This window comes from Sphingobium lactosutens (assembly GCF_013393185.1).
Classification (GTDB): Bacteria; Pseudomonadota; Alphaproteobacteria; order Sphingomonadales; family Sphingomonadaceae; genus Sphingobium; species Sphingobium lactosutens_A.
This window is the reverse complement of record NZ_QJQX01000054.1, coordinates 111935-337925: the sequence shown is the minus strand read 5'-3', so window position 1 is coordinate 337925 and position 225991 is coordinate 111935. Positions and strand designations below refer to the sequence as shown.

The following is a 225991-nucleotide window of genomic DNA, read 5'->3' as shown; positions in this document are numbered from 1 at the left end:
CGGCCCCTTCCTGTTTGCCGGCAGCCATCTGTCCCAATATTCTGGCCATTGGCAGGAAGGCGCGGTGCTTTCGGGCCGCCGCGCCGCCGACGCCCTCGTCCCGCCCGACGTCCATGTCTAAAGTTTATCCTGTTTACGTTGAATCAGGATAAACCCTACTTTCTTTTGTTTTCCGTGATTTAAGAGCCATGAAATGTTCCATTTCACTCGAAATCACTCTACCGCAACGGAGTTGTCCATGTCGCTGTCCATTTCTCATCCCCTCGCCGCGCTCGGCCTCCTGCTGGGCGGCGCCGGCATCGCCCAGGCCCAGCCGGCCATCGTCCGTCATGGCGCGGACGGCCCGTCCCCCATATTGACCGGCGTCACGGTCCCGGCGGGCCTGGAAACCCTGTATCTGAGCGGCCAGGTGCCTCCGGTCGCGGACAAGGCAGCCGATCCGGCGACCCCAGCCGCCTATGGCGACACCCGGGCGCAAAGCATCGCCATCTTCCGCAAGATCGAGGGGCTGCTCGCCGCGCAGGGCTATGGCCTGAAGGATGTGGTGAAGCTGACCGTCTTCCTGGTCGGCGATCCGAAGCTGGGCGGCAAGCAGGATTTCAAAGGCTTTTCCGAAGCCTATGCCCAATTTTTCGGCACAGCCGGGCAGCCCAACAAGGTGGCCCGGTCGACCGTGCAGGTCGCCGCCCTCGCCAATCCCGGCTTCCTGGTCGAAATCGAGGCCACCGCCGTAAAGGCGCGGTGAAGACGTCCGGGCGGCCGGCAGGGCGCAGGCCATTGCATTGCCGGCCGCCACGGCTCACCGCCATGAGGGGTAATTCTTCCGATAAGCTGGCGAGCGCGGGAAAGCCGACTATGGTCAATCGATGCAGGTTCCGCGCCCCCTAAAGCCGGGCTTCAGGCTCCCTTTATCGCGGCGCGGAACATCGTCTCGCTATTGGCGAGCCTTGCTCCAGAGCCTCGCTGGGGCCGTGCTGCTCGGCATATTCGTCAGCCAGCTCGACCTGTCCGAAATCGCCGCCCTCGCAAGGCGGGCGACGATGACGCCGCTGATCCTGGCCCTGTTCCTATATGGCCTCGATTTCTATCTGCGCGCCGTTCGGTTCTGGATGCTGCTGGAGGCGGTGTCCGGCCGCCCGGTGCCGCTGCGCGCGGTGCCCGGCCCCTTCATCGCCAGTTTCGGGATCAGCGACCTGCTGCCGCTGCGCGCCGGCGACATTTTCCGGCTCGCCTGGTTCCAGCGGTCCATGGGACTGCCGGCGAGCAGCGTTCTTGGCGCGATGCTGATCGAACGATTTTACGACCTGTCCGCCCTGCTGCTGCTGGGCGGCGTCCTGTTTGCCAGCCATCTCGGAACGGCGACCGGCCTGACCGCCGCCCTCGGACTGTTGCTGGGCTTCATGATCCTGGCCCGGCTGGCTGCGCTGATTGCGGGGCGAACGCCGACGCCGTCCGGCGCATCGGTCGCCCGCGGCTGGAAAGGCAGGATCGTCGACGGAGCCTGGGCCACCCTGCGCAGCTTTGCGATATTGCGGTCATCGCGCCGGCAGGGACTCTTCCTGCTTCTGTCGCTGACATGCTGGATATTGGAGGCGGGCCTGTTCCTGGGCGCCTGGATCAGCCTGGGCGGCGCGATCGGCCAATGGGCGCCCGCCATGGCCGCCTTTACGGCCAGCACCCTGGGAACGTTGGTGCCGGGACTGCCCGGACATTTCGGCACTTTCGAACTGTTCGGACTGGCGATGTTCCGCCTTGCCGGGGTGGATCGGAATTTCGGCGCGGCGGTGCTGATGCTGGCCCATCTGCTGCTTTGGGCGCCGACCGCCCTCTATGCGCTGGTCTGGCTGGCGACGGCGCGGCGCGGCAGGCATTCAGGACAGGCGGCGGATCAGCCCGATGGCACGTTGCGGTAAGCGCGAACGATGCGCCGACGCCATGGTTATCGCGTGGCGATGCGTCAGGAACCAGTCATAGCTTTCCGCCAGCATGGCGGCGTTGGAATAGCGCGCCTTCCATCCGATCGCCTTCAGCGGCGCCACGTCGAAATGGCAGTCGCGATGATAGGTCCGATATTGCCACGCCACCAGCGGCGACAGCCGCAAGGCCCGCAAGGTCGCCAGCGCCGCAATCGCCGGCCCGACGGGCAGGCCGACAATCCGCGACGCGCTGCCCGCATGGCGGATCAGCGTCTCCAGATCCTCCCGCAACGTTCCGAACCGGTCGGTGCCGACATTATAGGTGCCCGGCCGCTCCTGCGCGAGCGCCAGCATGTAGAAGTCGATCAGGTCATCGACATGGATGAACTGTTGCCGGTTTTTGCCGTCGCCGATGATGTAGAGGCGGCGGCCTTCGGCGATCCACTGGAACAATATCTGGTAGATGCCCAAACGGCCGCCGCCCAGCGTGACGCGCGGGCGGATGGTGATCAACGGCATGCGGGCCGCTTCGCAGATATCCGCGATGATGCCTTCGGCTTCCAGTTTCGATCGGCCATAGGCTTCGAAGGGATGCGGCACCGTTTGCGCGGTGATCGCACCCGGCGGCGGCATGCCGTAGATGGAGGTGCTGCTGAGATGGATCATTGCGCCGACGCCCGCGCGCACGGCTTCGAGCGCGACGGTGCGGCTTCCTTCGACATTGACCTCTCGATAGCGCCGGCCGGCGCCGGACTGCGCCACCAGCGCGGCGTGGTGATGGACGATGTCGACGCCGCGCATGGCGTCCGCGACCATGGCCCCGTCGCAGATGCTGCCCTGCCGGAAGTCGATCGCGGATGGCAGGCCCGGATCGCGGATCCTGTCGATCACCCGCACGCGATCGCCGCGCTCATGGAGGCGTCGGGCGACGCGCGCGCCGATAAAGCCCGATCCGCCGGTGACGAGGTGCAGGGTCATGCGAACCGCCTTTCCAGCGCATGCAGCGCGTTGCGATGGGCGATCGCCATGACGCTGCCCTGCGGGTTGGCGATGGTCGGGCCGCACATCAGCGATGCGTCGGCGATCCGCAGCCCGTCGCCGCCATGGACCCGTCCCCAGCTATCGGTCGCGCACAGCGACATGTCCTCGCCCATCGGGCAGGACGCAAAGACATGCACCGATGTCAGCAGGGCGGATCGCCACGGCTGCGCGGGCAGGGCGGCAATCTCGTCAACGGATCGCAGCAGCGGAAAGCCCCGGATGCAGGGCTGCACCGCTTCGGCCCCGGCAGCAAAGAGCGCCCGCATCAGATGCTTCAGCCCGTCATAAAGCTGGTCCAGTTCCTCTTCCTCATGCCGGATCGACACCAGCGGATCCTGCATCGCCGGCAGGTTGCGCACCCTGGCGTGGCCAGTGCCGTTCTGGACATAATAGAGACCCATCCTGGCCGCGTCGGAGCCGATCCGCGCGCGCATCTGCGGATTGCCCGCCAGCGCCAGCGCCAGCAGCGCGGGCGAACTGATGGAGCAGCCGATGCCGAAGCGCGGCTCGAACATCTTGATCTGGTGCACCGGGTCGGGATCGCCGGGGCGATTGACCGACGCGTCGAACAGGGCGACCGCCTTCATCATCGGGTGGAAACGCAGGCTGTTGCCGATATTGCGGCGAAAACCCGACCGGCGCAGCAAAGCCGGCGTCTGCACCGCGCCGCAGGCGACAAACAGGGCATCGGCCTCGATCGTCAGGTCGCCCCGCCCCTGCCGAGCCGTCACTTCCCATTTCCCGCCGAGACGCCGTATCCGCGTAGCGCGGCAATCCGCAATGAGCCGACCGCCGGCTTGCCGAAAGCGGGGGACGAACGTCTCGCTCATCGACTGTTTGCGGCCCGCGCCATAATCGTAGAGCCGCGGCGCGGCGATCGCGTCCCACCCCAGCCGCGCCGCGCCGTCGCCCAGCCTCTGCGACAGATCGGGCGCCGTTCCGGGCAGCCGCGATATCCGGGCGGTCTGCTCGCATGCGTCGAAATGCGGCGCCAGCGCCGCCTCCGTCAGATGATCGACGCGGTGGCTGCGGCTCCATTGTTCCAGCACATAGGCCGGCGTGCGGTGATAAAGGCCGCGATTGACTTCGCTTCCGCCCCCGACGCAGCGCCCCTCGACAAAGCTGACCGACGGTTTGCCGAACGCCATGGCGATGCCGGCATTGCGATATTTGCTCAATATCTCGTCGCCGGAAAAATGCGCGTTCGCCTCCAGCGGCAGGTCCGGCCCGTCCTCGATCAGCAAGGTGGCATAGCCGGCCTCCGCGCACAGGCTCGCCGTGACCGCACCGCCCGGTCCCGATCCGATCACCGCCACATCGGTCCGCAGCCGGTCAGCCATGCGCGCCGTCGTTCGACCACAGGCTAAACACTATCAGGCTGGCAAAGAAGGTCGTCAGCATGCGGGCCGGTCCGATCGGCGAGCGTTCCCAGGCATCGAATTGCCGCAACCGCAGGTCGACCGGCAGTCGGTGGAAAGGCCGTCCACGCCTGATCGCGGGCCATGCGTCGAAGAACAGGGTCGCTGCACGCAGCGGCGGACGCAAATAGGCGGGCATGCCCCGAAAGCTTGCCAGGACGAAGGCGGCGGCGGCTTCGGGCGAGCCTGCGGCGCCTGTCTCCCGATCGGCGATCGCTTCCGCCAGAGCGCGGACGGTTGCGGGGAAATCAGGCCACATGGCGAAAGATCGGCTCGTCGAAATGCCGGAAATCGCGTCCCCGGATGAGCGCACGCACCCCGGCCCGACGCGCGGCCTCGCCATCGCGGTCGTCGCGATCGCCGATCATCAGCGTGCGGGCAGGCGCCACATGCGCCCGCTCCATGAGCAGCAGCAGCCCCGACGGATCGGGCTTCAACCGTCCCACATCATTGGCGCCCACCGTCAGGGCCGCCGAAAGGCCAAGCGCGGCCAGCTTTTCGGAAGGCGGATAGTCGGAATAGATCGCCACCACATGGCGCCGGGCCAGCCGTTCGAACAATTGCCCGACCCCTGCGGCACGATACCGGCGCAACAGGGGAAGCGGGCGGCGCTCCATCCAGTCGGCGACCATCATGCGCACCTGTTCGGGCGCGCGGCCGGGCAAGCGATATTGCGCCGCGTCGAAATCCTCCACCGGCATGTCGGCCATGCTTTCGCGCTGCTTGCGGAAGGCGGACAGGGTGCGGATCGTGCACAGGCTTCGCCTGCGGAGCGCATCCCGCGCCAGCGCCGCCATCATGTGGCGCTGAAGGCGGGACTGGTCGTACAGCGTCCCATCCATGTCGAACACGACCAGGTCGAATTCGTCCCAGATGAGGCTGCGGGTCACGGCTGAACATGGACGTAGGAGGGCGCTGACAGATCGTTGAGGAACGGCATGTCGATGAAGGTCAGCACCGTCAGCGCCACCGCCACGCTCAAGGATGCCAGCATCAACCGCCGTGACCGGAACAGCCGCTCTGGCCGCGATGCGACCGATCCATGGAGCATGGCCAGCCAGAAATAGCTGGCGAACAGGATCGCGATGAATGGCAGCGCGAAAATATATTCCTGCCGGTATTTGATCAGGAAGACGGCCAGGAAGAAGGCTGACAGCATGGCGTAGAGCAGGCAGGACACCGCCAGATATTCGGCATTGTAGCGGCTGAAGGAACGGCGATAGCGGGGCAGCAGGTCGGCGCCGCCGTCGGCGGTGATGTCGCGATATTCGGCAAGCCGCTTGGCCGCCATCAGGAAGCCGCCCCCCATCCAGTAGGCGAACAGCAGGCTGCTGGGCGGCATGGTGGTCGGATCGACCATAGTCCAGCCCAGCATCAGCCGGATCGGGTTGTTGATGCTCTCGCTCAACACATCCAGATAGACCCGGTCCTTGGTCCGGATCGGCGCGACATTGTAGATCAGGCCCGACAGCACAAAGGCGGCAGCGGTGAAGGCGAACAGCGCGCCCAGCTGCATCGCCAGCCCCAGCCCCAGCACGACCAGTAGCATATATTCGGTATAGACGATCGCCGGCGACAGGTTGCGATGCACGGCGGTCCGTGACGATTTGAGCGGATGAAAGGCGTCGAATTCGCGATCCAGCCATTCGTTGATCACATAATTGGCCGATGCGATCGCGACCGCGCTCAACAGTCCGATCAGGATGGTGATCGGCACCGTCTGGACAGCCGGGTGCCGCAACACATGGGCCAGGAGGATGCCGGGCAGGATGAACACATGCTTGGTCATGTGATCGAGCCGGGCGATCGCGATATAGTCGCGCACCCTGCCGCGTGGATTGTGCGTCGCCGGGATGTCGGCCGTACCCTGGTGTCTCATGGCTCAATCTCCCCGACTTGCGCACTGCGTGCGGCATAGATGCTGCCGTCGGCCAGCTGCGCGACCCGAACCAGATCCAGTTTGCGGGCCAGTTCCTTTTCGGACCCCATGTAGAAGCGCCAGTCGACCCCGTTCAGGAACACGACATAGGCATTGCCCCGGGCCAGTGCCGCGCGCGCTGCGGCAAGCTGGGCGGCATAGGGGAAGGCGGGATCGTCATGCCCGGTGCGCAGCGCGAAAGGCTCCGGCAGCCCGCGCGACCGCCTGCGCAGATGATAGCCGATGATGTCGGCGCCGTTGCTGTAGAGGATCGCGTCCCTCGGCAGGCGGCCGACGGCAGCGATGGTGGGGGACGTGACCCACTGGCGCGAGGCATAGCCGACGCCATCCACATATGCCTCATGCGTGCGGTCGGCTGTCCGCAGGCCATGGCTGAGCAGCATCACCACGCCCAGGCCCGTCAGCGCATGACGCACCAGCCGGGTCGGCCCGGTCGCATCCCGGAACCAGGCAAGCGCGATCGTCACCGCCATGATGCTGGTGCCGTAGATCGGATAGGCGTAGCGGCCGTTGAGGTGCAGATTGGCCTCGATCGACGTCGCCAGCACCATGAAGGCGAGATAGGCGAAGAAGAAGAAGGTTAGCGGCACGGCGAGCAGGTCGGGAGTGCCCTGTCCGTCGATCCGCGCCCTGACCGCCTGCCAGCCATGCCGGGCGAGCAGCCAGAGGCTCGCCGCGAACACCGCGAGGAACAGCGTGCTGCGGATCGCGAAGGGCACGCCGTTGGGCAATATCCAGATCGTCAGCGCATTGAAGCTGGCCAGCCATTCGCTGCCTGCCATATTGCCGAACCATTCGAGCGGCCGCCCGGTGGAGCGACCGGTAATTTCCTCGCTGAGCAGCGCCCAGCCGAGGAAGATCGCGGCCGAAGGCAGGAGGATGCGGGCGATATTCGCCAGGCGGCGCGGCAGGCTGTGGCGGGGATCGATCAGCAGGAAGAGCGCGATGGCGGCGCCGAGCGGCGGCCCGGTGAAGCGCACTAGCGACGCCAGCCCGATCCATGTGCCCGCAACGATCAGCCAGCGCCCGTCATCGTCCCGCAGATAGCGCAGCAGCGCACCGAGCGTCGCGAGGATCATCGCCAGGAAGAGCGGCTCCGACATGGCAAGCGCATGGAGCGAGGCCGTCTGCGGCGAGAGGACGATCAGCGCGGTGCCAAAAGCGGCATAGGCGGGCTGGCCGCAGGCCCGGCGCAACAGATGCCAGCTGAGCCATGGGTTGAGCACGGCCAGGACGATGGCGATGAGCCATGCCCCCTGGACGATGTCGAGTCCGGTCATCGCCACCAGTTGCAGCAGCGCGGGATAGAGCGGCGCATCCCAGGCATTATGCGCCATGTTCATGTAGCGCGCGCTGTCCGGCCATATGCCGATGCCGTGATGGGTGGCCAGCAGGAACAGGATGAGCGCGATCAGCGGGAAGGCGATCGGGCAGATGCGGTCCAGCCAGCGGCCGATGTCGATCTGCGCGGTCGCCGATCCCGGTTTTGCGGCGGACAGGAGCATCAGTTCCTCCCCCGTGCGCTGGAAAACAGCCGCTTCACATTGCCGGCGACGAAACGCAGCGCGGAGTCGGCGATCCCTCTTGCGAAAATATCATCCAGCCCGTCCACCAGCTGATCGATTTCAGCCCGCGTGACCGTGAAAGGCGGCATGAAATGCAGGATGTCGCGCGCGCCCGGCTGGAAATGCACGAGAATATCGTGCCGCTCGAACAATTGGCGGGCGACGGCGCCGATCAGGACCGTCTGATAGGTCAGGAACAGCGGATTGCGCGACACATCGACCAGCCGCGCCGCCAGATCCTCCCGGAAATTCAGTCGGATCGCCCGGAACAGCCCCCGCCCCCGCACATCGACCAGCGTGCCGGGATATTTGATCCGCAACCCTTCCAGCCGCGCCTCCAGATAGTCGCCCATCTTCGCGGCATTGTCGATCAGCCCGTCCTCATAGAGGGCGTTGAGCGTCTCGATCGAGACCGCGCAGGTTTCGCCGATGCCGCTGAAGGTCGAGCTGTGCAGGTTGCAGTCGTTGCGGTTGCCATAGGCGCGTTCGAACAGCGCCTGGGACGTCACCATCGCACCGATCGCGCGCTTTCCCCCGCCCAGCGTCTTTGCCAGCGTGACCACGTCCGGGACGGTGTCTTCGTGCATGAAGGCGCAAAAGCGCCCGGTCCGCCCGCAGCCGACCTTCACCTCGTCGAAGATCGAAATGATGTCATTGTCGCGGCAAAGCCGCACGAACTGGCTCAGATATCCTGGCGGCGGCACTTCGCAGGCCGTGCCCCTGATCGGTTCCATGATGGCGGCGATGATGTCGTTGTGCCGGCCATCCTTGCTCGCATTCGCGATCGCCAGTTGCAGGGCGTCGATATCGCCATAGGGAATGTAGATGACATGCTCCCTGGGCACGCCCAGCAGAAAGCCCGTATGCACGTCCGTCGCCGTCGTCAGCGACAGCGCGCCATGGGTCTTGCCGTGGAAAGCCCCCTGCATGCAGAGGAATTTCCGCTTGCCCTTGGGGGTCTGGATGCGTTCGGCCAGCTTCATCGCGGCTTCATTCGCCTCCGCACCGGATGTCGCGAAGAAACTGGTGTCCAGCGGGTCGGGCAATATCTGCGACAGATTATAGGCGAGCGCGGCCTGCAGCTTGTGCGGCGACAGCTTGGTGATGTCGAGCATCCGCCGCTCGTGGCAGAGCCGCTCGGCCGCAAGGATGCGCGGATGGTTATGCCCCAGCCCGACCGCCCCCATGCCGGTCGAAAAGTCCAGCACCCGGCGCCCGTCCGCCAGATGGAGCGTCGTGCCTTCCGCCGATCGCACGTCCAGCATGTCCAGGCCCAGTATCGCGTATATCTGGAGCAGATGGCGGTTGAGGTGCCGCGCATAAAGCTGGTTCGCGCGCACCATGTCGAGTGCCATGGCTTCATCGAGCGTCAGAAGGTCAGGCCTGCCAGGACCAGCGGCCGGCTTAAAATCTTGTCGAATCTGCGTTGCCATGATGATCGCTGCTCCCCCGTCGGCGCCGATGCGATCAATATTATGGCAAGCTGCGTCGCCCCGGAATCCATGGAATTATATACGCCGTTAGGGAAAGGTCCCTAGCTCCTTTGCGCCATTTCCGCCTCAATTCCGATTGCTCCGGAATCGCTACTTCCCTTGTAGTAGATCGCCGCCAGGGCGGTGCGGTTCCGGATCTTCAGCTTCTGGAAGATATTGTGGAGATGAATCTTCACCGTCCCCTCGCTGGCCCCCAGTTCACTGGCGATCAGCCTGTTCGACAGGCCCCGGCATGCATGGCCGGCAATTTCCATCTCGCGCGGCGTCAGCGCATCCAGGCCGGGCTTGATGCCTTCATGCCAGGGCGGATTGGCCCGCGCCGCCAATTCATCGGGCAGCCATGGATATCCGGCCCCGACACGGCGCAGGCAATCGATCAGCGCGTCGGGCGCGGATTCCTTCAGCAACAGACCCCATATGCCGTTCGCCAGCGCTTCCGACAATTGGGCGTCGGTGATGACGGCCGTCAGGAATATCACCCGCACGGGAAGGTCGGCGTTGCGCATCCGGCGCAACAGCGCGAGCCCGCTGACATCCGGCATATTGATGTCGAGCACGGCGATATCGGGCTTCAGCCGGTCGATCATCGCAAAGGCGTTTTTCGGCTCGCTCGTGCTGCCGACGACCCTGAAGTCCTTTTCCAGATTGATCAGTTCGGCAAGGCCGCGAAGCACCACCGGATGATCATCGGCCAGGAAGACGCTATATGGCGTCATGGAACCGGCATTTCGATCGTCATGGCCAGGCCGGGCGCATGGCGGACGATGGCCAGGCTGCCGGCCAGATGTTCGACCCGGGACCGAAGGGATCTGGGCATCGAGACATGCCCTCCCTGCGGGCGCATGCCGCATCCATTGTCGGCAATATCCATGCGTATCTTGTCCGGCCCGGCGAACAGGTCGACATTGATGCGCGTGGCGCCGCCATGGCGCACGGCATTGGCCGTCGCCTCGCACAGCAATTGCGCCAGTTCCCGGTGAAGCGCTGCGCTCGCTTCCATGCCGGCCGGATCGACATTGAGCGCAATCTCACATCCCCACTGGTCGCGAAGCAGGTCGACGGTCTGCATCAGCGACGCCGAAAGCTGCATGGATACGGGGTCCGCCGGCCAATTATTCTCCAGGAAAATCCGGATGCGCCGTTGCTGTTCCGCCAGCATGCTGCTGACACCGCTCAAAGGCTCACGGGCCTTTGCGCTCAGACCCGCGCCGATGGCCTTCAACTGCAAAGAGGCGGCCGTCAGATCCTGCAGCACGCTGTCATGAAGGTCGCGCGCCAGACGGACCCGCTCCTGATCGCGGGCGCGATCTTCCATCGCCTTCATCAGGTCGAAACGTTCGATCTCATGCCCGATCCGCAGCGCGGTGATCCGCGCAAGCGCGGAAGTATCCTCATGCTGGAAGGGCGCGTCGAACATGAAGAGACGGCCAATATTGCGGGAACCTCCGAAAGGCGCGGAACGCAGCCGATGCGGATCAATGGTCAGTTGGCGCCAGCCCGTGGCCGTCGCTATGGCGCTGATTTCCGCGGCTTCGACCTTGGGGGACAGAAGCTGGGCCTTGAAGCTCGCCGTCCGGTCTTGCCAGAAGGCTGGCGCCAGATCATCGCGCGCCTGCAAACCGTCGGGGCCGAACATCACGATATGGCTGCTTTGCCGCTCCTGATCGCGCCAGACCAGAAGAAGGCGCTGCGCCCCGAGCAGCCTGGCGGCATGATCCAGCACATCCTGCAACCACATGCGCCGGTCCATATCGGCAGGCGCCGCCGACCATCCGGCAAGCTGCGCGAACCGATGGCTGCTACGGGCGCGGCAGGCGCCGAAATAGCCCAGCATGGCGGCCGCGATCAGAAAATAGGCCGACCGGATGATGAGGAGGTTAAGCTCCGACTCTCCATCGGTCAGATCCTGCCAGCCGACGGCGATCATCATGATTTCCATCGCCAATGCCCCCAGCACCGCGCCGCGCATGCCCCATCGCATGGTCGTCGCGAGCAGGATGAAGGGGACGAAAGGAAAGAAGGGGCTGGCCAGTTCGTCGGTGAGATAGACAAGGATCGCAAGGGCCAGCACGTCTATGCCATGGGCGACGAGGTGGGTCGGGTGCGTCAAGGGTCTGCGCAACAGCCCACATGCCATGCAGAGCGAAAAAAGCAGGTAGACGGCAAGGACGGCACGAACCTCGCTCAGCGACCGGGCCGGGCGCGTCGGATCGAGATAGATGGCCAGGGCCGCAAACAGGACCGCGATCAGCCGGCCCCATGAAATCAGCCATTCAGGATCGGCAGCGAGGTTGAACTTGCCGGCAAGACCGCGAAGCTGAAACATCTGGACCGTCCCGCGCCAATCGAAATCCGTGCACAGGGGAAATGCGCCCTGATTTCCGGCAGGCGCCCTTCCCCCGGAGATAATGACAAGATGCCGCGCATTGCGACAATTGCAATTAAGGATAGTCGCGGAAGACGACTGGCCCGGAGCGCTACAGGCAGGCGCGGAGCGTCAGGCCGATCGCCGTGCCGCCGATGGCGGCGCCTTGAATCCGGCCTGGATGGCGCAAGACGTCGCTCCCATCCTGTCCTATTCGGGGACAGGATATCCGCGGTCATGACGGAGGCGCGACGGCGCCCGGGCGGCGTCAATCCGCCGACGGCCCCTTTTCGACCATGTCCATGAAAGCGCGCGCGGCATCGCGGTCGGCCGGATCATCGAAGCTCATGTCGATATCGGGGGCCGCGTCGAGGAGAAAGAGGAAGGACCAGAGCGCGAAGCGTCGACCTTGGCTGGTTTCCAGGCCAAGGTCGACGCGCATCCGCTCGATGCCCGCAGCCATCGCCTCGGGCATCACCGCATCAAGGTCGGTGGTCCCGAAATAGCGATGCATCTGATCATCGAAATGCATGGGAAGCGACCGCCTCCCGGATCAGCCGTTCAGCCGGTCCTTGACCGCCTTGGCGGGGGTGAAGGTCAGCTTCTTCGAGGCGGCGATCTCGATCACGGCGCCGGTGGCGGGGTTGCGGCCCTGGCGCGCCGGGCTGTCCTTGACCTTGAACTTGCCAAAGCCGTTGAGCGACACTTCGTCACCCTTGGCCGCAGCATCGGCGATGGCGCCGATCACGCTGTCGACCAGCTTGCGGGCCTCGGCCTTGCTGATGTCGTGGGATGCGGCAACCGCTTCGGCGAGATCGGTGTTGTTCATGAGGATATAAGCTCCTGATTATGGAACGGCTGGAAATAGCGGCCTCTAGGCGGCTCGTCCACGGTCTAATGATATGGGGCTGTTCGATTGAAATCAGCCCGGTGCGGAACCGGTGGCCGGATTATAGCGTGGATTCGTCGGATCGAGCGGCGATGGCGACACTTCGGCAGGCGGAACGGCGCTTTCCCGCCAGGCCCGGTAGAGCATGTCGCGGAGCATAGTCGCGCCCGTGGCGGTCTGGGCATAGACGGTGTCACGCACGTCCGTGTCGCGCGGATCGCGGAAACCGGCCAGCTTTTCGAGGCTGTAGACTGTCTCCAGCCGTGCGGCGGCATCATCCAGAAAGGACAGGACCGCCTCGAACAGGTCGCCCTGTTGATGCCCGATCGCGCCGACCCGCGCCGCAATGTCGGCCGGCGTCAGCGCGATGAGGTCCACGAACTGGCTTTCGAACCGGCCATGGACGCTACGGTCGGTGGTAAACCCCTTGGGATTGTCGCCGCGCCAGCCGTCGCTGTGGACGGAATCATGCATCGGCTGCGCCCCGTCGCCGATATAATGGCCAAGTAGAGCCACCTGATAGGCGCAATTCCGTTCGGGCACGGATGTGTCGCCACTGGTCGCCTGAGCGGCGCGCACCTGCCGCATGCAGACGACGATCCGGCCATAGCTTTCCATTGCGGCATAGGGCAGCGTTCCGGTCCAGCGGACATTGGTGCGGCTGGCCCGTTGCGGATCGCTGTCCTTGATCCGCAGATATTCGTCATGCAGCGCCAGGATGAATTCGTAGCGCGACCGGGGAATGGGCTTCAGGAAAGCGAATTGCTCCCTGAACCAGCCATGATTGGGATCTTCCTCGATCTTCGAGAAAGGTTCCGACGCATTGCGCCAGCTGTCGGGCATGGTCGATGAGGCCGCGATATAGTCGGCATGTTTGCGCAGGAAGACCGGGCCGTCCGCCGGCAGGGCATCGAGCGCGGCGCGATCGATCACCCCATGGGCGCGCTCGCCCCAAGCCAGAGCGGGCGATGCCGCCAGCGCGCAGCCGAGCGCGGCGACGATGAGGATAATGTTACGCATGACTGCCTCCTGCACGTCAGGGATCGAGCGGGTCGAGCGGATCGACGCGCGCCGACACGGGGTCGGGACGGAAAAGCAGCTCGGTGGGCGACAGCCGCTGGCCGATCCGGCCCGGCTGATAGCCCAGTTCCTTGAGGTTGCGATCGGCGAAGAGCGGACTTTCGACATAGGCGCTCTGCGTCATGTTGCAGACGATCAGCGCCTCGCGATCCAGCGGCGCACCCAACGCCATCAGCCGGCGCGTGGCGTTGCGCAAATTGGTGGTCGTGTGCCGGGCATAGGGTTCGATGACGATCGCTTCGGGCGGCACGCCATAGCGGTCGATCAGCGCCCGGCGCATCTCGATGGCTTCGGCGAACATGGCGCCGCGCGGATGCGCGCGTCCGCCGCTGACGATGATGAAGGGCGCGTCCCCATCGGCAAAACGGTTCGCCGCAAGACGGACATGATATTTGCCGCCGGGGCTGAGCGGCATGTCCAGCACCTCGGGACCGATGCCGGTGAGGATGATCGCGCTGTAGCGATAGCGTTTCCAGTTGACGCGGCGCGCATGGGCCATGGGCGCGGCGTTAAGACCATCGTCGATCGGTTCGAAACCGATGGCGTCGGTGCGGTCGTTGACGTCGAGCAGCGCCAGCGCCAGTTCGACGCTGCGATCGAGCGTTTGCGCGCTGCCCTCGCGCGGCGTGCCGCTGAGCGCAACCGCCGCCTGCAAACGCACCTTCGCCTCCTGGCTGTCGACCGGGACCGACGGGCCGTCGATCGTGGGATAGCGGGAGGGTTCGCCGAGCGCGTAGGTGGCGATGATCGCGTTCAGTCCAGCGATTTCCCGTCGCAACTGGCCGGCAATGCCGTCATCGGCCAGGATGTTCGCCCGTTCCAGAGGCGCGCGCGCGCTGGTGGCGATCGCCGCATCGAGCGCGGTGCGTTCGGCGTCGCTCCACAGCAAGGCATGGGCGATGCAGGCGGCGGCGTCGGCACAGGCGGCCACGCGCGCCGCTCGGGCGGCCAGCGTCGCAGCCAGTGCAGGCTGCGCCCGCACCTGCTCAACCATCTGCGCCGACCGGCCGAGCGTGCCGAGCAGCGGGAAAAGCTGCTGCGACAGCGCCTCGGTCTGCGCATCACGCGCCACGCCCGCGCTGGCGGGTTGGCTTGCCGCCACGACCATCGTGGCGGCAAGCATCAGGGACCGGCCCAGCATTACCAGCTCTTGCTCAGCACCAGGCGGAAGTTCCGGCCGAAGATCGGACGGCCATAGATGGCGCTGGAACTGCCCTGCCCGCTCAGCGAGTCGGTCCGGGTATTACCTTCGGTCAGGCCATGGGCATTGGTCAGATTGTCGCCCAGCAGCTGCACCTGCCACGATCCATGGGTCGCGGTGACACCCGCACCAATCGTCGAATAGGCCGGCAGCGCGGTGTTGTTGTAAAGATCGACATAGCGCTTGCCCATATAATTGTAGCGGCCGTAGATCTGGAAATCCGTCTCACCCGCGCTGAAGCTGAAGCTCGGCCGGATATTGCCATAGACTTTGGGTTCGCGCACGATCTGCTTGCCTTCGGCCTGTTCCGGATCGGCGCCGGTGCTGCTCTGGAAATTCTTATATTTGGGATCGCTGATCGTCAGCGCGCCGTTGAGCGAGAACCAGGGCGTCACTTGCACCATGCCGTCAAACTCGACGCCCTTGACCTGCGCTTCGCCGATGAAGGGCACGGGCACGTCGTTGCGGCCGGTGGTCGGATCGAAGGCCAGGAAAGAGGCGTTGAGCGGGTCGAAATTGGTATAGAAGCCGGTGACATAGAGGTAAGAGCGACCGGCGGCGAACTTCAGGCCCGCTTCATATTGGTCGGCCTTGGTCGTGATGACGGTGGGGCTGACCGACGAGGCGACCTGCACCGATGGCGGCGTTTCGAGGTGCGAGGCACGGACATAGACGCCGAAATTGCGGCTGAAATCGTAATTGGCGCCCGCCGTCCAGTTGGTGATGTCCGGCTTATATTCGCGGTTGATGATCACCCCGGTGAAGCCGCGGGTCGTGTTGTCCGCCAGCGTGGTCGGATCGCCCAGGTCGATCTGCTCGGTCACGGCGGCCCAGCCCTTGTAGCTGTAGCGCTCATGGCGGATGCCCGCATCGATGCGCAGGCCCGGCACGACTTCCCAGGTGTCGTTGGCATAGAGGGCGAACATGGTCGCGTCGGCGTCGCCCTGATTGAGCGTACCGGTATAGTTGAGCACGCCATTGTCGGTGACGGTGCCCAGTGCCTGCCCGGTCGCCGAATAGGCGACAAGGTCGAGCGTGCGCGGCTTGCCGGCGACCTCGATCAGATAATTCTGATAGATCGACTTGCTGGTTTCGCCATAGGCGCTGGCATAGAGGCCAAGTTTCAGGTCATGCTTGCCAAGCCCCGTATCGAACGCCCGTGCGACGCTGAGGTCGCCCTGCGCCGAATAGAATTTGGAAGCGATGTCACGATACTGGCCCGACATGACCAGCCCCGATGCGGCGGCAGGGTCATAGACGGTGTTGGTGCCCGCCAGAACATAGCCCATCGATGCGACCCCGCTGCCGAAGACATTGCGCGCGGCGGTCAGATAGCTGTTGGCGAAGGTCGTGCCATCGGCCGGGTTGGTGGTCGAATAGAAAGCTGTGAAATTCAGCTTGCCCTGGGTGTAGCCGCCCTTGGCCGACACCAGCCAGCCGTCGAAATCGCCCTCATATTGCACGCCGACATTGAACATCCGCATGTGGCGGCCATCGGCCAGATCGCTGGTCTTGCTCTGGATGACGCCCGCACCGTCGCGATATTTGAGGTTGACGTTGCGGAAGGCCGGCGAATTCATCGTGCCTTCGAAATAATCGATATACTGGTTCAGCGACGTGGCGGGATCACGCGGGTCCGCCGTCGGGATCGGCAAGTAGAAGACATTGTGGTCGTTCACATAATTGGCGCTCAGCTTGATCGATCCATTGTCGAAATCATGCTTGATGTTGGCGCGGATCTGACCGCCCCTGTCGTTGGGAAAGCCATTGTCGCGATAGCCGTCATGCTGGCGGATGAAGCCGCCGATCGCATAATAGGTATCGTCGCTGATCGGTCCGGCCTGATAGGCGTCGAGACGATAGAGACCGGTGTCGCCCAGCGTCAGTTGGGCCTTGCCGCGCGGCGTGTCGCTGCCGGTGACGGTGATCTGGTTGACGATCGCGCCCGAATAGCTGGCATAGACCGGCGCCGGGCCGCCGCGCACGACTTCCAGCCGATCCATCATCAGATCGGGTTTGATGATCGCATCGCCGCGGAAGAAGACGCCGTCATTCTCATGAAACAGCGGCAATCCGTCCTGCTGGAAGCTGACGAAGCCGCCATCGCTGGGCAGCCCGCGAATGCGGTAGATATTCTGTACCTCGCCGCCGGTGATTTCGGTCTGGAAACCGGGCAGCGTGCCGATCAGGTCGGCCATGTTGACGGGGGCGATCTTCTGTATGTCCTCCTGCGACACCGAATTGATCGCATAGGAAACGTCGAAACGGCGCTGGGCGCGGGTCGAGCCGGTGACGATGATGTCGCTACCCGTCTGCTCGCCGACGGCCGCATCGGGCGTCGGCGCATCCTGCGCGAGGACCGGGGCAGCCAGAAGACAGGCAGCCGGAAGCGCTCCGTAAAGGAGTGTGTTCAGTTTCAGCATATGGACCCCAATCGCTTATGATAGCGCTGTCTTGGTGCGGCGCGGTGCGGTGGGCGCCCTAGGCGCGCGGGATGACAGTCCCATGACGGTGGGGCAAAGCCGGCCGATATTTGTATTGCGGGTGGAGGCTCCCTAAGAAGAGCCTCCACAGCAGGAATGATGACGGCGCATGGACGATCCACAGCTTGATTTTGGCGGAAGCGAACCGACCATCGCGGATGTCGCGAACGCGGCCGGCGTATCCATCCGCACCGTGTCCCGCGTCCTCAACAAAAGTCCCAAGGTCAACAAGGATACGCGCGAACGCATCCAGGCCGCGATCGACAAGCTGAATTTCAAGCCCAGCCTGCGTGCCCGCGCCCTCGCCATAGGCCGATCGCTGCTCATCGGCATGGTCCATCATGATCGCAACGCACTGGTGCTCGACACCGTCCAGCGCGGCGTCGGGCAGGAGGCAACGCGACGCGGCTATGAGGTGATTGGCCACGCCGTCCCGATGGCGGAAGAAGGCGGCATCGGCCATGTGCTGGATTTCGCGCGCCGGTCGCGTGTCGACGGTCTGGTCGTCCTGCCGCCGGTGTCCGGCATCGCCGGCCTGCCCGAAGCGCTGAAGGCGGAACGCATCCATGCCGTGGCGCTCTCTTCCGTGCCGATCGCGGGCTATGGCACGGTCCTTCTCTCGCCGGAGCGCGAGGCGGCGGGGGATGTCGCCCGCTATCTCCTGTCGCTTGGCCATCGCCGGATCGCGATGATCACCGGCCCGCAGGCGATGATGTCGGCGTGCGAACGCCGTCTTGGCTTCATCGCGGCGCTGGAGGAAACGGGGACGCCGTTGCTCGGCGAAACGGAAGGCGACTATAGCCTGAACGCGGGCATAGAGGGCGCCCGCACCCTGCTGTCCCTGCCGACGCGGCCGACCGCCATCTTCGCGGCCAACGACATCATGGCCGCCGGCGTGCTCAAGGTTGCGGCGGAACGCGGCATAGCCGTGCCCGCCGCGCTGACGGTCGTCGGCTTCGACGGCAGCCTGCTGGCCGAGATGCTGACCCCTGCGCTCACCACCGTCGTGCGTCCCTTCGGCGAGATGGCGCGGATCGCGACCCGCCATCTGATCGACCTGATCGAGGGCGAACAGCCGGTCGACCTGGATGTCCCGCCGCTCAGACTGCGGGAAGCGCAATCAAGCGCGCCGCCATCCCTATGATGCCGTACCACTGGACTCTGCGGCCATCCGCACTATATACCGCTCGGTATGGAAATGGCGACACATAGCGGGAGAGGCCGTCCGCGGGAGTTCGATCCCGAAGACGCTCTGGCGGCTGCCTTGGAAGTCTTCTGGCGCCGCGGCTATGAAGCTGCGTCGCTGGCCGAATTGACCGAAGCGATGGGCATCACCAAGCCCAGCCTCTACGCCTGCTTCGGCAACAAGGAATCGCTGTTCCGCAAGGCGCTCGATCTCTATGAGCGCGACAAGCTCTGCTATGTGAAGTCCGCGCTGGAAGCGCCCACGTCCAAGCTCGTGGCCGAACGGCTGCTGCGGGGATCGCTGGCGATCCAGACCAATAGCACCGATCCCAAGGGATGCCTTGGCGTCATCAGTTCGGTTGGCGGCACCGCCCATTCCGAATGTATTCGCGACGAAGTGATCGCCCGCCGCGCCTCTTCCGACCGTGCGCTGCTCGAACGGTTCGAACGCGCCCGCGACGAAGGCGACCTGCCCGATCATATCGAGCCGCAGGCGCTGGCCTGCTATCTGTCGACCGTCACCCAGGGCATGGCCGTGCAGGCAAGTGCGGGCGTTCCGGTCGAGCGACTGGAAACGCTGATCGAAACCACGCTTTCCATGTGGCCGGGGCGCTGAAACGGCCGTCCGCGCTCACGCAAGTCTGAAGCCGAAAATTATTTCGCCCTCATGGCGGCGAACCTCTTGAAAATGCTGCACTGCGAATAAAATACCTGCCGGTACAAAAAGAAGCTTGACCAGCAAGGTCACGTTAATGTATACCGATCAGTATAGAACTGGCTGGACGCTCGCTCCAGGGAGGTCATCATGCGGCACAATCTCAAATATCGGCGCTGTTGCTGACAGCGGCTTGAAGGACGGCTTCCCGGCAACGGGGCATCCTGATCCATAGCTTTCGATCTTCCCCCGACGCTCCTCAAGGCGCGCGCGGGCAGGATCATTCGCGCAAATTTCGGGCGCAAGACGCGGGACGCGGCGGCGCGTTTCCGGTCGTAGAGAGGCGCCCGCTTCACACAGGGAAAGGGAAAAGCCATGGCTTTCCTTGATTTCGCACAACCACTGGCCGGCCCGCAGATGGCGGTCGGCGTCAGCATCGCCCAGACCACCGTTCGCGCGGCGGAACCGACCGGATTTTCCACGGAGGAGTGGCAGATCGTATCGCTGGCCCGTACCGACGGGCTGCGCTCGCTGCGCGGGCCGGGCCGTTTCGCGCGCCTGCACCGCTGGATCTTCGGCGAGGAAACCAACCTGACCCTTGCCAGCGACCGGCTGGAAGCACTGCGTCGCGTGGCGGTCGAAGCCTGGCACAAGGGCTATGCCGTTTCGCTGTCGGGCCTCGCCGCTTTCCGCACGGCCGGCTTCTCCACCGCCCAATTGGAGCTTCTGCTCGCCACCATCAGCGCGGGCCGATCGGCTCGCGGACGCCGGAGTTTCGCATGAACCAGCATACCAAAATCACTGCCGACGCCGAATATTCGGACGCTGGCACACAACTCAAGCGCCGATGGTCCCGCCGTCATGGCGGGGTCGCGGCCATCGCCGCCATCGCCATAGTGGGCGGCGGCTGGAAGCTGCTCGACCAGCCACAGGCCCAGGCATCGGCCGCCCCGCTGGCGGCGGTCGGCGTGTCCGCGCCGCTCGCCCGCAGCGTGACGCAATGGGATGATTATGTCGGCCGCTTCGCCCCCAGCCAGACGGTGGAAATCCGCCCGCGCGTGTCGGGCGCCGTGACCGCCATCCATTTCCGCGATGGCGATTTCGTGGCGAAGGGGCAATTGCTCTTCACCATCGACCAGCGCCCCTTCCTCGCCGCTCTCGCCGAGGCGCGGGCGAGCAGCGCGTCGGCCCGCAGCGCGCTGCTGCTGGCGCAGAATGACTATGCCCGCGTCCAGCGCCTCAGCGGCGACGAAGCCGTGTCGGCCAGCGAAGTGGATGCACTGCGTTCGCGGCTTCAGGCGGCGCAGGCCGCCCTCGCCGGGGCGCAGGCGCGCGAGCGTAGCCGTGCGCTGGACGTCGAATTCACGCAGGTGCGCGCGCCCATTTCGGGCCGCGTCTCCGATCGCCGCGTCGATATCGGCAATCTGGTGGCCGGCGCGGAAGGCACGGGCGCGACCCTGCTCACCACGGTCAACAAGCTCGACCCCATCTATTTCAACTTCGACGCCTCCGAGGCGCTGTATCTGAAGTCACAGCGCGACAAGGACGCCGGCGGCGCGGTCGAGGTACGGTTGCAGGACGAAGCCGACTATAGCCACAAGGGCCGGCTCGACTTCACCGACAACGGCCTCGATCCGCGCTCGGGCACGATCCGCATCCGCGCCATATTCGACAATCCGGGCAATTTCCTGACCCCCGGCCTGTTCGGCAATATGCGCCTCGCCAATGGCGGCAAGGCCAATGCCCTGTTGGTCCCGGACGAGGCGATCCAGTCCGACCAGGCGCGCAAGACCGTGCTGGTCGTGGGCAAGGATGACAGCGTCACGGCCAAGCCTGTCGAGCTTGGTCCGATCGTCGACGGCCTGCGGATCATCCGCTCCGGCCTTGCGCCCAATGATCGGGTGATCGTGTCCAACATTCAGGCCGCGATGCCCGGCGCCAAGGTGGCGGTGAAACCCGCCGCGATCCGGCCGACCCCCGCCCCGGTCACGCCGGTCGACAGCATCGCCCCGGTGGCGGCGCAGGCGACCTTCGCCCGCTAAACCGCGCCCAGGCGCAAAAAACCGAACATGAAATGGCCCGTGATCCGGCCCCCGCCGGATCGCGCGGCATCCCTTTCGCTCGTTCGCAAAGGATGATCCGATGCGCTTCTCCCGTTTCTTTATCGACCGGCCGATCTTTGCCGCCGTGATCGCGGTGGTCATCACCGTGGTCGGCGCGCTCGCCTTTATCGGCCTGCCGGTATCCCAATATCCCGATATCGTGCCCCCCACGGTCACGGTGTCCGCCCAATATCCCGGCGCATCGGCGGAAACGGTCGCATCGACCGTCGCCGCACCGATCGAGCAGGAAATCAACGGCGTCGACGACATGCTCTACCAGAGCAGCCAATCGACCGGCGACGGCAAGGTCGTCATCACCGTCACCTTCAAGGTCGGCACCGACCTCGACGCCGCACAGGTGCTGGTGCAGAACCGCGTCGCCGTTGCAGTTCCGCGCCTGCCCGAGGAAGTGCAGCGCCTGGGCGTCGTGACGCGCAAGACCACGCCCGAATTCCTGATGGTCGTGAACCTGCAATCGCCCGACGGCACGTTCGACCGCAATTACCTGTCCAACTATGCGTTGACGCAGGTGCGCGACCGGCTCGCCCGTCTCGACGGCGTGGGCGACGTGCAGCTGTTCGGATCGCGCGACTATGCGATGCGCATTTGGATCGATCCCGACCGCGCCGCCGCGCTGGACCTGACCGCAGGCGAGATCGTCTCCGCGCTCCGCGCGCAGAATATCCAGGTGTCGGCCGGCTCGATCGGCCAGCCGCCCTATGACCGGGGCGAAGCCTTCCAGCTCGGCGTCGAGATGCAGGGCCGCCTGACCGAACCGCAGCAATTCTCCAACATCGTCATCCGCACCGACGCGGACGGCCACCAGGTCCGCGTGGCCGATGTCGCGCGCGTCGAACTGGGCGCGCAGGATTATGGCATCAATACCTATCTGTCGGGCAAGCCCACCGTCGTCATCGCGGTGATGCAGCGTCCTGGCTCCAACGCACTCGATGCGGCGGAGAAGGTGAAGGCGGAAATGGACCAGTTGTCCAAGCGCTTCCCCAAGGGCCTCGAATATAGCGTCATCTACAACCCGACCGAATTCATCAGCCAGTCGATCGACGCCGTCTATCACACGCTGATCGAAGCGGTCCTGCTGGTCGTGCTGGTCATTCTGGTCTTCCTCCAGAACTGGCGCGCGGCGATCATCCCGATCATCGCCATCCCCGTGTCGCTGATCGGCACGGCCGCGATCCTCGCGGGCCTTGGCTACAGCCTCAACAATCTGTCGCTCTTCGGCCTGGTGCTCGCCATCGGCATCGTCGTCGACGACGCCATCGTCGTGGTCGAGAATGTCGAGCGCAATATCGAGCATGGCATGTCACCGCTGGAGGCGGCCCGCACCTCCATGGACGAAGTGTCGACCGCGCTGGTCGCGATCGTACTGGTGCTCTGCGCGGTGTTCGTGCCAACGCTCTTCATCACCGGCATTTCCGGCGCCTTCTACCAGCAGTTCGCCGTCACCATCTCGACCGCGACGATCATCTCGCTGATCCTCTCGCTCACTTTGTCGCCCGCCGCCGCCGCTCTCCTGCTCAAGGAAAAGCACGGCCCGCGCGACCGCAGCGGCGATCCGGTCTGGCGGCAGAAGCTGGGCGTGGCCGTCGATGCGTTCAACCATGGCTTCGACCGGATGAGCACGGGCTATGGCCGCCTCACCCGCTTCCTCGTCGCTCGCCCGAAGAAGATGTTGCTGACTTATTCCGGCCTGATCGCCGCCACCATCGCTCTCTTCTGGGTGACGCCCGGCGGCTTCATCCCGGCGCAGGACCAGGGCTATTTCCTCGCCGTAGTACAGCTGCCCTCCGGCGCCTCGCTCGAACGCACCGACAAGGTGACGCGCGAGGTGGCGGAGAAGATCCTGCCGGTGAAGGGCCTGCGCGGCGCGGTGATGTTCGCCGGCTTCCACGGTCCGTCGCAGACGCAGGCGCCCAACAGCGCGGCAATCTACTTCCCCTTCAAGAGCTTTGCGGAGCGCAAGGCGGAAGGCGTCACCTATGCCGGCATCATGGAACAGGCGAACAAGGCCGTCGCCGGCTATGACAAGGCGCGCATCCTGCTCGTCCCCCCGCCGCTCATTCAGGGCATCGGTTCCGCCGGTGGCTATCGGATGATGCTGGAGGACCGCGAGGACCGCGGCTACGCCGAACTCAACAAAGTGGCGCAGGACATGATCGCCAAGGCGAACCAGTCCCCCAGCCTGTCGATGGTCTACACCCTGTTCGACGTCGGCACGCCCCGCGTTTACGCGGACGTTGATCGGCGCAAGGCGGACCTGCTGGGCGTCCCGCCCGAACGCATCTTCGAAGCGATGCAGGTCTATCTGGGGTCGGCGTTCGTCAACGACTTCAACCTGCTGGGCCGCACCTATCGCGTGACCGCGCAGGCCGATGCCGATCATCGCGGCACGGTGGCCGACATCGCCAATCTCAAGACCCGGTCGAACAGCGGCCAGATGGTGCCGATAGGCTCCGTCTCGACCTTCAAGGACAAGACCGGTCCCTATCGCGTGGTCCGCTACAACCTGCTGCCGGCGGTGGAGATCGACGGCGACACGGCGCCGGGCTATTCGTCGGGCCAGTCGCTGACCACCATGGAGAAGCTCGCAGCATCCGCACCTGCCGGTTATGGCAGCGAATGGACGGGCGTCGCCTATCAGCAGGTCATCGCGGGCAACACTGCTGGCCTCGTCTTCGGCATGGCGGTCTTCTTCGTCTTCCTGGTGCTGGCGGCGCAATATGAAAGCCTGACGCTGCCGCTGTCGATCATCCTGATCGTGCCGATGTGCCTGTTCGCGGCTATGCTGGGCGTGAACCTGCGCGGGATGGACAACAACATCCTCACGCAGATCGGCTTGGTCGTTCTGATCGCCCTTGCCGCGAAGAACGCCATTCTGGTGGTGGAATTCGCCAAGCAGGCGGAAGAGGAGCAGGGTCTCTCGCCGGTCGAAGCCGCCGTTCAGGCTGCCCAGACTCGCCTGCGCCCGATCCTGATGACCAGCTTCGCCTTCATCCTGGGTGCGGTGCCGCTGGTGATCGCGACCGGGGCTGGCGCGGAGCTGCGGCAGGCATTAGGTACGGCGGTCTTCTTCGGCATGACCGGCGTGACGGCGTTCGGCCTGCTCTTCACCCCCACCTTCTATGTCGTGTGCCGCGCGCTGGGCGATCGTTTCGCCCGCCGCCGACCGGGACAGGCTGAACCTGCCTTGCAGCCGGCCGAATAAGGACAAAAGCCATGACAAGGAACTTCATCGCCTTGCTGCTCGGCGCCAGCGCGCTCACGGCCTGCGCCGCCGGGCCGGACTATAAGGCGCCCGCCACCCCGGCCACCGCCGCCGCCCCCTTCATCGGGGCGGCGAACCCGGCGGTCGCGCAGGCCCCTGCCGACGATCATTGGTGGCGGCTCTATAACGACCCTCTGCTCGACGGGCTGGTCACGGATGCGCTGTCGGCCAATACCGACATCCGCGTCGCCGTCGCCCGGCTGGAGCGCGCCCGCGCCCAGTTGCGCGGCGCGCGCTCCGACCGGCTGCCCAGCACGGCGCTCAGCGGATCGCCCAGCTATGGCCGCGTCTCGCAGGCCCAGACCCTTCCCGGCATGAACAGGGAAAACTGGACCGTCGATATGGGACTGGACGTCGCTTATGAAGTCGACCTGTTCGGCCGGGTGAAGCGCAGCATAGAGGCGGCGCGCGGCGATGCCGGCGCGGCGCAGGCCGACGCCGATGCGGTCAAGGTCGCGGTGGTCGCCGATACGGTCCGCGCCTATGTCGACGCCACTGCATCGGCCCAGCGGATCGCGGTCGCGCAACAGACGGTCGACCTGCTCGACCAGTCGCTCCGCATTTCGCAGGCGCGCTTCGACGTCGGCCGCTCCGACCGGCTCGACGTGATCCGCATCACCTCGCTGCGCGACCAGCAGAAGGCGCTCATTCCCTCGCTGGTGGCGGATCGCAATGCGGCGCTGTTCCGCCTCGCGACGCTGACCGGCCGCACGCCGCAGGATTTGCCCGCGACCGTCCGCGATGCGAAAGTGACACCCGACCTGACCCAGCCCATCCCGGTGGGCGATGGGCAGGCGCTGCTCGCCCGTCGCCCCGACGTGCGCGCGGCAGAACAGCGGCTGGCGGGGGACACGGCACGGATCGGCGTGGCCACCGCCGCCCTCTATCCCCGCATCACGCTGGGCGGATCGATCGGCACCACGGCGATCGGCGGCGGCGACATCTTCGGCGGCGGCCCGCTCAACTGGCTGCTGGGACCGCTCATCAGCTGGGCCTTCCCCAATCAGGAGGCCAACCGCGCCCGCATCGCGGCGGCGCGGGCCGATGGCGACGCGGCGCTCGCGACGTTCGACGGCACGGTGCTGCGCGCGCTGGAGGAGACGGAAACCGCCCTCTCCACCTATGCCAACGCGCTGCAACGCCGCGCCGCGCTCCAGACCGCACGGGACGAAGCCGCTCGCGCCGCCCGCATCAGCACCGCCCGCCAGCGGGAGGGGCAGATCGACTTCCTGACCGTGCTCGACGCGCTGCGCACCCAGGCGGCGGCGGACGCCGACCTTGCCGCCGCCAACCGCGCGGTCGCCTTCGCGCAGGTCGATCTGTTCCGGGCGCTGGGTGGTGGCTGGACTGACGCCTGATGCCGGCCGGACGGTGCGGGGGCATCCGAAAACGCTCCCGCACCATTGGTCGGCCCAAATCAACTACCGATTCGGGATAGCTCCAAATTATCCGATCAAATCGTTGATTTAGTTCAATTTACCGTCTGGCAATCCCCCTTCCGCGCCGTTGACCAGACCCTGCCCCGCCTCCAGAAACTTGACGTCCGCTCATGGTGGCACGGGGGAACAGGCACGGTGGCGATCGGAACGTCATTTCTTGTAGATGCGGTCCATGCAGGGCGTGGCCGACAAGCCCATGCCATGGCGGGCGCGCATCACCCGCGCCGGCCGTCGGATGCGCTCTAGGCCATGATGACCGCCGCTTTCTGGCAGGGACGCAAGGTGTTCCTCACCGGCCATAGCGGCTTCAAGGGAAGCTGGCTCGCCATGTGGCTGGCGCAGATGGGCGCAGAGGTGACGGGCTTTTCCCTCCCCGCCGAAGCGGTCAGCCTGTTCCGCCAGGCCGGCGTGGAACATGGCCTCACCCATATCGAGGGCGACATCCGCGACAGGACCGCCATAGAAGCCGCAATCCTGCAAGCGCACCCCGAAATCCTGTTCCATCTCGCCGCACAGCCTCTGGTCCGCCTGTCCTACGACTGTCCACTCGAAACCTTCGCCACCAATGTGCAGGGGACCGCGCATGTCCTCGACGCCTGCCGCCGCGCCGCCGACCTGAAGGCGATCGTCTGCGTCACCAGCGACAAATGCTATGAAAATCGCGAATGGGTGTGGCCCTATCGCGAAGGCGACCCGATGGGCGGTCATGATCCCTACAGCGCCAGCAAGGGCGCGGCGGAGCTGGTGATCGCCTCCTACCGCCGCAGCTTCTTCGGAAAAGGTCCACTGCTCGCGTCGGTTCGGGCAGGCAATGTCATCGGCGGCGGCGACTGGGCCGCAGACCGCCTCATCCCCGACATCGTCCGCGCGCTGATCGCCGGCAAGCCGCCCTTCATCCGCTCGCCCGCTGCCATCCGCCCCTGGCAGCATGTGCTGGAGGCGCTGGGCGGCTATCTGATGATCGCGCAGCGCCTGTTCGAGGGCGACGCATCGGCCGCCACCGGCTGGAATTTCGGCCCGGCCGACGACGACACCCGGCCCGTGGGCTGGATCGCCGACCATATGTGCGCCGGCTGGGGCGGGCCGCACTGGTTCACCGAGCCACAGGACCAGCCGCATGAAGCGATGATCCTGAAACTCGACTGCTCCAAGGCGCGCACCGAACTGGGGTGGCGCCCTGCGCTGCGCTTGCGGGACGCGCTCGACACGATCGTCGCCTGGCACCGCTCCGTCGCCGATGGCGGCGATGCGGCGCAGATCTCGCTCGCACAACTGACCGCCTACCGCGCGATATTCGAGCGCACCCTATCCGGGAAGGAATGTTCATGACCGAACATCTGGCATCCATTTCAACGGCCCTGAAGGGCGACTGCGATGAAGCCCAGCTTCGCGCCCTGATCCTGGACCTCACCGGGGAATATGCGCGGCGCTTCCATGCTCCTGCCCCCTTCGTGCCGGGCGAAAGCGCCGTTCCCGTATCGGGGAAAGTCTATGACGAAAGCGACATGCGCAACCTTGTCGATTCCTCGCTCGATTTCTGGCTGACCACCGGCCGGTTCAACGACGCGTTCGAGGCGAAGCTGGCGCAGCGGCTGGGCGTCGCCCATGCGCTGACGACCAATTCGGGGTCGTCGGCCAACCTGCTCGCCCTTTCGACCCTGACTTCGCATTATTTCCGGGGCGAGGCGCTGAAACCGGGCGACGAAGTCATCACCGTCGCGACCGGCTTTCCCACGACGGTCAACCCGTCGTTGCAATATGGACTGGTGCCGGTCTTCGTCGACGTCGACATCCCGACCTATAATGTGAAGCCCGATATGATCGAGGCGGCGGTCAGCGACCGAACCCGCGCGATCATGATCGCCCATACGCTGGGCAATCCCTTCGACATTGCCGAGGTGATGCGCGTCGCCGAGAAACATGATCTCTGGGTGGTGGAGGATTGCTGCGACGCGCTGGGCGCCACCTATGCCGGTCGCAATGTCGGCACCTTCGGCCATATCGGCACATTGAGCTTCTACCCGGCGCATCATATCACCATGGGCGAAGGCGGCGCGGTGTTCACCGACAAGCCGCGCCTCAAGCGCGTGATCGAATCGATGCGCGACTGGGGCCGCGACTGCTGGTGCGCGCCAGGCAAGGACGACACCTGCGGCAAGCGTTTCGCGCGGCGGCTGGGCAATCTGCCTGAAGGCTATGACCATAAATATACCTATGGCCATGCCGGCTATAACCTCAAGATCACCGACATGCAGGCGGCCGTCGGCCTGTCGCAACTCGGCCATCTCGACGGCTTCATCGCCGCGCGCGCGCGCAACTTCGCAGGGCTTACCGAAAGGCTACGTCCATATGAGGATGTGCTGATCCTGCCGCAGGCGACCCCCAACAGCCAGCCCTCCTGGTTCGGCTTCCCGATCACCATCCGGCCGGAAAGCGGCATCAGCCGCGAGGCGCTGGTGCGCTATCTCAACAGCCGGAAGATCGGCACCCGCCTGCTCTTCGGCGGCAATCTGCTGCGCCAGCCCTATATGAAGGGCCGCAACTATCGCGTCGTCGGCGAACTGACCAATGCGGACCTGACGACGACCCATACATTCTGGCTTGGCCTCTTCCCCGGCCTGACCGACGATCATCTCGACTATATGGCGGAAGAGCTGGGACGGTTCCTCAAATCCGGTGGCTGATATGGGTTTCGCCCCCTCCCGCGCGCGCCTCATCGAACTCTGGCGCTATTATCAGACCGGCATCGTCAACACGCTGTTCGGCCTTGGCGTCTATGCGCTATTGGTGTGGCTGGGCCTCAACATGTTCGTCGCGCAACTCGTCGCGCACGTCATGGGCGTGATGTTCAACTATGTCAGCTATAGCCGCCATGTCTTCCGCGATGCCGCGCCGGCCAAGCTGCGGTTCATCCTGTCCTATGCCGCCAATTACCTGCTGGGGCTGGCGATGCTGGCGACGGTATCGCGCGTCATCGCCAATCCCTATGCCGCCGGGCTGTCGGCGATCATGATCGTGTCGGTGATCAACTATTTCGCGCTGAAGCATCTGGTCTTCAGCACGCCCGGCCAGCCGCGGAAAGGCTGAGCGCCCCGACCATCCAGCCGGGGCGCTCCTGCTTCAGCCCGCGAAATCGCCGGCGAAGGCGAATTCCTCGACCGACTTGCGGCCGCTGGGTGCTTCGCGCGACTGCAAGGTTTCGGGCAGGATCGCCTTGTCCGCCTGCCGGCCGATGGCGACGGCGGCCTCGATCCGGAATCGGTCCGGCACGCCCAGTTCCTTGCGCGCAGCGTCGAAATCAACGCCGGTCATGCCATGGGTATGATAGCCAAGCCGCGTCGCCTGCAATGCCAGCAGCGCCCAGGCCGCGCCCGCATCGAAACTATGGCTGTGCGACGGCTTGAAATCATCGGAGCCAGGCGCCGCCATCAGCGTGTCGGACAGGACATAGACGATCACCGACGCATTGCGCACCCAGCCCTGGTTGAAGGGCAGCAGCGTGCCCAGGAAACGATCCCAGTCGGCCGTATCGCGATGCGCATAGAGGAAGCGCCAAGGCTGATAGTTGAACGCCGACGGCGCCCAGCGCGCGGCGTCGAAGATCGTGTCCAGATCTTCCTGCGGCAGCGCCGAGGAATCGAAGGCGCGCGGCGACCAGCGCTCCAGAAACAGGGGATCGACGGCACGTACAACGGTGCGGGGATCGGTAGCCATGATGTCTCCTTGTGGATGATCCGTTCGAGCGGCTTATGCAGGACGGACAGGCCCGCAGCGAAGCCCAAAGATGGCAACGCTCCGTTTAGCGAGCCGCCTCGAAGGCGGAGTCCTGAGGCGTCCGATCACCGGAAGGACGCGACAGATCCGCCTCCTTTTCCAGCAGAACCACGGTCGGTTCGCGCAGGATGGCTTGCGTCAGGCGACTCCACCAGCTTCCGGCGGGCGCCTCATCCAGATGAGACTCGATCATGGCTCTCCTTCTCGCCGACTCGCGCAGCTTACTATCAATATGATAGACAATGCGCGCCCAAGCAATGCTGAGGCCACTGACAGAAATGCTTTTGGTCGGGCGGAGGGATCAAGCCATCGCGATGCAACCGGCGATGCGGCCTGTTCCTATGGCGATATTGGGAAAAATCGACCCGGACAGCCAGCGACGCGTGCAGTTCGCCACCGGACCGTCCGGGATCGCAACATCGTCCTGCTTGGAGAGGCGTGACAACGTTGTCCCGGCTTATTAGGAGATTCGCCCAGCCGACGCAACCGCCTTTATGCGTCGCGCCAACGAAAAGGGCGCAGCCATCGCGAAACGGCCACGCCCTTTTTCTTGTGCTGCGGCAAAATCAGCCGGCGTAAAGGTTCGTCGGCAAGCCGCGCACGCCGCACTCCACCTCGAAAAAGCCGCCATCATAGTCGGTCGCGTCCTCCAGCCCCACGGTCGCGGAACTGACGAACATGCGGTCGAGCTTCGGGCCGGCGAAGCTGATGTTCGTCACCTGCCGCGCCGGCATTTCGATGGCGCGATCCAGCTTACCCTCGGGCGTGAAGCGGCTGATCCGGCTGCCGCCCCAATGCGCGACCCAGATATGGCCTTCCGCGTCCACGGTCATGCCGTCGGGATAGCCATCCTCCTCGCCGAAGCGGATGAACGGCTCGCGCTCGGTCGCACCCGTTTCCGTCCGGCGGAAGCGGAACATCTGCTTTTTCGCGGTATCGCTGTGATAGAGCCACTGGCCGCAGGGCGAGAAAGCGGGGCCGTTGGGCACGCGATAGTCGCTGTCGATCACGCTCCAGCTGCGATCGGGCGCCAGACGATAGAGGGCGCCGCGATCATGTTCCTCGGCCATGTCCATCGTGCCGCACCAGATATGGCCCTGCGCATCCGCCTTGCCGTCATTCATGCGGTTGCCGGGGAAATGCGGCTCCGGGTCGCCGAAGGGCGTGATCGTCAGCGGATCGAGGCTGATCTCGGCAAAGCCGCTCTGGAAGCCGCCGATGAAACCGCCGGCCGTGCGCTCCGCCACCCAGCCCAATGGCTCAGACATCGCCCAGCGCTCGACCGTGCCGCTGTCCAGGGACAGGCGGTTGAGCGCGGGCGCAAGAATGTCGACCCAATAGACCGCATTGTCACGCGCGGACCAGAGCGTGCCCTCGCCCAGCGTGTCCGCGACGTCGCGGTCGATCTTGCGCCACGCGACCATCAACGCTTCACCGACAGGCGATAGACCATCGCATGGTGATAGGGCTTGCCGGGATCGACGCGCGCCGACAGGAAGCTAGGCTTGTTGGGCGAATCCGGGAATTTCTGCGGCTCCAGCGCAATGCCGTCACCCATGCGATAGACATGGCTGCTCTTGCCGATGAAGGTGCCGTCGAGGAAATTGCCGGTATAGAATTGCACGCCCGGCTCGGTCGTCAGCACTTCGAGCACGCGGCCCGATGCAGGATCTTCCAGCCGCGCGGCCAGTTCGGGCTTCTTCGTCAGCCCCTTGTCCAGCGCCCAGTTGTGGTCATAGCCGCGGCCCGCGACGATCTGCGGATCGCGCCCGTCGCGAATGCCGTCCGCCACGCGGCGACCATTGCGGAAATCGAACACGCTGCCCTCGACCGGCTTGAGTTCGCCGGTCGGGATGAGGTTGGCGTCGACCGGGGTATAGGCCTTGGCCGGGATGGTCAGCACATGGCCCAGCGCGCCGTCGGGCGATCCTTCGCCCTGGAGGTTGAAGATCGCATGGTTGGTCATGTTGACGATGGTCGGCTTGTCGGTCTTCGCGTCGAACGCGATGCCAAGGTTGCCCGCTTCATCCAGCGTATAGGTGACGGTGACGTCGAGCTTGCCGGGATAGCCCGAATCGCCATCGGGGCTGGTCAGCGACAGCACGGCGGTCGCGGTCGGGCCGCTCTTGATCGACACGATCTTCCACACCTGCTTGTCGAAGCCCTTGCCGCCGCCATGCAGCGAATTGACCTTGTCGTTCAGCGGAAGCTGATAGGCCTTGCCGTCCAGGCTGAACTTGCCGCCGGCGATGCGGTTGGCATAGCGGCCCACGGTGACGCCGAAGAAATTGGGGTGGTCGACATAGTCCTTGAGGTCGTCATAGCCCAGCAGCACGTCGGCGGTCTTGCCGTCTTTGTCCGGGCCGGACAGCGACTGGAGCGTCGCGCCATAGCTGAGGATCTTCGCCGACACGCCCGAAGCATTGCTGAGCGTGATGGTTTCGACGGCGGCGCCATCGGCGCTACCGGCGGGAGTGCGGGTCGCTTCGGCGGCCATCGCGGTCCCGCTTGCGAGGACCGTGCCCGACAGCGCGGTTCCGCTTGCGAGGCCAAAAGCCAGTGCGTATGACAACGCTGTTTTCAAATCGACGACCTTTCGCATGGACTTCCTCCCGGTAAAGCTACGCCCATTGACGGGCGGTTGCCGGGGATATACTCCGACAAAATAAGCGGGCGCAACCCTTGATCGGGCGGCCTGCTACTGGAACTGCACTGGAGAAGGATGAATGGCAGGACCGATTTCGTCAGGCGCTGCACCGCATGCAACGCATAATCCCGGCACGCGCTACGGCCCTGCGCTCGCGTTGCTCGCCAGCCTCTTCTTCATGTGGGGCTTCATCACCGTCATCAACAACACGCTGCTGCCCCATCTGCGCAGCGTGTTCGACCTCAGCTACACCCAGACGACCCTCATCGAATCGGTCTGGTTCATCGCCTATTTCTTCGCCTCCATCCCGTCGGCCAAGCTGATCGAGCGGGTCGGCTACCAGAAGTCGATGGTCATCGGCCTGCTCGTCATGGCGGCGGGTGCGCTGGGCATGACGGTCGCGGCGTCGATCCCCTCCTATGGCGTGACTCTGGTCATGCTGTTCGTGATCGCCAGCGGCATCACCCTGCTGCAGGTCGCGGCCAACCCCTATGTCGCGGTCGTGGGCAAGCCCGAAACCGCCTCCTCGCGCCTCAACCTGGTTCAGGCGATGAACTCCGCCGGCACCATGCTGGCGCCGATGTTCGGCGCCTATCTGATCCTCGGCCGGTCGAAGGGCGGCACGGCACAGGGCGAGGTCGTCCTGACCCAGGCCGAACGCCTCGCCGACGCCCAGTCGGTGGTCCTGCCCTATGTGCTGGTCGCCGTCGTGCTGGTCGTGCTGGCGGTGGTCATCGCCCGCTTCCCGCTGCCCGCCATGGGCAATGCGACCGCGCGCCACAACAAGGAAGAGCGCAAGAAGCATTCGCTCTGGGCGCACCGCAACCTCGTGTTCGGCATCCCCGCGATCTTCATCTACCTGATCGCGGAAATCGGCGTCGCCAACCTGTTCATCAACTTCGTCAGCCAGCCGCAAATCGCCAACCTGACCCATGAACAGGCGGGCAATTACCTGACCCTGTTGTGGGGCGGGATGATGGTCGGTCGCTTCGCCGGTTCGGCGATCATGCAGAAGTTCGACGCAGGCCATGTCCTCGCCGCCTTCTCGATCGGCGCCTTCCTGGTGATGCTGGTCACGGTCTTCACCACCGGCCCGGTCGCCATGTGGTCGCTGATCCTCGTCGGCCTGTTCCACTCGATCATGTTCCCGACCATCTTCACGCTGGGCATCAAGGGTCTCGGCCCCCTGACCGAGGAAGGATCGGGTCTGCTCATCATGGCGATCGCCGGCGGCGCGCTCGTGGTGGTGCAGGGCTGGCTCGCCGACCATTATGGCCTCCAGACCAGCTTCCTGCTGACCGCGGCCTGCGAACTGTACGTCCTCTTCTACGCGCTCTGGGGGTCGAAAGTGACCCATGCGCTGCCCGATCAGCAGATCGGCGAATAAGGGACCGGAAGCGTCAACGAAAAGGCCGGAGCGGGCGACCGCTCCGGCCTTTTTGCTTTGCGCCGCCCATGCATCGGCCTATCCCGCCCGTAATGTCCGACATCCTGCTCTTCTCCTACGGTACGCTGCGCCAGCCTGAGGTGCAGAAGGCGCTGTTCGGCCGCCATGTCGTAGGCACGCCGGACGCCATCCCCGGCTTTCGCCAGCGGATGATCGAGATCAGCGATCCCGACGTCATCGCCAAGAGCGGCACGCGCTGGCACCCAATGGTCGAACCGAGCGACGATCCCGCCGATGCCGTAGACGGCCTCGTCTTCCGCCTCACGCCGCAGGATATTGCCCGCGCAGACGCTTATGAAGTCGATTATGTCCGGCGTGAAGTGCGGCTGCGGTCGGGGCTTATGGCATTCATCTACGGCGACAAGGATGATGAACCGCCCGCCTAGATGTCTGATGGCGGATATGGGGTGGTTATCTGGCGGTCCGGTTTTAGTTGGCAAAGTAATGAAACAGACATTCAGTAGGGGCAATACCAATACACCCCCTTACCCACCGGCTCGAAGCGGCCCTTTGGCTCCGGCAGCTCTCGATCATTGGGCGGGATGAAATATCCCCAACCACCATCAAAATACGGCTTTACAAGGATATCGACACCATCCGCAGAAATGGTGACGTTTTCTGGCTCTAGTCCAGAAATTGCCTGCGGCCATTTGCTCTTTGGCAAGGCAACCTGAGACCTAGCTGTTGACCTCGATAGCATCCGCGCTTCTGTACGGATTGCTTGAAGCACAGACGGGTCGCGCGTTGGGCCAGAGCAAGCTGTCGCCAGCGTTAGCATAATCAATGCGAACTTACCGACCTTCTGCATGGCGCCCCCCTTCTCAAGGCGACAGAATGCCGCCATGCAAGTCCGTCCGCAATCAAGACGCGATATTGTTAATGCTTATGTCAACTTCTGGTCGTCAGCCGCCCATCGCGCTCGCCGTATCCTCCAGCGCCAGGTCGACCAGTACGCCCATCGCTTCGGCCGCCGCCGCCGGATCGCCCGCCGCGATCGCATCATAGACGCGGACATGATCGGGGATCGGGTTGCGCGGCAGGGCGCGGGCGCGCTGCTTGAACTGGGTGGTCCAGTTGACCGCCGCGCCGATACTGGCGGTCAGCGTCAGCAGCGCGTCGTTGCGCGTCGCATTCAATATCGCATTGTGAAAATCGCGGTCGGCCGCCCGTCCCGCCTCGGTCGCCAGCGTATGGCGGCGCATCGCGGCCAGCGCATCCTTCATGATCCGCAGATCGTCCTTGTCGCGCCGCTGCGCCGCCAGCCGCGCCGCCGCCGGCTCGACGATGGCGCGCAGCTCGAACAGGTCGCGCACGAACTGGATGTCCGGCTCCCCGGCAAAGGCCCAGGCCAGCACATCGGGATCGAGCAGGTTCCAGCGATTGCGCGGCAGCACCCGCGTCCCCGCCTTGGGCCGGCTTTCCACCAGCCCCTTGGCGGTCAGCACCTGGATCGCCTCGCGATAGGCGCTGCGCGACACTTCCAGTTCCTCGGCAAAGGCCACTTCGCCCGACAGCGTGTCGCCCGGCTGATATTGCCCCGACAAGATCGCCGTGCCCAGCTTGTGCGCGATCGCACCGTGCAGCCGCCGCCCCGGCCCTCGCGCCGCCCGGCCATTTCCGCCCTTTTCCGTCTCATCCCCGTGCAAAGACGGATTTTCCTTCACCATTCGGATCCCTCCCACCTCGATCCAATGAGGCATAGTTCAGCCTAGAATACAATGATTGCCTTTACCATCGCCGTGTAATATGTCGGAGTAATTGAGAGATTCACCGCTGCGCCGGCCCGTGTCGGCGCAGCGTTTCGCCTATCATCGATGAACCAGCGCCACAGGTCGGCGTGCGGGAGGGAGAGTTTTCATGACATTGCGTCTGTTGCAGCACCGTTCGGACTCCGGTGAACGGTCGGTCATCGCCGCGCAGGGCGACGCCGCCCATTTCGTGCCGGGCTTCGCCACCATCCGCGCACTGGCGCTGCACGCGATCGCGCAGGGCGTCAGCCTTGCCGCCGCCGTCGACGCCGCCGGCAAGGCTGACGCGGTGGACATCGCCGCCGAATATGAAGCGAACCGCCTGCTCGCGCCGATCGACCATGAAGACGGCGCGCATGTCCAGCTGACCGGCACCGGCCTGACCCATCTCGGTTCCGCCGAGGGCCGCGACAAGATGCACCGCGAAGCCGCCGCCGCCGAAAAGCAGACCGATTCGATGCGCATGTTCCTGGAAGGCCTGGAAGGCGGCAAGCCCAGTGCCGGCGAAGTCGGCCAGCAGCCCGAATGGTTCTACAAGGGCGACGGCTCGCAGCTGGTCGGCCCGACCGATCCGCTCGTCATGCCCGCCTTCGCCAAGGATGGCGGCGAGGAACCCGAACTGGCCGGCATCTACCTGATCGGCGAGGACGGCACCCCCTATCGCCTCGGCCTCGCGCTCGCCAACGAGTTCAGCGACCATGTGACCGAGCGCCACAACTATCTGTGGCTCGCCCACTCCAAGCTGCGTCAGGCCTCGCTCGGCCCGGAACTGCTGGTCGGCACGCCGCCGGAGCATATCGAAGGCGCCAGCCGCATCCTGCGCGACGGCGAAGTGATCTGGGAAAAGCCGTTCCTGTCGGGCGAAGGCAATATGTCGCACAGCTTCGCGAACCTGGAACATCATCATTTCAAATATGACCTGTTCCGCCGCCCCGGCGACGTCCATGTCCACTTCTTCGGCACGGCCACCCTGTCGTTCAGCGACGGCGTGCAGACGCAGGAAGGCGACGTGTTCGAAATCATCGCCGCGCCCTTCACCCTGCCGGTGCGCAATCCGCTCACGCGCGCCGACGCTGTCCAGGTCGCCGTCAAGCAGCTCTGACACCAATGGACCCGATCCGTATCGCGATCGTCGGCATCGGCAAGATCGCGCGCGACCAGCATGTCCCGGCCATCCGGGGCAATGCGGCGTTCAGCCTGGCGGCCACCGTCAGCCCGCATGATGCGGGCCTCGACGGTGTACCGCACCATGCCAGCCTGGACGATCTGCTCGCACAGGGACCGGCGGTGGACGCCATCGCGCTCTGCACCCCGCCGCAGGTCCGCTACGATCTCGCATCGCAGGCGCTAGCCAGGGGCATCCACCTCTTTCTCGAAAAGCCGCCCGGCGCGACTTTGGCTGAGGTGGAAGCGCTTAAAGGCCAGGCCGACAAGGTTGGCGTCAGCCTCTTCGCAGCCTGGCACAGCCGCTTTGCCGCCGGCGTCGCGCCGGCGCGTGCCTGGCTGGCCGAGCGCCGGATCGAAAAAGTCTCGATCGTCTGGCGCGAGGATGTCCGCGTCTGGCATCCGGGTCAGGCCTGGATCTGGCAGCCCGGCGGGTTGGGCGTGTTCGATCCGGGCATCAATGCCCTGTCGATCGTCACCCATATCCTGCCGCGCCCCTTCTTCCTGAAGGACGCGACCTTGGTGCTGCCGGAAAACCGCGCCGCGCCGATCGCCGCCGACCTCGCCTTCCGCGACACGGCGGGCGCGCCGATCCACATGGACCTCGACTGGCGCCAGACCGGCCCGCAAAGCTGGGACATCATCGTCGAAACCGACGCCGGCACGCTGAAGCTCAGCCACGGCGGCGCGGTGCTGACCCTGCCCAGCGGAACTGAACATGGCGAAGATGTCGAATATGCCGGCCTCTATGCCCGTTTCGCTACGTTGATCCGGGGCGGACGGTCGGATGTCGACACCAACCCGCTGCGGCTGGTCGCCGACGCCTTCCTGCGCGGCACGCGCGAAAACACCGACGCCTTTCACGACTGACTTATCCACAATTTCATCCACAGGGAGAGGACGGACATGACGAAAACCTTGCGCCGCACCGCCAGCGCGCTGTTGCTCTGCGCCAGCGCACTGGCTTGGCAGCCGGCCAGCGCCGATACCGACGGCAAGCCGACCACCGCCACCATCCATGCCGACAAGCCCGGCGCGGTCTATGACAAGGCGATCTTCACCCAGTTCGCCGAGCATCTGGGCAACGGCATCTATGGCGGCCTTTGGGTCGGCAATGACAAGTCGATCCCCAACACCAACGGCTTCCGCAATGACGTGATTTCTGCGCTGCGCAACCTGTCGGTGCCGATCATCCGCTGGCCCGGCGGCTGCTTCGCCGACGAATATCACTGGCGCGAAGGCATCGGCCCCAAGAAGGACCGCCCGGTCAAGATCAACACCCATTGGGGCGGCGTGACCGAGCCGAACACGGTCGGCACGCATGAATATTTCGAATTGATCCGTCAGGTCGGGGCACAGGCCTATATCTCCGGCAATGTCGGCAACGGATCGCCACAGGAAATGGCGGAGTGGGTCGAATATATGACCTCGCCCGCCGGCACGCTGGCGCAAGAACGCGCGAAGAATGGCCATAAGGAGCCGTGGGCCGTCCCCTATTTCGGGATCGGCAACGAATTATGGGGCTGCGGCGGCAATATGCGCGCCGAATTCGCGGCGGACGAAACGCGCCGTTACGCCACTTTCGTCAAGGCGCCGCGCGGCACCAGGATCATGAAGATCGCGGCGGGCGCCAATGTCGATGATTATAATTGGACCGAAACGATCATGCGCGAAGCGGGCGACAAGCTCGATGGCCTTTCGCTCCATTATTATACGCTGCTGAACGGCCAATTCCCGCCCAAGGGCGATCCAGTCGATTTCGACGAGTCCGCCTGGGCCAATATCCTGTCCGGCGCGCGCCGGATGGACGAACTCGTCACCAAACACAGCGCGATCATGGACAAATATGATCCCGCCAAGCGTGTCTTCCTGGCGGTCGACGAATGGGGGACGTGGTTCGCCCAGGACAAGGGCACCCATCCGGGCTTCCTGCGCCAGCAAAATACGCTGCGCGACGCGCTGGTCGCCTCGATCCATCTCGATATCTTCGCCAAGCATGCCGACCGTGTCCGCATGACCGCGATCGCGCAGATGGTGAACGTGCTTCAGGCGATGATCCTGACCGAAGGCAAGAAAATGGTGCTGACGCCCACCTATCATGTCTTCGAAATGTACAAGCCCTGGCAGGATGCCACGGTGCTGCCGATCGACATCCAGACCCCTTGGTATGCCAAGGATCAGTTCACCATGCCCGCCGTCAGCGGCTCTGCCGTGAAGGGCAAGGACGGCAAGGTCCATGTCGGCCTGTCGAACCTCGATCCAAACCAGCCCAACACCGTCACGGTGAAGCTGGACGGCCTGAACGCCGCGACCGTCACGGGCCGCGTGCTGACCGCGTCGGCGATCAATGCGCATAACAGCTTCGACGCGCCCGAAACCGTCAAGCCTGCCGCCTTCACCGGCGCGCAGGTCAGCGGCGGCACGCTGACCGTGACGCTGCCGGCCAAGTCGGTGGTCGTGCTCGAACTGCAATAACGTCCTTGGAGCGGGCGGTGGGTGGAATTACCGCCCGCTCCATCCCCTGATGCCCGTTGATGCCAGTGCTCCTGCGCAAGCAGGGGCACTTCGCTTAGATATGGAGAGGTCCGAATGGCCCGACACCTCATGCTCACATTGGCGGGCCTCGCCCTGCTCGCAGCCACCGGCCCCGCCTGCGCCCAGCAACCGGCTGCCGCTGCCCCCGCGACGCTCAACGACCGGCTGACCGGCGACCTCGTCCCGACCCATGATCCCGTCATCGCCCGCGAAGGCGACACCTATCATGTGTTCAGCACCGGCCATGGCAAGCGGCTTATCGAGACGCGCACGTCGAAGGATCTGGTGCACTGGACGGCGGGCGATCCAATCTTCACCTCGCTCCCCGAATGGGCGAAGCAGGCGATCCCCGGCAGCGACGGCATGTGGGCGCCCGATATCAGCTATGTGAATGGCCGCTATCGCCTCTATTATTCGGTTTCCACCTTCGGATCGAACCGCTCGGCCATCGGCCTCGCCACCAGCCCGACGCTGGACCCCAAGGCGAAGAATTACGGCTGGCGCGACGAAGGACTGGTCGTCATGTCCACGAAGGACGCCGACTATAACGCCATCGACCCCAATTTCATCATCGACCGGGATGGCCGCCACTGGCTGTCGCTGGGCAGCTTCTGGACCGGCATCAAGCTGTTCGAACTCGATCCAAAGACCGGCAAGCCCAGGGATGCGAAGAAGCCCGTCTCCATCGCCCGCCGCCCCGCCCCGGCCGGCGGCCCGGCTCCGGTCGAAGCGCCCTTCATCGTCGACCATGGCGGCTATTATTGGCTGATGGTCAGCTACGACTATTGCTGCAAGGGGACGAACAGCACCTATTACACGGTCATGGGCCGGTCGAAGGCGATCACCGGTCCCTATCTCGGCAAGGACGGCAGCCCGCTGATGGAAGGAGGCGGCACCATCTTCCTGCGCGCCGATCTTCAGGAACAGCAGCGCTTCCGCGGCCCCGGCCATGCCGGCTGGCTCCACGATAAAGATGGCAGCGGCCAGGAAGACAAGGACTATGTCGTCTACCACGCCTATGACAAACAGGCGAACGGCGCCCCCACCTTGCGCATCGCCCCGGTGCGCTGGGGGGCTGACGGCTGGCCCGTCGCTGAGTATTGACCCCTTTTAGTCCGACTATCTCCTGGAGAGACACCTGATGCCCTTCAACCTGTCCCGTCGCGGCTTCATCGGCAGCGCCGCCGCACTGTCCGCCGTGCCTGCCATGGCCCGCGCCGCCTCGGACCCAGCCGCCGCCCCCGTCCCCATCAATCCGCTGGTCAAGCAGCGCGCGGACGCGCAGGTCTTCCGTCATGACGATGGCTATTATTATCTGACCGGCTCCGTCCCCGAATATGACCGGCTGGTGCTGCGCCGGTCGAAGACGATCGCGGGCCTGTCGACCGCGAAGGAGGCCGTGCTGTGGCGGCATGAGGCCAGCGGCCCGCGTTCGGGCTATATCTGGGCGCCCGAGCTGCATCAGATCGACGGCAAATACTATATGTATTTCGCGGCAGGCCCAGCCGGCGGCGGTGACGACGTGTTCCGCATCCGCACCTATGCGATCGTCTGCGACGGCCCCGATCCGATGAGCGGCAAGTGGAGCGTGGCCGGCGAACTGCAAACGCCGTGGGACAGCTTCAACCTCGATTCGACCAGCTTCGTGCACAAGGGCGTTCGTTATTTCGCCTGGGCGCAGCGCGAACCGGGCATCGAAACCAACAGCAACCTCTACATAGCCAAGCTGGAAGCGCCGCTGAAGCTGGGCGAGAAGGTCACGCGCCTGACCGTCCCCACGCTCGACTGGGAAGTGCGCGGCTACAAGGTCGCCGAAGCCCCCGCCGTCCTGCACCGCAACGGCCGGCTGTTCATGACCTATTCGGCCAGCGCCACCGACGCGCGCTATTGCCTGGGCCTGCTGACGGCGGACGAGAATGCCGACCTGCTGGACGCGAAGAGCTGGACCAAGTCACCCCAGCCGGTATTCGTCAGCAACGAACAGACCAGCGTCTATGGCCCCGGCCACAACAGTTTCACCGTGGACGAACAGGGCCGCGACATCCTCGTCTATCATGGCCGCGACTATAAGGAGATTCAGGGCGATCCGCTGCTGAACCCCGATCGCCACACCCGCGTCCAGCGCCTCTATTACACCGCCGACGGCACGCCCGATTTCGGCGTGCCGGTGGGCAATGGCCCGATGCCCGAGCGCTTCGTCTCCGCCGCCAGCCCGCAGTCGCTGCTGGCGCATGACGGCTTGCAGCTGCTTGGCGGCAACCCGGCGCTGGCCCAGACCCAGTTCCGCCAACTGCCCGGCCGCGCCGGCAAGCAGAGCGTCATGCTCTCCCCCATCCTGATACCCGATCATTATCTGGTCGCGAAGAAGGACGGTTCGGTGACGCTCGAAAGGGACAGCAAGAGCGCCGATTTCGCGCTGCGCAGCCAGTTCGTGCGGTTGCAGGACAAGGGCAGCGACCTGCTGCGCTTCGCCGCCATCTCGGCGCCGGGCAAGGCGCTGGGCCTGGCCGACGGGCAGATTCGCCTGGTCGGCAGCCGCGACACGACCGCCTATTGGCGCGCTGACTGATCCGTCCAAGTCCGACAATTTGACAAGAAGAATGGGGCCGTTCGCCATCGTGCGGACGGCCCCTTGCCTATAAATTGGACAGATTCACGCTACGCAACGGCCATTCTCTCGACATGCAGCATAAATGTCACAAGTATCCCATTTTGTGGGACCAAGCCCCAATTTTACGCTTGCGATTCATTTGTCGGAGCAATAATTAGTCCGAGTAATTCACGCATGGCGTAACCGCGCCAGCCCCAGGGGAGGATATCCAAATGGCTTTCAAGCCGGTCGCACTCGCTTCCGCTTCCATGTTCGCACTGATGCTGTCGGGCGCCGCCCACGCACAGGATGCGGCCACCGCCGCACCACAGAGCGACGAACCTGCCGACATCGTCGTCACCGGTGTCCGGGCTTCTCTCGCCACCGCACAGCGTATCAAGCAGAATTCCGTCCAGATCGTCGATTCGATCGTAGCGCAGGATATCGGCAAGCTGCCGGACAACACCGTGTCCGACGCGCTTCAGCGCGTTACCGGTATTCAGGTGACGCGTGCTGGCGGTGAAGCCGGCACGGTGCTGATCCGCGGTCTGCCCAACACCGCGACATTGTTGAACGGCCGCGAGGCCTTTACCGGCACTGGCCGCGGTATCGCCCTTCAGGACATTCCGGCCGAACTGCTCGCGGGCGTCGATGTCTACAAGACCAGCACGCCCGACCTGGTGGAAGGTGGCGTCGCCGGTGTCATCGATGTACGCCTGCGCCGTCCCTTCGACTTTGACGGCTTCCAGGTCGCAGGCGGCGGCCGCGCCGTCTACAGCGATCAGGCCGGCAAATGGGGCTATCTCGGCAGCGCTCTGGTCAGCAATCGCTGGGATACGTCGATCGGCGAAATCGGCATCATGCTGTCCGCCTCGCACAATCGCCGTCGCTATGAAGACAATACCGCGTTCGATTTCGTGTCGAACCCGATCGCCGACCCGAATAGCGGCAACCAGATCGGCGTCCCGGACACGGTCGGCGGCCTCTACACTCAGGGCGACCGTCGCCGCACCGCCTATAATGCGTCGGTACAGTGGCGTCCGGCCGCCAATCTCGAATTCTATGTCGATGCGCTCTACACCCAATATAAGAACCGCTACGACACCGACTTCTTCGTCGGCCTCCCCAAGGCGGGTAACGTCACATCGATCACGCCCAACCCGGATTATCCGGCTCTGGCCAATGGCGTAACAGTCGAGAACGCCTACACCATCACCAGCAACCAGGCATATGAGGACAAGACGACCACCTATCAGATCAATGGTGGCGTCAAATATACGACCGACGACAACACGACCCTGTCGTCGGAGCTGACCTATAATCGCAGCCGCCTGCCCAACCGCAACATGATCGTCGACACGTCGTTCAACGCGCCCACGGCCGTCTATAATTTCGACAAGGGCGGCACGCCGCAGATCGACATTCAAGGCGTGGACCTGACCGATCCGTCGGCATTCACCCTGCGCACCTTGTTCGACAATCACAGTGTTGCCGTCAGCCGCCAGTGGGCCTGGCGTGGCGATGTCGAGCACAAGTTCGACGACGGCTTCCTGTCGAACTTCAAGATCGGCGCGCGTTATACCAACCGTCGCGTGACCTCGCAGGCAACCGCGTCCATCCCCATTGCGGCGACCAATCCGGTTCTGGTCAGCACCCTGCCAGGCGAATTCTGGGATCTGTCGCCCAATGGCCTCGTCAAGGGCAGGGTCGGCATTGGCCAATTCCTCGATGCCAATGGCGACTATCTGCTCGACAATAGCGATACGGTGCGCGGCTGGTTCGGCCAGGCCGTCGGCGATCGTCCATTCGAACCCAATCTGGCCTTCTTCGACCTCGAAAAGACCTATGCCTTCTACGCGCAGGCCGGTTATCGCTTCGATCTCGGCTCGGTGCCGGTCGATGGCGTCTTCGGCGTTCGCGTCGTCAACACCGTGACCGCCCTGACCGGCAATGGTGTCGACAGCCGCCAGAATTATCTGAACGCGCTGCCGAGCATCAACGCCCGCTTCGGCCTGATGGACAATCTCCAGCTGCGCCTCGCCGCCGGCAAGACGATCACCCGCCCGAACTTTGCCGACCTCAACCCGCTCGTCACCTATGTGCCTAGCGGCTCGACCGGCAATCAAGGCTATGCCGGCACCGGCGGCGGCGGCAACCCTGCTCTCACGCCGATCAAGTCGGACGCCTATGACATCACGCTGGAATATTATCCGAGCCGCAATTCATCGATCACGGCCGCCGGCTTCTATCGTAAGATCAAGGGTTATATTCAGACCTATTCGCAGCCCGAGGAATATCTGGGTGATACCTGGCTGGTGAACCGTCCGCGCAACACCGGCTCGGGTTCGCTGAAGGGCGTCGAGCTTGCCTATCAGCAGTTCTTCGACTTCCTGCCGGGCGCGCTGAGCGGCCTGGGTGCGCAGCTGAACGGCACCTACACGATCGGCAAGACCGAGGACCCGATCAACGGCGGCAAGCAGCGGATCGTGAACGTCTCGAAATATTCCTACAATGTGGTGGCGATCTACGAAAAGTACGGCATTTCGGCACGTCTGGCCTATAACTGGCGCTCCAGCTTCGTTGACAGCTACAATTCCGGCGGTTTGCAGGCGAGCACCATCGTCGCCGATCCGACCGGCCAGCTGGACTTCTCGGCGAGCTATGACCTGACACCCGCGATCACGCTGACCTTCGATGCGACCAACATCACCGACCGGACCTATCAGGACCGGTTCAAGGGACTGAATTCTCTGACCGGCGTGTATACCGATACGCCGCGCGACACGCGTACTTATGACCGGACCTTCGAGTTCGGTGCGCGTTTCCGCTTCTAAAGGTGCCCGATGGCGCGCGGTGTCTCCTCACTGCGCGCCATTTCCATGGCGGCCGTTCCGGGATGTCTCTCCAAGTCCCGGATCGGCCGCCATATTTGTTTGTGAATGACAGGGAGGACGAAGGATGCGCGCGATAAGGATGCTGCTGCTGGCGGGAGCCGCCATGATCGGGATCGGCGCTGCCTCGCCTCCCCCGGCCATGGAAAAAGACGCGATCGCCGCCCGGCGCTTCGGCAATGACGCCGCTTGGTATCGCGACCGCATTCCCTTCTTCGAATCCGCCGATCCGAAGATCGACGCCGTCTATTATTATCGCTGGCAGGTCTTCCGCGGGCATCAGCGCGACCTGGGCGAAGAAGGCTATATCACCACCGAATTTTTCGACGATGTCGACTGGCAGCGCCATCCCTATGCCAGCCTGAACGACGCCAGCGGCTTCCATATCGGCGAAGGGCGCTGGCTCAACGACAGGCGCTTCACCGACGACTATATCAATTTCATGTATCGCAGCGGCGGCAACGACCGCCACTTCACCGATCATATGGCGGACAGCGTCTGGGGCCGTTACCTCGTCGACGGCGACCGGGCCGATGCAATCGAACATCTGTCGGTCATGAACCATATCTATCGCCTGTGGGACGACAAATATGACTTCGACAAGGGGCTGTATTTCGTGGAGCCGCTACTCGACGCCACCGAATATACCGTCTCCTCGATCGACGCATCGGGCGGCAAGGACGGGTTCCGCGGCGGCGACGCCTTCCGCCCCTCGGTCAACAGCTATATGTTCGCCAATGCCCGCGCTTTGTCTAAAATGGCGGAGCTGGCGGGCAACAAGGCGATGGCCGTCGGCTATGCCGCCCGCGCCGACGCCCTGCAAAAGCACGTCCTGACCGATCTCTGGAGCGACAGGCTCACCCACTTCATCGACCGCCACCAGTCGCGCAAGAATGAATTCGTCAATTACTGGGATCCGATCCGCAACCGCGAACTGGTCGGCTATCTGCCCTGGATGTTCGACCTCGTCCCCGACGATGCGAAATATGCGCAGGCCTGGACCCATCTGCTCGACCCCGCCTCGCTCGCCGGCAAGGCGGGCATGCGCACGGTCGAGGCCAGCTACGAATATTATATGCGGCAGTATCGCTATCTCGGCAAAGACCCGGAATGCCAGTGGAACGGCCCGATCTGGCCCTATCAGACGACGCAGGTGCTGCATGGCATGGCCAACCTGCTCGACCATGCCAAGGCAACCGGTCCGGTCACGCGCAGTGCCTATATGCGCCTGCTGCGCCAATATGCCGCGCTCCACTATCAGGGGGATCGCATCGACATCGAGGAGGATTATCATCCCGAAACCGGCAAGCCGATCGTCGGCCTCGACCGCAGCCATCATTATTTCCATTCCGGCTTCAACGACCTGATCCTGACCGGGCTGGTCGGCATCCGCCCGCGCGCCGACGATGTGCTGGAGGTGAACCCGCTGATCCCCGACGCCGGCGACAGCCAGGCCCTCGGCTGGTTCCGGGTGCAGGATGTGCCCTATCATGGCCACAAGGTCGCCGTGACATGGGACGCGGACGGCAGCCACTATAAGCGCGGCAAGGGCCTCGTCATCGACGTCGACGGCAGGGAAGTCGCCCGCCGCGAGACGCTCGGCCGCGTCGAGGTGCGTGTATCACGCGCCGCCACGCCCGCGATCCAGCGCCCGATCAACCGGGCCGTGCAACTGGTGCGCGGGCAGTACCCGATGGGATCGGCCTCCAGCAACGCCGACGTCGAAAATGTCCATGACGCGATCGACGGCCGCGTTTGGTTCTTCCCCGAACTGCCCAATGGCTGGTCCTCCGCCCCCTCCCCGGCCGAGCAATGGTATGCGATCGACCTGGGCAAGCCGGTCGGCCTCGCCCGCGCCGAACTCGCCTTCTTCGCCGATGGCAAGGGCTTCGCCGTGCCGCAAAGCTACCGCCTCCAGGCGTGGGTCGACGGCGACTGGCGCGACATTGCGAACCCGAAGGGCAGCCCGATCGCCAACGGCGTGACGGACGTCCGCTGGCCGCGACTGCAGACCGCCAGGGTCCGGCTGCTGTTCCGGCAGCCCAGGGGCAAGGCCACCCGCCTCGCCGAATTCAAATTATTTGGGGAATAGATAACGAACGGCCGGCCACAACCCGCCATCTTCGGCCCATCTTTTATGGCCATCACGTCGAAGGAGTGATACAGCCCGCTCCAGGTCCGATGACGCAGATGCTCGCCCCTGCCCGTCCCGGCATCTATGCCAGGGGCACCGAAACGGTCGACGCCATTTTGAAGGCGGCCCAGGAGGTGCTGATCGACGAAGGGGCGGACGCCTTCACCATCCGTCGCATCGCCGCGCGCTGCGGCATGAAGGTGGGCCATGTCAGCTATCATTTTCCGCGCAAGGACATGCTGATCCAGGTGCTTCTGGACGAACTGGTCGACGGCTATGGAACACTGATCGATGGCGTCGTGAACAGGCCCGGCCTGACGGCCGAGGAGCGGCTGGAACGGGTCATCACGCTCTGCCTTGAGGATATCGGGTCGAAACGCACGACCCATCTCTTCACCGAATTATGGGCGCTGGCCAATCATAACGCCTTTGTCGCCGATCGCATCCGCGCCTTCCACGAGCGGATTCACGGAGTGATCGGCGGCTATGTTGCAGCGATCAATCCGACCCTGTCGCACAAGGATGCAGGCACCGTCGCCCTGTTCATCAGTGCGACGATGGAAGGCGCCACGCTCTTTCTGGGCCATGGCAAGCCCTGGGCCGGCCAGATGCCTGCCTTTACCGCGCTCGCCGTCCGGTCGCTGGTGTCGCTGGCCCGGACCGCAACATCGGCGGACATCGCCTTGCTCGCCCCGGCAAGGGAGCCGGAACCGGCCTGATGCCGTGCCGGAGCCGGAAGGCCGGAGCCGGAAGTCCGGGGACGGCGGAAGAGGCATGGCAGGCAAAAAGCCCGACACGCCAGAAGCGTGCCGGGCCAGTAAGAAGTGTCGCCTCAAAGACGATCCTTCGGGTCGCAGAATGACCCTATCAGGGCGCTATCCTGCCTTGAATACCCCGCACGGGTTATGTCCCTTTTTGGAGCGTTTCCGAGGCGGGCAGAATCACCCGCCCGGAAAACAAAAGCAATTGAAGCCAGCACCGTTTCGATCTGACCGAATCCGCCCTAATCTGTGCTGGCCGTCCTGGCCGCATCGGCAGCCGCCGCATTCAGGAAAGGCTGGACCCGCAGGCGCGGGAACACCGCCTCCAGCGGTTTGGTGTCGGGCAGCACATAGACATAGCCCCCCTTCTTCCGGAACAACGGGCTGACGCTCTTCGCATAGAAGAGCTTGGGCACGTTGATGCAGCCGAAGGTGATGCGATTGTCATCGGCGGTGGGCGACAGCATCCGGTCGCGCCGCTTTTCCTTCGGATTGCCCGGCGGGATGGTATGCAGCGCCACCGACGTGGCGTAATCCACCCAGAGGACCTGCTGCTTCCCCGCCGCAACGCCGAATTTCGCGAGGAAGCGGCCTGCGGGAGTCGTTTTCTCCGCAGGCCCGATCTCGGACAGATTCTTGCTGCCGATTCCCGGCGTGGCCTCGTCGCCTGGGGCGATGCCGATCAGGACCGGCGCATGCCCCAGCGACTTGCCGGTGGCATCGAACAGGAAGGCGGTCGCCGCCTTCTTGTCGATGATGATATAGGGCAGCTTGCCATGGTCCCCCGATGCCGCAACCCATTCGGAAACGCGCGCAGCATCCTCCGAGCGAGCGGATTCACCCTCCTTCACGCCATCGGCCTGCGACGATTCAGCCGCCGGAACGGTTTCGGCCGCCCCGGCGGGTGTGGCGGTCAGCGCAAGTCCAGCCAGCGCAAGGAGAACAGGGATCATCGTTTACGGCACTCAGGGAAAAGGGATCGGCGCCAAGGGGAACAGCGCCGACGCGGGGTCATGGTTTGCGTCTATCGGTCCTGCGGAATCAGTTGCGCGCGCGCTTGCGCTGAGCTTCCTGCATGCGCTGTTCGACGCCGTCGACACGGCCGTTGAGCTGGTCGATACGCTGGCCATTATTCTGCGCCTGACCGGATGCGGACTGCGCCTCGGCCAGCGCCTGCTGGGCGGTGCTGTCGGTCGTCTGCAATTTCGTTTCCAGCGCATCGACGCGCTGATTCACGGTGGCGACCTGCTCGCGTACAAAACCCTTGGTGGCACAGCCTCCCAGAGCCAGCGAACCCACCAAAATCACGCTCAGGGGAGCGATTTTCTTCAGAGCCGGCGACATATTATTCTCCTGTAGTTAACAAAACCGCAATGTTCCAAGCCGAGCGATGGAGCTTGAACAATAGCGATTCTGTCCGGCTGTGCCTGTCGTCAGGCGAACGGTTGACGGCCGGCACAGCCCGGATCGCCAGATGAATTCCGGCTGAACCCTGACCTGATTTTCGACGTGAATGCGCCGATTTTCGACGATCGGACATGAACGCATGTTCATGAAAATCCGCGCTGCCGCCGAGTCCTGCGGCCGGACGGCGGCCTGTTTGACCTTCTGCGGATCGTCAGACCGATCGACAGAATGTCCGGCCGAACCGCATGCCGAATGATCGCGGCCTGATCGCGCGAAGCTTTTCGGCAGGCAGGCATCCACCCCCTTCCCCATGAGCGCAACTGATGACACTATGCATCATTGCGGCGACCTGTGCGTCGCCCCGGGGGACGATGTCGGCGCCATGCCCATCTGTCGAGGCTTTAGTATTGCCCGATGATTTTCGCCCTTTTTTTCCAGTCACCAAGTTCATCGCCAGTTAATCGGCATATCGCTTGCAGATTTCGGCCGCGATATATGTGTCGTTTTGGCCCTATCGACAAATTTTTACGGTATCGCTGTCGTATTGCACTGTTTTTACAGGCAGCTTCATATTATAGTCCTCCTCATGGCGTATTTGGCGGGAGTCGCCAGTGACGAAAAATGAACTGTTTTCGAGCTTCGCAACAAAGTTCGACGATCGTCGGCAAGCCGAAATGTCCATCGAGGATTATCTGCTGGGTTGCCGCAGCGATCCCCTGATGCACGCATCTGCTCCGGAACGATTGCTCGCCGCCATCGGCGAACCGGAAATCATCGACACCTCGCGCGATCAGCGACTGGGCCGGATCTTCATGAACCGGACGATCCGCCGCTATCGCAGCTTCGCCAATTTCTACGGCATGGAAGGGACGATCGAACATATCGTCAGCTTCCTGCGCCACGCCTCGCAGGGGCTGGAGGAGCGCAAGCAGATCCTCTACCTGCTCGGCCCGGTCGGCGGCGGCAAATCCTCGCTCGCCGAACGGCTGAAGGCGCTGATGGAGGTCCACCCCATCTATGTGCTGAAGGCGGGCGACGAGCTTAGCCCGATCTTCGAAAGCCCGCTCGCCCTGTTTGACGCGGACACGCATGGCGACTTCATCGAGGAAAATTACGCGATCCCGCGTCGTCGCCTGACGGGCATGATAAGCCCCTGGTGCCGCAAGCGGCTGGACGAATATGCCGGCGACCTGTCGCGCTTCTCGGTGGTGCGGATGATGCCCTCGCGCATGCGCCAGGTCGCCATCGCCAAGACCGAGCCGGGCGACGAGAATAACCAGGACATCAGCTCGCTGGTCGGCAAGGTCGACATCCGCAAGCTGGAAATGCTCTCGCAGAACGATCCCGACGCCTACAGCTATTCGGGCGGCCTCAACCGCGCGAACCAGGGAATGCTGGAGTTCGTCGAGATGTTCAAGGCGCCGATCAAGATGCTCCACCCGTTGCTGACCGCGACGCAGGAGGGCAATTATATCGGCACGGAAAATATCGGCGCCATCCCCTATAATGGCATCATCATGGCCCACAGCAATGAATCGGAATGGGCCAATTTCAAGAACAACAAGAATAACGAAGCCTTTATCGACCGCATCTACGTCATCAAGGTGCCCTATTCTTTGCAGGCGACCGAAGAACGGCAGGTCTATGAAAAGCTGCTACGGGAATCGGACCTCAGCAAGGCGCCCTGTGCGCCCGGCACATTGGACATGCTGGCGCGCTTTTCGGTCCTGACCCGGCTGCGCGAGCATGAGAACAGCAATCTCTACTCCAAGATGCGCGTCTATGATGGCGAAATGCTGCGCGAGATCGATCCGCGCGCGAAGAGCCTTCAGGAATATAAGGACGCGGCCGGCGTGGACGAAGGGATGGCGGGCACCTCCACCCGCTTCGCCTTCAAGGCGCTGTCGGCGACCTTCAACCATGACAGTATCGAGATCGCGGCCGACCCGGTCCACCTCATCTACGTGCTGGAAGGGATGGTGCGGCAGGAACAATTCCCCGCCGAGGTGGAAGCCCGCTATCTGGAGTTCATCAAGGGCGAACTGGCCCCGCGCTATGCCGAATTCATCGGCAACGAGATCCAGAAAGCCTATCTGGAATCCTATAACGACTATGGCCAGAATCTGTTCGACCGCTATGTCGCCTATGCCGATGCGTGGATCGAGGATCTGGACTTCAAGGATCCCGACACCGGCCAGTTGATGGACCGGGAAGTCATCAACCAGGAACTGTCCAAGACCGAAAAGCCGGCCGGCATCGCCAATCCCAAGGATTTCCGCAACGAGGTGGTGAAATTCGCGCTGCGCATGCGGGCCAGTAATGATGGGCGCAACCCCAGCTGGACCAGCTATGAGAAGATCCGCGAGGTGATCGAGAAGCGGATGTTCAGCCAGGTCGAGGATCTGCTGCCGGTCATCAGCTTCGGGTCGAAGAAGGATGGCGAAACCGCGACCAAGCATGACGAATTCGTCGCTCGCATGATCGAGCGGGGCTATACCGAACGACAGGTCAGGCGGCTGGTCGAATGGTATATCCGCGTCAAGCAGGCCGGATGACGGAGGCGGACTTTTTCGGGAACAAGCTGGCGCGACCATGCACATAGTCGACAGACGACTGAATCCGGGGGGCAAGAGCCTGGTCAACAGGCAGCGTTTCCTGCGCCGGGCGAAGGCCTATGTGCAGCAGGCAGTGCGCGACAGCCTGAAGGACCGCAGCATAAAGGATCTGGACAAGCAGGGCCAGATCACCATCCAGCGCGACGCGATCCACGAACCCACCCTCCACCGCGCCGCGCAGGGCGGCAATCGCGAGCGGGTCTTCCCCGGCAATCGCGACTATATGGAGGGTGACCGGATCAAGCGCCCCGATGGCGGCGCGGGCGCGGGATCGCAGGCGGGCCAAGGCGATGGCAATGACGATTTCCAGTTCGCGCTCAGCCGGGAGGAATTTCTCGACCTCTTCCTCGACGATCTGGAACTGCCCGACCTCGCCAAGCGCCGGCTGATCGGCGGCGCTGTCGACGGCATCCGCCGCGCAGGCTATTCGACCGCGGGCAACCCGTCCAACCTGTCGGTGCCGCGCACCATGCAGAAGGCGCTGTCCCGCCGTCTGGCGCTGCGCCGGCCGAGCAGCGGCGACCTCAAGCGGATCGAGGAGGAGATCGCCGAGATCGAGGCGCGCGCCCCGCCCTTGCCCGACGACGCCGTGCGGCTGGAGGCGCTGCGCGAGGAGCGCTCGCACATCATCCGTCGCCGCAACCTGATCGCCTATATCGACCCGGTCGACCTGCGCTACCGCCGGTTCGAAACGGTGCCTAAGCCCGTCGCGCAGGCGGTGATGTTCTGCCTGATGGACGTGTCCGGCTCCATGACGGAGCATATGAAGGATCTGGCCAAGCGCTTCTTCGCGCTGCTCCATTTGTTCCTGACCCGCTGCTACGAACATGTCGAGGTGGTGTTCATTCACCATACCGACCGGGCGGCGGAGGTGGACGAGCAGACCTTCTTCTACAGCACCGTGACCGGCGGCACTTTGGTATCGAGCGCGCTCGACAAGCTGATGGAGGTGGTGAAGGACCGCTATCGCCCCGACGACTGGAACATCTATGTGGCGCAAGCGTCGGACGGCGACACGATGCAGTCGGACAATGGCCGGGTGGTGTCGCTGATGCAGGACGATATCCTGCCGCTCTGCCAATATGTCGCCTATCTGGAGGTCGGGCGGGAGGAGTTTGCCGATGTCGACATGGTCGGCACCACCACCGGCCTGTGGCAGGCCTATGCCCCGGTCAGCGAGGCGCATCGCAACTTCGTCATGCGCAAGGTGCATCACCGGCGGGAAATCTATCCGGTCTTCCGCGAACTGTTCCAGCGCAAGGGCATGGCGGAGAAAAGCGGATGACGGCCAGGCTGGCGGATGCGCCGCTGTTTACGGGCAGCGATTGGGATTTCGGGCTGATCAACCGCATCCATGACGCGATCGAGCCGATCGCGCTCCAGGAAATGAAGCTCAACATCTATCCCAACCAGATAGAGATCATCAGCGCCGAGCAGATGCTGGACGCCTATTCGTCGATCGGCATGCCGCTCTTCTACAAACATTGGTCCTTCGGCAAGCAGTTCGTGACTAATGAAATGATGTACCGCAAGGGACGTCGCGGCCTCGCCTATGAGCTGGTGATCAACAGCGACCCCTGCATCAACTATCTGATGCAGGAAAACAGCGCGACGATGCAGACGCTTGTCATTGCCCATGCCGCCTTCGGCCATAATCATTTCTTCAAGAACAACTATGTTTTCCGCCAATGGACCGATGCGGAGGGAATTCTCGACTATCTGGAATTTGCCAAACGCTATATCGCCCAGTGCGAGGAGCGTTATGGCCAGCTGGAGGTCGAGCGCGTGCTGGACGCCGCCCATGCACTGATGAACCAGGGCGTGCACCGCTATCCCCGCGTCCGCCCCCGCGACCTAAAGAGCGAAGCGGCGCGCGAGGCGGAGCGACAGGCCTATCGCGACCGCATCTATGACGATCTCTGGCGCACCGTCCCGGTCGGCGCCCGCGCCGACGCCGTGCCCAGCGATGCGCGCCGCGCCGCGCTCGGCCTGCCGCAGGAAAATATCCTCTATTTCCTCGAAAAGACCGGGCCGCGCCTGCATAGCTGGCAGCGGGAAGTGCTGCGCATCGTCCGCCTGATCTCCCAATATTTCTACCCCCAGCGCCAGACCAAGGCGATGAACGAGGGCTGCGCGACCTACACCCATTATCGCATCATGACGACGCTGCATGAGCGCGGCCTGCTGACCGACGGCGCCTTCATGGAATTTCTCCAGTCGCACACCAATGTCGTCTACCAGCCCACCTATGATTCGGGCCATTTCGGTGGCTTCAATCCCTATGCGCTGGGCTTCGGCATCATGTCGGACATCGAGCGCATCTGCCTCGCCCCGACGGAGGAGGATCGCGAATGGTTCGGCGACATCGCCGGGTCGGGTGATCCTGTCGAGGTGCTCAAGGACATCTGGGCCAATTATCGCGACGAAAGCTTCGTGTCGCAATATCTCAGCCCGCACCTGATCCGCCACTGGCGACTGTTCAACATCGTCGACCGCACCAGCGAGTCGGAATTGCGGGTCGACGCCATCCATGACGAGCGCGGCTATCGCCGGATTCGCCGGGCGCTGGCACGCGAATATGATATCGGACGGCAGGAACCGGACATCCAGGTCGTCGATGTCGATCTGGCCGGCGACCGGCGGCTGATCGTGGAGCATTCGGTGGTGGACGGCGTCCTGCTGGAAGCATCTGACGCCACTATGGTATTGCAAAATCTGGCGGATTTATGGGGCTATGAAGTCGCCCTGAAGGAAGTCGACGCCGAGACGCGCAAGGAACTCAAAAGCCATGTCGGACAGCCGCGGTCCAACTGGCTGCGATGAAGCGTGGCGGGGTCGGGGCGGTTTCGACCGGCGGCAAAGATTCCATTTCCAATTCCCTACGGAGGCGATAAGATTTGCCCGCTTTTTCCGCGGGTGACGCGCTGGCAGGACATCCGCGACATGGCAGGAGTTCGGCATGACAAGTGATCTTACTTCCGCAGAATGCCTGGAGCGCGCGCGCATGCATGAGCAGCTTGCCGGCGCTACCGACGATGCTTCCGCACGCAAGATGCATCAGGCAATGGCCGCCGAGTTCCGCCGCCGCGCCGAAACCGGCCTGTCGGCGAGCACGCCGGTCAACCGGCCGATACTGGAACTGGTTTCCAACCCGGTCTGACGCTTCTCACCCTGCACTCCGCAAGACGCTATGATCCGTAACAGGAGCGAGAAGCGCACCTGTTGCTGACGGGTTATGCACGTCTCCGAAAAAGCCTTCTGAACCGGCACGGGCGGGAATGGATGACTGTGCTCGACCCGTTCGTTCCGAGCTTGTCGAGAAACAGGAAGCGCTACGCTATCCGCGTCTCGCCCCTTGGACCGACCTCGCTTTAAGAAGGTGGAGGAAGTTTGCTTCTTCTTCCGTCACCCAGATTCAGCCCACCGCGCCGCCAAGACCCGCGCCTGACATGCGCCAAAGCCTATCGGCACCGCGCCCGCCGCCTCGCCACGCGCGCGCAGCGTCACCTCGTCGCCATCCTCCAGGAAGGTGCGCACCTCCCCGCCCGGCAGCGCGATCGGGTCGCGCCCGCCGCTGCTCAGTTCCATCAGGCTACCATAGCCCTCGCGCTCCGGCGCGGAAATGGTGCCGGTGCCGAGCAGATCGCCGGGCTGGAGGTTGCAGCCATTGGACGCATGGTGGGTCACGATCTGCTGCACCGTCCAATACATGTTGCTCGCCGGTCCCCGGCTCAGCCGCAGCGGGGCATGCCCCGCCGCCCGCATTGCCGCGCTGGTCAGGTCAACCTCCAGCACCAGCCCCAGCGCGCCATGGGCCTGATCGTCGCCATCGTGCAGATAAGGCAGCGGCGCGGGATCGCCCTGCGGCCGCGCCGGCTGGGCGATGCGGAAGGGCGCGAGCGCTTCGGGCGTCACCACCCAGGGCGAGACGGTCGACTGGAAATTCTTCGCCAGAAACGGCCCCAGCGGCTGATATTCCCACGCCTGGAAATCGCGCGCCGACCAGTCGTTGAGCAGGCAGAAGCCGGCGATATGCTCCGCCGCCGCCCCGATCGGAATCGGCGTGCCAAGGTCATTGCCCGGCCCCACCCACACGCCCAGTTCCAGCTCATAGTCGAGCCGCGCCGACGGACCGAAGACCGGTGCATCAGCTTCGGGCGGCTTGCGCTGTCCCCATGGCCGCACCAGCGGCTCGCCCGACGGCCGCACCGACGACGCCCGGCCATGATAGCCGATCGGCACATATTTATAATTGGGCAGCAGCGGATTGTCGGGCCGGAACTGGCGGCCGATATTATTGGCGTGGTGAATGCCGACATAGAAGTCGCTATAATCGCCGATCCGCGCGGGCAGGTGCATCACGCAGTCCGCCGCATCCAGCAGCATCGGCTCCACCCGCGCCCGATGCGCCGGATCGGACAGAAGATCGCTCAGCCGATGCCGCAGCGCGCGCCGCGCCTCCCCCGGCAGCGCCATCAGCGCATTCAATGTCTCCCCGGCGCAGAGCGGCGCCACGTCCGCCAGCAACAGCTCCGCGCTGGCGCAGGCGAACAGGTCCAGTATCTTGTCGCCGATCGCCACGCCCGCGCGCGGATGCCCGCCCTCGATCGAGAAGATGCCGAAGGGCAGGTTCTGCACCGGAAAATCGCCATGCCCCTGCGCGCTCTCGACCCAGCTGGCGCGCTCCGGGTCATGCGTCGCGTCCACACTCCACCAGCTCATCGCGGCAGCTCCGCCTTGGGAAAGCCCTGCCAGCAATCGTCATAATCGTCCTGCAACAACGGCGTCTCCATCGCCCAGCGGGTCGGGTGGAAGGGGTATCGGCTCTCGATCATGAAGGCCATCGTCTCCTCTATCTTCTGCGGCGCCAGCGCCGCCGCGCTCGCCTTGCCCCAGCTGTCCACGTCCGGCCCATGCGCGCCCATCATATTGTGCAGACTCCCGCCCCCCGGCGCAAAGCCGCCCGCCTTGGCGTCATAGGCGCCGTGGAGCAGTCCCATATATTCGCTCATGATATTGCGATGGAACCAGGGCGGCCGGAACGTCTCCTCCGCCACCATCCAGCGCGGCGGGAAGATGACGAAATCGGCGTTCGCGGTGCCGGGTGTATCGCTGGGACTGGTCAGCACGGTGAAGATGGACGGGTCGGGATGATCGTAGCTCACCGTCCCCATCACGTTGAACCGGGTCAGGTCGTAGCGCCATGGCGCGAGAGTGCCGTGCCAGGCCACCACGTCGAACGGGCTATGGCCGATCTCGCTCTCCCACAGGCGGCCCATAAATTTCTGCACCAACTGCGTCGGCCGCTCGACATCCTCGAACGCCGCCACCGGCGTCTCGAAATCGCGCGCATTGGCAAGCCCGTTCGACCCGATCGGTCCCAGTTCGGGCAGACGCAGCAGCGCCCCGTAATTTTCGCAGACATAGCCCCTCGCCGCGCCATCGGGCAGTTCGACCCGGAAGCGTACCCCGCGCGGCACCAGCGCCACCTGCAAGGGCGCAACATCCATCACGCCCATCTCCGTGACGATGCGCAGCGCGCCCTGCTGCGGCAGGATCAGCATCTCGCCATCGGCGGAAAAGAAGGCGCGATCGACCATCGACCGGCGCGCGGCATAGAGATGCACGGCGCAGCCCACGCCCGCCGCCACATCGCCATTGCCCGCGACCGTCACCAGCCCGTCGATAAAATCCACGCCCTCCCCCGCCGCGTCGGGCAGCGGGTTCCAGCGCAGCCGGTTGGGCGAGGGCGGAACGTCCCCGAACGGCCCCGACCGGATCAGCGTCTCGGCACCATAGGGCCGGAACGGCGGATGCCCCGCGCTCGGCCGCATCCGGTAGAGCCAGCTGCGCCGGTTCTCTGCACGCGGCGCGGTGAAGGCCGTGCCCGACAGCTGCTCGGCATAAAGGCCAAAGGCGGGCTGCTGCGGCGAATTGCGGCCCTGCGGCAAGGCGCCCGCCACCGCCTCGCTCGCATGATGATTGGCGAAACCGGGCAGATAATTCATCCCGCCTCCTTCCTTACGCATCCACCTTCACGACGCCGCGCCGGATCTGGTCCAGTTCGATGCTCTCGAACAGCGCCTGGAAATTGCCGTTGCCAAAGCCCTCATTGCCCTTGCGCTGGATGATCTCGAAGAAGATCGGCCCGAACATATTCTCGGTAAAGATCTGGAGCAAAATCCCCTCCTGCTCGACATCGCCGTCGATCAGGATGCGGTTCTTCTTGAGCCGCTCCAGATCCTCGCCATGGCCGGGCACGCGCTTGTCGACCAGTTCATAATAGGTTTCGATCGTGTCCTGCAACCGCACGCCCCGCGCCCGCAGCCGCTCGACCGTGTCGTAGATATTGTCGGTAGTCAGCGCGAGATGCTGGATGCCCTCGCCATGATAGTCGCGGATGAATTCCTCGATCTGGCTCTTGTCGTCCTGGCTCTCGTTCAGCGGGATGCGGATCGCCTTGTCGGGCGCGATCATCGCCTGGCTGGTCAGGCCCGTCGCCTTGCCCTTGATGTCGAAGAATTTCTGCTCCTCGAAGCCGAACAGGGTGCGGTAGAATTCGCTCCACACCCGCATCTGCCCGCGCCGGACATTGTGCGTGAGGTGATCCAGCAGGTCGAGGCCGACAGCGTTCGCCGCTTCCTGCTCCCGCCAGCCGGGGAACTCGGCCCAGTCGGCATAGAGGTCCGCGCCATCCTCGATGAAATAGAGATAGGCGCCGCCGATCCCCTCGATGACGGTGTCATCCTCCTCGGTCGCCTTGCCGCCATTCGCGAGCGCCCATTTCAATGCCGCTTCCGGGTCCGCAACACGGAACGCCATCGCGCTCGCCGACGGCCCGTGCACGCCACGGAACGCCGCGACCCGACCCGCATCGTCGCGGTTCAGCATCAGGTTGATCCGCCCCTGCTTGAAGCGGGTGATATTCTTGCTCGGATGGCGGTGCGTCGGGGTGAAGCCCAGCGCCATAAACTGCGCCGCCATCGCCTCCGGGTCGGGCGAGGTGAACTCGACGAACTCGAAGCCGTTCAGGCCCAGGGGGTTTTCCGCGACGGTCATGAAACTTCCTCTTCCTTCTTGTTCGCATAGGCCTGGGTGCCGCGCGTCAGCACGCGGTCGCCCGGCAGGATGGTGTCGGTGTCGAGATCGGGCAGCCCGGCCAGCTCGGCATAAAGCGGCGCAAAGTCGGTCCCCGTAGTCTGCGCCAGCAGATGCTCGAAACTGTCGATGACGAAATAGCTCTGCTGGAAATCGTCGATCTTGTATCGCGTGCGCATGATCCGCCGCAGGTCGAAGCCGATCCGGTTGGGTGATGGGTCTTCCAGCGCGAAATGCGATTCGGCGTTGGACGACACGATTCCCGCGCCATAGAGCCGCAGCCCCTCCGCCGTGTCGATCAGCCCGAACTCGACCGTATACCAATAAAGCCGCGCCAGCTTCTCGATCGCGCCCAGCCCGTCCGCACGCAGCCCGCCGCGCCCATAGGCTTCCATATAATCGGCAAAGACCGGGTTCGCGAGCAAGGGCACATGGCCGAACACGTCGTGGAAGATATCCGGCTCCTCCAGATAATCTTCCTGTTCGGGCGTGCGGATGAAGCGCCCGGCGGGAAAGCGGCGATTGGCGAGATGATCGAAGAACAGCCGGTCGGGCACCAGCCCCGGCACCGCGACCACCTGCCAGCCGGTCGCCGCCGTCAGCCGCGCGTTGAGCGCCCGAAAATCGGGGATGCCCGGCCGGTCCATCCGCAATATGTCAAGACCGGCAAGGAATTCGGGCACGACCCGCCCCTCCAGCATGCGCGACTGCCGCTCGAACAGCCGGTCCCACATGGCATGGTCGGCCGCATCATAGCGGTCCCAGTCCTGCGGGATCGTCCAGTCTTCCGCCGCATGGGCGGGACGAATAGCGGCGTCCTTCTCCATGCGGGCGATGGTCGCAAAGAATCCGCGAAAATGCTTTTCAAAATGAAACGATCATGCCTGATGATCGACTATATTTTTCATGATATACTGATTTCATGACCGATCTTCTCACCCTGGACCCGCTCGACCGCCGCATCCTGACCGAGCTTCAGCGCGACGCCACGCTCAGCAATGCCGACCTGGCCGAACGGGTCGGCAGCACCGGCCCCTCCTGCTGGCGACGCGTCCGCGCGCTCCAGGACCAGGGCATCCTCCGCCGCGCCGTCTGGCTCGCCGATCCGCGCGGCCTCGGCCAGGGCGTCACCGTGCTCTGCCATGTCCGCATGAAGGAATTTTCCGGCGAAGCGATCGCCGCGTTCGAGGATTTCGTGCGCGGCCACGCGCAGGTGATGGAATGCTATTCCATGTCGGGCGAGTGGGACTATCTGCTCCGCGTCGTTGCCTCGGACGTCGCGGACTATGAGCATTTCCTGATGCGCACCCTGCTCAAACATCCCTCGGTCGCGGGCGCCTCCTCCCAATTCGCGCTCTCCACCACCAAATATGAAACCGCCCTGCCGGTTCGGTGAGGCGCCCCGCCGCAACCACAGCCCACCCATTTTCTCCTTGCTCCCACGGCATTAGCATGCACAAAGCTTGCCAACCGCCTTCGGGCTGCCAATTTACCCCCGCGTGTCGCCAATGGCCCGCAAGGAATGACAGGATGCACGACGTGACCGCCCCGGACCGGCCGAATGCGGCCCAGCCCCCCGCTCCCAAGGAAGTGGGCGATGGCCTGTCGGTCATCTCGATCGCCAAAAGCTATGACAAGCGCGTCGTCCTGTCGGACGTGTCGCTGACCGTGGGCAAGGGCGAAGTGGTCGGCCTGCTCGGCCCGAACGGCGCGGGCAAGACGACCTGCTTCTATTCGGTCATGGGTCTCGTCCGCCCCGATCGCGGCCGCATCGTGCTCGACGGGCAGGATATCACCGGTCTCCCCATGTATCGTCGCTCGATCCTGGGCCTTGGCTATCTCCCACAGGAAACCTCGATCTTCCGGGGGCTGAGCGTCGCGCAGAATATCAGCGCGGTGCTGGAACTGGCCGAGCCGGACAAGGATGCCCGCGCCGCCCGGCTCGAACAGCTGCTCGACGAATTCGGCCTTGCCCGGCTGCGCGATTCATCCGCCATGGCGCTGTCGGGCGGTGAGCGCCGCCGCTGCGAAATTGCCCGCGCGCTCGCCGCCAATCCCTCGATCGTGCTGCTCGACGAACCCTTTGCCGGCATCGACCCGCTCTCCATCGCCGACATTCGCGATCTGGTGAAGGATTTGAAGACGCGCGGCATCGGCGTCCTCATCACCGACCATAATGTCCGCGAGACGCTGGAAATCGTCGACCGCGCCTGCATCATCTACGGCGGTCAGGTGCTATTTGCCGGCAACCCGACCGAACTGGTCGCCAATGCGGACGTCCGTCGCCTCTATCTGGGCGAGAATTTTCAGCTGTAGGATGAAGACCGCGCGCGCCCTTCTTTCTGATCGGAGCGGGCGATAATGGCGCTCGGGCCGCGCCTCGACATACGCCAGAGCCAGTCTCTGGTGATGACGCCCCAGCTCCAGCAGGCGATCAAGCTGCTAACCCTCTCCAATCTGGAGATAGAGGCCTTCGTCGCGGGCGAACTGGAAAAGAATCCGCTGCTCGAAACCGGAGCAACCGACACACAACCCGCCCCCGACGGCATCGACCGGACGGAGGAGCGCCCCACCCTCGCCGCCGAAACCGGCGCCAGCGACGAACTGATTGCGCAGGGCCTGGGTGGCGCGGACAGCCCGCTCGACGTCGATCATGGCGCCGACACCTTCATCGACGATGGCCCCGGCGATCGCCTGGATGACAACAGGGCGTCCGCCATGGGCACTGGCGGCGGCATGGACCTGGCGTCCGGCGGCTATGCCGACGAAGCCCCCGACTTCGACAGTTTCGCCGCGCCCGACATCAGCCTGCAGGAACATCTGATGGATCAGGCCCGCGCCGCCCTGTCGGGCATGGACCTGATCGTCGCGGGCCAGCTTATCGGCCAGATCGACGAGGCCGGCTATCTGGAGGCGAACCTGCTGGCGACCGCGCACGCCCTCGACATCGCCCTGTTCGACGTGGAGCGGGTGCTGGGCGTCATCCACACATTCGACCCCACCGGCGTCGGCGCCCGCTCGCTGTCCGAATGCCTCGCGCTTCAGGCGAAGGAAGCCGACCGCCACGATCCCTGCATGGCGCGGCTGCTCGCCAATCTCGACCTGCTGGCCAAGGGCGCCCTGCCGCAGCTGCGCCGCATCTGCGGCGTGGATGAGGAGGATATGGCCGACATGATCGCCGAACTGCGCGGCTATGATCCCAAGCCCGGCCTCCGGTTCGCGCATGATCGCGCCGCGCCGGTGACGCCCGACCTGTTCGTGCGCGCCACCCGCGAAGGCTGGGCGATCGAGATCAACAGCGCCACCCTGCCCCGCGTCCTCATCAACCGCAGCTATTATGTCGAACTTTCTACGGGCAAGCAGAACAGGAACAGCAAGGCCTGGCTCGCGGATTGCCTCGCCAGCGCCAACTGGCTGGTGAAGGCGCTGGACCAGCGGCAGAAGACGATCATCAAGGTGGCGAGCGAAATTCTCCGCCAGCAGGAGGCCTTCTTCCAGCAGGGCGTGGCGCATCTGAAACCGCTGACATTGAAAGCCGTGGCCGACGCCATCGGCATGCATGAATCCACCGTCAGCCGCGTCACCTCCAACAAATATCTGTCCTGCCCGCGCGGCCTCTACGAACTCAAATATTTCTTCACCAGCGGCGTGGCGGCGGCGGGCGGCGACGGCGCCGTCTCGGCCGAGGCGGTGAAAAGCCACATCAAGGCGCTGATCGGCGCCGAAGACCCGCACGCGATCCTGTCCGACGACACGCTGGTCGACCTGCTCCGCGCCAAGGGCATGGACATAGCCCGCCGCACCGTCGCCAAATATCGCGAAGCCATGGGCATAGGCTCGTCGGTGCAGAGGCGGCGGCAGAAGGCGCTCAAGGGCAAGGCGGCGTAGGCGGGGGCGAGCGTTGCAGGCCGGCCCCGACGAAAATGGTCGTTTCGGATGGAAGGGGAACGGCTTCTTTACATCGTCATCCCCGCGGAGGCAGGGATCCATCTCCCGGGCGTGGCGCTAGACGCAAGGTCAGGAGATGGGTTCCCGCCTTCGTGGGAATGACGAAAAGGGGTGGGAAGCGGACTGTCTGCTTTTAATTTCTTGGGTTGGCAAAGCGGACATCATGCCCCGGCGTCTTCGGGCCAATGCTTCCAATCTGAACCTTCGCTGCAAAGCGAACGGGGGCCGTTACAAAGCGATGATCCATTCATGATTGAACGCACCGTATCGACTCTTTCGCAAGCAGCGGCAGGCGCAACAGAAAGCACAATTTGCGGCTCCGAATCCATGGCGCTGGCTTTGGATAAATACAGTTTGAGCGTGTCATCTGATACGACACGCTCATTCCAAAGGGCTGAGCCGTCCGCGCGGACATATATAGGTTGGACTGCACGAAGATGAGCAATGCGCCTTCCTGCCCAATGGCTAGGCGGCGATGAGCATCCAATGGCATATGTTTTATCGGCTTGAGAGCACCCAGTAACTAGCCATAACGCCGCTAACGCAATCGAATAGGAACGGGCCATAAGTGCTGTCTCGTGACGCCAAATCGGCAGCGTCCAGTTTGAGGATCATTCCTCGTCGGGTCAAGCGACCAAGAATGGTCGAAACTTGCAAGCCCCTCTCCACCACTCCTGATCCCGGCATATGAAACTTCCAATGTTGGATTTTCTCTGATCTACCCTCAGGGATGACCCAGCCGCCCCCTCGCGCTCCGCCAGAACAGCCGTGACCCTGGAGGCGCGTCACTGGCGCGTCGGCGTGTCCCAAGTGACGCGTCACAGACGCGCAATAGTGACCCAAGCGGCGCGCGGGCGGCGCGTTACAGGCGCGCTGTGCGCGCATCACCCACGCATTTCCGCCGACATCGCTCCCCAACGCGCCCCAAAAATTCCCTGCGACACTGTGAACTTCGGCGCAGTGACCCACCATGACCTCCTATTCCCAAAATTGCGTCGCCTATCACCCTGCGCCCCGCTTGACCCCGCCCGCCCGAACGGCAAAAGCAGCGCCCGAAACCATCGCTAAGGATCGCTCCGCCCCATGTCCGTCGCCTATCTGAACGGCAGCTACCTGCCGCTGGACGAAGTCCGCATCTCCCCACTCGATCGCGGCTTCCTCTTCGCCGACGGCATCTATGAAGTCGCCGCCGTGATCGACGGCAAGCTGGTCGACAGCGCCAGCCATCTCGCCCGGCTGGAGCGCTCCACCGCCGCGATCGGCATCGCTCTGCCGCTGACGCTGGCGCAGATCGAGGCCGCGCAGAAGGAACTGGTCGCCCGCAACGACCTCGCCCAGGGTCTGGTCTATCTCCAGATCACCCGCGGCGCCGACACGACCCGCGACTTCATCGCCCCGGCCGGGCTGCAACCGACCCTCTTCATGTTCGTGCAGGTGAAAAGCTTCGTCGACGTGCCCGCCGCGAAAACCGGCATCGCCGTGGCGACCATGCCCGACCTGCGCTGGGCGCGCCGCGACATCAAGAGCGTCGGCCTGCTCGCCCAGGCCATGGCCAAGCAGGGCGCCAAGGACGCCGGCGCGCAGGAAGCGTGGATGACAGAAGAGGGCGGCGTCGTAACCGAAGGCGCGTCCTCCACCGCCTTCATCGTCACCGACGAAGGCATCATCACCCGCCCCTATAGCCAATCGGTGCTGGCGGGCTGCACCGGTTCGGCGCTGACCGCGCTGGCGGAGGAGAGCGGCCTTGCCGTCATCCGCCGCGCCTTCACCGTGGACGAAGCGCTCGCCGCCAAGGAAGCCTTCATCACCAGCGCCTCGACCTTCTGCCTGTCGGTGGTGAAGATCGACGGCCAGCCCATCGGCGACGGCACCCCCGGCCCGGTCGCGACACGGCTGCGCGATCTCTATATCGATTTCGCCCGCGCGACGGGGGTTTGAGGATAATATCCGAAACGGATCAGTCCTCATTCGCTGACATAGGAACGGAAATTTCCTCCGGCTACAAACCATATTGGTGCCAGGCCGGAGGCATAACGGACCGAACCAGACCGATCGGAGCACCCTTTTTCCGGCACCTTCTCCCGGCTTTGGTCCGTAACGGCGCAGGCTAGGGCAGACCCAATCCGTTCTTGCTTTATTCTCCAGAACGAAGCTAGAACAGGATTCGGACCATGACGGAAGATTTTTCCTATTCGCTCCCTATTCAGGGCCATGACAAGCCGATCGCGGCGCGTGACGAGCGCGCGGGCCTACTGGTCGTCGCAGACTGGATCGATCAGGATGAATTAGCCCCGGTAGCGGATGCTGCCGGCCTGCGGCTGTTGGGTGCGATCGGTCTCTCCGAAGCCGCCGACCGCCTCGACCGGCAGACCCAGTGCGATACGCTGCTGCTCTTCTGCCCTTCGCTTACGCCGACGCTCGAACGGCTGCTGGTGCAGGTCGAAACCCAGGCGATCCAGACCGGCATGGCGGTTATCCTCGTCGCCGGGTGGGAGACGGTCGAACTGGCCTTTGCCTGCGTCCGCAGCGCACACACGCAATTGCTCTGCGATCCCGACCGGACCGAACTGGCGGCGGCCCTCGTCGCTGCGGGCGAACACCGCCCGATCAGCGGCCGCGTCCATGAAATGGATCGCGAAGGGGTCCGTCTCCAGCAATTGAGCGAGGAGGTCGGCCGCCTCGCCCGCACGATCGAAGCGCTGACCCAGCGCAATCGGCTTTCCGCCGCCCCTTCTTTCGAGCTAGCGCCGCGCATTTCCGACCGCGCCGCCGACTATATCGGCATGCCCGTGCTTGCGCCGGTCAGCGCCCCGGCCCGCGCTGCCGAAACCCCTTCCGTATCGCCGCAACAGGTCCGCGACATGCTCCGGGCGCGCCGCATCCGCGCCGACTTCCTGCCCGGCGACCTGTTCGCCGATCCGGCCTGGGACATGCTGCTCGACCTGCTCGCCGCCCGGCTGGAGCAGGAGCGCGTCTCCGTCTCCAGCCTCTGCATCGCCGCCGCCGTGCCGCCGACCACCGCGCTGCGCTGGATCCGCACTTTGACCGAAAAAGGACTGGTCGAACGACAGGCAGATCCGCATGACGGTCGCCGCATCTTCATCGGACTGGCGCAGGAAACCGCAGAATCGCTGATGCGCTGGTTCGGCGCCAGCCGCCGTTTTCTCAATGCCTGAAGCATGTGCTTGACCGCCGCGCTTTTTCGCCTAGATAGGCGCTTCCCGAACGGGGGCGATTAGCTCAGTTGGTAGAGCGTCTCGTTTACACCGAGAATGTCGGCGGTTCGAGCCCGTCATCGCCCACCAGTTTTGCCGATCAGAAAATGTCCGGGGGACATTTTCCGGCAAAACTCCCGAGTGACAGCGAGGGATGCCGATCGGATGACCTCTGGCAAAACTCCCCGACACACCACTTCGCAACCGAAACATTCATCCTGCAGCAAGCATGGATGCAGCACTGTTACTGCATGCCAGTCGCAGCCTTTCTTGGCGGAACGATCATACCGCTCCTGCTGATGCTGTCGCCCTTTGCGGTGATGGCGATGAGGGACTGCCCCGAGCGGTTTTCGGCAGCCAGCCATGTCGCATCGCCCGGCGACAGCCCCTGTCGTCGCCCGACCCTGCCCCTGATGTGACGGCGCATATTGCAGCGCAACCGCACCGCTGCTAACGCCGCTTTCCATGATCCAGCCGCCTGAAATCATCCGAGTCTCCAAGTCCCGCGTCTCCTGCGACGGTTCGGGGGACATTCCCGCCGCCCTCGGCCATCCCCGCGTCTTTCTGGAGATTGACGAGCATGGCTATGTCGACTGCGGCTATTGCGATCGTCGTTTCGTGCTGATCGGTGGCGTGGCGGACAATGCCGACGCCGCGGCCAAGCCCGACATCGCTTCGGGCGCCAGCCTCTAAAAAGCCTCTAAATTTTCCATTGGGCTTGGGTCGTGCCGCCCCTATATCGGACGGCATGACCGAACTCGCTCCCCTGTTCACCGATGCCCGCGGCCTGCTCTACCGTCCGGGCCTGCTCGATCCCGACGGCGCGCGCCGCCTGACCGCCGAGGCGCTCGCCGCCTGCGATGATGGCGAGCTTTATCTCCAGTACCGCGCGAGCGAGAGCTTCGGCTTCGACGATGGTCGCCTCAAGACCGCCGACTATTCGACCGATGCCGGCTTCGGCCTGCGCGGCGTGGCGGGCGAGATGACCGGCTTCGCCCATGCCAACGACATCAGCGAGGCGGCGATCCGCAAGGCGGCGCAGACGCTGACCCTGCTCGATCCGGCCAAGGGCCAGCCCGCGCCGCCGCCCCAGCGCACCAACCGCCATCTCTACACCGACGCCAATCCGCTGGAGATCGTGCCCTTCGCCGAGAAGGTGACGCTCTGCGCCGAAATCGACGCCGCCGCCCGCGCCCGCGACCCGCGCGTCGCCCAGGTATCGGTCAGTCTCGCCGGCAGCTGGTCGGTGGTCGAGATCGTCCGGCCCGACGGCTTCACCGCGACCGACATCCGCCCTCTGGTGCGCCTCAACGTCTCCATCATCCTGGAGGAAAATGGCCGTCGCGAAACCGGCGTGTTCGGCATTGGCGGCCGTTATCTCTACGATCAGGTGATGGACGCCAAGATCTGGAACCGCGCCATCGACGAGGCGCTGGCCCAGGCCCGCGTCAACATGCGCTCAGTCGCTGCGCCCGCCGGCGAGATGACCGTGCTGCTCGGCCCCGGCTGGCCCGGCGTGCTGGTCCATGAGGCGATCGGCCACGGTCTCGAAGGCGATTTCAACCGCAAGGGCACCAGCGCCTTTTCCGGCCGCATCGGCGAGCGCGTCGCCGCGCCCGGCGTCACCGTCGTCGATGATGGCGCCATCATGGATCGTCGCGGCTCGCTCTCGATCGATGATGAAGGCACGCCGACGCAGGAAAATATCCTGATCGAGGACGGCATTCTCAAGGGGTATATGCAGGATCGCCTGAACGCCCGGCTGATGGGCGTTGCGCCCACCGGCAATGGCCGCCGCGAAAGCTATGCCCATGCGCCGATGCCGCGCATGACCAATACTTTCATCAAGGGCGGGCAGGATGATCCCGAAGAACTTCTTGGCCGTATGAAGGCCGGCATCTTCGCCAAAAGCTTCGGCGGCGGGCAGGTAGACATCGTGTCCGGCAAGTTCGTCTTTTCCTGCACCGAGGCCTACAAGGTCGAGAATGGCAAGCTCGGCGATCCGATCAAGGGCGCGACGCTGATCGGCGACGGCCCGACGGCACTGACCAAGGTGGTCGGCATCGGCAGCGACTGGGCGCTGGACGAAGGCATCGGCATGTGCGGCAAGGGCGGGCAAAGCGTGCCCGCCGGCGTCGGCCAGCCCACTCTACTGCTGGAAGGACTGACGGTAGGCGGTACGGCGACCTGAGCTTTCAATGGCATGAATGGCGGAACCGCGTCTCTCCTCCGTTGATTAAGGGAGGATGAACATGCTGACCGACAGCCATGATGCCGTGACCGCCGACTGGGCGGCCGCGTTGCTCGATTTCTGGTTCAACCAGGTGGGCGAAACGGGGTGGTGGGCTCATGATCCCGCGCTCGACCAGCAATGCACCGCCCGGTTCGCGACGCTCTGGGCGGAGAAACAGGCGCTTCCACCCCAGATTTTCCTAGACCGCGCCGACGATGCGCTTGCTGCTGTGCTATTGTTCGACCAGATGCCGCGCAACATGTTCCGCGGTGCCGCCCAGGCCTTCGCGACCGACATATTGGCGCGGGAAGTGGCGCGCGGGGCCATCGCCCTGGGCTATGACATCCAGATTGGCGGGGCCGGCCGCCTCTTCTTCTATATGCCGTTCCAGCACAGCGAGGCGCTGGAGGACCAGCAACTGTCTCTTAGCTTGTTCGAGGGCGCGGGCGATCAGCAATCGCTCGACTTTGCGCGTGAACATTACGCCACCATCGCCCGTTTCGGTCGTTTCCCGCACCGCAACGCCGCGCTTGGCCGCACGACGCTACCCAAGGAAGCCGAAGCGGCAGCGGCAGGCGCTTACTGGTAGGGCTTTCTGCTTAATTTTTAGGCAGTACAACGATCCTGCCCATTTTTTTGGCGCTGCACCATAGAGCATCGCGACCAAAACCCCCGCCATCGTGATTTTGATGATTTGGCACGCCTCTTGCTGAGTATGTTTTCGCACACCAGTAACAGGGGGCGACATGAAACTTGTCATGGCTATCATCAAGCCGTTCAAGCTTGACGATGTCCGCGAGGCACTCTCCTCGCTCGGCATCGCCGGTATGACGGTCAGCGAAGTGAAGGGCTTTGGTCGTCAGAAGGGGCAGACCGAAATCTACCGCGGCGCCGAATATTCGACCAACATGGTTCCGAAGATCAAGATCGAGGTTGTCTGCGACGACGACCTCGCCCCGCGCGTCGTGGAAGCGACCCAGGCGGCAGCCAATTCGGGCGCCATCGGCGATGGCAAGATCTTCGTCCTCGATGTCGGTCAGGCCGTGCGCATCCGCACCGGCGAAACCGGCGAAACCGCGCTGTAAGAAGGGGGAAATAATGACATTTTCCAAGAAACTCGGCGGCGTGGCGGGGGCAGCGGCCCTGTCGCTCTTCGCCGCCCTGCCCGCCTGGGCGCAGGACGCTGCGGCGCCCGCGGCCACGGTCGACAAGGGCGACGTCGCCTGGATGATGACCTCGACCGTCCTCGTCTTTCTGATGATTCTCCCCGGCCTCGCCCTCTTCTACGGCGGGCTTGTCCGCACCAAGAACATGTTGTCGGTCATGACGCAGATCGGCGCCGCCGCCTGCCTCGCGATGCTGATCTGGGTGATGTATGGCTATTCGATGGCCTTCGGCCCCGATTACACCAGCGGCCTTAGCAACTTCGTCTCGACTTTCGACAAGGCCTTCCTGAAGGGCGTCACCCCGGCCTCGCAGGCCGCGACCTTCACCGCCGGCGTCGAAATCCCTGAATATGTCTTCATCTGCTTCCAGATGACCTTTGCCGCGATCACCGTCGCGCTGGTGCTGGGCTCGGTGGTCGAGCGCATCAAATTCTCGGCTGTGATGGTGTTCGCCGCCATCTGGCTGACGATCGTCTATTTCCCGATCGCCCATATGGTATGGGCAGCGAGTGGCCTGTTCTTCAAGGCCGGCGCCCTCGACTTCGCCGGCGGCACCGTGGTGCACATCAATGCCGGCGTTTCGGCACTGGTTGCCGCGCTGATCCTGGGCAAGCGCATCGGCTATCCCAAGGAGCCTATGCCGCCGCACAGCCTGACGCTGACCGGTGTTGGCACTGGCCTGCTGTGGGCCGGCTGGTTCGGCTTCAATGCCGGCTCGGCGCTGGAAGCCAATGGCTCGGCCGCGCTTGCCATGATCAACACCTTCGTCGCCACGGCTTCGGGCGGCCTGTTCTGGATGCTTGCCGAGCGTATCAACGGTCACAAGGGTTCGGCTCTGGGCTTCTGCTCTGGCATCATCGCGGGCCTCGTCGCCGTCACCCCGGCCGCCGGCAACTCCGGTCCGTTCGGTGCGATCATCCTGGGCGCCGTCGCTTCGATCGTCTGCTTCTATGCCGTCACCGTCCTCAAGCCGAAGCTCGGTTATGACGACTCGCTGGACGCCTTCGGCATCCACGGCATCGGCGGCATGATCGGCGCCATCGGCACCGCCATCGTCTACTCGCCCGCCTTCGGTGGTCCCGGCGCGGAAGATTATGACATGGCCGCCAAGCTGGTCGTGCAGATCGAAGCCGTCCTGACAACCATCGTCTGGGCCTCGATCGGCACCGTCATCGCCATCTTCATCGCCAAGGCCGTCACCGGCCTGCGGGTCAGCCAGGAGGTCGAATATGAAGGCCTCGACCTCGGCGAGCATGGCGAGCGCGCCTACAACCCGTAAGTCTTCACTGCATTGGCCGGGCGGCTTGTTCCGCCGCCCCGCCTTCCGATGTTCCTCCTGCGAACATGCCTTGGGCCGATGCGAAAGCATCGGCCCTCTTTTTGTTGAGCCATGCCGGTACGAAAGTACCGGCCCTCTTTATGTCAGGCAGGCCGGGTCCAGAGGCTGTCAAGACGCGGCACAGCAGCCTTCCAGCGGCGGCCACGTCCCGGCACCTGAAACGCCGACCGCGCAACCCATCCCAGCTTCTCGCGCTTGGGCGTCACCACGCGATGGTCCCAGGCATGCTCGCCCCGGCGGGCGACTTCGCGAACGATGTCTCCATAGATGCCGGCCGCCGCCAGCACCGCCCAGGCCGCGCGCGCCGGCAGCGCGCCGGTGCCGTGGCGCGCGCTCTGCTCATAGGCAGCCGCCATGTCGGCCAGGCGTCGGGCAAGAATGGCGAGGCGAGGCCGAACCCAGGGCTTCATATGCTCGCCGGGCGGGATATCCATTTCGACCAGCCATTCTTCGGGCAGATAGCAGCGATCCGCCGCTTCATCCTCGCTGATGTCCCGGGCGATATTGGCGAGCTGAAAAGCGAGGCCAAGGTCGCAGGCGCGGTCGAGCGTCGCCTCATCCTCCGGGTCGACGCCCATCAGCACCGCCATCATGCAACCGACCGCGCCCGCGACATGATAGCAATAGCGCAGCATGTCCCCCTCGCTGCGGGGCCGCCAGTCGCGCGCGTCGAGCGCGAAGCCCTCGATCAGATCATCGGCGTAGCGCGCGGGGATGGCACATTCGCGCATCACGACGCCGAACCCGTCGAACGCCGGATCGCCGGTCGGCTCGCCGCGCAGCGCCTTATCGGTCAGCACTCGCATCATCGACAGCCGCGCCTGCGCGTCGGCGACGCTGGTCATCGCGCCGCCATGATCCTGCCCGTCGGCGATATCGTCGCACTTGCGGCACCAGGCATACAGTAGCCATGCCCGCTCGCGGGTCACGCGATCGAACAGCTTCGAGGCCATGGCGAAGGATTTGGAGCCGCGCGCGATGCTGTCGCGGGCATGGGCGACGAGGGTGGGGCGGTCTAAAGGATCGGAGGGCATATCAGGGACATGCCCTGCCCCGCCCCGAATGTCACCCAACCTCCGTTCGTTTCGAGCCCTTCGACTGCCTGCTTGCAGCAGGCGCTCAGGATAAATTTCATCCGCGACGCGGATGAAGTCGAGAAACCTGCGTATGACGCTTATCGACTTCGCTAGAAGCGAACGGATTTTTCATAATAGGGTTACAGCCGCGCCGCCTTCATCGCGAAGATCGTCTCGTGCGGCTGATAGGCAGCCATGTCGTCGAGCAGCGCTTCGATGCTGTCGGCATGGATCAGGATACCGGCGTGCTGGGGACGGATGAACCCGACCTCCACCATCTGCCGATTGAAGCCGATCAGTTGGTCGTAGAAACCCGCGACATTCAACAGCCCGACCGGCTTGCTATGATAGCCCAGCTGCGCCCAGCTGATCGCTTCCCACAATTCGTCCATCGTGCCGACGCCGCCGGGAATGGTGACGAAGCCGTCCGACAGATCGGTGAAGAGCTGCTTGCGCTGGTGCATCGTCTGCACGACGTGCAATTCGGTGCAGCCACGATGCGCGACTTCGGCGCCGACCAGCGCCTCGGGAATCACGCCGATCACCTCGCCGCCGGCCTCCAGCGCTGCATCAGCGACCGCGCCCATCAGGCCCAGCCGCCCGCCGCCATAGACGACGCCGATGCCGCGCTCCGCCAGCGTCCGCCCGACATGGCGCGCCGCGTCGATATAGGTGAGGTCGGCCGGCGTCGCCGATCCGCAATATACTGCCAGTCTCTTCATGATCTTCAGCCCAAATCCTGCAACATCAGCGCCGCGGTCGCCTTGGCGCTGCCCACCACGCCAGGGATCCCCGCGCCGGGATGGGTGCCGGCCCCTACCAGATAAAGATTGGGAATGACATCGTCGCGATTATGGGCGCGGAACCAGGCACTCTGGGTCAGCAGCGGCTCCAGACTGAAGGCGCTGCCCATATGGGCATTCAAGTCGCGGCCGAAATCGCTCGGCGCATAATGGAAGCGAGTGACGATGCGCGATCGGATGTCGGGGATCAGCCGATGCTGGATCTCGTCCAGAATGCGCTCGGCATAGGCATGACCGAACTGGTCCCAGTCGATCGGCAGCTTGCCCATGTGCGGCACCGGGGCGAGCGCGTAGAAAGTCGAATGCCCCTCCGGCGCCATCGACGGATCGGTGACGGTAGGGTGGTGCAGGTAGAGCGAGAAATCCTGCGGCAGCACGCCATGATCGTAGATATCGGTCAGCAGCCCTTCATAGCGCGGCCCGAACAGGATCATGTGATGCGGGATACCCGGCCAGCTGCCCTTGATGCCGAAATGCAGCACGAACAGGCTGGGCGACCAGCGCTTCTGGCTCAGGCTGTCCGCCTGCCTCTGCCCACGGGGATGATGGCCCAGCAGGTCGCGATAGCTGTGCATCAGGTCGGCATTGGTGGCGATCGCATCCGCCTCCCCGCGCCAGCCCGACACGGTATGGACCGCCGTTGCCTTGTCGCCATAGGTTTCGATCCGCGTGACGGCGTCGCCCAGCCGCAGCGTGCCGCCCAGCCGCTCGAAATGGGTCGCCATCGCCTGCACCAGCCGGTTGGTGCCGCCTTTCGCGAACCAGACGCCGCCATCCTTTTCCAGTTTGTGAATGAGGGCATAGATGGCGCTGGTCTTCATCGGGTTGCCGCCGACCAGCAGCGTGTGGAAGGACAAGGCCTCCCGCAGCTTTTCATTCTTCACATGGGAAGACACGACCGAATAAACCGACCGCCAGGCCTGATATTTTGCGAGCGACGGCGCCGCCTTTATCATCGATGCGAAGTCGAGGAAGGCGACCGAGCCAAGCTTGCGATAGCCCTCCTCATAGACGCCGGCGGCATAGTCGCAGAACCGCTCATAACCAGCGACGTCGTTCGGATCGAGCTTGGCGATCTCCGCCCGCAGCGCGGCTTCGTTGTTCGAATAGTCGAAATTGGTGCCGTCGCGCCAGTTGAGCCGGTAAAAGGGCGACACCGGCACCAGGCCGATATCCTGCGCCATGTCGTGCCCCGACAGCCGCCACAGTTCGGCGAGGCAATCCGGATCGGTGATGACGGTCGGACCGGCGTCGAAGGTGAAGCCGTCCCTTTCCCACATATAGGCGCGGCCACCGGGCCGGTCGCGCGCCTCGACCAAAGTGGTGGCGATTCCGGCCGATTGCAGGCGGATGGCAAGCGCCAGGCCGCCAAAGCCCGCACCAATGACGATCGCAGTCCTGTTCATCAGGCGGGCGGGTTCCACAATGTTCGCATGGCATCCCTTATGGGCACGGGGGGCTTTCCGCACAAGATGCGGATGCGGTCCGCCATGGTGGAACGCCCCGCGTAGAAACGCTGGATCAACGCGGGCGAAAGCTGATAGAAACGCGAGAAAATGCGCCATCGCTGGTCGGGGCGGGCCGCGCCGAACAGCATCCTGCCGAGCAGCCGATAATAGCCGCCCCTTTGCCAATGCGCCCGAGCCTGGGCGCGGGTCGCGGCCGGCAGCCCTTCCAGCGGCTGGTCAGCGAGCCAGAGCGCGAATCGGACCGCGTCGGGCAAAGAGTAGCCGGTCATCGGCTGGAACAACCCCGCCCTGACGCCCGCCCGCGCCACCGGATCGTCGTTTGGCCAGTAGCGATCAAAGTCACCGCCATGGACCACGGGCAGCACACCCTGCTCGCGATGGACCACCTCCCCGCGCCAGCCCTTCGCCCGCGCATAGTCGGTGATCCGCGCCTCGATCGCGGGCACGTCCAGATCCGGCCCATTGCTGTAATAGGTATCTTCGACAAAGATCGTCCGATCGTCCCAGGGCAGCAGATAGACGAAGCGATAGCCGTCATGCTGCGCAACGGTGGCGTCCATGATGACTGGCCGCTCGATCCCATGCGGCGCGTCGCAACGCAACGCATGGCCGACAAATTTCTGCCAGCCGCAGCGCAACGCCGACAGGTCGCCTGCGCCCCGCGCGTCGATCACCGCGCGGGCGCGGATCGTCCGGCCGTCAGCCAGGGTGACGCTGGTCGGCGACAATAATGTCACCTCGGCATCGGTCAGCAGCCGGTCGCCCAGCGCGCGCGAAAGATGGACAGCGAACTGGACAGTCTCAACGCTGTTATAGGGCGTCTCCAGACGGCGCTGAAAACCGGGGAAGCGCACGTCATGCCCATGCGGCCAGCGATGCACGATGAGCGGGTCCACCAGCCACCGATCCTTCGGCGCGACATCGCCGTCGAAGAAGGACCAGACATGATTGCCGCCCGGCTGCGCGCCCTGTTCGATCAGCAGCAGCCGCACCTCCGGCCGCAGCGCCGCAAAGGCCAGTGCAATCAGCCCTCCTGCCAGCCCACCGCCGATGATTGCCAGGTCGCAGTCCCATTCGTTCGCCATGACCCCTGTTAGGCCAGTTCGCACCCATCGATCCACCCTTGGCGGCAATCCAAATATAGTATAGGGGGGTACCCTATGCACATTATTGCGGATCGAGACAAATTACTGGCGCGGGTGCGCCGGATCGCGGGACAGGTCGCCGCCGTCGAGCGTCAACTGACCGGCGATGCAGGCTGTTCGGAAACGCTCCAGCTGGTAGCATCCGTGCGCGGCGCGATCGGCAGCCTGATGGAGGAACTGATCGAGCAGCATATGCGCGAACATGTTGCCCGCCCCGGCCTGACCGACGAGGCTCGCGCGGCCGCGACCGAGGAAATGCTGGCGCTGATCCGCCGTTACGGGAAATGACGATGCACGACGATCACAGCCATTCGGGACATGGACATCACCATCATGGCCATGATCATCATGATCATGCCCATGTTCCCGCCGCCGTCTCGGGCGATCCGGAGGAAAGCCACTATTTCGACCATATCTACCTGAGCGCCGGGCATGACAAGAATGCGAAGCGGACGCTGTGGGTCGTGTGGCTCACCGCCGCGACGATGGTGGTGGAGATCGTCTTCGGCTGGCTGACCGGTTCGATGGCCTTGCTGGCCGACGGCTTTCACATGGCGACCCATGCCGGCGCGCTGGCGGTAGCGGCGGCGGCCTATGGCTATGCCAAACGCCATGCCCGCAATCCGCGCTACACTTTCGGTACCGGCAAGGTCGGCGACCTGTCGGGCTTCGCCTCCGCCCTGCTGCTGGGCGTGACTGCCCTCTTTATCGCGGTCGAATCGGGGCTGCGCTTCTTTCAGCCGATCCATGTCGCCTTTGGCGAGGCCACCCTGGTCGCGGTCGTCGGGCTGGTCATCAACATCGTCAGCGCGCTGCTGCTGGGCCATGACCATAGCCATGATCACGGCCATGGGCACGATCATGACGACCATGACCACAAACATGGCCACACCGACAACAACCTCCGCGCCGCCTATGTCCATGTGCTGACCGATGCACTGACATCGGTGCTCGCCATCGGCGCCCTCCTGGCCGGGCGTTATCTGGGCTGGTGGTGGATGGATCCGGCGGTCGGCCTGCTGGGTGCGGTGGTGATCGCGCGCTGGGCCTGGGGCCTGATGAAGGACACTGCCGCCATCCTGCTCGACACCGCCGAACCCGCGCTGATGGCCACAGTCCGGCGCGAGGCGGAGGCGGAAGGCGCGACCATTCGCGACCTCCATGTTTGGCGCATCGGTCCCCATGCCCACGCCGCGATCATCAGCCTTGCGCCCGGTGCAAACGGGCCGGCTGTACGCAGGCGGGTTCGTGCCCTGCCCCGCATGGAGCATGTCACGGTCGAATGCGGCTGAGCAAAAACACTGCTGTTTCGTAATAGATTGTAACAAATGCCATTTTCATCGAACCGTCACGGAAATGGCATCAGGCTGTAAGGAAATCCCGCCACTGGCCCCCTCAACCGGACGGGGCACAATGGGGACTTAGTCGATCTCCCGTCCAGAACAGGGAGATTCCAGCATGAACCGTCTTTTCCGCGGCGCGAGCCGCGCTGCCATCGTCATTGCAATTGCCACCCCCATAGCCGCCTTCGCCGGCACCATCAGCGGCACCGTGTCGGACGGCACCGGCACCCGCGCGCTCCAGTCGACCCAGTTGCGCATCGTCGAAAATGGCCGCGTCGCCGAAGCCGGCCGTGACGGCTCCTACCGCTTCCCCGATGTCGCGCCCGGCACCTATACGATCGAGGCCCGCTATGTCGGCGCCGATCCCGTCCGTACCACCGTTATCGTGCCCGCCAGCGGCGATGTCGATGCCGACATCCGCATCGGCTCCGAGATCGACAGCTCGATCATCGTCGTCGGCCAGGTCGCGAACCAGGCATCCGCCCTGTCGCGTCAGCGCGCGGCAGATGGCGTGGAAAGCGTCCTAACCCGCGACGCCATCGGCCAATTCCCCGATCAGAACGTCGCCGAATCGATCCGCCGTCTTCCCGGCGTCAACATCCTGAACGACCAGGGCGAAGGCCGTTTCGTGTCGGTTCGTGGCCTCGACCCGTCGCTCAACGCCGCATCGATCAACGGAACCCGCCTGCCCGCTCCGGAAAGCGATACGCGTCAGGTCGCGCTGGACGTCATCCCGTCCGAACTGATCGAATCGATCGAGATCAAGAAGTCGCTGACGCCCGACATGGACGGCGACACGATCGGCGCCTCGATCGAGATCAACACCACCAGCGCGTTCGATCGCAAGAAGGATCTCTATTCGGTCAAGCTGGAGGGCAGCTATAACGAGTTCGCCGACGCCCTGACCCCCAAGGGCAGTTTCGATTTCTCGACCCGCCTCAGCGACCGATTCGGCATCGCGGGCGGCGTCAGCTACTACAAACGCAAGTTCGAAAGCGACAATATCGAAGGCGCCGACTGGGCGACCGACGATAACGGAAACGCCTATGCCGCCGAGCTTCAATATCGCGATTATGACGTGCAGCGTAAGCGCATGGGCGGGACGCTGAGCTTCGACTGGCTGGCGACCGACACCACCAAGCTTTATGCACGCGGCATCTACAGCCAGTTCGAAGATCAGGAATATCGCGGCGACGTGATTTTCCTCATGGATGAGGCGCCTAACGCCTCGACCCCGACCAGCGCCGAATTTTCGTCCGAAGATGGCCGCATCGAAGTGCGCCGCCGCATGAAGGACCGGTTCGAACGGCAGAAGATCAAGTCGCTGACGCTGGGCGGCGAAACCAACACCGGCCCGTGGAAAATGACCTATTCGGGCAGCTGGTCGGAAGCCACGGAACGCGAAAATGGGTCGGTCGACCCGACCCGCTTCCGCGCGCGGTTCGAGGAAGGCGACGATCTCAACGTCGGGTTCGACTATTCCAACCCGCGCAAGCCGCTTTACAGCATCAGCGGCGGTGGAGCGAACGCCTTCTACGACCCGTCGACATACGGCTTCAACGAGCTGGAACAGACCGTCCTGTCGGACTCGCGGGACCGCGAATATGCGATCAAGGGTGACATCTCGCGCGCCTTCGCATCCGACGCGGGCACCTTCACCGTCCAGGCGGGCATGAAGGCGCGCTGGCGCAAGAAGAGCTACAATCTCGAATCGACGCTGTATGACGATTATGACGGCGACTATTCGCTGGCGGACGTGCTGGGCGGCCAGACCTACCGCATCCAGGATATCCTGCCCCTGCCGAGCCACACCGGCCCGACCGATTTCTTCAACAAGAATCGCGACAATTTCGAGCTGAACCCGATCGATACCGCGATCAATTCCAACTCGTCCGACTATTCGGTGAAGGAAGACATTCTCGCGACCTATTTGATGGGCCGTTGGGACAGCGAGAAGCTTCGCGTCATCGCCGGTGTCCGCATGGAGCAGACCCGCAACGACATCCGCGCCAAGCTGACCCAGTTCGTCGAGGAAGGCGAGGAGTATCAGGGCAGCGAGCTGGACGAGGACACCGTGTTCGTCACGCCGAACCGCTTCGTGCGCAACTATACCGACTGGCTGCCCAGCATCACCATGCGCTATGAACCGACCCGCAATGTCGTGCTGCGCGCCGGCGTATACAAGAGCCTGGTGCGTCCGAACCTGTCGAGCCTGACGCCGCGCTTCACCATCAACGAGGATCTGGAAGCCGAAACCGGCAACCCGCAGCTCAATCCCTATCGCGCCTGGAACGCCGACCTGTCGGCCGAATGGTATTTCGGCACCAACGCGGCCCTGACCGGCGGCTTCTTCTGGAAGTCGATCAAGGACTTCGTCGTCGAACAGCGCACCCGCGACGCGGGCACGCTTTATGGCGTGCGCTATGAGGAGCTGACCAGTTTCATCAACGGCGACAAGGCCAAGGTGAAGGGTTTCGAACTGTCCTACAGCCAGGTGATGAGCTTCCTGCCCGCGCCGTTCGATGGCCTGCTGCTGAACGCCAACTACACCTATACCGACGCCAAGGGCACGGTGCTGACCGACGGCGACATCGCCGATCCACGCCGCATCCCGCTCGCTTCGTCGTCCAAAAACACGTTCAACGTCGTGCTGGGCTACGAAAAGGGGCCGATCTCGCTCCGCGCGGCGGGCACCTATCGCGACAAATATCTGGATGAGCTGGGCGGCAATGCGGAGGAAGATCGCTATGTCGACAATCATTTCCAGATCGACCTGAGCGCCAAATATCGCGTCGCCCCCGGCGTCCGTATTTTCGCTGAATGGATCAACGTCGGCAACGAACCCTATTTCGCCTATCAGAACTTTGCTGGCGGCAAGCGACTGCTTCAGTTCGAGGAATATAACTGGACCGCAAAGTTCGGCATCACCGCCAGCTTCTGATCCATCCCACTTTCCCTGCTTGCCGGTCGCGCCTCCCGCGTGGCCGGCAAGTCCCGTTTCAGGAGGCCATCTTGCTTCGATTTCCTCGCCGCGCCGTAATCACCGTCTTACTGGCGACCGTGCCTGCCACCGGCTTTGCCCAGCAACCCGTGCCTCGTTCGGCCGGCACGCCCTATGTCGCGCGCAATCTGCCCGACCGGATCATGCTGACGCCCGCCGCCGATCCGTCGCGCGGCATGGCCGTCGCATACCGCACCGACGTCGCCCAGTCGCCGAGCGAGGCGCAGATCGCCATTTCCGTCGATGGTCCGACGCTGGAGGAAAAAGCCAAGACCGTCACCGGTCCGGCAGGCACGGCGAAGGACAGCGCCAACGGCCCGGCCCTTTATCACCAGATCCGCTTTGACAATCTGACGCCCGATACCGTCTACGCCTATCGGCTGAAGGGCAGCGCGGGCTGGAGCGAATGGTTGCAATTCCGCACCGCCTCGGCTGAGGCAAAGCCCTTCCGCTTCCTCTATCTGGGCGATATCCAGAACGGCATATTGACCTACGCTAGCCGCGTCATCCGCCAGGCCTTCCATGCCAATGGCGGAATCGAGCTGGTCGCTCATGCCGGCGATCTCGCCGCCCAGCGGGACGACCTCGACCATGACGATGAATGGGGAGAATTCAACCAGACGGCCGGCTACAACTGGTCGATCGTCCCGCAGCTGCCCGCCACCGGCAATCATGAATATGTCGACGTGACGCTGCCGAACGGCACGGAAAGCCGCAAGCTTGGCCCCTATTTCCCGCTCCAGTTCGCGCTGCCGGCCAATGGCGTGCCGGGCCTCAAGACCACTTATTATGTCGACTATCAGGGCGTGCGCTTCATCATACTGGACGGCACGTCGGCAATCGACCTCGGCACCATGGCGCAGCAGACAAAATGGCTGGATGACACGCTCGCGTCCAGCAAGGCCAAGTGGAATGTCGTGCTGTTCCACCAGCCCGTCTTCACCTGCGCCCGGCCGCAGGACACAGCGGAGGTCAAGGCCGCGTGGAAGCCAGTGTTCGACAAGCGCAAGGTCGATCTGGTGTTGCAGGGCCATGACCATTGCTACAGCCGCCTGACATCCGAAGCCGGGCGCGAAGCCTCTGCGCAGGCGCGCGCCAATGGCGCGATCCAGGGGCCGGTCTATCTTGTCTCCGTTACCGGGTCGAAAATGTATGGTCTCAACGACCGCGCCCGCACCCAGCCGGACAAGACCGCCGAAGCGACCGAACTCTATCAGGTCGTGGATGTGGATGGCGATCGGCTGAAGTTCCGCACCTTCACCGCGTCGGGCAAGCTCTATGACGGCTTTGACCTCGAAAAGCGGGCGGACGGCAATCACCTGAGCGACACGAGCGAACCCACCATCGCGATGCGCACCTGCGCGGGTACGATCGGCCCGGACGGCGGCAAATGCGTCGCGCGCGGCAAGTGAGAAACGACATGATGACCCGTTATATCCTGCCCTTCGCCAGCCTGCTCGCTCTTGCCGCCTGCGCGTCCGTCCCAAAGGAAGTGCCGGTCGAAGTCCGCATCGCCAATGCGACTCCGGCGGTCAATGTCACCGCGCGCGGCGAGACAACGCCGGTCGGCACGCCCAATGCCGATGCGGCCGACGATCCGGCGATCTGGCGCAATGCCGCCAATCCCGCGCAGAGCCTGATCGTCGGCACCGACAAGAAGGCCGGCCTTTACGTCTATGGCCTCGACGGCAAAACGCGAGACTTTCTCGACGCGGGTCGGGTGAACAATGTCGACCTGAAGGATGGCGTCGCGATCAATGGCACGCAAGGCATTCTGGTCGCCGCCAGCGACCGCAATGATGTCGCCAATGCCAAAATCGCGCTGTTCCGGCTCGATCCGGCGACGGCGAAGCTCACGACACTGGGCAAGGTCGATGGCGGCAAGGGCGAGGCCTATGGCATCTGCCTTGGTCGCGACGAGACCGGCCTGTCCGCCTTCATCGTGCTGAAGGACGGGACGATCAACCAGGTCGCGATCGACGCGTCGGGCGCTACGCCCACCGGCCGGATCGTCCGCACCATGAAACTCGGCACCCAGTCGGAAGGCTGCGCCGTCGATGACCGCACCCATATCCTCTATGTCGCGGAGGAGGATGTCGGCCTGTGGCGCTTCGACGCACGCGCGGCCGGCTCCACCACGCCGACGAAGATCGCGGCGGCGGACGGCAAAAATCTGGTCATGGATGCCGAGGGCGTCGCCATCGCACCCATCGGCGAGAAGGACGGCTATGTCCTCGTCTCCAGCCAGGGCGACAATGCCTATGTCGCTTATCGGCTGAGCGACGACTCCTATGTCGGCCGTTTCCGCATAGTCGACGGCGCCATTGGCGGATCGGAGGAAACCGACGGCATCGAACTGATGCTCGGCGATTTCGGCCCGACCTATCCTCGTGGCCTATTCATCGCGCAGGACGGCCATAACGCGACGGCCGCGCAGAATTTCAAGCTGGTCGCCTGGGACGATATCGCCAGGGCGCTCGGTCTGCCGCAATGACGACCCGGGGGCGGCACCGGCCAAAGCCGCCCGCCCCCTTTCGGACCCCCTTGGTCTTGGCAATCCCATGCTCTATGGGGTCATTCCTGTCCGAATAGAGGGAAGCCGATTTGATCCTGGACCTTGCCGCCGCCGCTTCGAGCGCCATTCGCTTTGAAGATCTGGGGCTGAATCCCGTCGCCCTCGACCTCGGCTTCTTCACGCTGAAATGGTACAGCCTCGCCTATCTGGCCGGCATCCTGATCGGCTACTGGTATCTGCTGAAGCTGGTCGCGCAGCCCGGTTCGCCGATGGCGCGCCGCCATGCGGACGACATGATCTTCTACGCGACGCTGGGCATCATCATCGGTGGGCGGCTCGCCTATGTGATCTTCTACCAACCCGAAATTCTCCAGCATCCGCTGGATATATTCAAGCTCTGGAATGGCGGCATGTCCTTCCATGGCGGCGCGGCGGGCGTGTCGGTCGGCATCCTCTACATGGCGTGGAAGGAAAAGCTCAGCTGGCTGCGCATCCACGACTATGTCGCTTGCGTCGTACCCTTCGGCCTGTTCTTTGGCCGCCTCGCCAATTTCGTGAACGGCGAGCTTTGGGGCAAGGAAACGGACGTACCCTGGGCGATCATTTTCCCGACCGGCGGCCCCTTCCCCCGCCATCCCAGCCAGCTGTATGAAGCCGTGCTGGAAGGCGTCGTGCTGTTCCTGATCCTGGCCTTCGCCTTCTGGAAGACGCGCGCGCGCTACAAGCCGGGGATGCTCGTCGGCATCTTCGTCTTCGGCTATGGCTGCTTCCGCTTCGCCGTTGAATATTTCCGCGAGGCCGACGCCCAGCTGATGGAGTTCGCCGCCCGCACCGGCCTGCACATGGGTCAGTGGCTGTGCATTCCGATGATCCTTGGCGGCCTTTATCTGATCGTCACCGCCAAGGGCCGCCGTCTGCGCGTCGAGCCGGTGGCGGGCGCCGCCAGTGTCAGCTGAAAACTTGTCAGCTGAAAACCCGTCGGCTGACGAACTCCCGCTAGCCGACCGACTGGCGCGGCAGATCGCCTCGGGCGGCCCCATCTCGGTCGCTTATTATATCGGCGAGGCGAATCAGCATTATTACGCCACCCGCGACCCGCTGGGCGCGGATGGCGACTTCACCACCGCGCCGGAAATCAGCCAGATGTTCGGCGAACTGGTCGGGCTGGCGCTGGCCGATGTCTGGATGCGATCGGGTCGTCGGCCCGAAGCCGCCTATGTCGAACTGGGGCCGGGCCGCGGCACGCTGGCGGCGGATGCGCTGCGGGCAATGGAGCGCGCGGCGCTCGCCTCCAAGGCGCATCTGGTCGAAACCAGCCCCTCGCTGCGCGACCGGCAGAGCGCGCTGCTGCCCCATGTGATCCATCATGACAGCATCGACAGCCTGCCCGATCAGGGGCCGCTGCTGGTTGTCGCAAACGAGTTTTTCGATGCCCTGCCCGTCCGCCAGTGCATCCGCGTCGGCGATGAGTGGCGCGAGCGGGTGGTGATCGCCCGCGAAGAGGCGGGCCGCTTCATTCCCGTGGCCGGCTATCGCCGTATCGAATCCGGTCTGCCGCCGATGGCGAACGAAGCGCCCGAAGGCGCGATCATCGAGTCGCCGATCGTCGGCGCGGGGATCGCCTATGCCCTCGCCCACCGCATCGCGCGGCAGGGCGGCGCGGCGATCCTGATCGACTATGGCTATGAAGGCCCGGCGCTGGGCGACACGTTGCAGGCGGTGAAGGCGCACAAGTTTGCCGATCCCTTCGCCGATCCGGGCGAGGTGGATCTGACCACCCATGTCGATTTTACTGTGCTGGGCAATATGGCACGGCAGGCGGGGCTGCGCGTTCATGGTCCGGTCGGCCAGGGCGATTTCCTGCGCCAGCTCGGCATCGACGCCCGCGCCGATCAGTTGGCGCGCAGTGCTCCCGCCCGTGCGCAGAACGTAGAAATTGCGCGCCACCGCCTGACCGACAAGGCGGAGATGGGGACTTTATTCAAGGCAATGGCCTGGACCCATCCGGATTGGGCCGACCCAGCGGGGTTCGGGAAATAGCCGCCGTAAGGAGGATCAATCCTCCTGATGGTAGCGGCTCAGCCTGCGGATAAAGCCGATCAGGCCGGTCTGGCGGCTGCGCTTCATGCGTTCGGCGTGCAGGATAGTCTGCACCCGCTGGAAGCAATCCTCCGCATCGACATTGCAGAGCACATAGTCATAGCCGTCCCAGTGGGCGATCTCGCCCGCCGCGCGCGCCATGCGGCCCTCGATCACCTCGTCGCTGTCGGTGGCGCGACCGCGCAGGCGGCGCTCCAGTTCCTCCATCGAGGGCGGCAGGATGAAGATGCGGACGACGTCGCCGCCGGCAATCTGGTGCAACTGTTGCGCGCCCTGCCAGTCGATGTCGAACAGCACGTCCTTGCCCGATTTCAGCATCGCTTCCACCGGCGCGCGCGGCGTGCCGTAGCGCTGGCCGAAAACATGCGCCCATTCGAGGAACTCATGATCCGCCGTCATCCGGCGAAACTCTTCCAGATCGACGAAATGATAATCCTTGCCGTCGACTTCCCCCGGCCGCATCGGCCGGGTCGTGGCGGACACCGACATGGACAGATCGGTTTCTGCGGCAAGCAGCTTGCGCGCGATGGTGGACTTGCCCGCGCCCGAGGGCGAGGACAGAACGAAAAGCACGCCGCGGCGCTTGAAATCGGGCGTTTCGGTAGGGATGCTGTCGGCCATGACCGCTAGTGACGTTCTCGCCGCCGATTTGCAAGAGGGCAGCGTGCGGGGCCGGATCGTCAGGCAGGCACGAAGCGCCGTTCCACCGCCTGCAGCGCGCCGACCAGACGGCGGGGAAGCGGTGGCGCGACGAACAGCAGATTCACCAGCCGGTTCATGCGCGCGGCCACGACCAGCACCATCCCGACAAACAGGGCGATCGGGAAGGACGCGATCGTCGCCACCGCCGCCGCGACGCCCAGGCTGCGACACAGGCCCATGACGAGATAGATGATGATGAAATGGGATACATAGAAGATGAGCGAATTCTGACCGATAAAGATCAGGGGCGCGCAGTGGCGGTCGGCCTGTATCCGGAAGGCCGTCGCGCTGACCGTGAGGATGAAGCACATCGCGGGGACGGCATAGAGCGGGCCGTAGCTCAAATGATAGGTTACGGACGCGACCGATCCGACGACGATCATGACCCAGCCCAACAACGACGCCCTCGCCTGCAACAGCCGGGTCCACTGCCTCCAATGACATCCCGCCCATGCGCCCAGAAAGAAGAAGGCCATCAGGTAGAAAAGCCGCTCGCCATTCTTGGTACCGTCCGGCGCGAGGATCGCGATGCCGAAGGCGATCGCCGCGACCAGCAGCGGGGGCATGCGGCGCAGTGGAATGGCGGCCAGATAATAGACCAGGATAAAGGACAGGAACCAGAGATAGGATTGCCCGGTCAGATATTTGCGCAATTGTTCCACGTCATGGACCGGCGGACCGATGATGAAGGAATAGAGAAGCGACCATAGCAGCAGCGGCCAGAAAATCCGCCGCCCCTTGCCCAGAAGATAAAGCACCATCCCTTTGCCGAAGGATCCCGCAAGCAGCGATCCGGACAGGAACACCAGCGTCGGCATCCGGTAAAGAACAAACAACTGGTTGAAATCACTTAATATCGAAGGAACGGGATAGCCTTGCCGTGCAAGTATGGTCGCCGAATGGAAGGACATGACCATCAGGATGGCGATCCCGCGCAGCAAATCCATCCATAATTGCCGCTGCTGCTTCGATTGAACCGCATCGGCTGCCGATTTCCCGGCCGAGGTGTCAGAATCATTCATCACACTCTCCGCAGGGCAACATCGTTGCTGCTATGCGAGGAGTGTATGTCCTGAACGCAAATCCGGATGTTAGCCGGATATCATAAAGCCGGGCAGATCATGCCGAATCCGGCACGCATTGTCGCAAATATGGTTAAAGCTTTGCGCGTTGTCTTCGCGCCTCATCCATCAAGATCGGCTGGGCGGCGCCGTCGGGAATCGCCTTGATTGCGCGTTTCCGGTCAGCCTCGCGCTTCGCCTCATAGAGTTTGCCTGCCATATAGGCTCCGGTCACGAACAGCGCGCCGGCCGGATAGCGCATGATGAGCCGCTTGGCTCCCGCCCCCGCGAGCAGGCCGACGACGCCCTTCTTGCCCGTTCCGGCTGCGACCCGCGCGGCGACGATGGTCGCGCCCAAACGCGCCGCCTTTCGCAGCAACCCCGCCTTCTTGGGCGGCCGGATGGTCACGAGCGGGGCGGACGGGGCGAGCGGCTTTTTCATATTACCTCAATGTATCGCAGGCCCGTCCGTTCCGCCAGTTGATCTGGATCAGACCATATTTTCGGGCCGCACCAGACGGTCGAAGGTCGGTTCGTCCACCAGCCCCAGTTCCAGACCGGCCTGCTTGAGCGTCAGCCCTTTCTTGTGCGCATACTTGGCGATCGCGGCGGCATTGTCATAGCCGATCTCGGGCGCCAGCGCCGTCACCAGCATCAGCGAGCGATCAACCAGTTCGGCGATCCGGGCTTCATTGGCCACAAGCCCGTCGACGCAACGTTCGGCGAAGCTTTCCATGCCGACACTGAGCAGATGGATGGAACGCAGCACATTGGCGCCGATCAGCGGCATGAAGACATTGAGTTCGAAATGCCCCTGCATGCCGCCGACGGTGACGGCCTGATGATTGCCGATCACCTGCGCCGCGACCATGGTAAGCGATTCGCACTGGGTCGGGTTGACCTTGCCCGGCATGATCGAGCTGCCCGGCTCATTGGCGGGCAGGTCCAGTTCGCCCAGACCCGAACGCGGTCCCGATCCCAGGAAGCGGATGTCGTTGGCGATCTTGGTCAGAGCCACCGCCAGCGTGTTGAGCGCGCCGGAGAAGAAGACGAGGCCATCCTTGGCCGCCAGCTGCTCGAACTTGTTGGGCGCACTTTCAAAGTCGGTGCCGGCAATGTCACTGATCGCGGCGGTCATGTCGTCCGCCCAGCCATCGGGCGCATTGAGGCCGGTGCCGACTGCGGTGCCGCCGATCGCCAGCTTGCGGATATTGCCGTTGAGGGCGCCTTCGATCCGCGCCCGGCTGCTGACCAGTTGCGCAGCATAGCCGGAAAATTCCTGCCCCAGCGTCAGCGGCGTGGCGTCCTGCGTATGGGTGCGACCGATCTTGACGATGTGGCCCCAGGCCTCCGCCTTGGCCGTCAGCGCGCCGGTCAGCTTTTCGAGCGCAGGGATCAGCCGGTCGCGCGTCGCCAGCACGGTGGCGACGTGCAACGCGGTCGGGAAGCTGTCGTTCGACGACTGGCTCATATTCACATGGTCGTTGGGATGGACCGGACTCTTGCCGCCGCGCGTGCCGGCCAGCTGCTCATTGGCGTAGCCCGCGATCACTTCATTGACGTTCATGTTGGTCTGGGTACCACTGCCCGTCTGCCAGATGACGAGCGGGAACTGCTCGTCGAGCGCGCCCGAGACGATCTGCTGCGCCGCATTCTCGATCCCCGAGACGATCCCGGCATCAAGGCCATGTTTGGCATTCACCCGTGCCGCCGCCTGCTTCACGATTGCCTGCGCATGGACGATGCCGATCGGCATGCGCTCGGTCGCACCGAAGGGAAAATTCTCGATGCTGCGCTGCGTCTGCGCGCCCCAATACGCGTCGGCGGGAACCTCGATGGCGCCGATGCTGTCGGTCTCGGTGCGGGTAGCGGACATGCATTACTCCCAATTGATAATCACTCGCAAATACTGCTCCGATGTAAGGCGAAGCGCTGAAAAACCAAGAGCTATCTAATATGAAAGAGCGGATGGCGCGGCTGGAGCAATGCCAGGGGCAATCAGCCCCCTTTCCTTCCCCGCCTTCGATCCCCATAGAGATCAGCCATGACCGACAGCCCCACCCCCGCGATCGAAATCCGCAACCTGACCAAGGTCTATAAGGGCGGCAAGTGCGCGCTCGACGGGATCAACCTCACCATCCCGCGCGGGCAGATTTACGGGCTGCTTGGCCCCAATGGCGCGGGCAAGTCGACCACGATCAATATCCTCGCCGGCATGGTGAACAAGACGGCGGGTGACGTCCGCATCTGGGGCTTCGACATCGACGCCAACCCGCGCAACAGCAAGAACAGCATCGGCATCGTGCCGCAGGAAATCGTCTTCGACCCCTTCTTCACCCCGTTCGAGACGCTGGAGAATCAGGCCGGCTTCTACGGCGTGCCCAAGGAAAGGCGCCGGTCGATGGAATTGCTGCGCGCCGTGCATCTGGAAGACAAGGCCAATGCCTATGCCCGTACCCTGTCGGGCGGCATGAAGCGCCGGCTGCTGGTGGCCAAGGCGATGGTGCACAGCCCGCCGATCCTGGTGCTGGACGAACCGACCGCCGGCGTCGACGTGCAGTTGCGCCAGCAGCTCTGGGCCTATGTGCGCGAACTCAATGCACGGGGCGTGACGATCGTGCTGACGACCCACTATCTGGAAGAGGCGGAGGAGCTGTGCGATCGCATCGGCATCATCAACCATGGCAAGGTCATCACCGACAAGCCGACCCGCGAACTGATCGCCATGGCGCAGGAGAAGGTGGTGCAGGTAACGGTCGACCGCGACGTGACGATCGCTCCTGATGCGCCCTGTTTCGAGAAGGTCGAACTGTCGGGCGAGCGCACGCTCACCATCACCTATATGAAAGACCGAGCCAATGCTGGGCAGGTGCTGAGCGCCGTGCAGGCGAGCGGCCTGTCGATCGTCGACGTGGTGACGCGCGATCCCGACCTGGAGGATGTCTTCCTCAATCTGACGGCGGCGGCCTAGCGACCTCCGTTCGATTCGAGCCTGTCGAGAACTGTACGCAACATTCTCGACAAGCTCGAAGCGAACGGGATAGGAAACAGGCCCGATATATCGAGAACGACAATGCCCACCACCACCCATGACGTCGTCATCATCGGTTCCGGCGCCGCCGGGCTGACAGCCGCCATCAACCTCGCGCAGGACCGCAAAGTTCTGGTGCTGGCCAAGGGCGCGCTCGACGGTGGGTCCACCAACTGGGCGCAGGGCGGCATTGCCGCCGTACTCGACGCGGGTGACAGTTTCGAGGCACATGTCCATGACACGATGGTCGCGGGCGCCGGTCTCAATGACCAGGCGACGGTCGAATTCGTCGTGTCCGAAGCCCCTGCCGCGATCGAGCGTCTGGCCGAACTGGGCGTGCCGTTTAACGGTGGTGAGGAATTCGGCGAACGCTGGCACCTGACCCGCGAGGGTGGCCACAGCCACCGGCGGATCGTCCATGTCGACGACGCCACCGGCCATGCGGTGCAGGTCGCTCTCCTGAAAGCCGCGCGGGCCAATCCGAACATCACGCTGGTTGAGGATCTGGTCGCGATCGACCTCATCACCAGCCGCCATGGCGAACGCTATTCGGGCGACGGCCATGTCTGGGGCGTCTACGCCTTCAACAGGAAGACCGGCCATGTCGACGCGATCCTCGGTCGCGCGACGATCCTCTGCACCGGGGGGGCGGGGCGTACCTATCTTTTTTCCACCGCGCCGCGTGGCGCGACCGGCGACGGCATCGCCATGGCCTGGCGCGCGGGTTGCCGGGTGTCGAACATGGAGATGAACCAGTTCCACCCGACCTGCCTCTACAATCTGGAGGTCAAGAATTTCCTGATCACCGAAGCGGTGCGCGGCGAAGGCGGGCATCTGAAGCTGCCGCCCGGCGTACCGGGCGGCGGCGAGCGGTTCATGCCCCGCTTCGATTCGCGCGAGGAATTGGCCCCGCGCGACGTGGTGGCGCGCGCCATCGACCATGAAATCAAGCGGCTTGGCCTCGACTATGTCCATCTGGATATCAGTCATAAAGACCCGGCGTTCGTGAAGCAGCACTTCCCGACCATCCATGCCCGGCTGCTGGACCTCGACATCGACATCACGAAAGAGCCGATCCCGGTCGTCCCGGCGCAGCATTATACCTGCGGCGGGGTGGTGATCGACCTGGATGGCCGCACCGACCTGCCCGGCCTCTATGCGGCCGGCGAAGTCACCGAAAGCGGGCTGCACGGCGCCAACCGCCTCGCGTCCAACTCGCTGCTGGAATGTTTCGTCTTCGGCGAGGCGGCGGCGAAGCATATCCGCGCGAACTGGGACGACCTACCGCCCCCGCCGCCGATCCGGCCCTGGGACGAAAGCCGCGTCACCAACAGCGACGAGGAAGTCATCGTCCAGCATAACTGGAAGGAAATCCGCCGCTTCATGTGGGACTATGTCGGCATCGTCCGCACCACCAAGCGGCTGGAGCGCGCCCAGCACCGCATCGACCTGCTGGCGAAGGAAGTGGACGAATATTACGGCAATTTCCGCGTGACGCCCGACCTGATCGAACTGCGCAACCTGCTGGAAGTGGCGCGGCTGGTGGTTCGTTCGGCGCTCCACCGCAAGGAAAGCCGCGGCCTCCACTATACGCTCGATTATCCCGAGACGCTGGAGGCGGCGGTGGACACGGTGCTGGCGCCCTGAGGCGCGGCGGAATCAACCGGCAAGGAAATCCTTGAGCGCCGCGTTGAAGCGGGCGGGCTGGTCGCCCATCACCATATGGCCGCTGGGACCGATGGCTTTCAGTAGCGCATTCTTCTTCGGCGCATAGGCGGCGCGGAAGCGACTGGTGATGGCGGCCGCCTGCTGCGCGTCCGATCCGACTGCGTAGACGACCTCCAGCGGGGCAGCGAGGCGCGGCAATTGCAGGCCGAGATCGACATTGGCCAGATCGCGCAACGCATTGGCTATGACGTCGGGATCGCTCCCCGCCGCGCCTGACGCCTGCGCCACCATTTCCGCCAGATAGCGCCGCCCGGCCGCAGTCCCGGTCAGATAGCCGCTTAGCTGGTCGGCGAGGAAACCGAGTCCGCTCGCCGTCCCGCCAACCATGGCGGCGCCGGCCGGCAGCATGTCGACCACCATGACGCGGCTGGCGATATTCCGGAGGCCGAGCAGCATTGCCAGCGTGCCGCCCATGCTGTGCCCGACGATGGCAGGGCGCTTGAGGCCGGCGGCGGCGGCATAGCGTGCAATTTCGTCCGCAATCGGCTGGAGCAGCGGGCCACTGGCATTGGCTTCGGGCGCGAGGCCCGCAAAGCCGCGCACATGGACGAGGTGGAAGCGATAGCCCGGCAGCGCGCCAAGCACGCCGGTCCAAATGCCCGGACCGCTGGCTAGGCCGGGGATCAGCAGCACATCGCGCGCTGCGCCGGTGGCCGCGCCGCGCACGTTCATGGCGATCCGGCGCGAGGCGAAGGGCGCGGCCCATGCCCTGCCGCCGCCCGCCATCATGCCCGTCACCAATGTACCGAGCAGCAGCGCCCGCCTGTCCATCCCGTTCGTCATGGCGAAGGCTATTGCCCGTCCGCCGCTGAACCGCAACTGAGCGATCGCAAAGCCTTTTCCAGGCAAATGGGATAACCTGCCGACCCGCAACCTATGGCCGGCGCTGCATAAAGGCGGCAAATCAAAACCTCGATCAAGGGTTGCGCCGTTCAGCCTCCTTACATCGCATTTGTGGAATCATTCGTCGCACGAGCCTTGCCGGAAGGACCGGCAGGCCATCCCTTGGATCAGGAGCGAGTGCGGGGAAGACGATGAAGGTGAATAGGAACCGGGGCGGATCGGCGCGCCTGGTGTTGTTGATGGCGGCGCTGTCCGCATGCGTGAGCGCACCCGAACCGCGTCGGGCGCAAGCTGCCGCGCCTGCGCCGCAAAAGCCGTTGCCCGCCCGTCCCCAGCCATCGACCAACAGCTGGCCGATCCGTCCGGTCGCCAATCCGCCCCAGCCCTATCGCGAGATCGACCAGCGCGAAACGCCGCCGCCGGCGCTCGTCAACGTCGTGCGCAATCTGGGGCAGAGCTTCAACGGCAAGGTCGGCATCGCCGTGCGTCGCATCGGCGCGGACTGGACGGTGGCGTGGAACGGCAATGCGCTCTTCCCGCAGCAGAGCGTGTCCAAGCTCTGGGTGTCGATGACCTTCCTCGACGCGGTCGACCGGGGCAAGCTGCGCCTCGCCGACACCACCACCATCACCCGCAACGACCTGACCCTGTTCCACCAGCCGTCGGCGGCGATGCTGAAGAATGGCAGCTGGACCACCAGCTATTCCGACCTGATGCGCCGCGCGATGACGCAAAGCGACAATACCGCCAACGACACGCTGCTCCGCGCGGTCGGCGGGCCGGAGGCGGTGCGCAGCTTCCTCGCGCGGCGGATGATCAAGGATATCCGTTTCGGCCCCGGCGAACGACTGTTGCAGTCGGCGACCGCGGGCCTCGACTGGCGGCAGGATTATTCGGTCGGCCGCAATTTCTACGCCGCCCGGTCGCGCCTGCCCATGTCGGTGCGGGCGAAAGCGCTGGACAATTATCTCGCCAGTCCGCCGGACGGCGCGGCGCCCGCCTCCATCGTCCAGGCGCTGGCGAAGCTGAAGGAGGGGGACATGCTCTCCTCCGCCTCCTCGCGCCTGCTGATGTCGATCATGTCGGAGGCGAAGACCGGGCCGCAGCGGATCAAGGGCGGCGTGCCGTCGGGCTGGTCCTATTTGCACAAGACCGGCACCGGGCAGGATCTGCCGCCGCGCTCGACCGGCTTCAACGATATCGGCATCATGACCGCACCCGACGGCACCAGCTATGCCGTGGCGGTGATGATCGGGTCGACCACCGTGTCGATCCCGGAACGCTGGGCGTTGATGCAGGCCGTGTCGCGGGCGGTAGCCGCCAATCACGAAAAGCGGTAGCGCATCGTGCGCAAAAGTGGGAACCGGTTTTGCGCCTAAAACGATGCGACAACAAAAACTTAGAGCGCGCGATCTGCCTTAGATTTAATGCCGCGCGATATAAACGGCTCAGAAGCGCCGGACGACGCCCAGATAGACCTCGCTGTCCGGGCTGTCGGCATTCAGCCCGATATTGAGGCCGACGTCGAACTGCATGGCGTCGGACGGTTGCCAGCCGAGCGCCAGCCCACCCAGCGCCTGGGTGCTATGATCCGCCGGATCATCGTCGCGCATCAATGACGTTTCGGCCGTGGCCGACAGCGTGTCGCCCAGTTCGACCTCCAGCCCGACGACGCTGCCGAAGGCGAGATGCCGGCCGTCGCCATCCTCGTCCACCGCCGCATCGACCTCCGGCGTCAGTTCCAGTGAAAGGCCGTCGCTCAGGTCGAAACTGACCGGCACCAGCAGCCCTCCACCCCAATCGCCCGCGCCGATCGCGCTGCCGCCGACTGGCAGGGTCGCATAGGGCATGAGCGCGACCGAAAAGCCCGACCCGTCGGGATTGTGGAGATTCTGTCGCAGGGCGAGTTGCACATCGCCGACGCCATCGCTCCGGTCGATCACCCCACTGGCCCGATCACGCGTGCGCACATGGCCATAGGCGGTCCATCCGATCTGCGCCTCCAGACTGTCGGTCAGGCCCAGCCGCAGCAGCAGGTCGCCAGTCTCCACCGTGTCGGTCCGGCTTTGCGGATCGCGCTCGCGGGTCCAGTCACCAAGGCCAAGCTCCATCACCATATGCCCCGGCTCCACTGTGCAGGGCGGCGTGCCGAGGCCCGGCCGATCCGTGCACAGGTCGCGTGACGCCGATCCCTGTGCATGCGCCGTGGCGGGCGCCAGCATCAGCCCCGCCAGGATCATGAGCGTTCGCACCTGCATATCTTCCCCTTGCCAGCATGCATGACCGGAAACCGACGGGAAATAATCGGCGGGCGCGCTTGTTCCGTGCAAGTGACATTGCAGCATGCACAATGGCCATTTGCGCCCTGCTGCGGCATGGAGAGGCGCATGGCATCAGGCGCAAAGCTGCTGGATCGGGTAACGCCGCGCACGGTCGATGAGGCGGAATGCGTCGCGTCGGTGTTGCTGGCGATCCTGATCGCCCATCTGCTGGGCGCGACCCATGTGTCCTGGGCCGCCTTCGCCGGCTATATGGTGATGCGCGGCCATGCCGCCGAGACGCTGATGCGCGGGGCGCTGCGTATCGTCGGCACGGCGGCGGGCGGGCTGCTGGCGCTGGGCGTCGCGCCGCTGGTGTTGCCGGGCTGGCCGTTCGCCGCGCTGGCGATGATGCTGGTGGGGACGATCAGCCTCTATGCCGCGATCACCTCGCGTCGATCTTATGCCTGGCTCTTTTTCGGCCTGACCTTCGCGATGGTGGTGCTCGACAAGCTGGAGCATCCCGCCATCGCACTGGCCGATTTCGTCCAGACCCGCATATTGGAAACGGTCGCGGGCATCGCCGCCTGTCTGGCGGTCAGCATCGCCTCCACGTTCAGCCTGCGCCGCCGTTGGCCGGCCCCACCCACCCCGCCGCCCATGAGCGCACGATGGCATCGCGACGCCTTCCGCCATGCCTGTCAGGCCGGGGTGGCGCTGGCGCTGCTCGTCGCGCTGGGCGCAGCCTTCCGCCTGCCCGCGCTGGCGCAAGGGGCGATCATGGTGATGGCGGTGATGGTCCTGCCGATGACCGGCATCGGCCAGAGCGGCCTCGTCCCGGTGAGCCGCCGCATCCTCCAGCGTAGCATCGGCTGCGGCATCGGGGCGCTCTTCGCTGCCGCCTTCCTGCTGGGCGCCGGTGGCTCGTCGGTCCTGCTGCTGACCGGCACCGCGATCGGCGTCGCGCTGGGGCGGCATCTGGAAAATGGCGATCCCGCGCACCGCTATGTCGGCACGCAATTCACGCTCGCGGTGCTGGTGACGTTGGTGCCGGACCGTTACGACGCCGCCGAACTCGCCCCCGCGCTGGAACGGCTGGTCGCCATCTTCGTCGGTATGGGCGTGCTGCTGCCGGTACTGCTCGCCGGCCATGCGCTGGGCGTGCGGCGGCCGGTCACGCCGGTGGCCGCAGCACAGGATGAGGCCGGCGGCGTGTGATGGAATAAATCGCCGCCGGCATACGTATGCCGGGCATGAATGCACCTTCCCGCTTCCCGGCCGACCATAATGTCATTCCTCTTCGTACCGGATTTACCGGTCAGGAACCGATCCGCGTCGCGCTCTTCTCCGGCAATTATGACTGTGTGCGCGATGGCGCGAATCGGGCGCTGAACCGGCTGGTCGCCCATCTTCTCTACCGGGTGGGGATGGAGGTGCGTGTCTATTCGCCGACCGCGCCCTTTCCCGCCTTCCAGTCGGTCGGCGACATATGCTCCGCCCCTTCGCTCACCATTCCGGGCCGTCCCGAATATCGCGTGGCAATTGGCCTGACGCGCGGGGTGCGGCGCGATCTGGAGGCGTTTGCACCCGACATCATCCATCTGTCCTGCCCCGACCGGCTGGGGCGGCAGGCCCAGAAATATGCAAAGGCGCGAGGCATCCCGGTCGTCGCCAGCCTGCATACGCGGTTCGAGACCTATCTCGATTATTATCGCCTGTCCTTCCTGCGCGGGACGATCGAGCGCTATCTCGACCGCTTCTATGGCGATGCCGACCTGATCCTGGCGCCGACCGCGCCGATCCGCGACGAGATGGCGGCGCGCCATGGCGCGGACAAGATCGCGGTGTGGGGCCGGGGGATCGACCCGCATGATTTCGCGCCGACCCGCCGCGACCCGCTCTTCCGTGCCGCCCATGGCTATGAGGAAGGCGATATCGTCCCGCTCTTCTTCGGACGGCTGGTGCTGGAAAAGGGGCTGGACGTCTTTGCCGACGCGGTCGCGGCGATCCGTGCGCAGGGGCATCATGTCCGGCCAATGATCGTCGGCGAAGGCCCGGCCCGCTCCTGGCTGGCGCAGCGCCTGCCCAACGCCAATTTCATGGGCCATCTGAGCGGCAAGGCGCTGGGCCGGGCGGTGGCGAGCGCCGATATGCTGATCAACCCCAGCGTCACCGAAGCGTTCGGCAACGTCAATCTGGAGGCGATGGCATCGGGCCTTGCAGTGCTGTCGGCAAATGTGCCGAGCGCCGCCGCGCTGGTCGACCATGGCCGCACCGGCCTGCTGCTGCCACCCGCCGACGGGCAGGCCTATGCCGATGCCGCGATCACCCTGATGAACGACCCGGCGCGGCTCGCCGCCATGCGGCAGGCGGCGGCGGAAGAGGCGCGGGGCCATGTCTGGGACGATGTGCTGGACGTCGTCGCCCATGCCTATGGCGCGCTGCTCCAGCATCGGTCCTTCGCTTTCGACTCTGTCGAGGCTTGCCCGGCGCTGACCCGCACGGGATAAGCGGCATATGGACGAACGGCGCGACATGGAGGCTGACCTGCTGGCGATGCGCCGCTATGCCCGTTCGCTCGCCCGCGACGATCAGGATGCCGACGACGTCGTGCAGGATGCGCTGCTCCGCGCGATCGAGCGCGAGGCAACCTATCAGCCCGAGCGCAGCCGCACCCGGTGGCTGCTGGCTATCGTCCATAATGTCTTCATTTCGGGAAAGCGCCGGGAGGCGGCCGAAGTCCGGCGCAACGATCGCTTCGCCGAAACCCTGCTGTCGAGCATCGCCCCGCGGCAGGAGGAGCATATGCGGCTGGCGGAGATTGCGCGGGGCTTTGCCGCCCTGCCCGACGCCCAGCGCGCGGTGCTGCACCTGACTGCGATCGAGGGATTGAGCTATCAGGAAGCGGCCGGCGTGCTGGGCGTGCCGATCGGCACGGTCATGTCGCGCCTGTCACGGGCCCGCAGCGCGCTGCGCGAGGATCGAACAGGGAAAGCCGGGTCGCACCTCCGGCTGGTGGGAGGACAGGATGAGCAATGAGGTGAATGCACGGGAACTCGACGCCTATGTCGACGACCAGCTGGAACTGTCCCGCCGCTTCGTGGTGGAGACGCATCTGTCGCGCAACCCCGATCAGGCAGCGCAGGTCATGGCCGACCTGTCGTCGCGCAGCGCGCTGCGACTGATGATCCCGCGTCCCGGCGCCATGCCGGATGCGATGGCCGATACGGCGGTGAAATTGCAGGCGATACCGCCCCGGCCCACCCGCCCGGTCTGGCGCCGGTCGCTGCCGGCCATGGGAGGCATGGCGGCGGCTGCCGGTTTGGCGTTGGTCTTCCTGCGTCCCTCCGGCCCGCCCGATTATGTCGACTATGCGGTCAATTCGCACCGCATCGCGATGATGCGCGCCGCCATGGTGTCGCAGGTCGAAACGCCCCGTTATAATGCACGCGAGATCGCCACCAACACCCATATCGCCATGCCGCATCTGCCCGAAGACTGGCGCGTGACCGACGTCCAGCTCTTCCCGACCGAGCGCGGCCCGGCGCTGGTGGTCGCGGTGAAGACCGAGGCAGGACAGAATTTCTCGCTCTTTGCCGTACGCGATCGCAGCCATGCGCCCGAACGGCCCGATGCGGTGCAGGAAGGCGCGGAATCGGTCGCCTATTGGCGGCGCGGCGACATGTCCTATGCGCTGACCGGCCGCACCGAACCGCGCCTGATCGACGCCACGGCAGAGGCATTGACGCGCGACTGGTCCGAAAGCTGGAGGGGATGACCTTAGCCGCTGCTTCTGTCCTTTGTCGCATCGCTGAAGCACAAAACCGGTTCCCACTTTTCTGCGCGATGCTCTATCCCCTCCCCCATGACCCAGAATCATCTCTATCTCGTCGACGGCAGCGGCTATATCTTCCGCGCCTATCACCAGCTTCCCCCGCTCACCAACCAGCATGGCCAGCCCGTGGGCGCGGTCTATGGCTATACAACGATGCTGTGGAAGCTGGCCGAGGAGCTGGGCAAGGCGACGGGGCCGACCCATCTGGCCGTGGTGCTGGACAAGGGGTCGCACACCTTCCGCAACGACATGTACGACCAGTATAAGGCGAACCGCCCGCCCGCGCCGGAGGATCTCGTCCCGCAATTCCCGATGATCCGCGACGCGACCCGCGCTTTCTCCCTGCCCTGTATCGAGGAAGCCGGATTCGAGGCCGACGACATCATCGCCAGCTACACCAAGGCGGCGGTCGCGGCGGGATGGCATGTCACCATCGTCAGTTCGGACAAGGATCTGATGCAGCTGATCCAGCCCGGCGTCGACATGTACGACACGATGAAGAATGAGCGGCGCGGCGCGGACTATGTCATGGGCAAGTTCGGCGTGCTGCCCGAACAGCTGGGCGATGTGCTCGCGCTGATGGGCGACAGTGTCGACAATGTGCCCGGCGTGCCGGGTATCGGTCCCAAGACGGCCGCCAAGCTGATCACCGAATATGGCGGGCTGGAAGCCGCGCTGGAGGCCGCGCCTTCGATGAAGAAGTCGAAGATGCAGGAAAACCTGATCGCCCATGCCGACATGGCGCGGCTGTCGCGGCGACTGGTGGCGCTGCACGACGCGATGGACCTGCCCGAACCGCTGGACGACCTGACGCTGAAGGGCATTCCGCCCGAACCGTTGCAGGCATTCCTGTCGCACCATGGTTTCAAGACGCTGCTCAACCGCCTCGGCGCGCCTGCCGCCGCTGTCGCGGTGGCCGCGACCGCTGCCGTTGCGACCGACACTGCGCCGCCCGCTGCGCCCGCCCATGCGGACGAACCGGCGATCGACCGCAGCCTTTACGAAACGGTCGTGACGGAGGAGGCGCTGGATCGCTGGATCGCCGCTGCTCATGCCGAGGGGCTGGTCGCGGTCGACACCGAAACCGACATGCTCGACTGCGTATCCTGCGCGCTGGTCGGCATCAGCCTTGCCACCGGCCCGAACAAGGCCTGCTATATCCCGGTCGGCCATGGCGGCACCGACATGTTCGCGGAACGGCCGCAACAGCTCGACAAGGCCCTGGTGCTCGCGAAACTGAAGCCGCTGCTGGAGGACGACTCCGTCCTCAAGATCGGCCAGAATCTCAAATATGACCTGACCGTCCTGCGCCGGCACGGGATCGAGATTGCGCCCTATGACGACACCATCGTCATGAGCTTCGACCTCGACGCCGGGCAGAGCCTCGCCGGCCATGGCATGGACGAGGCGGCGCGGGTGCATCTCAACCACCAGTGCATCAGCTTCAAGGAAGTGGTCGGCACCGGCAAGAGCCAGATCAGCTTTGCCGAAGTCCCCCTGTCCCGCGCGACCGAATATGCGGCCGAGGATGCCGATGTCACGCTGCGCCTGTGGAAGCGGTTCAAGACTCGGATCGCCAATGAAGGCGCGAACCGCGTCTATGAACTGGTCGATCGCCCGCTGGTCGGCGTGATCGCGAAGATGGAGCATCAGGGGATCAAGGTCGACCGGGAAGCGCTGTCGCGCCTGTCGGCGGAGTTCACTGCGGGGATCGCGGCGCTGGAAACGGAAATCCACGAGATTGCCGGCCAGCCCTTCGCGATCGGATCGACCCAGCAGCTGGGCGCAATCCTGTTCGACAAGCTGGGCTACAAGGGCGGCAAGAAGGGCAAGTCGGGCGCCTATTCGACCGACGTGACCATATTGGAGCAGTTGAAGGCGCAGGGCGCGCCGATCGCGGCCAAGATTCTCGACTGGCGGCAGCTGTCGAAGCTCAAATCCACCTATACCGACGCGCTTCAGGCCCAGATCAACAAGGATACGGGCCGCGTCCATACCAGCTACTCGCTGACCGGCGCGCAGACCGGTCGCCTGTCCTCGACCGATCCGAACCTCCAGAATATCCCGATCCGCACCGAAGTCGGCCGCCAGATCCGCCATGCCTTCGTCGCCGAGCCGGGCAATGTCATTCTGGCGGCGGACTATAGCCAGATCGAATTGCGGCTGGCCGCGCACATGGCCGATGTGCCTGCGCTCAGGCAAGCGTTCGAGGCGGGCGAGGACATCCACAACCGCACCGCGCAGGAATTGTTCGGCGAGGTCAATCGCGACACGCGCGGCCGGGCGAAGACGATCAACTTCGCCATCCTCTACGGCATTTCGCGCTGGGGTCTGGCCGGGCGGCTGGAGATCGGCGCGGACGAGGCGCAGGACATGATCAGCCGCTATTATGAGCGCTTCCCCGGCATCAGCATCTATATCAACGAGACGATCGAGAAGGCGCGCGAGCGAGGTTACACGGAGACGCTGTTCGGCCGGAAGACCTGGTTCCCGCGCATCAAGGCATCAGTCCAGCACGAACGGCAGGGCGCCGAGCGCGCCGCGATCAACGCTCCCATTCAGGGCACCAGCGCCGACATCATCAAACGGGCGATGGCGCGCATGGGACCGGCGCTGGAGGCGGCGGGGCTGCCCGACGTCAGGATGCTGCTGCAGGTGCATGACGAACTGGTGTTCGAACTGCCCGAAGGCGATGTGAAAGCGGCGAGCGCGGTGATCCGGCAGGTAATGGAAACCGCCGCCGAACCGATCGTGAAGCTGAGCGTCCCGCTCGGCGTGGAAATCGGCACCGGGCCGAGTTGGGGCGCGGCGCACTGAATGAAAAAGGCCGGCCCCATCGGGACCGGCCTTTTCCTCAATCGAACAGCTCTTCCAGAAAGCTCTTCTTCCGCTTTTTCTGATAGTAGCGCCCATCGTCACGGTCCGGGCGGTAGCTTTGCTGGGAGAAGGGTGCGGGCTGCGGGGCCGGAGCGTTTGCCTGCGCCGACCGCTCGATGATCTTGTCAAGTTCGCCCCGGTCCAGCCAGACGCCCCGGCATTGCGGGCAATAGTCGATCTCGACACCCTGCCGGTCCGTCATCGCCAAACCGACATGACAGACCGGGCAGAGCATCGCCGACACCTGAGCAGGATCACGCATTATTCGCGTTCGCCCGTCAGGCTGAGCAGCATCTGGAACAGGTTGACGAAGTTCAGGTAGAGCGACAGCGCACCCATCACCTGCATCTTCTGCGCCACTTCATGGCCGGCATAATAGAAATATTCCGACTTGATGCGCTGCACGTCCCAGGCGGTAAGGCCGGTGAAGACCACCACGCCTATGATCGAGATGACCATCGCCATCGCCGAAGAACCGATGAAGAGATTGATCAGGCTCGCCACCATAATGCCGATCAGACCCATGATGAGGAAGCTGCCCATCTTCGTCAGATCGCGCTGGGTGGTGTAACCCCAGAGCGCCATGGCGAGGAACATGACCGCCGCAGAGAAGAAGGCCTGGGCGATGCTGCCGCCGGTGAAGACCAGGAAGACGCTGCCCAGCGACACGCCCATGACGGCGGCGAAGGCGTAGAAGGCGGTGCGCGCGCCCGACGTCGTCATCTTTTCGATGCGGAAGCTGAAGAAGAACACGAAGGCCAGCGGTGCGAAGATCGCCACCCATTTGAGCGGCGTGCCATATATAGCGGCGGCCAGCGCCGGGGTATTGCCGACCAGAGCGGCGACCAAGCCGGTGATGACCAGGCCTAGCCCCATGTTGCGGAAGACGCCCAGCATGTGCGCGCGCAGGCCGGCGTCGGTCTGCGCCGTCTGGCTGGCACCATAGCCCGGCATGCGAACGGGATTATTCATCAGGAACACTCACTCCAAAAAAGTTGGTTCGAGTGGCCCGGTGCGGTCTCCTGCGGCAACGAGAGGGGGCAAATCGCCGCAAAACCTGCACCGGGCACACCCGATGCGGTCCGACATCGCGACTGGATCAGAGGGAAGATCCATGTCGCCAGAGGGGCCCGGCCCGCATAGACAATATCGGGTGGCCAACGCCCGGCTGCAAGGGATCGGCCCGTCTGCAACATTTTATTACAATTGACCCCCGCCCCGCTTCGCGACATGGCTTCCCACCATGTCCGACGACCAGCATATCCCTGCGCCGCTGCGCCTGTTCAACAGCCTGACCCGCGCGATCGAGCCGTTCGCGCCGATCGAGGACAATCATGCGCGCGTCTATAGCTGCGGGCCTACCGTCTATAATTACGCCCATATCGGCAACCTGCGCGCTTACGTCTTTGTCGACACGCTGCGCCGGACCCTGCTGTGGAAGGGGCTGGACGTCACCCAGATCATCAACATCACCGATGTCGGCCATCTGACCAGCGACGCCGACGCCGGCGACGACAAGATGGAGGCAGCGGCCAGAGCCAGCGCCAAGAGCATTTGGGACATTGCCGCCCATTATACCCAGGCGTTCAAGGCCAACATCGCCGACCTCAACATCATCGCGCCGAGCGAATGGACGGTCGCGACCGACTATGTGCCGCAGATGATCGAGTTCGCGGAGAAGATCGCGCCGGATCATTGTTATGAGCTGGACAGCGGCCTTTATTTCGACAGCAGCACCGTGCCGGATTATGGCGCATTGGCTGGCGGGCGCGACGATGCGGCGCACGCCCGGATCGATCCGGTGGCGGGCAAGCGCAACGCTTCCGACTTCGCCATCTGGCGCAAGTCCCCGCCCGGCGAGCAGCGCCAGATGGAATGGGATAGCCCCTGGGGCAAGGGCGCGCCGGGTTGGCATCTGGAATGCTCGGTCATGTCGCAAGCCCGCCTTGGCCAGCCGTTCGATATCCATACCGGCGGCATCGACCATCGCGAGATCCACCACCCCAATGAGATCGCGCAGAACCAGGCTTTCCACGCCTGCTGCGGCGAGCCGAACGCGGTGGCTGCGGGCTTCACCGGCGCGCGCTGGTGGATGCACAATAATTTCCTCGTAGATCGGCAGGGCAAGATGTCGAAGTCCAAGGGCGGCTTCACCACGCTCTTCTCGCTGATCGACGCGGGCGTGCATCCGATCGCCTACCGCCTGCTCTGCCTTGGCGCGCATTACCGGTCGGAACTGGAGTTCAGCGCGGAGAATCTGACGGCGGCGCTGACGCGGCTCAAGCGGCTGGTCATGGGCGTGGAAGGTCTGAAGGCGCGCGCCGAGGGCATCACCTGGCAGTCGCCGCGCCTCGACTATCTGCGCGCCAACCTCCACCCCAAACTGGCGCCCTTGCTGGAGCAGTTCGACGCGGCAATCGCCGACGACCTGATGACGCCGCGCGCGCTGCCGCTGCTGGAAGAGGCCATTGGCATGAAGAAGGTGCCGGTGGACGAGAAGCTCTGCCTGATCGCCGCCTTCGACCAGGCGCTGGGTCTCAATCTGCTTACGCTCAATCGCGCCGACCTGCGCATCCGACCCAAGGATGCGCAGATCATGCCGGAAGAGATCGCGGCCGAGCTGGAGCGCCGGACCGCTGCCCGTGCGGAAAAGGATTTCGCCCAGTCGGATGAGATTCGCGATGCGCTGGTGGCGCGCGGGGTAGAGGTGATGGACGGCGATCCGCTGCGCTGGGACTGGCGGCTGACGTTGGCGGGTTGATCGTTACGCCTCCGCGACCATCTTGACGCTGGCCAGCGCGCGACCCAAGAGGGGGGCGGGTCGACTCAAGGAAGCGGGGGTGAGATGAAACTTTCCACGCGCTGGTTGGCCGCGTTTGCGCTGCTGGCGATTGCGCAACCGACGATCGCTGCCGCACCGTCCAACTTCTCCACCGACAATCCCCGCTTTGCGCGGCTCTACACGCTGGAACGCCAAGCGTCGGACCTGCTCAACAGCGACGACTATGCCCTGTCCATGTCGCAGAAGACCCGCGACGCCTGGGGCCGGCTGCATGATGCGGCGATGCAAGCGAAGATCGGTGGCCAGTCGCATCCGCTGGCCGGGGTGGCGCTCATCAACCTGTCCTCGATGGACCAGATCGACGGGAAGAATCCGGACGCGCTGGCCCGGTCGAATGACGGTTTGCGCCTGCTCGCCCCCTTTGCCGACGCCTATCCAATCGCGTGGATGCAGGGGCTGTCGATTAAAGGCTATGTGCAGATCGCGCTGGGCGACGTGGCGGGGGGAGCCGATACGCTGGCGGGGGCGAGCCGCTATATGGACACCTATATCGCGCGCACCCCGGCGGACAGGATCGATAAGGACACGCATATGCTGCGGTCCAACATCGCCTTCACCCACGCGCAGGCGCTGACCCGGCTGGGCCGCAATGCCGAGGCGGTCGAGGCGCAGAAGGCCAGCATGGAGGCGCGGATCGCGGCGGCCGGGCCAAATAGCGCCGACACGATCGGTTCCTATTACACCTATGCGCAGATGCTCCAGCGCGCCGACCGCGATGGCGAGGCGGAAAAATATGCGCGGCTCGCGGTTGACATCGCCACCGACCATGTCGACCGCAAGCATCCGAGCTACGCCCGTGCGCTGGAGGCGCTGGGGCTGCTGCTGTCGCGTACCGGGCGGCGGGGCGAGAGCCTCGATTATCTGCAACGTGCCATCGCCATCAAGCGCGAGACGGTGGGCACGGAGAGCCTCTATTTCCAATTCGGACTGCAAAATCTGGGATCGGTGCTGCTGCCGCTGGAGCGCTATGCGGATGCCGAGCCGCTGTTTCTGGAGGCTGAGCGCGGTTTTCGCCGGATCGAGGGCGAGAACAGCCCGCAATCGGCACGCGCGCTGGCTTTTGCCGCTGCGGCAGCGCTGGCGGAGGGGCGGCGCGCCGAGGCGATCGGGCGGCTCGATACGGCACTGGCGCGGGTCCGGTCCGAGTCGGACAAGGATCGGGACATCGGGCAGCGCGTCTTTCCCTATCTGATCCCGGCGCTGATCGAGGAAGGGCGCGGCGTTGAGGCGGGCCGGGCCGCGGGTGCTTTCACCACCGAGACGGCGCAACTCGATAACGCGCCGGCGCTGCCCCTCGCGCAGGCGGCGATGCTGACGGCCTGGACCACGCCCGACCGTCGCGACCTTGGCGAGGCGGCACGGCGGCTAACCGGCGTGCTGCGCGATGGGGCGGCGATGAACGACAATGGCGAACTGACCGAGGATCAGCGCGCGGCGCTCGACACCGTGCTCGCCGTTGCCGCGCAGACGCAGGACACCGCGCTGGCGCTCGACGCCATGGCCGTGCTGGCGGGATCGCGCATCGCGCAGGCGAACCGGCTGGTGGCGCAGCGGCTGGTCGAGGATCCGGCGCTGGCGACGCGGGTGCGCGGATTGCAGGACAGGGTGAAGGCGCTGGAGGTGGCCGACCGCCGCCTGCTGAAGGCGCTGGCGGTTGACGAGGAGGTGGCAACGGCGCGGGCCGATCGCGCAGACGTGGCGGCTGAGGTCGAGGCCGAGCGAAGCGCCATCGCGCGCGACTATCCCCGCTGGGTCGAGGCGCATGGCGGGGAGCGACCCGACCTGGACGCCCTGCGTGCAGGCCTGCGTAGGGAAGAGGCGCTGCTGGCGGTGATGCCGGCATTTGACGGCGTCTATCTGCTGGCGGTGAGCGCGGATGGCGCGCGAATCGAACGGGCGCGGATGGATCGCGCCGCGATGGTCGCGCTGGTCCACCGGCTGCGCGGGTCACTGACGCCGGCGGGCTTCGACCAGGCAGCGGCGCACGACCTGTATCGCGAGATTTTCACGCCCGGCATCCTCGGGACTTTGGGCAAGGCAAAGATATTACGGATCGTGCCCACCGGCGCTTTCGCGTCGCTGCCCTTCGCCATGCTGCCGGAACGGCCCATAGCTGCAGTGGACAAGAATGTGCCATGGCTGGTCCGGCGTTTTGCAATCCGCGTACAGCCCGGTTTCGCCATTCATCCAGCGCAAGGCGGGCAGATGGCGATGCGCAATCAGACGCTCCTTGGCGTCGGCGCGCCTCAGGCCTTTACGGACAGTCAGGGCGCGGTGGCATCGCGGGGCGCGAGCGGTACGGAGGTGCGCGCCTTGTCGGATCTGCCGGCGCTGCCCGGATCGCTGGCCGAATTGCGGGCGGTGGCCAAACGCTTCGGCGCCGGGCACGCGACCCTGCTGGTCGGGGCGGAAGCAAATGAGGCGACGCTGCGCACGCGCGACCTGTCATCCTATGGCGTGATCCTGTTCGCGACCCATGGGCTGGTCGATGGAGAGATGGCGGGGGTGAATGAAGCGGCGCTGCTACTGTCGCCGCCGGGCACAGACGACGCCGGCGATGACGGGCTGCTGACGGCGTCGGAAGTCGCCGCCATGCGGATCGCTGCCGACTGGGTGATCCTGTCCGCCTGCAACACGGCGGCGGGGGAAAAGGCGCAGGCGGCGGCCTATTCGGGGCTGGCGCAGGCGTTCCGCTATGCCGGTGCGGGATCGCTGCTGGTGTCGCACTGGCCGGTGCGCGACGATGCCAGCGCTTTCGTCACGCTGGAGACGGTGAAGGGCGCCGGCCGCGGCCTGCCGCGCGCGGTCGCGTTGCAGAAGGCGATGCTGAAGCTGATCGCCTCCCGCCACCCCGATGCGGCGCAGCCCTATATCTGGGCGCCCTTCATGCTGATGGGTCGCTGATCCCGGTTAATGCGCCAGCAGCAGCGGGACACGGGCGGTGCGCAGCATTGCGCGGGTGACGCCGCCGAATATCAGTTCGCGCCAGCGGCTATGGCCGAAGGCGCCCATGACCACCCAGTCGGCATGGAGCGAATCAATCGCCTCGCGCAGCGCGATTTCGATCGGGCGTTCCTTGCGCGGCCAGCTATATAGTTGCGACTTGATGCCGTGGCGGGCGAGATATTCGGGCGCGCCGGTCGCGGGGAAAGCGGCCTTGCTCGCTTCCTCGACCGTGACGATGTCGACAGTCTCGGCAAGGCGCAGCAGCGGCACGGCGGCGCGCAGGGCGGCGCAGGATTCGGCCGAGCCGTCCCAGGCGACCAGCGCGCGCCCGATGATGGCGACCCCGCGCGCGGCCTGCGGCACGGCCAGGACAGGCGTGCGCCCGCCCAGCGCCAGGTCAGCGACGATCGGCAGCGGGTCCAGACTGTCGGTCCGGCGGCCTTCGGGCAGGGTCGCGACGATCAGGTCGGCAAGCCGCGCGGCGGAGAGCAGCCCGCCGATGCTGTCGCCGTCCACCTGCCGCCAGTCCCAGGCGATATCCTCCCGGTCGAGGCGGGATTCCACGCGGGCGCGGAACGCTTCGTCGATGGCGTGGAGTTCGGCCGCGATCGTGGGCGCAAAGCCGGAGCCGGCATAGATGTCTGGCGCGATCAGGTCGGGCATGGGCGTCACCTGGACGCACTGGACATGGGCATTGCAGGCGCGGGCGATGTCGCAGGCCGCCTGAAGGCGGCTGTCGGCGCCCCGGTCGTCGTGGATATGCAGCAGGACCGATTTCATCGCGGATCTCCCGGCAGAACTACGCTCCCCGGAAGCCAGGCCTCACCCCCTGAGGCGTGCCGTCAGGGAAGATCCTTATAGCATTTTTCGCGCCGGAATCCGACCAAAAGCGGACTTAGCCCGCCTCCAGCGCCGCGCCGGCCTCCATCCAGACTTCCTCGGCGGCTTCCAGCTTCTTTTCCAGTTCGGCGCGCTTCACCATCAGCTGGCTGGTGGTCATCTTCGCCTCCGCGCCGGTCGCGGACTTGGGGTCGAACAGGGCCTGGTCGATCCGGCTGCGTTCGGTCGAGAGGGCGGTCATCTCGCGCTCGGCCTTGTTGACGGCGTTTTTCAGTATCTTCTGCTTTTCGCGCCATTCGGCGGCCGCCTTCTTGTCGGCCTTGCGGTCGACCTTGGGCGCATCGCCGCCAGAACCAGTGCCGTTGCCGTCCGCCTTGCGCAGGATGATGTCGGTATAGTCATCCAGCGAGCCGTCGAACGGCTGGGCGGTGCCATTGTCGACCAGCACCAGGCGGTCGGCGACCAGTTCGATCATGTGGCGGTCGTGCGAGACGATCACCACCGCGCCGCTATAGTCGTTGAGCGCCTGTACCAGCGCTTCGCGGCTGTCGACGTCGAGGTGGTTGGTCGGTTCGTCGAGGATCAGCAGGTGCGGCGCATCGCGCGTGATGAGGGCGAGCGCCAGACGGGCACGCTCACCACCCGACATGGAGCCGACCTTCTGCGTCGCGCGCTCGCCGGAAAAGCCGAAGCGGCCAAGCTGGGCACGCACCGCGCCGGGGGTCGCGCCCTTCATGACGCGGGTCATATGCTCCAGCGGCGTGTCGGTGATGTCCAGTTCCTCCACCTGATATTGGGTGAAGTAACCGACATTCATCTTGGACGTGGCTTGCACCGCGCCCTCCATCGGGGCGAGTTGCGCGGCGATCAGGCGGGCCAGCGTGGTCTTGCCGTTGCCGTTGCGGCCGAGCAGCGCCAGACGGTCGTCCGGATCGATGCGCAGGTTCACCCGGCGCAGGATCGGCGTGTCGGTATAGCCGACCGCCGCCATGTCCATGGTGATGAGCGGCGGACGCAGTTCGGCGGGACTTGGGAAGCCGAAATGCAGCGTCGGATCTTCGATCGCGGCGGCGATGGGCTGCATCCGGGCCAGCGCCTTGGCGCGGGACTGGGCCTGTTTCGCGGTCGAGGCCCGGGCGCTGTTGCGGGCGACATAGTCCTGCAACTTCTCCCGCTCCGCCTGCTGCTTGGCGCGGGCCGATTCGAGCTGGGCGAGCCGTTCGGCGCGCTGCCGTTCGAACGCGTCATAGCCGCCGGGATAGAGCGTCACCTTCCCGCCCTCCAGATGGAGGATATAGTCGACGACATTGTTCAGCAGGTCGCGTTCGTGGCTGATGACGACCACGGTGCCGCGATAGGCCTTGAGGAAATTCTCCAGCCAGAGCGTGGCTTCGAGGTCGAGATGGTTCGACGGTTCGTCGAGCAGCAGTAGGTCGGGATTGGAGAAGAGCAAGGCGGCGAGCGCCACCCGCATCTTCCAGCCGCCCGAATAGCTGTCGAGCGGGCGGCCCTGCATTTCCTCGTCAAAGCCGAGGCCGACGAGGATGCGGGCGGCGCGGGCCGGGGCGGTATAGGCGTCGATCGTCGTCAGCCGCTCATAGATATGGCCGAGGCGATCGGGGTCTTCGGTATGCTCCGCCTCCGCCATCAGTTCGGCGCGTTCCTTGTCGGCGGCGAGCACGGTGTCGAAGGGGGTCGCGGTGCCCGACGGCGCTTCCTGCGCGATATAGCCGAGGCGGGTGTCGCGGGGCATGTCGCACGACCCTTCGTCCGGGTCGAGCTGGCCGATCATCACCTTCATCAGCGTGGACTTGCCCGCGCCGTTGCGGCCGATCAGGCCGACACGGCTGCGCGGCGGCAGCGCGGCAGCGGCGCGGTCGAGGATAGTGCGGCCGCCCAGGCACACGGTGATACCGTTGAGGTTAAGCATGGGGGCGGCCTGTAGCAGAGGTGTGGCGGGTGGTGAAGGCGTAGACGGCGCGTTTTGCAGGCGGGCGCGGCGTTGCGAAGTACACAGTGTCGCGGGCAACGCGAAACTGCGGCGGACGCACGGGTGCCGCGGATTTCGCAATAGGAGAATTTTTGCGAAATGGCGCGCGCCAGGAGGTGGGCCGGCGCGGAGTGCGAGGGGCGGACGGTGGGAAAGAACGGCTGGGGTTATGGCATGGGATGGGGGGTGTAGGACAGGGAGATTTGCAAGAGCTTGCTGCTACCAAGTAAACAGTTGCAGCCAACAAACCAAAGAGCATCTATAGCCGAGCTGCTACCCTTTCTTTGATGAACTCAGGGAAATGAGCATTCTTCCCTTGCTGGCCGTCAAAACCTAGACGACCATAAACCTCACCCCCAATTCCCGGAACAACGTTTCCAGTATCGTCTTTTGTGTCATCCTTAGCGAGAAGCCAATAACGGAATTTGCTTACTGTATCAGGGTCAAATTCAGATGCCAGCCTATCTTCGGCACCTTCAAGCACAACTGGAGCCATAATATCGATCTGCTCGGGCTGAGCCGTCTCCAAAAGGTGCATAAGGTTCGTCTTTACAACACAAGCACCCGAAATGATCGACTTAACAACCACGAGATGCTCCAAATGCTCGGGCATAGGCTCCCGATACTCATTTACAATTGTAGCGACATCCAGCCACTTGTATCCGCCGGCCTTCTTGCGAGTATTCCAAAAGCAAGCAACCGCAATTTTCGCTCCGGCCTCAACCAATGCTGCCGCGATGCCAGCGGCGAGGTAATCCGCATCTTCGACTGTGACAGCGAGGTAAACATTCTTTCCTGACACCCCAACGTCGCGAGCAAAACAGCGTCCTAACTCATGACCGACGGCCCTCATGGCACGGCCATACGCCTCAGGTGGAAGGGTTTCATCTGCCAATTGAGTCAATGCGTTAATAGCTGAAGCTTCAGCTGTAGATGCAAGCTCCGACAATGTTCGAGTGTAGCTCATATGTGCGCCTTCAACACGGCCCAAAACGATAAAAAGTCTGTCGGCTGGGAGGTCGTTAGCTCCGTCACGAACGCCTCAAACTGAGGTGTATAGCAGTGATAGTCGGCAATGCCACGCACCATCCAACCTAACGCGTCGTAGGTGAAAAAATTCTTGTGGATATTGAATCGAAGACCATCCACTTTGTCGAGAGTTTTTTTCGCCTCGTCTGACAAGATATAGGGCGGTGATAAAGGGGCAACGATTGCGCCAGGCCCATGCCCAGCGGCATGGATGATCGAAGCGAGAGTCTGATCACCGCGAGAGCCTTGCCAAGTGCCTAGCAACATACGCCAAACTTGCTCCCGAACAACGCGCTCCGCATCCCTCGGACTCAGCTCGGCGAGTGCAGCGGCAAGATCGTCAAGCCGTGAAATTAGATCGAGATCTTCCAATTCCCCAGGAAACGAAACCACCGAGACAGCAGAGAGGTCGGTCGGGCGATCGATAAGAAGCGCATCCCGGCGCGCATCGTCACCTACAACGAGTTCGTAATTTGCTGCGACGCCACATGTGGCATCGAGTTTAGCCTGCAAGCGAAAATCGTCCCCGAGGGGATGGTCGCCTCCAGTCCAGCTAGCCGCGCCACTTTTGAGTTGCGCTAAAGTACGGCCACCGGGCCCAGACGCCACGAAGTCGTCTACGAAACAGAGCACTTGGTCGTGGAAAGATATATCCGTTCCGAGGGCACCATCGCGCAAAGCATTTGCGGCCTCAAGAACGATACGGTAAGCGCCGTAAACGATTTCAAAATCACGCCCCTTCGCGCTCGATCGGCCACCGCGATTTTTATTTTTTGCATAATCCAGGCCATTCGCGCCAGCGACAGCGCTAATGCTCGCATCAGAATACACCCTAAACTCCAACGCTTCTTGAAGGTTCGAGAAACTGCTTTTACCTCATGAACGAGAGGATAGATCCAAGCAACCCTCGAGTTATAAAATCAAACCATTTTCATCTATTCTTCGCATCAGCACATATATCGCAATTTCAATCAATTTCTTTTTCATGGAACAGTGGTAGATACTGCTAAAGAATGAAATTGACACACAATTGACAAGCCGATTTTACCCCGCCGCATAAAGCGTGAATTGCGCATTCAGGCCGCCGACGCTCGATTGCCCCACCCACAAGTCAAACACGCCCGGCTCCGCGATACGCTGGTTCCTCGCGCCGACGAATTCCAGGTCGGTGCGGGAGAGGGAGAAGCGGACGGTCTTGCTTTCGCCCGGTGACAGGGTGACGCGCTCCATGCGTTTCAGCTCGCGGATCGGGCGGGTGCGGCTGGCGACCCGGTCGCGGGTGTAGAGCTGGACGACTTCGCTGCCCTTGCGCGATCCCTTGTTGGTGACGCGGGCGGTGACTTCGATCGCGGCGTCCCAGCGCAGCGCGGTGTCGGACAGTTTCAACTGGTCGAGCGCGAACTCGGTGTAGCCGAGGCCATGGCCGAAGGGGAAACGGGCGCTGTTGTCGGTGGTGGCGTAGCGCGCCTTATATTCGGTGCTGCCGCTGTCGAGGACCGGGCGGCCGGTCGACTTGCGGTCATAGTAGAAAGGCTCCTGCCCGCTTTCCCAGGGGAAGCTGACGGGCAGCTTGGCGGAGGGATCGACCTTTCCCAGCACGATGTCGGCGATGGCGTGGCCGGCCTCGCTCCCCAGGAACCAGGTGGCGAGGATCGCGCCGGCATTGGCGACGCCGTCATGCAAGGCGAGCGCGCGGCCGTGGCGGAGCAGGACGGCGACGGGCTTGCCGGTGGCGACCACAGCGTCGGCCAGCGCCTGCTGCGCCTGCGGGATTTCGATGACGGTGCGGGACTGGGCCTCGCCCGACATGGCCTGCGATTCGCCGATGGCGAGCAGGGTGATGTCGGCGGCCTTCGCTGCCTCGACCGCTGCGGCGATGCCGCCGTCGATGGGACCACTGATGTCGCTGCCGCGTATCACGGTCAGCTTCGACGGGTCGGGCAGCGCGGCGCGCAGGCCGGTGGCGATGTCGACGCCCTTGTCGGGGTCGCCGTAAAAGGCCCAGGGACCGTAGAGGTTGCGGACATCCTCGGCAAAGGGTCCGATCAGGGCGATGCTCTGGCCCTTCGCAGGGTCGATCGGCAGGACGCTATTGTTCTTGAGCAGCACCACCGATCGCGCGGCGGCTTCGCGGGCGAGGGCCCGGTGGGAGGAGGTGAAGATGCGGGTCTTTTCCGCTTCCTCATTGAGCGAGCGATACGGGTTGTCGAACAGGCCGATAGCGGCCTTCACATAGAGGATACGGCGCACGGCGACGTCGATCGTGCCCATGGGGACCGCGCCGCTCTTCACCAGATCGGGCAGGTAGCGGATATAGAGGCCGCTCTGCATCGACATGTCGACCCCGGCCAGCACGGCGAGGCGGGCGGCGTCGCGCGCATCCTCGGCAAAGCCGTGGGCGACCAGCTCCTCATCAGCGGTGTAGTCGGAGAAGACGAAGCCGCGGAACTGCATCTCGCCGCGCAATATGTCGGTGAGCAGTTCGCTGTCGGCGGTGGCGGGGACACCGTTAATCTCGTTGAAGGCGGCCATGGTGGTGAGCGCGCCGGCCGCGAACGCCTTGCCGAAGGGCGGGAGATGGGTTTCGCGCAGCGTTTCCTCGCTGATGTCGACATTGCCATATTCGAGGCCGGCGGCAACCGCGCCATAGGCGGCGAAATGCTTGGGGCAGGCGAGCAGGGAGTCGTCGCGGCGCAGGTCGCGGCCCTGGAAGCCGCGGATGCGGGCGGCGGAGAGCAGGCCGGTCAGGGTCACATCCTCCCCCGCCCCCTCGACCACGCGGCCCCAGCGCTGGTCGCGGGCGACGTCGACCATGGGGGCGAAGGTCAGGTGCAGGCCGGCGGCGGTGGCCTCCACGGCCATGGCGCGGGCAGTGCGCTCACACAGGCTGGGGTCGAAGCTGGACGCTTCGCCCAAGGGTACCGGGAAGATGGTCTTGAGGCCGTGGATCACGTCTCCGGCGAAGAGCAGCGGGATGCCGAGGCGGCTGTCCTTGACCGCGATCTCCTGCGCGCGGCGGGCGCCTGCGACGCCGATGCCGTTGAAGAGGCAGCCGACCCGGCCCCGGCGCACTTCTTCGGTCAGGCGTTTGGCGTCCTGAATGCCGACCTGCGGGTTGGGCGGGTTGAAGGGGCGGAAACTGTCGGCGAGGCAGGTCATCTGCCCGGCCTTTTCCTCGACCGTCATCTTCGCGATCAGGGCGTCGACGCGCTCCACGTCGGTCTGGGCGAGGGCGCGGGGCGAGACGCCAAGGGCGAGAGCGCCGCCCAGCGTGCGGATCATGAGGTCGCGACGGTCGAGTATCATGCGGAGGAAGGAAATAGCCTGCGAAGAATGAACGTTACTTGTCCGGGTAACATCCCGCTGGCGATTTCGCTCCGATGCGGCAAGGCGGCTGCGGCGCCTTGCCCCTGCCCCGCGATTGGGCGCCATTTTTTTGCCGCGTTTTCCGAGCCAACAGATGTATTCATCTGCTTAGAAAACGCTCATGCCTGCGCGAAGAGCTTCGTGCCCGCGACGCCGATCACGATCATCGCCATGAAGCCCGCCTGCACCGGATTCACCTTGTCCCCGAACAGGAAGATGCCGGCGATGATGACGCCGACCGCACCAAGGCCGGTCCAGATCGCATAGGCGGTGCCGGCGGGCAGATCGCGCATCGCCAGCGCGAGCAGGCCCATGTTGAGGAAGCTCAAGGCAATCGGCACGGCCGACGCCTGCCAGCTACCGAGCGTCGCGGCCCATTTCAGGCTCAAGGCCCAGCAGATTTCGGTGAATACGGCAATGCCGAGGATGAGCCACGCCATCAGGGCGCTTCCCTTCGTCTTTCAACGGGCTCGGGAGGGAAGACAGGCCGGCCGGAAACCCGAAAGAGGCGGCATGTCGGGGAAAGGCTTGGTGGACGCACTAGGGCTCGAACCTAGGACCCGCTGATTAAGAGTCAGCTGCTCTACCAACTGAGCTATGCGTCCACACTGGCCTTCATCACGGTCCCGAAGGACCGGCTGCATCATGGCCTGATGCAGTGGTGGACAGGGCTGGATTCGAACCAGCGTACGGGAAACCCGGGCAGATTTACAGTCTGCTGCCTTTAACCACTCGGCCACCTGTCCAGTGCCCTACGCCGTGGAGAATTTTCGTTCCCCGCCGCGCTGGAGGCGGCCTAATGGCGAATGGAGACTTGCCTGTCAATGGCCTGATGTGAAAAGAGCGAAATCATGAAAAAGCCCAATCGCTCCACCAAGCCCAAGAGCGCCTTTCCGCGCTTCTACGGACGTCACGCCGTCATCGCGGCGCTCGCCAACCCGAACCGCATAGTGCGCAAGATCTGGGGCACGCGCGAAGCGCTGGGTCAGCTCGACCTGCCGCCGGTGCTGCCGATCGTCTATTCCGACGTCGCCGACATGGGCCGCATGGTCCCGTCCGACGCCCCCCATCAGGGCATCGTCGCCGAAGTCGAGCCGCTGGACGATGTCTGGCTGGGCGAGGTGCTGGAGGAAGGACAGGACGACAGGCGGCCGATCCTGGTGCTGGACCAGGTGACGGACCCGCATAATGTGGGCGCGATCCTGCGCTCCGCCGCCGCGTTCGATGCGCTGTGCATCGTGACGCAGGACCGGCATGCGCCGCCCGAATCGGGGGTGCTGGCGCGCGCGGCGTCGGGCGCGCTGGAGAGCGTGCCATGGGTGCGCGTGGTGAACCTGGCCCGTGCATTGGAAGAAATTGCCGAGGCCGGTTACTGGCGAATCGGGCTGGATGGCGACGCCGACACCACCATCGGGCAGGCGATCGGCGAATCGCGCGTCGCGCTGGTGCTGGGCGCCGAGGGCGAAGGGCTGCGCCACAATACGATCGCGCATTGCGACATCATCGCCAAGCTGCCGATCAGCCCGCGCATGGAGAGCCTGAACGTCTCGAACGCGGCCGCCATCGCGCTCTACGCCGCGACGAACCGTTAAACAAACTTAGGGGGGAGCGGGAATGAGCCGTCTGTATCGAATCGCGGGCGCGCTTGCCGGCCTGCTCTCCCTGTCAGCTTGCCTGGTGACGCCGGGCAAGTTCGAATCGAGCCTCGACATCCGCGCCGACCGCAGCTTCGCCTTCGCCTACAAGGGCGAGATATTGGCGTCGGACATGGGCAAGGACGCCATCATGGGCGGGACCACGCCCACGGACGGGGATGGACAGGAGGGCGATCCGGAAAATACGCCGACGCTGATGCAGATCGCGCAGCAGCAGAAGGAAGAAGATTTCAGCGGCGCGGCGAAAGGGGGAACGGACAAGAGCGACGAGGTGCAGATGCAGGCGATCGCTACCGCCCTGTCGAAGGAAAAGGGTTTCCGCTCGGCCCGCTATGTCGGCAACCACAAGTTCGAGATCGATTATGCGATCAGCGGCACGCTGACCCACGCCTTTCTTTTTCCCTTCAATATCGACGCGCAGATCGTGCTGCCCTTCGTCGCGGTGGAGATGCGCGGGACCGACCGGGTGCGGGTGAAGGCCCCGGGCTTTTCCAACGGCTTCGACAAGAGCCAGGGGCCGGGCGGCATGGGCAGCGGCGGCGACGACGCGGCCAAGGCGCTGAACGGCACCTTCACGCTCACCACCGACGCGGAGATCGTCGGCCAGAATCAGGAAGAAGGCGCGCAGTCCACGCCCCAGGGCAAGCGGATCGTCTGGCAGATCACGCCGCTGACCGGCGATGCGCCGATGGCGACGTTGCGAGTGAAGAATTAGCCACTAAGTGCCGTTCGTTTCGAGTCCTTCGACCGCCTGCCAAGGCAGGCGCTCAGGATAAACTATGTCGAGGGACGCAACGCGTAGCGCGGCTGCTTCTCGACTTCGCTCGAAGCGAACGGGTGTAGAATGAGCCGCTCAGTCTTCCGGTGCGATCGTGACGCGCAGGCCGTCGAGGGCGTCGCTCAGCACGACCTGACAGGACAGGCGGCTCGTCTCGTTGCGATGGTCGGAGCTGTCGAGCAGGTCATTCTCGTCCTCGCTGATCGCGGGCAGAATGTCGGCAAAGGCCGGATCGACATAGACATGGCAGGTGGCGCAGGAGCAGCAGCCGCCGCACAGAGCCAGCAGTTCGTCAAAGCCGTTGTCGCGAATGACTTCCATCACCGACAGGCCATTGTCGCCATCGACAGCCTGTTCCTCGCCCGAACGGTTGACCACGATCAGTTTCGGCATCTATCCAATCCCCTAGAACTTTCTCCGCCGCTCTGACGAAGAGGAGCCGCGAAATCAAGGGCTGCTGCGCGATCCCATGGTGATGACTGCCGAACAATTGCGCGAAAGCCTGGATGCGATCGCGATTCTGGAGCCGGGCTTCGTGGCAGCAATCGGCCGCGTCGGCTATCCGCAGCCGCGCGTGCGGGAACCGGGATATGAGACATTGCTGCGCACCATCGTCGGCCAGCAGGTGAGCGTCGCCGCCGCTGCCGCGGTATGGCGCAAGCTGGAGGCGGAACTCGGCCCTGGCTGCGCGCCCGATGCGCTGCTGGCACGCGATTTCGACACATTGCGGGCATGCGGGCTGTCGCGGCAGAAGCAGGGCTATGCCCGCAGCCTTGCCGAGCTGCTACTGTCGGGCGCGCTCGACCTGCACGCGCTGCCGAAGGATGACGAGGACGCGATCACGCAGCTGGTGCAGATCAAGGGGATCGGCCGCTGGTCCGCGGAAATCTACCTGCTGTTCGCCGAAGGGCGGCCCGACATCTGGCCGGCGGGCGATCTGGCGGTGCAGATCGAGATCGGGCGCATCCTGGGCCTGCCTGAACGGCCGAGCGAGAAACTGACCCGCGAGGTCGCCGAAGCCTGGCGCCCGCATCGCGGCGCCGCCGCGATCATGGCCTGGCACCATTATAACACCGAGGTTCTCTGAAACATGCCCCTGCCCCCCAAAGCCCTGCCCCATGCCCGTTACATCGTCCTGGAACATGAGGGCGCTTGGAAGATCAATCTGGACAATAGCTATTACGGCCCGTTCACCAGCCAGGCGCAAGCGGTCGAAACGGCCACCGACGGCGCGCAGAAGGCCGCGCAGGCGGGCTATCCCGCCTCCGTCCTGCTGATGACGGGCACGAACTTCGAAACCCTGTGGACGAATATCGAAGCCTGACCCGCCGGAATGACAACGTCTGTCATTTTTTTCGCAGTTGCGGGAACCCGAAGCCTCAAACGGATTTTATTAGCTCCAAGTTTCACAGGCTGAAGGCATGGGCAAGAAGGTTCTGATCGTCGAGGACGAGATATTCGTCGCACTGGAAATCGAGCAAATCGTGGAAGACGCCGGCTTCACCGTCGGCGCCATCGCCGTTGATCGCGCCGCTGCGCTCGAATCGGCGGCGGCGTGCGATATCGCCCTGGTCGACCTCAACCTGCGCGATGGGCCGACAGGGCCGCAGATCGGCATGGAACTGGCGGCTCGCCACGGCATCCGCGTCATTTATGTGACCGCCAATCCATCGCAGATCGGCGACGCGTCGGTGGCCGCGCTGGGCGTCATCACCAAACCCTTTCGCGCGCGGAGCGTTTCCGCCGCGCTGCACCTCGCCGCCGCGGAGAGGCCCGATCTGGAAGAGACCGAGATTGCGGGCTTCACGCCCTTCCGGCAGAGCGGCTCATGGAGCGGGCTGGAATCCAGAGGCTGATTTCCAGCCCCGCCGCGCGCCAGTGACGCGCGATACGGCCACCCAGTTGCCGCTCCACGCTGAGCAGCATCAGCCGGCTGCCAAATCCTTCCGCGTCGGCGGGCGTCACTGCGGGGCCACCCTCCTCGCGCCAATCCATGCGGACATCCTGCTCCTCCACCGACACATGGAGATGGACCCGGCCGTCGGCGACGGACAGGGCGCCATATTTGGCGGCATTGGTCGCCAATTCGTGGAATAGCAGCGCGAGAGGCGTCGCGGACCGGTCATCGATGCGCGGATCGTCCCCCGACAGCAGGATGCGGGTTGCCTGTCCGGTGCTATAGGGGGCGAAAATCTGGTCGAGTATACCCCAGAGATGGCCCTGCCCCTGCCCCACCTGCGGCGCGGATTCGGCGCTGTGCGGACGGACGAAGTCATGCGCGCGGCCAAGCGCCAATATGCGGTCACGCAGATCTTCCGCGACGTCGCCAATCTCGGGATGCTCGCGCGCCGACAGGCCGATAAGACCGGCGATCACCGAGAAGATATTCTTGATCCGGTGCGACAGTTCGTGCGCGATCATCTCGCGCTCTTCCATCATCAGCCTTTGTTCGTGGATGTCGGTGCAGGTGCCGATCCAGCGAGCGATATGGCCGGCCGCATCGCGGATCGGCAGCGCGCGGCCGAGCGTCCAGCGATAGTCGCCGCTGCGATGGCGCAGCCGATATTCGATCTCATAGGGATCTCCGGTCGCCAGGCTGTGGCGCCAGCGTTCCCAGGCGATCGGCTGGTCATCGACATGGAACATGCCGTTCCACCCCTCGCCATCGGTCGACCCCACCGGCACGCCGGTATATTCATACCAGCGGGCATTGTAATAATCATGATAGCCGTCGGGCAGCGTCGACCAGACCATTTGCGGCATGGTGTCGGCCAGCGTGCGGAACATGCGGTCGCTGTCGGCCACGGCGGCCGCGTCCAGCCTTTGCTGGATGATCGTGTCGCGGTCGCGGCGGCGCCCTTCCAGTTCCACCATCACCTGCCGGGCCAGCAGGATCAGCCCCCGGCGCTGGAGCGGCGTCAGATCGGCGCGCGGGACCGTGTCGATGACGCAGAGTGCGCCCAGCGGTTCGCCATCGGCCCCCACCAGCGGCGCACCGGCGTAGAAGCGGATATGGGGCGGGCCAGTGACGAGGCCATTGTCGATAAAACGCGGGTCGCACGTCGCATCGGGAACGACAAAAATCTGCTCGCCGAGCATGGCATGGGCGCAGAAGGACACGTCGCGCGGGGTTTCCTCCGCATCGAGGCCGGTGCGGGCGAGGAAGCGCTGGCGCACATCCTCGACGATGCTGACCAGCGCGATCGGTGCGCCGCACAGTTCGGCAGCGAAGGCCGTGATGTCGTCAAGCGTCCGGAAGCCGCCGGCGTCCAGATCGTAGAGCGCCAGCAGCGCCGCCCGATCGGTCGCCAGCCCCCGCCCTTCAGCCATCGCTGACACGCTCGATATCGGCGCCGACGGCGGAAAGCTTTTCCTCCAGCCGCTCATAGCCGCGATCGAGATGGTAGACGCGGTTGACCTGCGTCTCGCCCTGCGCGGCAAGGCCGGCAAGCACGAGGCTCATCGAGGCGCGCAGATCGGTCGCCATCACCGGCGCACCGACCAGGCCCGACACGCCGCGCACGACCGCGGTGCGGCCGTTGACGGCGATGTCCGCGCCCATGCGCGCCAGTTCGGGCACGTGCATGTAGCGGTTTTCGAAGATCGTCTCGGTCAGCACCGATGCACCGTCGGCCAGCGTCAGCATCGCCATGAACTGCGCCTGCATGTCGGTCGGGAAGGCCGGGAAGGGCGCGGTCGAGATGGTCAGCGGCTTGAGCTTGCCATCGGAGGAGACGCGAATGCCCTCCTTGTGCACGTCCACCTGCACGCCCGCGTCGCGGAGCGCGGCGAGGATGGCGTGCATGTCGTCGGCATTGGCGCCGATCAGGTCGAGCGAGCCGCCGGTGATCGCCGCGGCGCAGGCGTAGCTGCCCGCCTCGATCCGGTCGGGCATGACGCTGTAGGTCGCGCCGTGCAGGCGATCGCGGCCGTGGATCACCAGCTTGTCGCTGCCGATGCCTTCAATGTCCGCGCCCATGGCGACGAGCAGCTTGCAGAGATCGACGATTTCCGGTTCGCGCGCGGCATTCTCCAGCGTGCAGGTGCCCTTGGCGAGCACGGCAGCCATCAACGCATTTTCGGTCGCGCCGACCGACACGACCGGGAAGGTGTAGATGCCGCCGGACAGGCCGCCGTCGGGTGCGCTGGCGCGCACATAGCCGGCGGTGAACTCGATCTTCGCGCCGAAGGCCTCCAGCGCCTTCAGGTGCAGGTCGATCGGGCGATTGCCAATGGCGCAGCCGCCGGGCAGCGACACCAGCGCTTCACCCGCGCGGGCGAGTAGCGGGCCGAGCACCAGGATCGACGCGCGCATCTTGCGCACGATGTCATAGGGCGCTTCGGTCGACGTCACCCGCCCCGCGCGCAAGGTCATGACGCGGCCGAAATCCTCCGGTCGGCCGCCCTCGATCATGGTCGAGGCGCCGAGCTGGTTCAGCAGATGGCCGAAACTATCGACGTCGGCGAGGCGCGGCAGGTTGCGCAGCGTCACCGGCTCGTCGGTCAGCAAGGCGCAGGGCAGCAGCGTCAGCGCCGCATTCTTGGCGCCGGAAATGGGAAGGCGGCCGCTCAAGGCTTTGCCGCCGCGAATATCAATGCGGTCCATCGCTCAGGGTTAATAGCGGCAAACGCGCGCTGCGCAAGGCGGCTCAACAGACAGGCATGCGGGGGGCGACGGGCCGACGAAACATTATTGCAATGGGTCGCCCGAGATTGATCGAGTTTAGTGCACAACCTGAAAATGCAGCCAAAAGGCAAATGGGGCGTTCTGCCATCGTAACGAGAAATTCTGGCAAAGAAGGTGTATTGGTGGCGACGAGTTGTTTCGCGGAAAGACTGACACGCCATGTGCCGTTGTCCGACGCGGAAAAAACGGCATTGGCGAGGCTTGAGGAAAATCCCCGCAAGGTGAAGCGTGGCGCGATGATCCAGCGCGTCAACGACACCGTAACGGAATTGTTCGTGCTGCGCGAAGGCCGGGTGATGAGTTTCGTCATCCTGCCCGATGGCAGCCGCCAGATATTGCGCGTTTACTTCCCCGGCGACTTCATCGGATCGGCAAGCACCATCTATAGTCGGGCGCCGGAATCGCTGGTTGCGCTGTCGGACGCGGTGGTTTGTCCATTCGACAAACATGCCCTGCGCCGTCTGCTGGAAGATTATCCGCGCGTCGCGGCGCTCCTGTTCCTGCTGTCCAATGCCGAGCGCGTGTCGATGACCGACCGGCTTGCGTCACTGGGGCGGACGTCAGCCAAGGCGCGGGTGGCGGCTTTCCTGCTCGACATGTTCGACCGGCTGCGCGTCACCGACGACAGCATCACCGACAGTTTCGACCTGAAGCTGACGCAGGAGGAGATCGGGGATTCGATCGGCCTCACCTCCGTCCATGTGAACCGCATGATCCGCCAGATGGAGCAGGAAGGGCTGATCAGCCGGTCGAACGGCCGCATCACCCTGCTCGACATCGACCGGCTGGAGGATATCGGCCATTATACCAACCGGCACACGGATATGGACTTGGACTGGGTGCCGATCGGCTGACCCTTGCCCGACAGGGCAAGCGCCGACGGGCGATCAGGCCAGCAGCTCAACGTCCCAATAGAGCCAGTCGTGCCAGCTTTCGTGCAGATAGCCGGGCGGGAAGGCGCGGCCATGTTCCTGCAACTGCCAGCTGGTCGGCCGGATCGGCTGGACATGAAGCTGCATCCCCGCTTCCTTCGGCGTGCGCCCGCCCTTCTTGAGGTTGCAGGGCGAACAGGCCGTGGCGACATTTTCCCAGGTGGTACGCCCGCCGGCGCGCCGCGGCACGACATGATCGAAGGTCAGGTCATTGGTCTTGCCGCAATATTGGCAGGCGAACTTGTCGCGCAGGAACAGGTTGAAACGGGTGAAGGCGGGATGTTCGGACGGCTTCACATATTGTTTCAGCGCGATCACCGAAGGGATCTTCATCTGAAGGCTGGGGCTGTGCACCTCCCGCTCATAGGAGGAGACGATGTCCACCCGATCCAGAAAAACCGCCTTGATAGCGGTTTGCCAAGGCCAGAGGCTCAGGGGATAATAGCTGAGCGGCGTATAGTCCGCATTCAGAACAAGCGCCGGACAGTTTTCCGGATGCCGTATGAGGTCGGGATGGTACATAGAAAAACCTTCTAACCCCCTTGCCGACGCCGCTCTTCCACCAGCAACGTGACATCCGCATGACAGCATTAACGAATATCATCCGTCAAGAGCCTGTATGACTCAACCCACCGCACCACAGCATATGGTGATCCGCTTTGCCCCAAGCCCCACCGGTAGACTTCATGTCGGGCATGGCTGGTCGGCGCTGCTGGCCATGGACATGGCCCGCGGCGCCGGCGGCGCGTTTCGCCTGCGGATCGAGGATATAGACGGCACGCGCAGCCGGCCCGAGCATGTCGCGGGGATCATCGAGGACCTGCATTGGCTGGGGGTGGAATGGGACGGAGACATCGTCTTCCAGTCGCAGCGGCTGGACAGCTATGACGCGGCGCTGGCGCGGCTGCGCGACATTGGCCTGCTCTATCCCTGCTTCTGCACCCGCGCGGACATACAGGCGAGCCTGACCGCGCCGCACGGGCCGGAAGGGCCGCTCTATCCGAGGACATGCCACGGGCTGGACGCGGCAGAGCGGGCGCGGCGGATCGCGGCGGGCGAGGCGCATGCCTGGCGGATCGACATGGCGCGGGCGGTGGAACAGGTGGGCGCGCCCGGTTGGACGAGCCTGCCCTTCCCGGTTCAGGACGGGCGAACGGAATCTGTAAAGGCCGATCCCCTCGCCCATGGCGACGTCGTGCTGGCGCGCAAGGATGCGCCGGCGAGCTACCATCTGTCCTGCACGCTGGACGATGCGGCGATGGGCGTGACCCATGTGCTGCGTGGGCTGGACCTGCGCGGGGCGACCGATATCCATCGGCTGCTCCAGGCGCTGCTCGGCCTCCCCTCTCCCGCCTATGTCCATCATCCGCTGCTGGTCGGGCCGGACGGGCGGCGGCTGGCCAAGCGCGACGGGTCGATCGCGCTCGCTGACCTGCGCGCGCAGGGGGTGGCGCCGGACGCGCTGGCGGCCGACCTGCGCGCGCAACGCTTTCCCATTGGCATAAGGCTCGCAAGGGCATAGGCTGGCGCGATGAACACCGTGCTGATCATCGCCCTCATCCTCGCCATGATCGCGACCCTGGTCGCGCTGATCCGGGGCATCGTCGCCTTCCTCCAGACGACCAAGGAGGATCTGAACGCGCCCGAAGGCAGCGGCCCCAGCCCGGCGCGGCTGAAGCAGAACAAGATGATGATGAACCGCATTCTGTTCCAGGCGGCGGCGATCATCATCGTCGCGATATTGCTGATGTCCAAGGGTCACGGCTGAACAAGGCAGGTTTCCCCCATGGTCAAGCTGAACAAGATCTATACCCGCACGGGCGATGCGGGCACCACCGGCCTGGTCGACGGATCGCGCCTGCCCAAGCATGCGCCGCGGATGCAGGCAGTGGGCGATGTGGACGAGGCAAACAGCGCGATCGGCCTTGCCATCATCGCCATGGGCGCGCGGCCCGAAACGCGCTGGCTGACCACCATCCAGAACGACCTGTTCGACCTGGGCGCGGACCTTGCCACGCCGATCCCGGAGGGTGAGGACGAACCCTGGGCGCTGCGCATCGTCGCGAGCCAGGTCAAGCGGCTGGAGGACGAAATCGACGCGATGAACGCGGAGCTTGCACCGCTCGACAGCTTCATCCTGCCTGGCGGATCGCACGCCGCCGCCGCCGTCCACCTCGCCCGCGCGATCACCCGGCGGGCCGAACGCAGCGCGACCGCCACCGCCGCCGATGTCGCGCTGAACCCGCAAGCGCTGGCCTATCTCAATCGCCTGTCCGACCTGCTGTTCGTACTGGCGCGGCGGCTGAACGACAATGGCGCGGGCGACGTCAAATGGGTGCCGGGCGCGTCGCGCTGAAGCCCCGCCCCGCGGTTCGACTCTCGCACTGCACAATCCGGCCCGTCGGCGCGGATTAACCCTGTTTCTTCACCACATGTTTAGGCACGTGCCCGGAAGGCTGCTCGCAGTCGCACCATAATGGGGGAATGCCGTGCAATTCTACCTCGCCACATCCTTCATCTTTCCACGCTCGCTGCGCCTGCGCCTTTTCGCGCTGTGCTTCATCGCCACCCATATGCCGCTGCTGGGCTATCTGCTCTGGGGCCTGTCCACCGGCCGGATCGCGCTGGCCGAATTCGTGCTGCTGACGCTGGCGACCGTCATTGGCACCGCCATTGCCCTTTTGGGTATCGGCGCGATGCTCAGCCCCATCCAGACGCTGGCCGAAACGCTGCACAAGGGCGAGGTGGCGCCGGGCACGCTGCCCGAGATGGGCGACGTGATCCAGACCCTCTATGCCGGGGTCCAGCGCACCGCCAGCGCCACCCAGGCGCGGATCGACGACCTGCACAATGCCGCACACGAGGATATGCTGACCGGGGTCGCCAACCGGCGGGGTTTCCTGACCCAGATCAACCAGTTGCCGATCGACCGGCGCAAGGGCTGCGTTGCGCTGATCGACATCGACTATTTCAAGCGGGTCAATGACCAGATGGGCCATGACGAGGGCGACCGGGTGCTGCGCGCCTTCGCCGCGCGCCTGTCCGCCCAGCTCCGCCGCATGGACATCGTCGCCCGCTGGGGCGGCGAGGAATTCGCCATCTTCTTCCAGGACTGTATCGAGGACGAGGTGAGTTGGTCGCTCGCCCGCGTCGCCAGCCGGATGCGCAGCGACCCGATCGGCTTGGTGGCCGGCCGGCCGATCAGCTTTTCCGCCGGCATCTGCCGCTGGAAAGGGGACGAGCTAGAAGATGCGCTGCGTCGCGCCGACGCGGCGCTCTATGAGGCCAAGCAGGCGGGTCGCGATCGCATCTGCCGCGCCGCGCCCCTGCTGCAGGAGGTGTGAACTTAGGGGCAGCGCGGAACCGCCGGCGCTTTTATGCGCTTTCTTCCCGAGAGCGGCACAACCGTATCGGGAAGGGCAGACATGGCCAGAAGCTGGACGGACGCCCGGCAGGATGATCTGGAAGAGCGCTATCGCGCGGTGCGGGCGCTCAGCGAAGCCTTGGCCGCACCCTTGTCCGATGCGGACGCCACGGTCCAGTCGATGCCCGACGCGTCCCCCGCCAAATGGCATCTGGCGCATACGAGCTGGTTCTTCGAGACATTTGTCCTGCGCGATCATGTGGCGGGATATCGCCCGTTCGATCCACGCTATGCCTTTCTTTTCAACAGCTATTATGAGGCGGAAGGCGCGCGTCATGCCCGGTCGTCGCGGGGCATGCTGACCCGGCCGTCGCTGGCCGATATCCGCGCCTATCGCGGCCATGTCGATACCGCCCTGATCGCTGCGCTGGGGATGCTGCCGCAGCCTGCGCGGGCGCTGGTGACGCTGGGGCTGCATCATGAGCAGCAGCATCAGGAATTGCTGCTGACCGACCTGCTCCATCTCTTTTCGCTCAACCCGCTGGAGCCGGCATTGTTCGGGGCGCCCAGCGCCGCGCCGGTGGACCTGCCCGGTCCGCTCCACTGGATCGAGGGGCGGCAGGGGCTGGTCGAGATGGGCGAGGATGGGCGCAGCGGCTTCAGCTTCGATTGCGAGGGGCCGCGGCACAAGGTGGTGCTGCATCCCCATGCGCTGGCGCATCGACCCATTACCAATGGCGAATGGATTGCTTTCATCGAGGATGGCGGATATCGCACGGCGACGCACTGGCTGGCGGACGGTTGGGCCTGGGTGCAGGCGGAGAGCGTCGATGCACCGCTCTACTGGAAACGGGGCGAGCAGGGCTGGACCCGCTTTGGCCTGGATGGGCGCCAGCCGGTCAATCCCGCCGCCCCGGTAACGCATATCAGCCTGTATGAGGCTGACGCCTATGCCAGTTGGGCAGGCGCGCGACTGCCGACCGAGGCGGAATGGGAAAGCGCGGCGCAGAATGTCGCGGCGGTGAGCGGCAACCAGCTCGACGGTCCCGCCTGCCCCCGCCCCCGACCGGCGGAAGACAGCGCGGCGCTGACGCAGATGTTCGGCGATGTGTGGGAATGGACCGGCAGCGCCTATCGGCCGCACCCCGGATTCCGGGCGGCGCCAGGCGCGGTCGGCGAATATAATGGCAAGTTCATGTCCGGCCAGTTCGTGCTGAAAGGCGGGAGTTGCGCCACGCCGCGCGGCCATGTGCGGGCGAGCTATCGCAATTTCTTCTATCCCCACCAACGCTGGCAGTTCACCGGGCTGCGGCTGGCCAAGGATCTGTAGACCCATGCTGCTGACCGACGAAGCGCCCGCGCGGACGCGCGCCATCGATCCTGCCTTTCGCCGCGACATCATCGAGGGGCTTTCGCGCAGCCCCAAGGCGACGCCGCCCATCTGGTTTTACGACCGGCGCGGGTCGGAACTGTTCGAGGCGATCACCGACCTGCCCGAATATTATCCCACGCGCACCGAGACGGCGTTGCTGAAGGCGCATGGCGCGGATTTAGCGGCCGCGATCGGCGAAGGGCGCGCGGTGGTGGAGTTCGGCGCGGGAAGCGCGCGCAAGACGCCGCATTTGCTGCGCGCGATCCAGCCGGCCGCCTATGTGCCGATCGACATCAGCGGCGATTTCCTGCGCGCGAGCAGCGCGGACCTGGCGCAGGCCTTTCCCGACCTGCCGGTGCTGCCGCTGGTCGGCGATTTCAATGGGCCGCTGGAACTGCCCAAGGCGGTCGAGGGGCTGCCCCGGCTGGGCTTCTTCCCCGGATCGACGATCGGCAATATGGAACCGGACGCAGCCGTCGACCTGTTGCGCGCCATGCGGCGGTTGCTAGGGCGCGAGGCGATGCTGCTGATCGGCATGGACCGGATAAAGGATCGGGCACGGCTGGTGTCCGCCTATGACGATGCGGCGGGGGTGACGGCGGCGTTCAATCTCAATCTTGTCGAACGGATCAATCGCGAGCTGGAGGGCGACCTGCCGGTCGACGGCTTTGCCCATCGCGCGGTCTGGAATGACGAAAAGGCGCGGATCGAAATGCATCTGGAGGCAGTGCGGCCGCTCCATTTCCATGTCGCGGGCCAATGTTTCCGCATGGCGCCGGGCGAGACGATCCATACCGAGAGCAGCCACAAATATGGCGCGCGCGATGAACGGCTGCTGCTGCGCGCGGGCGGATGGGAGCCGGTACGCGAATGGACCGACGCCGAGGGGCTGTTTACGCTGGTGCTGGCCGAAGCAGGTTAGTCGGTCGCGAGCAGCAGGTCGCGCAGGTCGGTCAGGCTGGGCAGTATCCGGGCGCAGGCGAGGACCAGTTCCTCGGTCGGGGGGAGCAGGTCGGGGACCATGACCGTGGCGATACCCGCCGCCGTTGCCGATCGGACGCCGGCATGGCTGTCCTCCACCGCGACGCAGAAGGCGGGGTCGACGCCCAGCCGATGGGCCGCCAGCAGATAGGGTTCGGGGTGCGGCTTGGGTCGTTCCACTTCGCTGCGGGTGACGATCACGTCGAAATAATGGAGCAGGCCGCTCTTCTCCAGCCGCTGCTGCGCATAGGGCGCGGCGGTGGAGGTGGCGAGCGCCATCGGGATACCGCCGCGCGCCAGATGGTCGAGCAGCAGCAGCGCGCCGGGACGCAGCGGGATGCCGGCATCGACCGCCGCCTCGAACAGCGCGTCGCTGTCGGCGTAGAAGCGCGCCAGCGGGAAGTCCGGCCCCAGGTGCGCGGCCAGCATCCGCTCATTTTCGTCGCGATGGATGCCGACCATCGAGAGGAGCAGGTCGTCCGCCATCGGCCAGCCCAGCGCCAGCCCGGTTTCGGCAAAGGCGCGGCGATGCGCGGCCTCGGTATCGATCAGCGTGCCGTCCATGTCGAAGATGACGGCGCGGATCGGGTCCGGCAGGGTCGAGGATATGGTCGAAGGGGCGGATTGGCGGGGAGAGGAAGCCATGACTGCAATATGGGCGGCCAATAGTAACGTTTCCATTGCAAAGCGCAGCCGGGCGATTGCATCGTGCGGAAGCTGCCCCGCCGGATGCGGCAAGGCGGGCGGAGCGCTATCCGTTTCTCGACAAGCTCGGAACGAACGGAACTAGAGCATTTTCGAAGCAGACGGTAACATCTGCTGGCTCAGAAAATGCGGAAAACAAAGAAAAATTAGAGCATGATCCGATTCAATATGAACCTATCATGCTCTATTGGAACTACTCCACCACCCGCGCGGACCAGGTGGTGATCCAGTGCCAGGCGCCACGACATTCGCCCATGCTGGTCGCTTCGGTCAGGCGGAAGCGGGCGCCGTCCCAGACATAGGTTTCGCTGCCGCCGCAATCGCCGATGCCGCGGCCCTTGGCGAAGCTTTGGAGCAGCGATTTGTCCGCGACCCAGCCGGCATTGACGAGCATGGGCTTGGATTCTTCCTCGCTCCAGCCCGGCTTATAGTCGAATCTGGCAAGGCGGAAGGCGCGGCGGCCGGCAATGCCGGTGGCGATGACAGGGATGGACGTGAAATTATAGGCGCCATTGCCACAGGGGACGAGGATCAGCGTCTCGGTCTTCGACAGGCGGTGGAGTTCGGGCGTCTGCGGGCCGCTGCGGATTTCGTCGGTGCAGCCAGTGAATTTGCCGAGAGCGGTCAGTTCCTCGCGCCAGAGCGCGACCGGTGCGGCGCCTGCCGGGGTGGGCATGCGGCGGATTTCCGGCGTGGCGGGCGCGGCGCGCACCGCGAGCGGTCCGAGCGCGCCGGTCGCGACCAGCGCGGTGCTGGTGCCGGCTCGCCCCTGCCGCGCATCCATGTAGCGCAGCGCAGCCCCCGATCCAGCGAGCGAGGGACGGCCCAGGACACGATTGCCCGCGCGCACCTCCAGCAGGCTGCCGCGCGCCATGGCGATGGCGAGTGCGGCGGCCTGCGGCCCGCGCAGGGTCGCTTCGCCATCCTTGCTGGGGATGCTGACGATCTTGCGCCCGTCGACAAGGAAGCTGACCTCCCCGCCGCCCTTGGCGTCGCGACTGACCCAGACTTCCGCCGCCGCGTCCGGCCCGGCGCTGCGCGCCACGCCGATCATCACCGGGTTGTCCGGCCACGCCCCGCCATCGGGCAGCAGCGACACGGCTTCGCATCGGTTGCGATTGTCGCAACCGATGGTCCAGTCCCTGTAGGTTTCCAACGTGCCGGGCCTTGGCGCCTGCGCGGCGCCCATGCCCGACCAACCCAAGGCCGCAAGCGCGACCACGAAAAAAGCTTTAGCCCCCATGAGTTAACCATAACGGATTATGAACCCGAGCGGTAGGCCTTCCGTTACGGGTGCATGCCGATTTGGATCAGAGGCTTAGCATCAGGCCGGCCAGCGCCGCGCTCATCAGATTGGCGAGGCTGCCGGCGACCAGCGCCTTCAAACCCAGCTTGGCGATCATCGGCCGCTGGTTGGGGGCGAGGTTACCGGTTACGGCCATCTGGATCGCGATCGAGCTGAAATTGGCGAAGCCGCACAGCGCGAAGGTGATGACAGCGATGGTCGCGGGCGATAGCTGGCCCTGGACCTGGCCGAGGTTGATGTAGGCGACGAATTCGTTGAGCACGACCTTGGTGCCGAACAGGCCGCCCGCCACCTGCGCTTCGGCCCATGGGATGTTAAGCAGATACATGACCGGCGAGAAGACATAGCCAAGCAGCATTTGGAAGCTGAGGTCGGGATAGCCGAACCAGCTGCCGATACCGGCGAGGATGCCGTTCGCCAGCGCCACCAGCGCGACGAAGGCCAGCACCATCGCCCCAACCGCGACTGCCAGCTTCACGCCGGTCTGCGCGCCCTGCGCCGCAGCCATGATGATGTTGGCGGGCTTTTCCTCGTCATGGGTGGCGACCGGCATGGGTTCGCCCGGCGTGGTTTCCGCGTTCAGCGCCGCCGGGCCGGCCGCGCTGCGACGGGTTTCGGGCAGGTGGATGTCATCTTCCAACGGCAGTTCGGGTTCGCATTCCGGCTGGTCGGGCATCATGATCTTGGCCATCAGCAGGCCGCCGGGCGCGGACATGAAGCTGGCGGCGAGCAGATAGTCGATCTTGATCCCCATGGAGGCATAGGCGGCGAGGATGGTGCCTGCGACGCCCGCCATGCCGCTGGTCATCACCGCGAACAGCTGCGGCCCGTTGAGGCCGGCCAGATAGGGGCGGATGACGAGCGGGCTTTCGCTCTGCCCGACGAATATATTGGCGGCCGCACACAGGCTTTCGACCTTCGACACGCCCGTCACCTTTTCGATCGCGCCGCCAACCCAGCGGACGATGAACTGCATGATCCCCAGATAATAAAGGATCGACACCAGACTGGCGAAGAAGATGATGACCGGCAGCGCGGCGATGGCGAAGCTGGCGCCGCCGATTTCGGGCTTGGCCAGCGGGCCGAAGATGAAATTGGTGCCCGCCTGCGCATAGCCGAGCAGATTGGCGACCCCATGCGACATGCCGCCGATGATGGCGCGCCCGGCCGGGACATAAAGGACCAGCATCGCGATTCCCGCCTGCAGCAGGAAGGCTGCGCCCACGACCCGCGGCTTGATGGCGCGGCGGTCGGAGGAGAGGGCGAAGGCGATGGCAAGGATCAGGAGAATGCCGGCTAGGCCGATGAGAAGATGCATGAAGCGCTTTCGCGGGAAATGACAAACGGCGCGACTATATGGACCGCGACGCGGGGAAGCCAGAACTTTGCTGCACTTAACCCCTGCTACAAAGCCGCTACATTGGGCAATCGCCCGGATATATCCATCCTCTATCCGCATCATCGAGGGTCTGCAAACAGACAGAAGAAGAGGCGGAAGCGGGATGACGCAGGGTAGCGAACCCCATGACCATGGGTTGATGCACGATCTGGAACGGATGCGCGAACTGGCGCGCGAGACTATCGGGCGGCGGCGGACGCTGCGCCTGCTCTTTTCAGCGAGCGGCGCGGCGCTGATCGGCGCCTGCGGCGGCGGTGGCAGCTCCGGCAGCAGCAGTTCGACGTCAACCGCGACGCCGACTCCCACGCCAACCCCGACGCCCACTCCCACGCCGACATCGTCGGGCAGCTGCGTCACCGATCCCGAAGAAACCAACGGCCCTTATCCGGCGGACGGGTCCAACAGCAGCAATGGCAATGTGGTCAATGTGCTGGACGACACGGGCATCGTGCGCACCGACATCCGGTCCAGCTTCGGTTCCTTCTCCGGCACTGCGGATGGCATCACCATGACGCTCACCATCACTGTGGTGAACGTCAACAGCGGCTGCGCGGCGCTGGAGGGTTATGCCGTCTATATCTGGCACTGTACCCGTGACGGGCTCTATTCGCTCTACACCGTGCCGGGCGAAAATTATCTGCGCGGCGTGGGCGTGACCGATGCCAATGGGCAAATAACCTTCACCAGCATCTTCCCCGGCTGCTATGACGGGCGCTTCCCCCATATCCATTTCGAGGTCTATCCCAGCCTGGCGCGGGCGACCAGCTACACCAACCGCGTGCTGACATCGCAATTCGCCATGCCGACGGACGCCTGCAACACTGTCTATGCCACCAGCGGCTACAGCAGCAGCAAGACCAACTTCGCGAAGATCACGACCAGCAGCGACAATGTGTTCGGCGACAATAGCTCAGCGCAGATCGCCGCGATGACGCCGACCATGACCGGCGACATCACGAACGGCTTCACCGGCACGGTGACGGTCGGGCTGGCGATCTGACCGCATGAATATGACAGGAATGGCGCGGATGACTTTGCAGCTGACCCCTTCACCCGATATGCTGCCCGTCACGATGGATGGTTCACGCATATTGGTGGTCGATGACGACGCGGACATCCGCGCGCTTCTGTCCGATTTTCTGGAACAACATGGATTTGCCGTGACGGCGGTGGGGGACGGTGTGGGCATGGACCGCGCCATTGCCGTCCAAGATTTCGACATTGCCGTGCTCGACGTGATGATGCCGGGCGAGGACGGGTTATCGATCCTGCGCCGCCTGTCCGCGCGCGGCGGACTGCCGATCATCATGCTGTCGGCCATCGGCAGCGATGTCGACCGGATCGTCGGGCTGGAAATGGGGGCGGAGGATTATCTGCCCAAGCCGTGCAATCCGCGCGAACTGCTCGCCCGTATCCGCACCGTGCTGCGCCGCCATCGCCGGAACGCCGCCGATGAACCGGCGGCGGGGGGCCAGAGGCTGCGCTTTGCCGGCTGGCAGATGGACATGGGCGCGCGGCTGCTGACTGATCCCGACAATGTCGTGGTGACGCTGACCGATGGCGAGTTCCGCCTGTTGCGCGCCTTCATCGAGCATCCGCGCCGAGTGCTGAGCCGCGACCAGCTGCTCGATTATTCGGCCGGCAGCGAGAGCGAAAGCTATGACCGCGCGATCGACGTGCAGGTCAGTCGCCTGCGCCGCAAGCTGGAGCGTGGCGCGCGGGGCGATGGCGCCGACGAGTTGGTCCGCACCATCCGCAACGAAGGCTATATGTTCACCGCCGAGGTCCGCCCGGCGTGAATGCGCGTCTTGATCGCCTGAACCCGTCGATCCTGACCCGCATTGTCGCATTGGTGGCGGCGACCCTGCTGCTCGCGCTGGGCGCGATGATGCTGGTCGCCTTTCGCGGTCCGCCCCCCCACGCCCGGCCGATGTTCCTGCCCGAGGCGGCGCAACTGCTGCGCAACGATGCCGGCCCTTCCGCGTCCGCCTGGAGCGTCACGCGCTATCATTCCGACCGCGCACCCGTCCCCGATTCCGGGCAGGAGACCGATCACTATGCCGGAGCGCAGGTCGCCGCCCTGCTGGGCGTGCCGGCCGGCGACATCCGCCTGCTGCGCGAGCGCCCGCCCGCATCGATGCGCGAAGCCCCGGCGCCGCCCCAGCTGGACCGCGACCGGTCCGCCCTGTTCCGCGCCTTCGTCGTCGCCCAGCGCACGGACGCGGGCTGGACCGTGATCCAGGCCTGGCAGGGGGCCAATCTGCGCTGGTATGCCATCACCCTGTCGCTGATGGCCGGTATCTTCATCCTGCTGCTGCTGCCTGCCTATTGGGTGGCGCGCCGCATCACCCAGCCGATCCGCCGCCTGGCGGAGGGCGCCGCGACCGAGCGGCCCGAGCGCGCGGAGCCATTGCCGCTGACCGGCCCGCCGGAAGTGCGCGCGGTGGGCGCGGCCTATAATCACATGCGCGCGCGCATTGCCGATTATCTCAACGAACGCACCGCGATGCTGGTCGCGATCGCCCACGACCTGCGCACGCCGATGACCCGCCTGTCTTTCCGGCTGGAACAGTTGCCCGACGGCCCGCGTGCCAAGGCGCAGGCCGATGTCGAGGAGATGCGGGCGATGGTCACGACCCTGCTCGATTTCATGCGCGAGGGGACCGACAATGCGGCGCGGGTCCGGATCGACCTGAGCGCCATCGTTGAGACGCTGGCCGACGACCTGGCCGACATGGGGCAGGATGTGGTCGTGACGCAAAGCGAACGGGCGGTGGTGCAGGGCGACACGCTGGCGCTGCGGCGGTGCATCGGCAATCTGGTGGAAAATGCGGTGCGCTATGGCGGGGCGGCGCGGATCGCCATCGCCGTTGCCGGCGGGCGGGCGAGCGTATCGGTCGAGGATGAAGGACCGGGCGTGCCGGAAGCCGCGATCGAGCGGCTGTGCGAACCCTTCTACCGGGGCGAAGCCTCCCGCAACCGGGAGACGGGCGGCGTCGGCCTGGGCCTGGCGATCGCCCGGAACATTGCCGACAGCCATGGCGGACGGCTGGCCTTCACCAATCGCACCGGGGGCGGATTGCGCGCCAGCCTCACCCTGCCGCAGGCGCGCTGACGATCCTTCAGTTTCCGTCGAAGGCGAGCGAAAGCCAGGAGGCCATCGCATCCATCGCCAGCGGCGACAGGCGCAGCGCACGCCGCCGCCGGCTGTTGGGGGAGGTGCGATGTTCATCCAGCAGGCCGCGCCGTTCCATGACGCCGACCTGCCCGACGACCGTGCTCAGCGACAGGCGCAGCGTCTCGCTGAGCTGCTCCAGCGTCAGCGCGCGCCGTTCCAGTTCGCCCTGATAGAGCAGCAGCAATATGTCCCAGGCCGGATCCGAGAAGAGATTCTGGCCAAACAGCATCGACCGCGCCCGCCGCGCGTCCAGATAGCGGGCAAGCGCGGCGAGTTGTTCGCTGCCTTCCCCATCGAGGATCGCAGGCTCTTCCTTGCGGGCGTGAAAATTGTTCAGGCAGCGTTGCAGCGCAACCACCAGGTCGACCGCTTCCTGGCTGGGCGCGGTGCGTTCAGGCGGAATATGGATGGTCATGGGGCGTTTTCCGGTCGAGTTCGATGCCGATAATCGCGAACAGCAGCAGCGGAATGACCCAGACCGTACTCAGCCCTTCATAGATCCGGTCCGAAAAGCCGTGCAGAAGGAGGGTCACGATATGGGTCAGCACCGTCATCAGCTGGCTCGCAGCCGCCCAGATCGGCCAATAGCTGTCACTGCGCAGCATCAGCCACACCAAGCCGACAAGCAGCAGCATATCGACGATCGTCAGCCAGAATTGCGTGCCGTGCCAGGAGCCGGCGAGTTGCGCCGGCATGGTCAGCAGCACGCTGAGAAGGAAGACGAGCGTGAACCATCGCCCGTCCCTGCCGCCATAGACCATGGCGAAGGCACAGGCGAAGAGAGTCAGGAGCCAAAAAAAAGCCGCCAGCATCTGCATTTCCAATTGAGGGGGAGAGTCATGGCAATGCCAATGCTGGCGGCGTGCCCCGGTCAGGCGACCAGGGTGAGGTGACGCGGCGTTTCGTCCTGGGCGGGTGCGTCCATGCCCAGCGGGCAGCCCACGGCCGTCACGTCGATCTGGCTATGTTCCAGGCAACGGGTCAGCAGGGCGGTCGCGCGGATCATGTCGCTGCGCCCTTCGATGATCTTGCCGGCGCCCTCATGGATGCGCTGGAGGATGCGCTGGCTCTCGCTGGCGGTCAGCCCGGACCCCTGCGCAGCCGACAGGAAGGCGGTGGTGAGCTGCGCGGCGTCGAGCAGCGCGCTGTCCATCGCGGCGAAGGTCTGGCGGGTCTGGTCGGCGACGGCCTGGGTCTTGACGGTATCGAGGTTAAGCACAAGTCTTCTCCTTCGCACGACGCCGTCCGGCGGTGCGTTGTCAGCATGGTCTTTCTGGAAAGATCAACCCAGCGCCTTGAAGGCCCCGGCAATGAGCAGCAGCAGAGTGATGACGCCGACACCGGTGAGAACCGCAGCGCGGATCATCGCCAATATGCGGCCATCGATACTCAGTTCATTGGTCGATCCCCCGAGCGGCGGGCCGAAAGCCAGGATGCGACGCAGAAAGGTGGATTGCTCCGTCTGCTCATCCGGCCTGTCCGGCTGAGCAAGGAATGACGCAGGATCGGGATCGGAGGCAAGCGGCTCCGGTTGATATATCAAGGGCTGATATGCGCCGTTCTGGCCATGGCCATGTTCCCCGGAGACGAACAGACGCGCCGCTTCCTTGCGCGACGGGACGCCGAACTTGCGCAGGCTGGTGCGCACGCGCTGATCGACCGTATGCTCCGACACATGGAGCTGGCGCGCGATTTCCTTGGAATTGAAGCCCTGGGCGACCAGCCGCAGGCACTGCTTTTCCCCCTCGCTCAAGGCCGGAAGGGTTTCCGCCACTCCGTCATTCCTCCCTGCGTGAGCCCCCTGCCACCGACCGAACCACCAGCACCGGAAGATCCAGCCACCCAACCCTTTGTGTCAAACCAAGGTTGCGATTCGGTGTGCGCCGGGGTCCAAAGTGACACGACAGGGCGCGCAAACGCAATCGGATAGCCTGCGGACCTGTCACGCCGTCGATTCGGGCATCGGTTCAGGCGCCGGACTTGCCGTCCTGCCGGGCCTTGTGCGCCGCCAGCAGGGCGTCGATCTCGACGATGCGCAGACGCTGCGGCGTGTCCTTGGCCAGCCCCTTGAGGCGACATTCGGCCCATAGAGCGCGGCGCTCGGAGGTCAGGGCCTTGAGATAGAGATCGGCCATGATGGCTCCTTCAACAAAAAGAAAAGGGCGGGGACGCATTGCGCCCCTGCCCCTCCGTCCAGTCCCTCCCCCGGCAAGCCCGGGGAGGCATGATCAGGCCGTGCCCGGCTGGGCGACCTGAAACATCAGGCCGTGCCCGGCCGGGCGACCTGAAACATCAGGCCGCCTTGGCGCGGCTCATGCGCTTGCGCTCGTTCGGATCGAGGTAGCGCTTGCGCAGACGGATGGTCTTGGGCGTCACTTCGACCAGTTCATCGTCGTCGATATAGGCGATGGCCTGTTCCAGCGTCATCTTCCACGGCGGAGTCAGGCGGACGGCGTCGTCCTTGCCCGACGCGCGGAAGTTGGTCAGCGCCTTCGACTTCATCGGGTTGACTTCGAGGTCTTCGGTCTTGGCATTTTCGCCGATGATCATGCCTTCGTAGAGCGCTTCGCCCACGCCCACCATCAGCACGCCGCGTTCTTCCAGCGGACCCAGCGCATAGGCATTGGCCTCGCCCGCGCCGTTCGAAATCAGAACGCCGTTCTTGCGGCCCTCGATCTTGCCCTTGTGGGGACCATATTTCTCGAACAGGCGGTTCATGATGCCGGTGCCGCGCGTGTCGGACAGGAATTCGCCATGATAGCCGATCAAGCCGCGCGAGGGCGCGGAGAAGGTGATGCGGGTCTTGCCGCCGCCCGAGGGACGCATGTCGGTCATCTCGGCCTTGCGGATGTTCATCTTCTCGACGACGGTGCCGGAAAATTCGTCATCGACGTCGATCATGACGGTTTCATACGGCTCGGTCTTGCCGCCATTCTCGTCTTCGCCGAACAGCACGCGCGGACGCGAGATGCCCAGTTCGAAGCCTTCGCGGCGCATCGTTTCGATGAGCACGCCCAGTTGCAGTTCGCCGCGGCCGGCGACTTCGAAGCTGTCCTTGTCCTCGCTCTCCGTCACCTTGATGGCGACGTTGGATTCGGCTTCGCGCTCCAGACGGTCGCGGATCATGCGGCTCGTGACCTTGCTGCCTTCACGGCCGGCCATGGGCGAATCATTGACCGCAAAGCGCATCGACAGGGTCGGCGGATCGATCGGCTGGGCCTGGATCGGTTCGCTGACCGACGTATCGGCGATGGTGTTCGCCACGGTCGCGACGGCAAGGCCGGCGAGCGAGATGATGTCGCCCGCCTGCGCTTCGTCGACGGGAACGCGGTCGAGGCCACGGAAGGACATGATCTTCGACGCGCGGCCGGTTTCGATCACATTGCCGTCCATGTCGAGCGCGTGGATCGCCTGATTGACCTTCACGCGACCGCTGGTCACGCGGCCGGTCAGGACGCGACCGAGGAAATTGTCGCGGTCGAGCAGCGTCACCAGGAAGGTGAAGGGCGCGTCAACGTCGAGCGCCGGCGGCGGCACATGGTCGACGATCTTCTGGAACAGCGGCTGCAGCGTGCCCGAACGCAGCGAGGCGTCGTCATTGGCGTAGCCGTTGCGGCCCGACGCGTAGAGGACGGGGAAGTCGAGCTGTTCATCGGTCGCATCGAGCGACACGAACAGGTCGAACACTTCGTCCAGCACTTCCTGGATACGCTCGTCGGGACGGTCGACCTTATTGACGACGACGATGGGCTTCAGGCCGAGAGCAAGGGCCTTGCCGGTCACGAACTTCGTCTGCGGCATCGCGCCTTCCGACGAATCGACCAGCAGGACGACACCGTCGACCATGGAGAGGATGCGTTCGACTTCACCGCCGAAGTCGGCGTGGCCGGGCGTGTCGACGATGTTGATGCGGACCGGTTCGCCACCGGCGGGCGGCGTCCACTCGACCGAGGTCGGCTTCGCCAGGATGGTGATACCGCGCTCCTTTTCCAGGTCGTTGGAGTCCATGGCGCGCTCTTCGACGCGCTGGTTGTCGCGGAAGGTGCCGGACTGGCGGAAAAGCTGGTCGACGAGCGTGGTCTTGCCATGGTCGACGTGCGCGATGATCGCGATATTACGCAGGGACATGTTGGGCCTTCGGGATATGGGCTCCCCTGGCCGACACGGGGTCGCGCAGAGGCTTCGGGCGCGCCCCTACAGGAAATGCCGCGCTGCGGCAAGGGTAAGGACGACATGGCGGGTTGGGTCGCGCGATCCGTCGAACGATCTGCCAGAGGAGAAGACGCCCCATGACCGACAGCCCGCTTATCAGCCGCCGTACCCTGATGCAGGCGGCCGCCGTCGCCGCGCCGCTGGCGCTGACGCCGCAGATGCTGAGCGCGGCGGGGCGGCCGACGCTCCGTGAGGCGATGCTGCTCGATCCCGCGATCCGCTATTTCAACGCGGCCAATATCGCCCCGACCTTCCGCAGCGTGGCGGCGGTGCATGAAAGGGAGACGCGCGCCTTCCAGATGGACCCGTCGATCGAGCGGCGCGCGCTCTATCCGAAAACCGCCGATGCGCTACGCGAGCGGATCTCCAGGCGGCTGAAAGTGACGGCGGAGGAGATCGCGCTGGTCCGCAATGCGAGCGAGGCCAATACGGTCGCGGTGCGCGGGCTGGCGCTCAAGGCTGGCGACCGGATCATCCTGACGGACCATAATCATCCGTCGACCTGGGACAGTTGGAAGCTGCGGGCCGAACGCGAGGGACTGGACCTGCATGTCGTGCCGGCGCCGGTCGAGGCGAAGTCGCCGCAGGAACTGCTGGATGGCATCGCCGCCGCGGTGACGCCCGATACGAAGGCGATCTTCCTGTCGCACATGAGCAATATCACCGGCATCGTCTATCCGATCGCCGAGATCGCGAAGCTCGCCCGGTCGCGGAATATCTGGCTGCACGCCGACGGCGCGCAGGGTTTCGGCTGGATGCAGTTGGACCTCGCCGCGCTGGGGGTCGACAGCTATTCGGGCAGCACGCACAAATGGCTGATGGGACCGCTGGAGGGCGGCATCCTTTATGTGAAGCGCGAGCGGCAGGCGGAACTCCAGCCGATCATGATGAGCCATGGCTATTGGCTGACCGATCCAGCAAACCTCGATACGGCGCAGAAGTACGAGATATTGGGCCAGCGCGACGATCCCCGGCTGATGGCGGTGGCGGCGACGCTGGACATACTGGACGGCGTGGGCGAGGCCGCGATCGAGCAGGCGGCGCGCGAACGCGGGACGTCGATGCGGCAGGCGCTGGCGGGCGTGGCGGGGGCGAAGCCCTTCGGTAGCGGCGTGGCGGCGATTACCGGGCCGGTCATCACCGTCGCCTTCCCCGGCCGCGACGTCGGCGCGATGCGCGCGAAGCTGTGGCAGGCAAAGATCGCCACCGCCGCGTCGAAGGTCGGCGGTGAGGCGGCGATCCGCTTTTCGCCGCATGTCTATAATAGCGATGAGGATGTGGCGGCGGTGATCGAGGCGCTGCGCGAAGGCTAAACGCGGCTGTCGGGCAGAAGCGGACCTTCCTTCTCCCCTCCCTTTCAAGGAAGGGGCTTAGGCTATGTGTCCACCCAAAGCCCACTTGCTTTACGAAAGCGCAATATCTCCTTGCCGCACGGGCCGACCTTTCTATGGTGCGGCCCGTCGCCAATAATATACCATATCCTTGCAAGGAGCCTTCCCCGATGCGGTCTGCCGCTATCCTGTCCTTCGCCTCCCTCATTGCCCTCGCCTCCTCTGCCCTTGCGCAGAAGGACGCGCCCGACGCCGCGAAACAACATGCCGACAAGGTGGCCGAAGAGGTCGCGGCCAACTGGGCCAGCGCGCCGGTGGAGGAAGTCACCCAGAGCAGCAAGGGCACGGCCCGCGTCGATGGCAAGTCCATTCCCTACACCCAGACCGCCGGCACGCTCACCATTCGCGACGAAAAGGGCAAGCCGGTCGCGAGCATGTTCTACACCGCCTATACGGCCGCCGGTAAGAACCGCCCCGTCACCTTCTTCTACAATGGCGGCCCCGGCTCCTCCTCGCTCTGGTTGCGCATGGGCAGCTTCGCGCCCGAACATGTGCGCACCAGCAATCCCGAAGCGGTGAAGCCCGCGCCCTTCGACGTCGGCCCGAACAATGACAGCCTGATCGGCAGTACCGACATGGTGTTCCTCGACACGATCGGTTCGGGCTATTCGCGCATCCTGGGCGACGCCAAGCCGTCCGACTTCTACAGCGTCGATGGCGATGTGGACGCCTTCGCCAAGGCGATCATCCGCTATACGACGAAGAATGGCCGCTGGGCGTCGCCCAAATATATTTTCGGCGAAAGCTATGGCACGACGCGGTCGGGCGCGCTCGCCTATCAGCTGGAGGATCGCGGGCTGGCGCTGAACGGCGTGGTGCTGCTGTCGTCGATCATGAATTATGGCGTGCGCCAGTCGGGCTTCGACGCGATCCATGTCGGCTATCTGCCGAGCTATGCCGCCACCGCCTGGTATCATAACCGCGTGCCTGGCGGCCGCCCGGCCAGCCTGGAAGCCTTTGTCGAGGAATCGCGCCAGTTCGCCAATGGTCCTTATGCCACCGCGCTGCTGAAGGGGTCGGACATCACCGCGGAGGAAACCGACCAGATCGCCCAGCAACTGAGCCGGTTCACCGGCCTGTCGGTCGATTATCTGAAGCGCGCCAACCTGCGCGTCAGCCTGTCGCGCTTTCGCAAGGAATTGCTGCGCGACGGGCATGAGACGATCGGCCGCTTCGACAGCCGATACAAGGGCATCGATGCCGACGCGGCGGGCGAGGAGCCGGAATTTGATCCGTCGAGCACTGGGATCACCGGCCTCTATGTCGGCAGCTTCCTGGATCAGGTGACGCGCCAGATCGGCTACAAGACCGACCTGTCCTACCGTTTGAGCGCGCGGGAGGGCGGCGACTTCAAGTGGGACTGGAGCCACACGCCCCCCGAAGGCGGCAAGCAGAATGTCGCGGACGTGACCGCCGACCTCAGCGCCGCGATGCGCACCAACCCGCATCTGCGCGTGCTGTCCCTGAATGGCTGGTACGATATGGCGACGCCTTTCTTCTCGACCGAGCGCGACCTCAAGCACATGATGCTGGAGCCGCAGCTGCGCCAGAATCTCCAGTTCAAATATTATCCGGCGGGCCACATGGTCTATCTGAACCCGGAAGCGCTGCACCAGATGCGGCTCGACATGGAGCGCTATTACGCCGAGGGCGCGCGCTGAACGATGAAAGGGGCGGTGGCGACACCGCCCCTTTTCAGTAGCGCAATTTCGGATACCAGATCGGCGGCCGGCCTTCGGGCGTCAGATCGAGGATCGACCAGAGCGAGGCGATGTCGGGCGCGTCGCGGGGATCCTGCCCCGGATCGGCCATTTCCCCCGTCATCTCGCTCATCCAGAAGAGGCGGATGCCGTCATCGTCCTTCCGGAACACGACCAGCGCGGGATATTCGCCGTTGGGCTGGAGCAGGCCAAGGTCATTGGCATAATCGTCGCCGATCGTCTGGATGAAGTTGGTGTTGCGCCATCCCCGCTCCTGCGCAAAGGCGAATTGCCGTTCGACCGGGCTGCGGCCCAATATCTTGTAGGCGACGCGCTGCTTGATGTCGGCAGCATTGCCGTCGACCGATCCGACCCAATTGGTGCACATCGGGCAGGGCCGCTCCCGTTCCGGGCCGTACATCCAGTAATAGGTGACGAGCACATTCTTGTCGCCGAACAGGTCGGACAGGCCGACCTCGAACCCCTGTTCGTCCTTGAATCGATAGTCCTTGGCGATCAGCGGCCCGGGCGGCAGCGCCTGACGCTGTTCGACGAGGCGGGTCATGTGGCGGCGAAATTCGATCTCCTCCACGAGCAGGGCGGTGCGGGCGTCGCGATAGGCGTCGCTTTCGCCGGGGAAGGCCGGCTTGCGGCCGGCCGCCAATGTCTCTGCGGGTTTCAGTTGCTGGTCCATCCTGCCTCTCCTCGCGCGTCGAACGCGAGGAGAGGCAGGATGGTTCAATGGTCACTCGCCGCAAAGGCGCCGATGCCGGTTTCGGCGCGCACCCGCTGTGCGGGATAGCCTGCCTTGTCGACCGCCGCGCGGGGTGACGCATCGAGGCGCGAGATCAGCCAGATGGCGATGAAGCCCGCCGGGACCGAGAAGATCGCGGCCGAACTATAGGGGAAAGGCGCCGGGCCAAGGCCGAAGGTGGTGGTCCAGACCGCCGGGGACAGCAGGGTCAGGATGAAGGCCGTCAGCAGCCCGATCGTTCCGCCCCAGGCCGCACCGCGCGTGGTGCAGCCGCTCCAGAGCAGCGACAGGATCAGTACCGGGAAATTGCCCGATGCGGCGAGCGCGAAGGCGAGGCTGACCATGAAGGCGACATTCTGCTTTTCGAACACCAGCCCCAGCAGCACCGCCAGCGCGCCGAGCGCCAGCGTCGTCAGCCGCGACACGCGCAGTTCGTCCACCGAACTGGCCTGCCCATGCTTGAATACGGTGGCATAGAGATCATGGCTGACCGCCGAGGCGGCCGAGAGCGTCAGCCCGGCGACGACGGCGAGGATGGTCGCGAAGGCCACCGCCGAGATGAAGCCGAGAAATGCATTGCCGCCGATGGCGTGGGCGAGGTGGATCGCCGCCATGTTGCCGCCGCCCCGCAGCGCGCCCTGCGCGTCCAGATAGCCCGTATCCGTCCCCACCAGCACGATCGCGCCGAAGCCGATGATGAAGGTCAATATATAGAAATAGCCGATCCAGCCGGTCGCCCAGAGGACGGACTTGCGCGCCTCCTTCGCGTCGGGGACGGTGAAGAAGCGCATCAGGATATGAGGCAGGCCCGCCGTGCCGAGCATCAGCGCCAGACCGAAGGAGATGGCCGACACCGGATCCTTGATGAAATTGCCCGGCGCCATGATGGAACGGCCCCGTTCCGCCGCTTCGCTCGTGGTTGCACCATCGGCCAGTGCGGCCTGCGTCTTCACCTCCACCGCGCGGGCGAAGAGGGTTTCGAGGCTGAAGCCCATTTGCGCCAGCACCATCAGCGCCATGAAGCTGGCGCCGCCAAGCAGCAGCACCGCCTTGATGATCTGTACCCAGGTGGTCGCACGCATGCCGCCGAACAGGACATAGAGCATCATCAGCGCGCCGACGATCACAACCGCCAGCGCATAGGGCAGGCCGAACAGCAATTTGATGAGCTGCCCCGCCCCCACCATCTGCGCGATCAGGTAGAAGCTGACGACCAGCAGGGTGCTGACCGCCGCGAAGCTGCGCACCGGCGGCTGGGCGAAACGGTAGGAGGCGACATCGGCGAAGGTGAAGCGGCCGAGATTGCGCAGCCGCTCCGCCATCAGGAAGAGCAGGATCGGCCAGCCCACCAGAAAGCCGGTGGAATAGATGAGGCCGTCATAGCCGTCGTTGAAGATCTGCGCCGAAATACCGAGGAAGGAAGCGGCGGACATATAGTCGCCCGCCATGGCGAGGCCGTTTTGAAAGCCGGTGATGCCACCGCCCGCCGTGTAGAAATCCGACGCGGTGCGGGTGCGCGCGGCGGCCGCCTTGGTGATCCAGAGCGTCAGCCCGACAAAGGCGACGAACATGGCGATCGCCACCCAGTTGATCGGCTGGCGTTCCGCCTCACCCTCCAGCGCGGCGGCGAAGGCGGGGGACGGGATCAGCGCGAGCGCGACGAGCCACGCCCTCATGCGCCATGATCCCGAAGGATTTGCGCCATTTGCGCGTCATGATGGCGGTTGGCATGGGCGACATAGAGGCCGGTCAGCGCGATTGCGAGCAGGATCAGACCAAGGCCGACGGGAATGCCGATCGACGTCACGCCCGCCCCGATCGGCGCACCCAGCAACGCCTTGTCGAAAGCGATGAGCAGCAGATAGCCGACAAAGGCGCAGAAGATGACGGCCGACAGCCACCAGCCCAACCGCGCGCGCCGCGCCACCAGCGCGACATAGCGCGGATCGGCCGCCACCGCCGCGATCACTATGTCCTCATTCCCCGCAGCATCCTGAACCAGCGGCATCCGCGCTCCTCTCCCTGTGTCCGGCCATGCTAACCGGCCGCCGAGCGATTGCAATGGCATGGGCCGAGGCTTTATAGCAGGCGCGCAGACTTGCGGCCCAACTGTTTTATGCACATATGACAGTCGATGGGCCGATTTGGGCTATTGGGAGATGACATGGCTTCGACCGCGCCGACCGCTACCGCTGACACGCTCAATCTGACGCCGCCCGACCCGGTGCCCGTGGTCGCGCCTGACAAGGCGGCGGGCCTCGTCCCGATCGAGGACGAGAAGAAGTCGAAGCTGGACGAGAAGGTCGACGCCTTCGTCGCCGATCTCGTCGCGCAGGACGCCAATTCGCCGGAATTCGGCGTGCGGGTCGATCAGCTGACCAATATGGGCCGCAAGGAAATCGCCGAAGCCGCCGGCCACTCCAACCGCTTCCTCGACCGGCCGGTGCGCGCGATGGACAGCGACACCAAGGTCGGCGCCGACCTGGCCGAACTGCGCCGCACGGTCGAAGACCTCGATCCGGGCAAGCGCGGCAATTTGCTGGCGCCCAAAAAGCTGTTCGGCATCATCCCCTTCGGCAATAAGATGCGCGACTATTTCGACGGCTATAAGAGCGCGCAGGGGCACATTAATTCGATCCTGGGGTCGCTGGCCAGCGGCAAGGACGTGCTGATCAAGGACAATGCCGCGATCGACGTGGAACGCCAGAATATGTGGCAGACCATGGGCCGTCTGGAGCAGATGATCCATATCAGCAAGACGATGGATGCACGGCTGGAATCCAAGGCGCTGGAACTGGATTCGACCGATCCGGCCAAGGCCAAGGCGATCCGCGAAAGCGCGCTCTTCTATATCCGCCAGCGCACGCAGGATCTGCTGACGCAGATGGCGGTGACGGTGCAGGGCTATCTGGCGCTGGATCTGGTCAAGAAGAACAATGTCGAGCTGGTGAAGGGCGTCGACCGCGCGAGCACGACGACCGTGGCGGCGCTGCGCACGGCAGTGACGGTGGCGCAGGCGCTGGCCGGGCAGAGGCTGGTGCTGGAGCAGATCAGCGCGCTCAATACCACGACCGCCAACATGATCGACCGCACCGGCGAACTGCTCAAGAGCCAGACCGCGCAGATTCACGAGCAGGCGGCCAGCAGCACGATCCCGATCGAGACGCTCCAGCGCGCCTTCCAGAATATCTATGACACGATGGACAATATCGATGCGTTCAAGATGAAGGCGCTGGAGAATATGAAGACGACGGTGAACACGCTGTCGAACGAGGTCGAAAAGTCCAAGGGCTATATCGCCCGCGCCGAAGGTCAGGCCCAGGCCGCGAAGGAAGTGCGTGCCGACAATCCCCTGCTGAGCGCGATCGAGGGGTGATGAACGTGCGCCCCGCCCTTTTCCGTTCGGTTCGAGCCTGTCGAGAACTGTTCTCGATACGCCGTATCGACAAGCTCGACGGCTACTCGAACCGAACGGGTTTGCTGGAGGGCAAGGCATGAGCCGCTCCGACCGCGTGCTGGCCGATGCGGAAGCCGTGCTGCGCCGCCATAGCGAGCGCGGGCAGAGCCTGTCGACGCGCGCGCGGCAACGGCGCAATGCCGGGCTGATGCGCAAGGTGAAATATGCCTTCTGGGCGGTGCTGGCGGTGGTGCTGGGTAGCGCGGTGGCGGGCTTCATCCTGCCGCTGGGCGTGACGGGGGTGATGATCGCGCTGGGGGTGATGATCGCGGCGGTGCTGCTGATCGCCCTGCTGCCCTCGGAAGGCCGGGTGCGGACGGAAGCGCTTGCCGCAACCGAACTCGCAGCCCTGCCGCTCAAGACCGAAATCTGGCTGGAAAATCAGCGCAAGGCATTGCCCGCGCCCGCGGTCACTCTCGTCGACAGCATCGGCGTGCGGCTGGAGACGCTGGCGCCGCAACTGGAGCGGCTGAGCGAGCAGGAACCCGCCGCGCAGGAAATCCGCAAGCTGCTGTCCGACCATCTGCCCGAACTGGTGACGGGCTATCAGTCGATCCCCGAACCGCTGCGACGCGAGGAGCGCAACGGCCGCGTGCCGGAAAAGCAACTGGTCGAGGGACTGTCCGTCATCGACGCCGAAATCGCGCGGATGACCGAAACTCTGGCGAGCGGCGACCTCGACAAGCTGGCGACGCAGAACCGGTTTCTGGAACTGAAATATCAGGAAGCCAAGGAACTCGGGCATTGATCATTGTTTCAGCAGAGCTGAAACGCGGCGGCACCGGCCCGCACCCCCACCCGGCCACCCAAAGGATACCTTGTCTGGGCGGTCGGGTGGGGGTGCGGGCCGGTGCGGCTCAACCATGGAATGCCGTCTTCCTTACGTCATGATCCACCTCACCCTCATCATCGTCGATTTCCTGACGGGACTGCTCGCCGCCGGCGCCTGGGCCTTGGCGTCGGCCGGCGGCGCGATCGCGGCGGTCGTGGGCGGGGGATTCCTGGGCGTATCGCTTTTCCGGCGCTGGCGGCGGAAGGGGTAAGGGCGGCCGCTGACGACCATTTCTTGCCGCTTAGGTCAGTAATCCGGGTTCCCGATTGCCGCCATTAAACGACTTGGCCATTTGGTAATCGATACGGCACATGCAAGTCAGGATCGGGACGTTCTTGCCACTTTATGAGAAAATCCCAAGCTGCCTTTTCATGTGGGTGCGCCAGCCATCCCAGCGCCTCCCGATTTTTTCGGTAGGTTTCGATTAGCCCAGTTAGGGATTGCGGAATGCGATCAAGCCGGTCCTTGATGAGTCCGACCCACAGATCAGCCGGAACCGGCAGGCCATGTTCGACTTGAAAACTGCCCAGAACATCGTCGTTTGCCGTGTAATAGCCGACGAAGCCTCCTTGAAAAATACCGCTCTCCGTTCCCGGCTTATGTTGGTTCAACCACTGCCGAAGAACGGGAATGTCGATGCCCACAACGCCGAAAAGTCGAAACCCCCAAGGTCTGCGTTGCGCGTCCGGGGCGAAATAGGACGCGATCTCGCCTGACGATTGTTGCATCCAAACTTTATTCGCACCTTTGAACAGGCGCTTTTCGATAAAGCCCTCAGATTGAAATGCTTGAGACAACTCCGCCCGAAACCTGCGAATGTCCATCGCCTACACCTATTCTACCGAAGCTGAGTACGGATAGCTTTCCTATGCCGACTGTCCAGAATTTCAAATGGATCGTCCGCAATCGGGGGAAATTCTGCCAAAGCAGATCGTGTCCTATCCACCCTTCCCGGCATGCTGACGAAAGTCAGCATCCATTGGCCCAACGGCTGCGTATTCATGAGAGGTGGAGGCTCATGGATCCCGGATCAAGTCCGGGATGACGGGCCTGGGGAAAGGCCACTTCCCCCACCTTCTACCAAACCTAATCCCCCTCCACCACGCGCAGCACCGTCGTGTCGGTCAGGGTCCGGCCGAAATGGATACCGAACCTCTTGCCCAGCACCCACATCACGCGGCCCGTGATCGCCAGCGTCTGGCCTTCGATCCGCACCGCGTCGCCGGTGTAGGGAGGCTGCTCGCAATGGGCCAGTGCACCCGTCGCCGACAGGTCCAGCAGATGCGCGCGCTCGGCGACGCCATGGACCCGCAGCACGACCGGCTCGAACAATTTGAGGCGCACCGCGCGACGCGCGGCGACCAGGGACTCGTTGTCAATCATCGCTGATCTCCCCGACTGCGCAAATGCTAACGCAGGTGCGAAGAGGCGTGTCCCAATATCTGAACGTTAACCCTGTTTTTCGGGACCAGTGAAGGCGCAGGGCACGATGCTGGCCGGATCGGGCCGTGCCGCGATGCGGCGGAAGCGGGCGAAATAGCCGCCGGCGGTCGGCTTGGGAATCAGCTGTTCCATGCGGAAGCCCATGGCCGCCAGTTCGCAGGCGAGCAGGCGCGGGGGCGTGCCATGCTGGTCGGTGGGCCGATCGGCATCGACCACGATCAGTTCGCCATCCTTCTTGAGCGCGGGGCTGAGATGCCAGAGAAAGGCATAAGGCTCCGAAATCTCATGATACATATGGACCATGAAGATGCGGTCGAAGCTGTTTTCCGGCAGCCGTGGGTCTTCGGGCGCGCCCAGCTTGACGCTGACATTATCCCACTTCTCGCGGGTGATGCGGCGGGACAGCGCCTCTATCACCTCGGGCAATATGTCCTCGGCGAGGACGCGGCCCTTGGCGCCGACGCGCTGGGCCAGGCGGACGGTGTAATAGCCCTCGCCCGCGCCAAGATCGGCCACGGTCATGCCGGGGCGGACCTTGGCCCGGTCCATGATGTCCTCCGCCTCGTTGACGCGGTCGCGCGCCTCCTCGCTCGACCAGCGGGTCGACACGATCGGCGCGACCGGGCGGTCGGCGCGGGGGAAATCCTGCGCGGCGGCCGGGCGCTCGGCCTCATTGCCGCCGGTCAGCTGATCACAGGCGGCGAGCAGGACAAGCATGCCCGCCAATGCCGCCCGCATCATCAGTCGACATCCTCCACGTCGACCTTCTCGCCTGTCACCTTCTGGCTGAGCGCGGCGGCCATGAACGGATCGAGCGCGCCATCAAGCACGTCGTCCGGCGAGGTGGAGGTGACGCCGGTGCGCAGGTCCTTCACCAGCTGATAGGGCTGGAGCACATAGGAGCGGATCTGATGGCCCCAGCCGATCTCGGTCTTGGCGGCATAGTCGGTCGACGCCGCTTCCTCACGCTTGCGCAGTTCCGCTTCGTAGAGCCGCGCTTTCAGCATGTTCATGGCCGTCGCGCGGTTCTTGTGCTGCGACCGGTCATTCTGCGACGCGACGATGATGCCCGAGGGCACGTGGGTGATGCGGACCGCGGAGTCGGTGGTGTTGACGTGCTGGCCGCCCGCGCCCGATGCGCGATAGGTGTCGATCTTGAGGTCGCTTTCCTTGACCTCGATATCGATATTGTCGTCGATCACCGGATAGACCCACACCGACGAGAAGCTGGTGTGGCGGCGCGCCGCGCTGTCATAGGGGCTGATGCGGACCAGGCGGTGGACGCCGCTTTCGGTCTTGGCATAGCCATAGGCATTCTCGCCCTTGAACAGGAAGGTCGCCGACTTGATGCCCGCTGTTTCGCCGGCCTGATAGTCGACCAGTTCGACCTTGAAGCCGCGCCGTTCGGCCCAGCGGCGATACATGCGGCTGAGGATTTCGGCCCAGTCCTGGCTTTCGGTGCCGCCCGCGCCGGCATGGATTTCGAGGTAGGTGTCGCTGCCGTCGGCTTCACCGGCCAGCAGCGCCTTGATCTTGTCCTCGTCCGCGCGGTCGGCCAGCGCCTTGAGCGCGGCGATCGCCTCGGCGACCATATCCTCGTCGCCCTCGGCCTCGGCCATTTCGATCAGTTCGGCATTGTCGGTCTTCTCGGCCTCGATCGAACGGGTCGCGCCGATCGCGCTGTCCAGCCGCGTGCGCTCGCGCATCACTTCCTGCGCCAGCTTCGCATTGTCCCACAGGGTCGGATCCTCAACGCGCGCATTCAGTTCGTCCAGACGACGCAACGCACGGTCCCAGTCGAGAAAACGGCGCAGCAGGTCCAGCGCGGCGTCGATACGGTCGATATATTGCTGCGCTTCGGCGCGCATGATCTTTCTCCACTCTTCCCGCCGGTCGGCAGGAATATCCCATCTAGGCGCTTGCCCGGATTTTGTCGAACCGCCGTCCTTCCTGAGGAAATGGCCATTCGTCAAGCCGCCGCAGTGCGCAAGCGACAAGACAATCGGGCGCAATTTCCGCCCAGTCCGTGTCATCTCCCCTGGTCCCGTGAAATTTTCAGGACATAACAGCCGCCTAACACATTCCCGGCGCGACTCGTTCCGCAGAGAACAGGCGCCGGACAAAGGGGGACGGGCTTCACGAAAAGGCTATCCCATGACTCACCCTTCTTCCCGGATCGCCCGCCATAGCCCGGCGGCGCTCTATCTCTTCCTCGAAGCCATACGCTGCCGGAGCGCGGCGCGGCGGTCGGGGCAACCCGTGCTGGCGAGCCTCCACGCGCGGCTTGGTCGGCATGGATGGGCGCAGTTGCTGCCCGCGATCGACAGCCTGCTCGGCCTCACCGAGACGATGCTCGGTCGGCAGCTGCGGACCGGGCGCGGACCCGCATTGTCGGAAGACGAGAATATGATGATCAACCTGCTGCAGGGCCGGCGGATCGCGCCGATCGCCCATGCGTGCAGCGACGCGGTCGCCTGCGCCTTTTGCAGCGCGGTGCGATCGGTGCAGATATTGATGGATATGGAATTGGGCAGGCCGGGGCAACGCCAAGCGGCCTGAACGGGTAATCCAACCTCCGTTCGCTTCGCGCGAAACGAACGGAGGTGGCTACATCACCCCTGCGCCACGCTTTCCAGCACGGCGGCGCGCAGTTCGGGGATGCCCATGCCCTTCTCGCTCGACGTGGCGATGATGTCGGGATGGGCGGCCGGACGCTTGCGGATCGCGTCCGCCGTAGCACGCATCACTGCGGCCAGTTCGCTCGCCTTGATCTTGTCGGACTTGGTGAGGACGATGCGATAGCTGACCGCCGCGCCGTCCAGCATGTCGAGCATGTCGGTATCGACATCCTTGATGCCGTGGCGACTGTCGATCAGCACCAGCGCGCGCTTCAGGGCCGCGCGGCCGCGCAGATAGTCGTTCACCAGGAAGCGCCACTTCTTGACCAGATCCTTGGGCGCCTTGGCATAGCCATAGCCGGGCATGTCGACGAGGCGGAAGCGCAGCGGGTCGCCCACGTCGAAGAAGTTGAGTTCCTGCGTCCGGCCCGGCGTGTTGGACGTGCGGGCCAGGCCGTTGCGGTTGGTCAGCGCGTTCAGCAGCGACGACTTGCCGACATTGGAACGGCCCGCAAAGGCGACCTCGTTCACCGCCATGTCGGGCAGATAGTCCAGCGTCGGCGCGGACTTGAGGAAGGCGATCGGACCGGAGAACAGCTTGCGCGCTTCCTCGATCAGGGCGGTGTTGTCTTCTTCTGTCATATCGAAAAAATCCTCCCCTTCCGGGGAGGATCTCCTGTTCCTTACTTCGCGGCCGTCGCGGTGTTCAGCACGGGGTGGCGCTTGTAGAGCCACCATTGCTGCGCCATCGACAGGCAGTTGTTGGTGATCCAGTAGACCAGCAGACCCGCCGCGAAGGGCGCCATGATGAACATCATCATCCACGGCATGATCGCGAACACCTGCTGCTGCATCGGGTCCATCTGGGCGGGGTTCAGCTTGAACTGCAGCCACATCGAAATGCCCAGCAGCAACGCCAGCACACCGATCGCCAGGAAGGACGGCGGGGTGAAGGGCAGCAGGCCGAACAGGTTGAGGATGTGCAACGGATCGGGCGCGGACAGATCCTTGATCCACAGTATGAAGGGCTGGTGACGCATTTCGATCGTCAGCATCAGCACCTTGTAGAGCGCGAAGAAGATCGGGATCTGGATGAAGATGGGCAGACAGCCGGCGAGCGGGTTCACCTTCTCCTGCTTGTACAGCTCCATCATCTTCACCTGCAGCTGCTGCTTGTCGTCCTTATACTTCTCCTGCAGCGCCTTCATCTTGGGCTGCACCGCGCGCATCGCCGCCATGCTGGCGAACTGGCGCTGGGCGACCGGGAACATCAGCGCGCGAACCACGAAGGTAAGGCAGATGATGGCCACGCCGAAATTGCCGAGCGTTTCGAAGAGCCAGTGGAGCAGCGCGAAGATCGGCTGTTCGAACCAGTAGAACCAGCCCCAGTCGATCGCGCGGTCGAACAGCTTCACGCCGCCGCGCTCATAGGCCTGGAGCGTCTTCACTTCCTTCGCGCCGACATAGAGGCGCAGGCTCTGCGTCGCCGCCTTGCCCGGCGCGAGCATGGTCGAACCGAGCGCGACGTCGGCCTGATATTGCGTGCCGGCGCCCTTGCGGAACTGGCCGGCGAAGTCGGCGTCGGTGCCGGGAACCAGCGCGGAGAGCCAATATTTGTCGGTGAAACCGATCCAGCCGCCCTTGGACTGGAAGCTCTGGGTCGACGGCCCCTTGTCCAGATCCTTGTAGTTCACGTCATAATTGGCGGCGCCATTGAACACGCCCATCGGGCCGACATGGATGGTCCAGGTGTCGGGATCCGTGGGGATGCCGTTGCGGCTGATGTAAGCATAGGGCTTCACGCCGATTACGCCGGCGCCGCTGTTCGACACCTTCTGCGCGGCGGTAATCATGTAATTTTCATCGACCGACAGGCGGATCTCGAAAAGCTGGCCCGCACCGTTGTTCCAGCTCAGCGTGACTGGGCTGGTCGGGGTCAGTTCCTTGCCGCTCGCGGTCCAGAGCGTATCCTTGGTCGGCGCCTTGAGGCCCTCGCCCTGCCAGCCGAAGCCGGCGAAATAGGCGTCCTGCGTCCCCGAGGGGCTATAGAGGCGGACGTCAGGCGAATCCTTGGCGATCGTTTCCTTGTAGGTCGGCAGCACGATGTCGTCGATGCGCGCGCCCTTGAGGTTGATGGAGCCGACCAGCTTGGGCGTGCGGATCGCGACGCGCGGGCTGTCCTTGAGCACCAGCGCGCGATCGCGAATCACGGCGGGGCCGTCGGCGGTGTCGGTGCCGGGCGCGGCGACCGGTGTCGTCTTGCCGCCCTCAATCTTCGTGGCCGGCGGATTGGCTGCCGGGAAGAAATAATGCGAGACATAGGGCCAGCCGAACAGGATGGCCGCGGTCAGCAGCACCGCCAGGATGATATTCTTCTTGTCGTCCACGCTATTTGCGCTCCGCGGTCAATTCGTCAGTGTCAGGGAACCGGATCATAGCCCGAGCCGCCCCATGGGTGGCATCGCATTAGCCGCTTGAACCCCAGCCAGCTACCCTTGATCGCGCCATATTTGCGCACGGCCTGGATTCCATATTCGGAACAGGAGGGAGCGTAGCGGCAGGTGGGGGGCAAAATGCGCGAGGGGCCAAGCTGCCAGAAGCGCGCGATGAGGATCAGCAGGCGGGCGATCACCGCCCCTTGTCCTGGCCTGCGCCCTGGCCGGCCCGTCGTGGCGCACGGAGCGCTTTCCGGCGCGACGAATCGCGCGGCGCATCCACCGGGCGTGTCATGATCTTGCCTAGCGCCTTGGTCAGTTCGGCATGCAGCAGGGCGAAATCGCGCTCGATCCCGCCATCGCGGCCGATCAGCACATGATCCGCGCCGGCCACGCCATGGACGGGCAGCAGCTCGCGCGCCAGGACGCGAAAACGGCGCTTCATCCGATTGCGGATGACAGCGCCGCCAACTTTCTTGGTGACGGTGATGCCGTAACGCATCGCCGGATCGCCGTCGCCACGCTCGCGCACCAGCAGGACAAAGCCCGGCATGGGGGCGCGGCGTCCGCGATTCGCCGCCAGAAAATCCGCGCGCCGGACCATCATGGCCGGCGCGACGACATTTTCGGGCGTTGAAATCAGGCGCTCAGGCTCTTGCGGCCGCGCGAACGGCGCGCACGGATGATGTTGCGGCCGCCGGGGGTCGCCATGCGGGCGCGATAACCGTGACGGCGCTTCCGAACCAGATTGCTCGGCTGAAAAGTGCGCTTCATCGTTCATTCCTCAAGACAAATAGAGAATCGGGCGTGACAAAAAAGGGCCGCTTGTGCAGCGGCCGCAAGTCAGGGGGCGTCCGATAGGGAAAAGGGGGGGCGAAGTCAATGGCGGAAGCGCCCTTTCCCTCCCGTTCGGTACGCGTGGAGCGGAGGTTATTTCCCCCGCGCCGCCGTGACGCCTTCCTTGAGCGCATCGAAGCCCACCGCCCCGTTCAGCACCTGGCCGCCGATGACGAAGGTCGGGGTGCCGGTCGCCTGCAATTTCTGCGCGAGGGCGATGTTGGACTGGATTTCCGAATCATATTTGCTCGACGCGATCGCCGATTCGGCTTCGGATTTCGTGATGCCCGCCTTGGCCGCGGCGGCGATGATGGTGTCGCGCGTCACCTTGCCCGCGCCATAGAGCGCCTTGTGATAGGGCATATATTGACCGCGCTCGGCCGCGAGCAGCGATACCTTGGCCGCGTCGCTGCTGGCTTCCGACAGGATCGGCAGTTCGCGATAGACGACCTTCACCTTCGCGTCGGAGCCGACCAGCTTCGCCAAGTCGGGCAGCGAGGCGCGGCAATAGCCGCAGGCATAGTCGAAGAACTCGACCACGGTGACATCCGCATTGGCCGCCCCTTCCCACGCCCCCGCATAGGGGGTTTCGAGCGCGCTGCGGCTGGCGTCGATGGTGCTCGACATGCGCCTGGCCTGGAGCTTCTCCACCGCCTGCGGGATGATTTCGGGATGGTCGAGAATATAGTCGTGGACGATCTTCTCGATCGCGGCCTTGTCGGTCGGGCTGACGGCAGCGGGCGCCTGCACAGCGAGAGCGGCGCCGGCGGCAGCCGCGAGGAAGGCGAAACCGCCAAGGGTCATCTGCATGGTCCTGTTGGATAAAGCGGCGCGAAAGCTCGGCCGGGTCTGATCTGTCATTGCTATCTTTTCTTCCGCTGCTGCTCGATCGCCGCGCGCGAGACCATCGCGATATCCTGCGCCCGCAGATAGTCAACCGTGCCGGGCTTCAGCCCCTGCATCGCCGCGTCGGCGCTGCGCAGCGCCATGGGATATTGCGCCATCATCTCGTAACGCTCGGCCGTGGCCAGCGCCGCGCGCGGAATGTCGCCGCGCCGCTCATAGACGACGCCCAGTTGATACCAGGCGAAGGGGTTTTCCCGGTCGCGCTGCACGGCGAGGCGCAGCACCTGTTCGGCCTCGGCGAAGTTCGCCTCATCCTCGGTCGCGATCAGCGCGTGGGACAGCAGCACGGAAATGAGCGGCTGGTTGGTGATCTTGACCGCCTCGCGCAGCGGCGCGATCGCGTCGGCGGGTCTGCCGCTTTCGAGCAGGATCTGGCCCTTCAATTCCAGGAAATAGGGATCGTGCGGCACGGCGGCGAGCAGCGCATTCGCCTCGTCCAGCGCCTTTTCGGGATAGGCGCTCTTATGCCAGGCATAGGCGCGGGCATAATGGGCCGGGATCGACTGGTCGCTTTCGGGATATTTCTGCAAGGTCTGGGTCGGTTCCGACACGAAGCCGATCAGCTTCGCCTTGATCCGTTCGAATCGCGCCTCCAGCTTCGGATCGGGCGTCGTGTTCCAGGCCGGGTCGACCTCATAGACCTCGCGCAGCACGTTGATGCGCTCGCCCGACAGCGGATGGGTGCGACCGTAGCTATTGTCCTGCGGGATGGCGAGGCGATATTCCTGATTCTGGAGCTTCTTGAAGAATTCGAGGCTGCCCCGCCCGCTGAGACCCGCCGCGTGGAGATAGCGTGCGCCGGCAAGGTCGGCAGAACTTTCCTGTGCGCGGGAGAAGGCCAGGAACTTGGTCATCGCCGCCTGCTGGCCAAGGCCCATGATGCCCATGCCCGCCTCCGCGCCGCCCGCCGCGATCGCCGCCGCGCCCAGCACCAGACTGAGCAGGGTGACGCTGGTCGCTTCCTTGATCCCCTCGCCCGAGCGGATGATGTGGCCGCCCTCGATATGCCCCAGTTCGTGCGCGACCACGCCCTGCAACTGGTTCACATTGTCGGCCTGCGCGATCAGTCCGCTATGCACCCAGACATATTGGCCGCCCGCGACGAAGGCGTTGATCTCCGGGTCGTTGATGACCATGACCTGGACATTCTTCGGCTCCATGCCGGCCGCCTTGATGAGCTGGCCGGACATGTCGGCCATGAAGGCCTCCGTCTCCGCATCGCGCAATATCTGCTGGGCAAGCGCCGGGCGGGCCATGAGCGCGAGCGACGCCAGCACCAGGGCGAAGAACTGCACTATTCTGGTCATCCGGCAGGCCATCGGACCGAACCGATGCCATGAACGCCCTGAACCGGCCGTGAAGCGGCCGGTCGGCCGGGGCCAAATGAAAAGCGCCGCTGCGCGCCGGTCGGAACCGTACATGCAGCGGCGCTCGTTCATCAGTGCGTCCGGACCTTATTGGCCGAAGGTGCGCTGCCACCAGCCACGGCGCGGCGTGCCGTCTTCGTTTGTTCCCTCATCCGCGGCATCCTGCCCGGCGGGCACGGCATCAGCGGATTCGGCGACGGGCGCCTCGACCACGGCCGTGGCGTCCGCCGCGGCCTCAGCCACAGGCTCGACCACCTTCTTCTTGCGGGGCGCGCGCTTGGGCTTGGCAGAAGCGGCTTCCATCGCCGCTTCCTCGACGGCGGGCGCCGCTTCGGCTTCGGCGACAGGCTCCGCTACCTTCTTCTTGCGGGGCGCACGCTTGGGCTTGGCCGGCGCTTCGGGTGCAGCTTCCTCGACCGCGGCTTCAACCGGAGCCTCCACCGCTCCCACCGGGGCAGCGCCCTCGGCCACGGCTTCCGGCTCGGCTTTCTTGCGCGCGCGCGGACGGCGGCGGGCCTTGGGCGCGACCTCCGCCGCTTCCTCGGCCACGGCGACGACCGGCGCCTCTTCCGCCACAGGTTCGGCCGCCGCTTGCGCGTCCACGGCGTCCTCGACCGATTCGCTTTCCTCCGTCACGCCCGCTTCGCCGCCTTCACGACGACGGCGACCGCCACGACGGCCCCGGCGACCACGACGGCGCGCGCCGGCATCTTCGTCACCCGCTTCGCTGGAGTCGGCCACGACCGCCTCGCCTTCCTCGGCAACATCCTCGTCGGATTCGACAGCTTCAGCGTCCTCGCCGTCCTCGCCCTCTTCCTCGGTCGAGCCATCGGCGCGATTTTCCTCGCGCTGGCCACCGCGACGACGGCGGCGGCGGCGGCGGCGGCGGCCACCATCACGGTCCTCGCCACGATCGCCACGCGCTTCGCGTTCGGCAGCCTCTTCGACTTCCTCGACCTCGGCCTCTTCCTCTTCTTCCTCTTCTTCGGGAAGATCGGCGTCATCCTCTTCCTCGGCGAGCGGGGCATAGGAAACCACGCGCTCGGGACGCGGGCCGCTGGCCTCGACCGACATGCGCGCGCCTTCGATCTCGCCATCGGGCAGGATCACGATCGTCACGCCATAGCGCTGCTCGATCTCGTCCAGCTCGCGACGCTTGTTGTTGAGGACGTAGAAGGCCGCTTCCTGGCTCGCGCGCAGCGTGATGATGCTGCCGCGGCCACGGGCCGCTTCCTCTTCCAGCATGCGCAGTGCGCCAAGGCCGGCTGACGACGCGGTGCGGACGAGGCCGGTGCCTTCGCAATGCGGACATTGGCGGGTCGACGCTTCCAGCACGCCGGTGCGCAGCCGCTGGCGGCTCATTTCCATGAGGCCGAAGCCCGAGATGCGGCCGACCTGAATGCGGGCGCGATCGTCCTTCAGCGCCTCCTTCATCGCCTTCTCGACCTTACGGATGTTGGAGTTCATCTCCATGTCGATAAAGTCGATGACGACCAGGCCCGCCATGTCGCGCAGGCGCAGCTGGCGCGCGATTTCGCGGGCGGCCTCCAGATTGGTGGCGACGGCGGTCTGCTCGATGCCATGTTCGCGGGTCGAACGGCCCGAGTTGATGTCGATCGACACCAGTGCCTCGGTCGGGTTGATGACCAGATAGCCGCCGGACTTGAGCTGCACGACGGGGTTGTACATCGCTGCCAGCTGATCCTCGACGCTGGCGCGCTGGAACAGCGAGACGGCGTCGGCATATTGCTTCACGCGCCGGGCATGGCTCGGCATCAGCAGCTTCATGAAGTCCTTGGCGGCCTTGTAGCCATGCTCGCCCTCGACGATCACTTCCTCGATATCCTTGTTGTAGATATCGCGGATCGCGCGCTTGATGAGGTCGCTGTCGTTATGGATCAGCGCGGGCGCGTCGGACTTGAGCGTCTGTTCGCGAATCTCGTCCCACAGGCGGGCGAGATAGTCGAAGTCGCGCTTGATCTCCGGCTTGGTGCGCTGGAGACCGGCGGTGCGGACGATGCAGCCCATGGTGGACGGCAGCGCCATTTCGGCGATGATCGTCTTCAGCCGCTTGCGATCGGCGGCGTTGCTGATCTTGCGCGAAATGCCGCCACCATGGCTGGTGTTGGGCATCAGCACGCAATAGCGGCCGGCAAGCGACAGATAGGTGGTCAGCGCCGCGCCCTTGTTGCCGCGCTCTTCCTTGACGACCTGGACCAGCAGCACCTGACGGCGCTTGATAACGTCCTGGATCTTGTAGCGGCGGCGCAGCGCCATGCGCTTGCGGCGCAGTTCGTCGGCGGCGTCATCGCCCTTGCCGCCGCCCCGGCGACGGTTTCCACTCTTGGCGGCTTCGGGCGCCTCGCCCTCGGCATGGTCCTCATCATCATGATGATGGGTTGCCTCGACGACTTCGACGCCGTCCTCGCCATGATGGCCTTCATCGTCATCATCATAGTCGGCGCGCAGCGCGGCCTCTTCCTCGGCGTGGGCGCGTTCCTCGCGCAGCAGCGCCTCGCGGTCCTCGCGCGGGATCTGATAATAGTCGGGGTGGATTTCGCTGAAAGCGAGGAAGCCGTGGCGGTTGCCGCCATAATCCACGAACGCCGCCTGGAGCGAAGGCTCCACGCGGGTCACTTTGGCCAGATAGATATTGCCCTTGAGCTGCTTGTGCTCGGCCGATTCGAAATCGAATTCCTCGATCCGGTTACCCTTGACGACCGCGACCCGGGTCTCTTCCCGGTGGCGCGCGTCGATCAGCATACGCATTGTCATGTATTAATCTCCGGCGTGGGCAGGCTGCGGCACGGGGCCGCGCCGCCACGCGATAGTGAAGGGACGGCCGGGCGCGCTCCAATGTGGGCGCGGATGTCGGCGACGTCCGGGTTTGAAGGAAAAACTTCGCGTCTGCTGCGTCGGCAGGGCCGGACAAGGCGCCGGGCCGGACCATCCACGCCGTTGCGCCCGTGACCGGGGCAAGCGTGGAAGGAAATTCATGCCTCATGCAGCGTCAACCTGTTTGCGTCATCGACAGGGGTGCGATCCCGCGCCGGCCGATGCTTATATCATTGCCCCGAAAGGCCCGCCTCAATGGGCATGTCTTTCAGTTATGTGAATGGGTAGCAGCCAAAAACCCCCGGAGCAACGGGTGGCGGAAATAATGTGACATGTCCGGCCGTCCCTGACGCCCTTTAAGCCAATCATGATGAAGATGATATTAACTCTCTCATTTTACGTAGGCAAAAGGTGCCATCCTTAATCCGATATTCAGCGTGGGGACGCTGGACGGATTAACGTCATGAAATTTGGCTGGACGGCCGATCACCATGCGTTGCACAAGCGGCGCATGTTTCAGAGCCTTGCCCTGGCAGGCAGCCTCCTGTTTGCCGCCCCCGGCAGCGCGGGGGGCATTTCCGGCGTCGATGTGCTGGGCGACCGGGTGATCGTGCGCTTCGACGAGCGGGTCGACGGCGCGTCGGCTTTCCTGCTGGATGCGCCGCGCCGGATCGCGCTCGACATCGATGGCGCGCAGATGGGGCGCTTCAACTTTTCGCCGGGCAATGGCGCGATCGCGTCGGTGCGGCAGGGGCAGCTGAACGACGGCACCGCGCGCGTGGTGCTGGACCTCGCCTCCCCCGCGACACTGGGCAATGCGCAGATCGCACCGGACGGCAAGTCGCTCAGCTTCTCGCTGCAAAACATCAGCGACAATCGGTTCCGCAGCGAGATGGGCAAGGGCCGCACGCGCTTCGATGCGCCCGCCGACATGGCGGCACGCCCGCAAAAGCGCCTCCATTCGATCAGCGTGCCGATCCCCGCCGCCGCGCGTGGCGTCGCATTGCCCCGCGTGCAGGGCGCCAATGACGGCACAAGGCCGCTGGTGGTGATCGATGCGGGCCATGGCGGCCATGATCCGGGCGCGATCAACCGGGAAAATGGCAAGCGCGAAAAGGATGTCACCCTGGCCATCGCGCAGGCGATCCGCGACCAGTTGCTGCGGTCGGGCCGGGTACGTGTTGCACTGACCCGCGACGATGATCGCTTCCTGATCCTTCAGGAACGCTATGGCATCGCCCGCAAGCTGGGCGCGGACCTGTTCATCTCGGTCCATGCCGATGCGGCCGAAAATGCCGACGCCCATGGCGCCACGGTCTACACCCTGTCGGAAACGGCGTCCGACCGCGAGGCGGCAAGACTTGCCGCGCGGGAGAACAAGGCCGACATCATCAACGGCGTGAACCTCGGCAGCCAGTCGGGCGACGTGTCTTCGATCCTGATCGACCTGACCCAGCGCGAATCGCTCAACATCTCGGCCAATTTCGCCCGGCTGTTGCAGCGGGAAGCGGCGCCCTATGTGCCCTTCCGCAGCGCCTATCACCGCTTCGCCTCGCTGATGGTGCTGAAAGCGCCCGACACCCCTTCGGTGCTGTTCGAAACCGGCTATATCAGCAATGCCGACGATGCCGCCTTCTTATCTTCGCGCGAGGGGCAGGACAGGATCGCCCGCGGCGTCGCCCGCGCGATCGAGGTGCATTTCGCCCGCAAGCTGGCGATGCGTGGGAGTGCGGCGGGGGGATAATCTACGCAGCGATGCTGAACGGAAAGGGGAAGTCGAAGCCGAGTTAAGTCGGATCGCATCATCCCCACTGGCCTTGGCGACATTTTGACCCTAGAGCCTCTTTCCCATGGAAGAGGCCCGTTCCGAAACCGCCCCGACGTCTACCGCCTATCGCCTGCGCCGCGACGCCGGCGGCTTTCTGGGCCGGCTCCGTCCGCTCTGGGGTCGCCGCCTGTTCCGCTGGGCCGCGATCCTGCTGGGCGGTTTCCTGCTCGCCTGCTTCCTGTTCTGGCTGATCTTCGCACGCGGGCTGCCCGATGCGGCGACGCTGCTGGAATATGAGCCGCCGCTGCCGACCATGGTGCGCGACATCAACGGCCAGCCGGTTCACAGCTACGCCCGCGAACGGCGCGTGCAGCTGCAATATAGCGATTATCCGCCGCTGCTGATCCGCGCCTATCTGGCCGCCGAGGACAAGACTTTCTTCGAGCATCATGGCGTCGACTTCCCCGGCTTCGCAGGCGCAGTCTTCGACTATGCCAGCAAGCTGGGATCGGGCCAGCGCGCCCGTGGCGGTTCCACCATCACCCAGCAGGTGGCGAAGAATCTGCTGATCGGCGACGAATATTCGCCCACGCGCAAGGTGAAGGAAATGATCCTCGCCTGGCGCATGGAAAATGTCCTGTCCAAGCAGCAGATCCTCGAACTCTACCTCAACCAGATCTTCCTGGGCCGCAACGCCTATGGCGTGCAGGCCGCATCGCGCGCCTATTTCGACAAGGATGTCGCGGACCTGACCCTGCCCGAAATGGCCTATCTTGCCATCCTGCCCAAGGGACCGGCCAATTACCGCCCCGAAAGCCAGACCGGCCATGCCCGCGCGATCGATCGCCGCAACTGGGCGCTTGGCGAAATGGAGAAGAATGGCTGGATCACCGCCGCCCAGCGCGACGCCGCGATCGCCATGCCGCTCGGCACCGTCGCCGCCCACGGCTCCAGCTTCGATGCCCGCGCCGGCGGCTATTATATGGAAGAGGTGCGCCGCCGCCTGATCCAGCTGTTCGGCGAAAAGGCGGAAGATGGCTCCAACAGCGTCTATGCCGGTGGCCTGTGGGTGCGCAGCCCCTATGACCCTGTGGTGCAGGACAATGTGTCGACCGCGCTGCGCAACGGCCTGCTACGCTTCGACGCGGGTCGCGGCTGGTCCGGCCCGATCGCGCATCTCGATATCGACAAGGGCTGGGAACGCGAACTCGCCGCCAGCTATGTCGACGTCGACTATGCCGGGTGGCGCGTCGCGGTGATCGTCAGCCGCTCCTCCTCCGACGCGCAGATCGGCTTTGCCGACGGGTCGACCGGAACGCTGCCCGCCGGGTCGGCGCAACTGCCCTATCGCAAGAGCGGCGGCCCGGCCTTCTTGGCGATGAAGCCTGGCGACCTGATCGTCGTCGCGCGCAACGGATCGAGCTGGGCGCTGCGCAACATCCCCGAAGTGTCGGGCGGCATGGTCGCGCAGGAAGTCCATTCGGGCCGCATCCGCGCGATGCAGGGCGGCTTCGATTCGCGCCTTTCCTCCTACAATCGCGCGACGCAGGCGCTGCGCCAGCCGGGTTCGACCATCAAGCCCTTCGTCTATGCCGCCGCGCTCGACAATGGCATGACCCCAGCGTCGATCATCGTCGATGGCCCCTTGTGCGTCTATCAGGGTGCGGGCCTCGGCCAGAAATGTTTCCGGAACTTCTCCGGCGGCAGCGCCGGGCCGCAGACGATGCGCTGGGGCGTGGAGCAGTCGCGCAACCTGATGACCGTGCGCGCCGCCAGCCAGACCGGCATGGACCGCGTCGTGCGCACCATCAAGGCGATGGGCATCGGCGATTATCAGCCCTATCTCTCCTTCGCCTTGGGCGCGGGCGAGACGACCGTAGAGCGCATGGTGAATGCTTATGCGACGCTGGCCAACCAAGGCCGCCAATTCCCGTCCAAGGTGATGGACTATGTGCAGGACCGCCGCGGCAAGGTGATCTGGCCGCAGCGCTGGCGCCCGTGTGACGGCTGCAACATGGCGAACTGGGACGGCAAGCCGATGCCCCGCTTCGGCATGGAGGGTAAGCAGGTGATGAACCCGATGACCGCCTATCAGGTCGTCCACATTACCGAAGGCGTGATCCAGCGCGGCACCGCGACGGTGTTGGCGGACCTCAAGCGCCCGCTGTTCGGCAAGACCGGCACCACCAACGGCCCGACCAATGTCTGGTTCGTGGGCGGGTCGCCCGATATCGTCGCGGGCGTCTATATCGGCTACGACCAGCCGCGCAGCCTGGGCGGCTGGGCGCAGGGCGGCCGTATCGCCGCACCGATCTGGAAGGCGGCGATGGCCCCGGTGCTGGAAACCATGCCCAAGACGCCCTTCGTCGCGCCGGCCGGCATCCGCATGGTCGCGATCGATCGCCGTTCGGGCAAGCGCGTCTATGGCGCATGGCCCGGCACCGATCCCAAGCCCGCAATCATCTGGGAAGCGTTCAAGCCCGAATCCGAGCCACGCCGCTCGATCCGCAAGGAAGAGGCCGAGGAACAGGCCAAGGTTGCCGCCGCCCGTGCTGCATCGGCCGTGTCGGCCGGTCGCCGCCGCACCGACGCGGACTTCCTGGAGGGCCAGGGCGGCATCTACTGACGGGATCGGATCGGATCGAAGCGTGCCGGTCCGGGCGCCCTTCCCCCAATGAAACAGGGCTGAAGCATCGCTTCGGCCCCGTTTCCTTATCTCGCGCTTGTTGGTTTAGCCCGCATTTGCCCCGGTAATCGCCGCGATCGAGGGCTTGTTCGCAGCGTCGATCGATCCGTCGGCGGTCATCGCCTTGCCCATGCCGATGACTTCGTCGCGCAGCCCTTCCTCCATCGAGGTCTGGCTGGCCCCGATAAGGGCGGATAGAAGGATATTCTTGGCCGCGGCGTCGGCAGGCTGTTCCGATACGGACTTGCGCGCCAGCGGCAGCGCCTCCTGATAATAGGGATCGGCGCCGTCGGTATCGCTCGCCGCCAGCTTTTCGTTGCCGACCTGGATGAGGATGCCAGCCAGGATGTTGCGGCTGGCCGCATCGGTCGGCTTGGCTTCCACCAGCGTGCGCCAGTGCGGCAGCGATTCGTCGTAGAGCGCGATCAGCTTGTCCATCTGGCCCAGCGCGCCATAGGCGGCAGCGTCGGCATACAGCGCGTTGGCGAGGAAATTCACATTGTCGATCTTGGTCGGATCGGCTGCCACCGCCGTGCGGATGGCGGGCATGGCCGCGTCATATTTGGCGACCGCGGCGGCATTGTCGCCGGTCTGCTGTGCGCTCTGCCCGGCGGTGAAGTCGGTCACGGCCTGATTGAAGGCGGCGATTTCGTCCGGCGTCAGGTCCCTGACGACAGGCGCCGCCGAAGCTGCAGGCTCGGTCGGCGCAGCGTCGACCGGGGCGCTCTGGGGTGCGGGGGCCTGCTGCGCCAGCGCCGGCGCAGCAAGCGCCAGCGGCGCCGAAACGGTCATCAGAACAAACTTGGCAAATCGAGCCAATGTCAGGGTCTCCTTGATCGATGGCGTTGGATCGTTCCAACGCAGATGTCGCGCGGCCCAACCCCTTCAATGAACGAAGGAATAGCCCGGTTCCGACTCTTTCAGTTTCGGTTCATCGCGCAAAAGGCTCCGGCCATGGAAAAATCAACGCGGCGGTGCGCGGCGCGCGCCGATGCCTCGGCATCCTCGCCCCATTGCTCGACCTGCCAGGCCTCGTCGATCTCCGCCGCCTGCCAGATCGCATCGATGTCGTGGCCACCCTCGACCAGCGCAAGCCCGCAGACCAGCGAGCCGCTGATCGTCACCAGGGTCGCCAGGCCGGTAAGGGTGAAGGGATCGAGCGTCGTTACCGCCGCACCGAGCCGGGCCAGCGTCTCGTCCGGCTGCGGCACCGGGATGATTCCCTGCGTCACCACGAAGGTCACGTCGTAGCGTGCCCGCGCCCAGTCGAGCAGCGGATCCCAGGCCGCCGCCTGCCGCGCGACCAGCGTATCGGGACCATCGGCGCGATAGCAGAGCAGGTCGCTCTGCGCATAACGGACCACCCCGGCGGCGAAGTCCGCCTTGTTGGTCGCAACATGATCGATCGCGGCATTGGCGAGACCGGTGATCGGCATGGAGGCCGGATCGACCGCCTCCCCCTGCGCGCGCCATTCGGCCGCGATTGCTTCCGCAAGAGCAGGCGTGGGCAGCGCCAGCAGCGCGCGGGCGGGCGTGCGGACCGGACGGCCGTCGAGCTGGATCGACAATCCCTCTTCGGCCGCGACCACGGCCACATCCTTGTAGAAACGCTTCATTGCGGAGGCCTCTGGCGGAACAGCGCCAGCAGCAGGCGCGGGACGACGATGAACTGAACGAGTCCGGTGACGACCATGATGGCGCCGAACGCCTTGGCCCTGTCGCCCTGAACCCAGGAAAAGCGCTGCATGATGGCAAGGAAACCGAACATGACGATGAAGGCGCCGGACAGGCGGAACAGGCCGATGGCGAAATGACGCTGGCGCGCGACCTTGTCCGGGTCGGCTGGCGGGGGCGGCGGAATTATGTCGGTCATGGCGCGCCGATATGGCCGCGCAACTCCCTGCTGTCCATCGCTACTGCATGGGCGCCTGCCGTCACCAGATCACCGGGCGCATGATAGCCCCAGCCGACGCCGATCGTCCGCGCGCCGGCCGCCAGGCCCATGTCGATGTCGAAGCTGGTGTCGCCGATCATCACCGTGGTTTCCGGGGCTGCGCCAGCTTCGGCCATGGCGGTCTGGAGCATGGAGGGATGCGGCTTGGACGGGTGCCGGTCGGCGGTCTGCAGCGTCACGAACCGATCGAACAGGCCATGATGGGTCAGGCAGAGATGGAGGCCGCGATCGGACTTGCCAGTCGCCACGCCCAGCAGCCAACCGGCATCGTCCAGATCCTCCACCAGTTCGGCAATGCCGGGATAAAGCGGTTCCGACACCGCATTTTCGCGCCGCAGCGCGTGGAAGGCCAGCTTGTAGCGTTCGGCCAGATGATCGTGAAAGTCGCTTTCCGCATCCGGCAACAGCCGCGCCATCGCCACCGGGAGCGACAATCCCACCACCGCCAGCGTCGCCAGCCGTTCAGGCGGGGTCAGCTTCGCCTCCTCGAAAGCGCGCACCATGGCGGTACAGATACTGTGCTGACTGTCCACCAGCGTGCCATCACAGTCGAAAACAACCAGCTTGTTCATGGGCGATTGCTCATGCGTCGTCCAACGTCCCCTTCATCAGCGCGGCAATGGCGGTATCGCCCGCCGCCGCCATTCCGTCCGCCGCCGCCGCACGCGCGGCCGGCACCTTGTTCTGGCCCAGTTTGCATGTGCCGCGCCAGTCCGTGACGGTCATCTGATAGCCGATGATTGCCCCCGCCATCCGGTCGAACAGGCCGGGCGTCATTTTGTTCCGGGTCCAGACCGGTTTTGGCGCGAGCCGCGTCTCGCTATCGAACGACAGGGCGTCGATCAGGTCGGGCAGCGCTTCGGCCGGAAGCGCACGCACATCGCCCTCCAATTCGGCGGCGACATAGTTCCAGGTCGGCACCTGGTCCTCCAGCCCATACCAGTCCGGGCTGACATAGCCGTGCGGCCCGTTCGCCACGAACAACGCCGCGCGCCGTCGATATGGGGGGCCAGCCGGTTGCCGCGCGACAGGTGAAAGCCGATCCGCGTCTCGTCGAGCCAGATGACCGGCACATGCGCCACCGCCGGGCCGTCCGGCGTCTGCGCGAAGAGCATCCCGAACCGCTGCGCGCCCACGAAGGCGCGCAGCTCATCCTCATCCCGCCAGCGGAACTTGGGATCGGGATGCACCCCTGCTCCCTCAGCGCGATCCGCGCGACCGGCGCTCGCCCTTGCGGCCCTTGCGGATCTGCTTGGCATGTTGGCGCGCGAACTTCTTCTCGTCCTCACGGGTCGGGGTCCGGTCGATCTCATCGTCCAGCGGCAGGTCGCCGAGGCTGAGGTCGAAGCCCAGTTCGTGCAGGCTGTTGGCAAAGTGCGTCGGAAGCTCCGCCGTCACGTCGACCCGGCCACCATCTGGATGGTCGACCCGGATGCGGCGGGCGTGCAGGTGCATCTTGCGGCTGATCGTGCCGCTCAGGAACGCTTCCTTGCCGCCATATTTGCCGTCGCCAACGATGGGATGGCCGATCGCGGCCATATGCACGCGCAGCTGGTGAGTGCGCCCGGTATGGGGTTGCAGCTCGACCCAGGCGGCGCGATTGCCGGCGCGCTCGATCACGCGATAGCGCGAGCGGGCGGGCAGGCCCTCTTCCTCGTCCACATGCATTTTTTCGCCACCGGTGCCCGGCTGCTTGGCGAGCGGTAGTTCAATCATGCCGTCGTTGATAGAGGGCACGCCCATCACCAGCGCCCAATAGACTTTGCGCGCCGTGCGGCTGGAAAAGGCCTTGGCGAAATGGGCGGCGGAGCGGCTGGTGCGCGCGAGCAGCAGTGCGCCCGACGTGTCCTTGTCCAGCCGGTGGACCAGCTTGGGCCGCGATTCCGCGTCGAACAGCAGGCCGTCGAGCAGCTTGTCGACATGCTCGTCGGTCTTGGTCCCGCCCTGCGTCGCGAGGCCCGGCGGCTTGTTGATGACGATCGCCTGATCGTCCCTGTGGATCACCATGTCCTGCGCATAGGCGATCTCGTCCGGGGTTAGGTCGATCACGCGGACGCGCTTGGGTTTCTCCGCCGCTTCGGGCTTCGCTTCGGCGGGCGGCACGCGGATCATCTGGCCTTCGGTGATCCGATCGCCCGGCGCGGCGCGCGCGCCATCGACGCGCAACTGCCCGGTCCGCGACCAGCGCGACACCAGATTGAAGCCGACATCGGGCAGATGCCGCTGGAACCAGCGGTCGAGGCGGATGCCGTCATCGTCCGCCTTCACCCGGAACTGGCGCACGTCCAGCGACACGCCCTTGGCGGGGTTCGCCTTGGCAGGGGCGGCCTTGGCCGGGGCAGGCTTCGCCGCAGCAGCCGCCGATTTGGTCGCAGCCGGCGTTCTGGGCTTGAAGGCCGGCTTGCCGCCGTCACTCTTGCGCGGACCGGACGGCTTGCCGCGCCCATATGCACCGTCAGGCTTGCGATCGCCGGGTTTGCGATCGGCCGCCTTGCGATCCGAAGGCCGCCCGCCCGCAGGCTTGCCGCTACGCGGGCCGGCGCCGCGTGCGCCATTGCCGGACGAACCGGCGCCGCTCTTGCCCGGAGGACGCCCCTTCATGCCGCGGCACTCCGCATGACGGTCAGGCCCAGCGCCAGCGCGCCGACCGCGCCGATCACCGACGCCACCGCATAGCCCATGGCCAGCGCAGCCTGGCCGCGCTCGATCATCAGCATCGTTTCCAGGCTGAAGGCGGAAAAGGTCGTGAAGCCGCCCAGCACACCCACGCCCAGCAACAGGCGGATCGGCTCACCCGACACACTGCTGCCGCGCGCGAGCCATCCGGCCAGCAGCCCCATGGCGAAACCGCCGATCAGGTTCACGGCAAAAGTACCCCAGGGCCAGGCCGCGCCGGGCATCAATTGCCCCGCCAGCCGACCGGTCAGATAGCGCGCCAGCGTGCCGACCGCGCCGCCGCCCATCACAAGAAACATATTGGTCATGAAACCCGCCCTATAGCGAAACCGCCAAAGGGGAAAGGTCGCAATCAGGCCGCGACGGTTGCTTCCGCCGGACCGGGCCGGCGATGCGCGGCGATGCAGGTGACGACGCTCGACACCACCAGCACGAACGCCGCGCCCTCCAGCAGGGTCGGCATGCGCTGCTCCCAGAGGAAACCGTAGATCAGCGCAAAGCCCGTTTCGAACAGGATCATCTGCCCCACCATGGTCAGCGGCAGCAGCCGGCTCATCCGGTTCCACAGCGCATTGCCGACGATCGAGGCCAGCAGGGCGATGCCGATCGTCACCCCCGCAAACTTGCTCCAGCCCGCCGCGTCATGCTGCCCGACGCCCAGCAGGAAAACGACCGGCAGGAACAGCAGGGCCTGCACGCCCGTCGCCAGGCCGATCAGGAAATTCCAGTCCTGCGCGGGCATGTCACCCATCCGGCGCAACCAGTGATTGTTGCCGATGGCAAAGGCGGTCCAGGAGACGAGCGCGCCGATCGCGCAGCCAAAGCCGATCAGGCGCGTCGCGACCGGCCCCGCGCCAGGCATCGCGATCGCCTGCCATCCGATGCAGAAAGCGCCCGCGATGCAAAGCAGCAGCGACGGCGCCAGCTGGCGCAACCGCACGGCGTCCGCCTGCCGACTGCCGATGATCGTCACCGCCACCGGCAGGAAGCCGACCACCAGCGATGTCATGGCGATGCCGCCCATCTGCACCGCGCTCGCCAGCAGCACATAATAAAAGAGATTGCCGGCCAGCGCGAGCCAGGCGAGCGCCCACAGGATGCGCGGCGTCATCAGCGCCCGGAGCGTGCGCCAGCGCGGTGCGACCAATAGCGCCGACATCACGCCATAGGCCAGATAGCGCCCGATCGCCTGCTCCAGCGGACTGAAGCCGCGCACGACTTCGGGCGCCAGGAACACCAGCCCCCAGAGCGCGCCTGCGCCCGCGCCGAATGCGATGCCCGCATATGTCGCGCCGTTCGATCCCCTATCCACGCGTGCCGCCTACCCTATTGCCGATAAACGGGTGATATCATCATCGTACCGGGACATGCGCTCTTGATTGGCAGGCCCAATGCAACAATTACTCGTCAGCATGACGGATAATGGTTCATCGCCTCGCCTGCTCGATTCGTTCGACAAGGCGATCCTGCGCATCCTCCAGCGCGACAACCGCACGCCCCAGCGCGCCATTGCCGAAGCCGTGCACCTCTCCGCCGCTGCCGTTCAGCGTCGTATCGCCGCGATGGAAAAGAGCGGCGTAATCGCCCGCAATGTCGCCATCGTCGATCCCGACGCGATCGGCCTGGGGATCACATCGATCGTGGAAGTCAATCTGGTCGATGAGAAGGCCGCGACGGTCGACCGCGCGAAAAAGCTATTTCGCGACGATCCCGACGTCCAGCAATGCTATTATGTCACCGGTGGCCGCAGCTTCATCATGCTGATCGTCGCGCCCGACATGCGCAGCTACGAAGCCACCACCCGCCGGCTGTTCGCCGAGAATGAATCCGTGGCGAGCTACCACAGCTATCTGGCGCTCGACCGGGTGAAGGCAGGGATGGAACTGCTTATTCCGTAAAGGCCGCGCCCTATCGTCCATTGTCCGCGATGATGTCGACGCTGGTCTTGCCGCCGGGCGCGTCGGTGAAAAGGATGAAATAGGCGCTGCCGTCGGAGCCGCGCGTGCCGCCCAGCACATGGTCGCCGCCCATGATCTTGTGTTCGCCATCATAGCCTGCCCGCCGAGCGACGGTGTAATAATAGTCCATTACGCCCTGGCGCGGCACCGGCGTCACGAAGCTGGCAGCGCGCAGGGTGCAGCCATCGGCTTCCGCGCCGGCCGCCTCGGTCAGCTGCGCGCCGGGATAGAGGGCGAAGGGTTCGGGCAGGCGCTGCGCCCATTCCGTGCCATAGTCCAGCTTCTTCGCGCAGCCGGCATTGCCGCCGCGCTGCGCTGCCTGTTCCCGCGCGACCGCGCCCAGCGTCACGGTGGACGCCATCGCCTCGCCCTGACTCGCTGCGGGCGCGGACAGCAGCTTGCCGCCGGCCTGGCGGACTGCGGTCGCCTGCGCCTTGCCGGCATCGCCACTCAGCATCGGCACTGCGCCATTGGCGGGCCTGTCCGCCGGGCGCACGGCATTGCGGTTGGCCTGGCCTACAAGCTGCGGGTCGACCACGATCGGGTCCGCCAGCGCGCCCTTGAGCGCCGGATCGGCGGCATTGTTGGTAAGCTGCGCGTCAAGCGCCGCAAGATTGGCGTCCTTGTCGCCCTTGCCGCAGGCGGCGAGCGCCAGGGCCAGCGACAACATCCCGACAGACCGAATAAGCGCCATATCTTCACTCCTTCGCCATCGGCAATGCACGGAAAATCCTTGCCCTAGTCTTTAGAGCCATGGCCGGATTGACCGATTTTTTTACGAAAGGCCAGTTTCCTGACACTGGCATCGTCCCGCTGTCTTGCTCTGGGACAGGTTGAAGGCCATGTGTTGACGATGCTCAACATCCTTTCCGGCTTCATCGGCCTTGTGACCCTTATCCTGATGATCCCGGCGGTCCTGCCGCTGCTGGGCGGACTCAACTGGCTGCTGGTGCCGATCGCCCTGTTCGGCGCGTTCGTGGGCATGTTGTCCTCGAAAAATGGCGGCCGGAATTTCTGCCTGATCGTCGCGGCCTTCGGCGCGCTGCGCCTGTTCCTGGGCGGAGGCATAATCTGACCCACGCGGAAACCGAAATGCGGCGCGGCCTGCTGGCTGCAGTCGGCGCCTATGGACTTTGGGGGCTGCTGCCGCTCTTCTTCCGGCTGCTCCACCATGTCGACCCGGTGGAGATCGTGACCCAGCGCATCCTCTGGTCGCTGCTGCTGATCCTGGGGCTGCTCGCCTTGCGGCGCGGCCTGCCGCCCTTCCTTGCCGCTTTGCGGACTCGCCGGCTGGTGCTGCCGCTGGCCGGTTCCGCGCTGATGATCGGCATCAACTGGCTGACCTATGTCTGGGCGGTCAATGGCGGTCATGTCCTGGCGGCGAGCCTGGGCTATTTCCTCAATCCGCTGGTCAATGTCACGCTGGGCGTGCTGGTGCTCAAGGAAAGGTTGCGGCGGCCGCAGATGCTGGCGATCGGCGTCGCGTCGGTCGGCGTCGTCATCCTCACCGCATCCGCCCTGACCACGCTGTGGATCAGCCTGGCGCTGGCGTTCAGCTTCGCCTTCTATGGCCTGCTCCGCAAGACGACCCCTGTTGCGCCGATGACCGGGCTGGGGGTCGAGACGCTGCTGCTCACCCCTCTGGCGATTGCCTATCTCTTCTGGGAATTTGGCCATGGCGGCATCGGCTTTGGCCAGGACATGCCGACGACCGCGCTGCTCATAGTCTCTGGCGCGGTGACGACGGTGCCGCTGGTGCTGTTCGCCATGGCGGCGCATCGCCTGCCGATGGCGACGCTGGGCCTGCTGCAATATCTCGCGCCGACGCTGCAATTCCTGTGCGGCGTGCTGCTGTTCGGCGAGAAGCTGAGCGCCGGGCAAATGGCGAGCTTCGGCCTGATCTGGATCGGCCTAATCCTCTTCGCCAGCGACGGCATCGCGACAGCGCGGCGCAACCGGGTGGCGACGGCGTAAACCGACCCGCTGCGGATACCCGCACCGATTGTGATGGGAGCGCGGACGGGCTTGGCTAAGTCGCGCCGCCGCCCTACCTAAGGCCCATGACCGGCACCACCTTGCGCGATCGCGCCATCCTCAGAATTTCGGGCGAAGAAGCCCGCCCCTTCCTTCAAGGCCTGCTGACCTGCGATGTGGTGAAGCTGACGGACGATCGGCCACGCTGGACCGGGTTGCTGACGCCGCAGGGCAAGGCGCTGTTCGACTTCATTCTGTGGGCGGATGGGGACGACGTGCTGATAGATTGCGAAGCCACCCAGGCCGACATGCTGGCGAAGCGCCTCACCCTCTATCGCTTGCGCCGCAAGGTGACGATCGCACGAGACGACGCGCTCGCCGTCCACTGGTCGTCCGATGCCCCCGGCAAGCCGCTCGACCCCCGCCTGCCAGCGCTTGGGGCTCGTTGGCTGGCGCCGGCCGGCGACGGCGACGCCTCTGCCGCCTTCCGCGCCCATCGCCTCTCGCTCGGCATTTTCGAGGGCGTGGAGGAACTCGGGCAGGACCAGATCCTCTGGCTGGAAACCAATGCGGAGGAACTGGGCGGCGTCGACTATGACAAGGGCTGCTATGTCGGGCAGGAAAATACCGCGCGGATGCATTATCGCAACAAGGTGAACCGTCGGCTGGTGGCCGTGCCGCTTGGGGCGGCGGACGAAAAGCGTCAGCGCGCCGCCCTTCCCGACCTTGGCCTGTCGATCGAGCTGCGCCGCGTCGAGACGCTCGATCCCGCCAGCCTCCCCGCCTGGCTCGCATCCGCCGTCGAAGGTCAGGCCGCCGAATGAAGCGCGTCCTGCTCGCGCTCGTCAGCGCCTTCATCCTCGCCGCACCGGCGCAGGCCGACACGCCGTGGAAGCTGGTCAAAACCTATCCCCATGACCCCACGGCCTTCACGGAAGGGCTCTTCTATCTCGATGGCGCACTCTATGAGAGCACCGGGCTGGAAGGGCAGTCGGACATCCGCAAGGTCGCGCTCAAGACCGGGAAGATCCTCCAGCGCCGCGTTCTCGACCGATCCTATTTCGGCGAGGGCATCGTCAACTGGAAGGACCGCCTCATCAGCCTGACCTGGCGCCATCGTCAGGGTTTCGTCTGGAACCTCGCCGATTTCGCGCCGCTGTCCGACTTTCGCTACGAAGGCGAAGGCTGGGGCATGACCCAGGATGGCCGCAGCCTCATCATGAGCGACGGCAGCGCGCAATTGCGCTTCCTCGATCCCGACACTCTGATCGAAGCGCGTCGCATCACCGTGGCCTGGAACGGCCGCGCCGTCGATCGCCTCAACGAACTGGAATGGGTCCGCGGCGAAATCTGGGCGAACATCTGGTATGACACGAAAATCGCCCGCATCGACCCGGCGACCGGGGCCGTGATCGACTGGATCGACATCGCGCCCTTACTGAAGGAAGCTGGCGTGAAGGACAGCGAAGCCGTCGCCAACGGTATCGCCTATGACGCGGCCACCGATCGGGTGTTCGTCACGGGCAAGAACTGGCCCAAGCTGTTCGAGATCCGGGTAAAAGGCTGACCGCATGAAACCGCGATCCTGCCGGCCAAGGAGTTGACTATTTTGGGACGAATCGCTAAAGGCGCTCCTCCCCAACACGCTGGTGAGCGGCAGTGCTTCATGCACTAGCCGTCTTTTTTGCGTCTAGGGGAATAGGAAATCGGCCGTTTTTCCTCGCCAGGGAAGGGCGGCCTGGACGCTTTGAGATAGGGTGGCGCAAGCCGTCCTGTGGAGCAGGAGATTAAATTACCATGGCACGTATTGCGGGTGTCAACATCCCGACCAACAAGCGCGTGATCATCGCGCTCACCTACATCCACGGCATCGGTCGCAAGACTGCCGTCGACCTCGCCGACAAGCTGGGCATCGACCACAGCCGCCGCGTTCAGGACCTGTCGGACGCCGAAGTCCTGCAGATCCGCGAAGCGATCGACGCCGACCTGACCGTCGAAGGCGATCTGCGTCGCGAAACCGCGATGAACATCAAGCGCCTGATGGATCTGGCCTGCTATCGCGGCCTGCGTCACCGCAAGGGCCTGCCGGTCCGCGGTCAGCGCACGCACACCAATGCGCGCACCCGCAAGGGCAAGGCGAAGCCGATCGCCGGCAAGAAGAAGTAATTCGTCCCGGGGGACGAATTACTCCGCCGGAGGCAGCGCTCCCCAAGCGAGACGCCTCCTGCGCAACCAGATTTTGTAGGAAGAGCTAATAATGGCACGCGAACCCCAGCGCATTAAGCGCCGCGAACGCAAGAACATCTCGGCCGGCGTCGCGCACGTCAACGCCAGCTTCAACAACACCATGGTGACCATCACCGACGCCCAGGGCAACGCGATCTCGTGGTCCTCGGCCGGCATGATGGGCTTCAAGGGTAGCCGCAAGTCGACCCCGTACGCCGCTCAGGTGTGCGCCGAAGACGCTGGTCGCAAGGCCGCCGAACATGGCGTCCGCACCCTCGAAGTCGAAGTGAAGGGCCCCGGTTCGGGCCGTGAATCGGCTCTGCGCGCGCTGCAGGCCGTCGGCTTCCACATCACCTCGATCCGCGACGTGACGCCGATCCCGCACAACGGCGTGCGTCCCTCCAAGCGCCGCCGCGTCTAAACGCAGCGCTGCATGACATGCGGGCGGCGGACGCGTCGCCCGTTTACCCGTTTGCATCGCCGGAACGTCCTGTCGGGTGCAGGATTTCACAAGCGTTCCGGCCCATCCCCAGGGGAAATACATGACTGTCAACATGAAGAACTGGCAGGAATTGAAGAAGCCCAACAGCCTTGAGATCAAGGCGTCGGGTGACGGCAAGCGCAAGGCGACCTTCGTTGCCGAGCCGCTGGAGCGCGGTTTCGGCCTGACGCTCGGCAATGCGCTGCGCCGGGTTCTTCTGTCCTCGCTTCAGGGCGCGGCGGTCACCTCGATCAAGATCGAGAATGTCCTGCATGAATTCTCGTCGCTTGCCGGCGTGCGCGAGGACGTGACCGACATCGTCCTCAACATCAAGCAGGTCGCGCTCCGCATGGAAGGCGAAGGCCCCAAGCGGCTGCAGCTGTCCGCCACCGGCCCGGCCGTGGTGAAGGCGGGCGACATCAGCGTCGTCGGCGACATCGAAGTGATGAACCCGGACCTGGTGATCTGCCACCTGGACCAGGGCGCGACGCTCAACATGGAACTGACCGCCGATGTCGGCAAGGGTTATGTCCCGGCCGTCGCCAACCGTCCGGCCGACGCGCCGATCGGCCTGATCCCGGTCGACGCCCTCTACTCGCCGGTGCGCCAGGTCGCCTACAAGGTCGACAATACCCGCGTCGGCCAGGAACTGGACTATGACAAGCTGTCGCTGACCGTCGATACCGACGGCACCGTCACGCCGGAAGACGCGGTGGCCTATGCCGCCCGCATCCTGCAGGACCAGCTCCAGCTGTTCGTCCACTTCGAGGACGCCCTGCCCGCCGCTGCGCCGGCCGCCGGCCATGCCGCCGCCGCCGCTTCGGAAGGCGAAAGCGACGCCAACCAGATCAACCGCTATCTGCTCAAGAAGGTGGACGAACTGGAATTGTCGGTCCGCTCGGCCAACTGCCTCAAGAACGACAACATCATCTATATCGGCGATCTGGTCCAGAAGACCGAAGCCGAGATGCTGCGCACCCCGAATTTCGGCCGCAAGTCACTGAACGAAATCAAGGAAGTGCTGTCGTCCATGGGTCTGCGCCTGGGCATGGACATCCCCGGCTGGCCGCCGGAAAATATCGAGGAAATGGCCAAGAAGCTCGAACAGGAGCTGCTGGGCTAAAAGGTGCGGGGCCGGGACGGATGTTCCGGCCCGGTTCCTTATGGGCTGACAGGCGGTGGCCCTTAACACCGCCAGGTCTGGGGTACCTCACACGGCCCCTTAACGAACGAAGGAAGATATCATGCGTCACAAGGTTGGTCATCGCAAGCTGCAGCGCAGCACCGGTCACCGCAACTCGCTGCTGCGCAACCTCGCAGCGTCGCTCATCAAGCATGAGCAGATCCTGACCGGCACCGCCAAGGCCAAGGAACTGCGTCCTTACGTCGAAAAGCTGATCACCCTCGCCAAGAAGGGTGGCCTGTCCAACCGTCGCCTGGCTTCGGCCCGTCTGCAGGACGACGTTCAGCTCGCCAAGCTGTTCGAAGTGCTCGCCGAGCGCTACAAGGACCGCAACGGCGGTTATACCCGCGTGATCAAGGCCGGCTACCGCGCTTCGGACGCGTCGCCGATCGCGATCATCGAACTGGTCGACCGCGACGTCGACGCCAAGGGTCAGGACTCCGGTCCGGTCCAGGGCGCCGATGCCGACGAGCTGGAAGAAGCGTGATCTGACCGGTCCCGATAATCGGGACTGAGTCATTTACCGACAGGCCGCGATCCCCTAGGGATCGCGGCCTGTTCTTTTTGGGAAAAGAGTGACGAAGAGAGGATGCGCGCCGCTGCCCTGATCCTGCTGCCGCTGTTGCTGGCCGCCGCTCCGGCCGTCGCACGGGCCGAAGGCGCGGCGATCGACGCCGGCGACAAGGCGTTGCGCTATCCCGTCACCCGCCGCCTCGACCTGGTCGAGGATCATTTCGGCGTGAAGGTCGCCGACCCCTATCGCTGGCTCGAAAATGACCTGCGCGCCGATCCGGCGGTGCGCGACTGGGTGGCCGAGGAGAATGCCCTCACCCGTCGCTATCTCGACGGCCTGCCGGGGCGCGAGGCGTTGAAGACGCGGATGCAGGCGCTCTTTTCCCACGGCCGCTTCACCATTCCGCGCAAGGCGGGCGGTCGTTATTTCTACGGCTACAACAAGGGCTTGCAGAATCAGACGCCACTCTATGTCCGTGAAGGACTGGACGGCAGGCAGCGCCTCCTGCTCGACCCCAATGATTGGGCGAAGGACGGCGCCAGCGCCCTTGCCGAATGGGCGCCTTCGCCTGACGGGAAATATCTGGCCTATGCGGTGCAGGACGCCGGCAGCGACTGGCGCACGCTCAAGCTGCTCGACGTCGACAGCGGCAAGATATTGGACGATGCCGTCGAATGGGTGAAATTCTCCCAGATAGCCTGGGACGGCCGCGGCGAAGGCTTTTTCTATTCCCGCTTCGCCGCGCCGCAGGAGGGCGAAGCCTTCCGGTCCGCCAATGAAGGCCAGCAAATCTTCTACCACCGCATCGGTACGGAGCAGGCCCAGGATCAACTCATCTATGCGAGTCCGGACCGTCCAACCCTCAGCCACCAGGCGCAGGTAACGGCGGACGGGCGCTGGCTGATCATCAGCTCTTTCCAGGGCATCGACCCCCGCCGGGAAATCCACGTCGCCGAACTCTCCGGTGGCCCGGTCAAGCCGCGACTGCTGGTCAAGGGGCCGGTCAATGACTGGCGACTGATCGGCAGCAAGGGTGCCACGCTCTATTTCATCACCGATCAGCGCGCCGCCCATATGCGCGTGGTGACGCTGGACGCCACCCGGCCCCGGGCAGCCGCCAGGGAACTGGTACGGGAACGGAAGGAGACTCTGGCCGGTGGCTCACTGGTCGGCAATCGCATGATCCTGGCCTATATGAGCGACGCGCAGACCGTTGCCGAACTGGTCGAACTGGACGGGCGCAAGGTCGGCGACGTGCCCTTGCCCGGCTTCGGCACGGCGGCGGGCTTTGGCGGACGCGAGGGCGATCCCGAGACTTTCTTCAGCTTTTCCGGCTTCGTCACCCCGGCCAGCATCTATCGCTTCGACACGGCGACCCAGCAATATCAGCCGTTCGCCCAGCCCGACCTGCCCTTCAATCCCGACGATTTCGGGATAGAGCAGCGCCTCTACCCGTCGAAGGACGGGACGATGATTCCGATCACCATCCTGCGCAAGAAGGTGCTGGCCGACCACGCCATCGCCGCGCCGACTATCCTCTATGGCTATGGCGGCTTCAACATCTCGCTGACGCCGGGCTATTCGGCGGTGCGCATGGCCTGGCTGGAACAGGGTGGCGCCTATGCGATCGCGAACCTGCGCGGCGGCGGCGAATATGGCAAGGCGTGGCACGACGCGGGGCGCGGCGCCAACAAGCAGAATGTCTTCGACGATTTCATCGCGGCGGGCGAATGGCTGAAGGCCAATGGCTATACGCCGCAAAACGGCCTGGCGATCGAGGGACGGTCCAATGGCGGCCTGCTGGTGGGCGCGGTGGTGAACCAGCGCCCCGACCTGTTCGCCGCCGCCCTACCGGCCGTGGGCGTCATGGACATGCTGCGCTTCGACCGCTTCACCGCCGGCCGCTACTGGATCGACGACTATGGATCGCCGGACAAGGCGGAGGATTTTCCGCTGCTCTACGGCTATTCGCCCTATCACAATATCTTGTCGGGCAAGGACTATCCGGCGATCCTCGTCACCACGGCGGATACCGACGACCGGGTCGTGCCGGCGCACAGCTTCAAATATGCCGCCGCGCTCCAGGCAGCGAATATCGGCGACCGGCCGCATCTGATCCGCATCGAAAGCCGCGCCGGCCATGGCACGGGCAAGCCGATCGACAAGCTGATCGACGAATATGCCGACAGCTATGCCTTTCTCGCGTCCTTTACGGGCCTCAGGATCGAGGCGAAGCCGGACTGAACAGCGCCTCGCGCGAAGCGTCTGGTGTCGATCATACACCGCTGATATCCTCCCGCCCCATGACTGGGGGAATCGAAGCAGCGGGTGACGCCGTCACCGGGGCGATGCTGGCACGGGCGGTGGAGCCGGGCCATGGCGAAGCAGGACATGGGCCGCATGAACCGGGCCACGGCCCTTGCCTCAACTGCGGCGCGGCGCTGAACGGCAATTATTGCGCGCAATGCGGACAGACGGCGCATCTGCACCGCAGCTTCGCGGCGATCGGTCATGACCTGGCCCATGGCGTGCTCCATTTCGAGGGCAAGATCTGGACCACCCTCCCTGAACTGGCGCTGCGGCCGGGCAAGCTGACGCGGCGCTATATCCATGGCGAACGCGCCAAGTTCGTGTCGCCCTTCGCCCTGTTCCTCTTCTCCGCCTTTCTTCTCTACGCCATTTTTTCGCTGACCAGCCATCATGGCCCGGATGACGCGGTCAAGGGCGTGAAGATGAATGCCGAAGCGCAAGCTGAACTGCGCAAGGAGCAGGAAAAGGCCGACGCTCGCATCAAGAAGATCGAAGGAGATCTCGCCGTGCCCGGCATTTCCGCCGGTCGACGCGAAGCGCTGGCCGAAAAACTGACCGACGCGCGCGCAGAGCGCAAGGGCCTCACGCTCGCCAGCGACCTGACCGATTCGCTGATGGGCGAAGGGGTCAATGGCGGCATCGCCAAGACGGTAGGCAGGGCAGTGAGCGCCGCAGCGGAAAACCCGGAGTTCGCCTATTACAAGCTCAAGGCCAACGCCTATAAATTCTCCTGGGCGCTTATCCTCATCTCGCTGCCGTTCGTCTGGCTGCTCTTTCCCTTCAGCCGCCGCTACAAAATGTACGACCATGCGATCTATGTGACCTATTCGATCGCCTTCATGTCGCTGCTCTTCTGCCTGTCGATGGTGCTGAATGCGGTGCATGTCACGAGCGGCCTCGTCACGCTGGGCCTGATGCTGTTCGCCGCCTGGCACATGTATCGCCAGTTCAAGGATGCATACTCCCTGTCGCGCACCGGAACGATGTTGCGCCTGCCGCTCCTCTATGGCTTTGCCTGCGTTTCGCTCTCGCTCTTCTTCACGCTGCTGGCGATGATGGGGTGACGGGTCGGGTCCGCCCTGTATAGCGGCGGGCATGATCACCTCTCCCCTCTGGCTGCCGGCAACCCTGCTGGCCGGCGCGACCCAGGCCTGGCGCACCGCCGTCCAGCGCCGGGTGAGCCATAGCCTCTCCCTGAATGGCGCGGGCCTGGTCCGCTATCTTTACGGCATCCCCTTCACCCTGCTGATGCTCGGCCTCTATCGGCTGGCCTTGCCCATGCCCTGGCCGGCACTACAGCAGCATTTCCTGCTCTTCTGCCTCGCTGGCGGCCTTGCGCAGATCATCGCGACCAACCTGCTGATCCTGGCCTTCAGCCATCGTAATTTCGTCGTCGGCACGGCCTATTCCAAGACCGAGGCGGTGCAGGGCGCGGTCCTGTCGTTCCTGCTGATGGGCGAGACGCTCTCGCCGCTGACCTGGGCCGGGATCGGCTGCGGCGTCATCGGCGTGATGCTGCTGTCTACCGGCGGCAGGCGGATGGGACCGATCGATTTCCTCCGCGCCCTCGGACAGCCTGCCGCCATCACCGGCATCGCGTCGGGCTTCTTCTTCGCCCTGACCGCGATCGGCATCCGCCGCGCAACGCAGGAGGTCGGCGGCGACGATCGCATCCTCGCCGCGCTGATCGTGCTGTGCGTGACCGTGCTGCTCCAGACAGTGATATTGGGCGCCTGGATGATGTTGCGCGAACGGGGCGAGATCGGCCGGGTCTTCGCCAGCTGGCGCGTGTCGGGGCAGGTCGGACTGCTCTCCGCGCTTGGGTCCGCCTGCTGGTTCACCGGCTTTGCCACCGCGCCGGTCGCGCTGGTGCGGATCGTCGGCCAGATCGAGGTCGCCTTCACCATGGCGTTCGGCCATTTCTACCTCAGGGAGCGGATGCAGCGCAGCGAGATCATCGGATTGATGTTGGTGGTGGTGGGCGTCATGCTGGCGCTGGCGGGCGCGCTCTGAGACGGACTGAGTGGCAGTGCTAACGCTTAATTTACCACGGCTCGATAGCCTCGCATGTCGTGATGAGGGACATGCAATCCGATAGCGTCGCACGCGCAGTGATGAAGGTCGCCAAATTGTCCGGCGACCTGGGTATCCGCACGCTCGACCTTCAGGCAGACATTAGCGAACTCGCCGAGCGGGTGACGCATCAGGCGCAAACGATCGAGGCGATCAGCGTCGCCGCCGCGCAATTGTCGCAGGATGGCGAGCGCGTCTCGCTGGCCGGGCAGGATGCGCGGGAAAAGGCGGTCGCCGCGCGCGCCATCATTGACGATTCAGGCCGCCAATTGTCGACCGCAAACAGCAATTTCGTCGATCTGATCGAACAGGTAAGTCGCATCCACGCGCGGCTGGACGGCTTTGGCGAGGCACTCAAGACCGTTGCCCATGTCACCAGCGTGATCAGCGGCATCGCCAGCCAGACCAACCTTCTTGCCCTCAACGCCACGATCGAGGCGGCACGCGCAGGCGACGCCGGGCGCGGCTTCGCCGTGGTCGCGGCCGAAGTGAAGAAACTGGCGCAGGAAACCGGTGCAGCGACCCAGACGATCGAACAGTCGATCGCGGCGCTGACCAGCGAGGCCGGCGGCATGCTCGACAGCATCATGCGCGGCGCCCAGACCGCCCGCACCGCCCAGTCCGACACCCGCAACATCGAGACATTGGTCGAACGGCTGGCCGCGCTCATGCTCGATCTGTCGAGCAACAGCGAGGGCGTGGCCCAGCGTATCGGATCGATGGTCGGATCGGCGGGCGAGATCCGTTCCGGCCTTGCGGCACTGGCGAGCACGTCGAGCGACAATGCCGGTGGCCTGCAACGCCTGTCCGGCCGCATCACCAGCGCCAGCGAAGACACGAACCTGCTGCTGCAATATCTGGCGGAAAGCGGTGTCGACATTCCCGACTCGCTCTATATCCGCTTCGCCCTGGAATCCGCCGAGGCCGTGGCCCGCTCGATCGAGCAGGCCATTGCTGAAGGGCGAATCAGCGAGGCCGAGGCCTTCAGCGACCATTATGCGCCGATCCCCGGCACGAACCCCCTTCAATATAGTCACCCGATCCAGCCGGCGATGCTGGCGGCCGCGCGCGCGCGGCAGGAAATGGCGCGCACCTATCCGGGGCTGTTCGGCATGACCTTTACTGATCGTCACGCCTATGGCGCCATCGCCATGCCGGAACGGTCGCATCCGCAGCGGCCTGGCGACGATGTCTGGAATGCCGAACATTCACGCCAGGGGCTGATCTTCGACTTTGCGGACACACGCGAACAGTGCAGGATCACCCAGCCCTTCTGCATCAAGGCCTATCGCCGCCCCACCGCGGAGGGGGAGATCGTCCTGCTGAAGCAGGTGATCGCGTCCATCCATGTCCGTGGCCGCCATTGGGGCATCTTGCAGATGGCCTATCAGGACCAGGGCTGAAGGACCATTCCGGCCCGGCGGGCACATTTGCCCGGCACGCGCCATCGACCAGCAGGGATATTTGCCATCCAGCCACGGCTGGCGCGGCGCGTTGACGACCTTCGAGCCATGAACGATGAGATGGAATTGTTCCCAGCTCTATTTATCGTTTGATTACAGCATATTGCGAGCCGTCGGCTGGTCCAGCCGACTTCAGAATGCTCTGAGGCCTGATGGTCCATGGCGCACGATGGAGGCGCGGGGAGATGGGCAAAGAAAAAGGGCCGCCCAGCTGGACGACCCCTTTCTATCCTCTCCCCTGCAACAGGGATGATTCATGTATCGCGCGTCAGTCGGCCTTCGACTGGAGATTCACCGCCGCATATTTGCCGCGACGATCGACTTCCAGTTCGAAGTCGAGGCGGTCGCCCTCGTTTAGAGCGGACATGCCCGCACGCTCGACGGCGCTGATGTGCACGAAGGCGTCCGGCTGGCCGTCATCGCGCTGAATGAAGCCGAAGCCCTTCATCGCGTTGAAGAATTTCACCGTGCCGCTGGCGCGTTCACCGGTCAGCTGGCGCTGCGGACCACGATCGGCACCGCCGAAGCCGCCACGATCGCCGCCGAAACCACCGGCGCGAGGCTCGCGCGGTTCACGCGGCGCACGATCCGTGACCGGAAGCGGTTCGCCGTCGATCACCAGATCGGTCGCCGACACCTTGCCGCCACGATCGACCAGCGTAAAGCCCAGCGGCTGGCCTTCGGCCAGGCCGGTCAGGCCGGCCTGCTCGACCGCGCTGATATGAACGAACACGTCTTCACCGCCGTCATCACGAACGATGAAGCCGAAGCCCTTCTGTCCGTTGAAGAACTTAACGACGCCCTTGCCTTCGCCGACAACCTGGGCAGGCATGCCGCGACCACCGCCGCCGCCGCCGCCAAAACCGCCGCCGCCGCCACCAAAGCCGCCACGGCCACCGCCGCCGCCGCCAAAGCCACCGCGGTCACCACCGCCGCCGCCAAAACCTCCACGATCGCCGCCGAAGCCGCCACCACCACCGCCGAAACGATCGCCGCCGCCGAAACCGCCGCCGAAGCCGCCGCGATCACCGCCACCGTAAAAGTTGTCGTCGCCGAAACCGTCGCGCTTATCCTTGCCGCGCCCGCCGCGGCGACCTCTGTCAAAACTCATGCCCTGTTAGTCACTTTCGCTTCGCCCCAAAGACAATCGGACAAACATGTCGGGCGAATGACATGCAGAATCCACCGCAAAGGCGGGTTTGGGAATCACTATATCAACTTTTCAGGGCAGCGCGAATGATTTTCATCGTTGCGATCATGTTCCGTTCTTTTGCGCTAAAATACCGGAAATTCCCTGCATTTCATCGCGCAATCCCATCCGTTTGTCGCAACGCAGCAACAGCGCAAAGGCTTGATTGCGGTGCGCCCGGTTTCGCCATAAGGGGAAATATATGACCGTGCATTTTCATGAAGAAGATCTGCCCGCCGGCGTACTCGCCCCCGGCCCGATCGCTGTCGACACCGAAACCATGGGCCTCATCACCCCGCGTGACCGCCTCTGCGTCGTCCAGATCAGTGATGGCAAGGGTGACGAGCATCTGGTGCGCTTCAATCCCGGCAGCGATTATGCCGCACCCAATCTTCGTGCGGTGCTGGCTGATCCGGCGCGGCTGAAACTCTATCATTTCGGCCGGTTCGATCTTGCCGCGATAAAACATTATCTGGGCGTCGTGGCGGCGCCCGTCTATTGCACCAAGATCGCTTCGCGCCTGATCCGCACCTATACCGATCGCCACGGGTTGAAGGAACTGGTGCGCGAGTTGCTGGGACAGGACATCAGTAAGCAACAGCAGTCGAGCGACTGGGGCGGGCCGGTCTTGTCGGACGCGCAAAAGGACTATGCTGCGTCGGACGTGCGCTACCTTCATGCGCTGAAGGCCGAACTGGACAAGCGCCTGATTCGCGAAGGCCGGATGGAACTGGCGCAGGCCTGTTTCGATTTCCTGCCCCACCGCGCCGAACTCGACCTGGCCGGCTGGCCGGAGATCGACATCTTCGCGCATATGTAAGGGAGCGTTCGCGCCGCCATGTCCGTCCAAGCCGATCAGCAACGCGACGTGCGTCGTCAGTGGGCGCGCCCCGGCGGCAGCCATGACCGGCTGGTCAGGTTGCTCAAGGGCTGGCTGCCGATCGCCGTCGGCGTTCTGGCGGCCCTGCTGGCGACGGCCCCCTTCACCGGCGGCGACAAAGTCAGCTTCGTGCTGGACAAGAACAAGGTCGACGTCGCGCGCGAGCGGATGCGCGTGACCGAGGCGCTCTATCGTGGCGAGGACAGCAAGGGTCAGCCTTTTTCGCTGCGCGCCGGGTCCGCCGTGCAGAAAAGTTCGCGCGAACCGATCGTCGACCTGAATGCCATGTCGGCGCGCATACTCCTGTCGGACGGGCCTGCGGTGCTGACCGCGCAGAAGGGACGTTACGACATGGAAAGCGAGCGCGTGGCGATCGATGGGCCGGTTCAGTTCGAGGCGGCGGGCGGCTATCGCCTGACCACCCGCGACGTGGGCGTGGACCTTACCACCCGGCGCATGAAAAGCGCCGGCCGGGTCGACGGACGTATCCCGATCGGCACCTTCAGCGCCGATCATCTGGAAGCGGACATGGGCGCGCGCACCGTGACGCTGAACGGGCGGGCGAACTTGCGCATCGAACAAAATGGCCTCAAAGGGCAGAATAGATGAAACGCACTCTGATCCTGCTGTCGACCGCCTTTCTGGGCACCGCGGGCGTGATGATCGCCGGCGCGGGCGCGCCCCTCTTCGGCCAAGTGTTCAAGAATCATGACAGCAACGCGCCGGTCAACTTCACCGCCGATCGCATCGAAGTGCAGGACCGCGCCGACCGCGTGGTCGTGTCCGGCAATGTCGAGGTGACGCAGGCGGGCATGACGCTGAATGCCGCGCGCATGACCGTCGCCTACAAGAATCAGCCGGGCGGCGGCACCGGCGACAATGGCATCGAGATCAACCGCATCGATGCGTCGGGCGACGTCGTCGTGCGCAAGGCCGACCAGACCGCGCGCGGCAATGTCGCCATCTACGATCTCAATGCCAAGCTGATCACGATGCTGGGCAATGTCGCGCTGACCCAGGGGTCGAACCGACTGACCGGCGGGCGGCTGGTGATGGACCTCAACAGCGGACGTTCAACCGTGGACGGCCGCGCGACCGGCGGCAATGCCGGTACGTCGACCAGCCCGAGCGGGCGCGTGTCGGGCACCTTCACCGTCCCGCAGCGCAAGAACTGATCGGGACCAGGCGCCGCTCACGGCTTCCGGTCGCCCCGCCCTACCCCTTCTTCAGATGCCGCGCGAGAAAATCGAGGCAGGAGCGTACCTTGGCGCCCTCCCCCTGGCCGGGCATATAGAGGGCGGCAATCGCGGACGGCGGCAGCCGCAGGTCCGGCAGCACCGGCTCCAGCCGCCCTGCGGTGAGATCATCCGCAATCTCCCATAGCGACTTGATCACAAGGCCCGCGCCGTCGAGCGCCCAGGCGCGCGCCAGTTCGGCGTCATTCGTGCTCAGCGTCACCCGTGGGCCCTGCCCGTCGCCGACAATAGCGCGCCAGAGATCCTGCTGCATGTCGCCGACGATGATATTGTCATGCGCGCCCAGTTCCGCTGTCCGTGCCGGACGACCGCGGCGGTTGAGATAGGCAGGCGCCGCGCAGAGCAGGCGCGGATTGTCGGCCAGCCGCTTCATCGTCAGCGCGGAGTCGGGCGGCGGGTCGAAGCAGATGGCGATGTCGTGCCCGGTTTCCACGATGCTGGTGGCCTGGGCGGCCGTCTCCAGATGGATGGTCACGTCCGGGTGCAGCATCGCATAGTCGCGGAACAGCGGCGCCAGCCGGGTGCGACCGGCGCCGATCGTCGTCACCACGCGCAACAGCCCCGCCGCTTCGGTCGCGCGCCGCATCACGTCGGTTTCGACGTCCGCGATCACCGACAGCGCCTGTCCCGCCCGCTCATAGAGCAGCGAACCTTCCTCGGTCAGACTGAGATGCCGGCTGTTGCGGCGGATGAGCAGGACGCCCAGCCGCTGTTCCAGTTGCGACAGCCGGCGGCTGGTTGCGGCAAGCGACAGGCCCAGTCGTCGGGCGGCCTCGGACAGCGTGCCCGATTCGGCAATCTTCACGAAGGATTCGATTTCGGCAAAGCGATCAGGCATCCCCCAAAGCTAGGCGAGCGATGCTGCAGCGCAATAGGAAGGCTGTTGCAAGAGCGTATGCTTTTGTTGCCGCGTCTCTTGAAAACGACGCTTTTGTAAGCTTTTCTTGCTTGGTTTCGCTTGACGCAATCCTGGCTTGCATAGATCGCGTCGCGTTGACTAGCGCTTTTGCGACGCATCATTTTCACGGGAATTCTTTGCCAAATCCGGTCTGGAGATCCTGTTCATGCCCGTGCTCGCTACCCGTCGCGCAAAAGCCGATCCACCCATCGCCTGGAACGACATCGAGGCGCTGCCCGTCTATGCAGCCATGCTCCTCGGCCTGATCTGCCTCGCCTTCGCATTGGCCGACAGCACCCCGACCATCCACGCCACGATGCTCAAGGTCGTCGGCATCGTCGGCAGCCTGGCGCTGCGCCATGCCTGGCTGAAACTGGACGAAGAGGGCGGCGACGCCCTCTAGACCCTGCAAGAACCCCCATGATCGTCGGTCGCTCCCCCCGCATCCGGCAGAGTTTCCAGAAGGCGTGGAGCGCGCTGATCGCGCTCTTCTTCTGGGATCTCGCCGTCACCATCTTCTACTATATCTCGCCCTTCAAGGCGCCGGCCCTGCCGCTGACCATCTTTGGCACGGCGCTCGCGCTGATATTGGGCTTCCGCGTCAACAGCGCCTATTCGCGCTGGTGGGAAGGCCGAATCCTCTGGGGCGCGATGGTCAATGTGTCGCGCAGCTTCGCCCGCGCCGTCCTCGCCTATCTGCCCGATACGGCGGATGGCCGCGCCCTTGGCCACCTGCTCGTCCGCCGGCACATCGCCTATGTCCATGCCCTGCGATGCCAGCTCCGCCGGCAGGACCCCGCGCCCGACATGCGTCGCGTGCTGGAGACGGACGACCTGCCCGAACTGGAGCGGCGCAACCCCGCCAATGGCATATTGGACGGGACCGACCATGCCATCATGGGCGCGGTCCGGCGCGGCTGGATCGACACCATCCAGCAAAGCCGGATCGAGGGCCTGCTGGTCGACATGTCGAACGCGCAAGGCGGGATGGAGCGGATCAAGAACACGCCACTGCCCGCGCAATATCGCGCCTTTCCCAAATATTTCACCCGCCTCTTCTGCATCCTTCTGCCGATCGGCCTGGTCGAGACGCTGGGCATGGCGACGCCGGTGGGATCAGCGGTGGCGGGCTTCATGTTCCTGGCGGTGTTGCAGATCGGCGACGATCTGGTCGACCCGTTCGGCAACGACGTGCACGACCTGCCGCTCAGCAGCATCACCACGACCATCGAGGGCGACCTCAGCCAGGCGATCGGCCTGCCTGCCCCGCCACCGCTACAGCCGGTCGACGGGATCCTCTGGTAGGGCGCGGGGCGGAAGAGCCTATTCGTGCGGCCGCAAGGCGTTGTTGAGGCTGTCGAGCACCGCGCCGATCGGTTCGGTCACGGTGACGCTGCGCCCCTCGCTGAAGCGGATGCGGGTGCCGTCCGTGACCTGGGTGACGAAAGTGACCTGGGCGGGGTTGACCGCCGTCTGGGTGCGATCGGTACCGACGAACATCACGAGCATGGCGTCCTCTCCTTTTTATGGAGAGCCAGCCTAGCGCCTTTCGCCCGGCACGCCAGCGCTGATTTGATGCTCAGGCCGCGCGCATCGCCGCAATGAAGCCGCCCGTGCGCGCTTCCAGCCGATGGGCCTCCTCCGCCAATCGCCCCGCCACGTCGCGCATTTCCCGCGCGCCCAGCGCACGGGCCGAGGCATTGTCGCTGATCTGCCGCGCGCCTGCCCGAATATGATCGCTGGAGGTGCCCGCTTCGGCCACGCTATCGGCGATGGTGCGACTGAAGGCGCTTTGCCGCGCGACCGCGTCAAAGACCGCCGCTGACAGGCTGTCCGCGCGCATCATGGTTGCGTCCATATGCGCATGGCCGGCCGCCACGTCGCCGATCGCCGCGCGAATATGGTCTATCCGGCCTGCAATCTCCGCCGCAGCGCTACGCGTCTGCGTCGCCAGCGACTGCACCTCGCGCGCGACCACGGCAAAGCCCTGCCCCGCCGCCCCGGCGCGCGCCGCCTCGATACTGGCATTGAGCGCCAGCATGCTGGTCGCCCGCGCAATCTCGTCGATCAGGGCCACGACCTCGCCGACGCCGTCCGCCTCGCTGCGCAGCGCCTCGCTCTGCGCCGCCCCCGACCGGCTGCGGGCCGCCGCTTCGCGAATCGCCTCGCCAGCATCGCGCACCTCGGCTTCCATGGCTGCGAACAACTGGCCCAGTTCCACGCCGCCTGCCCCGATTCCCGCGAGCCGGTCGGCCGTCTGCGTCGCCGCCACCGCCATCGCCGCCGCATCGACACCATCGACGGCCGCACGCTCGGTCGCCTCGCCAGCGAGCGCCGACAATTGATCCGCCATCGCCACCAGATCGATAATCAGCGTTTCCACATCGCCGCGGAAGCTGGCGCTTTCCAGCGTGATCCGTTCGACCCGCTCGGCACGGGCCAGCGCCACCCGCGCATCGCGCTGGGCGGTCAGGCGCAGCAGCAGCGGCCCGCCCAGCACGCCGGCAAAGCGCCCCTGATCGGTCACGATCAAGCCCTCGCACCCTTCGCCCTGTGCGGCATAGAGGTCGACCAGCGCCTCCACGTCGGCGGTGCGCTCGACGCAGGCGCAAGGGCGGACATGCTCGTCCAGCCGTCCGCCGAAGCTAGGATTGCGCAACAGCGCATGGCCAAAGGGGTTGAAGAGGATGCGCCGCATGTCGCGTTCATAAATGGCGCCGGCAGGTCGCTCCATGGCGTCGACCACGGGCAACAGCCGCAGCGCCGAATCCCGCTGGAAACAGTCGACCGCCTCGCTGAGCGGACGCCCAAGCCGGATCACCGGCCCGCCCCCCGCCAGATGCAGGTCGACAGGCATTTGCACCAGTGGCGCATCTGTTGCGGGAAAGGGAAGTACAGCGGCGATCATGCCGCCGGAAATAACGTGTTAATGGTAAATAGGGGGTTAGACGAAAATGACACTTATGTGACAAGCGCTTGTTTCAAGACGATTTTTCTAACCTCTCCGGACGATAGCCAAAGGCATTCCGCGCAAGTTTCACCACAGTCGGGTCCGCGTCCGGGAAATCCATCGGGACAAGCTTTTCCAGCCGATCGGCAGCATAGGTCAACGCTGCGATTCGGCCCGCCTTGCGGTTGTTGTTGTCGATCACCTGCCAGGGCGCATATTTGCTGTCGGTCTTCTTGAACATGGCGTGCATGGCGTCGAGATAGTCAGCACGACGTGCGCGGTTGCGATAATCGTCCGCGCCGGTCTTCCACCGCTTCCAGGGCGTGTCGAGCCGCTGGGCCAGCTGCTCGTCCTGCGTTTCCTGGGTGATGTGGACGAACAGCTTGACGAAATTGGTGCCGGCCTGCGCCAGTTGCTTCTCGAAGGCGTTGATCTCGTCATAGCCGCGCTTCCAGTCGGCCTTGCTGCAATAGCCCTCGACCCGCTCCACCAGCACGCGGCCATACCAGCTGCGATCGAATAGCCCGATATTGCGTCCGCCCGGCAGACGCGTCCAGAAGCGCCAGAGGAAATGATGATCGCGCTCGATTTCGGTCGGGGCGGCGATGGGATGGACCTGATAGTAACGCGGATCCCATTCGGCAGACATGCGCTTGATGATGCCGCCCTTGCCCGCCGCGTCCCAGCCCTCGAACAGGATCACGCTGCGCCGATTGTGCAGGATATGCGCGACCTGGATCTTGGCAAGGCGGCGCTGGAGGGCGGCGAGGTCCGCCTCATAATCGCCCTTATATTTCGCGCCCTGTTCGTAGTCGGCAAGATCGATCGTCATGGGCGCTTCTCCTTTCCGCCATGCTGGACCAGTCCCGGCATGGCGGAAAGGAAAAACTCATGCCTTCGCCTGCGGCTCCACGACGCGGATGTTGAGTTCGCGAAGCTGCTTGAATTCGGCGGCGCTGGGCGCGCCCATCAGCAGGTCTTCGGCGCGCTGGTTCATCGGGAACAGCGTGATTTCGCGCAGATTCTGCGCGCCACACAGCAGCATCACGATGCGATCGACGCCGGCCGCCATGCCGCCATGCGGCGGCGCGCCGTACTGGAAGGCGCGATAGAGGCCACCGAACCGCTCCTCGACATCGGCTTGGCTCAGGCCCACCAGTTCGAACGCCTTCACCATCAGGTCGGGATGCTGGTTACGGATCGACCCCGACGCGATTTCATAGCCGTTGCAGACCATGTCATACTGATAGGCGTTGATCGTCAGGGGATCCTGATTGTTCAGCGCGTCCAGCCCACCCTGCGGCATCGAGAAGGGATTGTGCGCGAAGTCGATCGACTTCGTGTCCTCATCATATTCGTAGAAGGGGAAGTCGACGATCCAGCAGAGTTCGAACCGGTTCTGGTCGATGAGGTCGAGCTGTTCGCCCACGCGGATGCGGGCGAGACCGGCGAGCTTGGCGGCCTGCGATTCCTTGCCTGCGGCGAAGAACACGCCGTCATTGGGGCCAAGGCCCAGCGCTTCGATCAGCTTGGCGGTCGCTTCCTCGCCATGATTCTTGGCGATCGGGCCGCCAGGGACGCCATCCTTGATGTTGATATAGCCAAGGCCCGAATAGCCTTCGCCGCGCGCCCAGACATTCATGTCATCGAAGAATTTGCGGCTGCCCGCGCCAGCGCCCGGCGCCGGGATGGCGCGGATGCGCGCGCCGCTTTCGACCAGCGAGGCGAAGATGCCGAAGCCCGAGCCGACGAAGTGGTCGGTCACGTCCTGAATGATGATCGGGTTGCGTAGGTCCGGTTTGTCGCTGCCATATTTCAGCATCGCTTCGGCGTGCGGGATGCGCGGGAAGCTGCCCGCAAGCGTCACAGGCTTGCCCTCGGCGAACTGTTCGAACACCTGGGCGATGACCGGCTCCATCGTGTTCCACACATCTTCCTGCGTGACGAAGCTCATTTCCAGGTCAAGCTGGTAAAATTCGCCCGGCAGCCGGTCGGCGCGCGGGTCTTCGTCGCGGAAGCAGGGCGCGATCTGGAAATAGCGGTCGAAGCCCGCGACCATCAGCAGCTGCTTATATTGCTGCGGCGCCTGCGGCAGGGCATAGAATTTCCCGGCGTGGATGCGGCTCGGCACCAGAAAGTCGCGCGCGCCTTCGGGCGAAGAGGCGGTCAGGATCGGGGTCGAATATTCGGTGAAGCCGATCCCTTCCATGCGGCGGCGCATGTCGGAAATGACCTTGGTGCGCTTGACGATATTCGCGTGCAGCGTTTCGCGACGCAGGTCGAGGAAGCGATAGCGCAGGCGGATATCCTCGGGATAGTCCTGCTCGCCTGCGACCGGCAGCGGCAGTTCGGCGGCGGCGGACAATATGGTCACGCTGTCGGCCACGACTTCGATCTCGCCGGTCGCCATCCTGGGGTTGATCGCCTCGGCAGCGCGGGCGACCACCTTGCCCTCGATCGTCACCACGGATTCGAGACGCAGGCTTTCGAGCGTGCGCAGCGGATCGCTGTCGGCCTTGGCCACGATCTGGGTGATGCCATAATGGTCGCGCAGATCGACGAACAGCACGCCACCATGGTCGCGCTTGCGATGCACCCAGCCCGATACGCGGACCTCATTGCCGACTTCTGCCGTGGTCAGGGCGCCGCAGGTATGAGTGCGATAGGCGTGCATGGCGTTTCGATCTTTCAGATTCGTTTTACGGAAATGACAAACTGTTGCAGCCCCGCTATGGCCGGTCCTGTCAAGCATTGACCAGTCCGCCGGACGCGGGCCAGCCCATAATAAGATCGAAGACCATATGCAAATTCATCCGCTGATTACCGACAGCAAGACCCTCGCCGATTTCTGCGCCCGCATCGCGAAATCCCCCTATATCGCCGTCGATACCGAGTTCATGCGGGAAAACAGCTATTGGCCCGAACTCTGCCTGGTGCAGGTCGCCGACCCGCATGAAGCGGCCGCGATCGATCCCAAGGCGCCGGGGCTGGACATGAAGCCGCTGCTCGACCTGCTGGTGAATAACGAGGATGTGCTCAAGGTCTTCCATGCCGGCGGGCAGGATATCGAGATTGTCCACAACCTGACCGGCAAGACGCCGCACCCGATGTTCGACACGCAGATCGCGGCGATGGCGCTGGGTCTGGGCGAGCAGATCGGCTACGGCAATCTGGTCGATGCCTGGATGGGCGTGCAGCTGGACAAGGGCGCGCGCTTCACCGACTGGGCGCGCCGCCCGCTCGACAAGCGCCAGATCGACTATGCGATCGGCGACGTCACCTATCTGATCCAGATTTTCCCCAAGATGCTGGACGAACTGCGCAAGACCGGACGCGGCGACTGGCTCGACCAGGAAATGGAGCGGATCAGCGACCCCGGCAATTATGAGAATGACCCGCAGGACGCATGGAAGCGCGTCCGCATCGCCAGCCGCAAGCCCGATGTGCTGGGTCGGCTCAAGGCGCTGGCCGCCTGGCGCGAGATGGAGGCGCAGGACAAGAATCTGCCGCGCGGCCGCATCGTCAAGGACGAGACGCTGGCCGATATCGCCAGCCACCCGCCCCGCGCGCAGGAAGACCTTGGCAAGGTGCGCGGCCTGTCCGCGACCTGGCGGACCAACGATATCGGGGCGCGACTGATGAACGCGATCGCGGCGCACAAGCCGCTCGGCAAGGAGGAAATGCCGGAGCGCGACCCCAAGCGGCCGGGCCTGGGCAAGGATGGCGCCCTGGTCGCCGACCTGCTGAAGCTGCTGCTCAAGATCCGTTCGCGCGACATCGACGTCGCCGCCCGCCTGATCGCGCGCAGCGACGATATCGACGCGCTGGCGGCGGGCGTGCGCGAAGGCCTGTCGATCCTCGAAGGCTGGCGCTATGAACAGTTCGGCCGCGACGCCGTCGATCTGGTTGAGGGGCGGCTGGCCTTCGCGGTCAAAAATGGCCGGCTCAAGATGACGCGGACCGAATAAGGGAGAAGGACATGCGGACGGGAGCTTTTGGCATGATGGCGGCAGCGCTCGCCCTTCCCCTCGCCGCCTGTGCTGGCGCGAACGGGCAAGGGCCGGACACGCCGCCGCCTGCTGCAGAGGGGCCGTGCAGGAATGACGGGCTGGACCGCTTCACCGGCCAGAAGGCGACCGCCGAAATCGGTGCGGAACTGCTCAAGGCATCGGGCGCGAAGACGCTGCGCTGGGGCGGTCCCGGCATGGCGATGACCATGGACTTCCGCCCAGACCGCCTGACCGTCAGCTATGACGCGCAGATGGCGATCACGTCGGCGCGCTGCGGGTAAAGCATCCATTTTCAAGAAGATTGCATGACCGCCGCCGCCGAACTCGCCATTCGCATGGCCCGCGCCAGCTTCAACCGCGCGCTGGCCGAAGCCGACCTCAAGGCCATCGAACCGCTGCTGGCGCGCGACGCGATCCTCGTCACCGGCTCGGACAGCGCCGTGATCGCCGGGCGCAAGGCGCAGCTCATGGCCTGGAAGCGGGAGTTCGCGTCTGCCGACCGGCTCATATACAACCGCACGACCGAGAGCATCACCATCTCCCCGGTCGAGCCGATCGCCATGGAACAGGGTCATTGGCAGGGCGTCACTGCTGGCACGGGGCGGACGCTCGCGGCGGGCAGCTATGCCGCCAAGTGGCGCGAAGTAGGCGGCGCATGGCTGCTGGAAGCCGAAATCTTCGTCACCATGGCCTGACAGCCCGGCGAGGGTTCATTCCCGCCGGGCTTGCCGGATCGATCAGAAGTCGACTGTCGCCGACAGCCAGAGACGGCGACCTTCCTGATTGATCGAATAGGCCGGGGTATAGGCCGTGACGGTCGGGCTCGTCTGATAGGGCACATAGACCGCATAATCGGTGTCGAGCAGGTTATAGACCGTCGCCGCCAGACGGAAGGCCGGGGCGATCTGGTACGACCCGCCGAGGTGGAACAGTTCGTAGCTGCGGAAATCGCCCACCGCCGTCTGCTGCGCATTATTGCCGCGATAGCGGCTGGAGCGCACTTCGGCCCGCGCCCAGACGCTCGCCTTGTCGCCGAGTTTCCAGCGCAGATTGCCGTTCAGCATATGCTTGGGCATGCCAACCAGCGGCAGACCTTCCTCCGCGCCGCTCAGCTGCTCGGTTTCCGTATAGGTATAGTTGACCGACAGCGAGACAGCGGGCGTGAAGGCGAAACGGGTCGCGACCTCGACGCCGCGCGTGCGCGCCTTGTCGATGTTGATGTCCTGGCTGAAGACGTCAACATTGGGGAAATTGCCGACATCGATGCAACCGGCCCGGTTTGGCGCAGCGAGGAACCGGCAGTTGGGGATGCCCGATCCACGCGCGATCTTGTCGTCAAAATCATTGTTGAACAGGGTAACGTTGCCGCTGAAGAAGCCCTGCCCGTCATAGTAGAGCCCGGCTTCATAGCTGGTGCTGGTTTCTGGCGTCAGCCCCGGCGAACCGAGCAAGGGAACCCGCCCCTGACTGCCAAAACCGATGATCCCTTCTGCGATCTGCTCGACCCGCGGCGTCTTGAAGCCGCGACTGACGCCGCCCTTCAGCGTCAGCACGTCGTTGATGTTCCACACTGCATAGGCGCGGGGCGACCATTTGTCGCCGAAGGTGCTATGATTGTCATAGCGCGCGCCGCCGGTGATGTTGAAGCCGTCGGTCACGGTCAGCGTCGCTTCGGCAAAGCCCGCCCATTGGGTGAATGTGAACGGCTCGGGGGCGACGCCCTCGACCATGCGCGCTTTCCAATATTGGCCGCCGACGGTGAAGGCGACCGGCCCGGCCTTGCCCGCGAATCGCGAATCGATGATGTCGTTGCGCGCTTCCAGCGTGCGCGGGCTGCCCGGCACCGCACCCGGCGTGCCGTTGGGGATCAGGCGACCGATCGTCTCCGTCTCGTTGCGGGTCAGTGTCGTATCCAACTGACCAAAGCCCATGCGCCAGCTGTGCGCGACCACATAGTTGGACCGGTTGAATCGCTGCTCCGGCGCATAGCCGCCCGATCCCAACGTGCCCAGTTGCCCCTCGCTATTGTCATAGCTCTGCTCGTTGCGGTCATATTCGATCCACAGGTCATGATCGGCATGGGGCGTGATGCTGAGGCGACCGCCATAGGTGTAGATGTCCGACCGCACTGGGTTGCGGCCCAGCGTCAGCGCCGGATCGCCGGGAATGTCGATATTCGATCCCTCGCGATGAAAGACGCTGCCACGCAGGGTCAGCCCAACCAGATCCTTGACGATCGGTCCCTGGGCGAAGCCGTTGATCGACTGGATGTTGCCGAAGCGGTCGTCCCCCTGGATCGTGCTTTCCGCGCTTGCGGTGCCGACCCAGCGATTGCCGACCTTGCGCGTGATAATGTTGACGACGCCGCCCATCGCGTCCGACCCGTAGAGGGTGGACATCGGGCCGCGCACCACTTCGATCCGGTCGATGGCGGAGAAAGGCGGCAGGAAGCTGGTGGAGGTTTCGCCGAAACCGTTGGGCGTGACGCCGCCCGGCGCATTCTGGCGGCGGCCGTCGATCAGGACCAGCGTATAGTCGCTGGGCATGCCGCGGATAGAGATGTTGAGACCGCCGGTCTTGCCCGCCTCACCGCCGACGTCGACCCCCTGCACGTCCTGCAGCGCTTCGGCGAGGCTGCCGAAGCGCTTCTCCTGCAATTCCTCGCGGCCCAGCACAGTGATGCTGGCGGGCGCCTCGACGATGTTCTGCTCATAGCCCGCCGCCGTCACGACGATCGCGCCCGACTGATCCGCATCGGCGGCTGGCGCCGCCTCGCCCGCCATTGCGGGAACAGACAAGGCGCCCGCGATCGCTATCAGGCTGACACGCAGCAGATTGGATCGCGCGAAACGGAACGAAGAAGCAGGCATGAACAGACCCCCGAAAACTAATATTGCGAATAAGTCGCGTTAGAATCTGAGGGGCTGATGTGGCGCTCGCAAAGACCGGTCAATCAAAGGCTCGCACCCGACCGGCGTGGCAATATTTCCTTACAGGAGCGACAGGAAGGGCGGCGGCAACCGCCATGGTCCGACATAAACGGTAATATGCCGCAAGGATCAGCAATATGAAGAGAGACAGCCGACTGCTAGAGCTCCAGGCCGATCAGCGTCCCGCTACCGATCCGGTCGACATGACGCTTGCCGTCGATTTCCAGCCAGTCGGGGGTGATTTCCAGCCGGCGTCCGTTGATGGTGGTGCGCAGATGCTCCACCGCGATCCGGTTGCGCGTCACGATCCGCAGCACACACAAGCCTTCCCCCCGCGCCGCCATCATCGAATAGCGATCCCCGCGCAGCAGGAAATGCCAACTGCCGTTGGACGGTTTCCATTCATTGCCGTCGATGATCTGCATCGCTTCCCCGTCCGGCGAGCCGAGCCGCACGCTGATCCGCGTGGCGCCGTTGGTCCGGCGTGGCGGCGCGAACATCAGGATCGGCTCGCCATCCAGCGTGATCGGAATCGGCGTATCGCGCAGCAACCGCGACCCACCGATAATCAGTTGGGGAAGTTCGGCGGAAAAAGGCAGCCGGTCGCGCGCGAAATGGCGCTGGCGGACCACCGGATTGGCATGGAAACTGTGCACCTGGGTCGCGGTCAGCCGCCCTTCCTCGACCAGCCCGTGGCAGGTCGGACAGAGCAGGGTCGCGCCCGGTCCGTCGGGCAATCCCAGATAACGATAGATCGTCACGCCGCAACGCACGCAGGCAAAGCCACAGGCGTGGCGGATTTCCGCCCGCTGTTCGGCAGTCAAATCGGACAAAGACGGCATCACTCGCAAGCCAACCATGGAGACACCCCTTTGCAGCGCCGTCCGCCCCTTTGCGGATCGACGTTCCTGACATGGCGTCCTCTTGCGAAGCGGGTGTTCTCTCGACCCCCTATGATTACGCTATCGTTGAAATAAATCCGCCCAAGTCAAGGGGCTGAACGAAATCTTCTATCGTTGCGGCAGCAGATCGACGTTACGCGCCGCCGCAATTGCGCGAATACGATCGGGACGCGGCATATTCTTGATCGCGATTTCGGCTATGTCCCCGGCACTGAACAGCTCGACATGGCCGACACCGAAGAGACGCTGGCCCAGGCTCTGGGTAATGCGCACCGACCGGATGCTCGACAGCGCAATCTCGGTCCGTTGCTTGGACAGCAAGCCGCGCTCCATCAGCACTTCCCGCTCGCTCAGCGCCAGTCGCTCCCCCTTGTGCATCACCCACCAGACCGCGATCGCCAGGATGCCGACGACCGAAACCAGCAACAGCGTGAAAAGCAAGGGATGCGCGCGAAACATCGCGGGATGCTCATCATACAGCCAGGTTTCGCTCACGCCGCCTCCGTTGCTCTTGGGCGGGCTGACTTGACCATGACGCCGCCCGGCCGTCAAGCCGCGCCTGCCTGCCGTGGTTAACCGAATTTTTCCCCGATCGGCGTTAAGGTCGGACTTTGCAGCGGAGTGAAGCATGGCGCGCAACCTTTATGACCTGGACGATCGCCAGCCGGCCAATGCGGCAAGCTGGCTGAACGAGCGGCAGGATCATCATGCCCGCCTCCTGCCCGTCGGGATGATGCTGGTCGCACTTGCGATCGCGGCCGGAGCGGCCATGCTGTTCGGCCCGGCGCTTCCCTCGGCCGGCGCAACCGCATCCCCGGCCGATACAATCAGCATCACCGAATCCTTCGCCCTGTGCGATGATCTCAAGGGCGAGGCCTGCGTGCTGAGCGGCAACAGCTACGTCTGGCATGGACGGCGCTATCGCCTGGCCGACATCCGGGTTCCCGGCGAGGCCACCATCCGTTGCCCGGAGGAGGCCGATCGGGCGAGGAAGGCCCGCGCCCTGCTCGCCGCGATGATGAATGGCGGTACCTTCGAAGCCCGGCCGGACATTGCCGATATCGACCCCTCTGCCCGCATCCTGACACGGGACGGCGTGTCGCTCGGGCAGTTGATGATCCTCAAGGGCCATGCCCGCCCCTGGTCGCGCCAGCCGATCGACTGGTGCGCCGCCTGACCCACGGCCCGGCCTGCGACGAGCCGAGCACAGCACCCGGCCCGCTGTCCCAAAGGACATAATGACCGCCGAACCGTACCTCCTCTGACGCGCCTACCACCCCGATGGTAAGCTGACGCTCCCCCGCAGGTAAGGCAGACTATGCCACGCTCCCGACCGGCGCGAGGATATCATGGCAAACTATTACAATATTCTCGGCAGCCAGACGCTGACCGGCACCTCCACAGCGGATAGCTTCTATCTGTTCAACAAGGATGCCAATCAGAATAATATGAGGGTGGACATCACATTCGCGACCTTCGCCTGGAGCACCTCGCTGCACCTGCTGAACGGCACGATCTTCCAGCTGACCGGGTCGAACGTCTACGGGTCGACGGACCTGGTGATCGGCGATCGGTACGACGCCATCTATGGCTCCAACAGCAACGATTTCATCGCCTATAACAATGGCACCTTCAACGATGGCCTTGGCGGATTCCAGAATATCCAGCTCATGTATCTGGGCGGTGGCGACGATCTGGTCGACCTGACGGCGCACGGTCCGGGCGGCCTGGCCTATGGCAAGGACATGAAGATCTATGCCGGCGACGGCAATGACAAGATCGTCGGCGGTGCCGGGGCCGATGTCTTCTACGGCGAAGCGGGCGACGATTTCATCATGGGCTTCGCTGGCGCCGACACCATCTATGGCGGCGACGGCAATGACCTTATCTATGGCGACGATTTCGGCGCCGACGGCAGCCGCAGCTATGACACGCTCTATGGCCAGCGCGGGGATGACATCATCTATGGCGGCGGGAGGGACGACACGCTGGACGGCGGCGACGACAATGACGTGCTGTTTGGCGGCGACGGCGCCGATTCGCTGCTGGGCGGCAGCGGCAACGACATTCTCTATGGCGACGATTCCGGCACCGCGAACAAGGACAAGCTCCAGGGCGGCGCAGGCGACGACCAACTGTTCGGCGGCGGCGGCAATGACGAGCTGTTCGGCGGCGGCAACAACGACCTGCTGGATGGCGGCGATGGCAACGACTATCTGAGCGGCGACGCAGGCGACGATACCATATTGGCTACCGTCGGCACCGACACGATCGATGGCGGCGCCGATGTCGACACGGTCGTCTTCACCGGCAACCGCGCCGACTATCTGCTGCGGACCAATGCCGACGGATCGGTTACGCTGACCGATCAGCGCGCGGGAACCAATGACGGCGTCGACACGCTCCGCAACGTCGAATTTTTCCGGTTCGCCGACATCACCCTCGACGCGACCAACCTCAGCACGCCGCCGACGATCGTGTCGAATGGCGGCGGCGCCAGCGCGGCGATCAGTATCGCCGAAAACAGCACTATTCCCGTCACGACGGTGCAGGCGACCGATCCGGATGTCGGCCAGTCGCTCGTCTACCGCATCCTGGGCGGCGCCGATGCGGCGCTGTTCGCCATTGACGGCACGACCGGCGCGCTGACCTTCCGTGGGACGCCCGATTTCGAGAATGCGATCGATGCTGATGGCAACAATGTCTATGACGTCATCGTGGCCGCCGACGATCTGGCCGGCGGCATCGGGCAGCAGCAACTCTCCATCACCATCCTCGACGTGGCCGATGGCAATGCACCCGTCATCACCGGCGGACGCAATGCGTCAGTCACGGTCAACGAAAATCTGGTCGCGGCCACGACGATCGTAGCGAACGATCCCGATGGCGATCCGGTCAGCTACGCGATCGTCGGCGGCGCGGACGGCACGCGCTTCACCATCGACGCGCTGACCGGCGCGCTCAGCTTCAGGACCGCGCCCGATTATGAGGCGCCCACCGACGCCAATCAGGACAATGTCTATCAGGTGACGATCGCCGCAAGTGACGGCACCAACACATCCTGGCAGACGCTCAACCTGTCCGTCGCCAATTTGAACGATACGGCGCCGGTGCTGACGTCCAATGGCGGCGGGTCGACGGCATCGATCTCGGTTGTGGAAAACAGCCTCGCGGTGACGACGGTGCGGGCCACCGATGCCGATGGCAGTCCGCTCACCTACCAGATCACGGGTGGCGCCGATGCGGCGCTCTTCGAAATCGACGCGAATAGCGGTGTCCTGCGGTTCCGCGCGGCCCCGGACTATGAAGCCGCGGCGGACGCCAACCACGACAATGTCTATCTTGTCACCGTCGCCGCCAGCGACGGCGTGGCCGTGACCAGCCAGGCGCTTTCGGTCGGCGTGGCGAACGTCAACGACACCGCGCCGACCATCACCTCCAATGGCGGGGGGGCGAACGCGGCCCTGTCCATGGCGGAAAATGGCACGGTGGTGACGACTATCGTGGCGACGGACCCGGATGGACCGCCCGTCAGCTACACTATCGTCGGCGGCGCCGACGCCGCCCTGTTCCTGATCGATTCGGCGACCGGCGCTCTGCGCTTTGCGGCAGCGCCTGACTTTGAGCACCCGCTCGATGCCGGTGCGAACAATGTGTACGACGTCGTCGTCGCCGCAAGCGACGGCACCTATTCCGGCCAGCAGGCGATTGCCGTGACGATCACGGACGTCAACGAAATCGGCCGGACATTGAACGGCAACGGCGCAAACGAGACCTTCTCACCCACCGCATCGGGCGTTTACCAAACGACGGCGCTGAACGACACCATCTATGCGAAGGGCGGCAACGACAGCATCGATGGCGGGGCAGGTGCCGACTATATGGACGGGGGCATCGGCAACGACATCTATTATGTCGACACCTGGTCGGACAATGGCTGGGATCCCGACGATGACCAGGTGATCGAGGCGGCCGGTTCGGGCACGGATCGCGTCATCGCATCGGTCAGCTACCGGCTGGCGCTCAACGTCGAAAACCTGACGCTTGCCGGCGCCGCCGCCATTTCCGGATGGGGCAATGACCTCAACAATGTGATCGACGGCAACGCGGCCGCGAACCTGATCGACGGCGGCATCGGCAACGACACGCTGTCGGGTGGCGATGGCGACGATACCGTCATTGGCGGCGCGGGGACCGACATAATTGCCGGCAATGCGGGAAATGACTGGCTTCAGGGCGGGGCCGGAAACGATTCGATCGACGGCGGCACCGGCGCGGACCGGATGGAAGGCGGCGATGGCAATGACACCTATTATGTCGATGCCTGGTCTGACGACGGGAACAGCGGCAATGACGATGTCGTGGTCGAACTGTCCGGCGGCGGCACCGACCTGGTCAATGCGTCGATCAGCTATGTGCTGGCCAATGAGGTCGAAAAGCTGACCCTGACCGGGAGCGCGGCAATCGACGGAACCGGCAATATCCTGGCCAATATCCTTGTCGGCAATGGCGCCGCCAATCATCTGTGGGGTCTTACGGGGGCCGACACGATCGACGGCGGCGCGGGCGACGATATTCTCGAAGGTGGCGATGACAACGACACGCTGACGGGCAATACGGGCAACGACCGCCTGCTGGGCGGGGCCATGCTCGACCTGCTCGACGGTGGCGACGGCAATGACTGGCTGGACGGCGGCGATTCCAACGACACGCTGCGCGGACAGGCCGGCGCCGACACGCTGATCGGCGGCAAGGGCAAGGACGTCCTGACCGGGGGCGCGGATGGCGATGTCTTCCAGTTTGCGTTCGGCGATACATCGGCCAATGCCGGCTCGAACGACACGATCACGGACTTCGCGACCGGCTTCGACAAGGTCGATATCGATGCCTTCGCCGGCGCACCCAGCCGCTATGCCGAAACGGCGATCGCTTCCTCAAACTATGCCGATGGACTGGCGGCGGCGCAGGGGCTTGCCGGGCCTTCGGGCGCGCAAGCGGTGTTCGTCGCCGGATCGACGGATGGCTGGCTGTTCTGGGACGGCAATGGCGACGGCACCCTCGATCAGGCCGTCATCCTGACCGGATTGCGGACGGTCGACGCCTTCGCGATCACCGACATCATCTGACGGACGACATAAGACCCCGCCGCCAGCGGCGACGGGATCGGGCCAGTCTCAGCTCTCGTCGCCCATGCGCAGCGCGGCGATGAAGGCTTCCTGAGGAATCTGGACGCTGCCATATTCGCGCATCCGCTTCTTGCCCTCTTTCTGCTTCTCCAGCAGCTTCTTCTTGCGGGTGATGTCGCCGCCATAGCATTTCGCCGTGACGTCCTTGCGCATCGCCGCGATCGTCTCGCGTGCGATCACCTTGCCGCCGATCGCCGCCTGGATCGGGATCTTGAACAGGTGGCGGGGGATCAGATCCTTCAACCGTTCGCACATGTGCCGCCCGCGTGCCTCGGCGGCGCTGCGGTGGACGATCATGCTCAGGGCATCCACCGGCTCATTGTTGACGAGGATGCTCATCTTCACGAGGTCGCCCTCGCGCGTGCCGATCTGGTGATAGTCGAAGCTGGCATAGCCGCGGCTGATCGACTTCAACCGATCGTAGAAGTCGAACACGACTTCGTTGAGCGGCAGTTCGTATGTCACCTGCGCGCGGCCGCCGACATAGGTCAAATTCTTCTGGATGCCGCGCCGATCCTGGCAGAGCTTCAGAATCGAGCCCAGATATTCGTCGGGGCAGTAAATCACCGCCTCGATCCACGGCTCCTCGATCATCTCGATATGATTGGGATCGGGCATGTCGGCCGGGTTGTGAAGATGCTTCACGGTCCCGTCCTTCATCTGCATCTCATAAACCACCGACGGCGCGGTGGTGATGAGGTCCAGATCATATTCGCGGCTCAGCCGTTCCTGGATGATCTCCAGATGGAGCAGCCCCAGGAAGCCGCAGCGGAAGCCGAAGCCCAGCGCCGCCGAGGTTTCCATCTCGAACGAGAAGCTGGCGTCATTGAGGCGCAGCTTGCTGATCGATTCGCGCAGCTTCTCGAAATCATTGGCATCGACCGGAAACAGGCCGCAGAACACCACCGGCTGCACTTCCTTGAAGCCGGGCAGCGGCTTGGTCGCGCCATTCTTGACCGTGGTGATCGTGTCGCCGACGCGGGTCTGGGCGATTTCCTTGATCTGCGCGGTGATGAAGCCGATCTCGCCGGCGGCCAGTTCGGGCAGCGCCTCGATCTTGGGCCGCATGCAGCCGACGCGGTCGATCAGATGTTCGGTGCCGCCGATCATGAACTTGATCGCCTGCCCCTTCTTGATGACGCCATTGATGACGCGGACGAGGATGACGACGCCCAGATAGGGATCATACCAGCTGTCGACCAGCATCGCCTCCAGCGGCGCGTTCCGATCGCCCTTGGGCGGCGGGATCTTGGTGACGATGGCTTCAAGGATGTCGTCGATGCCGATGCCCGACTTGGCGCTGGCCAGCACCGCTTCCGACGCATCGAGGCCGATCACTTCCTCGATCTCGGCGCGGACCTTTTCCGGCTCGGCGGCGGGCAGGTCGATCTTGTTCAGCACCGGCACGATCTCATGATCATGCTCGATCGACTGATAGACGTTCGCCAGCGTCTGCGCTTCCACGCCCTGCGCGGCGTCCACGACCAGCAACGCGCCCTCGCACGCGGCCAGGCTGCGCGACACTTCATAGGCGAAGTCGACATGGCCCGGCGTGTCCATCAGGTTCAGCTCATAGGTCTGGCCGTTCTTCGCGACATAGTCGAGGCGCACGGTCTGCGCCTTGATCGTGATCCCGCGCTCCTTCTCGATGTCCATATTGTCGAGAACCTGCGCACTCATCTCGCGGTCGGTGAGGCCCCCGGTGCGCTGGATCAGTCGGTCGGCGAGGGTCGACTTGCCATGGTCGATATGGGCAATGATCGAGAAATTGCGGATGTGGCTGAGATCGGTCATGGGCAGCGCCGATAGCAGCGATTTCATGCGCTGTCAGCAGGATCACGCGGTCGGCGTCGATCCATGACAAGCCCCGTCATATCCCGCCTCTCGCTTGGAAGCGGGGAACCGCTATGCTAGAATGTTGCCAAAATATTCGGGGCGCACGAAATTTTCCAGATCAAGCAAAGAACGGGGTTCTTGAAATGCGTGTATTGAAGACGCTGGCTGCCTCCACGGTCTGCCTTGCACTCGCCATGTCGCCTGCCCTCGCGGCCGACAAGGGTTCCTCGGGCCGCCAGGCCCAGGCCAAGAAGCAGATGGAAATTCCCCGCTGCACCAAGCGGCTCGGCACCGTCGCCATCGTCGAACCCGACAATCAGTGGTGGCGCGAACTGAATCTGGGCAGCCCCGAAGCGATCATCAAGCTGTTCGTCCAGCAGTCCGGCTGCTTCGGCATCGTCAACCGTGGCCGCTCGATGGCCAGCCGCAACATGGAACGCGCCATGGCCGATTCGGGCGAATTGCAGGCCGGATCGAACCTGGGCAAGGGTCAGGTGAAGGCGGCGGACTATTTCATCCAGCCCGACATCGTCACCACCAACAAGAACAGCGGCGGCAACGCGCTGGGCGGGCTGGTCGGCGGCTTCCTGGGCGGACGCACCCTCGGCGCGCTCGCCGGCGGCATCTCGATCAAGAAGAGCGAGGCCAATGTCATGCTGTCGGTGGTCAACGCCCGCACCACCGAGGAAGAGGTGATGGCGGAAGGCTATTTCCGCAAGTCTGACCTCAGCTTTGGCGGCGGTGGCGGCTTGGGCTGGATGGGCGGCCTCGCCGCTGTCGGCGGCGGCGGCTACCAGAATACCGATATCGGCCAGGTCATCGTGCTCGCCTATCTCGACGCCTATACCAAGATGGTGACGCAGATGGGCGGCCTGCCAGCCAACGCGGCCGCGGCGGCCCCGGTCGCACAATAAGCTGAAGTCCAAGAAATGCGGAGGGCGCGGTCGGAAACGGCCGCGCCCTTCTTCATGTCTGGCTGGGCGCCGCTTCGGGCACGGGCCGTCGCGCCTCGCGCCGACGCTTCCACCAGGCAAGGATGGCCTCCCCTGCCGGCCGTTCGACCAGGCGGTTGATTGCGGTCCCCAGCAGCAGCGCAACGAGGAAGGCTGCGGCAAAACCGATCCAGGGACTGTAGCCGGCCTTGGCGCATTCCAGCATGATGACGAAGCCGACATGCTGGTGGATCAGATAGAAGGAATAGCTGATACCGCCCAGCCAGATGAGCGGACGCACGGCGAGAAAGCGCAGATGGCCGTGGATCAGGGCCACAAAAGCCACCAACAGGACGCAGCCCATGACGGCCACGTCCCATGTCTCGATCGTCGCGATCGACAGCAGGGCAAGCGCCGCATAGGGCGCCTGCTGCCGCAATGTCCGCTGCCCGCGCCACACGCGATAGGCCAGCATGCCAATGACGAAGAAGGGCGTGTAGCGCAGCACCAGCAGCATGATGATCCGCTCGGGCATGTCGGGCCACAGCCAGTAAAGCCAGCGGACAAACAGCCAGGCCCCCAGAACGGGTTCCAGCCGTCGGACTCCGGCGAATTTCCAGATCGCGATCATGCAGAAATAGAAAGCGATCTCCACCGTCAGCGTCCAGTAGGCGCCGTCCACTTCCGGCAGGAAGGCGAAGCCCTGCAGCATGGTGAAGTTGGCGAGGATCGCCACCGGCCCGATCAGCAACTGCGTCGCCTGCGCGAGATATTCGATCGAGAGGGTGAGCAGCATCGCCACCAGATAGGCTGGATAGAGCCGCGCGAAGCGGTTCACCACGAAATCGGCGACCGTCCCGATGCGATCCAGGGTGAAGAAGATCGCGAAGCCGGAAATGGTGAAGAACAGCAGCACGCGATAATTGCCGCCGGGAAAGCTGAACGGCACATGCGCCGCCTGCGGGAACAGTTCATGGAAGCGCGTGGAATAATGGAAGATCAGCACGCACAGGGCGCCAATGCCGCGCAAGGCGTCCAATTCCGTCAGGCGGCCCCGAGCGCGCGGCGTTCCAGTCATAGGCCTTCATAGCAACAGCGCAGCAACGAATCTGGTAGGAACATGGTTAACGGCGGCACGGAAATCCGCCAACTTTGCTGTTTCCTTGCCAGATTGAGACAATATGCGGCCGCCGATACGGATCGGACGGGGACTCAGCGGGGCGATTCGGCCGCCCGCTTCAGCCCGGCAAGCTGTTCCCCCAGCACCTGGTCGACCATCGGCGCCAGCGCCGCCGGCCCGGCGCGCAGATAGCCGCCGACGACATAGGTCATCACGACCTTTACCCCCTTCCCCGACGGCGCGATCGTGAAGTCGAGCGCCCCGGTCGCGCCTTCAGCCTGTAGCGGTCCCAGTGCTGCCGATAGCCGCAATTGCCGACCCGGAACCGCATAGATGACCCGTCCATGCTCTATCGCCCCCGGCACGCCCGCCTTGGACGGGATCGTCTCGCAGAAACAGCCCCCCGCGCGGGCGTCGATCGTCATATTGGCCGAATCGCCGCTATAGCTGTGGGCGTCGCTCCACCAGCGGCCCGGCTCGGCCAGCAAGGCATAGACCGCGTCCCCGCTCGCGGCGATCTCGACACTGCTCTCGATCGCAAAGCCCTGTTCGCTCGTACCCGTAACAGCGCAATGGGCCGGCGCGGCCATCGCCGCACCAGCCCATGCCAGTAACCCGAAAATCCGCATATCCGCCTCCCCTCTTCCAGGAGACAGATTAGCTCAGGCCGCGCCGCCGTCCAAGATGGCGGCGATGGCGACGGTCACATCGTCCATGCCCGCCATGCCGTCGACCCGCGACACGATGCCGCGCGCCTCATAGATCGGCAGAATCGGCGCGGTCTTGGCGCGATATTCGGCCATGCGGGTGCGCACCGTTTCCTCATTGTCGTCGGGACGGCGCTTGAACTCATGCCCGTGGCACTTGTCGCACTCACCCTCGACCTTGGGCTGCTTGAAGCTGTCATGATAGCCAGCGCCGCAATTCGCGCAGGTGAAGCGACCCGTGATGCGCTCGACCAGCGCGTCCTCATTCACGTCCAGTTCGATCACATGATCGAGCGTGCGGCTGCGGTCCGACAGGATGGTATCGAGCGAATGGGCCTGCGCCTCGGTGCGCGGGTAGCCGTCGAAGATCACCCCGGTTTCCGGCGCCAGCGCATCCAGCGCCTCGCCGATGATGCCCGACACGACTTCATCGGGCACCAGCGCACCGGATTCCATCAGCGCCTTGGCCTGGAGGCCCACCGGCGTCCCGGCCTTTACCGCCGCGCGGAGCATGTCCCCCGTCGACAGCTGCACCATGCCTCGGCTGTCGACCAGCCGGGTTGCCTGGGTTCCCTTACCGGCGCCCGGAGGGCCAAGCAGAATGATATTCATGATGCGCACACTCCCCTTAGTCTTGCGCTTTTATCGCATGCCTGCGCCCCTCAGCGCAGGCGTCCCTTCAGCTTCGCCTTCTTGATCAGATCGCCATATTGATGGGCGAGCAGATGGCTCTGAATCTGGGTCACGGTATCGACCGTAACATTGACGACGATCAGCAGGCTAGTCCCACCAAGGTAGAAGGGGATGCCCGCCCGTGCGATCGCGAATTCCGGCACCAGGCAGATGAAGGCCAGATAGGCCGCGCCGATGACGGTGATGCGCGTCAGCACATAGTCGAGATAATTTTCGGTATTCTTGCCCGGACGGATGCCGGGGATGAACCCGCCATTGCGCTTCAGATTGTCGGCCGTCTCTTCCGGATTGAACACCACGGCGGTGTAGAAGAAGCAGAAGAAGACGATGCCCAGGCCATAAAGCGCCATGTAGACCGGGCTGCCGTGCGACAGATACTGGTTGAGCGACAGGACGAAATCGCCCCACTTGCTCTCACCCGCGACCGTCTGCCCGGCGAACTGCGAGATGGTGAGCGGCATCAGCAGCAGCGACGACGCGAAGATCGGCGGAATGACGCCGGCGGTGTTGACCTTGAGCGGCAGGTGGCTGCGGTCGGCCTGCATCAGGCCCTGGCGCGTCTGGCGCTTGGGATATTGGATCAGCACGCGGCGCTGGGCACGCTCCATGAAGCAGATCAGCGCGATCAGGCCGAAGGCCAGAATGATGATCAGCATGATCAACAAGCCGGAGATCGAGCCTTCGCGGCCCGACTTGAACAGGTTGCTGAGCGTGACCGGCAACTGTGCGACGATGCCCGCCATGATGATAAGCGACACGCCGTTGCCGATGCCGCGCGAGGTGATCTGTTCACCCAGCCACATCAGGAACATGGTGCCGCCGATCAGCGAGACGACGGCGGTCAGGCGGAACAGCAGGCCAGGTTCGATCACGGCGGCAACGCCCGACTGGGCGCCGAAGCTTTCAAGACCGACGGCGATGAAATAGCCCTGCACCGCGGTCAGGCCGACCGTGCCGTAGCGGGTATACTGGTTCAGCTTCTTGCGGCCGCTTTCGCCTTCCTTCTTGATCGCCGCCAGTTGGGGCGAGAGGGAGGCGCCGAGCTGCACCACGATCGACGCGGTGATATAGGGCATGACGCCGAGCGCGATCAGGCTCATGCGCGACAGCGAACCACCCGAGAAGGTGTTGAAGATGTCGAGGATGCCGCCATTGGTCTGGCTGTAGAGCTGCGACAGCGCGGTCGGATCGACGCCCGGCAGCGGCACGAAGCTCAGGAAGCGGAAGACGATCAGCGCGCCGAGCGTGAACCACAGGCGCTTCTTGAGGTCGGTCGCCTGGCTGAATTTCGCGAGGCTGAGATTGGATGCGAGCTGGTCGGCTCTCGATGCCATGGTGGCTGCCCTTCAAATCACTCTTGCCCGAATGCGATACGGGCCGGAATCGGAATCCCCTTAACGGGGACATGGGGCGCTGTCGAACCGGGAATCATCGTCCGGGTTTCATCCTGACCTATTTCGTCAGATCGAAGCCCGGTTTTCTCTGCGCGATTTCCGCGGCGGGCGCTATGCCATCCCCCCGAAAACGCGCAAAGCGACGAACAGCGTCCCCCGATGCACAAGACCCCGCCGACCCATATCGGGCAGCGGGGTCATGCTTGCAAGACTGGGAAAGCCGAAATCAGGCCTTCGCTGCGGCCTTCTTGGCGGCAAGGGCGGTGCCCTTCTTCGCCTTGGCCTTCTCGGCAGCCGGAACGACTTCGATCACGTCGACCTTGCCACCGGCCTTTTCGACCGCTTCGACAGCGCTCTTCGAGGCGCCAGCAACCAGGAAGCTGACCTTCGCGGTCAGTTCGCCCTTGGCGAGCAGACGGACGCCGTCCTTACCACCGCGCGTCAGGTTGGCGGCGTTCAGCGCAGCCTGGTCGACAGTCGCGTTGGCGTCCAGCTTGCCGCTGTCGATCGCCTTCTGCACTTCACCCAGGTTCACGATCGCGTAATCCTTGGCGAAGATGTTGTTGAAGCCGCGCTTCGGGATGCGCATGTGGAGCGGCATCTGGCCACCCTCGAAGCCGTTGATGCTGACGCCCGAACGCGCCTTCGCACCCTTCTGGCCGCGACCGGCGGTCTTGCCCTTGCCCGAGCCGATACCACGGCCGACGCGCATGCGGCCCTTGCGGGCGCCGGCATTGTCATTGAGTTCGTTAAGCTTGGTCATAATGCACTCGCTTTCGCTTTTGTCGCGCGGAGGTTCGATCCTCACGGATCGAACCGGAGCCCCAGCGAAGGCTGGGGCCGGGTTGAACCGGATGCTTCCTTGCGGAAATCATCCTGCCGGGGGTCTCCTCGAAAGGACTGCCATCCGGCATGCGATCCCAGACTCCGCTGGGATTTTCAGAAGCGCGCGCATAGCGCGCCTCTGAAAAAAACGAAAGAGGGGTTTCCCCCTCTCTCGCTTCATATCGATGGATCGAAGGACTCAGCCTTCGACCACGGCCACCATGTGTGGCAGCTTGGCGATGGCGCCGCGGACTTCCGCAGTGTCTTCCAGCTCCACCACGCGGTTCATCTTGCCAAGGCCGAGGCCGATCAGAATCTTCTTCTGGGCTTCGGGGCGACGGATCGGCGAACCGATCTGCTTGATCTTGATTTTCGCCATGTCGCTTACTCCACAATCGCTTCGGCGTCAGCCGCAGCGACTTCGACCGAGGCGCCACCGCGACGCAGAAGGTCGGCGACCTTCTTACCACGACGCTGCGCCACCGACTTGGGGCTGGTCTGTTCGCCCAGCGCCGCGAAGGTCGCACGGATCATGTTATAGGGGTTCGACGTGCCGTTCGACTTGGTCACGACGTCAGCGACGCCGAGGCTTTCGAACACGGCGCGCATCGGACCACCGGCGATGATGCCCGTACCGGCCGGAGCCGAACGAACAGTCACCTTGCCGGCGCCGAAGTGGCCGAGCCCGTCATGATGCAGGGTGCGGCCTTCCTTCAGCGGGACGCGAACCATTGCCTTCTTGGCAGCGGCCGTCGCCTTGCTGATGGCTTCGGGCACTTCGCGCGCCTTGCCATGGCCGAAGCCCGCACGGCCCTTGCCGTCGCCGACGACGACGAGAGCAGCGAAACCGAAGCGCTTACCGCCCTTGACGGTCTTCGAGACGCGGTTGATGTGAACCAGCTTCTCGATCAGCTCCTCGCCCTGCTCCTCGTCGCGGTTGCCGCGACGATCGTCGCGACGGCCACGGCCACCGCGATCGCCACGGTTGCGATCGCCGCCGCCGCGGTTGCCACGGCCACGGCCGGGACCACGACCTTCGGTCGGTGCCGCCTCGGCGCCCTCGACGGGCGCGACGACTTCGTTGGTGTTTTCGTCAGCCATGATCAGAACTCCAGCCCGCCTTCACGGGCGGCATCGGCCAGCGCCTTGACGCGGCCATGGAACAGGAAGCCACCACGGTCGAACACGACCCGGGTGACGCCGGCGGCGGTCGCCGCAGCGGCGACGCGCTTGCCGACATCGGCAGCGGCTTCGGCGCTGGCGCCAGTCTTGCCCAGCGCCTTCGAACCGGTATCCTTGTCCAGGGTCGAAGCCGACGCGACGGTCTTGCCGGCGACGTCGTCAATGACCTGGGCGTAGATGTGACGACCCGAACGATGGACGCTGAGGCGGGGCTTGTGGCCCGCGACGGCCTTGAGCGCGGTGCGGACGCGGCGACGACGCCGCGCGAAGAGGGAAAGCTTAGCCATCTTACTTCTTCTTCCCTTCCTTGCGGAAGATGAACTCGCCGGCGTACTTGATACCCTTGCCCTTATAGGGTTCGGGCTTGCGCCAGCGGCGGATCTCGGCGGCAACCTGACCCACCTTCTGCTTGTCGATGCCGGTGATCTCGACCGTGGTGTTATCCGGGGTCTTGATCTCGATGCCTTCCGGAATCTCGAAATCGACGTCGTGCGAATAACCGAGCTGCAGCTTCAGGGTCTTGCCCTGCGAGTTGGCGCGGTAGCCGACACCGGTGATGAGCAGCTTCTTCGAGAAGCCCTCGGTCACGCCGGTGATCAGGTTGGCGATCAGGGTGCGCTGCATGCCCCAGAAAGCGCGGGCGCGCTTGCTGTCATTGGCAGGCTTCACCGCGATCACGCCGTCTTCGACGCTGTAGGTGACTTCGTCAGCCAGCGGCAGCGACAGGGTGCCCTTAGGCCCCTTCACCGACAGCTGACCGTCGGCGATGGCAGCGGTGACGCCCGCGGGGACGGCAACCGGCTTTTTACCAGTACGGCTCATCAGAACACCTCCGCCAGCACTTCGCCGCCGACATTCTGTTCACGCGCTTCGGCGTCGGACAGAACGCCGCGAGGCGTCGAGACAATGGTGATGCCGAGGCCATTGCGGATCACCGGCAGTTCCTTGGAACCCGAATAGACGCGGCGGCCAGGCTTGGACACGCGGGCGACATGCTTGATCGCCGGCTGGCCCTCGAAATATTTCAGCTCGATGCGCAGGCCGGGATGCTTGCCGAGGGTCTCTTCCGAATAACCACGGATATAGCCTTCGCGCTGCAGCACGTCGAGCACGCGGGCACGCAGCTTCGACGCGGGGGACACAACGCTGTCCTTCTTCGCCTGCTGCCCGTTGCGGATGCGGGTGAGCATATCACCCAGGGGATCGGTCAATGCCATCTCAAATGATCCTTACCAGCTCGACTTGGTGACGCCGGGGATCAGGCCCTTGTTGGCCAGATCACGCAGCTGCACGCGGCAGAGGCGGAATTTGCGGTAGTAAGCGCGGGGACGCCCCGTCAGTTCGCAGCGATTCCGAACGCGGGTCGGATTGCCGTTGCGGGGGATCTCCGCCATCTTCAGACGCGCGATCAGACGATCGCTGTCGTCGGCCGCGGTATCATTCGCGATCGCCTTGAGCTTCGCATAGCGGCCGGCATATTTCTTCACCAGCTTCTTGCGGCGCTCGTTCTTGTTGATCGAACTCAGTTTCGCCATGACTTAAGTTCTCTTCCTTAGCTTAAGCGTTTGGGAGAGAAGCGGGGCCTATCAGGCCGCCTGCTTCTCTTCGAGCGGGAAGGGGAAGCCGAAGAGGCGCAGCAGTTCGCGCGCTTCATCGTCCGTCTTCGCCGTGGTGGTCACGATGATGTCCATGCCACGCACCTTGTCGATCTTGTCGTAGCTGATTTCCGGGAAGATCAGCTGTTCCTTGATGCCAAAGGCGTAGTTGCCACGACCATCGAAGCTCTTGGGGTTCAGACCACGAAAGTCGCGAACGCGCGGCAGAGCGATGTTGATCAGGCGGTCCAGGAATTCATACATGCGCTCGCGGCGCAGCGTGACCTTGGCGCCGATCGGCATGCCTTCACGCAGCTTGAACTGCGCGATCGACTTGCGAGCCTTGGTGATGACCGGCTTCTGACCGGCAATCAGCTCCATTTCCTCGGCGGCCTGCGTGACCTTCTTCTTGTCCTGGGTCGCTTCGCCCACGCCCATGTTGAGCACGATCTTTTCGATCTTGGGGACTTCCATGACGTTCTTGTAACCGAACTTCTCGGTCATCGCCTTGGCGATTTCGGCGTCGTAGATCGCCTTCGAGCGCGGGATATACTTCTCGCTCATTACAGCACCTCACCGGACTTGACGGCGACACGGACCTTCTTGCCGTCGCGGTCCTCGAAACGGACGCGGGTCGGCTTGCCATCCTTGTCGGCGACAGCGACGTTCGAAATGTGCAGCGGCGCAGGCTTGCGATCGATGCCACCCTGCGGGTTGGCCTGATCGGGCTTGCGGTGACGCGCATGCACGTTGATGCCTTCGACGAGGACGCGGTCCTCCTTGGGCAGGACCTGGAGAACAGCGCCGGTACGGCCCTTGTCCTTGCCGGCCAGGACGACGATCTTGTCGCCCTTCTTGATCTTGGCAGCGCTCATTACAGCACCTCAGGCGCAAGCGAGATGATCTTCATGTGCTTCTTGGCGCGCAGTTCGCGAACGACGGGGCCAAAGATACGGGTGCCGATCGGCTCCTCGTTCTTGTTGATGAGCACAGCGGCATTGCCGTCGAAGCGAATCACGCTGCCATCAGCGCGACGCACGTCCTTGGCGGTGCGCACGATGACGGCGCGATGCACGTCACCCTTCTTCACCTTGCCACGAGGCGCAGCTTCCTTGATCGAGACGACGATGATGTCGCCTACGCTCGCGAAGCGACGCTTCGAGCCGCCCAGCACCTTGATGCACTGGACGCGCTTGGCGCCGCTGTTGTCAGCGACGTCAAGATTGGATTGCATCTGGATCATGGATCCGGTTCCTTCTTATTTGGCCTACCGGGACAATTCCCGGCGGTTCCGAATTTCGTGCATAGAGACTCGAACCGAGCCTTTGACTCTACGCGAAGCGCGGGCCTGTACCCTTTCCCGGAGGAAAAGGCCAGCCCCGCGCCGCGATTTTAATTCAAAGGCTCAAAGAGCCTCCCTCAGGCCGCCGTCTCCGGCGACTTGTGGGTGTCCACGCGCTCGATGACCTTCCAGGTCTTGAGCTTGGAAATCGGAGCGGTCTCTTCGATGCGGACCGTTTCGCCTTCCTTGTAGACATTACCCTCGTCATGGGCATGGTACTTCTTCGACAGACGGATGATCTTGCCGTAGAGCGCATGCTTTACCTTGCGCTCCACCCGAACCACCACCGTCTTGTCGGTCTTGTCGGAAACCACCGTTCCCGTCAGCACGCGCTTGGGCATCGTGTGTTTCCTTTACTTCGCGGCCGAGCGCGAACGCTCGGTCTGCAGGGTCTTGATCTGCGCGATCGACCGACGGACTTCACGCACGCGGCTGGGCTTTTCCAGCTGGTTGGTGGCCGCCTGGAAACGCAGGTTGAACTGCTCGCGCTTCAGGTTGTTGAGTTCGGTCGACAGTTCGTCGTCCGTCTTGGTCTTGAGGTCTGCGACGTTCGCCACGGCTTAACCCTCCAGGTGCGAGGTGTCGCCGAGGCGGGCAACGACCTTCGTCTTGATGGGCAGCTTCATCGCGGCGCGCGAGAAGGCCTCTGCTGCGAGCGGACCGGGCACGCCGTCCAGTTCGAACAGGATGCGGCCCGGCTTGACGCGAGCAGCCCAATATTCGACCGAACCCTTGCCCTTGCCCTGACGGACTTCGGCAGGCTTCTTCGAAACCGGCACGTCGGGGAACACGCGGATCCACAGACGGCCCTGACGGCGAATGTGGCGGGTGATCGCGCGGCGAGCCGCTTCGATCTGACGTGCAGTGACGCGCTCAGGTTCCAGAGCCTTCAGACCGTAAGAGCCAAAGTTCAGAGCCGAACCGCCCTTGGCGTCGCCCTTGATCCGGCCCTTGAAGGTCTTGCGGAACTTCATTTTCTTCGGTTGCAGCATGACGCTATTACCTTCTTATCTTCAGCGCGCCGGGCGCACGCCGGAGGTCTGAGCCTCCAGCATCAGCCGGTCGGTGGCCATCGGATCGTGACCAAGGATTTCGCCCTTGAAGATCCAGACCTTGATACCGCACACGCCGTAAGCGGTGTGTGCCGTGGCTTCGGCATAGTCGACGTTCGCACGCAGCGTGTGCAGCGGAACGCGGCCTTCGCGATACCATTCGACGCGCGCGATCTCCGCGCCGCCCAGACGGCCGCCGCAGGTGATCTTGATGCCTTCGGCGCCCAGACGGAGAGCCGACTGCACCGCACGCTTCATGGCGCGACGGAAAGCAACGCGGCGTTCCAGCTGATCGGCGATACCCTGCGCGACGAGCTTGGAGTCGACTTCCGGCTTGCGGATTTCGACGATGTTCAGGCTGACGTCCGAAGAGGTCAGGCTGCCCAGCTTCTTGCGCAGCTTCTCGATGTCCGCGCCCTTCTTGCCGATGATCACACCGGGACGGGCGGCATAGATCGATACGCGGCACAGCTTGGCCGGACGCTCGATCACGACCTTGGAGATCGCGGCCTGCGGCAGGTTCTTCATGATGAACTGGCGGATCTTGAGATCCTCCAGCAGCAGGCGACCATAGTCGGCGCCTTCGGCGAACCAGCGGCTGTCCCAGGTACGGTTGATCTGGAGACGCAGACCGATCGGATTGCTCTTGTGACCCATGTGCTTACGCCTCCGCTTCTTCGCCAGCTTCACGCACGACGATGCGCACGCGGCTGAAGGGCTTGAGGATCCGGGTCGACTTGCCGCGGCCGCGAGCGTGGAAGCGCTTCAGGGTGAAGCTCTTGCCCACCGATGCTTCCGCGACGACCAGAGCGTCGACGTCCAGATTGTGGTTGTTTTCCGCATTGGCGATGGCCGAAGCCAGCACCTTGCGCACGTCGACCGCCATCGCCTTCTTCGAGAAGGCGAGGATGTTCAGCGCGTCCTCGACCTTGCGGCCGCGGATGAGCGTGGCGACCAGGTTCAGCTTCTGGGCCGAACCACGGATCTGCGTGCCAACGGCCAGCGCCTCATTGTCGGCGACGCGACGGGGAGCCTTTTCCTTGCTCATTAGCGCTTGCCCTTCTTGTCGGCAGCGTGGCCGGGGAAGTAGCGGGTCGGGGCGAATTCGCCCAGCTTGTGACCAACCATTTCCTCGTTCACGAGGACCGGAACATGCTTGCGGCCATTATAGACGTTGAACGTCAGGCCAACGAACTGGGGCAGGATGGTGGAACGACGCGACCAGGTCTTGATCGGACCGGTACGGCCACCGGCGTCCTGCGCCGTTTCCGCCTTCTTCAGAAGGCTGAGGTCCACGAAAGGACCTTTCCAGACGGAACGAGCCATCTCGCTTACCTCTTCTTCTTCGCGTGGCGGCTACGGATGATGAACTTGTCCGTCGCCTTGTTGTGACGGGTGCGTGCACCCTTGGTCGGCTTGCCCCAAGGCGTGACCGGATGACGGCCGCCCGAGGTCCGGCCTTCACCACCGCCATGCGGGTGGTCGACCGGGTTCTTCGCAACACCGCGCGTCAGCGGGCGGATACCGTTCCAACGGTTACGGCCTGCCTTGGCAAGGTTGGTGTTGGCGTTGTCCGGATTCGACACGGCGCCAACGGTGCCCATGCAGTCCGAACGAATGTAGCGCTGCTCGCCCGACGACAGGCGGACCATCACCATGCCACGATCGCGACCGACCAGCTGGGCGTAGGTGCCCGCCGAACGGCAGAGCTGACCGCCCTTGCCGGGCTTCATCTCGATATTGTGGATGATGGTGCCAACCGGCATCTGGCCGAGTTCCATCGCGTTGCCCGGCTTCACGTCGGTCTTCTTGCCCGCGACGACCTTGTCGCCGGGAGCCAGACGCTGCGGCGCCAGGATATAGGCCTGGGTGCCGTCGGGATAGTTGACCAGCGCGATGAAGGCGGTGCGGTTGGGGTCATATTCCAGACGCTCGACCGTACCTTCCACGTCCCACAGGCGACGCTTGAAGTCGATGATGCGGTAACGCTGCTTGTGACCGCCACCGATACCACGCGAGGTCACATGACCCTTGTTGTTACGGCCACCGGTCTTGCGCTTGCCTTCGGTCAGCGCCTTGACGGGCTTACCCTTGTGCAGGCTCGACTTGTCGACGAGGATCAGGCCGCGCTGGGCGGGGCTCGTCGGGTTATAGTGCTTAAGTGCCATCTATCCCGCCTCAGATACCGGTGGTGATGTCGATCGACTGGCCTTCGGCCAGCGTGACAATCGCCTTCTTGACGTCCGAACGCTTGTAGGGCTTGCCCTTCCAGCGCTTGACTTTGCCCTTCTGCACCAGCGTGTTGACCGCCTTGACGGTCACGCCGAACAGCGCCTCGACGGCAGCCTTGATTTCAGGCTTGGACGCGTCGTTGGCGACCTTGAAAACAACAGCGTTGTTCTCGGAGAGAAGGGTCGACTTCTCGGTGATGACCGGCGCGACAACGACGTCAAAATGACGGTTGTCCACGGTCGCGGCTTCTTTCTTAGCCATTGAAACGGGCCTCCAGCTTTTCGACCGCGGCGCGGGTAAGCACCAGCGAGTCGGCCTTCAGGATGTCGTAGACGTTGGCGCCGACGGCCGGCAGCAGGTTCACGCCGATGATGTTGGCCGAAGCCTTCGCGAAGCTGACGTTCACGGCATCGCCGTCGATGAACAGCGCCTTGGTCAGGTTCAGCTTGGCGAGGTGCGCGACCAGATTCTTGGTCTTGCCTTCCGCCACGTCGAAGCTGTCCAGAACGATCAGCGAACCGTCCTTGGCCTTCGACGACAGGGCCATCTTCAGGCCGAGCGCGCGAACCTTCTTGTTCAGGTCGTGGCCGAAGTCACGGGCGCGAGCACCGTGAGCCTTACCACCGCCGATGAACACGGGCGCCTTGCGATCGCCGTGACGCGCCGTACCGCCGCCCTTCTGGCGACCGAACTTCTTGCCGGTGCGGGCAACGTCCGAACGCTCGCGGGTGGCGCGGGCCGGAGCGCGACGCTTTTCCAGCTGCCAGGTAACGACGCGGTGCAGAATGTCGGTGCGGGGCTCGATACCGAACACGGCATCGTTCAGCTCCAGCTCACCGGCGGCTGCGGCGTCGAGGGTCTGTACATTGACCTTCATGGATTAGCCCTCCTGGCCTTCGGTCGCTTCGGGAGCGACTGCTTCAGCAGGCGTCTCGGCAGCGGTGTTGCTGTTGGCAGCAGCCTTCAGGCTGGCCGGATACGGCGCATCAGCGGGGCGCTTCACCTTGACGGCGTCGCTGACGGTCAGCCAGGTGCCCTTGGCGCCCGGAACCGAACCCTTGACGAACAGCAGGCCACGCTCGACGTCCGTGCGGACGATTTCGAGGTTCTGCTGCGTGCGCTCACGATCACCCATGTGGCCGGCCATCTTCTTGTTCTTGAAGACGCGACCCGGATCCTGACGATTACCGGTCGAACCATGGGCACGGTGGCTGATCGACACACCGTGGGTGGCGCGCATACCGCCGAAGCCCCAGCGCTTCATGGCGCCGGCAAAGCCCTTACCCTGGGTGTGACCAGCGACATCGACCAGCTGACCGGCGATGAAGTGATCGGCCGCGATTTCGGCGCCGACATCGAGGAGCGCGTCCTCGGCGACACGGAATTCGACCAGACGCGCCTTCGGTTCCACTTCCGCCTTGGCGAAGTGGCCGCGCTGCGGCTTGGCGACATTCTTGACCTTCGCGACGCCCGCACCGAGCTGAACCGCGACATAACCGTCACGATCAACTTCCTTGCGAGCCACGACCTGATTGCCCTCGAGGGCAAGAACCGTAACGGGAATATGACGTCCGTCCTCCTGGAACAGACGGGTCATCCCGACTTTCTTAGCGATCACGCCTGTGCGCATCACTGATTACTCCCATAGAGGCCCGCCTTAGCAGCGGGCGTATCCAACGAAAAAACCGCTCAGCATCTCTGCTTCGCGGCCCAACCCAAATTATAGATCACCCCGTCCGGGTTGGATGCCGACCCCTGCTCGGGACCAGCGACGGGGGACCAGGACCACGCGCCTGCCCGGTTTACCGGAGAGGCCGTGCGGTATCCCTTGTGTCGTTTGAGCTTCCGCCCCTCAAAGATAGAGGTCTAGAATGCCCGATACCCTGGCCACCTTTCGGAGAGCAGGGACTTGCCGGCTTAGGCCAGCTTGATCTCGACGTTCACGCCGGCAGCTAGATCCAGCTTCATCAGCGCGTCGACCGTCTGCGGCGTCGGCTGCACAATGTCAAGCATACGCTTGTAGGTGCGGACCTCGAACTGCTCGCGCGACTTCTTGTCGATGTGCGGACCACGGTTGACCGTGAACTTTTCGATGCGCGTCGGAAGGGGAATCGGACCGCGAATGAGGGCGCCGGTGCGGCGGGCGGTGTCGGCGATGTCGCCGGTCGCCTGATCGAGCACGCGATGATCGAACGCCTTGAGGCGAATGCGGATGTTGCTGTCCATTGTTCCTGTACCGATGCGAAAGAGCCAAAAACTCAGAGCATTTTCAAAAATCAGCCGGAGCAGCCGATGACTTGTGAAAATGCGCCAACAAAAAAATATCCGCCCCGTAAACTACCCTTCTAGCTCGTTCGAGCCGGAGAAAGGCGATCCGGGGCGGCTAAATTCCTCAGCGGCGCGAATCAGGCGATTCGCGCCGCTGCGGTCCTATATTACTTCGAGATCGTGCCGACAACCCCTGCGCCGACGGTACGACCGCCTTCACGGATGGCGAAGCGCAGACCCGGATCCATGGCGATCGGAGCGATCAGCTTGATGCCGAGCTTCACGTTGTCGCCAGGCATGACCATCTCGGTGCCCTCGGGGAGGATCACTTCGCCGGTCACGTCGGTGGTGCGGAAGTAGAACTGCGGACGATAGTTCGCGAAGAACGGGGTGTGACGGCCGCCTTCTTCCTTCGACAGAACGTAGACTTCCGCGTCGAACTCGGTGTGCGGGGTGATGGTGCCCGGCTTCGCCAGAACCTGACCACGCTCGACTTCTTCGCGCTTCGTGCCACGAACCAGAGCACCGATGTTGTCGCCTGCACGACCTTCGTCGAGCAGCTTGCGGAACATTTCGACGCCGGTGACAGTGGTCTTGGCGGTGGCCTTCAGACCAACGATTTCGACTTCTTCACCAACCTTGATGATGCCGGTTTCGACACGGCCGGTGACGACGGTGCCGCGACCCGAGATCGAGAACACGTCTTCGATCGGCATCAGGAACGCCTTGTCAACCGGACGCTCCGGCTGCGGGATGAAGCTGTCGACGGCAGCCATCAGCTTCAGAACGGCGTCGTGGCCGATTTCCGGGGTCTTGTCCTGCAGGGCAGCGACAGCCGAACCGGCGATGACGGGGATGTTGTCGCCGTCGAAGTCATAGCTGCTCAGCAGCTCGCGGATTTCCAGCTCGACCAGCTCGAGGATCTCGGCGTCGTCGACCAGGTCGACCTTGTTCATGAACACGACGAGCTGCGGCACGCCGACCTGACGGGCGAGCAGGATGTGCTCGCGGGTCTGCGGCATCGGGCCGTCGGTGGCCGAAACGACCAGGATCGCGCCGTCCATCTGGGCGGCACCGGTGATCATGTTCTTGACGTAGTCAGCGTGACCCGGGCAGTCGACGTGCGCGTAGTGACGGGCTTCGGTCTCATATTCGACGTGGGCGGTCGAGATGGTGATGCCGCGCTCGCGCTCTTCGGGAGCCTTGTCGATGTTGGCATAGTCGACGAAGGTCGCGCCGCCGGTTTCGGCGAGCACCTTGGTGATCGCTGCGGTCAGCGAGGTCTTGCCATGGTCGACGTGACCGATGGTGCCGATGTTGCAGTGCGGCTTGTTCCGCTCAAACTTAGCCTTAGCCATTTTATCCTACCTTCTAATCAAAATCAGCTTGGGTCTGACCGCTCGGCCGCGCCTCGCGAAGGCGCGTCCATAGCAGCAAATTTCGATATTACCAGCCCCTAACCGACCCGTTTTCACAGGTCGGCCAGGGAAAACCGTCAGGCCATCTTCGCCTTGACTTCGTCCGCCACATTCTGCGGCACTTCGTCATAGTGCGAGAAGATCATCGAGTAGTTCGCACGTCCCTGGGTGAAGGAGCGCAGCGAGTTCACATAGCCGAACATGTTGGCCAGCGGCACCATGGCCTCGACAACCTGCGCGTTACCGCGGGTGTCGGTGCCCTGGATCTGACCACGACGGCTGTTCATGTCGCCGATGACGTCGCCCAGATATTCTTCTGGAGTGACGACTTCGACCTTCATGACCGGTTCGAGCAGGGTGATGCCCGCCTTCTGCGCAACTTCGCGCATCGCGGCACGGCCGGTGATTTCGAACGCCAGCGCCGACGAGTCGACGTCATGGTACGCACCGTCATACAGGTTGATCTCGAAGTCGATGATCGGGAAGCCGATCAGCGAGCCGGTGGCCGCCGTTTCGCGCATGCCCTTCTCGATCGCCGGGATATATTCCTTGGGAATATTACCGCCCTTGATCTCATCCTTGAAGATGATGCCCGCGCCACGCTCGCCCGGCGTCACCTTCACCTTGATGCGGCCGAACTGGCCGGTGCCGCCCGACTGCTTCTTGTGGGTGTAGTCGACGTCGACGGCCTTCTTGAGATATTCGCGATAGGCCACCTGCGGCGCACCGACATTCGCCTCGACCTTGAACTCGCGCTTCATGCGGTCGACCAGGATTTCGAGGTGAAGTTCGCCCATGCCCTTGATGATGGTCTGGCCCGATTCGTGATCGGTCGTGACGCGGAAGGACGGATCCTCGGCGGCCAGGCGGTTGAGCGCGACGCCCATCTTTTCCTGGTCGGCCTTGGTCTTGGGTTCCACCGACAGTTCGATGACCGGCTCGGGGAATTCCATCCGCTCCAGGATGATCGGCTGGCGCTCGGCGCACAGCGTATCACCGGTGGTGGTTTCCTTCATGCCGGCCAGCGCGACAATGTCGCCCGCATAGGCGGTGTCGATGTCCTCACGCGAGTTCGCGTGCATGAGGAGCATACGGCCGATCTTTTCCTTCTTGTCCTTGACCGAGTTCAGATAGGTGCCCTTGGTCAGGGTGCCCGAATACACGCGCAGGAAGGTCAGCGAGCCGACGAACGGGTCGTTCATGATCTTGAACGCCAGGCCTGCAAACGGCGCATCGTCGGCGGTCGGACGGCTGTCCGGCGTCTCGCCGTCCATCTTGACGCCCTGGACGTCCTCGATGTCGAGCGGCGAAGGCAGATAGTCGACGACGGCGTCGAGCAGCGGCTGGACGCCCTTGTTCTTGAACGCCGAGCCGCACAGCACCGGCACGAAGGCATGACCCAGCGTACCCTTGCGGATCAGCTTCTTGAGGGTCGCGACGTCGGGCAGATTGCCTTCCAGATAGGCTTCCATCGCGGCATCGTCCTGCTCGACGGCCAGCTCGATCAGCTTTTCGCGATATTCGGCAGCCTTGTCGGCGAGGTCGGCCGGAATTTCTTCATAGAAGAATTCGGCGCCCAGGCTCTCATCCTTCCAGATGATGGCGCGGTTCTCGACCAGGTCGACCAGACCCTTGAAGTCCGACTCGGCGCCGATGGGCAGGTACAGGACGGCCGGGGTGGCGCCCAGGCGATCGATGATCGTCTGCACGCAATAGTAGAAGTCGGCGCCGGTGCGGTCGAGCTTGTTGATGAAGCACATCCGCGGAACCTTGTACTTGTCCGCCTGGCGCCACACGGTTTCCGACTGCGGCTCGACGCCGGCAACGCCGTCGAACGCGGCGACGGCACCGTCGAGCACGCGCAGCGAACGCTCGACTTCGATCGTGAAGTCGACGTGGCCGGGGGTGTCGATGATGTTCAGACGATGGTCGTTCCAGATGCAGGTCGTCGCAGCCGACGTGATGGTGATACCACGCTCCTGCTCCTGCTCCATCCAGTCCATGGTCGCGGCGCCGTCATGGACTTCGCCGATCTTGTAGGACTTGCCGGTGTAGTAAAGGATACGCTCGGTCGTGGTGGTCTTGCCGGCGTCGATATGCGCCATGATACCGAAATTGCGATAGCGTTCGAGCGGATGGCTGCGGGCCATGATGCTTCTCCGTTGCCGGCGCGCCGGCGGTTGGGGATTCGTTAATTCTGCGCGTGGCCCCTAAACCAATCCGTCCGCCATGGGTAGACCCAAGGCGAACGGACCGATTTTGGAAACCAGATGACGAAACGGGCACCCTGCGGCGCCCGCCCGTTGTTACCAGCGGTAGTGCGAGAAGGCGCGGTTCGCTTCCGCCATGCGGTGCGTGTCTTCGCGCTTCTTCACGGCATTGCCGCGATTGTTGGCGGCGTCCAGCAGTTCACCCGACAGGCGCGCGGCCATCGTGGTTTCGCTGCGGTTGCGCGCGGCGGTGATCAGCCAGCGGATCGCCAGGGCCTGCGAACGTTCGGGACGAACTTCGACAGGCACCTGATAGGTCGCACCGCCGACACGGCGGCTGCGGACTTCGATGCCGGGCTTCACATTGTTCAGCGCATCATGGAACAGACCGATCGGATCCTTCTTGGCGCGGGTCTCGACGGTTTCGAGAGCGCCATAGACGATCGATTCAGCAACGGCCTTCTTGCCGTCCTGCATGATGCTGTTCATGAACTTCGACAGCACGATGTCACCGAACTTGGGATCGGGCAGGATGATGCGCTTTTCGGGGCGACGACGACGTGACATATTCTAGTCTCCCTTACTTCGGACGCTTCGCGCCGTACTTCGAACGGCTCTGCTTACGGTCCTTGACGCCCTGGGTATCCAGAACGCCGCGCAGCACGTGGTAACGCACACCGGGAAGGTCGCGTACGCGGCCGCCACGGATCAGCACGACGCTGTGCTCCTGAAGGTTGTGACCTTCACCCGGAATGTAGGTGATGACTTCGCGCTGGTTGACCAGACGCACCTTCGCCACCTTACGGAGAGCCGAGTTCGGCTTCTTCGGGGTCGTCGTATAGACGCGGGTGCAAACGCCGCGCTTTTGCGGGTTCGCATCCATTGCAGGGACCTTCGACTTGGTCTTCTGCAGCTCGCGGCCCTTGCGGACCAGCTGGTTGATTGTTGGCATGAAGCCCTTCACCTTCTCAGTTACTTTACCGGATCATTCCCGTGTTCCGTGCCGCCCGGACATGTTCATGTCGAAAACGGCAAAGGCCCCGGGGATGAATATCCCCTGGAGCCACAAGAGCACCCGGCAATGTTCAGCTCTAATGTTGCCCAGCCAAATGACGCATGGAGACGAATCTTCGCACGGCAGGCCTCTGGGCGAGCGGCGCTATAGCGATGCACGGTTGCCGGGTCAAGGAGAGGGGCGACAACCCCATAAAGCTGCCGTATGCACCGCCATATTTCAAAAGGTTAGGGAATTAGTAACCGTACCGCCCTATCCTTTTGGCTGGCCGCAGCATAGGCGAACCGTGACCCTCTTATCCTCCCTTACCGGCGAGTTCCGCGACCCCGCAAGGGAATCGGCCTTCCAGGCCGAACGGCTGCCCGAATATCGCCGCCATGCGCGCCTGCTCTTCCTGCTGTCCGCCCTCCTCAACGGCCTGTTTCTGCTGAGCGACTGGCGCTTTTCCGGCACGCCGCATTTCTGGGTAGCCGTCCCGGCGCGCATCTCGATCGTCCTCTGGTCGCTCGTCTGCCTGTCGCTCTGCCGACGCATGACCGGTTTCGGCGCGGTCGAACGCATCTGCTTCGCCTGGCAGGTGGTGACGGCGATCGGCGTCGCCTTCCTGGTCAGTTCCCGCAGCGACATCGCGGTCTTCGTCCTGGTGATGCTGCCGCTGGTCTTCTACCTCGTCGTACCCACCAGCTTTCGCGGCAATGTCGGCGGGGGGCTGGGGTGCGGCATTGCCTTGCTGATCGGCTATCTGGCCCCGGCGCCGGCATCCCACACCATGCTGGGCATGGTCCTCGCCATGCTGATCCTGCATTGCGGCATGTGGCTGGCGATCGCGCGCAACAACCGGCTGCAACGGCAGGAATGGACCGCAGGCCGGCTGGCGCACGCCGCGCAGGCGGCACTCGCCAACAGCCGCGACACGCTGGAGCGCATGTTCATGGCGGTGCCGCTGCCGCTGCTGGTCACGCGCCGCGACGGCAGCGTCCTGCGCATGAACCGCGCCGCGGCCGATGGCTATGCGGTCGGGCAGGATTGCAGTCTCGACAATGTCAACCGGACCTATGTCGATCTGCCGTCCCGCGACGAATTGTTCGAACGGCTCCTGCGCGGCGAGGTGATCGACAATTTCGAATGCCGGCTCCGCCGCGGCGACGGCGCGATCCGCAACGCGCTGCTGTCGACCCGCCCGATCGTCATCGATGACGAATCCTGCTTCGTGACGAGCGTGGTCGACATCACCGAACGCAAGGAGGCGGAAGAACATCTGGAGCATCTGGCGATGTCCGATGCGCTGACCGGACTCGCCAATCGCTCGCATTTCATGGCGGCGCTGACCCAGGCGACGGCCAGGATGGAGGACCGGACCAGCATCTCCGCCGTCCTCCTGATCGATCTCGACGAATTCAAGCGCGTCAACGACACCGCCGGCCACGACGCTGGCGACGCCCTGCTCTGCGCGGTGGCGGGACGGCTCCGCCATGCCCTGCGGCCCGGCGACCTGGTCGCGCGCATGGGAGGCGACGAATTCGCCGTGCTGCTGACCCGCCTGCCGGACGAAGACGCGCTCCAGCCGATCCTCGCGCGGATCAGCGAACATCTCCATGCCCCGCTCAGCTATAGCGGCCGGCCGATCGAAAGCCGGGTCAGCATCGGCGTCGCCTTCTTCCCCGATCATGGCGATGACGTCGCCGCACTCATCAAGCATGCCGACATCGCCCTCTATCATGCCAAGAATAGCGGCCGGGGCCGCGCCACGCTGTTCGGCCCCGAATTGCTGGACAGTTGGGAACGGGAGGCGGCCATGCTGGACCGCGCCCGCCATATCCTGGCGCAGGAACGCCCGATCCCCTGGTACCAGCCCAAGATCGCGCTCGACACCGGCGCGTTGCAAGGGTTCGAAGCGCTGTTCCGCTGCCCGACAGCCGCCGGCGGCATGATCATGCCCGGCGACATCTGGGCCGCCTTCGAACATCCCGAACTGGGGCCGGCGATCACGGCG

Annotated in this window: 221 protein-coding genes, 3 tRNA genes and 1 pseudogene (2 of these 225 cut by a window edge); 103 read left to right on the top strand and 122 right to left on the bottom strand. The window is 64.5% G+C overall.

What is annotated here, in order from left to right; genetic code table 11:
- The 3 genes from DM806_RS15545 to DM806_RS15535 form a co-directional block, all read left to right on the top strand.
- Positions 1–121, top strand: partial view of a flavin monoamine oxidase family protein gene (locus DM806_RS15545; protein ID WP_179044080.1) — the 3' end only. Its footprint begins 1346 nt before the window's first position; 121 of the gene's 1467 nt are visible here — the last part of the coding sequence; its start codon lies beyond the left edge, outside the window; it ends in the stop codon at positions 119–121.
- Between the two features lie 117 nt (positions 122–238).
- Complete coding sequence (locus DM806_RS15540) at positions 239–745, top strand: RidA family protein (RefSeq protein ID WP_179044079.1); 507 nt, start codon at positions 239–241, stop codon at positions 743–745.
- Positions 746–947: 202 nt separating this feature from the next.
- Positions 948–1913 (top strand): lysylphosphatidylglycerol synthase transmembrane domain-containing protein, encoded by a 966-nt coding sequence (locus DM806_RS15535; RefSeq protein WP_179044078.1) that lies wholly within the window; start codon positions 948–950, stop codon positions 1911–1913.
- Here DM806_RS15535 and DM806_RS15530 read toward each other — a convergent pair.
- From DM806_RS15530 to DM806_RS15465, 14 genes are all read right to left on the bottom strand, one after another.
- Complete coding sequence (locus tag DM806_RS15530) at positions 1872–2894, bottom strand: NAD-dependent epimerase/dehydratase family protein (RefSeq protein WP_179044077.1); 1023 nt, start codon at positions 2892–2894, stop codon at positions 1872–1874. The two genes, DM806_RS15535 and DM806_RS15530, sit on opposite strands and share 42 nt — an antisense overlap.
- A complete protein-coding gene (locus DM806_RS15525) occupies positions 2891–4297 on the bottom strand; it encodes a GMC family oxidoreductase (protein ID WP_179044076.1) in 1407 nt (468 codons plus the stop codon). The genes DM806_RS15530 and DM806_RS15525 overlap by 4 nt, the downstream gene beginning before the upstream one ends.
- Complete coding sequence (locus DM806_RS15520; protein WP_179044075.1) at positions 4290–4634, bottom strand: hypothetical protein; 345 nt, start codon at positions 4632–4634, stop codon at positions 4290–4292. The genes DM806_RS15525 and DM806_RS15520 overlap by 8 nt, the downstream gene beginning before the upstream one ends.
- Positions 4624–5265, bottom strand: a complete 642-nt coding sequence (locus DM806_RS15515; RefSeq protein WP_179044074.1) for an HAD family hydrolase — start codon at positions 5263–5265, stop codon at positions 4624–4626. Before DM806_RS15515 ends, DM806_RS15520 begins: the two co-directional genes overlap by 11 nt.
- On the bottom strand, positions 5262–6254 hold the full coding sequence (locus tag DM806_RS15510; RefSeq protein ID WP_179044073.1) for a UbiA family prenyltransferase: 993 nt from the start codon (positions 6252–6254) through the stop codon (positions 5262–5264). Before DM806_RS15510 ends, DM806_RS15515 begins: the two co-directional genes overlap by 4 nt.
- A complete protein-coding gene (locus DM806_RS15505) occupies positions 6251–7819 on the bottom strand; it encodes a glycosyltransferase family 39 protein (RefSeq protein WP_179044072.1) in 1569 nt (522 codons plus the stop codon). The genes DM806_RS15510 and DM806_RS15505 overlap by 4 nt, the downstream gene beginning before the upstream one ends.
- Positions 7819–9312, bottom strand: a complete 1494-nt coding sequence (locus DM806_RS15500; RefSeq protein ID WP_218647502.1) for an aspartate aminotransferase family protein — start codon at positions 9310–9312, stop codon at positions 7819–7821. Before DM806_RS15500 ends, DM806_RS15505 begins: the two co-directional genes overlap by 1 nt.
- 101 nt (positions 9313–9413) lie before the next feature.
- Positions 9414–10088 (bottom strand): response regulator, encoded by a 675-nt coding sequence (locus DM806_RS15495; protein WP_179044070.1) that lies wholly within the window; start codon positions 10086–10088, stop codon positions 9414–9416.
- Positions 10085–11698 carry a sensor histidine kinase gene (locus DM806_RS15490; RefSeq protein WP_179044069.1) on the bottom strand — a complete coding sequence of 538 codons (1614 nt, stop codon included), beginning with the start codon at positions 11696–11698 and terminating at the stop codon, positions 10085–10087. The genes DM806_RS15495 and DM806_RS15490 overlap by 4 nt, the downstream gene beginning before the upstream one ends.
- 307 nt (positions 11699–12005) lie before the next feature.
- Entirely contained in the window at positions 12006–12269 is a 264-nt protein-coding gene (locus tag DM806_RS15485; RefSeq protein WP_179044068.1) for a hypothetical protein, read from the bottom strand.
- Between the two features lie 21 nt (positions 12270–12290).
- On the bottom strand, positions 12291–12566 hold the full coding sequence (locus tag DM806_RS15480) for an HU family DNA-binding protein (RefSeq protein ID WP_179044067.1): 276 nt from the start codon (positions 12564–12566) through the stop codon (positions 12291–12293).
- Positions 12567–12659: 93 nt separating this feature from the next.
- A complete protein-coding gene (locus DM806_RS15475; protein ID WP_179044066.1) occupies positions 12660–13646 on the bottom strand; it encodes a nuclease in 987 nt (328 codons plus the stop codon).
- 16 nt (positions 13647–13662) lie between these two features.
- On the bottom strand, positions 13663–14847 hold the full coding sequence (locus DM806_RS15470; RefSeq protein WP_179044065.1) for a YdcF family protein: 1185 nt from the start codon (positions 14845–14847) through the stop codon (positions 13663–13665).
- Positions 14847–17330 carry a TonB-dependent receptor gene (locus tag DM806_RS15465; RefSeq protein ID WP_179044064.1) on the bottom strand — a complete coding sequence of 828 codons (2484 nt, stop codon included), beginning with the start codon at positions 17328–17330 and terminating at the stop codon, positions 14847–14849. The genes DM806_RS15470 and DM806_RS15465 overlap by 1 nt, the downstream gene beginning before the upstream one ends.
- Positions 17331–17499: 169 nt before the next feature.
- Between DM806_RS15465 and DM806_RS15460 the strand changes: the two genes are divergently transcribed.
- The 9 genes from DM806_RS15460 to DM806_RS15420 all read left to right on the top strand — a co-directional run bounded on the left by DM806_RS15460 (position 17500) and on the right by DM806_RS15420 (position 29141).
- Positions 17500–18534: a LacI family DNA-binding transcriptional regulator gene (locus DM806_RS15460; RefSeq protein WP_179044063.1), complete on the top strand. Its 1035-nt coding sequence runs from the start codon at positions 17500–17502 to the stop codon at positions 18532–18534.
- Positions 18535–18588: 54 nt separating this feature from the next.
- Entirely contained in the window at positions 18589–19191 is a 603-nt protein-coding gene (locus DM806_RS15455) for a TetR/AcrR family transcriptional regulator (RefSeq protein WP_372859558.1), read from the top strand.
- A gap of 414 nt (positions 19192–19605) precedes the next feature.
- Complete coding sequence (locus tag DM806_RS15450; protein ID WP_179044061.1) at positions 19606–20013, top strand: hypothetical protein; 408 nt, start codon at positions 19606–19608, stop codon at positions 20011–20013.
- A complete protein-coding gene (locus DM806_RS15445; protein WP_179044060.1) occupies positions 20010–21272 on the top strand; it encodes an efflux RND transporter periplasmic adaptor subunit in 1263 nt (420 codons plus the stop codon). The genes DM806_RS15450 and DM806_RS15445 overlap by 4 nt, the downstream gene beginning before the upstream one ends.
- A gap of 100 nt (positions 21273–21372) precedes the next feature.
- Positions 21373–24555 carry an efflux RND transporter permease subunit gene (locus DM806_RS15440; RefSeq protein ID WP_179044059.1) on the top strand — a complete coding sequence of 1061 codons (3183 nt, stop codon included), beginning with the start codon at positions 21373–21375 and terminating at the stop codon, positions 24553–24555.
- An 11-nt stretch (positions 24556–24566) separates the two neighbouring features.
- Positions 24567–25973, top strand: coding sequence for an efflux transporter outer membrane subunit (locus DM806_RS15435; protein WP_179044058.1), 1407 nt, complete (start codon positions 24567–24569; stop codon positions 25971–25973).
- Between the two features lie 330 nt (positions 25974–26303).
- A complete protein-coding gene (gene rfbG, locus DM806_RS15430; RefSeq protein ID WP_179044057.1) occupies positions 26304–27383 on the top strand; it encodes a CDP-glucose 4,6-dehydratase in 1080 nt (359 codons plus the stop codon).
- Positions 27380–28738 carry a lipopolysaccharide biosynthesis protein RfbH gene (gene rfbH / locus DM806_RS15425; RefSeq protein ID WP_179044056.1) on the top strand — a complete coding sequence of 453 codons (1359 nt, stop codon included), beginning with the start codon at positions 27380–27382 and terminating at the stop codon, positions 28736–28738. Before rfbG ends, rfbH begins: the two co-directional genes overlap by 4 nt.
- Position 28739: 1 nt before the next feature.
- On the top strand, positions 28740–29141 hold the full coding sequence (locus DM806_RS15420) for a GtrA family protein (protein ID WP_179044055.1): 402 nt from the start codon (positions 28740–28742) through the stop codon (positions 29139–29141).
- 33 nt (positions 29142–29174) lie between these two features.
- Here the strand turns inward: DM806_RS15420 and DM806_RS15415 are convergent, their stop codons facing one another.
- The 4 genes from DM806_RS15415 to DM806_RS15400 all read right to left on the bottom strand — a co-directional run bounded on the left by DM806_RS15415 (position 29175) and on the right by DM806_RS15400 (position 32430).
- On the bottom strand, positions 29175–29768 hold the full coding sequence (locus tag DM806_RS15415) for a nitroreductase family protein (protein ID WP_179044054.1): 594 nt from the start codon (positions 29766–29768) through the stop codon (positions 29175–29177).
- A gap of 85 nt (positions 29769–29853) precedes the next feature.
- Positions 29854–30021 carry a hypothetical protein gene (locus DM806_RS15410; protein ID WP_179044053.1) on the bottom strand — a complete coding sequence of 56 codons (168 nt, stop codon included), beginning with the start codon at positions 30019–30021 and terminating at the stop codon, positions 29854–29856.
- Between the two features lie 373 nt (positions 30022–30394).
- Positions 30395–31252 carry an SMP-30/gluconolactonase/LRE family protein gene (locus tag DM806_RS15405; RefSeq protein ID WP_179044052.1) on the bottom strand — a complete coding sequence of 286 codons (858 nt, stop codon included), beginning with the start codon at positions 31250–31252 and terminating at the stop codon, positions 30395–30397.
- Positions 31252–32430, bottom strand: a complete 1179-nt coding sequence (locus tag DM806_RS15400; protein WP_179044051.1) for an aldose epimerase family protein — start codon at positions 32428–32430, stop codon at positions 31252–31254. Before DM806_RS15400 ends, DM806_RS15405 begins: the two co-directional genes overlap by 1 nt.
- Positions 32431–32554: 124 nt before the next feature.
- On the opposite strand from DM806_RS15400, the gene DM806_RS15395 reads away from it, so the two are divergent.
- Both DM806_RS15395 and DM806_RS15390 read left to right on the top strand, forming a co-directional pair.
- Positions 32555–33862: a sugar MFS transporter gene (locus tag DM806_RS15395; RefSeq protein ID WP_179044050.1), complete on the top strand. Its 1308-nt coding sequence runs from the start codon at positions 32555–32557 to the stop codon at positions 33860–33862.
- Positions 33863–33930: 68 nt separating this feature from the next.
- The gene (locus tag DM806_RS15390) at positions 33931–34308 is read left to right on the top strand and encodes a gamma-glutamylcyclotransferase family protein (RefSeq protein ID WP_256869333.1); all 378 of its coding nucleotides are present in this window, start codon (positions 33931–33933) and stop codon (positions 34306–34308) included.
- A gap of 71 nt (positions 34309–34379) precedes the next feature.
- Here the strand turns inward: DM806_RS15390 and DM806_RS15385 are convergent, their stop codons facing one another.
- Both DM806_RS15385 and DM806_RS15380 read right to left on the bottom strand, forming a co-directional pair.
- Entirely contained in the window at positions 34380–34730 is a 351-nt protein-coding gene (locus tag DM806_RS15385; protein ID WP_179044049.1) for a hypothetical protein, read from the bottom strand.
- A 94-nt stretch (positions 34731–34824) separates the two neighbouring features.
- Positions 34825–35589: a FadR/GntR family transcriptional regulator gene (locus DM806_RS15380; RefSeq protein ID WP_179044048.1), complete on the bottom strand. Its 765-nt coding sequence runs from the start codon at positions 35587–35589 to the stop codon at positions 34825–34827.
- A 190-nt stretch (positions 35590–35779) separates the two neighbouring features.
- Here DM806_RS15380 and araD1 point away from each other — a divergent pair, with 190 nt between their 5' ends.
- The 8 genes from araD1 to DM806_RS15340 all read left to right on the top strand — a co-directional run bounded on the left by araD1 (position 35780) and on the right by DM806_RS15340 (position 47703).
- Positions 35780–36772: an AraD1 family protein gene (gene araD1 / locus DM806_RS15375; RefSeq protein WP_218647501.1), complete on the top strand. Its 993-nt coding sequence runs from the start codon at positions 35780–35782 to the stop codon at positions 36770–36772.
- Between the two features lie 5 nt (positions 36773–36777).
- Positions 36778–37704, top strand: coding sequence for a Gfo/Idh/MocA family protein (locus tag DM806_RS15370; protein ID WP_179044047.1), 927 nt, complete (start codon positions 36778–36780; stop codon positions 37702–37704).
- Between the two features lie 36 nt (positions 37705–37740).
- Positions 37741–39309 carry an alpha-N-arabinofuranosidase gene (locus tag DM806_RS15365; protein ID WP_179044046.1) on the top strand — a complete coding sequence of 523 codons (1569 nt, stop codon included), beginning with the start codon at positions 37741–37743 and terminating at the stop codon, positions 39307–39309.
- 114 nt (positions 39310–39423) lie between these two features.
- Positions 39424–40473, top strand: coding sequence for an arabinan endo-1,5-alpha-L-arabinosidase (locus tag DM806_RS15360; protein ID WP_179044045.1), 1050 nt, complete (start codon positions 39424–39426; stop codon positions 40471–40473).
- Between the two features lie 37 nt (positions 40474–40510).
- Positions 40511–41938 carry a glycoside hydrolase family 43 protein gene (locus tag DM806_RS15355; protein ID WP_179044044.1) on the top strand — a complete coding sequence of 476 codons (1428 nt, stop codon included), beginning with the start codon at positions 40511–40513 and terminating at the stop codon, positions 41936–41938.
- A gap of 254 nt (positions 41939–42192) precedes the next feature.
- On the top strand, positions 42193–44793 hold the full coding sequence (locus DM806_RS15350) for a TonB-dependent receptor (protein ID WP_179044043.1): 2601 nt from the start codon (positions 42193–42195) through the stop codon (positions 44791–44793).
- 124 nt (positions 44794–44917) lie between these two features.
- Positions 44918–46942: an MGH1-like glycoside hydrolase domain-containing protein gene (locus DM806_RS15345; protein WP_179044042.1), complete on the top strand. Its 2025-nt coding sequence runs from the start codon at positions 44918–44920 to the stop codon at positions 46940–46942.
- A gap of 89 nt (positions 46943–47031) precedes the next feature.
- On the top strand, positions 47032–47703 hold the full coding sequence (locus DM806_RS15340; protein ID WP_256869332.1) for a TetR/AcrR family transcriptional regulator: 672 nt from the start codon (positions 47032–47034) through the stop codon (positions 47701–47703).
- A gap of 284 nt (positions 47704–47987) precedes the next feature.
- Here the strand turns inward: DM806_RS15340 and DM806_RS15335 are convergent, their stop codons facing one another.
- Both DM806_RS15335 and DM806_RS15330 read right to left on the bottom strand, forming a co-directional pair.
- On the bottom strand, positions 47988–48698 hold the full coding sequence (locus DM806_RS15335; protein WP_179044041.1) for a hypothetical protein: 711 nt from the start codon (positions 48696–48698) through the stop codon (positions 47988–47990).
- An 88-nt stretch (positions 48699–48786) separates the two neighbouring features.
- Positions 48787–49089, bottom strand: coding sequence for a hypothetical protein (locus DM806_RS15330; RefSeq protein ID WP_179044040.1), 303 nt, complete (start codon positions 49087–49089; stop codon positions 48787–48789).
- Positions 49090–49763: 674 nt separating this feature from the next.
- Here DM806_RS15330 and DM806_RS15325 point away from each other — a divergent pair.
- The 4 genes from DM806_RS15325 (at position 49764) to DM806_RS15310 (ending at position 54927) form a co-directional block, all read left to right on the top strand.
- Positions 49764–51707, top strand: coding sequence for a PrkA family serine protein kinase (locus DM806_RS15325; protein WP_179044039.1), 1944 nt, complete (start codon positions 49764–49766; stop codon positions 51705–51707).
- Between the two features lie 37 nt (positions 51708–51744).
- Positions 51745–53052: a YeaH/YhbH family protein gene (locus DM806_RS15320; protein WP_179044038.1), complete on the top strand. Its 1308-nt coding sequence runs from the start codon at positions 51745–51747 to the stop codon at positions 53050–53052.
- Entirely contained in the window at positions 53049–54590 is a 1542-nt protein-coding gene (locus DM806_RS15315; protein WP_179044037.1) for a SpoVR family protein, read from the top strand. Before DM806_RS15320 ends, DM806_RS15315 begins: the two co-directional genes overlap by 4 nt.
- 136 nt (positions 54591–54726) lie before the next feature.
- On the top strand, positions 54727–54927 hold the full coding sequence (locus DM806_RS15310) for a hypothetical protein (RefSeq protein WP_179044036.1): 201 nt from the start codon (positions 54727–54729) through the stop codon (positions 54925–54927).
- 245 nt (positions 54928–55172) lie between these two features.
- Here DM806_RS15310 and fahA read toward each other — a convergent pair whose 3' ends face one another.
- Genes fahA through phhA form a run of 4 tightly spaced genes read right to left on the bottom strand, consistent with a single transcriptional unit; the run spans position 55173 to position 59692 of the window.
- Entirely contained in the window at positions 55173–56489 is a 1317-nt protein-coding gene (gene fahA / locus DM806_RS15305) for a fumarylacetoacetase (RefSeq protein WP_179044035.1), read from the bottom strand.
- Positions 56486–57775, bottom strand: a complete 1290-nt coding sequence (gene hmgA / locus DM806_RS15300) for a homogentisate 1,2-dioxygenase (RefSeq protein ID WP_179044034.1) — start codon at positions 57773–57775, stop codon at positions 56486–56488. The genes fahA and hmgA overlap by 4 nt, the downstream gene beginning before the upstream one ends.
- Before the next feature lie 13 nt (positions 57776–57788).
- Positions 57789–58826, bottom strand: coding sequence for a 4-hydroxyphenylpyruvate dioxygenase (gene hppD / locus DM806_RS15295; RefSeq protein ID WP_179044033.1), 1038 nt, complete (start codon positions 58824–58826; stop codon positions 57789–57791).
- The gene (phhA, locus tag DM806_RS15290; protein WP_179044032.1) at positions 58823–59692 is read right to left on the bottom strand and encodes a phenylalanine 4-monooxygenase; all 870 of its coding nucleotides are present in this window, start codon (positions 59690–59692) and stop codon (positions 58823–58825) included. Before phhA ends, hppD begins: the two co-directional genes overlap by 4 nt.
- A gap of 95 nt (positions 59693–59787) precedes the next feature.
- Here phhA and DM806_RS15285 point away from each other — a divergent pair, with 95 nt between their 5' ends.
- The 12 genes from DM806_RS15285 (at position 59788) to DM806_RS15230 (ending at position 70706) form a co-directional block, all read left to right on the top strand.
- The gene (locus DM806_RS15285; RefSeq protein ID WP_179044031.1) at positions 59788–60261 is read left to right on the top strand and encodes an Lrp/AsnC family transcriptional regulator; all 474 of its coding nucleotides are present in this window, start codon (positions 59788–59790) and stop codon (positions 60259–60261) included.
- Positions 60262–60395: 134 nt separating this feature from the next.
- Positions 60396–61181: an LPS export ABC transporter ATP-binding protein gene (lptB, locus tag DM806_RS15280; protein ID WP_179044030.1), complete on the top strand. Its 786-nt coding sequence runs from the start codon at positions 60396–60398 to the stop codon at positions 61179–61181.
- Between the two features lie 45 nt (positions 61182–61226).
- On the top strand, positions 61227–62753 hold the full coding sequence (gene rpoN, locus DM806_RS15275; protein ID WP_179044029.1) for an RNA polymerase factor sigma-54: 1527 nt from the start codon (positions 61227–61229) through the stop codon (positions 62751–62753).
- 1143 nt (positions 62754–63896) lie between these two features.
- Positions 63897–64751 (top strand): D-amino-acid transaminase, encoded by an 855-nt coding sequence (locus DM806_RS15270; protein WP_179044028.1) that lies wholly within the window; start codon positions 63897–63899, stop codon positions 64749–64751.
- Between the two features lie 233 nt (positions 64752–64984).
- A complete protein-coding gene (locus DM806_RS15265; RefSeq protein WP_179044027.1) occupies positions 64985–65989 on the top strand; it encodes a winged helix DNA-binding protein in 1005 nt (334 codons plus the stop codon).
- A gap of 53 nt (positions 65990–66042) precedes the next feature.
- Positions 66043–66118, top strand: a tRNA-Val gene (locus DM806_RS15260).
- Between the two features lie 161 nt (positions 66119–66279).
- Complete coding sequence (locus DM806_RS15255) at positions 66280–66447, top strand: hypothetical protein (RefSeq protein WP_179044026.1); 168 nt, start codon at positions 66280–66282, stop codon at positions 66445–66447.
- Between the two features lie 46 nt (positions 66448–66493).
- On the top strand, positions 66494–66721 hold the full coding sequence (locus DM806_RS15250) for a zinc-finger domain-containing protein (RefSeq protein WP_179044025.1): 228 nt from the start codon (positions 66494–66496) through the stop codon (positions 66719–66721).
- 55 nt (positions 66722–66776) lie between these two features.
- Positions 66777–68219, top strand: a complete 1443-nt coding sequence (gene tldD / locus DM806_RS15245) for a metalloprotease TldD (protein WP_179044024.1) — start codon at positions 66777–66779, stop codon at positions 68217–68219.
- Positions 68220–68274: 55 nt separating this feature from the next.
- Positions 68275–68850, top strand: a complete 576-nt coding sequence (locus DM806_RS15240) for a DUF924 family protein (protein WP_179044023.1) — start codon at positions 68275–68277, stop codon at positions 68848–68850.
- Between the two features lie 157 nt (positions 68851–69007).
- Positions 69008–69346, top strand: coding sequence for a P-II family nitrogen regulator (locus DM806_RS15235; RefSeq protein WP_004209785.1), 339 nt, complete (start codon positions 69008–69010; stop codon positions 69344–69346).
- A gap of 13 nt (positions 69347–69359) precedes the next feature.
- Complete coding sequence (locus tag DM806_RS15230; RefSeq protein ID WP_179044022.1) at positions 69360–70706, top strand: ammonium transporter; 1347 nt, start codon at positions 69360–69362, stop codon at positions 70704–70706.
- Positions 70707–70849: 143 nt separating this feature from the next.
- Here DM806_RS15230 and DM806_RS15225 read toward each other — a convergent pair whose 3' ends face one another.
- From DM806_RS15225 to crtY, 4 genes are all read right to left on the bottom strand, one after another.
- Positions 70850–71800, bottom strand: a complete 951-nt coding sequence (locus tag DM806_RS15225; protein ID WP_179044021.1) for a phytoene/squalene synthase family protein — start codon at positions 71798–71800, stop codon at positions 70850–70852.
- A gap of 182 nt (positions 71801–71982) precedes the next feature.
- Positions 71983–72564 carry an LOG family protein gene (locus tag DM806_RS15220; RefSeq protein ID WP_179044020.1) on the bottom strand — a complete coding sequence of 194 codons (582 nt, stop codon included), beginning with the start codon at positions 72562–72564 and terminating at the stop codon, positions 71983–71985.
- 5 nt (positions 72565–72569) lie between these two features.
- The gene (locus DM806_RS15215; protein WP_179044019.1) at positions 72570–74051 is read right to left on the bottom strand and encodes a phytoene desaturase; all 1482 of its coding nucleotides are present in this window, start codon (positions 74049–74051) and stop codon (positions 72570–72572) included.
- Positions 74051–75199, bottom strand: a complete 1149-nt coding sequence (crtY, locus tag DM806_RS15210; protein ID WP_179044018.1) for a lycopene beta-cyclase CrtY — start codon at positions 75197–75199, stop codon at positions 74051–74053. Before crtY ends, DM806_RS15215 begins: the two co-directional genes overlap by 1 nt.
- Before the next feature lie 75 nt (positions 75200–75274).
- On the opposite strand from crtY, the gene DM806_RS15205 reads away from it, so the two are divergent.
- From DM806_RS15205 to DM806_RS15175, 7 genes are all read left to right on the top strand, one after another.
- Positions 75275–75547, top strand: a complete 273-nt coding sequence (locus tag DM806_RS15205; RefSeq protein WP_179044017.1) for a metal/formaldehyde-sensitive transcriptional repressor — start codon at positions 75275–75277, stop codon at positions 75545–75547.
- Positions 75544–76551, top strand: a complete 1008-nt coding sequence (dmeF, locus tag DM806_RS15200) for a CDF family Co(II)/Ni(II) efflux transporter DmeF (RefSeq protein ID WP_179044016.1) — start codon at positions 75544–75546, stop codon at positions 76549–76551. Before DM806_RS15205 ends, dmeF begins: the two co-directional genes overlap by 4 nt.
- A gap of 166 nt (positions 76552–76717) precedes the next feature.
- Entirely contained in the window at positions 76718–79543 is a 2826-nt protein-coding gene (locus tag DM806_RS15195; RefSeq protein ID WP_179044015.1) for a TonB-dependent receptor, read from the top strand.
- Positions 79544–79614: 71 nt separating this feature from the next.
- Positions 79615–81015, top strand: a complete 1401-nt coding sequence (locus DM806_RS15190) for a metallophosphoesterase (protein WP_256869331.1) — start codon at positions 79615–79617, stop codon at positions 81013–81015.
- 11 nt (positions 81016–81026) lie between these two features.
- Positions 81027–82097 carry a phytase gene (locus DM806_RS15185; protein WP_372859576.1) on the top strand — a complete coding sequence of 357 codons (1071 nt, stop codon included), beginning with the start codon at positions 81027–81029 and terminating at the stop codon, positions 82095–82097.
- A gap of 110 nt (positions 82098–82207) precedes the next feature.
- Positions 82208–83074 carry a prolipoprotein diacylglyceryl transferase gene (lgt, locus tag DM806_RS15180; RefSeq protein ID WP_179044013.1) on the top strand — a complete coding sequence of 289 codons (867 nt, stop codon included), beginning with the start codon at positions 82208–82210 and terminating at the stop codon, positions 83072–83074.
- Positions 83064–84158, top strand: coding sequence for a class I SAM-dependent methyltransferase (locus DM806_RS15175; RefSeq protein ID WP_372859552.1), 1095 nt, complete (start codon positions 83064–83066; stop codon positions 84156–84158). The genes lgt and DM806_RS15175 overlap by 11 nt, the downstream gene beginning before the upstream one ends.
- Positions 84159–84173: 15 nt before the next feature.
- On the opposite strand, the gene gmk is transcribed toward DM806_RS15175, so the two are convergent.
- The 4 genes from gmk to fumC all read right to left on the bottom strand — a co-directional run bounded on the left by gmk (position 84174) and on the right by fumC (position 87857).
- Positions 84174–84839: a guanylate kinase gene (gene gmk, locus DM806_RS15170; protein ID WP_179044012.1), complete on the bottom strand. Its 666-nt coding sequence runs from the start codon at positions 84837–84839 to the stop codon at positions 84174–84176.
- Positions 84840–84898: 59 nt separating this feature from the next.
- Entirely contained in the window at positions 84899–85942 is a 1044-nt protein-coding gene (locus tag DM806_RS15165; protein WP_179044011.1) for an acyltransferase family protein, read from the bottom strand.
- Positions 85943–86075: 133 nt separating this feature from the next.
- Complete coding sequence (locus DM806_RS15160; protein ID WP_179044010.1) at positions 86076–86423, bottom strand: hypothetical protein; 348 nt, start codon at positions 86421–86423, stop codon at positions 86076–86078.
- A gap of 48 nt (positions 86424–86471) precedes the next feature.
- Entirely contained in the window at positions 86472–87857 is a 1386-nt protein-coding gene (gene fumC, locus DM806_RS15155) for a class II fumarate hydratase (RefSeq protein ID WP_179044009.1), read from the bottom strand.
- Between the two features lie 168 nt (positions 87858–88025).
- Between fumC and DM806_RS15150 the strand changes: the two genes are divergently transcribed.
- Together DM806_RS15150 and nadB are read left to right on the top strand one after the other, a co-directional pair.
- Positions 88026–88952, top strand: coding sequence for an ABC transporter ATP-binding protein (locus tag DM806_RS15150; protein ID WP_179044008.1), 927 nt, complete (start codon positions 88026–88028; stop codon positions 88950–88952).
- A gap of 102 nt (positions 88953–89054) precedes the next feature.
- Positions 89055–90659 (top strand): L-aspartate oxidase, encoded by a 1605-nt coding sequence (nadB, locus tag DM806_RS15145; RefSeq protein WP_179044007.1) that lies wholly within the window; start codon positions 89055–89057, stop codon positions 90657–90659.
- A gap of 12 nt (positions 90660–90671) precedes the next feature.
- On the opposite strand, the gene DM806_RS15140 is transcribed toward nadB, so the two are convergent.
- Positions 90672–91523, bottom strand: coding sequence for an alpha/beta fold hydrolase (locus tag DM806_RS15140; protein WP_179044006.1), 852 nt, complete (start codon positions 91521–91523; stop codon positions 90672–90674).
- Between the two features lie 251 nt (positions 91524–91774).
- On the opposite strand from DM806_RS15140, the gene DM806_RS15135 reads away from it, so the two are divergent.
- Positions 91775–92923 carry a serine hydrolase gene (locus DM806_RS15135; protein ID WP_179044005.1) on the top strand — a complete coding sequence of 383 codons (1149 nt, stop codon included), beginning with the start codon at positions 91775–91777 and terminating at the stop codon, positions 92921–92923.
- Positions 92924–93031: 108 nt separating this feature from the next.
- On the opposite strand, the gene DM806_RS15130 is transcribed toward DM806_RS15135, so the two are convergent.
- Positions 93032–93841, bottom strand: a complete 810-nt coding sequence (locus tag DM806_RS15130) for a transporter (protein WP_179044004.1) — start codon at positions 93839–93841, stop codon at positions 93032–93034.
- A gap of 129 nt (positions 93842–93970) precedes the next feature.
- On the opposite strand from DM806_RS15130, the gene DM806_RS15125 reads away from it, so the two are divergent.
- The 5 genes from DM806_RS15125 (at position 93971) to polA (ending at position 100493) form a co-directional block, all read left to right on the top strand.
- A complete protein-coding gene (locus DM806_RS15125) occupies positions 93971–95059 on the top strand; it encodes an FUSC family protein (RefSeq protein ID WP_256869330.1) in 1089 nt (362 codons plus the stop codon).
- 35 nt (positions 95060–95094) lie between these two features.
- Entirely contained in the window at positions 95095–96351 is a 1257-nt protein-coding gene (locus tag DM806_RS15120) for a glycosyltransferase family 4 protein (protein ID WP_256869329.1), read from the top strand.
- A 7-nt stretch (positions 96352–96358) separates the two neighbouring features.
- Complete coding sequence (locus DM806_RS15115; RefSeq protein WP_179044001.1) at positions 96359–96880, top strand: sigma-70 family RNA polymerase sigma factor; 522 nt, start codon at positions 96359–96361, stop codon at positions 96878–96880.
- Positions 96870–97619 (top strand): anti-sigma factor family protein, encoded by a 750-nt coding sequence (locus DM806_RS15110; protein WP_179044000.1) that lies wholly within the window; start codon positions 96870–96872, stop codon positions 97617–97619. Before DM806_RS15115 ends, DM806_RS15110 begins: the two co-directional genes overlap by 11 nt.
- 87 nt (positions 97620–97706) lie before the next feature.
- On the top strand, positions 97707–100493 hold the full coding sequence (gene polA, locus DM806_RS15105) for a DNA polymerase I (RefSeq protein ID WP_179043999.1): 2787 nt from the start codon (positions 97707–97709) through the stop codon (positions 100491–100493).
- A 37-nt stretch (positions 100494–100530) separates the two neighbouring features.
- Here polA and DM806_RS15100 read toward each other — a convergent pair whose 3' ends face one another.
- Entirely contained in the window at positions 100531–100815 is a 285-nt protein-coding gene (locus tag DM806_RS15100) for a TFIIB-type zinc ribbon-containing protein (RefSeq protein WP_179043998.1), read from the bottom strand.
- On the bottom strand, positions 100815–101525 hold the full coding sequence (locus DM806_RS15095; protein ID WP_179043997.1) for a Bax inhibitor-1/YccA family protein: 711 nt from the start codon (positions 101523–101525) through the stop codon (positions 100815–100817). The genes DM806_RS15100 and DM806_RS15095 overlap by 1 nt, the downstream gene beginning before the upstream one ends.
- 271 nt (positions 101526–101796) lie before the next feature.
- Here DM806_RS15095 and cysS point away from each other — a divergent pair, with 271 nt between their 5' ends.
- Both cysS and DM806_RS15085 read left to right on the top strand, forming a co-directional pair.
- Positions 101797–103314, top strand: a complete 1518-nt coding sequence (gene cysS, locus DM806_RS15090) for a cysteine--tRNA ligase (RefSeq protein WP_179043996.1) — start codon at positions 101797–101799, stop codon at positions 103312–103314.
- Between the two features lie 84 nt (positions 103315–103398).
- On the top strand, positions 103399–106299 hold the full coding sequence (locus DM806_RS15085; protein ID WP_179043995.1) for a CHAT domain-containing protein: 2901 nt from the start codon (positions 103399–103401) through the stop codon (positions 106297–106299).
- Positions 106300–106305: 6 nt separating this feature from the next.
- Here DM806_RS15085 and DM806_RS15080 read toward each other — a convergent pair whose 3' ends face one another.
- The 8 genes from DM806_RS15080 to DM806_RS15045 all read right to left on the bottom strand — a co-directional run bounded on the left by DM806_RS15080 (position 106306) and on the right by DM806_RS15045 (position 114312).
- Positions 106306–107121 carry a universal stress protein gene (locus DM806_RS15080; RefSeq protein WP_179043994.1) on the bottom strand — a complete coding sequence of 272 codons (816 nt, stop codon included), beginning with the start codon at positions 107119–107121 and terminating at the stop codon, positions 106306–106308.
- Between the two features lie 115 nt (positions 107122–107236).
- The gene (locus tag DM806_RS15075) at positions 107237–109111 is read right to left on the bottom strand and encodes an ABC-F family ATP-binding cassette domain-containing protein (protein ID WP_179043993.1); all 1875 of its coding nucleotides are present in this window, start codon (positions 109109–109111) and stop codon (positions 107237–107239) included.
- Positions 109112–109430: 319 nt separating this feature from the next.
- Positions 109431–110138, bottom strand: coding sequence for a hypothetical protein (locus DM806_RS15070; protein ID WP_179043992.1), 708 nt, complete (start codon positions 110136–110138; stop codon positions 109431–109433).
- The gene (locus DM806_RS15065; protein WP_179043991.1) at positions 110135–111031 is read right to left on the bottom strand and encodes a hypothetical protein; all 897 of its coding nucleotides are present in this window, start codon (positions 111029–111031) and stop codon (positions 110135–110137) included. Before DM806_RS15065 ends, DM806_RS15070 begins: the two co-directional genes overlap by 4 nt.
- A gap of 213 nt (positions 111032–111244) precedes the next feature.
- Positions 111245–113506 (bottom strand): glycoside hydrolase family 3 N-terminal domain-containing protein, encoded by a 2262-nt coding sequence (locus DM806_RS15060; RefSeq protein ID WP_179043990.1) that lies wholly within the window; start codon positions 113504–113506, stop codon positions 111245–111247.
- Between the two features lie 179 nt (positions 113507–113685).
- Positions 113686–114006, bottom strand: coding sequence for a DMT family transporter (locus DM806_RS15055; protein ID WP_179043989.1), 321 nt, complete (start codon positions 114004–114006; stop codon positions 113686–113688).
- A gap of 89 nt (positions 114007–114095) precedes the next feature.
- Positions 114096–114171 (bottom strand) — tRNA-Lys (locus DM806_RS15050).
- Between the two features lie 54 nt (positions 114172–114225).
- Positions 114226–114312, bottom strand: a tRNA-Tyr gene (locus DM806_RS15045).
- A gap of 105 nt (positions 114313–114417) precedes the next feature.
- Here DM806_RS15045 and rlmB point away from each other — a divergent pair.
- Together rlmB and DM806_RS15035 are read left to right on the top strand one after the other, a co-directional pair.
- Positions 114418–115158: a 23S rRNA (guanosine(2251)-2'-O)-methyltransferase RlmB gene (gene rlmB, locus DM806_RS15040; RefSeq protein ID WP_179043988.1), complete on the top strand. Its 741-nt coding sequence runs from the start codon at positions 114418–114420 to the stop codon at positions 115156–115158.
- A 22-nt stretch (positions 115159–115180) separates the two neighbouring features.
- Complete coding sequence (locus DM806_RS15035; RefSeq protein WP_179043987.1) at positions 115181–115936, top strand: hypothetical protein; 756 nt, start codon at positions 115181–115183, stop codon at positions 115934–115936.
- A gap of 138 nt (positions 115937–116074) precedes the next feature.
- On the opposite strand, the gene DM806_RS15030 is transcribed toward DM806_RS15035, so the two are convergent.
- Positions 116075–116392, bottom strand: a complete 318-nt coding sequence (locus tag DM806_RS15030) for a 2Fe-2S iron-sulfur cluster-binding protein (RefSeq protein ID WP_179043986.1) — start codon at positions 116390–116392, stop codon at positions 116075–116077.
- Between the two features lie 76 nt (positions 116393–116468).
- Between DM806_RS15030 and DM806_RS15025 the strand changes: the two genes are divergently transcribed.
- The 3 genes from DM806_RS15025 to DM806_RS15015 all read left to right on the top strand — a co-directional run bounded on the left by DM806_RS15025 (position 116469) and on the right by DM806_RS15015 (position 117855).
- Entirely contained in the window at positions 116469–117086 is a 618-nt protein-coding gene (locus tag DM806_RS15025) for a DNA-3-methyladenine glycosylase family protein (protein WP_179043985.1), read from the top strand.
- A 3-nt stretch (positions 117087–117089) separates the two neighbouring features.
- Positions 117090–117323, top strand: a complete 234-nt coding sequence (locus DM806_RS15020; protein WP_179043984.1) for a DUF2188 domain-containing protein — start codon at positions 117090–117092, stop codon at positions 117321–117323.
- Between the two features lie 97 nt (positions 117324–117420).
- Positions 117421–117855: a response regulator gene (locus tag DM806_RS15015; RefSeq protein WP_179043983.1), complete on the top strand. Its 435-nt coding sequence runs from the start codon at positions 117421–117423 to the stop codon at positions 117853–117855.
- On the opposite strand, the gene DM806_RS15010 is transcribed toward DM806_RS15015, so the two are convergent.
- Together DM806_RS15010 and murA are read right to left on the bottom strand one after the other, a co-directional pair.
- Complete coding sequence (locus DM806_RS15010) at positions 117803–119329, bottom strand: PAS domain-containing protein (protein WP_179043982.1); 1527 nt, start codon at positions 119327–119329, stop codon at positions 117803–117805. The two genes, DM806_RS15015 and DM806_RS15010, sit on opposite strands and share 53 nt — an antisense overlap.
- Positions 119322–120605 carry a UDP-N-acetylglucosamine 1-carboxyvinyltransferase gene (murA, locus tag DM806_RS15005; protein WP_179043981.1) on the bottom strand — a complete coding sequence of 428 codons (1284 nt, stop codon included), beginning with the start codon at positions 120603–120605 and terminating at the stop codon, positions 119322–119324. Before murA ends, DM806_RS15010 begins: the two co-directional genes overlap by 8 nt.
- 200 nt (positions 120606–120805) lie before the next feature.
- Here murA and DM806_RS15000 point away from each other — a divergent pair, with 200 nt between their 5' ends.
- On the top strand, positions 120806–121540 hold the full coding sequence (locus DM806_RS15000; protein WP_179043980.1) for a Crp/Fnr family transcriptional regulator: 735 nt from the start codon (positions 120806–120808) through the stop codon (positions 121538–121540).
- 33 nt (positions 121541–121573) lie between these two features.
- Here the strand turns inward: DM806_RS15000 and DM806_RS14995 are convergent, their stop codons facing one another.
- Positions 121574–122140, bottom strand: a complete 567-nt coding sequence (locus DM806_RS14995) for an HNH endonuclease (protein WP_179043979.1) — start codon at positions 122138–122140, stop codon at positions 121574–121576.
- A gap of 97 nt (positions 122141–122237) precedes the next feature.
- Here DM806_RS14995 and gluQRS point away from each other — a divergent pair, with 97 nt between their 5' ends.
- The 6 genes from gluQRS (at position 122238) to egtD (ending at position 127276) form a co-directional block, all read left to right on the top strand.
- On the top strand, positions 122238–123140 hold the full coding sequence (gene gluQRS, locus DM806_RS14990) for a tRNA glutamyl-Q(34) synthetase GluQRS (RefSeq protein ID WP_179043978.1): 903 nt from the start codon (positions 122238–122240) through the stop codon (positions 123138–123140).
- A gap of 9 nt (positions 123141–123149) precedes the next feature.
- A complete protein-coding gene (locus DM806_RS14985; RefSeq protein WP_179043977.1) occupies positions 123150–123386 on the top strand; it encodes a twin transmembrane helix small protein in 237 nt (78 codons plus the stop codon).
- A gap of 18 nt (positions 123387–123404) precedes the next feature.
- On the top strand, positions 123405–123974 hold the full coding sequence (locus DM806_RS14980) for a cob(I)yrinic acid a,c-diamide adenosyltransferase (RefSeq protein ID WP_179043976.1): 570 nt from the start codon (positions 123405–123407) through the stop codon (positions 123972–123974).
- Positions 123975–124107: 133 nt separating this feature from the next.
- Positions 124108–124962 (top strand): GGDEF domain-containing protein, encoded by an 855-nt coding sequence (locus tag DM806_RS14975; protein ID WP_179043975.1) that lies wholly within the window; start codon positions 124108–124110, stop codon positions 124960–124962.
- Between the two features lie 81 nt (positions 124963–125043).
- On the top strand, positions 125044–126312 hold the full coding sequence (egtB, locus tag DM806_RS14970; protein WP_179043974.1) for an ergothioneine biosynthesis protein EgtB: 1269 nt from the start codon (positions 125044–125046) through the stop codon (positions 126310–126312).
- A gap of 4 nt (positions 126313–126316) precedes the next feature.
- Positions 126317–127276, top strand: a complete 960-nt coding sequence (gene egtD / locus DM806_RS14965) for an L-histidine N(alpha)-methyltransferase (protein ID WP_179043973.1) — start codon at positions 126317–126319, stop codon at positions 127274–127276.
- On the opposite strand, the gene DM806_RS14960 is transcribed toward egtD, so the two are convergent.
- The 3 genes from DM806_RS14960 to DM806_RS14950 all read right to left on the bottom strand — a co-directional run bounded on the left by DM806_RS14960 (position 127273) and on the right by DM806_RS14950 (position 130664).
- Positions 127273–128001: an HAD family hydrolase gene (locus DM806_RS14960; RefSeq protein WP_372859547.1), complete on the bottom strand. Its 729-nt coding sequence runs from the start codon at positions 127999–128001 to the stop codon at positions 127273–127275. The two genes, egtD and DM806_RS14960, sit on opposite strands and share 4 nt — an antisense overlap.
- A 232-nt stretch (positions 128002–128233) precedes the next feature.
- Entirely contained in the window at positions 128234–129283 is a 1050-nt protein-coding gene (locus DM806_RS14955) for a DUF1176 domain-containing protein (protein WP_179043972.1), read from the bottom strand.
- Positions 129284–129350: 67 nt separating this feature from the next.
- Positions 129351–130664, bottom strand: coding sequence for a NupC/NupG family nucleoside CNT transporter (locus tag DM806_RS14950; protein ID WP_179043971.1), 1314 nt, complete (start codon positions 130662–130664; stop codon positions 129351–129353).
- A gap of 184 nt (positions 130665–130848) precedes the next feature.
- Between DM806_RS14950 and DM806_RS14945 the strand changes: the two genes are divergently transcribed.
- The 3 genes from DM806_RS14945 to DM806_RS14935 are packed head-to-tail and all read left to right on the top strand — an operon-like array spanning position 130849 to position 133860.
- Entirely contained in the window at positions 130849–131745 is an 897-nt protein-coding gene (locus tag DM806_RS14945; protein ID WP_179043970.1) for an intradiol ring-cleavage dioxygenase, read from the top strand.
- A 28-nt stretch (positions 131746–131773) separates the two neighbouring features.
- On the top strand, positions 131774–132544 hold the full coding sequence (locus DM806_RS14940) for a response regulator (protein WP_256869328.1): 771 nt from the start codon (positions 131774–131776) through the stop codon (positions 132542–132544).
- Positions 132541–133860 carry an ATP-binding protein gene (locus tag DM806_RS14935; RefSeq protein WP_372859546.1) on the top strand — a complete coding sequence of 440 codons (1320 nt, stop codon included), beginning with the start codon at positions 132541–132543 and terminating at the stop codon, positions 133858–133860. Before DM806_RS14940 ends, DM806_RS14935 begins: the two co-directional genes overlap by 4 nt.
- A 7-nt stretch (positions 133861–133867) precedes the next feature.
- Here DM806_RS14935 and DM806_RS14930 read toward each other — a convergent pair whose 3' ends face one another.
- The 6 genes from DM806_RS14930 to typA all read right to left on the bottom strand — a co-directional run bounded on the left by DM806_RS14930 (position 133868) and on the right by typA (position 138051).
- Entirely contained in the window at positions 133868–134338 is a 471-nt protein-coding gene (locus DM806_RS14930) for a MarR family transcriptional regulator (RefSeq protein ID WP_179043969.1), read from the bottom strand.
- Complete coding sequence (locus DM806_RS14925) at positions 134316–134735, bottom strand: hypothetical protein (protein ID WP_179043968.1); 420 nt, start codon at positions 134733–134735, stop codon at positions 134316–134318. Before DM806_RS14925 ends, DM806_RS14930 begins: the two co-directional genes overlap by 23 nt.
- Before the next feature lie 59 nt (positions 134736–134794).
- The gene (locus DM806_RS14920; RefSeq protein ID WP_179043967.1) at positions 134795–135142 is read right to left on the bottom strand and encodes a hypothetical protein; all 348 of its coding nucleotides are present in this window, start codon (positions 135140–135142) and stop codon (positions 134795–134797) included.
- Between the two features lie 63 nt (positions 135143–135205).
- Positions 135206–135697: a LuxR C-terminal-related transcriptional regulator gene (locus tag DM806_RS14915; RefSeq protein ID WP_179043966.1), complete on the bottom strand. Its 492-nt coding sequence runs from the start codon at positions 135695–135697 to the stop codon at positions 135206–135208.
- A 193-nt stretch (positions 135698–135890) separates the two neighbouring features.
- On the bottom strand, positions 135891–136058 hold the full coding sequence (locus DM806_RS14910) for a hypothetical protein (protein ID WP_179043965.1): 168 nt from the start codon (positions 136056–136058) through the stop codon (positions 135891–135893).
- Between the two features lie 157 nt (positions 136059–136215).
- A complete protein-coding gene (gene typA, locus DM806_RS14905; RefSeq protein WP_179043964.1) occupies positions 136216–138051 on the bottom strand; it encodes a translational GTPase TypA in 1836 nt (611 codons plus the stop codon).
- Positions 138052–138212: 161 nt separating this feature from the next.
- Here typA and DM806_RS14900 point away from each other — a divergent pair, with 161 nt between their 5' ends.
- Both DM806_RS14900 and DM806_RS14895 read left to right on the top strand, forming a co-directional pair.
- Positions 138213–139448, top strand: coding sequence for an aminotransferase class V-fold PLP-dependent enzyme (locus tag DM806_RS14900; RefSeq protein ID WP_179043963.1), 1236 nt, complete (start codon positions 138213–138215; stop codon positions 139446–139448).
- A gap of 188 nt (positions 139449–139636) precedes the next feature.
- Positions 139637–141187 (top strand): S10 family peptidase, encoded by a 1551-nt coding sequence (locus tag DM806_RS14895; RefSeq protein WP_179043962.1) that lies wholly within the window; start codon positions 139637–139639, stop codon positions 141185–141187.
- Between the two features lie 34 nt (positions 141188–141221).
- Here the strand turns inward: DM806_RS14895 and DM806_RS14890 are convergent, their stop codons facing one another.
- The 3 genes from DM806_RS14890 to DM806_RS14880 are packed head-to-tail and all read right to left on the bottom strand — an operon-like array spanning position 141222 to position 143988.
- Positions 141222–141920, bottom strand: coding sequence for a DUF899 family protein (locus tag DM806_RS14890; RefSeq protein WP_179043961.1), 699 nt, complete (start codon positions 141918–141920; stop codon positions 141222–141224).
- Positions 141921–141964: 44 nt separating this feature from the next.
- The gene (locus DM806_RS14885; RefSeq protein WP_179043960.1) at positions 141965–143656 is read right to left on the bottom strand and encodes a cation acetate symporter; all 1692 of its coding nucleotides are present in this window, start codon (positions 143654–143656) and stop codon (positions 141965–141967) included.
- On the bottom strand, positions 143653–143988 hold the full coding sequence (locus DM806_RS14880; RefSeq protein WP_179043959.1) for a DUF485 domain-containing protein: 336 nt from the start codon (positions 143986–143988) through the stop codon (positions 143653–143655). Before DM806_RS14880 ends, DM806_RS14885 begins: the two co-directional genes overlap by 4 nt.
- A gap of 156 nt (positions 143989–144144) precedes the next feature.
- Here DM806_RS14880 and DM806_RS14875 point away from each other — a divergent pair, with 156 nt between their 5' ends.
- The 3 genes from DM806_RS14875 to DM806_RS14865 all read left to right on the top strand — a co-directional run bounded on the left by DM806_RS14875 (position 144145) and on the right by DM806_RS14865 (position 146480).
- Positions 144145–145356 carry a toxic anion resistance protein gene (locus DM806_RS14875; RefSeq protein ID WP_179043958.1) on the top strand — a complete coding sequence of 404 codons (1212 nt, stop codon included), beginning with the start codon at positions 144145–144147 and terminating at the stop codon, positions 145354–145356.
- A 118-nt stretch (positions 145357–145474) separates the two neighbouring features.
- Entirely contained in the window at positions 145475–146185 is a 711-nt protein-coding gene (locus tag DM806_RS14870) for a hypothetical protein (protein ID WP_179043957.1), read from the top strand.
- A gap of 115 nt (positions 146186–146300) precedes the next feature.
- Positions 146301–146480: a hypothetical protein gene (locus DM806_RS14865; protein WP_179043790.1), complete on the top strand. Its 180-nt coding sequence runs from the start codon at positions 146301–146303 to the stop codon at positions 146478–146480.
- 64 nt (positions 146481–146544) lie between these two features.
- Here DM806_RS14865 and DM806_RS14860 read toward each other — a convergent pair whose 3' ends face one another.
- The 4 genes from DM806_RS14860 to prfB form a co-directional block, all read right to left on the bottom strand.
- Entirely contained in the window at positions 146545–147093 is a 549-nt protein-coding gene (locus DM806_RS14860) for a hypothetical protein (RefSeq protein ID WP_179043956.1), read from the bottom strand.
- A gap of 262 nt (positions 147094–147355) precedes the next feature.
- Positions 147356–147652: a PilZ domain-containing protein gene (locus tag DM806_RS14855; protein ID WP_179043955.1), complete on the bottom strand. Its 297-nt coding sequence runs from the start codon at positions 147650–147652 to the stop codon at positions 147356–147358.
- 66 nt (positions 147653–147718) lie between these two features.
- Positions 147719–148453, bottom strand: coding sequence for a class I SAM-dependent methyltransferase (locus tag DM806_RS14850; protein WP_179043954.1), 735 nt, complete (start codon positions 148451–148453; stop codon positions 147719–147721).
- Positions 148453–149580, bottom strand: coding sequence for a peptide chain release factor 2 (gene prfB, locus DM806_RS14845; RefSeq protein ID WP_179043953.1), 1128 nt, complete (start codon positions 149578–149580; stop codon positions 148453–148455). Before prfB ends, DM806_RS14850 begins: the two co-directional genes overlap by 1 nt.
- 286 nt (positions 149581–149866) lie before the next feature.
- Here prfB and DM806_RS14840 point away from each other — a divergent pair, with 286 nt between their 5' ends.
- On the top strand, positions 149867–150271 hold the full coding sequence (locus DM806_RS14840) for a hypothetical protein (protein WP_179043952.1): 405 nt from the start codon (positions 149867–149869) through the stop codon (positions 150269–150271).
- 53 nt (positions 150272–150324) lie between these two features.
- On the opposite strand, the gene yihA is transcribed toward DM806_RS14840, so the two are convergent.
- From yihA to DM806_RS14800, 8 genes are all read right to left on the bottom strand, one after another.
- Positions 150325–150972 (bottom strand): ribosome biogenesis GTP-binding protein YihA/YsxC, encoded by a 648-nt coding sequence (gene yihA / locus DM806_RS14835; RefSeq protein WP_179043951.1) that lies wholly within the window; start codon positions 150970–150972, stop codon positions 150325–150327.
- 41 nt (positions 150973–151013) lie between these two features.
- Positions 151014–152717 carry a membrane protein insertase YidC gene (yidC, locus tag DM806_RS14830; protein ID WP_179043950.1) on the bottom strand — a complete coding sequence of 568 codons (1704 nt, stop codon included), beginning with the start codon at positions 152715–152717 and terminating at the stop codon, positions 151014–151016.
- 32 nt (positions 152718–152749) lie between these two features.
- Positions 152750–152962: a membrane protein insertion efficiency factor YidD gene (yidD, locus tag DM806_RS14825; RefSeq protein WP_179043949.1), complete on the bottom strand. Its 213-nt coding sequence runs from the start codon at positions 152960–152962 to the stop codon at positions 152750–152752.
- Positions 152959–153369 carry a ribonuclease P protein component gene (gene rnpA, locus DM806_RS14820; protein ID WP_179044195.1) on the bottom strand — a complete coding sequence of 137 codons (411 nt, stop codon included), beginning with the start codon at positions 153367–153369 and terminating at the stop codon, positions 152959–152961. The genes yidD and rnpA overlap by 4 nt, the downstream gene beginning before the upstream one ends.
- Positions 153370–153404: 35 nt before the next feature.
- Complete coding sequence (gene rpmH / locus DM806_RS14815) at positions 153405–153539, bottom strand: 50S ribosomal protein L34 (RefSeq protein WP_031308989.1); 135 nt, start codon at positions 153537–153539, stop codon at positions 153405–153407.
- Between the two features lie 156 nt (positions 153540–153695).
- The gene (locus DM806_RS14810) at positions 153696–154463 is read right to left on the bottom strand and encodes a DsbA family protein (RefSeq protein WP_179043948.1); all 768 of its coding nucleotides are present in this window, start codon (positions 154461–154463) and stop codon (positions 153696–153698) included.
- Between the two features lie 2 nt (positions 154464–154465).
- Positions 154466–155815 carry a M48 family metalloprotease gene (locus tag DM806_RS14805; RefSeq protein ID WP_179044194.1) on the bottom strand — a complete coding sequence of 450 codons (1350 nt, stop codon included), beginning with the start codon at positions 155813–155815 and terminating at the stop codon, positions 154466–154468.
- Between the two features lie 147 nt (positions 155816–155962).
- Positions 155963–158650 carry an Rne/Rng family ribonuclease gene (locus DM806_RS14800; RefSeq protein ID WP_218647499.1) on the bottom strand — a complete coding sequence of 896 codons (2688 nt, stop codon included), beginning with the start codon at positions 158648–158650 and terminating at the stop codon, positions 155963–155965.
- 523 nt (positions 158651–159173) lie between these two features.
- Between DM806_RS14800 and DM806_RS14795 the strand changes: the two genes are divergently transcribed.
- Positions 159174–160454, top strand: a complete 1281-nt coding sequence (locus DM806_RS14795; RefSeq protein ID WP_179043947.1) for an N-acetylmuramoyl-L-alanine amidase — start codon at positions 159174–159176, stop codon at positions 160452–160454.
- A 106-nt stretch (positions 160455–160560) separates the two neighbouring features.
- A complete protein-coding gene (locus tag DM806_RS14790; RefSeq protein WP_179043946.1) occupies positions 160561–163104 on the top strand; it encodes a penicillin-binding protein 1A in 2544 nt (847 codons plus the stop codon).
- Between the two features lie 105 nt (positions 163105–163209).
- Here DM806_RS14790 and DM806_RS14785 read toward each other — a convergent pair whose 3' ends face one another.
- From DM806_RS14785 to DM806_RS14750, 8 genes and pseudogenes are all read right to left on the bottom strand, one after another.
- Positions 163210–163956 (bottom strand): hypothetical protein, encoded by a 747-nt coding sequence (locus tag DM806_RS14785; RefSeq protein ID WP_179044192.1) that lies wholly within the window; start codon positions 163954–163956, stop codon positions 163210–163212.
- Between the two features lie 128 nt (positions 163957–164084).
- Positions 164085–164780 (bottom strand): ATP12 family chaperone protein, encoded by a 696-nt coding sequence (locus DM806_RS14780; protein WP_179043945.1) that lies wholly within the window; start codon positions 164778–164780, stop codon positions 164085–164087.
- Complete coding sequence (locus tag DM806_RS14775) at positions 164777–165037, bottom strand: hypothetical protein (protein WP_179043944.1); 261 nt, start codon at positions 165035–165037, stop codon at positions 164777–164779. The genes DM806_RS14780 and DM806_RS14775 overlap by 4 nt, the downstream gene beginning before the upstream one ends.
- Complete coding sequence (locus tag DM806_RS14770) at positions 165034–165690, bottom strand: HAD-IA family hydrolase (RefSeq protein WP_179043943.1); 657 nt, start codon at positions 165688–165690, stop codon at positions 165034–165036. The genes DM806_RS14775 and DM806_RS14770 overlap by 4 nt, the downstream gene beginning before the upstream one ends.
- Before the next feature lie 10 nt (positions 165691–165700).
- A pseudogene (locus DM806_RS14765) lies at positions 165701–166377 on the bottom strand (FMN-binding negative transcriptional regulator).
- Positions 166319–167719: an RluA family pseudouridine synthase gene (locus DM806_RS14760; RefSeq protein WP_179043942.1), complete on the bottom strand. Its 1401-nt coding sequence runs from the start codon at positions 167717–167719 to the stop codon at positions 166319–166321. Before DM806_RS14760 ends, DM806_RS14765 begins: the two are co-directional and overlap by 59 nt.
- Positions 167716–168102, bottom strand: coding sequence for a fluoride efflux transporter CrcB (crcB, locus tag DM806_RS14755; RefSeq protein ID WP_179043941.1), 387 nt, complete (start codon positions 168100–168102; stop codon positions 167716–167718). The genes DM806_RS14760 and crcB overlap by 4 nt, the downstream gene beginning before the upstream one ends.
- 44 nt (positions 168103–168146) lie before the next feature.
- Complete coding sequence (locus tag DM806_RS14750) at positions 168147–169106, bottom strand: DMT family transporter (protein ID WP_179043940.1); 960 nt, start codon at positions 169104–169106, stop codon at positions 168147–168149.
- A 79-nt stretch (positions 169107–169185) separates the two neighbouring features.
- Between DM806_RS14750 and DM806_RS14745 the strand changes: the two genes are divergently transcribed.
- Positions 169186–169692: an Lrp/AsnC family transcriptional regulator gene (locus DM806_RS14745; RefSeq protein WP_256869327.1), complete on the top strand. Its 507-nt coding sequence runs from the start codon at positions 169186–169188 to the stop codon at positions 169690–169692.
- Positions 169693–169702: 10 nt separating this feature from the next.
- Here DM806_RS14745 and DM806_RS14740 read toward each other — a convergent pair whose 3' ends face one another.
- Positions 169703–170446 (bottom strand): hypothetical protein, encoded by a 744-nt coding sequence (locus DM806_RS14740; RefSeq protein ID WP_179043939.1) that lies wholly within the window; start codon positions 170444–170446, stop codon positions 169703–169705.
- A 159-nt stretch (positions 170447–170605) separates the two neighbouring features.
- Between DM806_RS14740 and DM806_RS14735 the strand changes: the two genes are divergently transcribed.
- From DM806_RS14735 to DM806_RS14680, 12 genes are all read left to right on the top strand, one after another.
- Complete coding sequence (locus DM806_RS14735) at positions 170606–170827, top strand: hypothetical protein (RefSeq protein ID WP_179044190.1); 222 nt, start codon at positions 170606–170608, stop codon at positions 170825–170827.
- A gap of 17 nt (positions 170828–170844) precedes the next feature.
- Complete coding sequence (gene rarD, locus DM806_RS14730) at positions 170845–171726, top strand: EamA family transporter RarD (RefSeq protein WP_179043938.1); 882 nt, start codon at positions 170845–170847, stop codon at positions 171724–171726.
- An 86-nt stretch (positions 171727–171812) separates the two neighbouring features.
- Entirely contained in the window at positions 171813–172550 is a 738-nt protein-coding gene (gene ygfZ / locus DM806_RS14725; RefSeq protein WP_179043937.1) for a CAF17-like 4Fe-4S cluster assembly/insertion protein YgfZ, read from the top strand.
- Positions 172547–173293, top strand: coding sequence for a glutaminyl-peptide cyclotransferase (locus tag DM806_RS14720; RefSeq protein ID WP_179043936.1), 747 nt, complete (start codon positions 172547–172549; stop codon positions 173291–173293). Before ygfZ ends, DM806_RS14720 begins: the two co-directional genes overlap by 4 nt.
- A 230-nt stretch (positions 173294–173523) precedes the next feature.
- The gene (gene rpsM / locus DM806_RS14715; RefSeq protein WP_007707977.1) at positions 173524–173892 is read left to right on the top strand and encodes a 30S ribosomal protein S13; all 369 of its coding nucleotides are present in this window, start codon (positions 173524–173526) and stop codon (positions 173890–173892) included.
- Between the two features lie 91 nt (positions 173893–173983).
- Positions 173984–174373 (top strand): 30S ribosomal protein S11, encoded by a 390-nt coding sequence (gene rpsK / locus DM806_RS14710; RefSeq protein WP_004208752.1) that lies wholly within the window; start codon positions 173984–173986, stop codon positions 174371–174373.
- A 121-nt stretch (positions 174374–174494) separates the two neighbouring features.
- Positions 174495–175556, top strand: coding sequence for a DNA-directed RNA polymerase subunit alpha (locus DM806_RS14705; protein WP_179043935.1), 1062 nt, complete (start codon positions 174495–174497; stop codon positions 175554–175556).
- A gap of 121 nt (positions 175557–175677) precedes the next feature.
- Positions 175678–176103, top strand: a complete 426-nt coding sequence (gene rplQ, locus DM806_RS14700; protein ID WP_179043934.1) for a 50S ribosomal protein L17 — start codon at positions 175678–175680, stop codon at positions 176101–176103.
- Between the two features lie 102 nt (positions 176104–176205).
- On the top strand, positions 176206–178374 hold the full coding sequence (locus DM806_RS14695) for a prolyl oligopeptidase family serine peptidase (protein WP_179043933.1): 2169 nt from the start codon (positions 176206–176208) through the stop codon (positions 178372–178374).
- Between the two features lie 59 nt (positions 178375–178433).
- A complete protein-coding gene (locus DM806_RS14690; RefSeq protein ID WP_179043932.1) occupies positions 178434–179504 on the top strand; it encodes a DUF3667 domain-containing protein in 1071 nt (356 codons plus the stop codon).
- 31 nt (positions 179505–179535) lie between these two features.
- On the top strand, positions 179536–180453 hold the full coding sequence (locus tag DM806_RS14685; protein ID WP_179043931.1) for a DMT family transporter: 918 nt from the start codon (positions 179536–179538) through the stop codon (positions 180451–180453).
- 101 nt (positions 180454–180554) lie between these two features.
- The gene (locus DM806_RS14680; RefSeq protein ID WP_179044189.1) at positions 180555–181916 is read left to right on the top strand and encodes a methyl-accepting chemotaxis protein; all 1362 of its coding nucleotides are present in this window, start codon (positions 180555–180557) and stop codon (positions 181914–181916) included.
- Positions 181917–182244: 328 nt separating this feature from the next.
- Here DM806_RS14680 and DM806_RS27605 read toward each other — a convergent pair whose 3' ends face one another.
- On the bottom strand, positions 182245–183087 hold the full coding sequence (locus DM806_RS27605; RefSeq protein ID WP_179043930.1) for a cold-shock protein: 843 nt from the start codon (positions 183085–183087) through the stop codon (positions 182245–182247).
- 280 nt (positions 183088–183367) lie between these two features.
- On the opposite strand from DM806_RS27605, the gene DM806_RS14670 reads away from it, so the two are divergent.
- The 3 genes from DM806_RS14670 to DM806_RS14660 are packed head-to-tail and all read left to right on the top strand — an operon-like array spanning position 183368 to position 185220.
- The gene (locus tag DM806_RS14670) at positions 183368–183985 is read left to right on the top strand and encodes a ribonuclease D (RefSeq protein WP_179043929.1); all 618 of its coding nucleotides are present in this window, start codon (positions 183368–183370) and stop codon (positions 183983–183985) included.
- A gap of 18 nt (positions 183986–184003) precedes the next feature.
- A complete protein-coding gene (locus DM806_RS14665) occupies positions 184004–184654 on the top strand; it encodes an LPS export ABC transporter periplasmic protein LptC (RefSeq protein ID WP_179043928.1) in 651 nt (216 codons plus the stop codon).
- Positions 184651–185220, top strand: coding sequence for an LptA/OstA family protein (locus DM806_RS14660; RefSeq protein ID WP_179043927.1), 570 nt, complete (start codon positions 184651–184653; stop codon positions 185218–185220). Before DM806_RS14665 ends, DM806_RS14660 begins: the two co-directional genes overlap by 4 nt.
- A 40-nt stretch (positions 185221–185260) precedes the next feature.
- On the opposite strand, the gene DM806_RS14655 is transcribed toward DM806_RS14660, so the two are convergent.
- Positions 185261–186139 carry a LysR family transcriptional regulator gene (locus DM806_RS14655; protein ID WP_179043926.1) on the bottom strand — a complete coding sequence of 293 codons (879 nt, stop codon included), beginning with the start codon at positions 186137–186139 and terminating at the stop codon, positions 185261–185263.
- 226 nt (positions 186140–186365) lie between these two features.
- On the opposite strand from DM806_RS14655, the gene DM806_RS14650 reads away from it, so the two are divergent.
- Both DM806_RS14650 and DM806_RS14645 read left to right on the top strand, forming a co-directional pair.
- Positions 186366–186602: a hypothetical protein gene (locus DM806_RS14650; RefSeq protein WP_179043925.1), complete on the top strand. Its 237-nt coding sequence runs from the start codon at positions 186366–186368 to the stop codon at positions 186600–186602.
- 17 nt (positions 186603–186619) lie between these two features.
- Positions 186620–187504 (top strand): bestrophin family protein, encoded by an 885-nt coding sequence (locus DM806_RS14645; RefSeq protein WP_179043924.1) that lies wholly within the window; start codon positions 186620–186622, stop codon positions 187502–187504.
- Positions 187505–187522: 18 nt separating this feature from the next.
- Here the strand turns inward: DM806_RS14645 and DM806_RS14640 are convergent, their stop codons facing one another.
- From DM806_RS14640 to aspS, 4 genes are all read right to left on the bottom strand, one after another.
- Positions 187523–187708: a hypothetical protein gene (locus DM806_RS14640; protein WP_179043923.1), complete on the bottom strand. Its 186-nt coding sequence runs from the start codon at positions 187706–187708 to the stop codon at positions 187523–187525.
- 70 nt (positions 187709–187778) lie between these two features.
- On the bottom strand, positions 187779–189056 hold the full coding sequence (locus DM806_RS14635; protein ID WP_256869340.1) for a methyl-accepting chemotaxis protein: 1278 nt from the start codon (positions 189054–189056) through the stop codon (positions 187779–187781).
- Between the two features lie 124 nt (positions 189057–189180).
- Positions 189181–189981, bottom strand: a complete 801-nt coding sequence (locus DM806_RS14630; protein WP_179043921.1) for a polyphosphate kinase 2 family protein — start codon at positions 189979–189981, stop codon at positions 189181–189183.
- A 57-nt stretch (positions 189982–190038) separates the two neighbouring features.
- On the bottom strand, positions 190039–191823 hold the full coding sequence (gene aspS, locus DM806_RS14625) for an aspartate--tRNA ligase (protein WP_179043920.1): 1785 nt from the start codon (positions 191821–191823) through the stop codon (positions 190039–190041).
- A 127-nt stretch (positions 191824–191950) separates the two neighbouring features.
- On the opposite strand from aspS, the gene rnd reads away from it, so the two are divergent.
- Genes rnd through DM806_RS14610 form a run of 3 tightly spaced genes read left to right on the top strand, consistent with a single transcriptional unit; the run spans position 191951 to position 193854 of the window.
- Complete coding sequence (gene rnd, locus DM806_RS14620) at positions 191951–193117, top strand: ribonuclease D (RefSeq protein WP_179043919.1); 1167 nt, start codon at positions 191951–191953, stop codon at positions 193115–193117.
- Between the two features lie 11 nt (positions 193118–193128).
- Entirely contained in the window at positions 193129–193440 is a 312-nt protein-coding gene (locus DM806_RS14615; protein ID WP_256869326.1) for an I78 family peptidase inhibitor, read from the top strand.
- Positions 193441–193464: 24 nt separating this feature from the next.
- Positions 193465–193854 carry a nuclear transport factor 2 family protein gene (locus DM806_RS14610; RefSeq protein ID WP_179043918.1) on the top strand — a complete coding sequence of 130 codons (390 nt, stop codon included), beginning with the start codon at positions 193465–193467 and terminating at the stop codon, positions 193852–193854.
- 42 nt (positions 193855–193896) lie between these two features.
- On the opposite strand, the gene DM806_RS14605 is transcribed toward DM806_RS14610, so the two are convergent.
- The 3 genes from DM806_RS14605 to DM806_RS14595 form a co-directional block, all read right to left on the bottom strand.
- Positions 193897–195942: a TonB-dependent receptor domain-containing protein gene (locus DM806_RS14605; RefSeq protein ID WP_372859574.1), complete on the bottom strand. Its 2046-nt coding sequence runs from the start codon at positions 195940–195942 to the stop codon at positions 193897–193899.
- 305 nt (positions 195943–196247) lie between these two features.
- On the bottom strand, positions 196248–196931 hold the full coding sequence (locus DM806_RS14600) for a hypothetical protein (protein ID WP_179044187.1): 684 nt from the start codon (positions 196929–196931) through the stop codon (positions 196248–196250).
- Between the two features lie 168 nt (positions 196932–197099).
- Positions 197100–197486 carry a PH domain-containing protein gene (locus DM806_RS14595; RefSeq protein WP_179043916.1) on the bottom strand — a complete coding sequence of 129 codons (387 nt, stop codon included), beginning with the start codon at positions 197484–197486 and terminating at the stop codon, positions 197100–197102.
- A gap of 133 nt (positions 197487–197619) precedes the next feature.
- On the opposite strand from DM806_RS14595, the gene DM806_RS14590 reads away from it, so the two are divergent.
- Together DM806_RS14590 and DM806_RS14585 are read left to right on the top strand one after the other, a co-directional pair.
- On the top strand, positions 197620–198168 hold the full coding sequence (locus DM806_RS14590; protein ID WP_179043915.1) for a nuclease: 549 nt from the start codon (positions 197620–197622) through the stop codon (positions 198166–198168).
- A gap of 172 nt (positions 198169–198340) precedes the next feature.
- On the top strand, positions 198341–202117 hold the full coding sequence (locus DM806_RS14585; protein ID WP_179043914.1) for a calcium-binding protein: 3777 nt from the start codon (positions 198341–198343) through the stop codon (positions 202115–202117).
- A 48-nt stretch (positions 202118–202165) separates the two neighbouring features.
- Here the strand turns inward: DM806_RS14585 and lepA are convergent, their stop codons facing one another.
- Positions 202166–203971 (bottom strand): translation elongation factor 4, encoded by a 1806-nt coding sequence (lepA, locus tag DM806_RS14580; RefSeq protein ID WP_179043913.1) that lies wholly within the window; start codon positions 203969–203971, stop codon positions 202166–202168.
- 185 nt (positions 203972–204156) lie between these two features.
- Here lepA and DM806_RS14575 point away from each other — a divergent pair, with 185 nt between their 5' ends.
- Positions 204157–204927: a CsgG/HfaB family protein gene (locus DM806_RS14575; RefSeq protein ID WP_179043912.1), complete on the top strand. Its 771-nt coding sequence runs from the start codon at positions 204157–204159 to the stop codon at positions 204925–204927.
- A 52-nt stretch (positions 204928–204979) separates the two neighbouring features.
- Here DM806_RS14575 and DM806_RS14570 read toward each other — a convergent pair whose 3' ends face one another.
- The 29 genes from DM806_RS14570 to rpsL form a co-directional block, all read right to left on the bottom strand.
- Positions 204980–206023, bottom strand: a complete 1044-nt coding sequence (locus tag DM806_RS14570; RefSeq protein ID WP_179043911.1) for an acyltransferase family protein — start codon at positions 206021–206023, stop codon at positions 204980–204982.
- Positions 206024–206157: 134 nt separating this feature from the next.
- Positions 206158–206694, bottom strand: a complete 537-nt coding sequence (locus tag DM806_RS14565) for an SRPBCC family protein (RefSeq protein ID WP_179043910.1) — start codon at positions 206692–206694, stop codon at positions 206158–206160.
- Positions 206695–206727: 33 nt separating this feature from the next.
- Positions 206728–207384 (bottom strand): adenylate kinase, encoded by a 657-nt coding sequence (locus DM806_RS14560; protein ID WP_179043909.1) that lies wholly within the window; start codon positions 207382–207384, stop codon positions 206728–206730.
- 50 nt (positions 207385–207434) lie between these two features.
- A complete protein-coding gene (gene secY, locus DM806_RS14555; RefSeq protein ID WP_179043908.1) occupies positions 207435–208799 on the bottom strand; it encodes a preprotein translocase subunit SecY in 1365 nt (454 codons plus the stop codon).
- A 286-nt stretch (positions 208800–209085) separates the two neighbouring features.
- Entirely contained in the window at positions 209086–209622 is a 537-nt protein-coding gene (rplO, locus tag DM806_RS14550) for a 50S ribosomal protein L15 (protein ID WP_179043907.1), read from the bottom strand.
- Positions 209623–209883: 261 nt separating this feature from the next.
- Positions 209884–210063, bottom strand: a complete 180-nt coding sequence (gene rpmD, locus DM806_RS14545) for a 50S ribosomal protein L30 (RefSeq protein ID WP_046761668.1) — start codon at positions 210061–210063, stop codon at positions 209884–209886.
- Positions 210064–210068: 5 nt separating this feature from the next.
- Entirely contained in the window at positions 210069–210785 is a 717-nt protein-coding gene (rpsE, locus tag DM806_RS14540) for a 30S ribosomal protein S5 (RefSeq protein ID WP_179043906.1), read from the bottom strand.
- Between the two features lie 2 nt (positions 210786–210787).
- Positions 210788–211153, bottom strand: coding sequence for a 50S ribosomal protein L18 (gene rplR, locus DM806_RS14535; protein WP_179043905.1), 366 nt, complete (start codon positions 211151–211153; stop codon positions 210788–210790).
- A 1-nt stretch (position 211154) separates the two neighbouring features.
- Positions 211155–211688, bottom strand: a complete 534-nt coding sequence (gene rplF, locus DM806_RS14530) for a 50S ribosomal protein L6 (RefSeq protein ID WP_179043904.1) — start codon at positions 211686–211688, stop codon at positions 211155–211157.
- Positions 211688–212083, bottom strand: a complete 396-nt coding sequence (gene rpsH / locus DM806_RS14525; protein WP_179043903.1) for a 30S ribosomal protein S8 — start codon at positions 212081–212083, stop codon at positions 211688–211690. Before rpsH ends, rplF begins: the two co-directional genes overlap by 1 nt.
- A 12-nt stretch (positions 212084–212095) precedes the next feature.
- Positions 212096–212401 (bottom strand): 30S ribosomal protein S14, encoded by a 306-nt coding sequence (gene rpsN, locus DM806_RS14520; protein ID WP_007707881.1) that lies wholly within the window; start codon positions 212399–212401, stop codon positions 212096–212098.
- A 51-nt stretch (positions 212402–212452) separates the two neighbouring features.
- A complete protein-coding gene (gene rplE / locus DM806_RS14515; RefSeq protein ID WP_179043902.1) occupies positions 212453–213025 on the bottom strand; it encodes a 50S ribosomal protein L5 in 573 nt (190 codons plus the stop codon).
- A complete protein-coding gene (rplX, locus tag DM806_RS14510; RefSeq protein ID WP_179043901.1) occupies positions 213025–213336 on the bottom strand; it encodes a 50S ribosomal protein L24 in 312 nt (103 codons plus the stop codon). Before rplX ends, rplE begins: the two co-directional genes overlap by 1 nt.
- Positions 213336–213704 carry a 50S ribosomal protein L14 gene (gene rplN, locus DM806_RS14505; RefSeq protein WP_007686569.1) on the bottom strand — a complete coding sequence of 123 codons (369 nt, stop codon included), beginning with the start codon at positions 213702–213704 and terminating at the stop codon, positions 213336–213338. The genes rplX and rplN overlap by 1 nt, the downstream gene beginning before the upstream one ends.
- A 176-nt stretch (positions 213705–213880) precedes the next feature.
- Positions 213881–214144 carry a 30S ribosomal protein S17 gene (gene rpsQ, locus DM806_RS14500; protein WP_009820639.1) on the bottom strand — a complete coding sequence of 88 codons (264 nt, stop codon included), beginning with the start codon at positions 214142–214144 and terminating at the stop codon, positions 213881–213883.
- Positions 214145–214156: 12 nt separating this feature from the next.
- Positions 214157–214360: a 50S ribosomal protein L29 gene (gene rpmC, locus DM806_RS14495; RefSeq protein ID WP_066700948.1), complete on the bottom strand. Its 204-nt coding sequence runs from the start codon at positions 214358–214360 to the stop codon at positions 214157–214159.
- A gap of 3 nt (positions 214361–214363) precedes the next feature.
- A complete protein-coding gene (gene rplP / locus DM806_RS14490; RefSeq protein WP_179043900.1) occupies positions 214364–214795 on the bottom strand; it encodes a 50S ribosomal protein L16 in 432 nt (143 codons plus the stop codon).
- A 21-nt stretch (positions 214796–214816) separates the two neighbouring features.
- The gene (gene rpsC / locus DM806_RS14485) at positions 214817–215512 is read right to left on the bottom strand and encodes a 30S ribosomal protein S3 (protein ID WP_150291164.1); all 696 of its coding nucleotides are present in this window, start codon (positions 215510–215512) and stop codon (positions 214817–214819) included.
- A gap of 4 nt (positions 215513–215516) precedes the next feature.
- Positions 215517–215903: a 50S ribosomal protein L22 gene (gene rplV / locus DM806_RS14480; RefSeq protein WP_004208717.1), complete on the bottom strand. Its 387-nt coding sequence runs from the start codon at positions 215901–215903 to the stop codon at positions 215517–215519.
- Entirely contained in the window at positions 215903–216181 is a 279-nt protein-coding gene (gene rpsS / locus DM806_RS14475) for a 30S ribosomal protein S19 (RefSeq protein WP_066859638.1), read from the bottom strand. The genes rplV and rpsS overlap by 1 nt, the downstream gene beginning before the upstream one ends.
- Before the next feature lie 5 nt (positions 216182–216186).
- A complete protein-coding gene (gene rplB, locus DM806_RS14470) occupies positions 216187–217023 on the bottom strand; it encodes a 50S ribosomal protein L2 (RefSeq protein WP_179043899.1) in 837 nt (278 codons plus the stop codon).
- Positions 217024–217033: 10 nt separating this feature from the next.
- Positions 217034–217348 carry a 50S ribosomal protein L23 gene (locus tag DM806_RS14465; protein WP_179043898.1) on the bottom strand — a complete coding sequence of 105 codons (315 nt, stop codon included), beginning with the start codon at positions 217346–217348 and terminating at the stop codon, positions 217034–217036.
- On the bottom strand, positions 217341–217964 hold the full coding sequence (gene rplD, locus DM806_RS14460; protein WP_179043897.1) for a 50S ribosomal protein L4: 624 nt from the start codon (positions 217962–217964) through the stop codon (positions 217341–217343). The genes DM806_RS14465 and rplD overlap by 8 nt, the downstream gene beginning before the upstream one ends.
- 3 nt (positions 217965–217967) lie before the next feature.
- Entirely contained in the window at positions 217968–218717 is a 750-nt protein-coding gene (gene rplC, locus DM806_RS14455) for a 50S ribosomal protein L3 (protein ID WP_179043896.1), read from the bottom strand.
- A gap of 287 nt (positions 218718–219004) precedes the next feature.
- On the bottom strand, positions 219005–219313 hold the full coding sequence (rpsJ, locus tag DM806_RS14450; RefSeq protein WP_007686587.1) for a 30S ribosomal protein S10: 309 nt from the start codon (positions 219311–219313) through the stop codon (positions 219005–219007).
- A gap of 209 nt (positions 219314–219522) precedes the next feature.
- Positions 219523–220713 carry an elongation factor Tu gene (gene tuf / locus DM806_RS14445; RefSeq protein ID WP_155183798.1) on the bottom strand — a complete coding sequence of 397 codons (1191 nt, stop codon included), beginning with the start codon at positions 220711–220713 and terminating at the stop codon, positions 219523–219525.
- A 137-nt stretch (positions 220714–220850) separates the two neighbouring features.
- A complete protein-coding gene (gene fusA, locus DM806_RS14440) occupies positions 220851–222923 on the bottom strand; it encodes an elongation factor G (protein ID WP_179043895.1) in 2073 nt (690 codons plus the stop codon).
- A 156-nt stretch (positions 222924–223079) separates the two neighbouring features.
- Positions 223080–223550 (bottom strand): 30S ribosomal protein S7, encoded by a 471-nt coding sequence (rpsG, locus tag DM806_RS14435; protein ID WP_179043894.1) that lies wholly within the window; start codon positions 223548–223550, stop codon positions 223080–223082.
- 13 nt (positions 223551–223563) lie between these two features.
- Positions 223564–223935 carry a 30S ribosomal protein S12 gene (gene rpsL, locus DM806_RS14430; RefSeq protein WP_004208728.1) on the bottom strand — a complete coding sequence of 124 codons (372 nt, stop codon included), beginning with the start codon at positions 223933–223935 and terminating at the stop codon, positions 223564–223566.
- 349 nt (positions 223936–224284) lie between these two features.
- On the opposite strand from rpsL, the gene DM806_RS14425 reads away from it, so the two are divergent.
- A protein-coding gene (locus DM806_RS14425) for a putative bifunctional diguanylate cyclase/phosphodiesterase (RefSeq protein ID WP_179043893.1) crosses the window boundary here: on the top strand, positions 224285–225991 show its 5' portion. The gene runs 591 nt beyond the window's last position; the window shows 1707 of its 2298 coding nt (coding positions 1–1707); its start codon is at positions 224285–224287; its stop codon lies off the right edge, out of view.

Coding starts and splice junctions, on each gene's coding strand:
- DM806_RS15540 (WP_179044079.1), top strand. CDS start 239: ATGTCGCTGTCCATTTCTCATCCCCTCGCCGCGCTCGGCCTCCTGCTG.
- DM806_RS15530 (WP_179044077.1), bottom strand. CDS start 2,894: ATGACCCTGCACCTCGTCACCGGCGGATCGGGCTTTATCGGCGCGCGC.
- DM806_RS15525 (WP_179044076.1), bottom strand. CDS start 4,297: ATGGCTGACCGGCTGCGGACCGATGTGGCGGTGATCGGATCGGGACCG.
- DM806_RS15520 (WP_179044075.1), bottom strand. CDS start 4,634: ATGTGGCCTGATTTCCCCGCAACCGTCCGCGCTCTGGCGGAAGCGATC.
- DM806_RS15510 (WP_179044073.1), bottom strand. CDS start 6,254: ATGAGACACCAGGGTACGGCCGACATCCCGGCGACGCACAATCCACGC.
- DM806_RS15505 (WP_179044072.1), bottom strand. CDS start 7,819: ATGCTCCTGTCCGCCGCAAAACCGGGATCGGCGACCGCGCAGATCGAC.
- DM806_RS15500 (WP_218647502.1), bottom strand. CDS start 9,312: ATGGCAACGCAGATTCGACAAGATTTTAAGCCGGCCGCTGGTCCTGGC.
- DM806_RS15495 (WP_179044070.1), bottom strand. CDS start 10,088: ATGACGCCATATAGCGTCTTCCTGGCCGATGATCATCCGGTGGTGCTT.
- DM806_RS15490 (WP_179044069.1), bottom strand. CDS start 11,698: ATGTTTCAGCTTCGCGGTCTTGCCGGCAAGTTCAACCTCGCTGCCGAT.
- DM806_RS15485 (WP_179044068.1), bottom strand. CDS start 12,269: ATGCATTTCGATGATCAGATGCATCGCTATTTCGGGACCACCGACCTT.
- DM806_RS15480 (WP_179044067.1), bottom strand. CDS start 12,566: ATGAACAACACCGATCTCGCCGAAGCGGTTGCCGCATCCCACGACATC.
- DM806_RS15475 (WP_179044066.1), bottom strand. CDS start 13,646: ATGCGTAACATTATCCTCATCGTCGCCGCGCTCGGCTGCGCGCTGGCG.
- DM806_RS15470 (WP_179044065.1), bottom strand. CDS start 14,847: ATGCTGGGCCGGTCCCTGATGCTTGCCGCCACGATGGTCGTGGCGGCA.
- DM806_RS15465 (WP_179044064.1), bottom strand. CDS start 17,330: ATGCTGAAACTGAACACACTCCTTTACGGAGCGCTTCCGGCTGCCTGT.
- DM806_RS15460 (WP_179044063.1), top strand. CDS start 17,500: ATGGACGATCCACAGCTTGATTTTGGCGGAAGCGAACCGACCATCGCG.
- DM806_RS15455 (WP_372859558.1), top strand. CDS start 18,589: ATGGCGACACATAGCGGGAGAGGCCGTCCGCGGGAGTTCGATCCCGAA.
- DM806_RS15450 (WP_179044061.1), top strand. CDS start 19,606: ATGGCTTTCCTTGATTTCGCACAACCACTGGCCGGCCCGCAGATGGCG.
- DM806_RS15445 (WP_179044060.1), top strand. CDS start 20,010: ATGAACCAGCATACCAAAATCACTGCCGACGCCGAATATTCGGACGCT.
- DM806_RS15440 (WP_179044059.1), top strand. CDS start 21,373: ATGCGCTTCTCCCGTTTCTTTATCGACCGGCCGATCTTTGCCGCCGTG.
- DM806_RS15435 (WP_179044058.1), top strand. CDS start 24,567: ATGACAAGGAACTTCATCGCCTTGCTGCTCGGCGCCAGCGCGCTCACG.
- rfbG (WP_179044057.1), top strand. CDS start 26,304: ATGATGACCGCCGCTTTCTGGCAGGGACGCAAGGTGTTCCTCACCGGC.
- rfbH (WP_179044056.1), top strand. CDS start 27,380: ATGACCGAACATCTGGCATCCATTTCAACGGCCCTGAAGGGCGACTGC.
- DM806_RS15420 (WP_179044055.1), top strand. CDS start 28,740: ATGGGTTTCGCCCCCTCCCGCGCGCGCCTCATCGAACTCTGGCGCTAT.
- DM806_RS15415 (WP_179044054.1), bottom strand. CDS start 29,768: ATGGCTACCGATCCCCGCACCGTTGTACGTGCCGTCGATCCCCTGTTT.
- DM806_RS15410 (WP_179044053.1), bottom strand. CDS start 30,021: ATGATCGAGTCTCATCTGGATGAGGCGCCCGCCGGAAGCTGGTGGAGT.
- DM806_RS15405 (WP_179044052.1), bottom strand. CDS start 31,252: ATGGTCGCGTGGCGCAAGATCGACCGCGACGTCGCGGACACGCTGGGC.
- DM806_RS15400 (WP_179044051.1), bottom strand. CDS start 32,430: ATGCGAAAGGTCGTCGATTTGAAAACAGCGTTGTCATACGCACTGGCT.
- DM806_RS15395 (WP_179044050.1), top strand. CDS start 32,555: ATGGCAGGACCGATTTCGTCAGGCGCTGCACCGCATGCAACGCATAAT.
- DM806_RS15390 (WP_256869333.1), top strand. CDS start 33,931: ATGCATCGGCCTATCCCGCCCGTAATGTCCGACATCCTGCTCTTCTCC.
- DM806_RS15385 (WP_179044049.1), bottom strand. CDS start 34,730: ATGCAGAAGGTCGGTAAGTTCGCATTGATTATGCTAACGCTGGCGACA.
- DM806_RS15380 (WP_179044048.1), bottom strand. CDS start 35,589: ATGGTGAAGGAAAATCCGTCTTTGCACGGGGATGAGACGGAAAAGGGC.
- araD1 (WP_218647501.1), top strand. CDS start 35,780: ATGACATTGCGTCTGTTGCAGCACCGTTCGGACTCCGGTGAACGGTCG.
- DM806_RS15370 (WP_179044047.1), top strand. CDS start 36,778: ATGGACCCGATCCGTATCGCGATCGTCGGCATCGGCAAGATCGCGCGC.
- DM806_RS15365 (WP_179044046.1), top strand. CDS start 37,741: ATGACGAAAACCTTGCGCCGCACCGCCAGCGCGCTGTTGCTCTGCGCC.
- DM806_RS15360 (WP_179044045.1), top strand. CDS start 39,424: ATGGCCCGACACCTCATGCTCACATTGGCGGGCCTCGCCCTGCTCGCA.
- DM806_RS15355 (WP_179044044.1), top strand. CDS start 40,511: ATGCCCTTCAACCTGTCCCGTCGCGGCTTCATCGGCAGCGCCGCCGCA.
- DM806_RS15350 (WP_179044043.1), top strand. CDS start 42,193: ATGGCTTTCAAGCCGGTCGCACTCGCTTCCGCTTCCATGTTCGCACTG.
- DM806_RS15345 (WP_179044042.1), top strand. CDS start 44,918: ATGCGCGCGATAAGGATGCTGCTGCTGGCGGGAGCCGCCATGATCGGG.
- DM806_RS15340 (WP_256869332.1), top strand. CDS start 47,032: ATGACGCAGATGCTCGCCCCTGCCCGTCCCGGCATCTATGCCAGGGGC.
- DM806_RS15335 (WP_179044041.1), bottom strand. CDS start 48,698: ATGATCCCTGTTCTCCTTGCGCTGGCTGGACTTGCGCTGACCGCCACA.
- DM806_RS15330 (WP_179044040.1), bottom strand. CDS start 49,089: ATGTCGCCGGCTCTGAAGAAAATCGCTCCCCTGAGCGTGATTTTGGTG.
- DM806_RS15320 (WP_179044038.1), top strand. CDS start 51,745: ATGCACATAGTCGACAGACGACTGAATCCGGGGGGCAAGAGCCTGGTC.
- DM806_RS15315 (WP_179044037.1), top strand. CDS start 53,049: ATGACGGCCAGGCTGGCGGATGCGCCGCTGTTTACGGGCAGCGATTGG.
- DM806_RS15310 (WP_179044036.1), top strand. CDS start 54,727: ATGACAAGTGATCTTACTTCCGCAGAATGCCTGGAGCGCGCGCGCATG.
- fahA (WP_179044035.1), bottom strand. CDS start 56,489: ATGAGCTGGTGGAGTGTGGACGCGACGCATGACCCGGAGCGCGCCAGC.
- hmgA (WP_179044034.1), bottom strand. CDS start 57,775: ATGAATTATCTGCCCGGTTTCGCCAATCATCATGCGAGCGAGGCGGTG.
- hppD (WP_179044033.1), bottom strand. CDS start 58,826: ATGACCGTCGCGGAAAACCCCCTGGGCCTGAACGGCTTCGAGTTCGTC.
- phhA (WP_179044032.1), bottom strand. CDS start 59,692: ATGGAGAAGGACGCCGCTATTCGTCCCGCCCATGCGGCGGAAGACTGG.
- DM806_RS15285 (WP_179044031.1), top strand. CDS start 59,788: ATGACCGATCTTCTCACCCTGGACCCGCTCGACCGCCGCATCCTGACC.
- lptB (WP_179044030.1), top strand. CDS start 60,396: ATGCACGACGTGACCGCCCCGGACCGGCCGAATGCGGCCCAGCCCCCC.
- rpoN (WP_179044029.1), top strand. CDS start 61,227: ATGGCGCTCGGGCCGCGCCTCGACATACGCCAGAGCCAGTCTCTGGTG.
- DM806_RS15270 (WP_179044028.1), top strand. CDS start 63,897: ATGTCCGTCGCCTATCTGAACGGCAGCTACCTGCCGCTGGACGAAGTC.
- DM806_RS15265 (WP_179044027.1), top strand. CDS start 64,985: ATGACGGAAGATTTTTCCTATTCGCTCCCTATTCAGGGCCATGACAAG.
- DM806_RS15255 (WP_179044026.1), top strand. CDS start 66,280: ATGCCAGTCGCAGCCTTTCTTGGCGGAACGATCATACCGCTCCTGCTG.
- DM806_RS15250 (WP_179044025.1), top strand. CDS start 66,494: ATGATCCAGCCGCCTGAAATCATCCGAGTCTCCAAGTCCCGCGTCTCC.
- tldD (WP_179044024.1), top strand. CDS start 66,777: ATGACCGAACTCGCTCCCCTGTTCACCGATGCCCGCGGCCTGCTCTAC.
- DM806_RS15240 (WP_179044023.1), top strand. CDS start 68,275: ATGAACATGCTGACCGACAGCCATGATGCCGTGACCGCCGACTGGGCG.
- DM806_RS15235 (WP_004209785.1), top strand. CDS start 69,008: ATGAAACTTGTCATGGCTATCATCAAGCCGTTCAAGCTTGACGATGTC.
- DM806_RS15230 (WP_179044022.1), top strand. CDS start 69,360: ATGACATTTTCCAAGAAACTCGGCGGCGTGGCGGGGGCAGCGGCCCTG.
- DM806_RS15225 (WP_179044021.1), bottom strand. CDS start 71,800: ATGCCCTCCGATCCTTTAGACCGCCCCACCCTCGTCGCCCATGCCCGC.
- DM806_RS15220 (WP_179044020.1), bottom strand. CDS start 72,564: ATGAAGAGACTGGCAGTATATTGCGGATCGGCGACGCCGGCCGACCTC.
- DM806_RS15215 (WP_179044019.1), bottom strand. CDS start 74,051: ATGAACAGGACTGCGATCGTCATTGGTGCGGGCTTTGGCGGCCTGGCG.
- crtY (WP_179044018.1), bottom strand. CDS start 75,199: ATGGCGAACGAATGGGACTGCGACCTGGCAATCATCGGCGGTGGGCTG.
- DM806_RS15205 (WP_179044017.1), top strand. CDS start 75,275: ATGCACATTATTGCGGATCGAGACAAATTACTGGCGCGGGTGCGCCGG.
- dmeF (WP_179044016.1), top strand. CDS start 75,544: ATGACGATGCACGACGATCACAGCCATTCGGGACATGGACATCACCAT.
- DM806_RS15195 (WP_179044015.1), top strand. CDS start 76,718: ATGAACCGTCTTTTCCGCGGCGCGAGCCGCGCTGCCATCGTCATTGCA.
- DM806_RS15185 (WP_372859576.1), top strand. CDS start 81,027: ATGACCCGTTATATCCTGCCCTTCGCCAGCCTGCTCGCTCTTGCCGCC.
- gmk (WP_179044012.1), bottom strand. CDS start 84,839: ATGGCCGACAGCATCCCTACCGAAACGCCCGATTTCAAGCGCCGCGGC.
- DM806_RS15165 (WP_179044011.1), bottom strand. CDS start 85,942: ATGAATGATTCTGACACCTCGGCCGGGAAATCGGCAGCCGATGCGGTT.
- DM806_RS15160 (WP_179044010.1), bottom strand. CDS start 86,423: ATGAAAAAGCCGCTCGCCCCGTCCGCCCCGCTCGTGACCATCCGGCCG.
- fumC (WP_179044009.1), bottom strand. CDS start 87,857: ATGTCCGCTACCCGCACCGAGACCGACAGCATCGGCGCCATCGAGGTT.
- DM806_RS15150 (WP_179044008.1), top strand. CDS start 88,026: ATGACCGACAGCCCCACCCCCGCGATCGAAATCCGCAACCTGACCAAG.
- nadB (WP_179044007.1), top strand. CDS start 89,055: ATGCCCACCACCACCCATGACGTCGTCATCATCGGTTCCGGCGCCGCC.
- DM806_RS15140 (WP_179044006.1), bottom strand. CDS start 91,523: ATGACGAACGGGATGGACAGGCGGGCGCTGCTGCTCGGTACATTGGTG.
- DM806_RS15135 (WP_179044005.1), top strand. CDS start 91,775: ATGAAGGTGAATAGGAACCGGGGCGGATCGGCGCGCCTGGTGTTGTTG.
- DM806_RS15130 (WP_179044004.1), bottom strand. CDS start 93,841: ATGCAGGTGCGAACGCTCATGATCCTGGCGGGGCTGATGCTGGCGCCC.
- DM806_RS15125 (WP_256869330.1), top strand. CDS start 93,971: ATGGCATCAGGCGCAAAGCTGCTGGATCGGGTAACGCCGCGCACGGTC.
- DM806_RS15120 (WP_256869329.1), top strand. CDS start 95,095: ATGAATGCACCTTCCCGCTTCCCGGCCGACCATAATGTCATTCCTCTT.
- DM806_RS15115 (WP_179044001.1), top strand. CDS start 96,359: ATGGACGAACGGCGCGACATGGAGGCTGACCTGCTGGCGATGCGCCGC.
- DM806_RS15110 (WP_179044000.1), top strand. CDS start 96,870: ATGAGCAATGAGGTGAATGCACGGGAACTCGACGCCTATGTCGACGAC.
- polA (WP_179043999.1), top strand. CDS start 97,707: ATGACCCAGAATCATCTCTATCTCGTCGACGGCAGCGGCTATATCTTC.
- DM806_RS15100 (WP_179043998.1), bottom strand. CDS start 100,815: ATGCGTGATCCTGCTCAGGTGTCGGCGATGCTCTGCCCGGTCTGTCAT.
- DM806_RS15095 (WP_179043997.1), bottom strand. CDS start 101,525: ATGAATAATCCCGTTCGCATGCCGGGCTATGGTGCCAGCCAGACGGCG.
- cysS (WP_179043996.1), top strand. CDS start 101,797: ATGTCCGACGACCAGCATATCCCTGCGCCGCTGCGCCTGTTCAACAGC.
- DM806_RS15085 (WP_179043995.1), top strand. CDS start 103,399: ATGAAACTTTCCACGCGCTGGTTGGCCGCGTTTGCGCTGCTGGCGATT.
- DM806_RS15080 (WP_179043994.1), bottom strand. CDS start 107,121: ATGAAATCGGTCCTGCTGCATATCCACGACGACCGGGGCGCCGACAGC.
- DM806_RS15075 (WP_179043993.1), bottom strand. CDS start 109,111: ATGCTTAACCTCAACGGTATCACCGTGTGCCTGGGCGGCCGCACTATC.
- DM806_RS15070 (WP_179043992.1), bottom strand. CDS start 110,138: ATGAGCTACACTCGAACATTGTCGGAGCTTGCATCTACAGCTGAAGCT.
- DM806_RS15060 (WP_179043990.1), bottom strand. CDS start 113,506: ATGATACTCGACCGTCGCGACCTCATGATCCGCACGCTGGGCGGCGCT.
- DM806_RS15055 (WP_179043989.1), bottom strand. CDS start 114,006: ATGGCGTGGCTCATCCTCGGCATTGCCGTATTCACCGAAATCTGCTGG.
- rlmB (WP_179043988.1), top strand. CDS start 114,418: ATGAAAAAGCCCAATCGCTCCACCAAGCCCAAGAGCGCCTTTCCGCGC.
- DM806_RS15035 (WP_179043987.1), top strand. CDS start 115,181: ATGAGCCGTCTGTATCGAATCGCGGGCGCGCTTGCCGGCCTGCTCTCC.
- DM806_RS15030 (WP_179043986.1), bottom strand. CDS start 116,392: ATGCCGAAACTGATCGTGGTCAACCGTTCGGGCGAGGAACAGGCTGTC.
- DM806_RS15025 (WP_179043985.1), top strand. CDS start 116,469: ATGGTGATGACTGCCGAACAATTGCGCGAAAGCCTGGATGCGATCGCG.
- DM806_RS15020 (WP_179043984.1), top strand. CDS start 117,090: ATGCCCCTGCCCCCCAAAGCCCTGCCCCATGCCCGTTACATCGTCCTG.
- DM806_RS15015 (WP_179043983.1), top strand. CDS start 117,421: ATGGGCAAGAAGGTTCTGATCGTCGAGGACGAGATATTCGTCGCACTG.
- DM806_RS15010 (WP_179043982.1), bottom strand. CDS start 119,329: ATGGCTGAAGGGCGGGGGCTGGCGACCGATCGGGCGGCGCTGCTGGCG.
- murA (WP_179043981.1), bottom strand. CDS start 120,605: ATGGACCGCATTGATATTCGCGGCGGCAAAGCCTTGAGCGGCCGCCTT.
- DM806_RS14995 (WP_179043979.1), bottom strand. CDS start 122,140: ATGTACCATCCCGACCTCATACGGCATCCGGAAAACTGTCCGGCGCTT.
- gluQRS (WP_179043978.1), top strand. CDS start 122,238: ATGACTCAACCCACCGCACCACAGCATATGGTGATCCGCTTTGCCCCA.
- DM806_RS14985 (WP_179043977.1), top strand. CDS start 123,150: ATGAACACCGTGCTGATCATCGCCCTCATCCTCGCCATGATCGCGACC.
- DM806_RS14980 (WP_179043976.1), top strand. CDS start 123,405: ATGGTCAAGCTGAACAAGATCTATACCCGCACGGGCGATGCGGGCACC.
- egtB (WP_179043974.1), top strand. CDS start 125,044: ATGGCCAGAAGCTGGACGGACGCCCGGCAGGATGATCTGGAAGAGCGC.
- egtD (WP_179043973.1), top strand. CDS start 126,317: ATGCTGCTGACCGACGAAGCGCCCGCGCGGACGCGCGCCATCGATCCT.
- DM806_RS14955 (WP_179043972.1), bottom strand. CDS start 129,283: ATGGGGGCTAAAGCTTTTTTCGTGGTCGCGCTTGCGGCCTTGGGTTGG.
- DM806_RS14950 (WP_179043971.1), bottom strand. CDS start 130,664: ATGCATCTTCTCATCGGCCTAGCCGGCATTCTCCTGATCCTTGCCATC.
- DM806_RS14945 (WP_179043970.1), top strand. CDS start 130,849: ATGACGCAGGGTAGCGAACCCCATGACCATGGGTTGATGCACGATCTG.
- DM806_RS14940 (WP_256869328.1), top strand. CDS start 131,774: ATGACTTTGCAGCTGACCCCTTCACCCGATATGCTGCCCGTCACGATG.
- DM806_RS14930 (WP_179043969.1), bottom strand. CDS start 134,338: ATGACCATCCATATTCCGCCTGAACGCACCGCGCCCAGCCAGGAAGCG.
- DM806_RS14925 (WP_179043968.1), bottom strand. CDS start 134,735: ATGCTGGCGGCTTTTTTTTGGCTCCTGACTCTCTTCGCCTGTGCCTTC.
- DM806_RS14910 (WP_179043965.1), bottom strand. CDS start 136,058: ATGGCCGATCTCTATCTCAAGGCCCTGACCTCCGAGCGCCGCGCTCTA.
- typA (WP_179043964.1), bottom strand. CDS start 138,051: ATGTCCCTGCGTAATATCGCGATCATCGCGCACGTCGACCATGGCAAG.
- DM806_RS14900 (WP_179043963.1), top strand. CDS start 138,213: ATGACCGACAGCCCGCTTATCAGCCGCCGTACCCTGATGCAGGCGGCC.
- DM806_RS14895 (WP_179043962.1), top strand. CDS start 139,637: ATGCGGTCTGCCGCTATCCTGTCCTTCGCCTCCCTCATTGCCCTCGCC.
- DM806_RS14890 (WP_179043961.1), bottom strand. CDS start 141,920: ATGGACCAGCAACTGAAACCCGCAGAGACATTGGCGGCCGGCCGCAAG.
- DM806_RS14885 (WP_179043960.1), bottom strand. CDS start 143,656: ATGAGGGCGTGGCTCGTCGCGCTCGCGCTGATCCCGTCCCCCGCCTTC.
- DM806_RS14880 (WP_179043959.1), bottom strand. CDS start 143,988: ATGCCGCTGGTTCAGGATGCTGCGGGGAATGAGGACATAGTGATCGCG.
- DM806_RS14875 (WP_179043958.1), top strand. CDS start 144,145: ATGGCTTCGACCGCGCCGACCGCTACCGCTGACACGCTCAATCTGACG.
- DM806_RS14870 (WP_179043957.1), top strand. CDS start 145,475: ATGAGCCGCTCCGACCGCGTGCTGGCCGATGCGGAAGCCGTGCTGCGC.
- DM806_RS14865 (WP_179043790.1), top strand. CDS start 146,301: ATGGAATGCCGTCTTCCTTACGTCATGATCCACCTCACCCTCATCATC.
- DM806_RS14860 (WP_179043956.1), bottom strand. CDS start 147,093: ATGGACATTCGCAGGTTTCGGGCGGAGTTGTCTCAAGCATTTCAATCT.
- DM806_RS14855 (WP_179043955.1), bottom strand. CDS start 147,652: ATGATTGACAACGAGTCCCTGGTCGCCGCGCGTCGCGCGGTGCGCCTC.
- DM806_RS14850 (WP_179043954.1), bottom strand. CDS start 148,453: ATGATGCGGGCGGCATTGGCGGGCATGCTTGTCCTGCTCGCCGCCTGT.
- prfB (WP_179043953.1), bottom strand. CDS start 149,580: ATGCGCGCCGAAGCGCAGCAATATATCGACCGTATCGACGCCGCGCTG.
- DM806_RS14840 (WP_179043952.1), top strand. CDS start 149,867: ATGACTCACCCTTCTTCCCGGATCGCCCGCCATAGCCCGGCGGCGCTC.
- yihA (WP_179043951.1), bottom strand. CDS start 150,972: ATGACAGAAGAAGACAACACCGCCCTGATCGAGGAAGCGCGCAAGCTG.
- rnpA (WP_179044195.1), bottom strand. CDS start 153,369: ATGGTCCGGCGCGCGGATTTTCTGGCGGCGAATCGCGGACGCCGCGCC.
- rpmH (WP_031308989.1), bottom strand. CDS start 153,539: ATGAAGCGCACTTTTCAGCCGAGCAATCTGGTTCGGAAGCGCCGTCAC.
- DM806_RS14810 (WP_179043948.1), bottom strand. CDS start 154,463: ATGACAGATCAGACCCGGCCGAGCTTTCGCGCCGCTTTATCCAACAGG.
- DM806_RS14805 (WP_179044194.1), bottom strand. CDS start 155,815: ATGACCAGAATAGTGCAGTTCTTCGCCCTGGTGCTGGCGTCGCTCGCG.
- DM806_RS14800 (WP_218647499.1), bottom strand. CDS start 158,650: ATGACAATGCGTATGCTGATCGACGCGCGCCACCGGGAAGAGACCCGG.
- DM806_RS14795 (WP_179043947.1), top strand. CDS start 159,174: ATGAAATTTGGCTGGACGGCCGATCACCATGCGTTGCACAAGCGGCGC.
- DM806_RS14790 (WP_179043946.1), top strand. CDS start 160,561: ATGGAAGAGGCCCGTTCCGAAACCGCCCCGACGTCTACCGCCTATCGC.
- DM806_RS14785 (WP_179044192.1), bottom strand. CDS start 163,956: ATGACCGTTTCGGCGCCGCTGGCGCTTGCTGCGCCGGCGCTGGCGCAG.
- DM806_RS14780 (WP_179043945.1), bottom strand. CDS start 164,780: ATGAAGCGTTTCTACAAGGATGTGGCCGTGGTCGCGGCCGAAGAGGGA.
- DM806_RS14775 (WP_179043944.1), bottom strand. CDS start 165,037: ATGACCGACATAATTCCGCCGCCCCCGCCAGCCGACCCGGACAAGGTC.
- DM806_RS14770 (WP_179043943.1), bottom strand. CDS start 165,690: ATGAACAAGCTGGTTGTTTTCGACTGTGATGGCACGCTGGTGGACAGT.
- DM806_RS14760 (WP_179043942.1), bottom strand. CDS start 167,719: ATGAAGGGGCGTCCTCCGGGCAAGAGCGGCGCCGGTTCGTCCGGCAAT.
- crcB (WP_179043941.1), bottom strand. CDS start 168,102: ATGACCAATATGTTTCTTGTGATGGGCGGCGGCGCGGTCGGCACGCTG.
- DM806_RS14745 (WP_256869327.1), top strand. CDS start 169,186: ATGCAACAATTACTCGTCAGCATGACGGATAATGGTTCATCGCCTCGC.
- DM806_RS14740 (WP_179043939.1), bottom strand. CDS start 170,446: ATGGCGCTTATTCGGTCTGTCGGGATGTTGTCGCTGGCCCTGGCGCTC.
- DM806_RS14735 (WP_179044190.1), top strand. CDS start 170,606: ATGCTCAACATCCTTTCCGGCTTCATCGGCCTTGTGACCCTTATCCTG.
- rarD (WP_179043938.1), top strand. CDS start 170,845: ATGCGGCGCGGCCTGCTGGCTGCAGTCGGCGCCTATGGACTTTGGGGG.
- ygfZ (WP_179043937.1), top strand. CDS start 171,813: ATGACCGGCACCACCTTGCGCGATCGCGCCATCCTCAGAATTTCGGGC.
- DM806_RS14720 (WP_179043936.1), top strand. CDS start 172,547: ATGAAGCGCGTCCTGCTCGCGCTCGTCAGCGCCTTCATCCTCGCCGCA.
- rpsM (WP_007707977.1), top strand. CDS start 173,524: ATGGCACGTATTGCGGGTGTCAACATCCCGACCAACAAGCGCGTGATC.
- rpsK (WP_004208752.1), top strand. CDS start 173,984: ATGGCACGCGAACCCCAGCGCATTAAGCGCCGCGAACGCAAGAACATC.
- DM806_RS14705 (WP_179043935.1), top strand. CDS start 174,495: ATGACTGTCAACATGAAGAACTGGCAGGAATTGAAGAAGCCCAACAGC.
- rplQ (WP_179043934.1), top strand. CDS start 175,678: ATGCGTCACAAGGTTGGTCATCGCAAGCTGCAGCGCAGCACCGGTCAC.
- DM806_RS14695 (WP_179043933.1), top strand. CDS start 176,206: ATGCGCGCCGCTGCCCTGATCCTGCTGCCGCTGTTGCTGGCCGCCGCT.
- DM806_RS14690 (WP_179043932.1), top strand. CDS start 178,434: ATGACTGGGGGAATCGAAGCAGCGGGTGACGCCGTCACCGGGGCGATG.
- DM806_RS14685 (WP_179043931.1), top strand. CDS start 179,536: ATGATCACCTCTCCCCTCTGGCTGCCGGCAACCCTGCTGGCCGGCGCG.
- DM806_RS14680 (WP_179044189.1), top strand. CDS start 180,555: ATGAAGGTCGCCAAATTGTCCGGCGACCTGGGTATCCGCACGCTCGAC.
- DM806_RS27605 (WP_179043930.1), bottom strand. CDS start 183,087: ATGAGTTTTGACAGAGGTCGCCGCGGCGGGCGCGGCAAGGATAAGCGC.
- DM806_RS14670 (WP_179043929.1), top strand. CDS start 183,368: ATGACCGTGCATTTTCATGAAGAAGATCTGCCCGCCGGCGTACTCGCC.
- DM806_RS14665 (WP_179043928.1), top strand. CDS start 184,004: ATGTCCGTCCAAGCCGATCAGCAACGCGACGTGCGTCGTCAGTGGGCG.
- DM806_RS14660 (WP_179043927.1), top strand. CDS start 184,651: ATGAAACGCACTCTGATCCTGCTGTCGACCGCCTTTCTGGGCACCGCG.
- DM806_RS14655 (WP_179043926.1), bottom strand. CDS start 186,139: ATGCCTGATCGCTTTGCCGAAATCGAATCCTTCGTGAAGATTGCCGAA.
- DM806_RS14650 (WP_179043925.1), top strand. CDS start 186,366: ATGCCCGTGCTCGCTACCCGTCGCGCAAAAGCCGATCCACCCATCGCC.
- DM806_RS14645 (WP_179043924.1), top strand. CDS start 186,620: ATGATCGTCGGTCGCTCCCCCCGCATCCGGCAGAGTTTCCAGAAGGCG.
- DM806_RS14640 (WP_179043923.1), bottom strand. CDS start 187,708: ATGCTCGTGATGTTCGTCGGTACCGATCGCACCCAGACGGCGGTCAAC.
- DM806_RS14635 (WP_256869340.1), bottom strand. CDS start 189,056: ATGCCTGTCGACCTGCATCTGGCGGGGGGCGGGCCGGTGATCCGGCTT.
- DM806_RS14630 (WP_179043921.1), bottom strand. CDS start 189,981: ATGACGATCGATCTTGCCGACTACGAACAGGGCGCGAAATATAAGGGC.
- aspS (WP_179043920.1), bottom strand. CDS start 191,823: ATGCACGCCTATCGCACTCATACCTGCGGCGCCCTGACCACGGCAGAA.
- rnd (WP_179043919.1), top strand. CDS start 191,951: ATGCAAATTCATCCGCTGATTACCGACAGCAAGACCCTCGCCGATTTC.
- DM806_RS14615 (WP_256869326.1), top strand. CDS start 193,129: ATGCGGACGGGAGCTTTTGGCATGATGGCGGCAGCGCTCGCCCTTCCC.
- DM806_RS14610 (WP_179043918.1), top strand. CDS start 193,465: ATGACCGCCGCCGCCGAACTCGCCATTCGCATGGCCCGCGCCAGCTTC.
- DM806_RS14605 (WP_372859574.1), bottom strand. CDS start 195,942: ATGGCGGGCGAGGCGGCGCCAGCCGCCGATGCGGATCAGTCGGGCGCG.
- DM806_RS14600 (WP_179044187.1), bottom strand. CDS start 196,931: ATGCCGTCTTTGTCCGATTTGACTGCCGAACAGCGGGCGGAAATCCGC.
- DM806_RS14590 (WP_179043915.1), top strand. CDS start 197,620: ATGGCGCGCAACCTTTATGACCTGGACGATCGCCAGCCGGCCAATGCG.
- DM806_RS14585 (WP_179043914.1), top strand. CDS start 198,341: ATGGCAAACTATTACAATATTCTCGGCAGCCAGACGCTGACCGGCACC.
- lepA (WP_179043913.1), bottom strand. CDS start 203,971: ATGACCGATCTCAGCCACATCCGCAATTTCTCGATCATTGCCCATATC.
- DM806_RS14575 (WP_179043912.1), top strand. CDS start 204,157: ATGCGTGTATTGAAGACGCTGGCTGCCTCCACGGTCTGCCTTGCACTC.
- DM806_RS14570 (WP_179043911.1), bottom strand. CDS start 206,023: ATGACTGGAACGCCGCGCGCTCGGGGCCGCCTGACGGAATTGGACGCC.
- DM806_RS14565 (WP_179043910.1), bottom strand. CDS start 206,694: ATGCGGATTTTCGGGTTACTGGCATGGGCTGGTGCGGCGATGGCCGCG.
- DM806_RS14560 (WP_179043909.1), bottom strand. CDS start 207,384: ATGAATATCATTCTGCTTGGCCCTCCGGGCGCCGGTAAGGGAACCCAG.
- secY (WP_179043908.1), bottom strand. CDS start 208,799: ATGGCATCGAGAGCCGACCAGCTCGCATCCAATCTCAGCCTCGCGAAA.
- rplO (WP_179043907.1), bottom strand. CDS start 209,622: ATGACCAAGCTTAACGAACTCAATGACAATGCCGGCGCCCGCAAGGGC.
- rpmD (WP_046761668.1), bottom strand. CDS start 210,063: ATGGCGAAAATCAAGATCAAGCAGATCGGTTCGCCGATCCGTCGCCCC.
- rpsE (WP_179043906.1), bottom strand. CDS start 210,785: ATGGCTGACGAAAACACCAACGAAGTCGTCGCGCCCGTCGAGGGCGCC.
- rplR (WP_179043905.1), bottom strand. CDS start 211,153: ATGGCTAAGCTTTCCCTCTTCGCGCGGCGTCGTCGCCGCGTCCGCACC.
- rplF (WP_179043904.1), bottom strand. CDS start 211,688: ATGAGCCGTACTGGTAAAAAGCCGGTTGCCGTCCCCGCGGGCGTCACC.
- rpsH (WP_179043903.1), bottom strand. CDS start 212,083: ATGGCATTGACCGATCCCCTGGGTGATATGCTCACCCGCATCCGCAAC.
- rpsN (WP_007707881.1), bottom strand. CDS start 212,401: ATGGCGAAACTGAGTTCGATCAACAAGAACGAGCGCCGCAAGAAGCTG.
- rplE (WP_179043902.1), bottom strand. CDS start 213,025: ATGAGCGAGAAGTATATCCCGCGCTCGAAGGCGATCTACGACGCCGAA.
- rplX (WP_179043901.1), bottom strand. CDS start 213,336: ATGAGCGCTGCCAAGATCAAGAAGGGCGACAAGATCGTCGTCCTGGCC.
- rplN (WP_007686569.1), bottom strand. CDS start 213,704: ATGATCCAGATGCAATCCAATCTTGACGTCGCTGACAACAGCGGCGCC.
- rpsQ (WP_009820639.1), bottom strand. CDS start 214,144: ATGCCCAAGCGCGTGCTGACGGGAACGGTGGTTTCCGACAAGACCGAC.
- rplP (WP_179043900.1), bottom strand. CDS start 214,795: ATGCTGCAACCGAAGAAAATGAAGTTCCGCAAGACCTTCAAGGGCCGG.
- rpsC (WP_150291164.1), bottom strand. CDS start 215,512: ATGGGTCACAAGAGCAATCCGATCGGTCTGCGTCTCCAGATCAACCGT.
- rplV (WP_004208717.1), bottom strand. CDS start 215,903: ATGAGCAAGGAAAAGGCTCCCCGTCGCGTCGCCGACAATGAGGCGCTG.
- rpsS (WP_066859638.1), bottom strand. CDS start 216,181: ATGGCTCGTTCCGTCTGGAAAGGTCCTTTCGTGGACCTCAGCCTTCTG.
- rplB (WP_179043899.1), bottom strand. CDS start 217,023: ATGGCACTTAAGCACTATAACCCGACGAGCCCCGCCCAGCGCGGCCTG.
- DM806_RS14465 (WP_179043898.1), bottom strand. CDS start 217,348: ATGGCTAAGAAAGAAGCCGCGACCGTGGACAACCGTCATTTTGACGTC.
- rplD (WP_179043897.1), bottom strand. CDS start 217,964: ATGAAGGTCAATGTACAGACCCTCGACGCCGCAGCCGCCGGTGAGCTG.
- rplC (WP_179043896.1), bottom strand. CDS start 218,717: ATGCGCACAGGCGTGATCGCTAAGAAAGTCGGGATGACCCGTCTGTTC.
- rpsJ (WP_007686587.1), bottom strand. CDS start 219,313: ATGGACAGCAACATCCGCATTCGCCTCAAGGCGTTCGATCATCGCGTG.
- tuf (WP_155183798.1), bottom strand. CDS start 220,713: ATGGCTAAGGCTAAGTTTGAGCGGAACAAGCCGCACTGCAACATCGGC.
- fusA (WP_179043895.1), bottom strand. CDS start 222,923: ATGGCCCGCAGCCATCCGCTCGAACGCTATCGCAATTTCGGTATCATG.
- rpsG (WP_179043894.1), bottom strand. CDS start 223,550: ATGTCACGTCGTCGTCGCCCCGAAAAGCGCATCATCCTGCCCGATCCC.
- rpsL (WP_004208728.1), bottom strand. CDS start 223,935: ATGCCAACAATCAACCAGCTGGTCCGCAAGGGCCGCGAGCTGCAGAAG.